This is a genomic window from Chloroflexus sp. (assembly GCF_034431535.1).
In the GTDB taxonomy this organism is placed as follows: Bacteria; Chloroflexota; Chloroflexia; order Chloroflexales; family Chloroflexaceae; genus Chloroflexus.
The window spans coordinates 1-230,686 of sequence record NZ_DAOUDC010000012.1; the positions used below are offsets into that span (position 1 = coordinate 1).

General features: G+C 59.8%; 196 protein-coding genes, 4 tRNA genes, 3 pseudogenes and 1 riboswitch (1 of these 204 cut by a window edge). Of the genes and pseudogenes, 78 read left to right on the plus strand and 125 right to left on the minus strand.

The genetic code is table 11. From position 1 onward, the window contains the following. Window positions 1-3: 3 nt before the first annotated feature. The 4 genes from U9R61_RS02240 to cysS all read left to right on the plus strand — a co-directional run bounded on the left by U9R61_RS02240 (window position 4) and on the right by cysS (window position 2,468). Window positions 4-91, plus strand: a tRNA-Leu gene (locus U9R61_RS02240). Window positions 92-102: 11 nt separating this feature from the next. Then, window positions 103-179, plus strand: a tRNA-Pro gene (locus tag U9R61_RS02245). 494 nt (window positions 180-673) lie between these two features. Continuing rightward, entirely contained in the window at window positions 674-1,117 is a 444-nt protein-coding gene (locus U9R61_RS02250; RefSeq protein WP_322487198.1) for an SH3 domain-containing protein, read from the plus strand. A 148-nt stretch (window positions 1,118-1,265) separates the two neighbouring features. Further along, window positions 1,266-2,468: a cysteine--tRNA ligase gene (gene cysS, locus U9R61_RS02255; protein WP_322487199.1), complete on the plus strand. Its 1,203-nt coding sequence runs from the start codon at window positions 1,266-1,268 to the stop codon at window positions 2,466-2,468. Window positions 2,469-2,904: 436 nt separating this feature from the next. Here the strand turns inward: cysS and ftsZ are convergent, their stop codons facing one another. From ftsZ to mraZ, 17 genes are all read right to left on the minus strand, one after another. Further along, the gene (gene ftsZ / locus U9R61_RS02260; RefSeq protein WP_322487200.1) at window positions 2,905-4,089 is read right to left on the minus strand and encodes a cell division protein FtsZ; all 1,185 of its coding nucleotides are present in this window, start codon (window positions 4,087-4,089) and stop codon (window positions 2,905-2,907) included. Between the two features lie 22 nt (window positions 4,090-4,111). Then, the gene (gene ftsA, locus U9R61_RS02265; protein WP_322487201.1) at window positions 4,112-5,359 is read right to left on the minus strand and encodes a cell division protein FtsA; all 1,248 of its coding nucleotides are present in this window, start codon (window positions 5,357-5,359) and stop codon (window positions 4,112-4,114) included. Window positions 5,360-5,389: 30 nt separating this feature from the next. Next, window positions 5,390-6,202 carry a cell division protein FtsQ/DivIB gene (locus tag U9R61_RS02270; protein WP_322487202.1) on the minus strand — a complete coding sequence of 271 codons (813 nt, stop codon included), beginning with the start codon at window positions 6,200-6,202 and terminating at the stop codon, window positions 5,390-5,392. Window positions 6,203-6,247: 45 nt separating this feature from the next. Next, window positions 6,248-7,324 carry a D-alanine--D-alanine ligase family protein gene (locus U9R61_RS02275; protein ID WP_322487203.1) on the minus strand — a complete coding sequence of 359 codons (1,077 nt, stop codon included), beginning with the start codon at window positions 7,322-7,324 and terminating at the stop codon, window positions 6,248-6,250. A gap of 303 nt (window positions 7,325-7,627) precedes the next feature. Further along, window positions 7,628-8,521 carry a UDP-N-acetylmuramate dehydrogenase gene (murB, locus tag U9R61_RS02280; RefSeq protein WP_322487204.1) on the minus strand — a complete coding sequence of 298 codons (894 nt, stop codon included), beginning with the start codon at window positions 8,519-8,521 and terminating at the stop codon, window positions 7,628-7,630. Next, window positions 8,514-9,947 (minus strand): UDP-N-acetylmuramate--L-alanine ligase, encoded by a 1,434-nt coding sequence (murC, locus tag U9R61_RS02285; protein WP_322487205.1) that lies wholly within the window; start codon window positions 9,945-9,947, stop codon window positions 8,514-8,516. Before murC ends, murB begins: the two co-directional genes overlap by 8 nt. Continuing rightward, window positions 9,944-10,588, minus strand: coding sequence for a hypothetical protein (locus U9R61_RS02290; RefSeq protein WP_322487206.1), 645 nt, complete (start codon window positions 10,586-10,588; stop codon window positions 9,944-9,946). The genes murC and U9R61_RS02290 overlap by 4 nt, the downstream gene beginning before the upstream one ends. Beyond that, window positions 10,585-11,685 (minus strand): UDP-N-acetylglucosamine--N-acetylmuramyl-(pentapeptide) pyrophosphoryl-undecaprenol N-acetylglucosamine transferase, encoded by a 1,101-nt coding sequence (locus U9R61_RS02295; RefSeq protein WP_322487207.1) that lies wholly within the window; start codon window positions 11,683-11,685, stop codon window positions 10,585-10,587. Before U9R61_RS02295 ends, U9R61_RS02290 begins: the two co-directional genes overlap by 4 nt. Further along, the gene (gene ftsW / locus U9R61_RS02300) at window positions 11,648-12,922 is read right to left on the minus strand and encodes a putative lipid II flippase FtsW (RefSeq protein WP_322487208.1); all 1,275 of its coding nucleotides are present in this window, start codon (window positions 12,920-12,922) and stop codon (window positions 11,648-11,650) included. Before ftsW ends, U9R61_RS02295 begins: the two co-directional genes overlap by 38 nt. A 247-nt stretch (window positions 12,923-13,169) precedes the next feature. Continuing rightward, entirely contained in the window at window positions 13,170-13,982 is an 813-nt protein-coding gene (locus U9R61_RS02305; protein ID WP_322487209.1) for a rhomboid family intramembrane serine protease, read from the minus strand. Then, the gene (murD, locus tag U9R61_RS02310) at window positions 13,963-15,381 is read right to left on the minus strand and encodes a UDP-N-acetylmuramoyl-L-alanine--D-glutamate ligase (protein ID WP_322487210.1); all 1,419 of its coding nucleotides are present in this window, start codon (window positions 15,379-15,381) and stop codon (window positions 13,963-13,965) included. Before murD ends, U9R61_RS02305 begins: the two co-directional genes overlap by 20 nt. Further along, a complete protein-coding gene (gene mraY, locus U9R61_RS02315; RefSeq protein ID WP_322487211.1) occupies window positions 15,381-16,484 on the minus strand; it encodes a phospho-N-acetylmuramoyl-pentapeptide-transferase in 1,104 nt (367 codons plus the stop codon). The genes murD and mraY overlap by 1 nt, the downstream gene beginning before the upstream one ends. A 30-nt stretch (window positions 16,485-16,514) precedes the next feature. Beyond that, the gene (locus tag U9R61_RS02320; protein ID WP_322487212.1) at window positions 16,515-17,978 is read right to left on the minus strand and encodes a UDP-N-acetylmuramoyl-tripeptide--D-alanyl-D-alanine ligase; all 1,464 of its coding nucleotides are present in this window, start codon (window positions 17,976-17,978) and stop codon (window positions 16,515-16,517) included. A gap of 135 nt (window positions 17,979-18,113) precedes the next feature. Then, window positions 18,114-19,922 (minus strand): penicillin-binding protein 2, encoded by a 1,809-nt coding sequence (locus tag U9R61_RS02325; protein ID WP_322487213.1) that lies wholly within the window; start codon window positions 19,920-19,922, stop codon window positions 18,114-18,116. 6 nt (window positions 19,923-19,928) lie between these two features. Further along, window positions 19,929-20,297 carry a hypothetical protein gene (locus U9R61_RS02330; protein WP_322487214.1) on the minus strand — a complete coding sequence of 123 codons (369 nt, stop codon included), beginning with the start codon at window positions 20,295-20,297 and terminating at the stop codon, window positions 19,929-19,931. Between the two features lie 26 nt (window positions 20,298-20,323). Next, the gene (gene rsmH, locus U9R61_RS02335) at window positions 20,324-21,229 is read right to left on the minus strand and encodes a 16S rRNA (cytosine(1402)-N(4))-methyltransferase RsmH (protein WP_322487215.1); all 906 of its coding nucleotides are present in this window, start codon (window positions 21,227-21,229) and stop codon (window positions 20,324-20,326) included. Beyond that, window positions 21,229-21,660 (minus strand): division/cell wall cluster transcriptional repressor MraZ, encoded by a 432-nt coding sequence (gene mraZ / locus U9R61_RS02340; protein ID WP_416208814.1) that lies wholly within the window; start codon window positions 21,658-21,660, stop codon window positions 21,229-21,231. Before mraZ ends, rsmH begins: the two co-directional genes overlap by 1 nt. A 217-nt stretch (window positions 21,661-21,877) precedes the next feature. Here mraZ and moaC point away from each other — a divergent pair, with 217 nt between their 5' ends. The 3 genes from moaC (at window position 21,878) to U9R61_RS02355 (ending at window position 23,314) form a co-directional block, all read left to right on the plus strand. Further along, complete coding sequence (gene moaC / locus U9R61_RS02345; protein WP_322487217.1) at window positions 21,878-22,375, plus strand: cyclic pyranopterin monophosphate synthase MoaC; 498 nt, start codon at window positions 21,878-21,880, stop codon at window positions 22,373-22,375. A 61-nt stretch (window positions 22,376-22,436) separates the two neighbouring features. After that, window positions 22,437-22,748 (plus strand): hypothetical protein, encoded by a 312-nt coding sequence (locus tag U9R61_RS02350; protein WP_322487218.1) that lies wholly within the window; start codon window positions 22,437-22,439, stop codon window positions 22,746-22,748. Window positions 22,749-22,993: 245 nt separating this feature from the next. Beyond that, window positions 22,994-23,314, plus strand: a complete 321-nt coding sequence (locus U9R61_RS02355) for a hypothetical protein (RefSeq protein WP_322487219.1) — start codon at window positions 22,994-22,996, stop codon at window positions 23,312-23,314. Between the two features lie 632 nt (window positions 23,315-23,946). Here the strand turns inward: U9R61_RS02355 and U9R61_RS02360 are convergent. The 5 genes from U9R61_RS02360 to U9R61_RS02380 form a co-directional block, all read right to left on the minus strand. After that, entirely contained in the window at window positions 23,947-24,207 is a 261-nt protein-coding gene (locus U9R61_RS02360) for a hypothetical protein (protein WP_322487220.1), read from the minus strand. Window positions 24,208-24,333: 126 nt separating this feature from the next. After that, on the minus strand, window positions 24,334-25,056 hold the full coding sequence (locus tag U9R61_RS02365) for an XdhC/CoxI family protein (protein WP_322487221.1): 723 nt from the start codon (window positions 25,054-25,056) through the stop codon (window positions 24,334-24,336). A 518-nt stretch (window positions 25,057-25,574) separates the two neighbouring features. After that, window positions 25,575-25,886, minus strand: coding sequence for an XdhC family protein (locus U9R61_RS02370; protein ID WP_066782631.1), 312 nt, complete (start codon window positions 25,884-25,886; stop codon window positions 25,575-25,577). A gap of 21 nt (window positions 25,887-25,907) precedes the next feature. After that, window positions 25,908-28,055, minus strand: coding sequence for a TRAP transporter permease (locus tag U9R61_RS02375; protein WP_322487222.1), 2,148 nt, complete (start codon window positions 28,053-28,055; stop codon window positions 25,908-25,910). An 87-nt stretch (window positions 28,056-28,142) separates the two neighbouring features. Beyond that, window positions 28,143-29,108: a TAXI family TRAP transporter solute-binding subunit gene (locus U9R61_RS02380; RefSeq protein ID WP_416208808.1), complete on the minus strand. Its 966-nt coding sequence runs from the start codon at window positions 29,106-29,108 to the stop codon at window positions 28,143-28,145. 179 nt (window positions 29,109-29,287) lie between these two features. On the opposite strand from U9R61_RS02380, the gene U9R61_RS02385 reads away from it, so the two are divergent. Further along, window positions 29,288-30,169, plus strand: a complete 882-nt coding sequence (locus U9R61_RS02385) for an alpha/beta hydrolase (protein ID WP_322487223.1) — start codon at window positions 29,288-29,290, stop codon at window positions 30,167-30,169. Window positions 30,170-30,500: 331 nt separating this feature from the next. Here U9R61_RS02385 and U9R61_RS02390 read toward each other — a convergent pair whose 3' ends face one another. From U9R61_RS02390 to U9R61_RS02405, 4 genes are all read right to left on the minus strand, one after another. Then, window positions 30,501-31,223 (minus strand): tetratricopeptide repeat protein, encoded by a 723-nt coding sequence (locus U9R61_RS02390; RefSeq protein ID WP_322487224.1) that lies wholly within the window; start codon window positions 31,221-31,223, stop codon window positions 30,501-30,503. Further along, window positions 31,220-32,428 carry a VWA domain-containing protein gene (locus U9R61_RS02395; protein ID WP_322487225.1) on the minus strand — a complete coding sequence of 403 codons (1,209 nt, stop codon included), beginning with the start codon at window positions 32,426-32,428 and terminating at the stop codon, window positions 31,220-31,222. Before U9R61_RS02395 ends, U9R61_RS02390 begins: the two co-directional genes overlap by 4 nt. Before the next feature lie 199 nt (window positions 32,429-32,627). Beyond that, window positions 32,628-33,500, minus strand: a complete 873-nt coding sequence (locus tag U9R61_RS02400) for a DMT family transporter (RefSeq protein WP_322487226.1) — start codon at window positions 33,498-33,500, stop codon at window positions 32,628-32,630. Between the two features lie 58 nt (window positions 33,501-33,558). Next, entirely contained in the window at window positions 33,559-33,681 is a 123-nt protein-coding gene (locus U9R61_RS02405; RefSeq protein WP_322487227.1) for a hypothetical protein, read from the minus strand. A 29-nt stretch (window positions 33,682-33,710) separates the two neighbouring features. Between U9R61_RS02405 and U9R61_RS02410 the strand changes: the two genes are divergently transcribed. From U9R61_RS02410 to U9R61_RS02420, 3 genes are all read left to right on the plus strand, one after another. Continuing rightward, window positions 33,711-37,142: a BTAD domain-containing putative transcriptional regulator gene (locus U9R61_RS02410; protein WP_322487228.1), complete on the plus strand. Its 3,432-nt coding sequence runs from the start codon at window positions 33,711-33,713 to the stop codon at window positions 37,140-37,142. A 76-nt stretch (window positions 37,143-37,218) separates the two neighbouring features. Continuing rightward, entirely contained in the window at window positions 37,219-37,644 is a 426-nt protein-coding gene (locus U9R61_RS02415) for a MarR family transcriptional regulator (protein WP_322487229.1), read from the plus strand. 448 nt (window positions 37,645-38,092) lie between these two features. Next, complete coding sequence (locus U9R61_RS02420; protein WP_322487230.1) at window positions 38,093-38,515, plus strand: DUF6069 family protein; 423 nt, start codon at window positions 38,093-38,095, stop codon at window positions 38,513-38,515. Between the two features lie 315 nt (window positions 38,516-38,830). Here U9R61_RS02420 and U9R61_RS02425 read toward each other — a convergent pair whose 3' ends face one another. The 8 genes from U9R61_RS02425 to U9R61_RS02460 form a co-directional block, all read right to left on the minus strand. Further along, a complete protein-coding gene (locus tag U9R61_RS02425; RefSeq protein WP_322487231.1) occupies window positions 38,831-40,360 on the minus strand; it encodes a deoxyribodipyrimidine photo-lyase in 1,530 nt (509 codons plus the stop codon). A gap of 151 nt (window positions 40,361-40,511) precedes the next feature. Further along, the gene (locus tag U9R61_RS02430) at window positions 40,512-41,357 is read right to left on the minus strand and encodes an endonuclease/exonuclease/phosphatase family protein (protein WP_322487232.1); all 846 of its coding nucleotides are present in this window, start codon (window positions 41,355-41,357) and stop codon (window positions 40,512-40,514) included. 122 nt (window positions 41,358-41,479) lie between these two features. Further along, window positions 41,480-43,531 carry a hypothetical protein gene (locus U9R61_RS02435; RefSeq protein WP_322487233.1) on the minus strand — a complete coding sequence of 684 codons (2,052 nt, stop codon included), beginning with the start codon at window positions 43,529-43,531 and terminating at the stop codon, window positions 41,480-41,482. A 136-nt stretch (window positions 43,532-43,667) separates the two neighbouring features. Beyond that, complete coding sequence (locus tag U9R61_RS02440) at window positions 43,668-45,800, minus strand: hypothetical protein (RefSeq protein WP_322487234.1); 2,133 nt, start codon at window positions 45,798-45,800, stop codon at window positions 43,668-43,670. A 239-nt stretch (window positions 45,801-46,039) separates the two neighbouring features. Next, a complete protein-coding gene (locus U9R61_RS02445) occupies window positions 46,040-48,334 on the minus strand; it encodes a glycosyltransferase family 39 protein (protein WP_322487235.1) in 2,295 nt (764 codons plus the stop codon). Window positions 48,335-48,356: 22 nt separating this feature from the next. Further along, window positions 48,357-50,480 carry a glycosyltransferase family 39 protein gene (locus tag U9R61_RS02450; protein WP_322487236.1) on the minus strand — a complete coding sequence of 708 codons (2,124 nt, stop codon included), beginning with the start codon at window positions 50,478-50,480 and terminating at the stop codon, window positions 48,357-48,359. Next, window positions 50,480-51,721, minus strand: a complete 1,242-nt coding sequence (locus tag U9R61_RS02455) for a glycosyltransferase (RefSeq protein WP_322487237.1) — start codon at window positions 51,719-51,721, stop codon at window positions 50,480-50,482. Before U9R61_RS02455 ends, U9R61_RS02450 begins: the two co-directional genes overlap by 1 nt. Before the next feature lie 15 nt (window positions 51,722-51,736). Then, complete coding sequence (locus tag U9R61_RS02460; protein ID WP_322487238.1) at window positions 51,737-54,568, minus strand: glycosyltransferase family 39 protein; 2,832 nt, start codon at window positions 54,566-54,568, stop codon at window positions 51,737-51,739. Between the two features lie 242 nt (window positions 54,569-54,810). Between U9R61_RS02460 and U9R61_RS02465 the strand changes: the two genes are divergently transcribed. The 3 genes from U9R61_RS02465 (at window position 54,811) to U9R61_RS02475 (ending at window position 57,208) form a co-directional block, all read left to right on the plus strand. Then, window positions 54,811-54,993, plus strand: a complete 183-nt coding sequence (locus tag U9R61_RS02465; protein ID WP_322487239.1) for a hypothetical protein — start codon at window positions 54,811-54,813, stop codon at window positions 54,991-54,993. Window positions 54,994-55,727: 734 nt separating this feature from the next. Then, window positions 55,728-55,934 (plus strand): hypothetical protein, encoded by a 207-nt coding sequence (locus U9R61_RS02470; protein WP_322487240.1) that lies wholly within the window; start codon window positions 55,728-55,730, stop codon window positions 55,932-55,934. Between the two features lie 572 nt (window positions 55,935-56,506). Continuing rightward, window positions 56,507-57,208, plus strand: coding sequence for a metallophosphoesterase (locus U9R61_RS02475; RefSeq protein WP_322487241.1), 702 nt, complete (start codon window positions 56,507-56,509; stop codon window positions 57,206-57,208). 50 nt (window positions 57,209-57,258) lie between these two features. Here the strand turns inward: U9R61_RS02475 and U9R61_RS02480 are convergent, their stop codons facing one another. The 3 genes from U9R61_RS02480 to U9R61_RS02490 form a co-directional block, all read right to left on the minus strand. Further along, window positions 57,259-57,549 carry a PspC domain-containing protein gene (locus U9R61_RS02480; protein ID WP_322487242.1) on the minus strand — a complete coding sequence of 97 codons (291 nt, stop codon included), beginning with the start codon at window positions 57,547-57,549 and terminating at the stop codon, window positions 57,259-57,261. 232 nt (window positions 57,550-57,781) lie between these two features. After that, window positions 57,782-58,156, minus strand: coding sequence for a hypothetical protein (locus U9R61_RS02485; RefSeq protein ID WP_322487243.1), 375 nt, complete (start codon window positions 58,154-58,156; stop codon window positions 57,782-57,784). Window positions 58,157-58,430: 274 nt separating this feature from the next. Then, window positions 58,431-58,751, minus strand: a complete 321-nt coding sequence (locus tag U9R61_RS02490) for a Rieske (2Fe-2S) protein (RefSeq protein WP_322487244.1) — start codon at window positions 58,749-58,751, stop codon at window positions 58,431-58,433. Between the two features lie 117 nt (window positions 58,752-58,868). Here U9R61_RS02490 and U9R61_RS02495 point away from each other — a divergent pair, with 117 nt between their 5' ends. Continuing rightward, entirely contained in the window at window positions 58,869-60,506 is a 1,638-nt protein-coding gene (locus tag U9R61_RS02495; RefSeq protein WP_322487245.1) for a GAF domain-containing sensor histidine kinase, read from the plus strand. 85 nt (window positions 60,507-60,591) lie between these two features. On the opposite strand, the gene sucD is transcribed toward U9R61_RS02495, so the two are convergent. Together sucD and deoC are read right to left on the minus strand one after the other, a co-directional pair. Continuing rightward, complete coding sequence (gene sucD / locus U9R61_RS02500; RefSeq protein WP_322487246.1) at window positions 60,592-61,485, minus strand: succinate--CoA ligase subunit alpha; 894 nt, start codon at window positions 61,483-61,485, stop codon at window positions 60,592-60,594. A gap of 76 nt (window positions 61,486-61,561) precedes the next feature. Then, window positions 61,562-62,290, minus strand: a complete 729-nt coding sequence (deoC, locus tag U9R61_RS02505; protein ID WP_416208815.1) for a deoxyribose-phosphate aldolase — start codon at window positions 62,288-62,290, stop codon at window positions 61,562-61,564. 184 nt (window positions 62,291-62,474) lie between these two features. Here deoC and U9R61_RS02510 point away from each other — a divergent pair, with 184 nt between their 5' ends. Beyond that, on the plus strand, window positions 62,475-63,365 hold the full coding sequence (locus U9R61_RS02510) for a sugar kinase (RefSeq protein WP_322487248.1): 891 nt from the start codon (window positions 62,475-62,477) through the stop codon (window positions 63,363-63,365). Here U9R61_RS02510 and U9R61_RS02515 read toward each other — a convergent pair. The 7 genes from U9R61_RS02515 to U9R61_RS02545 form a co-directional block, all read right to left on the minus strand. After that, entirely contained in the window at window positions 63,362-64,486 is a 1,125-nt protein-coding gene (locus U9R61_RS02515) for an FtsW/RodA/SpoVE family cell cycle protein (RefSeq protein ID WP_322487249.1), read from the minus strand. The genes U9R61_RS02510 and U9R61_RS02515 overlap by 4 nt on opposite strands. Before the next feature lie 19 nt (window positions 64,487-64,505). Further along, a complete protein-coding gene (aroF, locus tag U9R61_RS02520) occupies window positions 64,506-65,540 on the minus strand; it encodes a 3-deoxy-7-phosphoheptulonate synthase (RefSeq protein ID WP_416208809.1) in 1,035 nt (344 codons plus the stop codon). 85 nt (window positions 65,541-65,625) lie between these two features. Then, window positions 65,626-66,081, minus strand: coding sequence for a nucleoside-diphosphate kinase (gene ndk, locus U9R61_RS02525; protein ID WP_322487251.1), 456 nt, complete (start codon window positions 66,079-66,081; stop codon window positions 65,626-65,628). A gap of 171 nt (window positions 66,082-66,252) precedes the next feature. Next, on the minus strand, window positions 66,253-66,600 hold the full coding sequence (locus tag U9R61_RS02530) for a roadblock/LC7 domain-containing protein (protein ID WP_066782570.1): 348 nt from the start codon (window positions 66,598-66,600) through the stop codon (window positions 66,253-66,255). Between the two features lie 63 nt (window positions 66,601-66,663). Then, a complete protein-coding gene (locus tag U9R61_RS02535; protein WP_322487252.1) occupies window positions 66,664-70,227 on the minus strand; it encodes a tetratricopeptide repeat protein in 3,564 nt (1,187 codons plus the stop codon). A 263-nt stretch (window positions 70,228-70,490) separates the two neighbouring features. After that, window positions 70,491-70,567, minus strand: a tRNA-Pro gene (locus U9R61_RS02540). Between the two features lie 34 nt (window positions 70,568-70,601). Further along, the gene (locus tag U9R61_RS02545; protein WP_322487253.1) at window positions 70,602-70,853 is read right to left on the minus strand and encodes an ABC transporter ATP-binding protein; all 252 of its coding nucleotides are present in this window, start codon (window positions 70,851-70,853) and stop codon (window positions 70,602-70,604) included. A 190-nt stretch (window positions 70,854-71,043) separates the two neighbouring features. Here U9R61_RS02545 and U9R61_RS19890 point away from each other — a divergent pair. Next, window positions 71,044-72,074, plus strand: a pseudogene (locus U9R61_RS19890) (sulfurtransferase). Window positions 72,075-72,086: 12 nt separating this feature from the next. Beyond that, complete coding sequence (locus U9R61_RS02560) at window positions 72,087-72,347, plus strand: hypothetical protein (protein WP_322487460.1); 261 nt, start codon at window positions 72,087-72,089, stop codon at window positions 72,345-72,347. A gap of 79 nt (window positions 72,348-72,426) precedes the next feature. Here the strand turns inward: U9R61_RS02560 and U9R61_RS02565 are convergent. The 3 genes and pseudogenes from U9R61_RS02565 to trpA form a co-directional block, all read right to left on the minus strand. Beyond that, a pseudogene (locus tag U9R61_RS02565) lies at window positions 72,427-73,074 on the minus strand (acetamidase/formamidase family protein); the annotation flags it as partial. Window positions 73,075-73,101: 27 nt separating this feature from the next. Continuing rightward, the gene (locus U9R61_RS02570) at window positions 73,102-73,335 is read right to left on the minus strand and encodes an Lrp/AsnC family transcriptional regulator (RefSeq protein ID WP_066782560.1); all 234 of its coding nucleotides are present in this window, start codon (window positions 73,333-73,335) and stop codon (window positions 73,102-73,104) included. Window positions 73,336-73,360: 25 nt separating this feature from the next. Further along, on the minus strand, window positions 73,361-74,155 hold the full coding sequence (gene trpA / locus U9R61_RS02575) for a tryptophan synthase subunit alpha (RefSeq protein WP_322487255.1): 795 nt from the start codon (window positions 74,153-74,155) through the stop codon (window positions 73,361-73,363). Window positions 74,156-74,851: 696 nt separating this feature from the next. Here trpA and U9R61_RS02580 point away from each other — a divergent pair. Beyond that, window positions 74,852-76,270: a BCD family MFS transporter gene (locus tag U9R61_RS02580; protein WP_322487256.1), complete on the plus strand. Its 1,419-nt coding sequence runs from the start codon at window positions 74,852-74,854 to the stop codon at window positions 76,268-76,270. 41 nt (window positions 76,271-76,311) lie between these two features. On the opposite strand, the gene U9R61_RS02585 is transcribed toward U9R61_RS02580, so the two are convergent. From U9R61_RS02585 to U9R61_RS02605, 5 genes are all read right to left on the minus strand, one after another. Further along, on the minus strand, window positions 76,312-77,790 hold the full coding sequence (locus tag U9R61_RS02585; RefSeq protein ID WP_322487257.1) for an apolipoprotein N-acyltransferase: 1,479 nt from the start codon (window positions 77,788-77,790) through the stop codon (window positions 76,312-76,314). Window positions 77,791-77,881: 91 nt separating this feature from the next. Continuing rightward, a complete protein-coding gene (locus U9R61_RS02590; RefSeq protein ID WP_322487258.1) occupies window positions 77,882-78,391 on the minus strand; it encodes a hypothetical protein in 510 nt (169 codons plus the stop codon). A 125-nt stretch (window positions 78,392-78,516) separates the two neighbouring features. Next, entirely contained in the window at window positions 78,517-79,167 is a 651-nt protein-coding gene (locus U9R61_RS02595) for a response regulator transcription factor (protein ID WP_322487259.1), read from the minus strand. Then, window positions 79,142-80,410 (minus strand): sensor histidine kinase, encoded by a 1,269-nt coding sequence (locus tag U9R61_RS02600; protein ID WP_322487260.1) that lies wholly within the window; start codon window positions 80,408-80,410, stop codon window positions 79,142-79,144. The genes U9R61_RS02595 and U9R61_RS02600 overlap by 26 nt, the downstream gene beginning before the upstream one ends. Further along, window positions 80,407-81,363: a hypothetical protein gene (locus tag U9R61_RS02605; protein ID WP_322487261.1), complete on the minus strand. Its 957-nt coding sequence runs from the start codon at window positions 81,361-81,363 to the stop codon at window positions 80,407-80,409. Before U9R61_RS02605 ends, U9R61_RS02600 begins: the two co-directional genes overlap by 4 nt. A gap of 285 nt (window positions 81,364-81,648) precedes the next feature. Here U9R61_RS02605 and U9R61_RS02610 point away from each other — a divergent pair, with 285 nt between their 5' ends. After that, a complete protein-coding gene (locus U9R61_RS02610) occupies window positions 81,649-83,145 on the plus strand; it encodes a M1 family metallopeptidase (protein ID WP_322487262.1) in 1,497 nt (498 codons plus the stop codon). Window positions 83,146-83,211: 66 nt separating this feature from the next. Here U9R61_RS02610 and U9R61_RS02615 read toward each other — a convergent pair whose 3' ends face one another. From U9R61_RS02615 to mnmA, 7 genes are all read right to left on the minus strand, one after another. Next, on the minus strand, window positions 83,212-83,490 hold the full coding sequence (locus U9R61_RS02615; protein WP_322487263.1) for an HU family DNA-binding protein: 279 nt from the start codon (window positions 83,488-83,490) through the stop codon (window positions 83,212-83,214). Window positions 83,491-83,749: 259 nt separating this feature from the next. Next, entirely contained in the window at window positions 83,750-84,280 is a 531-nt protein-coding gene (locus U9R61_RS02620; RefSeq protein WP_066782542.1) for a GTP-binding protein, read from the minus strand. A gap of 31 nt (window positions 84,281-84,311) precedes the next feature. Further along, complete coding sequence (locus tag U9R61_RS02625) at window positions 84,312-85,124, minus strand: DUF4388 domain-containing protein (protein WP_322487264.1); 813 nt, start codon at window positions 85,122-85,124, stop codon at window positions 84,312-84,314. A 39-nt stretch (window positions 85,125-85,163) separates the two neighbouring features. Then, window positions 85,164-86,099: a DUF1385 domain-containing protein gene (locus U9R61_RS02630; protein ID WP_322487265.1), complete on the minus strand. Its 936-nt coding sequence runs from the start codon at window positions 86,097-86,099 to the stop codon at window positions 85,164-85,166. A 98-nt stretch (window positions 86,100-86,197) separates the two neighbouring features. Then, window positions 86,198-86,650 carry a hypothetical protein gene (locus tag U9R61_RS02635; protein ID WP_322487266.1) on the minus strand — a complete coding sequence of 151 codons (453 nt, stop codon included), beginning with the start codon at window positions 86,648-86,650 and terminating at the stop codon, window positions 86,198-86,200. A 66-nt stretch (window positions 86,651-86,716) separates the two neighbouring features. Beyond that, the gene (locus U9R61_RS02640) at window positions 86,717-86,974 is read right to left on the minus strand and encodes a hypothetical protein (RefSeq protein WP_322487267.1); all 258 of its coding nucleotides are present in this window, start codon (window positions 86,972-86,974) and stop codon (window positions 86,717-86,719) included. Continuing rightward, a complete protein-coding gene (gene mnmA, locus U9R61_RS02645; protein ID WP_322487268.1) occupies window positions 86,971-88,050 on the minus strand; it encodes a tRNA 2-thiouridine(34) synthase MnmA in 1,080 nt (359 codons plus the stop codon). The genes U9R61_RS02640 and mnmA overlap by 4 nt, the downstream gene beginning before the upstream one ends. Before the next feature lie 83 nt (window positions 88,051-88,133). Here mnmA and U9R61_RS02650 point away from each other — a divergent pair, with 83 nt between their 5' ends. The 3 genes from U9R61_RS02650 (at window position 88,134) to U9R61_RS02660 (ending at window position 91,604) form a co-directional block, all read left to right on the plus strand. Beyond that, window positions 88,134-88,961 (plus strand): alpha/beta hydrolase, encoded by an 828-nt coding sequence (locus U9R61_RS02650; RefSeq protein WP_322487269.1) that lies wholly within the window; start codon window positions 88,134-88,136, stop codon window positions 88,959-88,961. Between the two features lie 62 nt (window positions 88,962-89,023). After that, a complete protein-coding gene (locus U9R61_RS02655) occupies window positions 89,024-89,812 on the plus strand; it encodes an alpha/beta fold hydrolase (protein ID WP_322487270.1) in 789 nt (262 codons plus the stop codon). A gap of 103 nt (window positions 89,813-89,915) precedes the next feature. Beyond that, window positions 89,916-91,604, plus strand: coding sequence for a long-chain fatty acid--CoA ligase (locus U9R61_RS02660; protein ID WP_322487271.1), 1,689 nt, complete (start codon window positions 89,916-89,918; stop codon window positions 91,602-91,604). A gap of 180 nt (window positions 91,605-91,784) precedes the next feature. Here the strand turns inward: U9R61_RS02660 and U9R61_RS02665 are convergent, their stop codons facing one another. From U9R61_RS02665 to U9R61_RS02675, 3 genes are read right to left on the minus strand one after another with little or no spacing between them, the layout of a single operon-like run. Continuing rightward, entirely contained in the window at window positions 91,785-92,462 is a 678-nt protein-coding gene (locus tag U9R61_RS02665; protein WP_322487272.1) for a hypothetical protein, read from the minus strand. A gap of 51 nt (window positions 92,463-92,513) precedes the next feature. After that, window positions 92,514-92,882 (minus strand): hypothetical protein, encoded by a 369-nt coding sequence (locus tag U9R61_RS02670; RefSeq protein ID WP_322487273.1) that lies wholly within the window; start codon window positions 92,880-92,882, stop codon window positions 92,514-92,516. Between the two features lie 28 nt (window positions 92,883-92,910). Further along, the gene (locus U9R61_RS02675; RefSeq protein ID WP_322487274.1) at window positions 92,911-93,126 is read right to left on the minus strand and encodes a hypothetical protein; all 216 of its coding nucleotides are present in this window, start codon (window positions 93,124-93,126) and stop codon (window positions 92,911-92,913) included. 388 nt (window positions 93,127-93,514) lie between these two features. Here U9R61_RS02675 and U9R61_RS02680 point away from each other — a divergent pair. The 5 genes and pseudogenes from U9R61_RS02680 to U9R61_RS02700 form a co-directional block, all read left to right on the plus strand. Next, window positions 93,515-93,736, plus strand: a pseudogene (locus tag U9R61_RS02680) (SPFH domain-containing protein); the annotation flags it as partial. A gap of 129 nt (window positions 93,737-93,865) precedes the next feature. Continuing rightward, entirely contained in the window at window positions 93,866-95,056 is a 1,191-nt protein-coding gene (locus tag U9R61_RS02685; protein WP_322487276.1) for a helix-turn-helix domain-containing protein, read from the plus strand. Next, complete coding sequence (locus U9R61_RS02690) at window positions 95,049-95,396, plus strand: type II toxin-antitoxin system PemK/MazF family toxin (protein WP_322487277.1); 348 nt, start codon at window positions 95,049-95,051, stop codon at window positions 95,394-95,396. Before U9R61_RS02685 ends, U9R61_RS02690 begins: the two co-directional genes overlap by 8 nt. A 56-nt stretch (window positions 95,397-95,452) precedes the next feature. Continuing rightward, window positions 95,453-97,732: an FAD-binding oxidoreductase gene (locus U9R61_RS02695; protein WP_322487278.1), complete on the plus strand. Its 2,280-nt coding sequence runs from the start codon at window positions 95,453-95,455 to the stop codon at window positions 97,730-97,732. Between the two features lie 371 nt (window positions 97,733-98,103). Beyond that, window positions 98,104-98,889, plus strand: a complete 786-nt coding sequence (locus tag U9R61_RS02700; protein WP_322487279.1) for an RNA methyltransferase — start codon at window positions 98,104-98,106, stop codon at window positions 98,887-98,889. Here the strand turns inward: U9R61_RS02700 and U9R61_RS02705 are convergent. After that, window positions 98,886-99,506 (minus strand): LysE family translocator, encoded by a 621-nt coding sequence (locus U9R61_RS02705; protein ID WP_322487280.1) that lies wholly within the window; start codon window positions 99,504-99,506, stop codon window positions 98,886-98,888. The two genes, U9R61_RS02700 and U9R61_RS02705, sit on opposite strands and share 4 nt — an antisense overlap. Window positions 99,507-99,734: 228 nt before the next feature. Between U9R61_RS02705 and U9R61_RS02710 the strand changes: the two genes are divergently transcribed. Continuing rightward, on the plus strand, window positions 99,735-100,430 hold the full coding sequence (locus tag U9R61_RS02710) for an Rcas_1661 family thioredoxin-like (seleno)lipoprotein (protein WP_322487281.1): 696 nt from the start codon (window positions 99,735-99,737) through the stop codon (window positions 100,428-100,430). Between the two features lie 20 nt (window positions 100,431-100,450). Further along, window positions 100,451-101,221, plus strand: a complete 771-nt coding sequence (locus U9R61_RS02715; protein ID WP_322487282.1) for a hypothetical protein — start codon at window positions 100,451-100,453, stop codon at window positions 101,219-101,221. On the opposite strand, the gene U9R61_RS02720 is transcribed toward U9R61_RS02715, so the two are convergent. Then, window positions 101,172-101,495 carry a hypothetical protein gene (locus U9R61_RS02720; RefSeq protein ID WP_322487283.1) on the minus strand — a complete coding sequence of 108 codons (324 nt, stop codon included), beginning with the start codon at window positions 101,493-101,495 and terminating at the stop codon, window positions 101,172-101,174. The two genes, U9R61_RS02715 and U9R61_RS02720, sit on opposite strands and share 50 nt — an antisense overlap. A gap of 148 nt (window positions 101,496-101,643) precedes the next feature. On the opposite strand from U9R61_RS02720, the gene U9R61_RS02725 reads away from it, so the two are divergent. From U9R61_RS02725 to U9R61_RS02740, 4 genes are all read left to right on the plus strand, one after another. Next, window positions 101,644-103,485 (plus strand): ABC1 kinase family protein, encoded by a 1,842-nt coding sequence (locus U9R61_RS02725; RefSeq protein WP_322487284.1) that lies wholly within the window; start codon window positions 101,644-101,646, stop codon window positions 103,483-103,485. A gap of 135 nt (window positions 103,486-103,620) precedes the next feature. After that, entirely contained in the window at window positions 103,621-104,991 is a 1,371-nt protein-coding gene (locus U9R61_RS02730) for a GH1 family beta-glucosidase (protein ID WP_322487285.1), read from the plus strand. Between the two features lie 17 nt (window positions 104,992-105,008). Continuing rightward, complete coding sequence (locus U9R61_RS02735) at window positions 105,009-106,274, plus strand: MFS transporter (protein ID WP_322487286.1); 1,266 nt, start codon at window positions 105,009-105,011, stop codon at window positions 106,272-106,274. Between the two features lie 92 nt (window positions 106,275-106,366). Further along, window positions 106,367-107,431: an NADH:flavin oxidoreductase/NADH oxidase gene (locus U9R61_RS02740; RefSeq protein WP_322487287.1), complete on the plus strand. Its 1,065-nt coding sequence runs from the start codon at window positions 106,367-106,369 to the stop codon at window positions 107,429-107,431. A 10-nt stretch (window positions 107,432-107,441) separates the two neighbouring features. Here U9R61_RS02740 and U9R61_RS02745 read toward each other — a convergent pair whose 3' ends face one another. The 6 genes from U9R61_RS02745 to U9R61_RS02770 all read right to left on the minus strand — a co-directional run bounded on the left by U9R61_RS02745 (window position 107,442) and on the right by U9R61_RS02770 (window position 113,336). Next, window positions 107,442-108,269: a cytochrome c gene (locus tag U9R61_RS02745; protein WP_322487288.1), complete on the minus strand. Its 828-nt coding sequence runs from the start codon at window positions 108,267-108,269 to the stop codon at window positions 107,442-107,444. A gap of 268 nt (window positions 108,270-108,537) precedes the next feature. Then, entirely contained in the window at window positions 108,538-110,463 is a 1,926-nt protein-coding gene (locus tag U9R61_RS02750; protein ID WP_322487289.1) for a PhoX family phosphatase, read from the minus strand. A gap of 201 nt (window positions 110,464-110,664) precedes the next feature. Continuing rightward, window positions 110,665-111,717: a hypothetical protein gene (locus tag U9R61_RS02755; RefSeq protein WP_322487290.1), complete on the minus strand. Its 1,053-nt coding sequence runs from the start codon at window positions 111,715-111,717 to the stop codon at window positions 110,665-110,667. A gap of 6 nt (window positions 111,718-111,723) precedes the next feature. Continuing rightward, window positions 111,724-112,698 carry a sugar phosphate nucleotidyltransferase gene (locus U9R61_RS02760; protein WP_322487291.1) on the minus strand — a complete coding sequence of 325 codons (975 nt, stop codon included), beginning with the start codon at window positions 112,696-112,698 and terminating at the stop codon, window positions 111,724-111,726. Between the two features lie 3 nt (window positions 112,699-112,701). Continuing rightward, on the minus strand, window positions 112,702-112,938 hold the full coding sequence (locus tag U9R61_RS02765) for a zinc ribbon domain-containing protein (RefSeq protein WP_322487292.1): 237 nt from the start codon (window positions 112,936-112,938) through the stop codon (window positions 112,702-112,704). A gap of 185 nt (window positions 112,939-113,123) precedes the next feature. Then, the gene (locus U9R61_RS02770) at window positions 113,124-113,336 is read right to left on the minus strand and encodes a hypothetical protein (RefSeq protein WP_322487293.1); all 213 of its coding nucleotides are present in this window, start codon (window positions 113,334-113,336) and stop codon (window positions 113,124-113,126) included. 154 nt (window positions 113,337-113,490) lie between these two features. On the opposite strand from U9R61_RS02770, the gene U9R61_RS02775 reads away from it, so the two are divergent. Both U9R61_RS02775 and U9R61_RS02780 read left to right on the plus strand, forming a co-directional pair. Then, on the plus strand, window positions 113,491-114,423 hold the full coding sequence (locus U9R61_RS02775) for an AEC family transporter (protein WP_322487294.1): 933 nt from the start codon (window positions 113,491-113,493) through the stop codon (window positions 114,421-114,423). Window positions 114,424-114,531: 108 nt separating this feature from the next. Next, window positions 114,532-116,142 (plus strand): amidohydrolase, encoded by a 1,611-nt coding sequence (locus U9R61_RS02780; protein ID WP_322487295.1) that lies wholly within the window; start codon window positions 114,532-114,534, stop codon window positions 116,140-116,142. A gap of 2 nt (window positions 116,143-116,144) precedes the next feature. Here the strand turns inward: U9R61_RS02780 and U9R61_RS02785 are convergent, their stop codons facing one another. From U9R61_RS02785 to U9R61_RS02795, 3 genes are all read right to left on the minus strand, one after another. Further along, the gene (locus U9R61_RS02785) at window positions 116,145-117,842 is read right to left on the minus strand and encodes an NAD(P)-binding protein (protein ID WP_322487296.1); all 1,698 of its coding nucleotides are present in this window, start codon (window positions 117,840-117,842) and stop codon (window positions 116,145-116,147) included. A gap of 42 nt (window positions 117,843-117,884) precedes the next feature. Continuing rightward, complete coding sequence (trpD, locus tag U9R61_RS02790) at window positions 117,885-118,907, minus strand: anthranilate phosphoribosyltransferase (RefSeq protein WP_322487297.1); 1,023 nt, start codon at window positions 118,905-118,907, stop codon at window positions 117,885-117,887. A 191-nt stretch (window positions 118,908-119,098) separates the two neighbouring features. Further along, complete coding sequence (locus U9R61_RS02795; RefSeq protein ID WP_322487298.1) at window positions 119,099-121,570, minus strand: vitamin B12-dependent ribonucleotide reductase; 2,472 nt, start codon at window positions 121,568-121,570, stop codon at window positions 119,099-119,101. A gap of 333 nt (window positions 121,571-121,903) precedes the next feature. On the opposite strand from U9R61_RS02795, the gene U9R61_RS02800 reads away from it, so the two are divergent. Both U9R61_RS02800 and U9R61_RS02805 read left to right on the plus strand, forming a co-directional pair. After that, window positions 121,904-122,737, plus strand: coding sequence for an alpha/beta hydrolase (locus U9R61_RS02800; RefSeq protein WP_322487299.1), 834 nt, complete (start codon window positions 121,904-121,906; stop codon window positions 122,735-122,737). Next, window positions 122,734-123,876: an aminotransferase class V-fold PLP-dependent enzyme gene (locus U9R61_RS02805; protein ID WP_322487300.1), complete on the plus strand. Its 1,143-nt coding sequence runs from the start codon at window positions 122,734-122,736 to the stop codon at window positions 123,874-123,876. The genes U9R61_RS02800 and U9R61_RS02805 overlap by 4 nt, the downstream gene beginning before the upstream one ends. 164 nt (window positions 123,877-124,040) lie before the next feature. On the opposite strand, the gene U9R61_RS02810 is transcribed toward U9R61_RS02805, so the two are convergent. From U9R61_RS02810 to U9R61_RS02855, 10 genes are all read right to left on the minus strand, one after another. Next, entirely contained in the window at window positions 124,041-125,114 is a 1,074-nt protein-coding gene (locus tag U9R61_RS02810; protein ID WP_322487301.1) for a glycosyltransferase, read from the minus strand. A gap of 58 nt (window positions 125,115-125,172) precedes the next feature. Continuing rightward, entirely contained in the window at window positions 125,173-125,550 is a 378-nt protein-coding gene (locus tag U9R61_RS02815) for a hypothetical protein (protein ID WP_322487302.1), read from the minus strand. A gap of 139 nt (window positions 125,551-125,689) precedes the next feature. Continuing rightward, window positions 125,690-126,709 (minus strand): GDP-mannose 4,6-dehydratase, encoded by a 1,020-nt coding sequence (locus U9R61_RS02820; RefSeq protein ID WP_322487303.1) that lies wholly within the window; start codon window positions 126,707-126,709, stop codon window positions 125,690-125,692. 125 nt (window positions 126,710-126,834) lie between these two features. Further along, entirely contained in the window at window positions 126,835-128,925 is a 2,091-nt protein-coding gene (locus tag U9R61_RS02825; RefSeq protein WP_322487304.1) for a VCBS repeat-containing protein, read from the minus strand. Window positions 128,926-129,117: 192 nt separating this feature from the next. Beyond that, a complete protein-coding gene (locus U9R61_RS02830; protein WP_322487305.1) occupies window positions 129,118-132,189 on the minus strand; it encodes a glycosyltransferase family 4 protein in 3,072 nt (1,023 codons plus the stop codon). A 7-nt stretch (window positions 132,190-132,196) separates the two neighbouring features. Beyond that, window positions 132,197-133,210: a glycosyltransferase family 2 protein gene (locus U9R61_RS02835; RefSeq protein WP_322487306.1), complete on the minus strand. Its 1,014-nt coding sequence runs from the start codon at window positions 133,208-133,210 to the stop codon at window positions 132,197-132,199. A 7-nt stretch (window positions 133,211-133,217) separates the two neighbouring features. Continuing rightward, complete coding sequence (locus U9R61_RS02840) at window positions 133,218-135,080, minus strand: glycosyltransferase (protein WP_322487307.1); 1,863 nt, start codon at window positions 135,078-135,080, stop codon at window positions 133,218-133,220. After that, window positions 135,077-136,309 carry an ABC transporter ATP-binding protein gene (locus U9R61_RS02845; RefSeq protein ID WP_322487308.1) on the minus strand — a complete coding sequence of 411 codons (1,233 nt, stop codon included), beginning with the start codon at window positions 136,307-136,309 and terminating at the stop codon, window positions 135,077-135,079. The genes U9R61_RS02840 and U9R61_RS02845 overlap by 4 nt, the downstream gene beginning before the upstream one ends. Further along, window positions 136,306-138,207, minus strand: a complete 1,902-nt coding sequence (locus U9R61_RS02850) for an ABC transporter permease (protein ID WP_322487309.1) — start codon at window positions 138,205-138,207, stop codon at window positions 136,306-136,308. Before U9R61_RS02850 ends, U9R61_RS02845 begins: the two co-directional genes overlap by 4 nt. After that, window positions 138,180-140,066, minus strand: coding sequence for a polysaccharide deacetylase family protein (locus U9R61_RS02855; protein ID WP_322487310.1), 1,887 nt, complete (start codon window positions 140,064-140,066; stop codon window positions 138,180-138,182). Before U9R61_RS02855 ends, U9R61_RS02850 begins: the two co-directional genes overlap by 28 nt. Window positions 140,067-140,252: 186 nt before the next feature. Between U9R61_RS02855 and U9R61_RS02860 the strand changes: the two genes are divergently transcribed. Further along, window positions 140,253-141,104, plus strand: coding sequence for an alpha/beta hydrolase (locus U9R61_RS02860; RefSeq protein WP_322487311.1), 852 nt, complete (start codon window positions 140,253-140,255; stop codon window positions 141,102-141,104). Between the two features lie 129 nt (window positions 141,105-141,233). Here the strand turns inward: U9R61_RS02860 and U9R61_RS02865 are convergent, their stop codons facing one another. From U9R61_RS02865 to U9R61_RS02875, 3 genes are all read right to left on the minus strand, one after another. Next, window positions 141,234-142,409, minus strand: coding sequence for an MFS transporter (locus U9R61_RS02865; RefSeq protein WP_322487312.1), 1,176 nt, complete (start codon window positions 142,407-142,409; stop codon window positions 141,234-141,236). Between the two features lie 91 nt (window positions 142,410-142,500). Beyond that, window positions 142,501-142,818, minus strand: a complete 318-nt coding sequence (locus U9R61_RS02870) for an MGMT family protein (RefSeq protein WP_322487313.1) — start codon at window positions 142,816-142,818, stop codon at window positions 142,501-142,503. Next, a complete protein-coding gene (locus U9R61_RS02875) occupies window positions 142,818-143,576 on the minus strand; it encodes an SDR family oxidoreductase (protein WP_322487314.1) in 759 nt (252 codons plus the stop codon). Before U9R61_RS02875 ends, U9R61_RS02870 begins: the two co-directional genes overlap by 1 nt. 125 nt (window positions 143,577-143,701) lie before the next feature. On the opposite strand from U9R61_RS02875, the gene U9R61_RS02880 reads away from it, so the two are divergent. Beyond that, window positions 143,702-144,379 (plus strand): DUF6483 family protein, encoded by a 678-nt coding sequence (locus U9R61_RS02880; RefSeq protein WP_322487315.1) that lies wholly within the window; start codon window positions 143,702-143,704, stop codon window positions 144,377-144,379. Window positions 144,380-144,496: 117 nt separating this feature from the next. Here U9R61_RS02880 and U9R61_RS02885 read toward each other — a convergent pair whose 3' ends face one another. The 4 genes from U9R61_RS02885 to U9R61_RS02900 all read right to left on the minus strand — a co-directional run bounded on the left by U9R61_RS02885 (window position 144,497) and on the right by U9R61_RS02900 (window position 150,203). Further along, window positions 144,497-145,090, minus strand: coding sequence for an aminodeoxychorismate/anthranilate synthase component II (locus U9R61_RS02885; protein ID WP_322487316.1), 594 nt, complete (start codon window positions 145,088-145,090; stop codon window positions 144,497-144,499). Beyond that, window positions 145,068-146,795: a GAF domain-containing protein gene (locus tag U9R61_RS02890; protein ID WP_322487317.1), complete on the minus strand. Its 1,728-nt coding sequence runs from the start codon at window positions 146,793-146,795 to the stop codon at window positions 145,068-145,070. Before U9R61_RS02890 ends, U9R61_RS02885 begins: the two co-directional genes overlap by 23 nt. Window positions 146,796-146,806: 11 nt before the next feature. Continuing rightward, entirely contained in the window at window positions 146,807-148,336 is a 1,530-nt protein-coding gene (locus U9R61_RS02895) for a DUF512 domain-containing protein (RefSeq protein WP_322487318.1), read from the minus strand. 79 nt (window positions 148,337-148,415) lie between these two features. After that, window positions 148,416-150,203, minus strand: coding sequence for a histidine kinase N-terminal 7TM domain-containing protein (locus U9R61_RS02900; protein ID WP_322487319.1), 1,788 nt, complete (start codon window positions 150,201-150,203; stop codon window positions 148,416-148,418). A 138-nt stretch (window positions 150,204-150,341) separates the two neighbouring features. Here U9R61_RS02900 and U9R61_RS02905 point away from each other — a divergent pair, with 138 nt between their 5' ends. Both U9R61_RS02905 and hppD read left to right on the plus strand, forming a co-directional pair. Then, a complete protein-coding gene (locus U9R61_RS02905; protein WP_322487320.1) occupies window positions 150,342-151,154 on the plus strand; it encodes a TrmB family transcriptional regulator in 813 nt (270 codons plus the stop codon). A 230-nt stretch (window positions 151,155-151,384) separates the two neighbouring features. Continuing rightward, complete coding sequence (gene hppD, locus U9R61_RS02910; protein WP_322487321.1) at window positions 151,385-152,482, plus strand: 4-hydroxyphenylpyruvate dioxygenase; 1,098 nt, start codon at window positions 151,385-151,387, stop codon at window positions 152,480-152,482. Between the two features lie 49 nt (window positions 152,483-152,531). Here hppD and U9R61_RS02915 read toward each other — a convergent pair whose 3' ends face one another. Next, a complete protein-coding gene (locus U9R61_RS02915) occupies window positions 152,532-152,747 on the minus strand; it encodes a hypothetical protein (protein ID WP_066786397.1) in 216 nt (71 codons plus the stop codon). Between the two features lie 177 nt (window positions 152,748-152,924). Between U9R61_RS02915 and U9R61_RS02920 the strand changes: the two genes are divergently transcribed. Continuing rightward, window positions 152,925-153,263, plus strand: a complete 339-nt coding sequence (locus U9R61_RS02920) for a hypothetical protein (RefSeq protein WP_322487322.1) — start codon at window positions 152,925-152,927, stop codon at window positions 153,261-153,263. Here U9R61_RS02920 and U9R61_RS02925 read toward each other — a convergent pair. The 6 genes from U9R61_RS02925 to U9R61_RS02950 form a co-directional block, all read right to left on the minus strand. Next, window positions 153,250-153,468: a hypothetical protein gene (locus tag U9R61_RS02925; protein WP_322487323.1), complete on the minus strand. Its 219-nt coding sequence runs from the start codon at window positions 153,466-153,468 to the stop codon at window positions 153,250-153,252. The two genes, U9R61_RS02920 and U9R61_RS02925, sit on opposite strands and share 14 nt — an antisense overlap. A gap of 90 nt (window positions 153,469-153,558) precedes the next feature. Then, window positions 153,559-154,290 carry a glycerophosphodiester phosphodiesterase gene (locus U9R61_RS02930; RefSeq protein WP_322487324.1) on the minus strand — a complete coding sequence of 244 codons (732 nt, stop codon included), beginning with the start codon at window positions 154,288-154,290 and terminating at the stop codon, window positions 153,559-153,561. Between the two features lie 104 nt (window positions 154,291-154,394). Next, window positions 154,395-154,673 carry a hypothetical protein gene (locus U9R61_RS02935; RefSeq protein WP_322487325.1) on the minus strand — a complete coding sequence of 93 codons (279 nt, stop codon included), beginning with the start codon at window positions 154,671-154,673 and terminating at the stop codon, window positions 154,395-154,397. A 271-nt stretch (window positions 154,674-154,944) separates the two neighbouring features. Then, window positions 154,945-155,661 (minus strand): hypothetical protein, encoded by a 717-nt coding sequence (locus U9R61_RS02940; protein WP_322487326.1) that lies wholly within the window; start codon window positions 155,659-155,661, stop codon window positions 154,945-154,947. Next, window positions 155,658-156,245: an SCO family protein gene (locus U9R61_RS02945; protein WP_322487327.1), complete on the minus strand. Its 588-nt coding sequence runs from the start codon at window positions 156,243-156,245 to the stop codon at window positions 155,658-155,660. The genes U9R61_RS02940 and U9R61_RS02945 overlap by 4 nt, the downstream gene beginning before the upstream one ends. Before the next feature lie 170 nt (window positions 156,246-156,415). Then, entirely contained in the window at window positions 156,416-158,164 is a 1,749-nt protein-coding gene (locus tag U9R61_RS02950; RefSeq protein ID WP_322487328.1) for a CAP domain-containing protein, read from the minus strand. A gap of 115 nt (window positions 158,165-158,279) precedes the next feature. After that, a riboswitch (FMN riboswitch) is annotated at window positions 158,280-158,404 on the plus strand. Window positions 158,405-158,558: 154 nt separating this feature from the next. Here U9R61_RS02950 and U9R61_RS02955 point away from each other — a divergent pair. Further along, complete coding sequence (locus tag U9R61_RS02955) at window positions 158,559-159,362, plus strand: ABC transporter permease (RefSeq protein WP_322487329.1); 804 nt, start codon at window positions 158,559-158,561, stop codon at window positions 159,360-159,362. A gap of 80 nt (window positions 159,363-159,442) precedes the next feature. Beyond that, window positions 159,443-160,492: an ABC transporter substrate-binding protein gene (locus U9R61_RS02960; RefSeq protein WP_322487330.1), complete on the plus strand. Its 1,050-nt coding sequence runs from the start codon at window positions 159,443-159,445 to the stop codon at window positions 160,490-160,492. A gap of 73 nt (window positions 160,493-160,565) precedes the next feature. Here the strand turns inward: U9R61_RS02960 and U9R61_RS02965 are convergent, their stop codons facing one another. From U9R61_RS02965 to U9R61_RS02985, 5 genes are all read right to left on the minus strand, one after another. Continuing rightward, on the minus strand, window positions 160,566-161,192 hold the full coding sequence (locus tag U9R61_RS02965) for a TetR/AcrR family transcriptional regulator (protein WP_322487331.1): 627 nt from the start codon (window positions 161,190-161,192) through the stop codon (window positions 160,566-160,568). Window positions 161,193-161,242: 50 nt separating this feature from the next. Next, on the minus strand, window positions 161,243-162,736 hold the full coding sequence (locus U9R61_RS02970) for a biotin/lipoyl-binding protein (RefSeq protein WP_322487332.1): 1,494 nt from the start codon (window positions 162,734-162,736) through the stop codon (window positions 161,243-161,245). Between the two features lie 14 nt (window positions 162,737-162,750). Next, window positions 162,751-163,428, minus strand: coding sequence for an ABC transporter ATP-binding protein (locus U9R61_RS02975; protein WP_322487333.1), 678 nt, complete (start codon window positions 163,426-163,428; stop codon window positions 162,751-162,753). A 190-nt stretch (window positions 163,429-163,618) separates the two neighbouring features. Beyond that, window positions 163,619-166,003 (minus strand): FtsX-like permease family protein, encoded by a 2,385-nt coding sequence (locus U9R61_RS02980; RefSeq protein WP_322487334.1) that lies wholly within the window; start codon window positions 166,001-166,003, stop codon window positions 163,619-163,621. 320 nt (window positions 166,004-166,323) lie between these two features. Continuing rightward, complete coding sequence (locus U9R61_RS02985; RefSeq protein WP_322487335.1) at window positions 166,324-166,620, minus strand: hypothetical protein; 297 nt, start codon at window positions 166,618-166,620, stop codon at window positions 166,324-166,326. A gap of 1,288 nt (window positions 166,621-167,908) precedes the next feature. On the opposite strand from U9R61_RS02985, the gene U9R61_RS19895 reads away from it, so the two are divergent. Continuing rightward, window positions 167,909-168,154, plus strand: a complete 246-nt coding sequence (locus U9R61_RS19895; protein WP_416208810.1) for a cation-transporting P-type ATPase — start codon at window positions 167,909-167,911, stop codon at window positions 168,152-168,154. 29 nt (window positions 168,155-168,183) lie between these two features. Here U9R61_RS19895 and U9R61_RS02990 read toward each other — a convergent pair whose 3' ends face one another. The 5 genes from U9R61_RS02990 to U9R61_RS03010 form a co-directional block, all read right to left on the minus strand. After that, window positions 168,184-170,478 (minus strand): hypothetical protein, encoded by a 2,295-nt coding sequence (locus U9R61_RS02990; protein ID WP_322487336.1) that lies wholly within the window; start codon window positions 170,476-170,478, stop codon window positions 168,184-168,186. An 84-nt stretch (window positions 170,479-170,562) separates the two neighbouring features. Beyond that, window positions 170,563-170,727 (minus strand): DUF86 domain-containing protein, encoded by a 165-nt coding sequence (locus tag U9R61_RS02995; RefSeq protein ID WP_322487337.1) that lies wholly within the window; start codon window positions 170,725-170,727, stop codon window positions 170,563-170,565. A gap of 88 nt (window positions 170,728-170,815) precedes the next feature. After that, the gene (locus tag U9R61_RS03000; RefSeq protein WP_416208816.1) at window positions 170,816-171,127 is read right to left on the minus strand and encodes a nucleotidyltransferase family protein; all 312 of its coding nucleotides are present in this window, start codon (window positions 171,125-171,127) and stop codon (window positions 170,816-170,818) included. Between the two features lie 259 nt (window positions 171,128-171,386). After that, the gene (locus U9R61_RS03005) at window positions 171,387-173,561 is read right to left on the minus strand and encodes an ATP-dependent RecD-like DNA helicase (RefSeq protein ID WP_322487339.1); all 2,175 of its coding nucleotides are present in this window, start codon (window positions 173,559-173,561) and stop codon (window positions 171,387-171,389) included. Between the two features lie 107 nt (window positions 173,562-173,668). Beyond that, complete coding sequence (locus tag U9R61_RS03010) at window positions 173,669-174,085, minus strand: hypothetical protein (protein WP_322487340.1); 417 nt, start codon at window positions 174,083-174,085, stop codon at window positions 173,669-173,671. A gap of 282 nt (window positions 174,086-174,367) precedes the next feature. Between U9R61_RS03010 and U9R61_RS03015 the strand changes: the two genes are divergently transcribed. Next, window positions 174,368-174,679, plus strand: a complete 312-nt coding sequence (locus tag U9R61_RS03015; protein WP_322487341.1) for a hypothetical protein — start codon at window positions 174,368-174,370, stop codon at window positions 174,677-174,679. Window positions 174,680-174,691: 12 nt separating this feature from the next. On the opposite strand, the gene U9R61_RS03020 is transcribed toward U9R61_RS03015, so the two are convergent. From U9R61_RS03020 to U9R61_RS03040, 5 genes are all read right to left on the minus strand, one after another. Continuing rightward, window positions 174,692-175,660, minus strand: a complete 969-nt coding sequence (locus tag U9R61_RS03020) for a D-glycerate dehydrogenase (RefSeq protein ID WP_322487342.1) — start codon at window positions 175,658-175,660, stop codon at window positions 174,692-174,694. A 34-nt stretch (window positions 175,661-175,694) separates the two neighbouring features. After that, entirely contained in the window at window positions 175,695-176,390 is a 696-nt protein-coding gene (locus tag U9R61_RS03025) for a lactate utilization protein (protein ID WP_322487343.1), read from the minus strand. A 169-nt stretch (window positions 176,391-176,559) separates the two neighbouring features. After that, window positions 176,560-177,012 (minus strand): GNAT family N-acetyltransferase, encoded by a 453-nt coding sequence (locus U9R61_RS03030; protein WP_322487344.1) that lies wholly within the window; start codon window positions 177,010-177,012, stop codon window positions 176,560-176,562. A gap of 88 nt (window positions 177,013-177,100) precedes the next feature. Then, entirely contained in the window at window positions 177,101-178,504 is a 1,404-nt protein-coding gene (locus U9R61_RS03035; protein WP_322487345.1) for a LutB/LldF family L-lactate oxidation iron-sulfur protein, read from the minus strand. A gap of 166 nt (window positions 178,505-178,670) precedes the next feature. Continuing rightward, entirely contained in the window at window positions 178,671-179,414 is a 744-nt protein-coding gene (locus tag U9R61_RS03040; protein ID WP_322487346.1) for a (Fe-S)-binding protein, read from the minus strand. 168 nt (window positions 179,415-179,582) lie between these two features. Between U9R61_RS03040 and typA the strand changes: the two genes are divergently transcribed. From typA to U9R61_RS03065, 5 genes are all read left to right on the plus strand, one after another. Further along, window positions 179,583-181,424, plus strand: a complete 1,842-nt coding sequence (gene typA / locus U9R61_RS03045) for a translational GTPase TypA (RefSeq protein WP_322487347.1) — start codon at window positions 179,583-179,585, stop codon at window positions 181,422-181,424. Window positions 181,425-182,267: 843 nt separating this feature from the next. After that, window positions 182,268-183,215 (plus strand): sigma-70 family RNA polymerase sigma factor, encoded by a 948-nt coding sequence (locus tag U9R61_RS03050; protein WP_322487348.1) that lies wholly within the window; start codon window positions 182,268-182,270, stop codon window positions 183,213-183,215. Window positions 183,216-183,399: 184 nt separating this feature from the next. After that, on the plus strand, window positions 183,400-184,434 hold the full coding sequence (locus U9R61_RS03055; protein ID WP_322487349.1) for a GNAT family N-acetyltransferase: 1,035 nt from the start codon (window positions 183,400-183,402) through the stop codon (window positions 184,432-184,434). 198 nt (window positions 184,435-184,632) lie between these two features. Beyond that, window positions 184,633-185,232 (plus strand): hypothetical protein, encoded by a 600-nt coding sequence (locus U9R61_RS03060; RefSeq protein WP_322487350.1) that lies wholly within the window; start codon window positions 184,633-184,635, stop codon window positions 185,230-185,232. Between the two features lie 15 nt (window positions 185,233-185,247). Next, complete coding sequence (locus U9R61_RS03065) at window positions 185,248-185,694, plus strand: GNAT family N-acetyltransferase (protein ID WP_322487351.1); 447 nt, start codon at window positions 185,248-185,250, stop codon at window positions 185,692-185,694. Between the two features lie 117 nt (window positions 185,695-185,811). On the opposite strand, the gene U9R61_RS03070 is transcribed toward U9R61_RS03065, so the two are convergent. From U9R61_RS03070 to U9R61_RS03080, 3 genes are all read right to left on the minus strand, one after another. Then, window positions 185,812-185,979, minus strand: coding sequence for a hypothetical protein (locus U9R61_RS03070; protein ID WP_322487352.1), 168 nt, complete (start codon window positions 185,977-185,979; stop codon window positions 185,812-185,814). Between the two features lie 80 nt (window positions 185,980-186,059). Continuing rightward, the gene (locus tag U9R61_RS03075; protein ID WP_322487353.1) at window positions 186,060-186,260 is read right to left on the minus strand and encodes a hypothetical protein; all 201 of its coding nucleotides are present in this window, start codon (window positions 186,258-186,260) and stop codon (window positions 186,060-186,062) included. Window positions 186,261-186,387: 127 nt separating this feature from the next. Further along, the gene (locus U9R61_RS03080) at window positions 186,388-186,837 is read right to left on the minus strand and encodes a PaaI family thioesterase (RefSeq protein WP_322487354.1); all 450 of its coding nucleotides are present in this window, start codon (window positions 186,835-186,837) and stop codon (window positions 186,388-186,390) included. Window positions 186,838-187,285: 448 nt separating this feature from the next. Here U9R61_RS03080 and pulA point away from each other — a divergent pair, with 448 nt between their 5' ends. The 12 genes from pulA to U9R61_RS03140 all read left to right on the plus strand — a co-directional run bounded on the left by pulA (window position 187,286) and on the right by U9R61_RS03140 (window position 204,719). Beyond that, window positions 187,286-193,243 carry a pullulanase-type alpha-1,6-glucosidase gene (pulA, locus tag U9R61_RS03085; protein ID WP_322487355.1) on the plus strand — a complete coding sequence of 1,986 codons (5,958 nt, stop codon included), beginning with the start codon at window positions 187,286-187,288 and terminating at the stop codon, window positions 193,241-193,243. Between the two features lie 189 nt (window positions 193,244-193,432). After that, window positions 193,433-194,512, plus strand: coding sequence for a metal ABC transporter solute-binding protein, Zn/Mn family (locus U9R61_RS03090; protein WP_322487356.1), 1,080 nt, complete (start codon window positions 193,433-193,435; stop codon window positions 194,510-194,512). Between the two features lie 84 nt (window positions 194,513-194,596). Next, window positions 194,597-195,424, plus strand: a complete 828-nt coding sequence (locus U9R61_RS03095; RefSeq protein WP_322487357.1) for a metal ABC transporter ATP-binding protein — start codon at window positions 194,597-194,599, stop codon at window positions 195,422-195,424. Beyond that, window positions 195,421-196,257 carry a metal ABC transporter permease gene (locus U9R61_RS03100; RefSeq protein WP_322487358.1) on the plus strand — a complete coding sequence of 279 codons (837 nt, stop codon included), beginning with the start codon at window positions 195,421-195,423 and terminating at the stop codon, window positions 196,255-196,257. Before U9R61_RS03095 ends, U9R61_RS03100 begins: the two co-directional genes overlap by 4 nt. Before the next feature lie 83 nt (window positions 196,258-196,340). Next, a complete protein-coding gene (locus U9R61_RS03105) occupies window positions 196,341-199,007 on the plus strand; it encodes a CapA family protein (RefSeq protein WP_322487359.1) in 2,667 nt (888 codons plus the stop codon). A gap of 142 nt (window positions 199,008-199,149) precedes the next feature. Next, window positions 199,150-199,725 carry an ANTAR domain-containing response regulator gene (locus U9R61_RS03110; RefSeq protein ID WP_012257866.1) on the plus strand — a complete coding sequence of 192 codons (576 nt, stop codon included), beginning with the start codon at window positions 199,150-199,152 and terminating at the stop codon, window positions 199,723-199,725. Between the two features lie 56 nt (window positions 199,726-199,781). Next, on the plus strand, window positions 199,782-200,366 hold the full coding sequence (locus U9R61_RS03115) for a hypothetical protein (RefSeq protein WP_322487360.1): 585 nt from the start codon (window positions 199,782-199,784) through the stop codon (window positions 200,364-200,366). A 101-nt stretch (window positions 200,367-200,467) separates the two neighbouring features. Then, window positions 200,468-201,415 (plus strand): protein-methionine-sulfoxide reductase catalytic subunit MsrP, encoded by a 948-nt coding sequence (msrP, locus tag U9R61_RS03120; RefSeq protein ID WP_322487361.1) that lies wholly within the window; start codon window positions 200,468-200,470, stop codon window positions 201,413-201,415. 360 nt (window positions 201,416-201,775) lie between these two features. Continuing rightward, the gene (locus U9R61_RS03125; RefSeq protein WP_322487362.1) at window positions 201,776-202,180 is read left to right on the plus strand and encodes a hypothetical protein; all 405 of its coding nucleotides are present in this window, start codon (window positions 201,776-201,778) and stop codon (window positions 202,178-202,180) included. Between the two features lie 63 nt (window positions 202,181-202,243). Further along, window positions 202,244-202,681: a cytochrome c gene (locus tag U9R61_RS03130; protein ID WP_322487363.1), complete on the plus strand. Its 438-nt coding sequence runs from the start codon at window positions 202,244-202,246 to the stop codon at window positions 202,679-202,681. 63 nt (window positions 202,682-202,744) lie between these two features. After that, window positions 202,745-203,185, plus strand: coding sequence for a hypothetical protein (locus tag U9R61_RS03135; protein ID WP_322487364.1), 441 nt, complete (start codon window positions 202,745-202,747; stop codon window positions 203,183-203,185). 109 nt (window positions 203,186-203,294) lie between these two features. Next, on the plus strand, window positions 203,295-204,719 hold the full coding sequence (locus U9R61_RS03140) for a glutamine synthetase family protein (RefSeq protein WP_322487365.1): 1,425 nt from the start codon (window positions 203,295-203,297) through the stop codon (window positions 204,717-204,719). A gap of 36 nt (window positions 204,720-204,755) precedes the next feature. Here U9R61_RS03140 and U9R61_RS03145 read toward each other — a convergent pair whose 3' ends face one another. Next, the gene (locus tag U9R61_RS03145; protein WP_322487366.1) at window positions 204,756-205,130 is read right to left on the minus strand and encodes a Uma2 family endonuclease; all 375 of its coding nucleotides are present in this window, start codon (window positions 205,128-205,130) and stop codon (window positions 204,756-204,758) included. Between the two features lie 336 nt (window positions 205,131-205,466). Then, window positions 205,467-206,372: a UbiA family prenyltransferase gene (locus U9R61_RS03150; protein WP_322487367.1), complete on the minus strand. Its 906-nt coding sequence runs from the start codon at window positions 206,370-206,372 to the stop codon at window positions 205,467-205,469. 364 nt (window positions 206,373-206,736) lie between these two features. Here U9R61_RS03150 and U9R61_RS03155 point away from each other — a divergent pair, with 364 nt between their 5' ends. The 7 genes from U9R61_RS03155 (at window position 206,737) to ftsH (ending at window position 215,148) form a co-directional block, all read left to right on the plus strand. After that, window positions 206,737-207,765 carry an STAS domain-containing protein gene (locus U9R61_RS03155; protein WP_322487368.1) on the plus strand — a complete coding sequence of 343 codons (1,029 nt, stop codon included), beginning with the start codon at window positions 206,737-206,739 and terminating at the stop codon, window positions 207,763-207,765. Window positions 207,766-207,846: 81 nt separating this feature from the next. After that, a complete protein-coding gene (locus tag U9R61_RS03160) occupies window positions 207,847-209,364 on the plus strand; it encodes a hypothetical protein (RefSeq protein WP_322487369.1) in 1,518 nt (505 codons plus the stop codon). Between the two features lie 110 nt (window positions 209,365-209,474). Further along, window positions 209,475-210,572 (plus strand): STAS domain-containing protein, encoded by a 1,098-nt coding sequence (locus U9R61_RS03165; protein ID WP_322487370.1) that lies wholly within the window; start codon window positions 209,475-209,477, stop codon window positions 210,570-210,572. An 85-nt stretch (window positions 210,573-210,657) separates the two neighbouring features. Continuing rightward, a tRNA-Met gene (locus tag U9R61_RS03170) sits at window positions 210,658-210,732 on the plus strand. Window positions 210,733-210,863: 131 nt separating this feature from the next. After that, a complete protein-coding gene (gene tilS / locus U9R61_RS03175) occupies window positions 210,864-212,285 on the plus strand; it encodes a tRNA lysidine(34) synthetase TilS (RefSeq protein ID WP_322487371.1) in 1,422 nt (473 codons plus the stop codon). Window positions 212,286-212,287: 2 nt separating this feature from the next. After that, entirely contained in the window at window positions 212,288-212,830 is a 543-nt protein-coding gene (gene hpt, locus U9R61_RS03180) for a hypoxanthine phosphoribosyltransferase (RefSeq protein ID WP_322487372.1), read from the plus strand. Between the two features lie 347 nt (window positions 212,831-213,177). After that, window positions 213,178-215,148: an ATP-dependent zinc metalloprotease FtsH gene (gene ftsH, locus U9R61_RS03185; RefSeq protein WP_322487373.1), complete on the plus strand. Its 1,971-nt coding sequence runs from the start codon at window positions 213,178-213,180 to the stop codon at window positions 215,146-215,148. A gap of 54 nt (window positions 215,149-215,202) precedes the next feature. Here ftsH and U9R61_RS03190 read toward each other — a convergent pair whose 3' ends face one another. From U9R61_RS03190 to U9R61_RS03200, 3 genes are read right to left on the minus strand one after another with little or no spacing between them, the layout of a single operon-like run. Then, on the minus strand, window positions 215,203-215,778 hold the full coding sequence (locus tag U9R61_RS03190) for a hypothetical protein (RefSeq protein ID WP_322487374.1): 576 nt from the start codon (window positions 215,776-215,778) through the stop codon (window positions 215,203-215,205). Next, window positions 215,778-218,252, minus strand: coding sequence for a hypothetical protein (locus U9R61_RS03195; RefSeq protein WP_322487375.1), 2,475 nt, complete (start codon window positions 218,250-218,252; stop codon window positions 215,778-215,780). Before U9R61_RS03195 ends, U9R61_RS03190 begins: the two co-directional genes overlap by 1 nt. A 38-nt stretch (window positions 218,253-218,290) precedes the next feature. After that, window positions 218,291-220,252, minus strand: coding sequence for a PAS domain S-box protein (locus U9R61_RS03200; RefSeq protein ID WP_322487376.1), 1,962 nt, complete (start codon window positions 220,250-220,252; stop codon window positions 218,291-218,293). A 452-nt stretch (window positions 220,253-220,704) separates the two neighbouring features. Here U9R61_RS03200 and U9R61_RS03205 point away from each other — a divergent pair, with 452 nt between their 5' ends. The 7 genes from U9R61_RS03205 to rimM all read left to right on the plus strand — a co-directional run bounded on the left by U9R61_RS03205 (window position 220,705) and on the right by rimM (window position 226,781). Continuing rightward, window positions 220,705-221,400 (plus strand): Crp/Fnr family transcriptional regulator, encoded by a 696-nt coding sequence (locus U9R61_RS03205; protein WP_322487377.1) that lies wholly within the window; start codon window positions 220,705-220,707, stop codon window positions 221,398-221,400. A 124-nt stretch (window positions 221,401-221,524) separates the two neighbouring features. Then, the gene (locus U9R61_RS03210; RefSeq protein WP_322487378.1) at window positions 221,525-222,937 is read left to right on the plus strand and encodes a cytochrome c; all 1,413 of its coding nucleotides are present in this window, start codon (window positions 221,525-221,527) and stop codon (window positions 222,935-222,937) included. 13 nt (window positions 222,938-222,950) lie between these two features. Next, window positions 222,951-224,150: a hypothetical protein gene (locus U9R61_RS03215; protein ID WP_322487379.1), complete on the plus strand. Its 1,200-nt coding sequence runs from the start codon at window positions 222,951-222,953 to the stop codon at window positions 224,148-224,150. A gap of 77 nt (window positions 224,151-224,227) precedes the next feature. After that, complete coding sequence (ffh, locus tag U9R61_RS03220; protein WP_322487380.1) at window positions 224,228-225,580, plus strand: signal recognition particle protein; 1,353 nt, start codon at window positions 224,228-224,230, stop codon at window positions 225,578-225,580. A gap of 108 nt (window positions 225,581-225,688) precedes the next feature. Further along, window positions 225,689-225,958 carry a 30S ribosomal protein S16 gene (rpsP, locus tag U9R61_RS03225; RefSeq protein WP_322487381.1) on the plus strand — a complete coding sequence of 90 codons (270 nt, stop codon included), beginning with the start codon at window positions 225,689-225,691 and terminating at the stop codon, window positions 225,956-225,958. 23 nt (window positions 225,959-225,981) lie between these two features. Next, a complete protein-coding gene (locus U9R61_RS03230) occupies window positions 225,982-226,209 on the plus strand; it encodes a KH domain-containing protein (RefSeq protein WP_322487382.1) in 228 nt (75 codons plus the stop codon). 62 nt (window positions 226,210-226,271) lie between these two features. Further along, on the plus strand, window positions 226,272-226,781 hold the full coding sequence (rimM, locus tag U9R61_RS03235; RefSeq protein WP_322487383.1) for a ribosome maturation factor RimM: 510 nt from the start codon (window positions 226,272-226,274) through the stop codon (window positions 226,779-226,781). 25 nt (window positions 226,782-226,806) lie between these two features. On the opposite strand, the gene U9R61_RS03240 is transcribed toward rimM, so the two are convergent. The 3 genes from U9R61_RS03240 to purH all read right to left on the minus strand — a co-directional run. Beyond that, entirely contained in the window at window positions 226,807-228,807 is a 2,001-nt protein-coding gene (locus U9R61_RS03240; protein WP_322487384.1) for a response regulator, read from the minus strand. Window positions 228,808-228,832: 25 nt separating this feature from the next. After that, window positions 228,833-229,450: a bifunctional phosphoribosyl-AMP cyclohydrolase/phosphoribosyl-ATP diphosphatase HisIE gene (hisIE, locus tag U9R61_RS03245; RefSeq protein WP_322487385.1), complete on the minus strand. Its 618-nt coding sequence runs from the start codon at window positions 229,448-229,450 to the stop codon at window positions 228,833-228,835. A gap of 95 nt (window positions 229,451-229,545) precedes the next feature. After that, window positions 229,546-230,686 carry the 3' portion of a bifunctional phosphoribosylaminoimidazolecarboxamide formyltransferase/IMP cyclohydrolase gene (gene purH / locus U9R61_RS03250; protein ID WP_322487386.1) on the minus strand. The gene runs 377 nt beyond the window's last position, so the window shows 1,141 of its 1,518 coding nt (coding positions 378-1,518); the start codon falls outside the window, past its right edge; the stop codon is at window positions 229,546-229,548.

The following is a 230,686-nucleotide window of genomic DNA, read 5'->3' on the forward strand; positions in this document are numbered from 1 at the left end:
CGCGCCGAAGTGGCGGAATGGCAGACGCGGCGGTCTCAAAAACCGCTGGGGATCAACCCCCGTGTGGGTTCAAGTCCCACCTTCGGCACCACGAAAAGGCATCGGGGCGTGGCTCAGCCTGGTAGAGCGCCGCGTTCGGGTCGCGGAGGTCGGTGGTTCAAATCCACTCGCCCCGACCAGATAACAGAAGCGTCTGTGCGATGGCACAGACGCTTTTGGCTTAGGTCTAGTCCTCAAGAACCCTCCACCCCAAGCCCTTGCCGCAAAGCGAGCCAAGACACAGTGGATTCAAACCCAAAGGCGCGAAGGGCGCAGAGATTTTTTTGGGGAAGCGTCGCTCCCCGATGGTTATTGCGAGCCGTGCAGTAGGGGCTGAGCGCAGCTCGGCCCTCGCACGGCGAAGCCATCTCCCACGAGACCGGAATGGATACGCTCAGGTATGTGATGCGCTGAAGTGGGAGATGGCTTCGGACGATTCGTGCCCTCGCAATGACATCATGCCTCCTCAGACAGCCATCACCATTGCCACCCGATTGTCGCTATCGCGGGTTGGTCGTAAAGATTCCGGTCGATCTTACACCCTCGCTTTCGATAAATGATTTGGTAGACTGTTAGCAGGGAATATTTGCTATCCTTACTCAGATACGTGATCGTACGTGCAACAGAAACTCCTATGAACCGAAGACTCACTGCTTGGTGGTGGTGCATGTGGTTGAGCGGCGCGTTACTGCTCACCGCCTGCATTGATCTGGCGGCGGCGCTGCCGCCTACTCCCAGCCCCTTCCCCACCTTAGCCCGCTTGCCAACCGTCACACCGGTGACGCCGCAACCAACCCGATCACCGGTAACGATTGTGCTCGTTCCGCCGAGTACGGTCACACCCACTGCTGAACGCTTTGTCGGGCGCGTCAATGTGGAAGCAAATCTGCGCAACGGCCCCGGCACCTCGTCTCGGATTATCACGGTTGTGCCGGCTAACACCGAAGTGCTGCTCGAAAGCCAGCGCGCCAACTGGTACGTTGTACGCCTACCCGATGGCCAGACCGGCTGGATGTCGGCAGCAGTGCTTGAGGTGGCGCCTGACGTCGCAGCACGGGTACCGGTCGCCACGCCGTAGGAATGGCTGATAGGTTGATGATGGAAGAGCCGGCCCGCGGGGCCGGCTCTTGATGAGATCAGAGCAACGCAGCGACACCAATTAGTGCTACCATAGTAGAGAGCAGCACGATCACAATGCCTGATGGCTTCAGCAAAGGACACTCTCCATGCAGATTTTTAATACGTTGTCCCGTATCCGCGAACCATTTACCATCCCCACCGATCGCCCGGTGACGCTCTACGCCTGTGGGGTGACACCGTACGACACAACTCACATGGGACACGCCCGCACCTTCATCGTCTTTGACGTGTTGGTTCGCTATCTGCAATGGCACGGCGCAACGGTGCGCTACTGTCAGAACGTGACCGACGTTGATGATCCGCTCTTCGAGCGTGCCCGCCGCGACGGGGTGGATTGGTACGAGCTAGCCGAACGCCAAATTGCCCAGTTGCGTGCCGACTGCGCCGGTCTCAACATTCTGCCGCCGACCTTCTTCCCGCGGGTGAGCGAAGAAATCGGTGCGATGATCCCGATTATCGAGCGCCTGATCGAACTCGGTCATGCCTACGTCGCCGATGGCAACGTCTATTTCAGCATTCAAACCGACCCCGATTTCGGGCGGATGGCGCGGATGGGTTATGCCGAGTTATTGGCGATTGCCAATCAGCGCGGCAATAATCCCAATGACCCCTGCAAGCGCGATCCGCTCGATTTTGTGCTCTGGCAGCGCGGCAATCCTGATGAACCAAAGTGGGAGAGTCCGTGGGGGATAGGCCGGCCGGGATGGCATATCGAGTGCAGCGCGATGTCGAAACGTTACTTGGGCGATCAGATCGACATTCACGGTGGCGGGGCCGATCTGATCTTCCCGCATCACTCGTGCGAAATCGCGCAGAGCGAAGCAGCCACCGGCAAAAAGCCCTTCGTGCGCTACTGGATGCACGTCGGCTTGGTCTGGCTCGATGGCGAGAAGATGAGTAAGTCGTTGGGAAATTTGGTCTTCGCCCGCGATGCGTTGCGTCTGCACCACCCCGACGCGATCCGCTGGTATTTGCTCAGCGAACACTACCGCGAGGAGTTTGACTACCGGCGCGATGCAGTGGCGCGCTACGAGCAGTACGCTGCTGATCTCCGCCGGGCCGTGACCGTCCACGGCAGCGACCACAGTCCGCTCGATGTAAGCCGTGGTCGCGCCGACGTGATTGCGGCGATGGACGATGATCTGGATACGCCGGCAGCACTGGCGACGCTGCACACGATGGCCGGCACGATCATCGATGCCGCCGCCGAGGGTCGCGATGTAAGCATCGCGCAGGCGATCGTGCGCGATCTCGCAACGATGATCGGTTTTACGCTGCGCGAACTGTAGCAGGGGTGTAGCAGCGCAGTGGGTTTGCGGTTGCATGTAGCTGACACAGCCGCTAGAGTGCAGCAGTGCGACTGCCGCACATATTCGCAACGGAACATCCCCGCCGATCGTGTGTGTAACCGGCCTAGAGTGCGGCAGTGCGACTGCCGCATGTTCGCAACTGCCCTGTGGCGCGTGGGATAATATCGTGTTTTTAGTCTATAGAGTGCGGTAGTTAAACTGCCGCACTCCAAATGCAGATCTCCACCGTATTCAGCAAACGACACCTTAGCGGTATGAGCGCCGCCGGCTCAACAGACGCCTTGACACACCGTCTGGATGATAAGCAAGTTTCGGCTTACACAAACGATAAAGTGCGGCAGTCGCATCGCACTGCCGCACTCCATACATCACTTTAAGCGATAGCCTGCTGGACGCTTTAAAACCGGCCTTCATCTCACCGCTGGCGATTGCGATCACGCCCGCGCAAGAAGGGCGGGATGTCGAGATCGTCGCTAGGCATAGCCGGACGCACCGGTTGCACCGGTGGCTGCACCGGCGCCGGTGTCGTCTGCTTGGGGCGCTGGGCCGGCTGCCCACCGATCTGCCCAGTCGCTTGGCCAGTGCTGGTCGCCGCCGTCGGATACGAACGAGTGCGTTGCACGTTGGAATTGCGGTTCATATCGAAACCGGTCGCGATTAACGTGATCTTGATCTCACCGGGCGGGAAGTTCGGATCGATCACGGCGCCGATAATAATGTTAGCGTCGGGATCAACCTGCTTGGCGACAATATCGGCAGCTTCATACACCTCCATAATGCCGAGATCTTCGCCGCCGGTGATGTTAAAGAGCACCCCCTTCGCCCCGTCGATGCTGACCTCGAGCAAGGGGCTGGCAATCGCCTGATTGACGGCATCAAGTGCGCGAGCGTCGCCCTTGCCGTATCCGACCGCCATCAACGCCGAACCTTGCTGGGCCATGATCGTCTTGACATCGGCGAAATCCACATTAATCAGACCGCGCTGGGTGATCAGGTCAGAAATGCCCTGAATGCCTTGGCGCAGCACATCATCAGCCATCAAAAACGCCTGCTGGAAGGTAGTATTCTTGCTGGCAGTCTGCAACAGGCGGTCATTAGGAATGACGATCAAGGTATCAACCACCGGGCGCAACTGTTCGATCCCAGCCTCAGCCACTTTGCGGCGGTGATTGCCTTCAAAGGTGAAGGGGCGGGTTACGACACCAACCGTCAGTGCGCCAAGGTCATGGGCAATCCCGGCGATGATCGGCGACGCGCCGGTGCCGGTGCCGCCACCCATGCCGGCAGCGACAAAGACCATATCAGCGCCCTTCAACTGCTCGTAGATATCTTCCTGATTCTCCTCCGCCGCCTTCTGCCCGATCACCGGGTTGCCGCCGCTGCCCAGACCGCGGGTGAGCTTATCACCAATGCGAATCCGCACCGGCGCCAGCGAGTGCATCAATGCCTGCACATCGGTATTGACGGTAATAAACTCGACCCCCTGCACGCCAGCGGCAATCATGCGATCCACTGCATTGCTGCCGCCGCCGCCAACGCCAACCACCTTGATCTGGGCGAAGTCTTCCAGAGAGAAGCCATTGCTGCTTCGATCAACCATGTGCGAACCTCCTTGGGTAGTGTTATGGCAATAATTCGCGCAACCAGCGGCGGAAGCGCTCGTATAGCGAACTCGTATCATCAGACGAAGACTGCTCAGGCGGCCGCCCGCCGTACCGCATTCCCCATCGTAAAAGCCCCACAGCCGTTGCATACGCCGGCGAGTCAAGCGCGTCATGTAAACCGCCTAACCCGCTGGGAATGCCGATCCGTACCGGTAACCGCAAATCGTCGCGCAACAAATCGTCGAACCGGCTGAGCTGCGCGCCACCGCCGGTCAAGACGATGCCCGCCGGCAACATGCTCTCGTAACCGCTGCGCCGCGCTTCGTCCACGATCAATTCGATCAATTCTTCGGCGCGCGCCTGCAAGACCTGTTTCAGCAGATAGGCGCTGATCTGCTGCTTTTCCCCTACCGTCAACGTCTCGGCATCGATCAGGTCACTTTCGTCACCCGGCGCCGGCGGATTGCCGGCGATGGCGCTACCGTAGCGCAGTTTGAGATATTCGGCAGTGTTGGGCGGCGTATGCAGCACGTAGACAATATCGTTGGTAAAGTGCTGGCCGCCGACCGGGATCACGCCGGTGTGCCACACCCCGCCTTGGGCAAAGATCGCGAGATCGGTCGTCGCGCCGCCAATATTGATCAGCATCACCCCGCGCTCTTTGTCATCATCGCTGAGCACCGCTTCCGCGGCAGCCAACGGTTGCAAGACCAAATCGTCAATCTGCACCCCAGCCCGCTCAACGCTACGAATCAGATTTTGGATTGCCATTGCTTCGCCGGTGATGATGTGAGTCTCTACTTCCAACCGTAGGCCGCTCATCCCGATCGGATCGCGAATGCCATCGTTGCCGTCGATCACATAGGCACGGGGAATAATGTGAATAATCTCGCGCTGGGTCGGCAATGCCACCGCCTGCGCCGCTTCGATGGCCCGCGTCACATCTTGGCGCGAAATCCCATCGGGATCTTGCACCGCCACCACTCCCCGGCTATTGAGTGAGGAAATATGGCGCCCGGCAATCCCGACAAAGGCATGGTTGATACTCAAACCGCTGGCCCGCTCAGCCTTTTCAATACTGGCTTCAACGGCTGAAGCCGCATCGTCGATATTGACGACCACCCCTTTATCAATCCCACGGCTGGGCACCATTCCCACCCCAAGAATATTCAGCCGCCGACCATCGCCAATTTGGCCGACGATAGTACAGATTTTGCTTGTGCCAACATCTATCCCGACAATGGTGCGTGCCATGGTTCGTGCCATAGTATCCTCGCTGCCTGCCGCAGACGGCGCTCACGGCCTGCCGTCGGTGCGGTTTTGGTAATATGGGTTGATCGGTCGTAAATCGAGATAGGTAAATGGTGTGCCATTGGCAAGCATATACGCCAATATTGTTAGTTTGCGTTCGAGCCGCTCGCTGCGGCCAAACACGATCATTTGATCTTGCGCAGTGCGCACAAAGACGCCTAAACCGAAATCCCAGCCGATCTGGGCCGGTTGCAGTCCCACTTCATTCGGCAACAGCAGAGCCAGTTCGCGCGCTAGGGCTAAAGCATCGGTATCGAGCCGCATATTCGGTTCGACCGGCAAATTAGAAGTATCCACGATGACGAGCGCATCGTCTGGCGCCGGCGCCGGCTCAATCACATAGCCCTGCCGGTCAACCAGATAATCGATCCCGCCGGTGCGCCAATAGACTGCCGGCTGGCGCTCGACAATCACGATCCGCGCCCGATCGGGCAGGATCAGGCTCAGCCGGGCATGCTCGACAAAGGGACTCGCCAGCAACGGCGCGATTGTCTGCTCTTCATCGATCAACCAGATCGGCTGCCCACGCAGCGGGATTGCGTCTACAATCCGCTCAGGGCTGAGAAACTCCACCCCCACCACTTCGACTGTCTGCACGCGAAACTGGCCGCTGAAGAGCGCATACAAGAGGGCCAAACAGCTTACGGCAAAGATCGCGCCGCTGGCAATCCGCCCGCTGTGCCAGCTATCGAGCAAGCGCCGGTGCCAACCCGGCACCGCCGGTTCATCAGTAGGCCGGCGCGCTCGCTGCCGGCGCGCGGCAACTCGTTCGCGTGTGTTCGGCGGATTGTATTCCATAGGTTTGTGCGCCCTTCACCTAACCCCTGATGCCTCGCTCATCGCTTACGACCTATACCCGGCCCGCGCTAACGCCAATGCCACCAGCCGATCGAGCAGCCGCGGATAGGGCAAACCGCTCGCAGCCCACATTTTGGCGTACATACTGATCGGGGTAAAGCCGGGCATTGTATTCACCTCATTGAGCCAGAGCGGGCCCTGCTCACGGTCAAGCAGAAAATCAACCCGCGCCAAGCCCGCGCCATCGATCGCTTGAAAGGCCTGTATCGCCAGAGTCTGCACCTGCGCGATCTGGGCCGGCACGAGCGCCGCCGGTACTATCGTTTGCGAGCCGCCATCGATATACTTAGCGTGGTAGTCGTACCACTCACCAGCAGGAATGATCTCGCCGGGAAGGCTGGCTTCAATCCGATCGTTCCCCAACACCGAAATTTCGATTTCGCGCGCCGGGATGCCTTGCTCGACCACGATCCGGCGATCGTAGCGAGCGGCTTCGTGCAGCGCCGCGATCAATTCCGCCCGATCACGCGCTTTGCTAACGCCAACGCTACTACCGAGATTGGCCGGCTTGACAAAAATCGGGAAGCGCAACGCCGCTTCGATCCGATCGCATACCGCCTCGATAGCCGCCAATTCAGCGCGCCGCACCAGCAACCACGGCAATACCGGCAAGCCGGCGGCGGCAAAGGCCGCTTTCATCAAGCCTTTATCCATGCCGACGGCGCTAGCCGCCACGCCGCAACCGACATACGGCACGCCAGCCAGCTCAAGCAACCCCTGTATGGTGCCGTCTTCACCATACGGGCCGTGCAATACGGGAAAGTAGACATCAGCCGCGGGCAAGGCCCATCCCGGCGCGCCGACTCGACCTAATTCGCGCACCGGGCCGGGAGCAGCCATCGTAGCGCTGGCCGGCAAGCAAGCCGGATCGGCGGTTGCCATCAACGCCGCCAACGCGCCGGGACCGTGCCACCAGCAGCCGTCTTTGCCGATACCGATCGTTTCGATGTGGTATCGATCGGGATCGAGGTTATTGATGACGGCGTGCGCTGAAACCAGCGATACCTCGTGTTCACCGCTCTGCCCGCCGAAGATGACGGCAATCGTGATCGGTGTGCTCATTGGCCGCCTCCCGGAACCGGATCAGCGATCGCTGAACCGATCGTTTTTTGAATAAACGGGATGGTTAGAAAAATTTTGCGCATGATTTCGTTCATGTTGATCTTGTATTTAATTCTAGCTAAGCATTTGAAACGATAGTAGACTCAACACCACATCAAGAGGGTTTTTCAATGCGTAACGTTTTGATCCGTCTGCAGGCCAGCGGCCCGCGCCCCTCTTTCCCATCCCCGGAGCGCGGGCGGCTCGCCTGCACTCTTTCCCACACCGGCGAGCCGGCGGCCCGCACCCCTATCGCCCTACTCCCTAAATCACCCGTACCTCAAGGTGCAACGTGATCCCAAACCGTTCGGCGACAGTAGCACGCGCCAATTCGATCAGCGCCAGAATGTCAGCAGCGCGTGCTTGGCCGCGATTGACGATGTAGTTGGCGTGGATCGGGCTGATCGCAGCGTCGCCGATCTGCACGCCTTTGAGACCAGCAGCTTCGATCAAGCGTCCTGCGCTCTCGCCGGGTGGATTTTTAAACACGCTGCCGCACGAACTGCCTGCCGGCGTTTTGCGTTTCCGTTCGGCGGCGATTGCTGCCATCCGCGCCACCAAGACAGCCGGATCAGCCCGCCGCAGGCGGAAGCGTCCGGCCAACACCAGCGGGGGGATGCCTTCCGCTACCGGATGCTTGAGCGCGCTCTCACGGTACGCATACGCCAACGCACTCACTGACCACTCCACCCGTTCGCACTCGTTGAGCAACAGCTCGGCGGCAATCAGCACGCTCGCGGTATCGCCACCGTAACAACCGGCATTACCGACAATCGCGCCGCCGATGGCGCCGGGCAATCCTTCGGCCCATTCCAAGCCTGCCCACCCCATCGCCGCCAACCGGCGAGCCGTGCCAGCCATCGGCGCACCCGCCTCGACCCACAACTCGGCCTCATCACCCGCCTCGCGCAATGCCCAGCGCTGGCCACGGTATGACGCGATCACACCGGCAAACCCCTCGTCGCGCACCAGCAAATTGGTGCCGCGGCCCACCCAGATCAGCGGCAAGCCTCGAGCAGTCGCCCACGCCGCCAATGCGATCGCCTCATCAGGGGTCGCTGGTTCGGCATAGTAGCGCGCCGTCCCTCCCACTCGCCACGAGGTATGGCGGGCCATCGGCTCATCGGTGCGGAGCGGGATTGGCAGCGTCTCATTCATGGATGGCCTCCGTCTGCGCCGCGCGCAACCGTTCCAACACCAGCGCCGCCACCCGATCGCTATCGCCGGCGCCGAGGGTCAAGACCACATCGCCGGGCCGGGCTACGGTGGCGATCAGCGCCGCCGCTGCATCTGGAGCGCCAGCGTAGTGCGCGTCAATCCCGTGCGCTGCCAGATGCGCCGCTAGCTCAGCCGCCAGCGCCGCCGGATCTCCCTGTTCGCGGGCCGGATAGATATCACCCACCAACACCGCCGCTGCCGCGCGGCAAGCGTCGGGCCACTGTTCCCACAGACTGCGCGTGCGGCTGAAGGTGTGCGGTTGCAGGTAGGCGATCACGCGCTGGCCGGGGTAACGCTGCTGCGCCGCCGCGATCGTGGCCTGTACTTCAGTCGGGTGATGGGCATAATCGTCAATCACCGTCACCCCCGCAGCTTCGCCGCGCCACTCAAACCGCCGGCTACTGCCACGATAGGTTGCCAGCGCCGCTGCTGCCGCGTTCAGATCGGCTCCCCACAACGCCGCCGCCGCCAACGCCGCCGTCGCATTGCGCACGTTGTGCAGGCCGGGCACCGCCAACGTCACCATCGCCGCCAACCGGCGGGCAAACGTCTGCCGGTCGTAATACCAGAGATCGAACTGTTGGCCGGTAGCGGTAGCCTCCACCCGGCTCGCCGTCCAATCGAGCGGGGCCAACCGGCACGAGACCGGATCGCACGCGATCTGTTCGTCGATCCCGTAGAGGCGAGCTTGGCCATCGCTATCCAGCGCCGCCGCCCTGGGATCATCGGCGCAGAACAGCAACCGGCGCGGATCGCGCACCTGCCGGGCAAAGGTTGCAAACGCCGCCGCATACTCCTCGGCAGACGGGTAGATATCGGGATGATCCCACTCGACATTGGTGACAATCGCCAGCGCCGGTGTCAGGGCCAAAAATACCCGATCATACTCATCGGCCTCGATCACCAGCGGCGCTGCCGGATCACCCCACTGCGCGCTCCCGCCGAGATCAGGCGCCTCGGCGCCGATCAAAAAACCGCACTCCACCCCGCCACCCCGCAGAGCGAGCGCCGTCATCGCGCTGGTGGTCGTCTTGCCATGGGTGCCGGCCACTGCGATAACCGGACGCTGGGCCGACCATTCCCGCCAGAGATCGGCCCGGCTCAGGCGGGGAATGCCGAGCGCGGCGGCAGCTTCGAGTTCAGGATGCGGGCCGCGGATGGCGGCAGTAGCCAGCACCACATCGGCCCCACGCACATACGCCGCGTCGTGCCCTTGCCAAATCTGCGCCCCCCGCGCCGCGAGCGCCGCCGTCGCCCGATTCGTAGCCAGATCAGACCCGCTCACCGTATGGCCTTGGTCAAGCAACAGGTGGGCAATGGCGCTCATGCCGGCCCCGGCAATTCCGATGATGTGATAGTGACTCACGGCTTCCAGACCTTTGGAAAGTTGAACAAAATCAGCAAACCCAAAATCATAAAGAAGATCGCAATCAGCGACGGCAACAAGATGCTGACATCGGGCAACACGTTCAAGAAGGTTGCAATCGGCCCTTCAAACGTGCCACCGCCCTCGATAAACTCACGCCAGAACACGACCGCCGCGTTCGACCAGAGGAGGGCAATCAGCGCACCCACAAACAGACCTAGCGGGCGAGCCAGCTTTTCCTTGGGCGGCCCCTTCCAAGCGGCCTTGCTATCAAAAAACATCCCCAGCAAGATCAGCGCAATAAAGGCCATGGTGCGGAAGAAGAGCGGCACCTGAAATCCCGGCGTGATCAACGGGTCGAGCGGCGGGGCCAATGTTGGGTCATTCCCGATCAGAAACGCTACAAATCGCGGCGCATTGACCCACAACCGGTTGATCACCTCAACCACAAACGTACCGCCGCGCACGCACAATACATAAGCGATAATCGTCCAAATTGTGACCGTCAACAGGTTACGCAAGCCCTGCTGATACCCAGCATACCCACCCAACGCCATCAGAATGAGCAAAATCGCCACGCCATTGAGATTAACAGTAATAGCTGTCTGCCCAAGGGGGAGTACCATCCACTGCTCAATCATGCCGAACTCCTCTGCGCGAGGCCAATCAGCGCCGTAGCCAAAGCGCGGGCCGCATCAGGGCGGGCCAGCGCGCGGCTACGAGCTGCCATCTGCTTCCGCATCCCCCCATCCGTTAGTAATTGCCGCACCGCCTGCGCGAGCGGCCCTTCGGCTGGATCACCATCGCCTAACATCGCTTGATCGGCGACCTTCAGCGCCGCGCCGCGTTGCACCAGATAATCAGCATTTTCATCTTGATGCACATACGGGTAGGGCACCAACACTGCCGGCAACCCCACTGCCGGCAATTCAGCCAACGTCGAAGCGCCACTGCGGCAGACGGTCACATCTGCCGCGGCCAGCGCCGCTGCCATACTCTGTACGCTACCGCTTTCGAGATAGGGGAAGAGCAGGTAGCGCGCGCGCAAAACCGGATCAAGGCGCGCTGCTGCTTCTTCCAACCACACCTGATCGCCTTCGCGCCCACAGACGTGAATAATGGTACAGAGCGGCAGTAATGTTGGCAAGAGCGTCGCAATCGCTCGATTCACGCTCCGCGCCCCCCGGCTGCCGCCATAGACGAGCAAGACCGTCTGGTCAGGCGCAATCCCAAACGCGGCCCGCGCTGCCGCCCGATCGATCGTAAACAGTTCGGGCCGCACCGGATAACCGGTGACAATTGCCCGGCGATGGCCTTCGTGCAACCCCAGCCGCGGCAAGGCATCGCTCACATTCACCGCTGTCAGATCGGCGATCCGGCTCAGCAACCGCACCGCCAAACCGGGTACCACGTCGGGTAGATAGATCATTGTGGGAATACGCCGGAGTTTAGCGGCGACGAACAGCGGCACGCAGACATACCCGCCCGTGCCGAGAATGGCATTCGGTCGCTCGCGCGCGAGCAACTGCATTGCCGCCGCCACCCCGCGCAGCAGGATCAGCAGCGACCGCACCATCTGCAACGGCCCGCGCCCGCGGATGGCTGCTGCCGGCAACGCGCGAAACGGCAATGCGCTCTCGCGCGTGACGATCCGCTCTTCCATCCCGCCCACACTGCCGACATACACCACCTGCGCCTGTTCAGCGAGCGCGCTGGCGACGGCTAAGGCCGGATACACGTGACCGCCAGTTCCGCCACCCGACAGGATCAGACGTAGCGGGTTCGGTTTGGTGGTAACGTTTGGCTGTTGTACTAACTGGTTCTGACCGATCGACATGGCGTGAAATGTTCAACAAGATGCCCACTGCCATCAGACAACTGATCAGCGATGAGCTGCCATACGACAGAAACGGCAGCGTCAAACCGGTAAACGGAATGAGCGCGACCGTGACCGCAATGTTAATAAATGCCTGAAACACCAACCACGAGGTAATCCCAACCGCCATCAGTGCGGCGAACGGCGACGGCGCACGCGCCGCAATCCGGTAGCCGCGAGCGGCGATGATGACAAACGCGATCAAGACGCCAATCGTTCCGAGCAAGCCCCACTCTTCGCCGATAATCGCGTAGATGGTATCGGTATGCGGCTGCGGCAACCAGAGATACTTTTGCCGGCTCATCCCCACGCCTTGGCCGAAGATTCCGCCGCTGCCCAGCGCGTACAGTGCATGGATGATCTGATATCCCTCGGCACTCGCCCGCGACCATGGATCGAGAAACGCTTCCCAACGCCCGCTCCGAAAGGTCACAATCAGCGCCCAAAATGCCGTTGCGCCTAATAGGGCCGCGCCGCCGACGTGCAAGAGATTCGCACCCGCCGCAAAGAAGATTGAGCCGCCGATTAAGACCATCACGATGGTGGTGCCTAAATCGGGTTGCAGCATGATCAGACCGCAGATGAACCCTAGCATCACCGCAAACGGCGCTAACCCATACGTTACATTGCCGAGCCGGTGGCTGCGCCGCGAGAGCCAATGGGCAAAGTAGATGATCATCGCCAGTTTGGCAAATTCTGATGGCTGAATGCTGAAAATGCCGAGCCACCCTTCGCCAAAGCGAATCCACGACCGCGCGCCGTTGACCTCGGTCATACTGGCCGGCAAGATCAACACGATTGCCAACAAGAGCAGCGACCCAACCATCAGATGGATCGAATAGCTTTGCCAAATCCGGTGATCGATCCGTTGCATGGCGAACATCAACCCAAAACCAATCAGCGCACCAGTCATCTGCCGCAAGGCATAATAGAACGGGTTGCTTTTGAAAACCGCCGCCTCGACAAAGCTGGCACTATAGACCATCACCAACCCGAACGCGGTTAGACCAATCACGGTCGCCAACAATACCCGATCGGGCGGGTGTGTGACGCGATCGAACAGCGGGATTGCAGCGGGTGATGTGCCAGGGTTGGCCATACCGTCCTCTCTCATCGTGCTCGCAACTGCGGGCTGAATGTGATTCCTCCGTCACCGGCTGCACAGCGCTCGGCGCTGAGCGAGTGTTTATCTGCCGAGAGGGCGGGCCAGCGGCCCGCGCCACTTGCGCCCAACCGGAGCGCGGTTGGTGCGATCGCAACAACTCCTGCGCTAGTGCAAACGATACCTACCTGAGCCATGCGGCTTGGTACGTTACGGTGAGCGGCGACCAGCGGCAAACCTAGCGTTACGCCGGGGTCACCAAACGCACCAGCACCATCATCACCAGTGCAATCGCCATTGCCCACAGCCAACCCTGCGCCGGAAAGCGCCGGATCAGCAACGGCGGAAAGAAACGCAAATCCATCGTCAGCCGCGGTGACAGCGCCATTCCGATCAGCACCCCGCTGACTAACCCGCCCAAATGTCCCCAATTATCAATAACTCCCTGAGCGGCAAACCCGATCAGCAGGTTGATAAAGGCAATCGCTACGATGCCGCGCACCTGATTGCGGCCAAACTCACCCAACGCTTGCCGGTTGAGGTAGTAAAAGATGCCGAGACCGCCGATCAAGCCGAAGATCGCACTGCTCGCGCCAACCGCTGGCGCTGGCGAGAGCGCATACGATGCGATACTGCCGCCTAGCCCGCTGAGCAGATAGAGTGCCAGAAACCGCCCGTGCCCGTAGAAGCGTTCCGCTTCTGGCCCCAACACCGAGAGCGCATACCCGTTGAAGAAGATATGGATCAGGTTGGCATGCAGAAAAACCGCCGTCAGCAACCGCCACACTTCACCGTTGGCGATCCGGTCATTGACCTTCGCCCCTAGCGCCACCAGCACTGGAAACGCCGGTTGAAAGAAGGAGCCGCTGAGAATACTGGTTAACACATACACCATTCCAATCACCCAGAGCAGGCTATACGTCACAACCGGACGCGGCGGCGGCGGTGTAGGGCGCAGCGGCGGCTCTTCGGGCAGATCAGGCCGGCGGCCAAATTCCCGTTCGGCCCGGCGCAAAAACTCTTCGATCTCGTCGGGTTCATTGGGCGGGCGTGCCATGAGCTTGCTCCCCAGCGCGAACGGCGGCCAACTCGCGCACAATTTGGCGAAACGCTTCGCCACGATGAAATTCATTCCGAAACATGCCGAAACTCGCGCATCCGGGTGAGAGCAAGACAGCGCCGCCGAGTTGGGCGAGCAGGCGAGCCTGCACCACAGCGATTCGCAAATCATCGAAGGGGCCAACCACCGGCAACGACGGCGCTCGCGCTTGCACCAACGCCTGCAAGGTGGGCGTGGCGCTGCCGGCCAAGAGCACGACCGCCGCTGCGCCTTGCACAATGGTATCTGCTAATGCCGCCAAATCCAGATTCTTGTCGGCCCCGCCAGCCAGCAGCACGATCGGCCCCGGCACCGTCGCCAACGCCACTGCGGTGGCTACCGGATTCGTCGCAGTGGTGTCATTAATATAGCGCACGCCATCGATCGTCGCCACCAGTTCGAGCCGGTGTGCAACGCCGCTCACGGTGTGCAGCGCCGCCGCAATGGCGGCGGGGTCAATCCCAAACCGGTAGGCCAGCGTCGCCGCCGCCAACGCATTGGCTGCATTGTGCTCTCCCGGCAACCGCAGATCCGACCGGTGAAACAGGATCACATCGCGATAGCGAAAGGCACCATCAGCCGTGACTGTTGCGTCAGCAGCCGGGTCGGTCAGGCTGTAACTGATCACCCCTTGCCTCACGCCGCCCCACTCCCGCGCCTGTTCCGGCGGTAAAACCGCGACGTCGTCTGGCCCTTGATGGGCCATAATCTGCCGTTTGGCGTTAGCATAGGCGGCGAGTGAACCATGCCAGTTGACGTGATCGTTCCCCAGATTGGTGAGGAGCGCGTATGCTGGGCTCAACCGCGCTTCACCTAGCCGTTCGAGCTGAAAGCTGCTCAATTCCAGCACTACCGGCGTCTGCGGCCCGATTTGATCGAGCGCCTCGATCGCCGAGACGCGCAGATTGCCTGCCGCCACCGTATCGGGGTAGCGCTGCCGAATCATCGCCGCCAGCAGCAAGGTGGTGGTCGTTTTGCCTTTGGTGCCGGTCACGCCGAGGATCGGGCCGGGGCAGGCGCGGAAGAAGAGAGTCATCTCGGTTTCGATCGGCACCCCGCACGAGCGAGCCAGCGCCAGCCATGGCGAGTCGGGCCGCACTGCCGGATTAACCACCAACATCTCAGCGGCGCGAATATCTTCGGCGCGATGTTCGCCTAACGTATAACGCACTTGCTTGCCGAGCTCGGCGGCGAAGGAATCAAGGCGGGCAATCGGTTCGGCCAGCGCATCTGCCAGAGCCAGGTCGGTCACTGTCACCTCAGCGCCTTGGCGCAACAGCCAGCGGGCCACGCCTAACCCGCCGCCATGCACGCCCAAGCCCATCACCAATACTCGTTTTCCGGCCACCGCAACCATCACCGGCTCCCATCACGCTCTTGCATAATGACAGGCGTCTGATCCACCTGCGACTCGACCCGTGGCGGCCCAAAGATCAGCGCCAGCGAAATCCCCACCATCGCCGCCACCGTCCCGATCAAGACAAAGCGTTGCGTCACCTGCGGCTGGCTCCAGCCCAGCAATTCAAAATGGTGGTGGAGCGGAGCCATCTTAAACACCCGCCGGCCCTCACCGTAGCGCCACTTTGTCCACTTAAAGTAACCGGTCTGGATCATCGTCGAGAGTGCTTCAACCACAAACACAATCCCGATCACCGGCAAGAGCAGCCATTGCTGCGACTGCAAGGCCACCACCGCGAGGGTTGCCCCCAGCGCCAATGCCCCCAGATCACCCATAAAGACCTGCGCCGGATAGGCGTTGTACCACAGGAAGGCGGCGCACGCGCCGACAACGGTAAAGCAGAACGCCATCAGGTTGGTGAGGCGTGGCTCGGCGAGAAAGGTGATCACGCCATACGCGCCAAAGGCGAGGGTCAAATTCCAGCCGGCCAGACTATCGAGACCATCGGTAATGTTCACCGCGTTCGAGATGAACACGATGATCAGCACCGCAATCGGGATAAACCACAGCCCGATATTGACCTCGCCGACGAAGGGGATCTGCACCAAGCCTTCGTGCTCTAGCCCGTATGGCTGCGGCAAGTAGAGCGCAAGACTAGCGACGAAGGCCACCGCCATCATGATCCAAAACTTAAACCGGGCCGTGAAGCCATGCGCTTTGGAACGCGAGCCGGTCAGCGACAACCAATCGTCGATCCCGCCTAAGACGGCGAAACTCACCATCACACCGAGCGGCAACAGCATTGACCAGCGATCAACCAGATTGAAGAGCGCGGTCAACACAACCACGGTGCTGACGATCATAATCCCACCCATCGTCGGCGTACCCACCTTGACCAGATGGCTCTGCGGGCCATCGGGCCGGATGCGCTTGCCCAGCTTGTGTTTGCGGGCAAACTGCACCCACCATGCGCCAACAATCAGGGTTAGCGCAAACGCAGCAGCGGCGAGCAACAGGGCGCGCGCCATATCTTGAACCAACACTGCACGCAGGACGCTCACGCAACTTCTCCTGTTGTCATGGGATAACGCTCAGGCTCGGAGCGCGGCAACGATCGTTTCCATCTGCACACCGCGCGATCCTTTGATAAGCAGACAATCACCAGAGCGGATCATCTGATTGAGCAGTTCGATCGCCGATTCGTTATCAGGGCAGATTGCCACCCGATCGGGCGGCATACCCGCCGCGAGCGCCGCTTCAGCCATCGTCTGCGCTTGCCGGCCAACCGCCACCAACCAATCAGCGGTCTGGGCAGCGGCAGCACCCACTTGCCGGTGCCCCTCTTCGGTTGCCGCTCCCAATTCGAGCATCTCACCCAACACGGCGATCCGGCGGCCCGGCGTTTCGGCCAACACGTTCAGCGCAGCGATCATTGACAGCGGCGCCGCATTGTAGGTGTCGTCAATAATCGTCACCCCGGTCTGGCTCTGCACCACCCGCAGGCGCAACTGTTCACCGGGATCGCGCAAACCGGCCGCAATCGCTTCCCAATCCAAACCGAGCACCAAACCAACCGCGATTGCCGCCAGCGCCGTATAGGCGTGGTGCTTCCCTATCAAGGGAGTGCGCAAACGATGCTGCGCGCCTTGATAGACAACCGTGAGCTCAATCCCGTATAGGCCATAGCTGATCACACCGGTCACGCGCAGATCGGCGTGCGACGCATAGCCATACGTCAACACCCGCGCCGGCGTGCGCGTCGCCATTGCCACCACCCGCGGATCATCGGCATTGAGGATGCACCAGCCCTCAGCCGGCAACGACTCAGGCAATTCCGCTTTCGCACTGGCAATCGCCTCGATGCTGCCAAGCCGTTCGAGGTGCGACGGGCCGACATTAGTCACAATTCCGATGTGGGGACGAGCGAGCGCCGCCAAGAAGCGGATCTCGCCCGCCGCCCACATCCCCATCTCGAGCACTGCCACTTGATGGTCGGCAGTTAGCCCGAGCAAAGTAGCCGGCAATGTCACATCACTGTTAAAGCTACGTTGGCTTTTTAAGGTTCGCAATCGCTGGCTTACTACAGCCGCGACGACCTCTTTGGTCGAGGTCTTGCCCACGCTGCCGGTGATTCCGATCACCGTCGGCGTGAACATCCGCCGATGGTAGACGGCTGCGCGCTGCAACGCTTGCAGCGGGTCGTCTACAGCGATGAGGAGGCACGCATCAGGCGGAACGTTTGCCAACAACGCGCTTTGGGTTGGCTCGATCAACTGCCATGGCCGGGCTGCCGTCGCCAGATCGGGAGCCAACACCGCGAGCGTCACCGGCGACACCAACGCTGCCGCCGCGCCGCGCGCCACCACATCGGGTAAAAAACGATGCCCATCGGTGCGTTCGCCGGCTAGGGCTACAAAGAGCGATCCCGGCGTCACCTCGCGTGAATCGGTCACCACTGGGCCGATCAGCCGGCCGACCCACGGCGGCGGCACAGCCACCGCCTGCCGCGTCGTGCGCGGTTGCACCCCATACAACAAATTGTCGAGCTTGATCAAATCGCCCTCCCAACGTCACCTTGCGCGCCAAGCGCCTCGCGGAGGCCATTATAGCATCTCCCTTCCGCTCGTTTCGATTGAGCGGCGACGGCGGCAGCTGATACCAAGCTGAGAGAGCGAACGCCATATCCACACCTACGGTTGTCCCGGACTGACGAGCGACCGATCCGGCGGCACATGCGCGTACCGCAACAATTGATCGACCACGTTGTAATAGACCGGAATCGCGGTTAACACACCGAGAGTATCTTTTTTTGGTCGATCGATCTTGACCAACACCACAAAGCGCGGCTCATCAACCGGCGCAATCCCCAGCACCGAACCGATTGTGTAGTTCGGGTCATAGCCGCCGCCGGGCAACGGGATCGATGCGGTACCAGTCTTGGCCCCAACCCGGTAGCCGGGTACAAGCCATTGGTCACGCCAATTACCGGTACGCGGCCCCCAGATGACAGGGGCATAGTGGTTGGCCGCCTCGACCAGCATCTCGCGCACAGCACGGGCCACCTCAGGCTCGATTGGCTGCCCCGCCACCTGCGGCTGCGTCTGCACACACCCATCGTTGCGGCAGATTCGCTGCACGACATAGGGCTGCATCATCACCCCATCGTTGGCAATGGCCGCCGCCGCCTGCACCAATTGCAACGGCGTCACCGAAATCGCTTGGCCGTAGGCGTTGATCAAGAAGGTCAGCGGATTGTAGCCTGCGCCGCCGTAGAAATTGACAATCCCGCTCTCTTCGCCGGCGAGATCAACCCCGGTCGGCTGGCCGAAGCCGAAGCGGGTCAGGGTACGGTAAAACGCTTCCGGGCCGGTCAGCTCGTTAAACTGTAACGCCGCCACGTTGCTCGAATAGTAGAGCATGCCGGCCAGCGTCAGCGACCCGCGCGGCGCGCCGTCAAAATTGCGCAGCGTGCGGCCATAGCGCACCACCCACCCCGGATCATCCACGGTAGTGCTCGTCGTTACCGCACCTGAACTGAGCGCAGCGCTGGCGGTAAACATCTTAAATGTGCTGCCCGGTTCATAGACCATGCCAATCGCCGGATTGCGCCCGTACACCTCCGGCGGGTACTCTTGCCAGCGGTTGGGGTCAAAGAATGGCCAGCTCGCCATAGCGAGGATCGCGCCGGTACGCGGATCGAGCACAATCACCGTCCCGCCATCGGCATTCTGCTCGTCAATCGCCTGCTTCAACTCGCGCTCGGCCACCTGCTGGATGAACGGATCGATCGTCAATTGCAGGTTGGCGCCGTCTTGCGGCGGTAGCGTGCGCGAGAGGCTAGTGGCAATCGGGTTGCGGGCCGGATCGAACTCACCCTCCACCCGGCCTTCCATCCCCCGCAAGAGCTGATCGTAGTACGCTTCAATGCCGCTAATCCCCTCGCCATTCAGATTCAGCGCCCCAACTACCTGCGCCGCCATAATCCCTTGCGGATAGAAGCGCATCGGCTCGTAGACCAGCCGCAGACCGGGCAGCTTGAGTTCGGCCACTTGCGCCGCCACTTCTGGTTCGAGCCAGCGGGCCAAACGCACCCACTGCCGGTCAGAGCGAAGCGCCGACAAGATCGGCTCGGCGGGAGCGCCGGTCAGACCGGCGACCAACAAGGCAATCTCAGCTTTGCGATCAGCCGGCACCTGCGGCGGAATAGCAAAAAGACTTTGCCGCTCGACGTCCATCGCCAGTACGGTGCCGTTCGCATCGGTAATTTGGCCCCGGCGCGGAGCCAGCAGCACCGGCGTTTCAATCTCGAGCCGCGCTTTGCTGGCCAACTCTTGGCTGCGCACTACTTGCAAATCGACCAACCGCACGGTCACGATCAGCGTGATCACCACGCAACCAGTCAACAACGCTTGCAACCGCCAGCGGGCGAGACGCCCGACTGGCGGTGTGACAGCAGTTGTGGAAGCGTTCGAATGTGTGCGGCGAGTGGTGGCAGCCATAGCTCGTTACTCATCTAGATTCGGCAGATTCGGAATCCGCACATAGCGCAACTGATCAGGCGTTGGTTGGCGGAACCCCAATTCGGCGGCCCGTTTGAGGTGCGCCTCGACCGACTGCACCCGCGCCATCTGCTCTTGCAATTGCGAATACTCGCGGGTCAGTTGCACTTGCCGCTGGCGCAGCTCCACCAGCTCGTAGTTCATCCGCGCCACCAATCCGCTCTGCAAGAGGGTTAACACACTCAACAGGCAGCAGATCAGCGCCAGCAACAGCATATAGCGCGCGCCATCAAGCTTGAGATACCGCGAGAGATCGATCCGGCGCAGCCGCACTCGCCCCAACAGAGCTGGAATCTGTTCGCTTCTGACTGCCATCGCGTTTCCTCTTCTAGCCGCCCTCGTTACGCAATCCGAACGGCAACTCGCAATTTAGCGCTCCGCGCTCGCGGATTGGCGGCAACTTCCGCATCGCTGACCACCACCGGCTTCTTGGTGATGATGGCTAAACGCGGCGCTTCACCAGCGGCCTCAGCGCGCAGAAACTGCTTGACGATCCGATCTTCGAGTGAATGAAAGCTGATCACCGCCAGCCGGCCACCGGGCGAGAGCAGCGCGACCGCCTGCGGCAACGCCGCCACCAACCGGTCAAGCTCGTGATTGACCGCGATTCGCAACGCTTGAAACGTGCGGGTTGCCGGATGGATTCGCCCGTGACGGCCACCCACGGCGCGAGCCACCACCGCCGCCAGATCGGCAGTGGCATGAAATGGCTGCGAGCGCCGGCGTTCGACAATTGCGCGCGCAATCCGGCGGGCCGCGTGCTCTTCGCCATACTGAAAGATGATGTCGGCCAGCTCGCGCTCGCTCAAGCGATTCACCAGATCAGCCGCCGTCGGGCCTTGGGTCGGGTCAAGCCGCATATCGAGCGGGCCATCGGCTGCAAACGAAAAACCGCGTTCCGGCGTATCAAGCTGGTACGACGACACCCCTAAATCGAACAGAATGCCATCGACGGCGGTAAAACCGGCCTCAGCGGCCAACGTAGCCAGATCGGCGAACGATCCGTGGCGCAAGACAGCCTGTTGGCCGAGACCGACCTCGGCCAGCCGCCCGGCAGTGGCAGCCAGTGCCGCCGGATCGGCATCGATCCCCAACAACACCCCGCCGGGTTGGGCGGCTTGCAACACCGCCAGCGCGTGACCGCCGCCGCCAACGGTCGCATCGAGATAGCAACCGCCGGGACGCGGGGCCAGCGCCGCGATGACCTCAGCCAGCAACACCGGCGTATGTTGGAACGTCACCACCATCAAATCCCCAACTTGCGCATCTGTTCGTCAAAGCGCGGGCCTTGGCTAGCGAGCCGCTCTTCGACCTCGCGCCAGTGATCAGGCGCCCACACCTCAATAAAGGTATCAAGGCCCACCAACACTGCCTGATCGGCCAAACCGGCGTTTTCCCGCAAGCTCTGGGGCAGCAAAATCCGCCCCTGCCGATCCATTTCTTGCTCGGAAGCGTTGGCAAACAGCAACCGGCGCAACATGCGCGCATCTTCATCGGTCAACGACAGCGCGCTCACCCGGCGGGTCAAATCACTCCAGAACGGCAAGGGGAAAATCAGCAGACAACGGTCAAAACCGCGGGTCACGACCATCCCACCGGCCAGCTCGGCGCGAAAGCGGGCCGGAATTGCCAGCCGGCCCTTCTCGTCGATAGTATGTTCGTGCGTCCCCAGAAACACGCCCGTTACCCCCGCGTAGATGGGAAAGTCGCCCACTTTTCCCCACTTTTCCCCACCTGCCGCCACATTATAGCCGACCTAGCACCCAGTTTCAAGCGGCCAAAGCATCTAAAAACATAACAATTTGGTTGCAATGCGCGCGATAGCAGAGATCGAGTAGAATATCTGAGCGAATGGATGGGTAAAGGTTATCAAATCTATATTCAGAGGGAAACACATGAGCGAATCAGGGAACGAATTGAGCCACCTTGATGCTGCCGGGCATGCGCGGATGGTTGATGTCGGCGAGAAGGCGATCACCGCGCGTGAAGCGATTGCGCGAGGGAGGGTGATCATGCAGCCGGCGACGCTCAGCCTGATTATGAGCGGGGGGATGCCAAAGGGTGACGTACTAGCAGTGGCGCGGGTGGCGGGAATTATGGCGGCCAAACGAACGTCCGAACTGATTCCGCTCTGCCATCTGCTCAACCTCAGCCATGCCGGCGTCACGTTTACCCCTGACCCTGCCGGCAATGCGCTAGAGATTGAAGCGACGGTGCGCTGCACTAGTCAGACCGGGGTCGAAATAGAGGCGCTCACGGCGGTGAGCATTGCAGCGCTGACGATCTATGACATGTGCAAGGCGGTTGACAAGCTGATTCAGATCGATGGGATTCGCCTGATCGCCAAACGAGGCGGGCGCAGCGGCGATTGGGAACGCCCCGATCCGACTTGACATTGAACAAATGTTCTGATATACTTCAGCTCAGTAGCTATGCCAACACCGGGGGGACGCGATGCTGAGCTGGAAAACGTTACAAAAGGCGGCCTATCGACCGGCGTCGCAACGGATGCGTTGCCCGCCACGCAGCGAACCAATCGAACTGCTCGCCTTACGGTTTGGCTTCCTGCCAGCCGCCTTCCGCCACGATGATCGCGTGCATCGGGTCAGCAGCATTGTCTGGATTCGTGATGTGTGCCGTCACGACGGCGATTTGCGCTACTACCGGGTACGTTGCACCGATGGCGGTGAGCAGACATTGATCCACGATCTGGCAACAGGCCGGTGGTATCGGCAACACGAGCGAGGACACTGGTCGCGCTGGTAATCAGGGGCTGGCGCATATCTTCATGCCATTGCCCCCACCTAAGCGCGCCCTTGGGGTGAGGATAACAGCACGTTACGATGCACTTGATCCTCGTCATTGTCATTGCGAGGGCGCAAACGCGGCCATCACTGCTAGGGGCTGAGTAGTAATACCCTGCGCCAACGTGAGCGATGCTGGGAGGAGGATCGGTCTACTGCGCAGTTGCGGATGGTCGTTCCTGTAATTTGAGAGAAAGAGGATCGGTTATGGCTCGTAAATCATCAGCGCCAGCCAGCACACCCCTCACGACGCTGGCACCCGTAGCAGTCGCTCTCGCATCGGGCAGTGACACTCTCAAGCGCCGGCAGCCGCCCTTCTTGATGTGGTACGACGACAACCCGAAAACACCGGTAGCGCAAAAGATCGCTGCGGCGATTGCCGCCTACAAGATGCGCTTCCCCGGCGTCGAACCCACCCTCGTCTTAGTCAATGAAGCAGAAGTCACTCCGGTCGAGGGCATTGCTGTGCGCGGGATGGTGACGGTCAGCCGGCATACGTATTGGGTCGGGCAGGCGATGGCGGGGTGAGCAGGGGCGGCGCATCACCGAATGCAGCCTGATGGCGTGCATGTTGAGCAAGGTAATGCGTGTCGCCGGGGGTGGTAGATAACCACCCTGCACCCGCACCAGAGCAATTCATTGATGGAGTGCGGCAGTCACATTGCCGCACTCCAGAAGTGTCCTATCGCGGTATGCTGGCGATTGATGAGGAATTGCGCTGCATTTGGTTACACAACCACACTCTACCCACGCGAGGGCGGACAAAACGCATGAGCGCAGATACGATTGGTGGCTTTGAGACCCGACCCACTGGCGCGGGAGAGGGGAGCCACGCTAAACGGTGAGGCATCGCACTGCGATCAACGGTTGTACGCAACCACATTGCTGTCCGCCCAAAGACCCGCACCAGAGCAATTCATTCTGGAGTGCGGCAGTCAAACTGCCACACTCCAGAAGTGGCTTATCGCGGTATGTGGGCGATTTTGGATGAGGAACTGCGGCAGGATACCTGCCACGCTCCATAGCTGCGCCGCACCGGATTCCATAACCACAATCCACCCGCACGAGGGCAATTCATAAGGGCATGCGGCAGTGATACTGCCGCATGCCACAGATGGCTTAGTTCGCTGACCCGGTTATCTATGCCTCAAGTTATGCGTTCACCCCTGCGCATCAAGGTACGCCAAGCCTTCTTGGGCATAGAGGTTGTCAGGGTCAAGCACCAGCACATTTTCCAGTGCTACCCGCTGATCGGCGGGATCGTCAACCGCACCGCTCAGCCAAAGCCACGCTTCCGGGATTTGTTCATTTAATTCCACCAGTTCCAGCAGCAACTCGCGCGCGCGTTCCTTATCCCCGCGCACCAGCGCCTGCGCGCCTTCGTAGAGCAATTCGGCTTGACGGCGATCAAGCGGCGGCATGGTTAGGTCTCCTCGCTAGCACCAAGCGCATATTCAACGTAGGCAATGGCAGCTTCTAGCGATAACGACATCAGGCTGCATCCATTGCTCCATCCGAGTATATCCGTGTCCCGTGTGCGTTGCCAATTATGCCGGCCTACCCCGCCGGACAACTTGCACCACCTGCGCCAGAATGCTCAGCGCGATCTCTTCCGGCGTCTTCGCGCCGATCGGCAGCCCAATCGGGCCGTGGATGCGGGCCAATTCCTCGGCGGTAAAGCCTTCGGCGGCCAGCCGCTCAAGGCGGCGGTCATGGGTCTTGGGACTGCCCAGTGCGCCAATGTAGCGCGCCGGTGAACGCAACGCCACCCGCAAGGCCGGGTCGTCGAGCTTGGGATCGTGGGTCAGCACGGCCACACTGCTGCGCGCATCGAGCCGGCCCGCCAGCGCCTCATCGGGCCACGCGACGATGAGTTCATCAACATGCGCAAACCGCTCACCGGTGGCAAACGCCTCACGAGCATCGATCACGACGGTGCGGAAGCCAACGACTTTGGCCAGCGCCGCCAATGCGATGCTGATATGCACCCCGCCGACCATAAAGAGGGTTGGTGGCGGCACAAAACTCTCGATAAAGACGGTTGCGCCAGAGGCCAGCGTGATCGCTTGAGTGTCGCCTTGGGCCAGCAAGGGCAGCGCCGTCTGCACTGCTTGCGCTGTTAGATTGCCATCCCCCAAATCGCCAAAGGTTTGGCCATCGAGTGTCACGGCCAGCTTAGCCCCGACCGGCCCGCCGGCCAGCACCGTTACTGTCGCCAATGGCCGGCCATTGCGCACAGCGTCGCGCACCAGTTCATAGATTACGCTCATACGACATTGCACCCTCGTGCCCTGCCTCTTCTCGCCCGTTATGCAAGCAGGGGAGTTACATCTTTATAGACACCAAGGATTGTCTAGGATCTCTACCGGCTAGCAAGGATGGCCCGCCTTGCGCTGAGACCCCTTCGGGCGAAGACGTGCGATCTCACCTGAAAGGGGTGAGAGATATTGCCGCGTCCCTTGTCCCATTTTAGCAAAGGAGTCTGTTCCCTTCCCCAGAGGTTTTAAGGGTGGATAGAACTTATGAGCGCAGATACGGTTGATAACTTTGCGATGTGCCATTTCGCCCTCACCCCCAGTCCATCTCCCGCTGGCGCGAGAGAGGGAAGCGGAGAAGCAAGCGTTGAGGATCGCACAGCGATCAACGGTTGTGCTCAATAAAACATTCTATCCGCCCTTTAACCCGGAGGGGTAGGGCTGGGGTGGGGCATTACTCCAGCCAACGGCCCGCGCCCCCAACACGCCATTGGAGCGCGGGTGGCTCGCCCGCTGTGCCTCCAGCCCTCCTTTTACCGCAGCGGCTCGACCAGCACATCAATCGTACCGCCGCACGCCAACCCCACTTCCCACGCCGTCTCATCGGCGACGCCAAAATGGAGCAAGCGAGCTTGGCCGGTAGCAATCGCTTCTTGGCACGCTTCAAACACTGCACCCTCGATGCAACCGCCACTGACCGAGCCGATCATCGCACCGCCCGACGACACCGCCATCTTGGCCCCCACCTGCCGCGGCGACGACCCCATTGTGCGCACTACCGTCGCAATCGCCACCTGCTCGCCACGGGCCAACCAGCGGTCGATTGCGTCAAGAATGTCGTGCATTGCCTGCACTCCTCCTACCACCTAATCAGCCATGCTCGACTGCATCTTGGCTTGCCGTTGCCGGCGCACATCGTACCACTGCCACAGCCAGACGCCGCCAACGATCGCCACCCCCAACAGATCGGTGAGCAGACTGGGCCAGAAGCAGAAAAAGGTGCCAATCGCCGCGATAATCCATTCCCACCACGTCGTCTTGCGCACGAGATAGAACATCGATACCGCCGAGAATGCGATCGTGCCAAGCGAGGCCGAGAACCACGACATCGCGACTTTACTCCATTCTACATCGATTAGCGGCTGGCCGCTTGTGCCGATCATCAGGATTTCAGGCGTAAAGGCGAAGAGCAACGGCATCACATAGAGCAGCTTCGCAAACTTGAACGATGTCCAGCCGGTCTTCCACGGGTCAGCGCCGGCAATGGCTGCACCGGCATACGCCGCCACACAGACCGGCGGGGTGATATTGCTGTCTTGGCTAAACCAGTAGACGATCATGTGCGCCGCCAACAACGCCACGCCAAGGCTGGTCAGTGCCGGCACCGCGATCACAGCAGTGATCAAATACGCTGCCGTCACCGGCACACCCATGCCGAGCAGGAGCGAGGCTATTCCAATCAATGTCACTGCCGCCAGAATATCACCGCCGCTCAGGCTCACGATAATGTTGGCGAAGCGTTGGCCGACACCGGTAGCATAGATCGTACCGACGATCATCCCGATCACACCCACCGTCGCGCCAATCACCAAGGTATCGCGCACCCCCTTCTGCAACGCTTCATTGATCGTCTTGAGCACGCGCACGGTGCTGCGAGCAAAGGCGTGCAGCAGCGTTCCGCCTTGCGCCGCCGGACTCTTCAAGTCGGCCACGTTTTCCGGCAGCATATACATCAGTGGAATGCATGAGAGGATCGACCAAAACGCGGCATAGCCGGGTGAGTAGCCACGAGCGAGCATGAAGATGACCACGATCAACGGCAGCGACAAATACCATTCATTGCGAATGATCTGCCACGCCGTATGCTCGGTTTTGATCCCGCTGAGGCCAAACTTCTTGGCCTCAAAATGCACCATCGTCAACACGGATAAAAAGTAGAGAATCGCCGGCACGATTGAAACGGCGACAATCACCGAATACGGCGTATTGGTCAATTCCGACATCAAGAACGCACCGGCCCCCATCACTGGCGGCATAAAGGCACCGCCGATCGAGGCCGACGGCTCGATCGCGCCGGCCACATGCGGACGGAAGCCGGCCCGTTTCATGAGCGGGATGGTAAAGGTACCGGTGCTGACCGTATTGGCGATGGCACTGCCGGAAATCGAGCCAAACAGAGCCGATGACAACACCGCGACTTTGGCCGGCCCACCGGTGCTCCTGCCGGCCAGTGCGAGCGGCAAGTCGATGAAGAAGCGGCTGGCGCCGGCTTTGTTGAGAAATGCGCCAAAGAAGATAAAGAGAATGACGTAACTGACCAACACATTGGCCATCACGCCAAACACACCCTCTTGGTCGAGGAACAGGACGGTTACCACCCGTTGCCACGGCTGGCCGCGATGGGCGAAGGTATCGAGAATCGGTATGTCGTAGAGGACAAATCCAAACCGCAAGTAGAGGGTGAAGAAGAGACCGATTAAGGTCATTGACCAACCCAGCACGCGGCGTGCAATCTCAAGCGAGACGATCAAACCGATTACGCTGACGAGAAAATCGGTCTGATTATAGGCCCCGGCCCGCCGTTGCAGCGAGGGATAGTTAAGGATAAAGTAACCCACTACCACCACCACGACGGCAATCAAGATCAAATCGATGATCGTCGGCCCGCCGTGTGGCATCACGATCGCCCGCACCGGCCCCGGCAACCGATCGGCAAACCGCTCTAACCATGGCTTGGCCGGGCTCTTCTTGCCCACCGCCGGATAGATCAGCAACACCAGAATGTAGGTCAGCATCACATAGATGCCGCGCTGCCACTGTACCGGCGCCGGCAAGGTGCCGGCAGTGTAAATATAAAACCCGGCCATGCCGACTGCGATCAGGGCTACAATTGCCCCCCAAAAGCGACCTAGCGAGCGGGTTGGTTTCTCTTCTTGTTCGAGGTATTGGCGAACCTTTTCCTGATCGATCTCGTCGCTGGTTGGCATCCCGCCAGATGGTTTTAGCTCAGCCATAACGACCCCTTCATGCAGTAGCGCCGGAGGGAGGTATCACTCCCTCCGGTTCCGTTTCAGCGACACCGTTGCCACTTGCCATCACGCTTACTTCAGTTCGTCAGGAATCTGCACACCCTGCTCAGTCCAGAACTTGACCGCACCGGGATGCAATTTGTTCGCGATACCGGTAATGCCCACTTCCAAGCCCATCTCTTTGGCTGATGGATGGGCCTCGCGCAGCCGGTCAAGACCACCCTCAAGGTAAACCGCCTTCAGGACCTGATAGACAATATCAGCCGGCACATCGGCGTTAGCCACCCACAGCGCCGTATCTTGGAAGCTCATCACATCGTTGGGCATACCATCATACGCGCCGCCGGTCAACGCTCGCGGCGAGTAGAAGGGGTACTGCTCGAAGAAGCCGCCCTCGAGACCCGGCGTATAGATATCGATCAGGCGGATCTTGGTCGACGTCGCGGCCTCACGCACCGAGGCGTTGGGGAAGCCGGCCAGCACCCAGAAGCCATCGAGCTGGCCGTCAGCCATGGCTGCCGCTGCTTGTGAATAGCCCAGATATTCGATCTGGATTTTATCAAACAGGTTCAGCGCCTTGAAGTAACGCTCAGCGCTCAGGGCAGCGCCGGAACCGGCGTTCCCCAACGCAATCCGTTTGCCGACCAGATCGCTCACCGAGGTAATCCCACTGCGCTCAGAGACGACCAAGTGCGCAACACCGCCGTACAACGGTGCGACCGGCATCACTTTGTTATAAACCGTCGGATCATCGGGCAATTGGCCCAATGCACCTAACGCCACATCACCAGAATAGACAATGCCAAACTGGCGATCGCCAGATTGCACCGAGCGCAGATTCTCGGCGGAACCGCCGGTACCCTCAGCCGTAATATCAACACCGGGCACCTTCTCTGTAATGATCAGCGAGAGCACATCGGCATACACCTGAAAGACGCCACCTACCGGCCCGCCGCCAAAGGCGTAACGGAGAGTCTGTGCGGGAGCAGGGGCAGGCGCCGCACCACCACTGGCCGGTGCGGCCGTAGGCGCGTTCATAGGCGTTGTCGTACCGCAAGCGCTCACCAACAAAGCCACCAGCAGCAGTCCGATCACACGCATGCGAGAAACCACGTCGTTTCCTCCTTCCCTTGTGGCCAACGGTTATGCTGAACTCGGATAGAATGGATTATACTCGAAATGGGAAATAATTTCACAACTAATCATGAGGTTCGAGCGTGACGATTCTTAACGGATGTACACCGTTTCGGAAACCGATCGGCGGGGTGACGATTGCCGGCGCGATCGGCGGCAGCGGGCCGCCGCTGCTGTTGCTGCACGGCTACCCGCAAACCCATGCAATGTGGCACGCGATTGCGCCAGCGTTAGCGGCGTCCTTTACGGTGGTGGCCGCCGACTTGCGTGGCTACGGCGATAGCGACAAGCCGGCTGACGATGCCGAGCACGCGACCTACAGCAAACGGGTAATGGCCGCTGATATGGTGAGGTTAATGGAACTATTGGGCTTTACCCGCTTTGCCGTCGCCGGGCACGATCGCGGGGCGCGGTTGACGCATCGCCTGTGCCTCGACCATCCTGATCGGGTAACACGCGCCGCCGTGCTTGATATTGCGCCGACCCATCACATGTACCTCACCGCTGACCGCGCCTTTGCCACGGCTTACTACCACTGGTTCTTTCTCATCCAACCGGCGCCGTTGCCCGAACGGCTGATCGGCGCTGATCCTGAGTTCTGGGTGCGCAGCAAGCTGGCGCATTGGGGGCGTACACCCACCACGTTCACCGAGCAGGCGATAGCCGAGTATGCGCGCTGTTTTCGCGATCCCACCGCAATTGCCGCCAGTTGCGCCGATTACCGGGCGGCGGCCAGCATCGATCTCGTACACGATGACGAAGATTTCCGCGCCGGGCGTAAGGTGCTGTGCCCGCTGCTGGTGTTGTGGGGCAGCGACGGTTTTGTCGGCAAGCGCTACGATGTGTTGCAGGTTTGGCGCGAGTATGCGGTCAATGTGCAGGGCCATAGCGTCCCCGGCGGCCATTTCTTGCCCGAAGAGGCGCCGGCGGAGACGCTAGCGGCGTTGCAACAGTTTTTTGGCTAACTAAGTCTCGCACCCCAACCCCCGCGTTTCGCTACCGTAAAGGCGCAAAGCGAGCAAAGACGCAGAGGGGTAAAACGCAAAGGTGCAGTAGAGCCAGACGGCTGTCCGGCTTCGCAGAGGGCGCAAAGGGGTTTTGGGGGAAGAGCCATAACGAGACACCAGCGTTTACCATACTTTTTTGAACCTTTTGTGGCTCTTCGTGGCGATTTCCTAACCCCATCCCTAGCCCCTTCCCCGCTGGGGGAAGGGAGTCACACACCGCCCCCCCAGCGTGGGGGCGGGTAGGAGGAGGTCATACCCGATGCCACCTACGCCTTGTTGCGGCGATTCCTCACGCCAGCAGATCAAGGATGCGATTAACGATCGCGGTGTCAACCTCATCGAGACCATAGGTGAGGCGCTGGCGACGGCGCTCGCCTTGCCAGATTTGGCGCACAGCTTTGCGAATGCGCCACCCCTTGCGCTCAAGGTCACCCAACGCGCGCTCGACATCGGCTCGCTCGCTCTCATCACCGCGCGCGACAGCGGCAATCGCCTGCAACAATGGCTCGAACTGCTGCACAGCATGAGAGGCATCTTCTTCGCTCTCAGCAATGCTGATCAGGCCAATCGCGGCCAAGCGGTCGATGACCTGCTGCTGTTCAGTCGGCGGCAAGCCATTGATCGCAAACTGTAACGCCGCGCCATCGCCTTGCTCGATCGCCTGCCGGACTGCCGGCGGCAAGCTGGCGAGAAATTCGGGCGTCAGATCAGCGGCGATGTCTTCGGCAGCGGCGCGATGGCGCTCGGCGAAATCGGCGAGGCCGAGATCAGCGAAGATCTCGGCGGCGCGGGCCAAGTAGGGCCGGGCCAGATCGGGCCGGCCCATACGGCGCAACGCCCAGCCGTAGTTGCCAGTTTGCGCCGCGGCGCTGTAGTAGTCGCCCGCCGCCCAATACAGCTTGACCGCCTGATTGAGCAGATCGGTCGCTTGTGGCAGATCGGCGGCAATCAACGCTTTGCCGCGCACAATCAAGGCATCAGCTTCCGCCTTCAACTGAGCAGGATGTGTCATCGCGTCCCTCGCATCGTCGTCAGACGCTGGCGGCGCGGCGGGCGCTGCGCGCTGAGCGAGGCCAGTTTCGCGCCGAGTTGCTCTAAACTCACGAGATTATGCACCGGTAAAAAGTCATCAACGAACGGCAGCGCTGCTTGCATCCCGACCGTCAGCGGTTCGTAGCCGGGCGTGCCGAGCAGCGGGTTCAACCAGATCAAGCGATGGCATGAGCGTTGCAGCCGATCCATCTCGCGCGATAACAATTCAGGCTCGCCGCGATCCCAGCCATCGCTGATCACCATCACCACCGGGCTGCGCCCAAGCACGCGCCGGCCCCAGCGGAAGTTGAACTCCTTGATCGCTTCGCCGATGCGGGTGCCGCCGCTCCAATCCACCACATGCTTGCTGACCGCATCGATCGCATCGTCAATGTCTTTGTGGCGCAACTGGCGGGTGATGCGAGTCAGGCGCGTGCCGAACACAAAGGTTTCAACATCGCCCAAGCCAGCCGAAATCGCATGGGCAAACTGGAGCAAAATGCGCGAGTAGCGCTCCATACTGCCGGAAATATCGCAAATCAGCACCAGCGGGCGTGGCTCGGTGCGAATATCGCGCCACGCCAGTTCCACCGGCTCGCCACCGAACCGCCAGCTTTGGCGCAGGGTGCGGCGCATATCGAGCAGGCGACCGGCGCGGGCCGCACGGCGGCGGCGGGTGCGGCGCGGCGGGATGCGCCACTCCATGCGCCGGATCAGCTCTTTGCAGGCTTGCACCTCTTCCCACGTACACTGGGCGAAATCTTTGGTGCGCAGCGCTTCATCACGGCTAAAGGTGAGCTGAATATCGATCTCTTCCCGCTCTTGCCCTTCAGTCGGATCGGCATCGTCAGCGACCGGCTGGCGGCGCGGCAAACGCAACTGGCGGCGCGGAATCTTGACCTGTGGCAGCAGCATCTGCATCATCTCGCGTTCGAGATCGACACCCAGCGCCTTCTTCCAAAAGAATTCAAAGGCCATCTCGAATAATGGCAGGTCTTCCCGGCGCAAGACCAGCATACACCGCATTGTTGCCCGCAAATCCTCGCGGCGCAGTAAGCCGACGTGCTCGATGGCTTCGATCAGCTCGACAATCTGGCCGGGACTGACGGCGATACCCATTTCGCGCAGCAGATAGCCGAAACTGACGATATGAGAGAGGATGTTACCGCTGGTGGGAAAGGTCATAACAACACGAATATTCTCGGATGTGACGGATTGGGCGCAGCCCTACCGTCATTGTAGCACAGGGATGGTTGGGTGCAGCAGGTTAGCGTTGGTGAGATGGTCGATTACGGTTAGGCATTGATCACGCTCTCACGGGGGATTGCTTCGGGCGTCCGGCCCCGGCGACGTGGGGCCTGCGCACCCTCGCAATGACAACATATCAGCGCCGCTCGGCGCGCAGATTGACCACAATCCCGGCGAGGATGAGGGCTGAACCAAGCGCCAGCGGCCACGTGACCGTCTCGCCGTAGAAGAGCGCGCCAATCAGCGCAATCAACGGCAGGCGGAGAAAATCGAGCGGCACGACCACAGTGGCATCGGCCAACCGCAACGCGCGCGCCATGCAGTAGTGCGCAGTTAACGCCGAGACACCCACCGCGAGCACCCACGGCCATCGCTCCGGCGAGGGCAGTGTCCAATCCGGCAATGACGGGATGAGGCCGAGCGGAAGTTGGATTAAGGTCATGTAGAACAAGATCGCCAGCGGCGACTCGGTGCTGACTAGCTTTTTGGTCAGAGTATGGGCAGTGGCGTAGCCAAACGCAGCCAGCAGCACAGCCAAGGCAGCCGGATGCACCAACCCCATGCCAGGGCGCAAGAAGACCAGCGTCCCGGCTACACCCAGCGCCACCGCTGCTAACCGGGCGCGAGTTAACCGTTCGCGCAACAGCAACGCCGCGAGCAGCGCCGTCCACAGCGGCACGGTAAACTCAATCGCAAAGACCTCGGCCAGCGGGATGAAAGCCAAGCCGTAGAACCAGCCGTACTGGCCGCCGAAGTGGGCCACATTGCGGGCCAGATGCAACGGCAGGCGGCGCGTGCGCAACTGGGTCTCGCCGCCGTAGCGCAGCGCAACTAGCGCAACGAGCGACAGACCGATCAAGCTACGGAAGAAGAGAATCTGAAACGTGAACAGCTCGGCGGCAAGTTCGCGCCCGCCGACGGCCATGGCGCTGAACGAGAGCAACGCGCCGGCCATCCAGAGTGCAGCGCGCAGGGCAGAGTGGAGGTGTTGGACGGAAATGGCTGTCATGACAAGTATTGTAACAGGTTTCCGAAAATTGTAGAGCCGGATGGATGTCCTTCTCTCATCACGGCGCAAAGGGGTAAAGGCGCGAAGCAGCGCCAGACGGCTGTCCGGCTCCTACCACGGCGGTCCAGCCGTCATACGTGCTGTTGGCAATCACCACCGGCAAGTTGTATAATTCGATCATGTTGCCAACCCATCACCTAACGCATCATCATGACTGAATGGCACATTCAACTCTTAGGCGGTTTTGACGTTCGCCGCGACGGCGTCTCACTAAACAGTGCATTTCAAACCGACAGCGCGCGCTTGCTCTTCGCGTGGCTGTGCCTCAACCAACGGCAAGCCGTGCGGCGCGAGACGCTGGCCAATTTGCTCTGGTCAGATCGACCGCAGAGCGTCGCGCAAAATACACTGCGCGTCACCTTGAGCCGTATCCGGAAAGCGCTCGGCAATGACCACCACGTACTGCGCACCGAACCTGCTACCGTCACCCTCGACCTGCCCAGCTCGTGGCAGGTTGATGCGTTAGATTTCACGCAAGCAGTTGCAGCGGTACGCAACCACTCCCACCGCTCTGCCGCCGGTTGTCCCAGTTGCCAAGCGCATGTGCGAGCGGCCGCTACGCTGTACCGCGGGGCATTTCTGGCCGGTATTAGCCCGGAAAGCGAACTGTTCCTCGAATGGTCAACCCACCAAGGGGAAGCAATGCACCGGGCCGCGATCGAGGTCTTCGGTCATCTCGCCGAGCGGGCGCTGCGCGAAGGCGACTGGCCGGCAGCGCAAAGCTATGCCGGCCAACAGTTGCATCTCGAACTATGGCACGAAGCGGCCCATCGCCAACTGATGCGAGCACTGGCCCAGCAGGGGCAACGCGCGGCGGCGCTAGCGCACTACCAGACCTGTTGCGATATTTTGCAGCGCGAGTTCGGGATCGAGCCGGAAGCCGAGACGCAACATCTGGCATCAACGATTCGCGCCGGCCATCTGACCAACGCAACAAGCCTGCCCTCACAACGCCAAGCTGCTGCGATTGACCAATTGCCGTTGATCGGGCGGGCAAGCGAGGTGGAGACACTGGCCGGCTGGCTCAATCAGCCCGATATGCAACTGATCAGTGTGGTCGGGGCCGGCGGGATTGGCAAAACCCGGCTGGCGATGCGCGCCGCGCACCTGATGCAGTATGCGTTCCGGGATGGGGTGCGGTATATCTTCTTGCACCCTGAAGATGACGCTGCGATAGCCAATAAAGATGCCGCCGAACATGTGGCCCGCGCCATTGCTGCTGCCTGCCACATCGAACTAAACGATCGCCAGCCAGTGCCAGAGCAAGTCATTGCCGCTTTGCAAACACGCGCCTACCTGTTAGTGTTCGATAGTTTCGAGCACGTCGCCGCTGCGAACCTGTTTGTCAACGAACTGCTAGAAGCTGCACCCTATTGCGTCGCCTTGATCACAGCCCGCCAGCCGCTCCATCTGCGCCGCGAGCAGGTGCTCAAGGTCAGACCGCTCTCGACCGCTATCACTGCTGAAGGGCTTAGTCCTAGCGCACAGATGTTTATCGAACTTGCTGAGCGTAGTGGCATTGCGTTCAGCGGCAGGATGGCAATTGATGATATTGAACACATTTGCGCCGATCTTGACGGTTTGCCGCTTGGGATCGAACTGGCCGCAGCCTCGCTGTACAGTATGAGTTTACCGGCTTTACGCCAGACGGTCGAGCAGAGCATCAAAACGTTGCGCAGTCCGCTGGCCGATACACCGGCTCGCCATCGCAGCTTGACTGCCATCTTTGTCTCGACGTGGCAGACGTTGACGGAACGCAGCCGGCAAGCGCTAGCAATGCTGAGCATCGTGCGAGCGCCATGCCTGATCGAGGCGGCGCAGGCCATTACCGGCGATGCGCCAGCGCTGGACGAGCTATTTGATCTGGCGTTAGTCCGCCGGCTTGACGATAGTACCGTGTGGCTCCACGAGCATATCCACCAGCTCGCCAGCGAGAAGCTGGCTGGCGATTTTGGTCATGAGCTAGCTAACGAAGCCGCTCGCCGCCATGCCCACTGGTTTTTGGGCTGGCTGGCCGGCTCGTACCACGCTATGCAAGGAGCGGAGAGCTTTGCCGTCCGCGAGCGATTGATCGCGAGCCTGAACGATATCGAAGCCGCGTGGCGCTGGGCATTGGCGCATAGCGAGTGGGACTTGGCCAGCGCTGCGGCGCCCGCCTACGAAGATCTCTTTTACCTGAGCGGGCGATTAGTCGATGGGCTAGAGCGGATCCAGCAGAGTCTGGCTTACGTGAGCCACCCCAACCAACCGGCCAGCCAACGGCTACGAGTGCATTTGCTGCTTGCTCAAGGGCTGTTACAGCGCTATCGCAGCGGCGGGCCAGCGATTGAGGCAATGCTCCACGAAGCGGTCAGGCTAGCCGAACAGATGGTCGATCCGCTATTGCTTGCCCAAACACTCTTGCGGCTGGGCATCATCGAGAACGCAGGAAGTTACAAAGAAACCGGTCGGGCAACGCTGGATCGGCTGCGCGCGGTGCTTGATCAATCCGTTCCGGCAGACTCGCTCGACGTCCTCGCGATCGAAAGTACTTACTGGCGTCTGCTGAGTTGGTGTGAGCTCCACGCGGGCCACAACGAGCTAGCAAAGGAGTACGCGCAAAAAGCTCTCGATCTCGCCGGCAAAGCCGATCATTACCTGATGTTGGCTCGCTGCAACGAAACGCTCAGCAATGTGGTCAACGCGCAAGGGGATTTCGCCGGCTCAGAATATTATCTGCAACAGGCGCTCGCGATCTACCAGCGCCTCCGCTTGACCTATCACCAAACCAACGTGCTCGACCTGCTGGCGCAAAATGCCGATGCGTGCGGCGATTACGGGCAGGCGCAACGCTACTACTGGCAAGAATTGGCGCTGGCCCGTGAGTGCGGCAACCGGGATGCCGAGTTAGTTGCCCATATTAATCTCGGTATCTCGTACGACCAGATGGGGCACTACGAACGCGCGTTAGCGCACACTCAAATCGCGCTCGCGCTCAGCGACAAAGTGGGCAATCAAAAACATCACACCGTGGTACTGGCCAATTTGAGCCTGCATGCTCACCACAACCAACGCCACGAACTAGCGCTCGACTATGCCCGCACAGCGACCCAACAGGCCGCTCATCTGCTCGATCTCCAAGCCTACGGCTACGACTTCCAAGGCCATGCCTTGCTGGCGCTAGGCCGGATCGATGAAGCCGAGCAAGCATATACTCAAGCGAAAGCGCTTCGCCAACGCCTCAACTACCACACGCTCGTCCTTGAGTCGCAGGCTGGCCTGATCCGTGTTGCGCTAGCGCGCAACGATCTGCCCGAAGCCTTGCGCCGGGCCGCACCAATTGTTGAGCATCTGCTCGCCGGCGGCAACCTCTACGGCACGGAAGAGACGCTGCGGATCTATTGGACGGCCTATCAGGTGTTGGAAGCCAATCGTGACCCGCGGGCGCAGGCTATTCTTGACCTAGGCCGCGCCTTGGTGCAAGAGCGAGCCAGCCGCTTGAGCGATCCAGCCAGCCGCACAATCTATTTGAACGCTGACGTGAACCGACTGATCATGGCGGCTGGTCAGCCAAGTTCGTTACGCCAGCCAACCGCCGCCTAAGAGCATGCGCACCCTTGACAGACAAACAATTCATTGGCACAATATTCTTAGCCAGCTTATTATTTGCCAGCCAATAATGATAAAAGACGATCTGAGCTTCTTGCTCGCCAATCTTTGCAAAGCCTATCGCAACCAGCTCGACATTGCCCTCAGCCAGCACGGGTTGTACGTCGGGCAAGAGATGATCTTGCGCGTGTTGTGGGAAGAGGATGGCCAAAGCCAAGCCCGGCTCGCCGCTCGCCTGCGCATCGAGCCTCCAACGGTCAGCAAGATGGTGCGCCGGCTGGCCCGCATCGGTCTCGTAACCCAACGCACCGCTCCTAGCGATGCCCGCGCCCGCCACGTCTGGCTGACCGAACGCGGGCGCGCGATCAGGCCGGTGGTCGAAGCGGCCTGCCAAGCGGTGGCCCGGCAGGCGTTTGCAGGGTTAACAGCAGCAGAAACCACAACGCTGGTTGCCGCGATGCAACGGGTGTATCGCAATTTGGCCGATCAGGCGTGAAAAGGATGACCGCGGAGGATACGGAGAATCGGCAAACTTTTCCGCCGTCTGTGATTAGAGGGTCTATCCTGCCTCCTAAATCGCTGTCTCACCCACAGAGAGTTGAGGAGCGGATAGAACATGTGGCTGAATACAACTGATCGCTGTGCGATGCCTCAACGCGCGGCGTTTCGCTCCCCTCTCCCGCGCCAGTGGGAGTGGGGATGGGGGTGAGGGCCAGTAGCCCGCGCAGTGGGCTTCGTACCCCCAGCCCGGCCCTTCAGGGCCGGATTCCGGATCAGATGGTCTGCCCGTCCCTGAACCAGTAGGAGCGACGCTGGGGTTGAGGGTGAAACGACACATCGCCACGCCATATCAACCACATCTATGCTCATACGCTCTGTCCGCCCTTGAACCGTGGAGAACAGGGGTCTTAGGTTTTGGGTAGCTATTTCCAACCGAGGATATGATGATAAACTGGCTGAACCAAACTCCCGACTTGCGCCGTCTACCGCTCGCCACGCTCATCGGCGCTCTTACCGGCGTGATTGCAAACCTGATTGTCTATTTCGTCGCGCGCGCCGCTGGGTTTGAGTTTCTTGCCCCGGCGCCACCCACGAACGAACCAATGCCCTTGCCAGCGGTGGCGGTGATTGTTTCAACCGTTATTCCGGCGATCGGCGCAGCCGTTGTCGTAGCGTTGTTCAACCGCTTCTCCGCTCGCCCGCTGCGTGTCTTTCTGATAATCGCAGCCGTGGTGCTAGTCATTTCATTCGCTGGCCCCTTCACCCTGCCGATCAGCTTGATTGAACAGATGATCCTCAACTTGATGCACATCATCGCTGCGGGAGCGATCGTCTGGGCGCTGGTGCGGTTTATGGTAGCGAAGTGAGGTTTTGCCCTTGAGGTGAGGATTTTCAAGGAATACTATCGAACTATGTTATCCCGCGACCAGCGATTATTGACCAAATTAAACGGCTGTTTACGATTCATCCGGTTGTGGCGTTGTTGGGGCCACGGCAATGCGGCAAGACGACAGTGGCCCGTATGCTCAGCACCGCACAGGGAGCAACCTATTTCGACCTTCGAGCATCCGGTCTGAGTGATCGATCTCGGTCGCCAAGCATATCCTCTTGACACTCGGATCACGGTGTTACCGTTGACCAATGTGTCGCAATTAGCCACTACGCTCCGATGATGTGATTCCTCACAAATCCAACCGCAGTTGGCGCGCCGATCCGCGCTCGGTGCGGTGTGGCTGTGGCGGCGGCGCCCGGCGCGAGCCGTGTTTCTGATGCACCGCTGCAACCTCAATCGCCGTTTCGGGACGAGCGCGCACGGCAGCGATGGCGGCCCGCGCCCGTCGGTAGGCGGCGTCGTGATCGACGATCGGCAGCGGGTAGTCGCGCCCGATCCGGCAGCCGGACCGCTCTTGGCCGGCGCAGTCGAGCAGCCACGGGGTATGGATGTAGGCCGTGGGTACGTGGGTGAGTTCCAGCACCCAACGCCGGATGAAGATGCCTTTGGGATCGTGGTCGATCCCTTGCTTGATCGGGTTGTAGATGCGGATGGTGCGATTGCCCGATGTACCGGCTTGCATTTGGAGCTGGCAGTAGTGAATCCCCGGTTCGTAGTCGATCCAGCGCCGGGCCAAGATCAACCCCGGCTCGCGCCAGTGTTGCCAGAGGTCGCAGGCGACAAAGCTGACCAGCATCGCTCGCATGCGAAAATTGAGCCAGCCGGTAGCGATGAGTGCGCGCATACAGGCATCAACGAACGGGTAGCCGGTGCGACCGGCGGCCCACGCCGCAATCAGGTCGGGCCGGTGGTTCTCTTCGCGCATGCCGTCATACGCCCGCACCAGATTGCACACCTCGATCTCTGGCTCGTCCTCTAGCTTCTGAATGAAATGGCAATGCCAGTGCAAGCGTGACTCGAAGGCCGCTAGCACCCGCAGCCAACCCGCTTCAGTTAGATCGGGTTGCTGGCCCAGCTCGGCGATCCGTGCTCGCGTCGCTTGTACCACCGTGCGCAGCGACAACGCGCCCCACGCCAGATAGGCGCTCAAGCGCGAACAGCCTTCCCACGCGGTGAGCGGGATCGAGAGGGCGCGGTGATAGTGGCGGCTGCGCCGGTAAAGAAAATCGGTGAGCGTTGCTAACGCCGCTGTCTCGCCGGGTGGCTGGCGTTCGAGTAAGATGTCGGGCGGTAACTCAAGCTCGGAGACAGATGGGATCGGGCCGGGGTCGATCGGCAGCGGCGGCAACGTGGCGGGTGGTTGGGCTTGCGGCATCGCCATGCGCTCTTCCCAACGCGCCTGCCACTCATCACGCAACGGCAACCGGCGCACGACACCGTTTTGCGGCAATTCATGGAAGGGAATGCCGCGCGCTCGCGCCCACCGCCGCACCGCCCGATCTCGCGCATAACTGAGCAGATTGCCGGTCTCTTCGTGGGCCCAGATCGCCTCGATCGGCCACTCGCTCGCCAACCGGTCGAGCACCTCCACCGCTTCACCCACCCGCACCACCAACGGCTGGCCGAGGCGGTTCAACGCCGCGCGCAGCTCGTGCAAACAGCCGCTGATGAGCGTCCAATGGCGCGGCGCAAAATCCGGGGCATTGATCAGCGATGGCTCGACAATATAGAGCGGCAGCACCGGCCCACGCCGGGCAGCGGCGCTCAGCGGTGCGTGATCGTGCAAGCGAAGATCGCGTTTAAACCAAACGAGCTGCATAACATACCGGGCTGCACCCAATCTCTTATGTATGGTACCACTATATTCACTGCTAGTACCGGTGTGATGGGGAAGCGCGTTGATCGCGTCTTCTGTAAAAAACCCAAATCTACCACAGAGAACGCAGAGGACGCAGGTGGAAGGCGATCTATTATCGCACCTCTCTGCGCCCTCCGCGCCCCCTGCGGTAAAAAATCTCCGCGCCCGCGGCGGTCAAAACCCTCACCGCGCCACTACCGGACGGTGATCCGAAAACCCATCCCACTGGCCAACCGCCGCCTCGGTACACATCAACGCTGGCGAGGTCAAGATGTAGTCGATCCGCACCAACCACGCCGGCAGCGGCACGCCGCGCACCGATTGCCCGGCGCTTGGCCTCATCTTCGCCCAACGGGGCAGCAATCTGCAGCAGTTGCGGCGTCCCCACCCAATGCTCGCCGGGCAAGCTGGTCGCCAGCGGTTGCAACGACCAGCGGCTGAACACCCCCATCCCGGTCACACCGGCGCGCGGATCGAGGAGCTGGAACGGATACTCACCCGCCAGCTCGCGCTGGAGCGCAGCGGCAATCGCCGGGTTGAGCTCTTGCAGCGCCACGACATCAGCCTTGGCCGCGCGAATCGCCGCGATCACCGGTTCGGCTTGGTCATTGCTGCCGTAGAGATTGGAGGTCATCACCGTGATTGCCGGTGTATTGAACTCCAGATCATCGCTGAAGCTCGGCATCCACACATCGAGCAAGATCGGCGCTCCCGGCGCGAGCAAGGCCACACTGAGCGCCACGCTCAGCCAGCACCGCAACGCCAGCGCCATCAGCAGCGCCAGCGGCAACAACAGGTACGGCGTGGCGACGTTGAGCAAAAAGAGCCACCACCAGCGATCGCCGAGCACCGTGCGCGCCGCCAGCCAGCCAGCGAGGAAGAGTAGGGAGAGTGCGAGGGGAACGATCAGGACGAGCGGCCAGCGCAGACGGCGGCGGGGAGGGTGATTGAGCATCATGGTTGTGGTGATGAGTGGTGATTGGGAAGGGCAAACTTTTCCCTCTCTGCTCATTACAGCAAGCGCAGTAAACTAGCTGAGGTATAGGGTATCAGCCGTCTACTGGCGCCCTGCCGTGCGTACTACCGCACCTCCATCGTATCCACCACCAACCCAAGCTCGCGCCCATCCGGCGCCGGCCACGGCGTAACCCGCAACTCGATGTCACGGAGTGGGGAGGTGGTCGTGGCTGGCGGCAGTTGTACAATCAGCCAACGCCATGCCACGCCGAGAGTAAACGAGTGGCACCCGCCTTCGCTACAGATATACCCCATCACCGGCGCGTCGGGCCGCAGCACCGCTAACCGCAACCGCACCACCCGCGCCATAGACGGCACCCGAATCCGCGCCACCGGCCCTGTCCAGCGCGCGCGCGCGCCAGCCAGCTCTTCAGCGGGGTAGAAGCCGCTCAGGTAACCGAAATCAAGCCCATCACCGACTTCAATCACGGTTTGCGCAACCGGTAAGGTGTCGCGCCACGCCAGATCGAGCAGGGTCTGTTCGCTGGCGTATTGCGGACGGTAGACGCGGCGAGCTTCGTCGCGTTCACCGATTTCGCGCAGCAAATCGCCGAGATAGACATACGACGGCGCATAGAGCATGTTGCTGCGGATGGCGGCCCGGTAGGCGGCAATCGCGTCGGCAGCGTCTCCCTGCGCGCGCAAGGTATGGCCCAGCGCCAGATAGCCGTCGGGGGTTGGTTGAGCCGCGAGCGCCCGCTGGTAAAAGGTAGCGGCCTGTGGCAGATTGCCGGCGGCGCGGGCCAGATCGCCGCTTAGCCGCCAGACGCTGCGCGCACCGCCTTGGATAGCGTAATCCCAGTGGTAAGCGAGCAGCGCTGAAAGACCAACTGCACCCGCCGCCACGAGCGCTGTCCCTAACGCCAGCCGGTGGCGCCGGCGCGCCAGTGCCGGCAGCGCCAGCCATGCCCGCGCCGCATACGGGATCAGCGCGCAGAAGATGAAGTGCCGGTAGCGCCCTTCGCCGTGCGTAACCAGCGATACGGCGATGAAATAGGCCAGCCACAATCCCAGCAAGACCGCTGGTACGCGCCCACGCACGGCAGCGTAGACCAAGGCTACCACACCTCCCACGGCGATTACTCCGTAGAACAGATCGTCGAAGATCAGCGCAGCGAGGAAGAGCAATGGCGGCGGATCGGCCCGGTAGTCTTCGAGCAGGAAGCGGTCTTGGATGGCCTTCACCCGCCAGATCGCCATCCAATTCGGCCACAGCTTGCGCAGCATAATCGCCGGGTCTTCGCGTAACCGCTCTAACCCGCGCGCGGTGGCGTAGGCCGCCCGTTCTGATGGGTCGGGGATAGTTTCAAGCACGCGGAAGATGGTCGCCATATCTTCACGCGGCTCGCTGAAAGCCCACAAGTTGTACGAGAGTCCGGTCTCGATCAAAATGCAACTACGGTAACTCACGCAATTGCGGATCGTCCACGGCGCGACGACGGCCAAGGCGGTGATGGCAAAGACCGAACCGATCAGCAGGGTGGCGGGACGGCGCATAAGGTTGCGCCAATGGCCAGCGGCGACGACCGCAATCCAGCCGGCAACCACCAAGGTAAAGTAGAGCGGCATGGATCGGGTGAGGAGGGCAAGGCCCCACAACCCGCCGGCGGCGACGATCCGCCAATCGAGCCAGCGCGCGCCGCGTTGCCGCCACGCCAGCAGCAGCCAGAGCGCGGCGCTACACAGGGTGGTGAAGAGGGTTTCGCTCATGTAGAGCGAGGCGAAGGTGGCATGGGTGAGCAGGATGGCCGCTGCCAGCGCCGCCAACCGGTGAACCAGCGGGTTTGCGTGATCGCCAATCGCCTGCGAGAGGCGGTAGATCAGGTAGACATTCAATACGCTGAGCGCGATATTTGGCAATGCCGCCAGCCATACGTCGCCGCCGGCCAGCCAGAGCGACCCGGCTAGCCAAAGCGGGTAGAGCGGCGCGCGCAGCCAGTGGTAGCGTTCGTAGAAGCTCCACCCCCGTCCTGCCAGCAGATCGCGGGCAACAGTCAGGTACTCGACTTCATCGTTAGCCGGCAAATGAAGTGGTTGCAGCCATAATCCGATCCGGACCAGCGCCGCCAGTGCTAAGATGCCAATTAGCCACCACGTCTCGCGTTTCATCGTCATTCGTCACCATGTTTTCCCGCGGAGGACGCAGGTTGTTTCCCGTGGAGAGCGCAGTGAGCGCAGAGGTTTGGTCAATCCTCCGCGTCCTCGGCGTCGCCTGCGGTAAAATAATTCTTCCGCGTCCTCGGCGGTATCCTCACCGCACCACTATTTGCCGCACTTGCACCCCTAGCCGGCGGCCATCAGGACTAGCCGGATCGTATTGGCGCGGCCAGAAGGTAGGGGAGCGCACAGCCACCACGACTTCGCGCGGCTGCATAACCGGCGACAGTGGCAACGCAATGGTCTGCCAATCGGGGCCAATCATAAACGGCTGCGGTTCGCCGCCGTCTACCGTGACCCAAACCCGCACCGCACTACCGTCGGGCCGCCCGCTACGCAGCTCCAGCGTGAGCGCCTGCGCCCCGGCCAGGGCCGTCACCCGCGCCTGCGCCCAACCAGTCGTCCAGCGCCAACCCGTTTCGCCCGGCAGCGGGAGGTGCATGCCACGGATAAAACCGAGATCAAGTCCATCACCCAACCGCAGCGTCGCCGGCGGCGGCGTGATCGCCCGATCCCACAGCCACGCTGCCAAATCTTCACGGGAAACGGCTTCAAATGCCGCCAGCTCAGCGCGAGCCGCCGCCAGATCGCCTTGCTGCCGCAACAAGTCGCCGCGCAGCAGGTGCGGATAGGGGTGAGCCGACAGCAGCGCAATCGCTTCGTCGAGCCATCCTATCGCGGCAGGCGCGTCGCCGGTCACGAGCGCTGCTCGCGCTAACGCCACCCGTGCCAACACCGAAGCGCGGTCGCGGGCCAGTGCCGGTTGCACCGCCGCAGCGGCTGCCGCCGGATCGCCCGCAGTCAGCGCCCGTTCTGCCTGCACCAAAGCAAGATGTTTGCCGGCTAACTGCCATGCCAGTGCCGGATAGGGTGCATGCCAGAGGGTGATCGCCAGCACCAGCAATGGCAAGAACAGCGCCGCCGGATGCGGGCGCGGCAGGGCATTCCGCAGCGCCGGCAGCCACGCGGCCCCTACCATGCCGCTGTAGGCCAACAGCACCGGGTAGAGCGGCAAGCGGTATCGTAATTCGACGTGAAAGATGAGCGTGGTGAGCACCACATACGCCACCCACGCGCCGAGCAGCCAGCGCGGGTCAGCGAACATGCGCAACAACGCGCGCCAGAAACCCTCTACCCGTGCCGGCGCGGCTTGCCAGCGCCGCGCCAACCCGTAGCTGCCGGCCAGCAGGATGAGCAACCAAACCCCATCCCCCAACCCCAACCGGGCCACGACTTCAGCCGGCGACACCCAAATCGCCCGCCGCTCCCGCATATCGTCGGTGTGTTCAAGAGCGAAGAACAGCCGCAGCTCACGGCTCATCTTGGTGATGAAACGGCCCGGATCAGCGGTGATCACCGCGATCCCGCGTTCGGTGGCGAGCCGCTGCCGCAGCAACCGGTCTTCCCCCAGCGCATAGAGCTGCGCCTTCACCGCTTCGCGCCCGGCAGGATCGTTATCGAGCCATAAGTTCTCGGCCCCGGTGGTATCGATCAGAATCACCCCACCATACATCAGCGTATTCCGCACCGTCCACGGCCCTACCACCAACGCACAACCGAGCAGCACCAGCGCCGCTTGGGTCACGCCGCGCCGCCACTGGCCGGCGGCCAGCGCACTGATCTGCCACCAACCCATAATCAACGGCAGCAGCGGCAACGCCACCGCCCGCACGAGACCCAATGCCCCCAACCCAACCCCTACCATCAACGCCCGCCACCATGGTGGCGACGGCAAGAGCGTCAGCCACAGCACAAGGCTCAAACCGGCCAAAAAGAGCGTCTCGGTCAACAGCTCGGTGGCGTTAGCGGCCAGCGTATAGTTGAGGGCAGTGAGCAGCCCAGCCAGCAACCCGGCCCAACGCGCAAACACCGGCGGCATGTGCGGCGCGCTACGCTGAGCCAATGCCTGCCCCAGCAACGCCATCAGGGGCACCGTCAACGCGCTGATCACCACCTGCACCAGCCGCAAGTTCTGCACCAACGAATCAACCACAAGGATCGCAGCCGCGAGAAAGAGCGGATAAAGCGGCGGGCGCATCAAGCGCAACTCGACGTAGCGCCGCTCTTGCAAGAGGGTGAGCGCCTGCGCCAAATATTCGGCCTCATCGCCTCCCAGCGGATACAACTCGCGCCAGCGCCAGACCAACAGGCGCAACAACAACGCCAGCGCAGTCAGCGCCGCTACCGCAAGCCACCAGCGTCGATTGTGGTGCCGGTCAATAGCCATGCCAGACCTCGGTATAACGCCAAGATGCAATCCTACACTTCCCCTGTGTCATTGCCAGCCGCCGCTCCCCCTTTGTCATTGCGCGGGGGCGCGGTAGGGGCCGAGCGGCGCTCGGCCCTCGTGCGGCGTTTTCCGTCGAAGGGGGAGATTGCTTCGGTCGGGCGGCATCCAACCGCGTTGGCCTCCACTCCCTCGCAATGACAAGGCAGAACCCACCACCCCACCCGCTAGCGCCCTCCTCACCGCACCTCAGCCCAATCGAGCTGGAACGCCAGAATCCGCACCTGCCCGACCTGTGGCCCCTGCCGGCGCACCAGATCGAGCGCATCGGGCACAAAGCCGGGACTGGTCAACGTAATCACATAATCGGCTCCCGCCGGCAAGGCCGGCAACGGCACACAGTACTCGCGCAACGAGCGGTCTGGCGTCAACGTCCCCAGCACCGTCTCGCCCAGCGCCGCTTGCACAGTTGGCGGCGGCAGATCGAGCGGCCAGTTGGCCGCCGCCCGCACGCATAACTGGCGCGGTTGGTCAGTCGCCGCCGCCGGGAAGCGCAAACGGACCGTCTCGCTCGCCCACCGCACCGTCGCACCTAGTACCGGATCAAACTCGCCAAGGTAGAAGCCGTCGATATAGCCGAGATCGTTATCATCGGCCAGATCGATCCGGTCGCCGGGCAAGCGCGGCGGGTGCAGCCAGCGCCACACCCACGCCGTCGGGTTCCAGTCATCAACCAGTGTCAAGCCCAGCCACTGGCGCGCGCCGGCCAGATCACCCATCTGGCGCAACAATTCGCCGCGCACCACCGCCGTTTGCCACGGGTAGAGCGGCTGTCCTTGCGCTAACAATTCCAACCCCTGCGCCGGCTGACCGCGCCGCGCCGCCAACAACGGCTCGGCCACCGCCCGCGTATACGCCGGCAGCGCAGGATCGGCCAGCGCCTGCGCCCACGCCGCCAGATCGTCGCGTTCGACCGCTGCTTCCAAACGCGCCGCCGCCTCATACTGCGGACGGCTCTGCCATGCGATTTGGGCCGCCGCCAGCGCCGACGGATAGGGGCCAAAGTACGATGACCAACGGGAAGGCGCGCCCGGCGCCAGCGGTTCAAGGTAGGCATACGGCGTGGCGGCGACCAACCACAAAACGAGAGCCAACAGCGCGTAAAGCCGCATTTGCCAACTTGCCAGCCATTGCCGCCAGCGCGACAGCGCCGCCAGCGCGAACATGGCCAAGGGGAAGAGGAACGGCAGCAGTGGAGTGCGAAAGCGGTTGATCGCAAACAACAGCGGCGCAGCGGCGATATTGTAGAGCAGCCATAGTCCGATCAAGCCAAGCAAGGCGCCGCTCGCAGGCTGGCGCCGCAGCATAGCCCATCCGAGCACCGCCAGCGGCAACGTGATGATGTAGAGCGTATCATCGAGCAGCAGCATCGCTAGCGTATACCAACGCGGCAACCGCCCCAACGCAAACCCTTCAGCCAGCCGTTCGGCGCCGCTGTAGTTGATTTGAAACAGATCAACCAGTTCAATCAGCGTCTTCTCGACGAACGCCCATGGCTTGACCCAGATCAAGCACCACCCTTCGGCGCTGAGTAAGCGTTGCCGTTCGGCCTGCGTGATCGCTGTCACCGGCTTCGCCAGCGCGGCGCTGAGACGCGGATCACCGGTTTGGGCGAGACACGAACCGGCGGTCAGCGCCGCTCGCGCGCCATCATCGAGGGTGGGATCGAGCAGGGCCAGCGTGAAGTTGCGCGTCGGCGCATCGCTACGCCCGCCGTCGTAGGCGGTGCGCCCGCCGAGCGCCAAATTGTACGCGCCGGTGGTGTCGATCACGATCAAGCCGCCGTAGGTGCGCGAAGCGTAGAGCGCCCACGGCCCGATCAGCGCGCCAGCGGCCAGCAAGGGTAAAAGCGCCGCAACGAACCGTTCGCGCCAGCCGCCGCTCGCCCGCCAGCCGATCCAGAGCGCGGCCAGCGGCAAGAAACCAAGCAGCAAACCACGGGTGAGCGTCGCCAGACCGAGCAATAGCCCGCCGAGCAGCACGTTCCGCCACCGCTGAGGATCGGCTAAGAGCAAGAACGCCGCCAGCAGCAGCGTGATAAACAGCGTTTCGCTGAGCAGAAACTGCGGATACATCGCCAACGGCAACGCCACCGCGCTCAGCAGCGCCGCGCCGCCAGCGACCAGCGGCGAACCTCCCAGCCGCCGGGTCAGGGCATAGACTAACCCTACATTCAGCAGGCTGAGCAACGTCTGGCTGGCGAAGATCACGGCCAAATGCCGCCCGAACAGCACGACATGCACCGCCAGAAACAGCGGATAGAGCGGCGCCCGCGTCCAGAGATAGCCAGTATGCCACGCAAAGCCGCGCCCATGGGCCAGCCAATCGGCGGCAGCCAAATACTCGGCTTCGTCGGAAATCAAACCGAGCCGCGGCAGATTGCCCCACAGCGCCAACCGCAGCGCAGCGCCGATCAAGAGGGCCAGCAGCAGCGGCCAATGTTGGATAGAGCGATTGTTATACAATGAACACACAATTTAATGATCCAAGACGGCTTTACCGTCTCCTGATAAGAATGACGCTTTCCGCTTTTGCGGCTCCTCCCCCGCCCGTACGGGCCCAGCGCTGCTCTGCCCATAGCGCTGCTCTGCCCCAGCCCAGCGCTGCTCTGCCCATAGCGCTGCTCTGCCCCTCCCCAACAACCTCAATCGTCGCCAACCACAACCTTCCAGCGCTCATCGCCCCCTCACCGCGCACCGGCAACCGCCCCTCCGGCGACGGGTCAGATGGCCGGTACCAGCCGATTAGCAGCCGGTACTCCCCCGGCGGCAGGTCGCTCGGCAAAGGTACCGTCCGGTCATCACGGGCCGGCTTGCCCGGCAGCCACGTGCTGGTCGGAAGATAGCCGGCTAACGGTTGGCCGTCATCACCGGCTACCGGCGGTTGGTCACAGTCGCGGCAGAGGTGAATAAAGAGGCTGTAGTCTTCGGGTAATGGCCGGCGCACATCCCAAAACAGGCTGAGCGGGATGTTGCCCCCGGCGCGATACACCCCCGGCCCGGCGGGAGTTGTCGCTTTGAGCGTGTACCCCAGCAACAGTAAATCGTCGCCGAACGTGGCTATCGCTGGCGTCGCCGGCTGCACCAGATCGCCGGTAATGTACGCTTCCGGAGCTTCTTGGCAGAAGAAATGCACCCCTTGGAAGCGCCAAATACCGCACGGCCACGTGCGCTGTTCGCGGCTAAAGGCCCAGAAGTTGCCGACCAAGCCATACTCGTCGCCAGGCAACGGCGGATCAACGGTGCGGGCATGGTCGGGCGCAATCAGCAGCAAGCTGCGCGTATAGCCGGCCAGCGCCACCCGCCGCTCGGCATCCCACTCGCGCTGGCTATAGTTGTTCTCGCCCGTCCAGAAGTTGGCAAAGGTGATTGGTTCCGGCGCTGGATCGGCGCTCAGCTTCGCCATGTAGTAAGCGTAGAGCGGGCGCAAGTAGCCAGGATGGATCACCACCGCATCGTCAGGATGCACCCGCCGGGCTAGTTCGGCGATAGCTTCGCGGTACTGTTCTTTGACCGGATCACCAGAAAAGAGACCGAAGCGCGGTTGGAAGAGCGCCAAACCGCTGGTGATCAGCGCACCGGCGAGCGCAAGAGCGCCCAACCCCCACCAAAACCCAACACCCGGCCCAACCTTGCGCGGCGCTGTCCCTATCGCCAACACCACTACCCACACCGGAAAGATGATCATCAGGTAGCGCGCTTCGTAGAGGAGGGTAAAGAACAATTGCAACCCAAAGAGCGCCAGCGGCACGCTGCCCATGATCCCGATCACTAGCGCCGTCGAGCGCGGCGCGGCGCGCAGGTTGTTCAGTCCTAACCCTACCAGCAACAGCCACGGCCCTAACCACCACCACGGCAGATCGCCCGGCCAACGATCGAGGCTAAACCGGGTAAAGGTCAACCACAGTGCCCGCAGCGGATCCGCCGCAATCGATGCCCCACTAGCGGCGCGGTCGCTGCCGATCCCGGCGGCCATCGCCGCAATCATGCCCACGCCAACCAGCAGCAAGCCAGCCGCGATCGGCCATGCGTAGCGGCGCGGACGGCTAAACAACCATATCAGCGCTGCGCTCAACGCCAGCAACGCTGTCAGCCGGTGGATGAAGAAGGCAACGATCGCCAGCCCGATCAGCCACCCCCAATCTGCCGGTCGATCGCGCTGCGCGGCGCGCAACGCCAGCCAGAGCAGTGCAGCGCTGACGAGCAACACCAGCGCGTAGACCTTGGCTTCTTGCGCATACCAGAGGGCAAACGGTGATAACAAGCCGATCAGCGCCGCCGCTACCGTAACGATCGTTCGTTGCTGTTCAGTGGGTGCGGCTGCCCGTGCCGCCAACGCCAGCACCGGCACACTGAGCGCGCCGGCCAACGCCGAGGGCAACCGCAACGCCCACTCGCTCGCGCCGGCCAGCCCGATCCACTCCTTCAGCAGCAGATGGTAGAGCGGATAGGCTGCATTGGGCAGTGCTAGATCAAGCGCCAACACTGGCCATGGCTGCATCGCCATCGCCCAACTGTTGCCCTCATCGAGCCAAAGACTCTGCGCATCGAGCCGGTAGAGACGCAGGCCCAGCGCGGCGAGACCAATCACCACCCAGAACGCAACCCAACGGCGGTTCATCACCCTCCCTCACCGCGCAGCGCGGCAGCAAAGGCAGCTTCGTAACGCGCCGCAGTCTTCTCCCACGTCAATTCGATGACAATCCGCCGGCGAGCCGCTTCCCCCAACCGCACGGCCAACTCCCGGTCGGCGATCAAGCGGCCAATCGCCGCCGCCAGCGCCCCTGCATCGCGCTCCGGCACGATCAACCCATGGACACCATCGTCGATCACATCCGGCACGCCGGCCACTCGCGCCGCCACAATCGGACGCGCCGCTCCCATCGCTTCCAGCAACACGTTGGGCAGACCATCAACGCCATCGCGCACGATCGGCAACGCAAAGACATCCGCCGCCGCCATCGCCATCGCGGTGCGTTCACGGTCAAGCTGGCCGGTAAACAACACCGCCGGAGCGATGCCTAACCGCGCTGCCTGCGCTTCCAGCGCCGGACGCAGATCGCCGTAGCCGACAATCACCAGCCGCGCGGTGGGATGCATCCGCAACACTGCCGGCCACGCATCAAGCACGACGCTAAACCCTTTTTTGGCTACCAGCCGGCCCAAACCTAACACCAGCGGCGCATCAGCCGGAATGCCCCATTCGGCCCGAAACTGTCGCGCTGCCGCCGGATCAGGCCGGAACTGGGCCGGATTGACCCCGTAGGGAATAACAAAGGTGCGGGCCGGATTGGCGCCCAAGCGCACACCCCGCATACTCAGATCGGCGCTGCACGCCGTCACCACCGCCGCGCGCCGGAAGACAAAGCCGGCTAACGTTCCCATGAATCGCTGCGTCTCGGCCAGATATATATCACTGCCGTGCAAGCTGACCACCAGCGGCAGCCGCGCCGCTAACGCCGCCAACGCCGCCGGTGGGCCATTGGGCAACACCCAGTGCGCTTGCACCAAATCGAACGGGCGTCCAGCGGCGCGCGCTTGTTGCAATTCGCGCTGCAACGCCAGCCACGAGGCTGGCAACGCAAATGGCGCCGCCAGCCATGCCCGCTCGCGCACCTGCGTGTCGCTCTGCAACGACTGCGCATAGCCCCAGATATTCAACGCCGGGTGGGGCGCATAGCGAAAAAAGCGCAGCTCGATCCCGCGTTCACGGGGTTGGCGGCGCAGGTCGGGATGCCACGGCGCGACCAGCGTCACGTGGTGGCCACGCGCAGCGATGCCCGCCGCAATCTCTTCGATGAAAGGTGCGGTCGTCTCGCGAGGATATTTAGGCAATGACGAAGCCAGCATTAAGATGCGCATGGTGAGCTTATTCCATTACGAATCGGGAATGCGATAGATAAAGGCGCGAAAATCCGTCGTCGGGCTAGCATACAGCAACTCAAAGCCGTCAATCACCATGCCGGGTTGGTTAGAGTGATCCATCAGCGGTGTCAACAACCGGCCCACGTCGCCTTTCACTCGCATCTGATTCTCTAACACCAAATATTTCGCTCCGTAATAGCGGGCAATCTCTAGTAATAACGCGCGATCAGCCGTGTTCGGGATCATCACCGCTGGCCGCTCAGTATGCCAATTCACCTGCCACGGTAAGCGGGTCATAATCACCGTGTCCGGCGGCGTGTTGGCCTGTAGCCATTCATAAGCCGCTAAATCCTGCTGCCAGATGCGCGGTTCGTTGCGCACTTTGTCCTCGATGTCGGCTTGCGAGCCGGCAACAATCGTCACGATCGCTGCCACCGCCAACACCAATCCCAATGGCGCCCAGCGCCGGTCGCCGATCGCGGCTAGCTTATCATAACCGGCCCAAATCATCCATGCCGCCAGCAGCGCCAGCCACGGGATGATCATCACCCAATACCGTTCTTCGTTGGTGCGCCAATAGGTAAGCATGAAGATGATATACGGCGTGTAGGCAAACACCATGAGACTCAGCCAGCGCCGCCGGTACGCTGCCACGGCCAAGACACCGGCCAGCGCCAGCCATGCACCCAGCGGGGTGAGAATGTTCTTGCGCGCGTCGTGGCTAAACAGCGCCGCCAGCGGTTCAGGAGCTCCCGCCCATGCCGGCATAAGATAGGCCCGCAACTCACGCACCTGCGTCTCGAATTTGGTCTGGGTCGCGTCAAACCCCCAGCGCATGATCCAACTGCGATCGGGCAAACCCGGCCCGCCCCACTCTGGCGTAAAGACGCGGTAGATTTCCGACCACGCATCGCCGCTGACACCGCGGTAGTCAAGCACCCATGCATCGTAGCTTTCGGTACTGTAGACCGGTTTTCCGAATAGGATCATGTTGCGGGCGAGGTACGGCGAAAGAACAAGCAGCGCTACCGCCGACCAGACCACCACCGGCGCCAACCCTTCGCGCAGCCGCTGCCAGCGTTGCTGCCAGTCAATCGCCGTGCGCAGCTCGTTGGCGATCAGCGACAGTTGCCAGAGACCCATGCCGAGCGCGAACATCGCTCCGCTCGGCTTTTGCAGCATCATCAACCCGGTGCAGACGGCTGAAATCAGCAGCCAGCGCCACCGCCACGCCGGATCGGTCTGGCTGCGCAGCAAGGCCGCGATTACGGCCATACTGAACACCACAAAACCCAGATCGTTGGTGACATAGATCGACAGCCGGAAGAAGAGATAGTTGGTCAACACAAGGATGACCGCCGTCACCCCGACCCGTCGATCCCAGAGCCAGCTCCCAACCGCGTAAATGAGTCCCGCCAAGATAATATCGAAAATAAAATTGGGTATCTTCGCCGCCCACGCCGTCGGGCCGAACAGAGCAAAGAAGGGTGCAATCCAGACCGGCTGCAACAGCGGCCACGTCTCTTGCGGGCGGGTGAGGCTCTCGTAGCGATAGTAAAACTGGCTAATGTAATCAACTACCCAACCCCGCCCGCGCGCGAGATTGCGCGCGACGATCGCATTATCGCTATAATCGGCGTGGCCCACGTAGGGTAACGTCGCGGCGACAACCGCTTCAAAACCTAGCCAGATCAGCGCAAACGTCCCTAACACGATCCACGCGCCGCGCCGCGCCGCAAACCAATCGACGATCGCATCGCTCAGGCGCGGCAACCCGGCCCGGCCATAGTTCAACCCCAACGCCGCCAACGCTGTCCCTAGCAAAGCCAGCAAGAGCGAATCGGGAAAGGTCTGCCAGAACAGCCGCACCCCAGCCGCTGTCGCCCAATTGATGGCGTGCAACAGCACATACCCAAAACAGAGCAACGCTACCGCGACCAAGCCATAACCGAGCGCGCGGCCTTGGTTGTAGCGCCGCACGAGCATCTGGATCAGCGCCAGCAACGGTTGGCGATAGGCGATCACCAGCAACACCAGCAAGCCCGTCATCGCCACACTCAAGATCGCCGCCATCCAAATCCGGGCCACTGCCAAACCAATCGCCGCCACACCGATCCCCACCGCCGTGCCGCCGTACACTAGCGCCGGACTTAGCCGCAACCGCGCCAACAAGATGTAGAGCAGCACCGCATTCCAACCGAGCAAGGCCACTGCCGGCCATGCCGGCGGCAAGAGCGGGGCCGGTTCGCTCGCCGGTTCGATCCGCACCTCGGCCAGCCGCACCCCCTTTTGGCGCGGATCGCGGCTATCGGCCAGCGTCGCCGAGGTTTGCAGCGTGATAGTCAGATCGCCATGCTGGTGGGCAATCCCCGGTACGGCAAAGGAATATTCAGCCCATGCGCTGGTTGGGGTAAACTCGCCGACGACCGAATTGTCAATCGCAACCGTCACCACCGGTTGCGCGCCAGCCTCTGCCGGCCAGCCTTGCGCCACCAACGTCACCTGTAACGGCGAGCCAGCACCAACATTCGGCAGCACCACCACGGCCCGCTCGCGCGTCCACCGCGAGCGCGTCGTCGGCGAATCAGGCGTCAGTTCATCGGCAAACAACTCGCCGCGCTGCACCGGTTCAGCGCCCAACCCCGGACTAACCCCAACAAAGAGCCGGTCCCCGGGCCAGCCGATCGCGACCTGGCCTTGCGGCGGCGCTTGATACGCCATCGCCCCGGCCAGCAAGGCCAGCGCCAAGATCAACAATAACGCGCGCACCGTGGCCCGGACATCCGTCCCACTCGCGGTCACGCGCAAATACTCGGCTCTGGTCGAACGATCGCTAACAGCCATGACACTCCTACCCGTGCAGTCCAATGCCGACGGCCATTATACCGCCAATCGGGCTGAACTAAGGCTTATAGCGGGCTGATAATCGCTTGAGGTGCAACACTACCGCTTTTGGCCTATGGAGTGCGGCAGTTGCACTGCCGCACCTGAACAGGAATATTTTGTTAATGCGTTGATATGGCAATACGACGATAGAAACGCCGGTGCGAGTGCTACAATAAAAACTACTTGCATAGGAGGCGGTTATGAACGACCAAAACACCTCGTCATCCTCCGCCAGTACCATCACGCTAGACGCAACCGAGCGGAAGCATCTGAGCCACATCGCCCATCTTGCCGCCTATCGGGCATTGCAACGTTGCGCTGCTGCCACTGTCCAGCAAATTGACAAGCTCGGTAGTAAAAAACCACCAGATTATTCTGGTTAATCGCTTGGTTGATGAGCGGGAATGAGCTGATTTTATCGTTAAGCCAGACCTTATTAGAAGAATTGCAGGCTCAGTTGACCCCACCAAGCGATGCAGCGCAGGGCACAAAAGATAGCAGAGAACGCAGGGACGAGGCTGCAATGGCCTTGATCTCGCCTGCCGTGAACAACTTAAGTTATTGCTCGATACAATCACTGGCTTAACAAACAGTGTAACCACGCTGATGTCGCTCTTCCGCACCGACTACACGCTCTACTCGATCTCAACCTCGATCGACGCCGATACAGTTCGCGCCGTGTTTGCCCACCATCTGACAACTATTGGCAAGTCTATACCTTCCCGCCAAGCGAATCAGCGACTGCCGAAGCTCCCGGTTCGGTTGCTCAGTTGCTCAAAGAGCTAGCGCCTAAACTATTTACCCTTGTCCAGAAACCGGATCAATTGGCAAAACTTAATACGCGCGGTCTTGAAATTCTTTCCTTCCTCGCTAGCGATCTTCATACCTTCCTGTTTGGAGCGCAACCAATCGCTCCACCTCCACATCCACCTCAACCGCAGTCACAACGTCCGAAGGTTCCAATCAGAGCACCGCGACAACGGTCGTAAAGCGAACCGCAACCTCTGAATCGTTCCTCAGCCGTGCGTTGCTGGCCGACCGATTATTACAGGCCAAATCAGGGACAACATACCGTTTCTACGAACTCGCTGCACGGGTAATGCAAGTTGGCAGCGATATGATTGCCCGCGGAAATCTCTTCTCGGCGGGTCGCTTGATCTTCATTGGCGGTTGCACGCTTGAATATGTACTAGCGATGCCAGATGGCGAGATTGTCGCGGCAAACCTTGTCCAGAGTTCCGAGCAGATCACGCTGAATCTAGGCTTGAATGCCGGTTGGGATGACAGCAAGATCTCGTTCAAGAATCTCTCGGAAGCAAAGTAATACAAGAGGTTGCAAACAGCTTGATGTCAACTCCCTGAGCAACAAGCGCCCGCTCTAGCCTGCACAGCGCACTGTGACAGCATAGCCCGGCCCTTCACGCCGGAGCAGGGATAGTCCCAAAAAGCACCCGCCCCCCCTATTGTCATTGCGCGCCGCCACGGTAGGGGCCGTGCGATGCTCGGTCCGCGCGCAGCGACGCACTCCCCGCGAGCGCGGGAGCAAGCCGCTCAGGGGCCTGTTTCCGCTGAAGCGGGAGATTGCTGCGGTCGTGCGGCATCCAGCTCCGCTGGACGCCGCCACTCCCTCGCAATGACATCGGGCACGCCCCTCGCCCCCCATTGTCATTGCGCGCCGCCGCGGTAGGGGCCGCGCGATGCTCGGCCCATCGCGATGCAAAGTAATCTCCCGTGCGGGCCAACCCACACCGCGGGCTTTGTCACCCTCACCCCACCCTTCACACCGGGGCAGGGATAGCCACAAAAGGCGCAACCATCGTTTTGTGCCTTTTGCGTCTCTTCGTGGCTATTCTTGCCAGTTGCATTGGGCCGCCATGCCTGTTATTATCAGACGCTATGATCTGGACAATTTCTGACCTCCATTTTTCGTTCGCTCGTCCCAAGCCGATGGACATCTTCGGTCCCGGTTGGAAAGATCATCCCGATCGCATTGCCGAGGCATGGCGCGACCGGGTAGCGCCCAACGACTGGGTCTTAATTGCTGGCGATATTTCGTGGGCAATGAAACTGCAAGACGCGCTGATCGATTTGCAATGGATCGATGCCTTGCCCGGCACAAAGGTGCTGATTCGCGGCAATCACGACTATTGGTGCCCGCGCAGCGTCAATTCGATCCGCCGCCACTTGCCGCCGAGCTTGCGCCTGATTGGCGCCGATGCGCTCGACATCGGCGAGGCAGTGGTTTGCGGCACCCGCGGCTGGATTACGCCGGAAACTCCCGGCTTTGCGGAGAAGGATCTGCCGATTTACCAGCGCGAGCTGGGGTTGCTGGATCGAGCGCTGAAAGCGGGTCGCGCCTTAGCAGTCGGCAAACCGTTGATTGTGATGATCCACTTCCCGCCGTTCGTCAATCGCCAGCCGACCGAGTTTGCCCGTATGATTGCCGCCAGCGACGCAACGGCATGCATCTACGGCCATCTCCACCGCCGGTACGACTGGGATAACGCTGTGCAAGGGCAGGTTGATGGGGTGTATTATCAATTGACCGCCTGCGACTATTTGGGGTTTGGGCCGGTGGCCGTGCGGGGATTCATGTAAAGACGGACGGCCATGCGTCTCAGAGACGAACAGCCGTCCGTCTGTCCATGTCACCGGCGGAATATATCCTGAATATCGCCGATGATCCGCTCGACGATGGCCCGCATCTCACCCACCGCCACGTCGAGGTTATTGTCGGTTGGCGCGGCATCCTCGTTCGGCATTAGCAACCACAACACGATATAAAGCACCACGCCGATCCCGTTGAAAAAGCTCACCACCACGAAGCCAAGCCGCACAAAGATCGGATCGATCCCGAAATAGTTGGCTAATCCGCCGGCAACGCCAGCCACCATCCGGCCCATGCGCGCTCGCAACAGACGGTTGGTTTGCGTGTTCATATCTCCTCCTCACACACCGCACGTATCCCTGTGTATCTGACGATAGCCGTCGCGTGCCGGTTGCGTTTTATCAGGCACCATGATGCCGCCGCAAGTGTTCTTTCAGATGCAATATCCCCCTTCTCCCATTTGTGGGAGAAGGGGGAGCAGGGTTGTTACACCTATGCTGACGTGACGATCAATTCCTGCACGGCGTCACGTTGCGCCAGTTGAACACCGTGTCGTTGACGGTCTAAACGCCGCTCGCGCCGTAGGTCAGCGTCAATTGACGGTTAGCCAGCTCTTCGCAAGCCGCCCCTTTCTCAACGGAGTCCCGCGAGCCGAGGGTGTACTTGTACTCAAGCTGCGTGCCGTCGCGCCCAGTGGAGGTGTTCGTCCATTGGATCGGGCTGACCTGCGTCATCACCACCCCACCCGGATTCCACTGCGGCAACCCGCCGTCGAGTCGGTCGAGGAAGCCGGCAATGTAGACGCTGCACCCCACTGCACTGGCGACCGGCGTTGGTACGATGACGTTCATCACCAGTGTGACGGTGCGCAGTTCAGCGGTGACCGTCACCGGCGCGCTGAAGGCCGAGCGGTTGAACAATTCGTCGAGCGCGCGCACGGCGTAGCTGTGGCAGTCTTTGCCCTCATTGTGCCTCTAACACAGCAGCAGTGTCATTGCTGTGACCGCACATGGGTGCAACGGGACTGGGAAAAGCGTAGTTTAGTCTTTGTTTTGCAATGATAAGAGATGGACGCCAAGATCGCCCCTCGCAGAAGCGAGAAGTCAAACGATAACGGTAACATCTTGTTTCACTAAATACTATATTTTGTCGTATTTTACTCAAGATTAAAGATCGATTACAATATTGGTATATCAAAAAGAATGGGATTCGTTACACCTCCGGCCAATCAATGACGACAAAGACCTCGTCGTCGATCACCTCGACCGGATAGGTGGCGATCCGTAAGCCTACCGGCGGCACGATGCTCTTGCCAGTACGCACATCGTAAGTCCAGCCATGCCACGGACAGGTGACTGTGTGTTCGATTAAGATCCCTGCCGAAAGCGGCCCGCCCTCGTGCCGGCAACTATCACTGAAAGCGTAAATCGTGCCGGCAACATTCGCCAGCCCAATCGGCAGACCATCAATCTCGGCGTAGCGCATCCGTCCTGGGGGTAGTTCACTGCGATGACAAATTTTGAACCGTTCCATAACCGTTATTCCATTGACAGCACTATCATCGATCCATTACAGTACAGGCAATATACAATGATAAACGTCCTCACCCTATTGCGTTTAACGCCTGTTGCCACAGATCGAGGTGATCGTATGCCGCCGCTCGCGATTAATCAGCGCCAACTGGAAACGCTTAGCCAATTGCTTATTGCCGGCGGCCACCACGAAGTGGCCGATCTCTTACAGGCGTCGCTTGAGCGTTTGATTGCTTTCTGGCCAGCCCAAGCCGGTGCGCTGCTCTACATCTCTCCCTACGGCGAAACCACCAAAGTCACCCGCGGCCAGCTCGACGCCGAGACGCTCTCGCTGATCGAGCAGGCTCGTGACGGATTCACCCGACGCGATGATAGCGGCGAACCAATTGTCGGTTCATATTCGATCGACGACAGCCGCGATCTAATCGAGTTGCCATTGCAAAGCGGCGGGCAAGGGGTTGGCCTGCTCCATCTGGTCGTGAGCCGCGTCAACCAGCAATCGAGCAACACGCCGCCGCTTGATGAAGAGCTGCTCGTGCTCTTGGTGCGCGCCATTGGCGGTGAAGCCGATAAGCTCGCGATGCTGCGCCGCGCCGAGCGCGATCTGCGCGAACTCCATTTGCTCTACGAAATCGGCCAGTCGCTGGCAGTCAATCTCGATCTCACCAGCCTGCTCAATGATATCAAATTGCGCGCGCCGAAGGTGGTTGGCGCCGAACGCTGTTCGATCTTTATCCTTGACGAAGATACCCACGAGCTGGTGTTAGAAATTCCCGGCGAGCAACGCCAGTACCGGATGCCTGCCGACCGCGGCATTGCTGGCTGGGTTGTTACCCACGGCGTGGGCCAGATCGTCAACGATGTCGAGCACGATCCGCGTTGGTACGATGCGATCAGCCGCGAAGCCGATTTTGTCACCCGTTCGATCGTCTGTGTGCCGATGCGGGTGAAGGATCGGGTCATTGGCGCGATGCAGTTGCTCAATAAGGCCAATGGTCAGCCGTTCACCGAGCAAGATATGCAATTGCTGACAACGCTGGCGGCGCAGGCAGCGATCGCGATCGAGAATGCTCGCCTCTATCAGCGCCTGAAGGAAGAGCGCGACCGGCTATTGCAGAAAGAGGCCGAGGTGCGCTCAGCCATTGCCCGCGATCTGCACGATGGTCCTACCCAAAGCGTTGCCGCCATCGCCATGAATATCGAGTTTATCAAGCGCCTGTTTAAGGCAATGCCTGAACGGGTGCCAGCCGAACTCGATACACTGGCCGAACTCGTGCAAAAGACGACGCATGATATCCGTACCCTGCTCTTCGAGTTGCGCCCGCTTGGCCTTGAGACGCAAGGTTTGCTAGTCACGCTGCAACAATACGTTGATCGCTGGCGCGATCCCTCTGGCAATGACACCAAGCTGCGCCTCGAAGCGCCATCACAAGTGCCGCGGCTCCCGCCTGAAATCGAAGCCGCTGTCTTTATCATCATCCAAGAGGCAGTCAATAATGCCCGCAAGCATGCCCAGAGCGATCTGATTACGATTTACCTCTACGTCGAGGAAGATCACTTTGTTGCAAGTGTGCGCGACCGTGGGCGCGGGTTTAATGTCGCCGCCGTTGAGAGCGGTTATGCCAACCGCGGCAGTCTTGGTTTGCTCAATATGAAAGAACGGGCGCGCCTGATTGGGGCCGATCTGCGCATCCGCAGCGAAATCGGGCAGGGGACAACGGTTGAGCTGCGGATCCCCTTGAATCAATCACGGTAATCGAGAGGGGCGGATTGGAGGCCGCCCCTCTGATACAGTAAGGGCGGGTTTGAAACCCGCCCTTACCAGCCGCCCTTACCGTGCCTCATCCCAACGCCGCGCGAGCGGCCAATGCCTCTTTCACCAATCCGGCAATGTCAGTCGGCATCCGGGCCACCCGTACCCCAACGCTCTCCAGCGCAGCGATCTTCTCTTGCGCAGTGCCTTCGCCGCCACTGATGATTGCGCCGGCGTGACCCATACGCTTGCCAGGAGGCGCCGTCTGGCCAGCAATGAAACCGACGACCGGCTTGGTCACATGCGCTTTGATATACGCTGCCGCCTCTTGCTCGGCAGTCCCGCCGATCTCACCGATCAACACAATCGCTTCCGTCTGCGGATCGGCCTCAAACATCGCCAGCACGTCAATGAAGTTGGTGCCGATTATCGGGTCGCCACCAATGCCGACGATCGTGCTCTGGCCGATGCCAATCCGGGTGAGGGCATCCACCGCTTCGTAGGTCAACGTGCCTGACTTGCTCACAATCCCCACCGGGCCGGGCATCGCGATATTGCCGGGAATGATGCCGACTTTGGCCGCTCCCGGCGTCAGCAGACCGGGACAGTTCGGCCCGATCAGCCGCACGCCGCACTCTTGCACAAAGGCGTAGGTGCTGACCATATCAAGCGCCGGGATGCCTTCGGTAATGCACACGATCAAGGAAATGCCGGCAGCCGCCGACTCACGGATCGCATCAGGTGCAAACGGCGCCGGCACATAAATCACCGCTGTGTTCGCACCCGTCGCCGCCACTGCTTCCGACACCGTATTGAACACCGGCACCCGCCCATCGATCGCTGTCTGGCCGCCACGCCCCGGCACCACGCCAGCCACAACATTCGTGCCATAGTCGAGCATCTGGCGGGTATGAAACTCTCCTTCTTTACCGGTAATGCCTTGCACCAATAATCGGGTATTGGCATCGATCAGGATGCTCACGCGCGCCTCCTTGTGCTTTTGCGTATCTATCGCGATTGACCAGTGATGATCTTGTTCCGTTTCCCTCGCAGCTTGGCTAATACCCATCACTACTTGGCCGCTCCGGCGCAGCGCCTTCCGCTTCTTGCACAATCGTTACCCCCGCCGAGGTGCCAATGCGGGTTGCGCCAGCGGCGATCAGCGCTTGCGCTGCCGCCAACGAGCGCACGCCGCCCGATGCCTTGACCCCGATCGCCGGCCCAACCGCCGCGCGCATCAGGGCAATATCAGCCACAGTCGCCCCACCCGGACCGAAACCGGTGCTAGTCTTGACGAAATCGGCCCCGGCCCGCACTGCCAGCAGACACGCCATCACCTTTTCCACATCGGTGAGCAGACCGGTTTCAAGGATGACTTTCACCAGCACGCCACTGGCATGAGCAGCATCGGTCACGGCCCGAATGTCGTCAGCAACGGCATAGTATTCGCGCCCACGCAGCGCGCCCACCGCTAGCACCATATCGACTTCGCGCGCGCCGTGCCCAATGGCCTGCACCGTCTCAAACACTTTGACCTTCGTGGTTGTTGCGCCGAGGGGAAAGCCAATCACCGTACAAACCCGCACCGGCGACCCGACCAGCGCGTGCGCGCATCGCTCGACGTAGCGTGGATTCACGCAAACGCTAGCGAAGCGATAACGTTCGGCTTCGTTGCACAGTCGATCAATCTGATCAGACGTCGCTTCGGGTTTCAACAGCGTGTGATCAATGTAGCTTGCAATCGGCGTATCTGAAGCAGGCGACGACGGCGGGTTCGGCAGTTGCATCCCGGTCGGCAACCCGACCAACGCTTCCATCTGCGCGCGCACCTGCGCAATCAGGTCTTCCACGACAACGCTCCTCTTGACGGCTGGCGCACTGATCTGGCATCATTCACCTTGCTATTGTAGCACAGGAAAGCAAGTCATTCGCTGAATGGCAATGATAGGCAATACCGCCTTAGGAGTTAACATGCCGCAATTTGATGTGATTGGGGTCGGGATCGCCAGTTGGGATCTGATAGGCGTAGCGGCCACGCCACCGGTTTTGGGCCAGAAACAACCTCTCGCTGGGCGCACCGAGATGGGTGGCGGCCCAGTAGCGACGGCACTGGCTACGCTGGCCCGGCTAGGGGCCAAGGTGGCGCTAGTGAGCGCCGTTGGCAACGATCACTACGGCGACGCGATTCGGGCCGAACTCGCGCATTTCGGCATCAATACCTCGTTCATGGTCACCCGCCCCGGTTCATCACACGTGTCGTTCGTACTGGCCGAGCCGGGCAGCGACCGCCGCACGGTCTGGTGGTACAACGAACTAGCCGGCCTTGCCGACCTTGTCTTCCCCCCAGAACTCGCCTCCCAAACCCGCGCCTTGCTGATTGACAGCCACTTGCCGGCGGCATTATCCGCCGCGCAACAGGTGCGCGCTGCCGGCGGGCGCATTATGATCGACGCCGAACGGGTCAAGCCGGCGGTGATGGAATTGCTGCCGCTCTGCGATGATATCGTCGTGTCGGCCAATTTTGCCCGCGCTGTGACCGGCCTCTCTGATCTGGCCGCTGCGACACAGTCCTTGCACGACCGTTACCGGTGCCTGATTGTCGTCACTGCCGGCGAGGCAGGAAGCTGGGCTTGCGACGGCGGTGACATGATTTACACCCCCGCCTTTCCCACCCAACCGGTCGACACGACCGGCTGCGGCGATGTTTTTCACGGCGCACTGCTCTTCGCCCTTTTGCGCGGCGATCCGCTGCCGGCAGCGTTGCGCTTCGCCAGCGCCGCCGCTGCGCTCAAGACCCGTGGCCTTGGCGGGCGGAACGCCTTGCCAACGTTGGCCGACATCGAGGCGTTATTAGCGTCTTAGAAGGTGATTTGCCGGTGACGCAACTGCACGCTTTGCAGCAACCCGATCCCGGCGAGGGTCATGACCATAAAGCTGCCGCCAGCCGACACAAACGGCAGCGGCAAACCAGTGACCGGCAACAAACTCATGTTCATGCCAAGATTGATCACTGTATGGCTGAAGAGCATGCCAAAAATGCCGAGCGCAATCATCCGGCCAAACTGATCGCGCGCTTTGCTGGCAACTGTTAACGTCTGCCAGAGCAAGATGGCTAAGAAGATGATTAAGACGATCCCGCCGATGAAGCCTAACTCTTCGCCGATCACCGCAAAGATGAAGTCGGTATGCTGCACCGGCACATAATTGCCCTGACTAAACAGGCCGCGGGTCAAACCGGCGCCGGTCAGACCGCCGGAGCTAATCGCATTGAGCGATTGGATCACGTTGTACGCCGCGTTGAAATCAACCACCGCCGGGTTGGTCAACAAGTAATAAAAGGTGCTGAGGCGCACTTGCTGGTAGGTGTCGAGCACATAGTGCCACGCCACCCAGCCGAGCGGCGCCGCCATAATGAATAAGAGCATGAGTTGGCTAGGTCGCATCCCGGCGCCCCACGCCATCACCAACCAGACGCTGGCCATGACCAACGCTGTACCGAGGTCAGGCTGGACAAAGACCAACGCCATCGGCACTGCGGCAATCAACAAGCTGCCCAATTGCGCCAGCCAACTCCCGCCGCGATCGGCGTAGCGTTGCCAATATGCCGCCAGCGCCAATATCAACACCAATTTGCTCAATTCAGAGGGCTGGAAGGTGCGCTCGCCGATCGCAATCCAACTGCGCGCTCCCTCGCTCACCCGGCCAATGACCAACACTGCGGTGAGCAAGAGCACCATACCAACGTACAGAGGGCGCGCCAGACTGGAAAGCAGGCGATAGTCGAATAACATCATCATACCCATCACCACCAGCCCGACAGCGATGTAAACGAGTTGGCGATCAAAGACCGGGCGCAGCGGCAAGCCATTGCCTGCGACCGCATTGAGCGTAGCGCTGTGCAAGGCCATCCCGCCGATAACAAGCAAAACCGCCACACTGCCGACAATAGCCCAATCGAGATCGCGCCAGCGCCGTGTTTCCACCGTTTACCTCCACGCAACGTCAGCGGTACACGCTGCCTGCTAGCGGACGCTCGATCGCCGCGGCAATGCGCGCCAATTGGCGCATCATGTCGGCAAAACTGTCCGGCACCAATGATTGCGTGCCGTCGCACACCGCATAGGCCGGATTGTCATGCACTTCAACGATCAAGCCGTCGGCACCAGCGGCCAACGCGGCCCGTGCCATTGGAATGACTAAGTCGGCCCGGCCACTGGCATGCGACGGATCGACAATCACCGGCAAGTGCGAGAGCTGTTTGATCAGCGGCACTGCACCCAAATCAAGCGTGAAGCGCAGACTATCATCAAACGTGCGAATCCCACGTTCGCACAGCACAACATTGGGGTTGCCTTCGGCCAAAATATATTCTGCCGCCAGCAGCAGATCTTTCACCGTAGCGGCAAAACCGCGCTTGAGCAGCACCGGTCGTTGCGTGCGCCCCACGGCCCGCAACAGCGAGTAGTTCTGCATATTGCGCGCGCCGATCTGTAACATATCGGCGTATTCAAGCACGAGCGGCAACGTCTCGGTGTCCATGACTTCGGTCACTACCGGCAGACCGGTCAAGGCGCGCGCCTCAGCCAATATCTGCAAACCGGCTTCACCCAAGCCGTGAAACGAATACGGCGATGTACGCGGCTTGTACGCGCCGCCGCGCAAGATCACCGCTCCGGCGGCCCGAACGGCCTGTGCCACGTTGAAGGTCTGTTCACGGCTCTCGACCGTGCACGGGCCGGCGATAATGGTGATCCCTTTCCCGCCAATCGGGACGCCGCCAACCTCAACGATTGTATCCAGCTCTTTGAATTCGCGGCTCACCCGCTTGTACGGCGCAGTAACCCGGATCAACTGGCTCACACCGGGGAGACGCTGCAACCGGCCTGCTTGTTCAATTGGCCCTTGATTGCCGGTAATTCCAATCGCGGTGCGGGTCGGGCCGGGCATCGGATGAGGCGTGAATCCCATCGCCCGGATCTCGGTGCAGACTGCTTCGATCTGTTCCGCCGTAGCATGCGCTTCCATCACGACTAGCATAGACAAGGTGGCGGCTGACGGCGATCATCCGACCGCGCCAACCGCATTGACGGGAGCTAAGCACCCGTGAGCTGCACGACCATCGTTACTCGTAGATCCATCCGTCAAGCGAGCGATTCCACTCGCCGATGAGTTCATGAGGCTGAAAGAAGATCGCCGTTTCGCGCTCACCGCTCTCCGGCGAGTCAGAGGCATGGATCAAGTTGCGGCCGATATCGACGCCGAAATCGCCGCGAATCGTGCCGGGAGCCGCTTTGGCCGGGTTCGTTGCGCCAACCATCGCCCGCACCAGTTCCACCGTGCCCGGCTTGCCGGCCACAACAGCTACCACAACCGGCGCTGACGTGATGTAGCTAACGAGCCCATTGAAGAAGCTCTTGCCTTCGTGTTCAGCGTAATGACGACGCGCTAACGCCTCATCAACCTGCATCAGCTTGAGACCCTGAAACTTGAGGCCACGTTGCTCAAACCGGCTGATAATCGCCCCAATCAAACCTCGTTGCACCGAATCGGGCTTTAAAATCAGAAGTGCGCGTTCCATGCATACCTCATTACGTCAAGAAATAGGTTGGTTGCCCGCGGTCAGTATACCATATACTGGTCAACAACCACGCAATCATAAGGGCGACGCGCGCTGCGTCGCCCCTGTATCGCTGCACGCTCTGATTGTGCGAGTGATGCCCTATGTCACCCCTCATCGCCCGCCGTGCCATCAGATCGGCACCGCTTCGCTGATCCGCTTAGCAGCACGGCGCATCTCCATCTTCACCAACCCTAGATTCACCGTACGCTGGGTGATGACGACGAGGATCAGTTCTTTTGCTTCCAACAGCAAGATCGAACCATCTTTGGCATCGATAATCGAGTCTACGAGATTACCCACGCCGAGCCGCCGGGTCGCTTTGTCGATCTCACCAAAGACTGCCGCCGACATTGCGCCCAATACTTCAGCGTCTTCTTCATCGAGTAAGGTGCTGGCGACAACTAGACCATCCTTGCCGACGAGCAAGCTGCCGATGACGCCATCGACCCGAATAAGATCCTCTACAATGCGGCGCATGCTAAACCTTTCTTGTGGTGCCATCTTTGCGACTGCTTTCGTCTAAAGTAAGACGGATACTGCTTACTCAGCAAATGTGACGCTGTAGGCGGCAATGGCTTCATCCAGCCGGTCCTGCCGCGAATAGACATCACCCAATAACCGGTGCAACTGCCGCAGCACCGTAATATCATCGACGGTATTAATCAGATCTTCTAGCTCCTCAGCGATCCGGGCAAGCAATGCGCTTTGCTTGAGCAAACGGCGATAGACTACCGCCATCAATTCCGCCTGACCTATCTGTGCGCAGAGGCGGGCAATTGTGAAGACCAGCGTGTGATTGGCTGGATTGGCGCTCAACTGGCGCAGATAGTCATCAAGCTTAGCATTGCCGGTAGGGATAAAATCTTCTGGCGCGCGTGGCCGCAATGGCGCACGGGCCGATCGACCTCGTCCGGCAGTTGCTGCCTCGCGGCGCGCAAAGCGCAGCTCGTCACGTGTTGGCGCTACACTCCGCCGTTCTTCCGCCATTGCAGCACGGGATGCCGGTTGCGGCTTGGCCCGTTCCGAGAGCGGCGGCAACACGACCCGGGCCGGCTCGGGCGCGACTGACTCTGGAGGGGCTTGCCAAATATCATCCAGCGCATCGAGCGGCTCAGGCTTAAAGCTCGCATCTTCTGGTTTGGGGGATGGCGGTGGCTCTTCTACGCGCGGGGTGGTGCGCACCGCCTTTGCCACCGGAACCGCTTCGGCAACGCTGAAATCAAACAGGTCTTCTTCTGCTGCCTGCGCCGCCGGCTGTTCACCCTGCTGCATCGCCTCTAACTGCGCAATCTCCTCTGCCGTCAGCCCTAACTCTTCTAGCGAGAATGGCGCTAGCTCTGGCTCCTCCGCTATCGCCGCCGGCTGCTCACCCTGCTGCATCACCTCTAACTGCGCAATTTCCTCCGCCGAAAGGCCCATCTCTTCCAGCGAGAATGGGGTCAGTTCCGGCTCTGCCGCCTGCACCGCCGGCACCTCCTCGGCAAACGGAGTGAGATCCGCTTCAGCTACCAGCGCTGCCGGCCCGGCCTCTTCCTCACCGATTTCGGCCTCCAGATCAATAATTTCGTCACCGTCGCGAAGCTGGATCCCGGCTTGGTGCAGCGACCAGCCAAGCTGCTCGATCCGATCTGCCTCGCGTTCGGGATCTTTCACTAACGCGATGATATCAGTGAGGTCAACATAGCCTTGCCGGTGCCCCAACTGGATCAGACGATTAAGCACGGGATCACCGGTATCGATCATTGGCTCTTCATCTTCTGAGAAGACGACCGTCTCAAAATTACCTAGATTTAAGTTGTCAATCTCTTCCGGCGGGATGGCCAACTCACCACCGGCATTGGCCGCGCCGCCTTCCAGATCTTCAAATGAGAACGGTTCGAGATCGCCAAACTCATCGAGCGAGAAGGGTTCGACACCGGGCAACGCAAACGACGATTCCGCTTCAGCGGGAGATATGCCTAGATCGGCCAAGACGTTGCTATCAACCGATCCGGTTGGTGCGAACAGGCTTTCCAGCGACTCATCAACAACCTTGGTAGCTTTGCTCTCCGCCGCCGGCTGCTCCGGCTGTTGCATCGCCTCAAGCTGCGCAATCTCCTCTGCCGACAACCCCAATTCTTCCAGCGAGAACGGCGTCAATTCCGGCTCTGCCGCCGCCGGCTGCTCCGGCTGTTGCATCGCCTCAAGCTGCGCAATTTCTTCCGGAGAGAGGCTCAACTCCTCAAGCGAGAACGGCGTTAACTCCAGCTCTTCTACTGGTTCTTCACCCTTGCCGCTCAATGCGCCTACTGCGCCAGAAGGAGCAAGACTCTCATCAAGGCTCAACTTAGGCAAACGGAAGGTTCCGGTCAAGCGCTCAGGCGAACCGTCATCTTCGCGCAACGACACATCATCATTCGAGAAATATGCCGCTACATCAGCATCAGTAAGCTCAACCGACGACAGCGGCGGCTCTTCGATCGGCGGCAACGAAGCAGCACGTTCAATCAACTTGCTAAAGATCGACGGCCCGCTCGGCTCGGCCTCTTGGGGAAGCTGAATACCGCCACTCCGCATTGACGGTTCTTGCCAGCTATAGATTCCCGGTTCAACCGGTTCAGCTTGGGGCGCAGGATGCGCCTCATCAAGCGCCAGATCGTCAAGTGAGAAAGGTTGCAACGAGGGCGGCAATTCACCGGCAGGAGCACTTGCCCCGAAATCAAGATCATCGAGCGAGAACGGTTGCAGGCCGCTCAATTCATCAGCAAATGCATCACTACCCGCAGTACCCTGCTCTTGAGATCGCGCGGCCTCATCAACCGGCAAGCCTAACTCTTCGAGCGAGAACGGCGTCAATCCCTGCGCCGGCGAACCGCCCTCCAATTGGGCAATCTCGTCCGGCGACAGCCCTAGCTCCTCCAGCGAGAACGGCGTCAGTGCCGGCTCTGCCGCCTGCACCGCCGGCGAACCGCCCTCCAATTGGGCAATCTCGTCCGGCGACAGCCCCAGCTCCTCCAGCGAGAACGGGGCCAATTCTGGTTCGGCGGGGGCAGTTGCTGCTACATTGACCCCAATCTCATCAAGCGTCAAACCGGTCGGGGTCGCAGCCGGCCCCGGCAGATCGAGATCGAAATCGAACGCATCGCCACCCAATGTCGCCGGCTGAGGCGAGGAGGCAACACTCGTCGCCGGCGGCGAGAAGAGCAACATCGCCAGCAGATCATCATCTGACATCGCCGAAGCCACGGCTGCGGGTTGGGCCGCCGGCGCCAACCAACTGGCTTCGGCAAAAAAATCATCATCGGCAGCGACCGCCGCCGGCGCTGCGGCTGCCGCGCGCTGCGCCCGCCACTCAGCCTCATCCCACGCTGGCAACAAGACATCAGGCGTTGGCGCGCCCACCGGCAGCGGATCAAACAGCATGCGCGCGACGGTCTGATACGGATCGAGGCGTTGCGCGATGCGCCAGTGATCAAAGCCACGCTGGTCGCCATCTTCAAGCAATAGCGCACCGAGGATCAGGTGCGCTTTCAGGAGCTGCGGTTGCGCCTGCAACGCCTGCTGGCATGCCTCAACGGCTTCGTCAAGCCGGCCATCACGCCAAAGGGCTTCGATCAAACCAACCCACGCATCGAGCCGCTCAGGATGTTCGGCGATCACATTGCGGAACTCATGAATTGCCTGCGGCAACATGTGGCCACGAGCATACAGGCGGGCTAACCCAGAGCGGCTGAGGCGGAGAGCGGCATGCTCGCTCCCCCACGCTTCGGTGTAGAGCCGCACCAACTGGGCGCGGAGTTCGGGCATATCCGGACGGATTTCCAGCGCCTGTTCAAACTCGGCAATCGCCTTATCGAGCCGGCCTTGCCACTCGTAGGCCATGCCAAGACCAACGTGGGCCGGAATATTTTCGGGATCAGCCTGCAACACCTGCTCGAAGGTCGCCACGGCGGCGGGCAAATCGCGCTGAGCGAGATACGCCTCGCCAAGCAACCGTTGGGCTTCCAGATTATCAGAGTGGTGCGCGAGGATGTGCTGGGTCAGGCCAATTGCCTGCTCAATCTGGTTCGCCTCGAGGAATGTTCTGGCTTGTGTGTAGGCGTCTTGCAGGCTGATAGTCGCCATCCCGGATCCTCCCACGTGATATGTGCTGGCGCCGCTCGAAAAAGAGAAGTTATGCGTTGAGGAAACGCAATAGCAGCGCGAATGGTGTTCGCCACATGCTTGCAGTATAGCGCCGAATCATGGAAGGTGTCAAGATGTACTGAGTAATTATTGGCATTTTACTAGTATCGCCGGGCAAAAAATCGTTTACTGCACTGGTTATCCAGAGAAAAAAGCGCAAAAATACGAACGCTGGCGAGCAAATGCTCACCAGCGTTGCCGGATGGTCGGGGCGACTGGATTTGAACCAGCGACCTCCTGAACCCCATTCAGGTGCGCTACCGGTCTGCGCTACGCCCCGAACGCCCTGATTATAGCGCGGCTACGGCGAAGAGTCAAACTTCGCGCCAGATCAACGACGCAAAAAACCCTAACGCCGCGCCGAACGGCAGCGCGCCTAGTCCCCACGCCAGTATTGCCGGCCATAGCACGCGCACCCAATCCAGCCAACCGGAATCAGGCGCGAGTTGGCCGGTGAAGAGACTGATCACGACGGTAAACACCCCGCCCAGCACGATTGCTAATAACGCCAGTATTAATGCGCCGCCCACAGCCCAGCGCATCCGGCGAGCAGGTGATGGATCCATAGGCAATGCATCAAGATATAAACTAACTCACTGGTATGGTACTCGCAAGACCGGCTCGCGTCAACTGTTTATCCAAGATATTCTTAAATTCTTGATCAAGTATATCAACAAACTCGACAATCTCAGCTATACTCCGGCTTGCACCGGTGCAACCCCCAAACCGCTTGACCAGAGAAAGTGAGGGAGGATCGTGAATAACCCGACGTTGCGCCTTGCCGGCGCTGCCCTTGGCGGCGCGCTGGCAACGCTCGCCATTGTGGCGGTGATCGCCTTTGTTCGTTCGCAAGCGAGCGTCACCCAATCAGCGGCTCAGCCGGCAACAACGAACAACGCTCCGGTTTCAACCACAAATGCACCCCGCGAGCCGCGCCCGTTCGATCAGGTTGTGGTGAGCACTGACTGGCTCGCCGCGAATCTCAACAACCCGCAGATGCGCGTGATCGAGATCAGTGTCGTGCCCGGTCTGTACGAGCGCGGCTATATCCCCGGCGCGATCAATTTTGTCTGGACGACCGATTTTGTCGATACGGTCGCGCGCAATATCATTGCCCCCGAACGATTTCAGGAACTAGCCCGCGCGGCGGTGATCAATAATGACACGACGATCGTGCTCTATGGCGATAACTACAACTGGTTTGCCGCATAGGCGCGTGGGTATTCCGCCAGTACGGCGTAACAGATGTGCGGCTGCTTGACGGCGGGCGCAGCAAGTGGGAAGCCGAGAGTCGTGAACTCTCCACCCGCGCCCCGTCGTACCCCACCGGCGCGTTCACCGTCCAGCAAGATAGCTCGTTGCGCGCCTTCCTGCCCGATGTGCTGAAGGTGGTGTACGGCGAAGCGGATAAGGCATTGGTCGATATTCGCTCGCCTGACGAGTTTAGCGGCAAGATCTTCGCACCAGAGGGCTTCCAAGAATTGGCGGTGCGGGCCGGCCATATCCCCGGCGCGATTAACGTCCCCTAGAAGAAGGCGCTCAACGATGACGGCACCTTTAAGAGTGTCGAGGAGTTGCGCAAGTTGTACGCTGATGCCGGCATCGATGGCAGCAAGCCGATCATTACCTACTGCCGCATCGGCGAGCGAGCCAGCCATACGTGGTTCGTGTTGAGCGAAATCCTCGGCTATCAAGTTGCCCTGTACGATGGTTCGTGGACGGAATACGGCAATAGCGTCGGAGTACCGATTGCCAATCCAGCCGGCACGGTCTGGGGTGTGAAATAGACGATGGCTCAGATGCTACCGCAGAGCAGCTCGCTTGAGCGGGCTGCTTCACCAACAACCAATCGGCTTCAGGCCAGCCTTGGCGTAGTGAGCTTGATTGCGCTCGTGGCCGGAGCGTATGCGATGCACGCCACTCCCGGCGCTGGCGCGCCGGCGTCGCTCTCGCTGCTGCTCGGCGGAGCGTTGGGCATCGCCTTTGAGTGTGGCCGGTTTTGCTTCTTCTGCATCTTTCGCAATTTGATCGAGCGCCGGCCGATGGCGGTGGTGACGTAGTAGCCGCGCGCGTCGTAGGCGGGTTGGATCGGGCCGGGTGGCGTGTAGAAGTGGTAGTGCCACAGCTTGAGCGATCGCCTTTGATCACGTTCAACCGCAACGAAAACTGCATTGGGCATTCGATGCCGGTCACGAACACTTCGCCGTCACCTTGCACGACATGGCAATCACCCGCCGAGAAGAGTGCGCCGGGCACGAACACCGGCAGATAGAGCTTGGCCCCGACATTCAGGTGGCGAGTGTCGATATTGCCGCCGCCTTTGCCGGTCGGCAACACATCAAACGCCCCCGGCTCATCGAGCGCCATCCCCATGGTGCCGCAACCCGGTTGCAACGGGATGTGAATATCATCGCGCAATGGCGCGGTCTGGCCGTTGCTGAGATCGAAATGGCGGATGTAGGGCGCGGTGAAATCTTGCGCCAACAAACCCAGACCGGGGATGATTCCCGTCCACCTCCAATCAAGCGGCTGCAAGCGCAGAATCTCGACTTCGAGGATGTCGCCGGGCATCGCAACTTTGATGGAGATCGGGCCGGCCAGCGGGTAGAGCTGGCTAAAATCGAGATTCATCAACACGCTGGCATCACAACCGGGAGTCACCTGATCATTGGTCACTTCCGCCGTCTCGCAATGCACCACATCACCGGAAGCGATTTCGATCGCCGGCGGTAGGCCATTGTCCCACTTGTGATGCACCTTGCCCTTTTTCAACACGTATTCGGCCACACGATGCGCCTTTCCAGTCAACGCACCTCACCCAATCACCATGCAGGTAATCGTGCGCTTAATACCGCTAATCGCGTGGATCTCGCTCATCACCAGCCGGCCAATCTGGCGCGGATCAGGCGTCTGCACGGTTGCTACGATATCGTAGGGACCGGTGACGGCATCAACCGCAATCAGGCCATCGATCGCGCGCAGCGCAGCCAGCACCTCGCCGATCTTGCCCGACTCGGCCTCGATCAACACATACGCTCGCGCCTCCATCGCTCTGCTCCTCTCTAGCCTAGGCTCATTCCACCGCGCTTAACAATTCGCGAACATAAGCGGCAGCGCCGGTCACCCGCTCAGCCGGCGACAGCCGTTCGAGGCGGTCGATCAAGGCGCTGCCGACGATAGCGCCATCGGCAATCCGCGCCACATCGGCCACGTGCGCCGGCTGGCTAATCCCAAACCCGACCACTAACGGCAGATCGGTCTGTTGGCGCACCGTGGCGATGAGTTCAGCCAGATTGCCGGCCAGCGCCTGCCGCGCGCCGGTCACGCCGGTCAACGAGACGATGTAGATAAAGCCGCTGGCGTGGGTGACAATCTGCGCGATCCGCGCCGGCGGGGTGGTGGGAGCAATGAACATGATCAGATCAAGCTGGTGCGCCGCGGCGATCTGGCGCAAATCAGCCGCCTCTTCGAGCGGCAGGTCGGGAATGATCCAGCCATCGCCGCCAGCGGCGGCCAAATCGGTGCAGGCCTGTTCGAGGCCGTAGCGTAACAACGGGTTGTAGTAACCCATTAAGAGCAGTGGCGCCGCTACCTTGCGCGCGCGCAGCTCGGCGACAGTGGCCAGACAATCGGCCATCGTCACGCCATGCTCGAGGGCGCGCTGGGTGGCGCGCTGGATCGTTGTGCCATCAGCCAGCGGATCGGAAAAGGGCACCCCTAACTCAAACAAACTGGCGCCTGCCGCTTCCAGCGCCGGCACTAGCTCTAACGTGCTCTCGCGTTCGGGGAACCCGATCGTCAAGTATGGCATTAAGGCAATGCGTCCCTCAGAACGGAGGCGGGCAAAGGTTTCGGCAATTCGGCTCATAGTAGGCAATCTCGGTAGAGTACTTCGCTGTGATTACCATCATACCACAGGGAAGACGGGGTGGGGCCGCCTCATGCGTACCACCGAGGGCGCAGAGGGGGCAATGATCGTTGCCTCCTTTGCGGAGCCGGACAGCCGTCCGGCTCTACTGCGTCTTGGCGTTCAAACCTCTGCGCCGTTGCCCCTTTGCGGAGCCGGGCAGCCGGCTCTACTGCGTCTTGGCATTAGCCCTCACCCCCCGGCCCCCGCTCCCACCTGACGACGGGAGCGGGGGAGCCGCTGGATAGCGGTCAAGACATTGCGGGAGCAGAACGCAGGAGCGCTCTGCTCCCGGCCTGTCATTGCGAGGGCGCTGCGCGCCCGAAGCAATCCCCTGCTCCAGCGCAAACGAACGCTGAGGGAACATCGTCCGCCCTCGGAGGAGATTGCTTCGCCGCGCGGGGAATGCATTGCCCCGACGCGGCTCGCAATGACAACCGGAGAGCGAGGCAGGGGTGAGGGTGAATTGGTTCGGTTCACCCTTGAACTCACAGAACTCCCACCATCAGGTGAGAGCAGGGGTAAGAGACGAAAGCCATCCCAACACAGATGGAAAGGAGCTTGCACCCACACTCGAGACCAGCTTCGTTTATATCGCATGTCACCACGTGCTATAATACGTCACAACAACGACGCTCTAGCGCAAGGAGCCGGAAGATGGCAATGGCAGACACGTTGCTGCGGCCGTTTCGTCAGGTACAACACTGGCTGGAAGCCCGTCCGCGCCTACGTATGTGGCTGCGCGTTTTTCGTCTCAGTCTGTTTCAGTTCGGAATGGGTCTCTCGCTCGCGCCGCTCACCGGTACGCTCAACCGGGTGTTGATCAACGAGCTCGGGATCACCGCGTTTTTGGTTGGTTCCTTGCTGGCGCTGCACTACTTTATTTCGCCAGCCCGTGCCATTTTCGGCTACCAGTCGGACGTCAATCGCGCCGCTGGCCGCTGGCGCACCCCCTATCTCGTGTTAGGGGCAATGCTGACCTACGGTGGATTGGCCACTGCACCCTTCTCACTCATTCTGCTCAGCGGCGAGGGTTATTTGCCGTTCCCGTTGGCAGTGATCGTCTGTTTTGCGATCTTTTTCGCCTATGGACTCGGAGTCAACATCGCCGAGACGATCTATCTCGCGATTGTGAGCGATGTGACTCCGCAAGAAGAGCGCGGGCGGGTGTTGAGTCTGTTGTGGGTGGCGCTGGTGTTGGGCACGATCGTTGGCTCGTTGCTGATCGGCGAGCTGCTGATCGATTATAGCCATACCCGCCTGATACAGGTGATGCAAGGTTCGGCGCTGGCTTTCGTCTTCTTGACGTTTATGTCAATGCTCGACCAAGAGCGGCTGAAGCCAAACGGCCAGTTGGCCGACGTGACGCCGGTGCGGGTGCGCGAAACGCTGGGTGATTCGTTGCGGATGCTGGCGGCGCAGCGCCCCTTGCGCAACCTGTTTATCGTGCTGGCGCTGGCCACCACTGGCTTTGCCGTCCATGACGTGTTGCTTGAGCCGTACGGCGGGCAGGTGTTGGGGATGACGGTCGCCGAAACGACCCGCTTGACCGCCGTGTGGGGCGGCGGCATGCTCACCGCGATTGTATTGACCGGCTGGCTGCTCTGGCGGGGCCAACCGGCGTTGCGCATGATCGGCGGCGCGTCGCTGCTCGGCATTGTTGGCTTCGCCACCATTAGCATGTCCACCTCGCCCGATCATGTCGGGCAGTTTCTCGGTGGCGTGGCGCTGATCGGTATGGGCCGCGGTATGCTGATCGTCGGCGGCCTCTCGCTGGTGATGGGCCTTTGCGACCGCGCCCACGCCGGTCTGTTCCTTGCCCTGTGGGGCATTACGCAGGCGTTGGCCCAAGGCGTGGGCACTATCGCCGCAGGTCTCGCCCGCGACATCATTGGGCGGATGAGCGGCGTGGTAGCGAGTGGTTACATCGCCGTCTACCTGAGCGCACTCACCTTGATCGCGATCGCCGGCGTGATTCTGCTAGTGCTCTACCGGCGCGGCCAACTGCGCGCCGAGCAGGTGCGCTCGCCGTGGAGCAGCCTCGAGCAGGTGAATGCCGATCAGATTATTTTCTAGTTGGGCTGGCTGCCGGTGATCCTGATAGCAGCACATCAGGATCACTGGCCTCTACCGTTATGATGCCCTGGCCGCCGTGCCAGCATCAGTATGCTGGCCACACCTACGATCAACCACCCAAACCAATCACCGGCACGTGTATACAATGTTCGCTCGTGGCTGACAACCGTCTCGCCGATCAGGGCTGTTATCTGATTGACCCCACTCTCGGCAGTGATACGGCCATAGGGATCAACAACGATGGCGATCCCGCTGGTATTACTAACCGCAAAAGCGACTCGGTTCTCAACCGCCCGCACGACGGTATCGGCAGCATGCGTGCGCGGGAACCACGGATTGGCGGCGAAATCATCATCGGCAGGCATAGCGACAATGCGAGCGCCGGCACGGGCCAATTGGCGCGTGATATCCGGTGTGTGCCGATCGTAGCAAACGCCAAGGCCGATGCTTCCCAATGGGGTTGGGTAGACCGGAAAGCGCCGCTGACCGTCAATAAAGCCTTGCGCACGCTCCTCGCCGGTCACATTGATCTTGGCTTGACGCCCAGCCTCAGCTCCATCTGGCCCAAACAAAACCGCCGTATCGTGAAGGCCAGCGGGTGTGGGCCAGACCATATCGGCAACAATAAATGCGTTCAGCGCTTGGGTCAGTTGCCCAATCGCCAAACGCAGCGCCGGTTCGTCAACCGTAGCCAACTCATTTTCCGGCCATACCACCAGTTGCGGTTGCTGCGCTGCCAGCATCCGCGTGAGCGCAACATCACGCTCAAGCACAGCGGGTTGCGCCGGCTCACGCTGGTTGGCGAGATCGACGATGACCCCGATCCGTACTGTCTCTGCAGGTGATGGCCTGATCACCCACCATCCCGATGCCAGTACCAATACCACACTCCCCAAACCAAGCACTGCTGACCAAGCAACACGCTTCCGCCAAGCGACGACGAGCATGGCCGCAAGCGCCGCATTGACCAAGACGATCACGAAACTCAATCCGGGCAAGCCCGTCAGGGTGACGATTTGCAACGCCGGGGGAAAACGCCATTGCGTTTTCGCCAATACCTCGAACCACCAATCGCCGGCCACCGGCATCACTGTGCGCACAAACTCCAACGCCGTCCACGCGAGCGGCGGACCAACAATGTGGAACGAGGGCGGCAAGCGAACGGCCAGCACCATACCGGCTTGCAACAGCGCCGCGTAAAAGAAACCGACCATTATTATCAGCAGCATGCCGCTGGCCCAACCAAACATCGTTGGGTACCACACATGCGCGCCGAGCGACCAGAGGATGCCGCAAGGCAGCGCAATCCAGAGATGGCGACGCACCGGCTGGCCGGCAAGAGCGACCAATACTGGAACGAGGCCGATCCACGCTAGCCATCCCATATCAACCAGTGCCGGTTGGGCGAGAGCCATCAAGATGCCTGAGCACAGCGAAAGGAAAATGGATTGGCGCCACGATCTGAGCTGGAGCGAAACGGCGGTGCGTACCGGTGTTGTGGGTAACGTAGCGTCAGTCATTGTCAAGCACCTTCCCACGCTGCAAAGCAGGGGGCTGTGACCAGACTCCACAGCCCCATCCTTCCCATACCTACTGGAATGCGCTCTATCGTTACTCAGCTTCCCGCCGGAGCAGCAAGACCACGCCAATTGCAATCAGCACCAGCGGCCAAACCCAGCCAGCCCGGTTGAAGATCAGATCAAGCAAGGTCATACCACCCTCACCGATCAGGATGAGTGAGCCGATCACGGCCATCACGCCGCCGGGGATGAACGGCCACCATACTTTCTCGTTCGCGAAGAGCGCGCTGAGCAGCGGGATGGACGCCCAACCAGCCGCAAACGAGAGCAGAAAAACGCCGCCAGCAACAGGATCGGCCAGCGGCAACGTTTCGATCAACGCCGCCCCCAACCCGATACCGCCAATGATGCCCGCTGGAACAAACCAACCCGCCTCGCGCTTGCGAATGCCGGCAATGGCGAAGATGATCGCCATCATCGGCAGCACCAGCAGACCAGTGTCGAACACATAGCCCAACAGCAACATGATGCCAATCGTAATCAATACCATCCCCACCACCGACCGGTTGCGCGTTTCGGTCATTGTCGTTTCGGTTGCCATCGCTTGCCTCGCTTTCACCTCGCTCGATTGCCTGTCTGAAGCATAGCCCTTGACGCGAGGGGCCGCCAGTGGCGCAGGATAGATTGCGGTCATAGGCGGGGGATGACGTTTGGCATAGGAAGGAATTACTCGATCAAGCCCAACTCGCGAGCGCGGATGATGGCCTGCGTGCGATCGCGCACCGCCAGCTTGGCGAGCAGGTTCGAGACGTGATTCTTGACCGTGCCCTCGCTAATGCAAAGCTGATCGGCGATCTCGCGGTTCGACCGCCCGGCGGCAATCCCGCGCAGCACGTCCATCTCGCGTTCGGTGAGCGGTTCGGCCAACGGCGGCGTTGTCGGCGCCTTACCACCGGCCAGCCGGGTGAACTCAGCCAGCACTTTGCGGGTGATACTCGGCTGAATCAACGCCTCGCCGCGGGCCACAACTCGCACCGCTTCGACAATCTCGCTGCTATCGGCATCTTTCAGCATATAACCGCGCGCACCGGCCTTTAAGCCCTCGATCACATATTCATCATCATCGAAGGTGGTGAGAATAATGACGCCAATGTGCGGCCACCGCTTGGTGATCTCACGGGTCGCCGCCACACCATCCATCACCGGCATGCGCACATCCATCAACACCACATCCGGCTGCAATTGCTCAATCATGGCCAGCGCCTGTTGACCGTTTGCTGCCGCCCCTACCACGGTCAAATCCTCTTCCAGATCGAGCAGGGTCTGAATTCCCTGCCGCACCAAGGTCTGGTCATCGACCAACAGAATGTGGATCATACGGCCCTCCCTCCGCTCCCGCACGGGGCACAGCCATCACCAACCGGAAACCACCCGCCGACAGCGGTTCCGCCTGCAAGGTTCCACCCAAGCGCGCCGCCCGTTCCCGCAGACCGGCAAGGCCAAAACCGGTTTCGGCGACCGGTGGCGCCGGTGGGCCGTCATTGATCACTTCCAGCCGTACACTATCAGCAGTGCCGATCAGCCGCACTGTCACCTGCGTGGCCTGCCCGTGCTTTTGGGCATTGGTAAGCCCCTCTTGGGCAGCCCGGTAGAGCGTCATCGCCACCGCCGGCGCCACCTCGCCCACGTCACCTTCAAGCGCAAAGCGGGCCTGCAAGGGCGAAACCCGATCGAAATCGCGCACCATTCCGGCGATCACGTCTGGCAGCGGCTGGCCGGCCAGCGGATTGGCGCGCATCAAGGCCACGCTCTGCCGCACCTCGGTCAGCGCCGCCTGCGCCTCTTCCCGGCAAAGAGCCAGCGCCTGCGCCGCCCGCTCCGGATCGCGGTCGAGCAGGCGGGCAGCGGCTTGTAATTGCACATTCAGCGCCGTGAGATGATGGCCGAGCCCGTCGTGAATCTCGCGCGCCAACTGCACGCGCTCTTCCGCCGCCGCCAAGGCGACTTCGCGTTCGCGCGCCGCCGCCAACGCCACATTGGCCGTGCGCAACTCGGCGGCCAACCGCTCGGCGCGGGCCATCTGATCGGCCAAACGCGCCAGCACAACCGAAAATACCAAGGTGAAGATCAAACCTAACAAAATGGAGGAGATTTGTGCAAGGAGATGTTCGAGCGCGGCGCCGCGCAACCAGAGCACACCGCCCCAGCCAAGGTACAAGAGCAGGCTGATACCGAGACCGCGCCACACCCCTAGCCCGACCACCGCCTGCGAAGCAATGACGAAGAGCAAAAAGGGCAGGAACGTCCAACCGGCATCGAGACCAACATAGTTCACCACTAACAAGAGCGTGCTGCTGGCGGCAAAATAGAAACGGTTCGCCGCCGCTTCACCCCAACGGCGCTGCAAACCCTCCCACGCGGCGTTGAGCGCCAGCAGCACACTCAAGAGCAACACCACCGGGTAAAATCGTTCTGGCGGCAAGTGGCGGTGGAAGAGGATAAACTCAACCAGCGCGAAGCTAATCATAGCATACGCCGCCAGCATCAGCGTGCTCTGGCCGCGGCTGAAATAGCGCATGAGGCGCTGCCAGAGGGGGATGAACGGCCAATGCGCATTCATGGCACAATCCACGGTTGCAAGACGTACCGCCACCAATTGTTGGCGACGCCATCGGTTTCACCGGCGACCCGCGGCAGATGATCGAGCCACCAGAGATGGTGCAGGCGCATATCGCCGCCGCCCCATTCGGCGCAGCGCATCAAGCGGGCCGGCGCACTGAGATCGGGAAATTGGTACCACGCATCGGCCCGCGCCCACACTGGCCGCGGGTTTCCCCAATCGTAGTCGCGCGCACTTGACGGCGCGAAATGGACGTTACCGCACTCGTCGAGCCGGGTGAAGCGTTCCCACAAGTTGCGCTCCGGCGGATGATTGCGGTAGACATGCGCCATGATCGACTCGACGCGATGGCCAAAGTTTTCGAGCATGCAATCGACCCCGCGCTCGACATTGAACCCCATCACAATATAGCGGCGACGCGCATAGGGCAACCGCAGCGGCGGCGCATTGCACCAAAACGCATCCACGCCAACCATCCGGCTCTCGTAGTAACCGGCATACGGAAAGGCAAACAGCCACAGCTCATCCAGCTCGCCGCGCTCAAGCTCGGCAGCCAACCCGATCTGATCGAGCAACCGCTCATAATCGGCTTCATCGGGTTGGTGCGCCGGCATGCGCCGCTCCCACGCCGCCAAATAGGTGGCGCTATCGTAGCGAAAGCCATCAATCTTAACCGGAAAGTCGGTATAATGCCGCCGCATCACAATCCGATAATCGGCGATCCCGCCCGAACAGGCGTGCAGATCGGCAATGTACTGCGTGGCCAAGGTTTTGGCGTCATTCCAGCCCATCACCCGGCTCAACGGCAAGCCGCCGCGTTCGGGGATCGGCGGATCGTGGGTAATCAGCGCCACCTTGAGCGTGATCGGCTCACCGGGCCGGTCGCCGCGCAAGAGAGGCGGACGGTCGCCGGGTTCACCGCGTTTACCCCAGCCGAAGAGACGGTTTAGCATAAGTGTGATCTCCAAATAGCCACGAAAAGACACAAAAACCATAAACGTTTTGGTGTCTCTTGTGTCTTTTTGTGACTATTCCCTAACAACCGCCAAGACGATCCTCCCGCCAAGCAACGCAAAGACTGTTACCAAAGAGACAACCGTTCTCTTCGCTCCCACCCCAAAACACCTTTGCGTCTCCTGCGCCTTTGCGTTGCCCCCTCTGCGTTCTCTGTGGAGCCGAACAGCCGTCCGGCGCTACTGCACCTTTGCCTCATTCACGGCGTATGGTATGATGAACGCATGATACGCCTAATTCTACTCCTCGTCATTGTCTTCACCAACGTTACCCCGCCGTCCGCAATCATGCGCGACGAAGGCGTGGCAACGGTCATCGATCCCTTCATCACCGCGCAAACCGCCGCGATGCGCGCCGGCAGCGTCGCCAGCCTCATCCGCGAGCCGTGGGATCGCTACACCATGCGCGTCCAGCTCGACCCCAGCGGGCCACGGTTGAGCGGTGAAATCACGGTGCAACTCACCAACCGGACAGAGGTTGATTTCGATTCCATTTGGTTTCATCTCTACCCCAACCACCCCGACTTTGGCGGACGGCTCGATGTCACCTCGGCCCTGATCGACGGCATTCCGACACCATCACGCACCTTGCACGGCGACACCCTAATCGGGCTGATCCCGCCGCAAGCCATTGCCCCCAGCGAGCGGGCCACCGTCACGATGACCTTCACCGCACGCGGGCCGCGCAACGCCAGCCAGCGCATCTTTGGTGCCTACAATCTGGAAGCGGGTGTCTGGTCGATTGCCTCATTTTATCCCATGTTGGCCCGCTACATTCCGGGGATCGGCTGGGATACACGGCCAATCGTGTCAAGAGGCGACTTTACTGTCAGCGCAATTGCGCTGTACGATGTCACCATAGAAGCGCCGGCGGACTGGCAACTCGTCACGAGCGGTAGCCGCCTCACTTATCAAACGACTGACAATGGCGGGCAGATAAGCCGTTTCGTCAGCGGGCCGCAACGCGAATTCTACCTTGCCGCGCTCCAAGGGCTAGTGGCAGCCAGCGCCGACGTAGACGGCACCCGCGTGATTAGCTACATCCAGCCGGATGATCCTGCCGCCGCTGAGCGCAGTCTCGCCATTGCCACCACGGCCCTGCGCGTCTTCAACCAACGCTTCGGCGCTTACCCCTACACCGAGCTAGAGGTGATTCAAGCGGCCTTGACCCAATTTTACGGTATGGAATATCCGGGAGTCGTGTTAATCGAGCAGAGCCTCTACCGGCGTGATAACCGGCTGCTCGAGACGACCATTGCCCACGAGATCAGCCATCAGTGGTGGTACGGGGTAGTCGGCAATGACGCGCAGGGGGAAGCGTGGCTTGACGAAGGGCTAGCGAGTTACAGCCAAATCCTCTATTACGAGATGATTGGCGTACCAGAGCAAGCCAACGCTGAACTCGACGCTTTCCGCGCCGTGTACCGCCGGTTGCGTGAACGGGGTGGCGATGCGCCGTTGGCCACGCCGCCATCAGGGTTAAACGATGGCCGTTACGTGCCGGTTGTTTACGCCAAAGGCGCGCTCTTCTTCCACGCGCTGCGCCAGCGCATCGGCGAAGAGGCATTCAATACCTTCTTACAAGGGTATGTTGCCGCGGCGAGTTACCGCGAAATTGCCGGCCCTGACCTGTTACGCGCCGCCGAACAGGCATGCGCATGCGAATTGGATGATATGTTTGCGGATTGGGTGATGACAGCGCACGAGGTGACAATACCGTAGGGACGGCGCATGCGCCGTCCCTAAACGATGCATACGTTCCTCTGAAAGGCAACGCACGCGTTTCGTTTACTCACCCTTCACGGCCTCTTTGAGCGTGCTGCTCGCGCTAAAACCGGGGGTCTTGGTAGCAGGGATATGGATCTTCTCGCGGGTCTGCGGATTGACACCCTCGCGCGCCTGCCGCGACCGCACCTCAAACGTACCAAAACCGGTCAGCGTCACCTTCTCGCCCCGAGCCAACGCCTCAGTGATCACATCGAGCGCAGCATCGATAATCTGCTTCGTCTCCTTCTGCGAAGCTTTGGCGCGCTCGGCCACCGCCTTAATAAAATCCGTCTTCTGCATCAGTGCAGTCCTCCTCTATGCACTCAAGCGTTAATCGCTCTTCAGAAAGCAGTATACCGCATCTGTCAAGATCTGTATCTCTTGCTGATGCGGTAAACGGCTTATTACGCTTTCCAATATAATTTTATGGCTTTGCAATGCGAAAAATCAATTTAACCGCATTACAAAGCCATGCCAAAGGCGCTCACATCACCATCCCAACACAACAGGGGCAACGGCTCGGTTGCCCCTTCCCACCATCCCCATCAAGCGGGTAAATCTAATCCTCGCTGCGTTCTTGAATCACATACAGCAACTCAAGCAACACATTCTTCACGCTTTCGCGATCGGTCGCCGTGCAAGGCAACACCTTAATATGCGGCGGTTGGCGCAAGGCCAAGCGCAATTCATCAGGCGACCATGCATTAGGGCGATCCTGCTTATTGGCCGCAATCACGTATGGCGTATCGCGGTACGAGACAAAGAAATCGATGATCCGGTTCGTCTCGCGGAACGTTTCCGGGCGAGTGCTATCGACAAGGATAACCAAACCGAGCATCCCCTCGGCAAGGATCTCCCACATAAAGTCGAAGCGTTTTTGTCCCGGCGTCCCAAAGAGATGGAGCACGAGATCATCAGAGATCGCGATGCGCCCGAAATCCATCGCGACAGTCGTTTCCTTCTTGATCAGCCGAGTATCGTCGGTCGCCCGGCGTTCCGTCGAGACGACCTCAATCTCCGAGATCGTCCTGATAAACTCAGTTTTGCCGGCGTTGACGGCGCCGCTGATCACCATCTTTACCGTCTGCACACAGCCCTCCGCTCCGATGCTCCGGCCCCAGCTACATGCTGCGGATCCGATTGATGATCCGGTTGACGAGGCTCTTCTTCAAACGCGGCTGTTCAACCGGCGGCATTCCGGCGGCCAGCACGCGCTGCCGTTTCACCAATTCCAGCATACCGGCGGTCAAGAAGCCATAGACCGCACGGCACACATCAAAATCGCTCAACCCAGTCTTCTGGGCAACCTCGGCCAGCGTATCGCGGCCATTGATACGAGCAAACACCTTCCACTCATCAGGTGAAAGGCGCATCCCCTTCAGTTTTTCCCCCGGCGGGGCCAAGAAGCGCGGCACGAGATCGGTTGAGGGGATGCGGTCGCGAATCCTCTCCCATTCATCGATCCGGCGCACCCCTTCCATAATCAGGTGATCGATTGAGATCGGCGTCAGCGCCAAGGGTGCATCAGGCGCCGGACGCTGGTTATGCTCGAAGACAAAATCCCCTTCCGGCCACGCAAACAACCCATACACCGATTGCTCGGTATGGCCCATCAGCGCGCTCTGCAACCGCTCAGGGCTCGCCATGCCGGCATCAATCACGACCTGGCTCAACGTTACCCCATTGCCACGAGCCGCCAATGCGCGGCAGGCTTGCGCCAACTGATCGGCGTTCAGCACGCCGAGCCGCACCAATAACTCCGGCTTCTCGTCTTCGGGGCGGCGCGCTGCAAGCAGCAGCTTGCCTTTCTCAAAGTAGAGCCGCGCCGTCTGATCATGATAGGTCAAATGCAGGGCGCCCGTTTTATACCCGCGATCAACGAGCGAGAGAAAATCTGACAAACTAAAATCGCGGATGTTCCCCACCAGCGCCATACGTTCCTCCGCTATCGCGGGTATTGTGTGACGATTACGTCACATGGTCGGTTGTGTATCGGCCAAACCGGGCGCCACGCCGGTAGCCGGCGCCGGTTGGGCTGCGTCACGTTGATCGGCGGCCACGACCGGCTCGAAGGCAGCGATCGCGGTAGCAATCATATCATCATCCGGCTCGCGGGTGGTCAGGTATTGCGCCGCTAACGTCGGGGCCAGCAACCAGCGCACCCACGGCAGATGGTAATAGTTCGCGGCGAGTTGTTGGGCCTCAAAAGCGACTGCCGCGACTAATGGAATGAGCACGATCCGGGCAATGATCCGCTGCCAGACCGGCAGACCGGCGACCGAGAGAAAAATCAGAAAGCCAATCAACGCCACCGCTAGCAGGAAGCTGGTCCCGCAGCGCGGGTGAATACGGCTACACTGCCGCACCGATTCCACCGTCAGCGGCAGGCCCGCCTCGTATGCATTGATCACCTTGTGCTCAGCGCCGTGATAGCCAAACACCCGGCCAATATCAGGAATACGGCCAATCGCGGCAATGTAGGCCACTACTAATGCCAGATTGATCAACGCCTCGATGATTTCGCGCACGAGCACCGGCGCGCCAAGTTGACCGATGACGTTAGCCGCTAACGATGGCAACACCACAAAGATGCCAATCGCGATTACCAGCGTAACCACAAAGATCAAGGTCTGGACAACCGGGTGCAGATTCTCATCGTCATCGGCGGCAACCACCGAGGCCGAGAAATCGAGCGCCTTGCGTCCTATCGTAAAGGCTTCGGCTAGCGCGGCGAACCCACGCAGCAGCGGCCAGCGTTGCCACTGCGCACTGCGAGCCGGGATCGGCAGGTCGAGCCGGGCAAAGCTACCGTCAGGGCGGCGCACAACGACAGTCGCTTGCCGGCGACCGCGCATCATCACCCCTTCGAGCACTGCTTGCCCACCATACTTAAACTGATTGGTACTCATGCCAATTCCGACTCTCACCAGCTCACCGGTCAAACCAAACTGCTACTATCCTCTATCTTACCATGCCAACAGGCACGGTAACGTATCGAACATAGGGGTTATGAGGCCGGTTCGTCAGGTTTTCCGCGCCGGGCTAAGGTTGTGGCCGCCGCCCGCACGCCGCTCACCAAACTTGAGACGCGGATAATCGGCGAAACCACTCGTTCAGCCACGTAGGTCGTCGCCGTGGTCGCCGTCTGTGCCGATTCGCGCACATTATTAGCGATAGCGCGGGTCGTATCGAGCGTCTCATTCGCCTTCGCCAGCGCCTCATCGAGTTTAGGCAGCACATTGTTGCGCGCCAGCCGGTTGATCTGCTCAACCGCGTAGAGGATCGCGAGTAGTATCGCAACCGACAATACCGCACCGATCAGTTGCAACGCGGCCAAGATCACGATAAACACATCACGCCACGCGGCGCGGAAACCTTCACCGAGGAAGATCGCCGCGATGATGAACCCGAACAGAACTGCGGTCAATAGGCCAATGCCGATGCCAATCCAGCGTAACACAGGGCCACCTCCGTACCGGGCCGCAGAACACGCGGCTGCGAGGGCGCTCTAATGCGCCAAATTATATCATAGCCGCAAGCGTGAAACAACTATCAGCAAGATCCACGCTAACAGCGAGGCTTCGAGCATTGGGACGCCTGCCGGTGCGGGCAGATTTAGCGGAAAGCGCCAGCCGATCAAGGTGGCGATCAGGCAGCCGGCGGCTGCCGTCACCCAAAAAATCGGGATTTGCCGCCACGAGCGGCCTAGCAAGAAGTGGGCCAGAGCCGCATGGGTCGTGGTCAACAAGAGCAACAGCAAAGCAGCCGGCGAGAGCGCGCTCATCGCACCTCCGGACGAGCGATCCATCCCCCGCCGAGCACGCGCTGGCCATCGTAAAAGACAGCCGCTTGGCCGGGGCTAACAGCGCGCTGTGGCCGTTCCAACTCCACCAGCCAGCGTCCATCGGGTTGGGCTGACACACGGGCCGGCAGCGGTTCGGCGTGGGCGCGCACTTGCACCATACACGTCAACGGCTCAGCCGGCGGCTGATCATCAACCCAACGCACGTCGGTGACGGTAAACCGCTCGCGGTTGAGCGCTGACGCCGGGCCGACGATCAGCGCATTACGGGCCGGATCGATTGCAATCACATAGCGCGGTTCACCGCCTCCCAACCCCAAACCGCGGCGCTGGCCGACGGTATAGAGCGGCAATCCCTGATGCCGGCCAATCTCGCGCCCTTCCAGATCGACAATCGGGCCGGGGGTGAGGCTCTCCGGCACTTCGACCCGCAACAAATTGCGGTAGTCGCCATCAGGCACAAAGCAGATGTCTTGGCTCTCTTCCCGATCAGCGCTCGGCAAGCCGCGCGCTGCCGCCATCGCGCGCACTTCGCGCTTGGTATACTCGCCAATGGGGAAGAGCAGCCGGGCCAGATCGGCTTGGCCGAGCATGTGCAGCATATACGACTGATCTTTGTCATAGTCTACGGCCCGCCAGAGCTGGTAGCGGCCATCAGCGCCACGCACAATCCGGGCGTAATGGCCGGTCGCCACCGCGTCAAACCCCAAGGCCCGCGCCCGATCGAGCAGAGCGCGAAACTTGATCATGCGATTGCACTCGACGCATGGGTTGGGGGTGAGACCATGCGTGTACGCTCGAATGAAGTAGTCGATCACATGGCGGCGAAACTCGCGCTGGTAATTAAAGACATAGAACGGGATGCCGAGCAAGGCGCAGACTCGCCGCGCGCTAGCCGCCGCTTCGGCAGCGCAGCAGAGACTCTCGCGCAACCCGTGGTCGTCGTCATCCCACAGATGCATGGTCACGCCGGTCACGTGATGGCTGGCTTCAAGTAAGAGCGCAGCAGCCAGCGAGCTATCGACGCCGCCGCTCATTGCAACCAGAACGTTTGCCATATTTGGTATTATACTCGGTATGACCGTTTCCAATAACAGCAAGGTACCATGAGAGCGCCAACGTGACGAATCCTATCACTACTATGACGTCTCCTGTCACCATCGAACGCCGCTACCACGACCGTCTTGGCCTGAGCTATTTGACTGCCGGCGCCAGCGGGCCGGTGATCGTCTTTCTGCACGGCTGGGGCGCATTTAAAGAACTCTGGTGGAGCACCCTGCGCGATCTTGGCCGTGACTACCGTTGTTTTGCCATCGATATGCCCGGCCACGGCGAGAGCCAGATCGGGCGGGCCGACCGGATCGAAGCCATTGCCGAGCTGGTGGCCGAGTTTTGCCGTGATCTCGACCTGACCACGATCACGCTCGTTGGTCATTCGATGGGGGGAAGCGTGGCGGTGGAGTTGACCCTGCGCCACCCTGAACTGGTGCAACGGCTGGCCCTGATCGATGCCGCGGTTGACGCCTACCGCATGCCGGCCTACACCCGCACCTATCTGCTCCCCAACGCCGGCTGGGCCGCCTTCCGTCTGTCTCAAGCCGTCGGGCGCGCTTTTCGCCCGCTGGGCCAGCGCGTTCCGCACGAGCATGGCGGCGGCTGGATTCGCCCATGGCTGCGGCGAGCATCGTACCTCGCCACCTTCAACCCAGAAGGATTGTACCGCATTTTGCGCTCGCTCTTTGCGACCCGCGCCGATGACCGGCTGCAACAGATTCGAGTACCGGTACTGGTGATGACCGGCCAGTTTGATAGCCTTGCCCCGCCGGCCCATGCCCGCCGGCTGGCCGACGTTATTCCCGGCGCGCAGTACGTGATGATCCCGGCTAGCTTGCACAACCCCATGGACGAACGCCCGCGCGCGTTTACCCGCGCATTGCGGCAATTTCTTGCCAACGCAAAGGTGCAGTAGCGCCGCAACAGCACAGAGATGGTGAAGCGCGTTTCACGTCACGCTGCTCCAGAAAGAGGGTTATGAACCTCGAACCGTACCGCAAAGAGATCCAGCTTGCCGGCACCTCACCAGTGCGCCTGAGCGTGGTCGATGTCGGGCCGCTTGAAAGCGAGCGGCAAGGCACGATCGTCTGCATTCACGGCTGCGCCGGCAACCTCGAACAGTGGACGCCGCAGATAGCCCATCTGGCAGGGCGCTACCGAGTGATCGCGCCCGACCTGCGCGGCCATGGACGCTCCGAGGTGGTCAATTCGGCCTATTCGCTGGAGGAGTTTCTCTGGGATTTGACCCAGTTGCTTACCCGCTTGAATGTCGAAGAGCCGTTCATTTTGATGGCGCATTCGTTCGGCGGCCCGATTGCGATTACCTTTGCCGCCAGCCAGCCCCAGCGCGTCAGCCGTTTGATCTTGATCGCGACCGGCCCCGAAATGCACCTCAACCCGCTTCACGAACGGATCGTCAAGCTGCCGATCTCGCTGGCGATGCTCGAACGGTTGCGCCCGATCGTGATGCCTAAAACCTACGCGCCGGTTAGGGTGATCCAAAAGGTGTTGGCTGGCACCCTCTTTCGGTGGGATGGGCGGGCCGTGTTGCCGCAGGTGCAGACGCCGACCCTGATCATTGCCGGCCAGTGGGATTTCATCGCGCCAGTGGCCCAAGCCCGCGAGAGCCAGCAACTCATGCCCAACGCCCGGCTCGAAATTGTCCGCTATACCCGCCATCTCCCCCACCTTGAGCGACCTGATGCGGTGAACCGCCTGATCGACCGTTTTCTAGAAGGGCCGCGGGTCTGGCGCGAGCAAAGATAATCATCACTATGGAGTGCGGCAGTTTGACTGCCGCACTCCATACCTGAGCAAGTTTTTGCTACAATCGTAAGTGTAATCACCCGCTCACCAAAGGAACGCCTGCATGAGCGCCGATCTCTTCGCCACCCGCCCGTGGCTGCGCCACTATGATCCGGGAGTGCCGCCCACCCTCGCCATCACGCCGCAGTCGCTGCCCGAACTGTTGCGCCGCGCCGCCGATCGGTTCGCCGAGACGACTGCGATCGCGTTTTATGGCCGCACCATCAGCTATGCCCGTCTGTGGGAAGAGGCCAACCGCTTTGCCCGCGGCTTGCTGGCGATCGGGTTCCAACCCGGCGAGCGAGCAGTGATCTTGCTGCCCAACATCCCGCAAGTGGTGATCGCTTACTACGGTGTGTTGCTCGCCAGCGGGATCGTGGTGCTAGCCAACCCGATCTTCAACGCCGAAGGCTTTGCCCACGAAGTACGCGACTCGGAAGCGACGACCGTCATCGCGCTGAGTATGTTTTACCGGCTAGTCGAGCAGGTGCGAGCTGAGCTGCCCTTCCCCCGCCTGATCTACACCAACTTGAAAGAGTACCTGCCTTCCAGCCAGCGCATCCTCTTCACCCTGCTGCGCCAAGAGCGCGAAGGCCACCGCGTGCCCGCTGAGCAAGCCGCCCAAGCCCACTGGTTTCAGCACGTCTTGGCGGCTGGCACGGACAATGATCTGCCCACGTTGCGCACCGATGACCCGGCGGTCATCCTTTATACCAGCGGCACCACTGGCGCCGCCAAAGGCGTCTTGCACCGCCACGCCAGTCTTTACGCCAACACCTGCCAAACGCGGGCATGGTACGCCGATGCTGACGAAGGCAACGAACGGGTGCTCTGCGCGATCCCCTTCTCGCACGCCTACGGTATGACCGCCTGTATGAATGTCGGCATCGCGCTGGGTGCAACCCTGATCTTGCTGCCAACCTTCGAAACGCACAATGTCTTGCATACCATCCGGCGCGAACGGCCCACCTTCTTCCCCGGCGTACCGCCAATGTACGCGGCGTTGAACGAGGTGCGCGATGTGCGCAAATATGGCCTCTCGTCGCTGAAGAGCTGTCTGAGCGGCGCGGCCCCGCTGCCGATCGAGGTGCAAGAGGGGTTCGAGCGCATTACCCGCAGCCGCTTGGTCGAGGGATATGGACTGAGCGAAGCCGGGCCGGTGACACACGCCAACCCGTTACGCGGCGCGCGGCGAGCCGGCACGATCGGTCTGCCGCTACCCAACACCGAAGCGCGGATCGTTGATCTGCAGAGCGGGGCCGATCTGCCGCCGGGAGCGATCGGCGAGCTGTTGGTGCGCGGCCCGCAACTGATGGCCGGCTATTGGCGCAACCCGCAGGCGACAGCCGAAACCATCACCGCCGATGGCTGGCTGCGCACCGGCGATGTGGCTCGCATGCTACCCGACGGCTATTTTCAGATTATCGAGCGTAAGAAAGAGATGATTATCGCCGGCGACTACAATATCTACCCGCGTGATCTCGAAGAGGCGCTTTACGAACATCCAACGGTAATCGACGCAGCAGTAGTCGGCGTGCCGCTCCCCGATGGCCGCACCGAAATCCGCGCCTTCGTCGTCACCCGGCCCGGCGAGCGAGTCAGCGAGGCTGAGGTATTTGCCTTCCTGCGCGAACGGCTCAATCTGCCGGTAATGCCAGAGAAAATCGAATTCCGCGAGACGCTGCCGCGCAGTTTCATCGGCAAACTGCTGCGCTGGCGGCTGGTCGAAGAGTTGTTGCAGCGGGAGCGGTAAGGTTGGTAGCGGGCAGTAGCTCTTCCACCAGTAGATTGAATAGAGTTATGGAGTGCGGCAGTTTCACTGCCGCACTCCCTGCAAGCATTGCGCTCTGTCAGCGTCAGCAGGCCTGAAAGTAGCCTTCTCCCCTCACCTCGTCATTAACGGCACGAATAGCCGGTTGATTGCGACCGGACGCTACGCTGCTGCGAAGGTGTTGCCGTCGGTGGTGATTGGCCCAGTTGCGCCACTCGCTGCATCGAGCCACCAGATGTCGGTGCGGCCATCAAACCGTTCGAGTGTGTAGACAAGGTAAACGCCGTCGGGTGACCAGCTCAGGTGGCTGATGGTGCGGCCGTGATCGGCAAACAGCAGCATGCGCGGGTTGGCTAGATTTTGCCGGTCGTACAGCACAATCGCAAAGGTGCGGTCGCTGCTATCCGCTGATGGGCTGGTGGTCACGCGCACCACCGCAACACGCCGGCCATCGGAATGCCACGCCAGTTCACGGTCGGCATTGGATGTGGTCAGGCGCGTCTCGCGCGGCGGCTGCACGCTGGTGTCGATCTCCCAAATTCCATCGGCCCGGTTGCTCCGCCCTGACGACAAATCGAAACTGTCAAGCGGCGAAAGGAGCAACACATCAGCTCGGCCGCCTTGGTCTAGCCGGCCATCGCAGAAGACGCCGAAACCGGCTTGAGCCAGTGCCACGCGATTGTTATCGGCCATCCATTGCCCATGCGAAACGCGCACAATCAGCGAGGGTACCTCTGGCGGCCCGCTGGGTGGCCGCACAAACAGGCAGCGTGATCCTTTTTGGCTCTGCGTCTGATAGTTCTGGCGCGCGCCGCTGCCATCAGCATTCAGCACCGTCACCGCCGGGCGCTGAGGTTGTTCTGCGGATCGGGATCGGGGGGTTGGCCATGGCTACGTATTGTTATCGACCACTGCGATGCGCTGGCCATTCGGCGACCACGCCGGGTTGCGCACATCATTGAGTAACCCACGGTAGAGAAGCTGGAGATTCCGGCCATCAGTATCCATGCGGTAGAGCCAGCGATTCGATCCTTCGACCCGCACCACTGCCAACGGACGGCTGCTATCGCCGCGCAACCGCGGCGGCAACGGCGCGGCGGCAGTGCGCTCATCGGCGGCAACCACGCGCACATTGTCAATCAAGAGCACGGCATCCGGCCCCACGCCGGTGCGCTCTTGGATCACAATCGAGAAGCGGAGCGATTGGCCGCGCACCTGCGCCAACCGGTCGTCTTGCAGCACCACCCGGTAAACTGCCACCCCGGCGATTGGTCGGTCGCGAAGGTTCCTAAACGCACACCGCTAGTTGCACATTGCCACATCCCTCCCAACCAGCGCCTTGCTGCTCGAAATCACTGTTCTGGATTAGGTTTGGCGCATTAGCCGGCTCAGCCGGTTGGGCAGCGGCGACAACAACCCCGCCGAGCAACCAACCAGCGCAGACCAGCATCAGTGCAGACCGCAGCATACGCGGCGAACGCTTCGCCCGCATCTGTCGAGACACCCAGTGACACCTCCCGAACGTTGTGACGCCAGCGCAGCACGCGACGTAAACGAGCGCCACGCCGGACGCCTGCCTTCTATCTATCCGTGCCAACGGAAACAAGGTCTCGGCAAGACGAAGCAAGTTATTGAGACATGATCCCTATAATTTTATAGTACAAGAAAAGAAAGGAGGAACTATGACAACATTGTTGATCACCCGCTAAACCTTTTGTCAGCGGAATCTGTCCCACCGCAGAAGGAAAGAAGTTCCTGTCGCGATTGCAGGATAGGCGTCATTGACCGTGTGGCGGCGAATTGTTACACTGAAGCTATGCAACGATACCGGTGGAGGGCAACTGATAACGATTGAAGAACAGATCTACCGCTATGCGCAGCAACTCCCCCCGGAACTGCGCGGGTTGGAATACCTCGGCCAAGCCTACCAAGACAACCGCGCCGTCTTACAATACGAACTGGCCCGCCGCCGCTTGCAAGTGGCCGAAACGCTGATGAAACACGCACCGCGCCCGATCGTGGTGCAAAGCGACGGCGGCGATGCCTCGGCGCTGACCACCCTGATCACGGCGCAATTGTTACCGAAATTGGCCAACGCCGCCGACGGTATGTAGAGCCGCACGGCCTGCGGCTCCGTAAGTCACGATATCGATACATGCATGGAGAGCCGCACGGCTGTGCGGCTCCGTAAACGGTTGACAACCCACCATCCATCACCGATAATTTCAACCAACAGGAGGTGCATGGCCATGATCCACCAGCGGTTGCGCCAATTGCGGCTGGCGCGCGGCATGACTCTCGACGATCTGGCGGAAGCAACTGGCCGGATCGTCACCCGCCAAGCCATTTCCAAATACGAACACGGGCAAGCGCAGCCGTCGCCGGCAGTGTTGCAACGGTTGGCGCAGGCGCTCGGTGTGCGTCCCTCTGAGTTGCTCGATAGCCGCGACGTACAGATCGAACTCATCGCCTACCGCAAGCGTGCCTCGCTAAGCAAACGGCAACAAGATCAGATGGCAGCCTTGGCCCACGAGGCGCTACGCGATCGCTTGTACCTGCAAGAGCTGATCGGCGAGCCGGTCCGCCTCGATGTGCCGCTGTTCGAGTACGCCATTGCCAGCCTCGATGACGCCGAACAGGCCGCTACCGATCTCCGCGCCCGCTGGGAGCTAGGCAGCGCGCCGATCGCCGATCTCACCGATACGCTAGAAGATCACGGCCTGCACGTCATCGCCCTCGCTGCATTCGATGGGTTTGATGGCGTCGCTGCCATCGCCCGCGCTGAAGACGGCGTACCTCTTGCGGCGGCGGTGGTCGGGCGGCGTAGCGCCGACGGTGCGCGCTGGCGCATGAATCTAGCTCACGAGCTGGCCCATCTGGTGTTGCAGCCCCCAGCCGAGCTTAACGAAGAACCGGCTGCATTCCGTTTTGCGGCGGCCTTGCTGGCTCCAGCGAACGATCTGCGCCACCATATCGGCGAACATCGCAACTCCCTCCACCTCGACGAGTTGCTGTTGCTCAAGCGCCATTTCGGCATGAGCATCCAAGCTTTGCTTTACCGCATGCAGACGCTGGGGATCATCAACCAACGTCTTTATCGTTCCTTGATAATCGAACTGAGCGAACGCGGGTGGCGCACCGCCGAACCAGAACCATTGCCGTTGGAAGAGCCGCTGTGGTTGCGGCGAGCCACGCTGCGCGCACTGGCCGAAGAGTTGATCGATCCCGCTGAGGCGCGCCGCTTGCTTGGCGAAGCAGCGCCGGCGCCGGAACCGGTGGAGCGTGCTGTAACAGCAAAGCGTTGCCAGCATTTGCTCCAGCAACCGCTCGAGGCGCGCCACGCAGTACTGGCTGAACAAGCCGCTGCCGCCGCCGATCTCTACCCCGTTCCCGCCACGATAGCCAGTGAGGTCATCACGAGTGAGCATGCCTAATGTCCCCCGGCGCGGCGAGATCTGGCAGGCCGATTTGGGCGATGGCAGCTTGACGCCAGTGGTTGTCATCAGCACCAATGCGCTCGATCGCCTGCCGCTACGCCTTGTCGTGCCCTTGCGCCCATGGGAAGATCGATTCGAGAACCTGATTTGGATTCAACGGATTGATGGGCAATGGCCCACCAAGTTGGGCAAGCCGCACGCTGCCGACTTGCTGCAACTGCGCAGTATTGAGGTCAGCCGGCTGCGGAAACAGATTGGGCGAGTGCCAGCGCTGAGGATGGATGAACTAGCGGCGGCGCTAGCGCTGGTGGTAGATTATAATCCGGCGCTGACGTAAGTTGAGGATGTCAAATTCACCCCGGATTACCCCAAATACAACACACGCATACCATCATGACCACCACAGCAGAACCCTTTACCATCAACCCCGGCGCGCTGCTAGCGAGCGCGCCGGCAACAGCCACCGCCGCTGCCCTCAACGACGCGCTGGCACCATACCGCCTCTGCTTGCCGATCGTGTCGTTGCGCGCCGGGGTGACGTTGGCTGAGTTGGCGGCTTGCAACAGCGGCGGACGCTACCGGCTGCACAGCGGCCCGATCGGGCGCTACGTGCGAGCGGCAATTGTCGAGAGCGATGGCGCTGTGCTCACGATTGGCGGGCCAACCCTCAAGCGCGCCACTGGCTACAACCTCAACCGGGCGCTGGCCGGGCAAGGAGTACCGCTAGGTACAGTGCGCGAATTAACCTTCAATCTGCGCCCGCTGCCGGCAGTGACGTCGCTCCAGTTACTGCACGGGCCAGCAGAGCAGTTGCTGGCGCTGGCCGCCGAGCTAGTTGCCGCCGGGTTGGCCCTGCGCGCTTTGGCCTTCGATGGCGACGGGATGCTGTTGGTGGAACTGGCCGGGTTGCCGGATGTGCTCGACCGGCAAGCACAAGCGGTAGCAACCGCAGCAGCGCGTTATCATCTCTCGCTCACGGCCAACCCGCTCACCGCATGGCAGCACTGGGAGGCGCTGGCCCACCAGCACGCCGCCCTTCCCCCCAACCAACGGCTCGATCTGACCCTGCCCCGCCGGGCATTGCCGGCGTTTGTCGCCGCCTGTCGCGCCGCCACCACTGCCCCCATCTGGGGTGATGCTGGCGTGGGCAGCCTGCACGTCGGGCCGCTGCCCGATCAGACACTAGTCGCATCGCTGAAGGCGCAGGCCGCCGCATTGGGTGGGCAGCCTTGTTGCGAGTTCGGCCCGCCGCCAACCCCGGCCTTCCCTGCTCTTGCCCAAAGCGGTCGTGTGACGGCAGGCGACGCTATTGCCGAACTGCAAGCGGTGGTCGGGAGCCGCTACCTCATCCACCACCCCGACCAACTGGCCGTTTATGGCCAAGACGCTTCGATCGCGCAACCCGATGGCTTGCCGCTGGCGGTGGCATTGCCAGCGACGACGGCCGAAGTCGCGGCGCTGATGAAAATCGCCGCTACCCGCGGGCTGCCGGTGGTGACACGTGGCGCCGGCAGCGGCCTAGCCGGCGGGGCGGTGCCCACTGCCGGCAGTCTGGTGATCGGTCTCAACCGGATGGAGCAGATCACGATTGATCGCGACCAGCACATCGCCCACGTTGGCGCCGGCGTCGTCACTGCCGAACTGCAACGCGCCGCCGAACGGCTCGGTCTCTTCTACCCGCCCGATCCCAGCAGCCAAACCGCTTCGACCATCGGCGGCAACATTGCCTGCAACGCCGGCGGGCCACGCTGCCTCAAGTACGGCGTCACCGCCGATTATGTGCTGGGGCTGACCACTGTACTGGCCGATGGCAGCATCGTGCGCTTTGGCGACGGCTTGGCCGGGCAAGGTGAGAGCGACGGGTTAGCCCAATTGCTGGTCGGTTCCGAGGGCACGCTGGCCGTGATCACCGAAGCGACCTTGCGCCTGATCCCCTTGCCACGGGCCCGCCGCACCACTATGGCCCTCTTTGCCGATCTGCACGCCGCCTGCGCCACCGTCGAACAGATTATGGCATCGGGGATCATCCCGGCCAGCCTCGAACTGATGGACGACACCACCATCGCAGCGGTCAAAGCGTATCTGCGGATCGGACTGCCGCGCGACGCTGGGGCGATGCTGCTGATGCTGGCCGACGGCGAACCGGAAGCGGTGGAACGCGAAGCGACAGCGTTGGCCGAACTCACGCGGGCCGGCGGCGCACAACGAGTTGCAGTCGCCCGCACCACCAACGATGAAGCCAACCTCTGGCAAGCGCGGCGGGTGATCGCCCCAGCGCTGGCCCGCATCCGGCCCAACCGGCTCGGAGAAGACATCAGCGTGCCGGTCCCGCGCATCGCCGAATGCGTCAACCGGATCAAACAAGTCAGTGCGGCCTACGAACTGCCCATCGTCGTCTTCGGCCACGCTGGCGACGGCAACCTGCACCCGAACATCCTGTTCGACGCTCGCAACCCCACCGACATGGCCCGGCTCTGGCCGTGCGCCGAAGCCATCTTCGCCATCGCGCTCGAAATGGGAGGCACATTATCGGGCGAACACGGCATCGGCACGCTCAAACGACCGTTTATGCGGCAAGCGTTGGGTGACGCACAGATCGCCATCCAACGCGCCATCAAAGCACGCTTTGATCCGGAAGGGCGGCTCAATCCGGGCAAAGTCTTGCCGTTGTGATCGCAGCGTCTCCCGCTGTGGCAGAGTGAGTGCGTACAGACAGCGCTCCCGCCCCCGGTTGTCATTGCGAGGGCGCGCAGCCCCCGAAGCAATCTCCCGCTTGAGCGGAATGAGTGCCTGCACGGGTGGCTCCCGTGCTCGTGGGGGGGTTGCTTCGCCGCGTAGGGTCAGATCGGTGCTCTTGACCCTACGCGGCTCGCAATGACCATGGGGCGCGGAGACGTGGCCCCCAACCCATCCCTCCCCCGCTGGGGGAGGGGGGCGTACTGGGAGGAGAAGCAGCCTCATAACAACCTCTTCGGCGAAAACCCGTAAAATATGGTACGAACTACCAACAACTGTCACGATAGCACCGAGAGAACATACATCGCATGCTTATCACTAGTCTCGCCAACCCAACCATCAAAGCGCTGCGCGCGCTGCGCCAACGCAAAGCCCGCGACGAACAGGGCCGCTACCTGATCGAAGGCATCCGGCTGGTGGCCGAAGCCATCCAATGCCAAGCACCCCTAGAGATGCTGATCGTCGCTCCAGACCTGCTCACCAGCGCCTTTGCCCGCGAAATCGCGGCAGCCTACGCTGCCAACGGCGGAAAGGTACTTAACGTCAGCGCCGACGTCTTTGCCAGTCTCGCCGGCAAAGAACACCCGCAGGGCCTCGCCGCGGTCGGGCGCATCCAATACACCCCGCTGGCCGAACTACCAGCAGCCGCAACCGGCTGGGTCGCGCTAGTCGAAGTCGCCGATCCCGGCAACCTCGGCACGGTCTTGCGCACCACCGACGGGGCCGGCTTCAGCGGCGTGATCTTAGTGGGAGCAACCACTGATCCCTTCGATCCGGAGGCAGTGCGCGCCAGTATGGGCGCGCTCTTTAGCCAACCGATTGCACGCACGAGCTGGGCCGAGCTGGTGGAGTGGAGCCGCACACGCCAGATGGCACTAGTTGGCAGTTCTGACCGCGGCGCGCACGACTACCGCACCGCACCGTACCCCCAACCACTCGTGCTAGCACTCGGCAGCGAACGGCAGGGTCTCAGCGCAGACCAACTCGCTGCGTGCGATCTGGCAGTGCGCATCCCGATGCGGGGACGCAGCGACTCGCTCAATCTCGCGGTCGCAGCGGGAGTCCTGATGTACGAAATCGCCCGCCACCACTAACTCTCAACCGCCATCCGCATCCCCAAGGCCGCCAACACCGCGCCGGTGGCATAATTCAGCCGCCGGCGCACTGCCGCTTGGCGCAGCCACCTACTCACCCCTGCCACCACAAACGTGAGGGTGGAAAACCAGATCACACTGAGGACAAAATGGATCGTCGTCAGCGCCAGCGCGGTCGGCAGCACCGGATCGTGAGGATCGATAAACTGGGGCAAAAACGCCAGATAAAACACCGCCACCTTTGGGTTCAGCACATTGCTTAACACCCCCTCAACGAAAGCGTGGCGTTCTTGGCCGGAAGACAGGTGGAATTCAGGAACAGTGCGTTGCCGCCACGTGGTGATCATCGTCCACACCCCCAACCCAACCAAATAGAGCGCACCGGCCAACTTAATGGCGTGGTACAACTCGGCAGACTTTACCACAATCGCGGCCAACCCCAGCCCAGACAATGTTGCCTGCACAAATAGACCGCTCCCGATCCCAAACGCGGTAGCCACGCCGGCAAGGCGACCGCGGGCCAGCGCATTGCGCAGCACCAGCATCGTATCAGCACCGGGGATGAGGGTGAGAATAGCGACGGCAACCGTGTAGGCGAGCAAGCGATCGGTAAGCATGGTGGCGGCTCCGGCTAGCAGCTTAGCAGAGTGGAGTAATGATACTCGATCTATTGTCTTTTGTACTCAAGACCAGACTGCACCCTTGCCGCGCCATAACAACCTATGGTAGAGTGACAGCGGGAATAGGCAAACTGTTCCTACACCAACTTCCTGTAGCTTATCGTATCTCGCATGGCGATCCTGCGGTACGGGCATTGCACTGCATGCCCCAATCTCATCAAACCTATGCATCGCTTCTTTCTCCTCTCAATCTTGATACTCGCCGCCTGTACAGCGCCGGTTGCGCCCGAACCTACGGCGACGGCAACACCATTCCCTACGCGGGAGCCAACTTCAACCCCGACAACAGCGCACAGTGAGCCAACCACGACCGGCTACTTCCCTGAGTTGCCGCGTGGCCGCACCGCCGAAGGGTACCAATATCTCGGCAAGCCCGATGCGCCGGTAACGATCATGGTCTATTCCGACTTTCTCTGCACCTCGTGCGCCATTCACACCCTTGATGTCGAACCGCGCCTGATCGAGGAGTTTGTCGTTCCCGGCCAAGCAAAACTCGTCTACCGCCACTTGTTGCAGTTAGGTGAACGTTCGGAGTTATTGGCCGAAGCCAGCGAATGCGCCGCCGATCACGGCAAATTTTGGGAGTTGCGCCGCGAGCTGTATGCGCGGTACAATCAACTGTACTTCAACACTCACGAGACAGTGATCGATCTTGCTGCTAGTCTAGGCATACCAAAGGATGCTATTACCGCGTGCCTCGATGCGCATACCTACCGGGCGCAAGTGCAAGCTGATTATGCAGCGGCAATGGCAGAAGGGGTGTATGCCCGGCCAGTGTTTCGGATCGGTAACGAAACATTGGTAGGATCACAACGGTTTGAGGCATTTGCGCAGGTGATCGAGCGCGCGGCGCAGCGGTAAAGCGCTGGTTGAGGAAGGAAATGATGGTTCGTTTTCGCCTCATCTTGCCCTTAAGCGTGATTCTTGTAGGCTTGACCTTTTTCTTTTGGGTGTCGTTATCAACCTCACCAAGTGCGTCGTTGGCTCAACCAAGTTGCGATGAACGACCGGCGTATCCGGGGTGCGTTGAAATACCGATCAACTGTGACTCGTATCCAGCGAATGTCTGCGATATAACGAAGACAGCCGTCATTGCTACCCGCACTGCCGCCGCAGGGCCGGTACTGACCCAAACAGCGCTAACGAGCGGTCAGCAATCACAACCAGCGACGCCAACACCTACTCCTACGATACCGGTCACAAATACGCCAACGCAAACGGTCTCACCTGCCGCCACAGTCACACCAACGCTGAACAGAACGGTGGCTACGCTACCGCCAACCATCACGCCAGTACCAACAAATACGTTGATTCCAAAGCCATCACCGACCATATCATTGGCGCCAACACCAACAACACAGTCCGCACTCCGTTGCGCTCCCGGTGACGTGCTCGAATTGACTGGCGAAACCCGCCCGCAAACGGCGCTGCTGGTCACGTTCGACGACCGTCCAGTTGGCGGCGGTGCGAGCGATCGCGCCGGCGCGTTCCGCATCGTGCTCCGGATCGGCGACGAACGTCCCGGCGTCCACGACATTGTGGTGCGCGAGCGTGAACGGGCAACGGTGGTGGCCGAATATACCTGCGCGACCCCTCCCCCGCCTACCCCAACCCCGACCTTTGGCCCGATTCGGGTGACGGTGACGCCATAGGAGCGCCGTCTTGGCGAATTGTCTCCATAATCAATGCCAGCGCCCGTTCGCGAGAACGGGTCAACATTTCGAGTTCGGTGAGGAGGAGGTTGAGCCGGCGATAATCACGCCGGATGGCCTGTTCGTCGGCTGAGGAGAGGCTAGAGCGAGCGGCGGCAAGCCACTCTTCAAAGGGGGCGCGCCGGCCAAGCAGGTCAGGCGCACCCAATTGACTGAGCCGCTGCCAGAGATTTGCGGCGCTGTCGGCCAGCAAACGCATACTGTCGATGGTCATAATGCCGGTGGTACCATAACTAGCGAGCTCGTTTCCACGTGCGCAATGCACCCTTCGTATGGTAGTTGGTGATCAATTCAATGCGGATCGGTCGCGAGATTGAGTTTCGCCTCTGGTATAATCGAAATAGCAATACTGGTAGGAAGCTATGCGTGAACCAATCTCTATCCAAGCAACCGAAACCGCCAACACCGGCACTGTCCCTCGCCCAACCGAGCCGCCCCGTTTTCGCCCGCGCGAGCGTTTTCTGCGGGTGTCGTCGTTCTTTCTCGGCGTTGTTATCCATATTTATATCTGGGATATCTTTCTCGCCCGCTTTGCCATTTTTCGCTGGTATGTCCAGCGCACGATGCTGCGGCGCTGGGTGAATATTGCCCGCCGCTTCCGCATGATGGCGGTTGAACTGGGCGGGATGCAGATTAAGCTTGGCCAGTTCCTGTCGTCGCGCGCTGATATTATTCCCGATGTGGTGCGACGCGAGTTGACCGGCTTGCAAGATGAGGTGCCTCCGGCCCCCGCTGGCCACGTGCTCGAAGTGATTTTGGAAGAGTTAGGCGCACCGCCAAGCGAGATCTTTCGTAGCTTCGAGACAGAATGCGTCGCGGCGGCTTCGTTGGGGCAAGTGCATTACGCAGTACTCCACGATGGGCGCGAGGTGGCGGTGAAGGTGCAACGGCCATGGATCGATAAGATTATTGAAGTCGATCTCAGTGCCGTGACATGGGTGGTGCGCCTGATCAAGAACTATCCGCCGATCCGCCGGCGGGCCGATCTTGAGGCGTTGTTGGCCGAGTTCGCCCGCGTGTTGGTGCAAGAATTGGATTATGTCCAAGAGGCGCGCTCGGCGGCGATCTTCCGCCAGAACTTCGCCAACCATCCCGGCATCTATATCCCTGAACCGATCTTCGAGCTGACCACGCGCCGCGTGTTAGTGATGGAGCGGATCAGCGGGATTAAGATCACCGATTTGCATACGCTCGATCAACTGGGGGTCAGCCGGCTCGAACTAGCTGCCCGGCTCAATAACTGCTACCTGAAACAGTTCTTTATTGACGGCTTCTTCCACGCCGATCCCCACCCCGGCAATCTGTTTGTCCGGGTCGAGACCGGCCTTGCCGCCACCAGACCGGCCCCGCCGCCAATGCCAACCAGCACAAATGGTCACGTGACCATCGATACGCTCGAATCCCAGTTGCCAATCGATTATGCGCCTGATGAAACGCCAACCGGCACCCCCTTCACGCTCATTTTCGTTGATTTTGGTATGGTGGGCCGGTTGCCGCCAGAGACGATGGAGATAATGCGGCAAGGGGTGCTTGGGTTAGCAACCAATGACGCCGACCGCATTCTCAATTGTCTCGAACAACTGAATATGATTTTACCCGGCGCCGACCGTCGTCAGATTAAGGCGGCTATCGAGACGATGTTGCGCTACTCGTTTAACCGCACGGTGCGCGAGTTGACCAATCTCGATGTCGAGGCGATTATGGCCGAGACGAAGGATCTGATTTACGATCTGCCGTTCCAGATCCCGCAAGATTTGCTCTATCTAGGGCGGGCGCTGAGTATGGTGGCGGGGTTGGCGACCGAAATCTACCCTGACATCAACCTCTTCCAAGAATTACGCCCGTTTGCGCGAGCGATGCTGGCCCAAGAACAGCGCAATGGCAATTGGTTCGAGAAGTTCCAACAAGAGTTCGCCGAAATCGGCCAGATTTTGATCGGTCTGCCTCGCCAAATGGATGCGTACTACCGGGCTGCTAATCGCGGCGAGTTACAAACCCGCTCGGATCTGAGCCGGCTCGAACGCAGTATGAAACGGGTGGAGCGGGCCACCGACCGGTTGATGGGTGGGATGCTGGCGACTGGTCTGTTCCTCGGCGGAGTGCAATTACGTACCCGCGGCCTCGAACGTGAAGCGAGCCGGGCATGGTGGGCGGCGGCAGCGGCGATTCTGTGGGCGCTGTGGCCGCGCAATGAGCGATGGTAATGCATCGGCTATCCTATGGCGTAATGGGACATAGATAAACACGGATTGAGACGGATGTTCACGGATGCAGCCAACCGTGCCAATCCGTTTTTACCCGTGTGTGTTCGTGTCCTATTACATAAAGATACATTCCACATGAACAACGACATCCGCTTTCCAGCCAATTTCTTATGGGGCGCAACAACCGCTGCGTATCAGATTGAAGGGGCGTGGAACGAAGACGGTAAGGGCGAGAGTATCTGGGATCGCTTCGTGCGGCGGCCCGGCGTCATTATTGATGGCAGCACTGGTGATGTCGCCTGCGATCACTATCACCGCTACGTAGAGGATCTCGACCACATGGCGGCGTTGGGACTGAAGGCGTACCGCTTCAGCATCGCATGGCCGCGCATCTTTCCCACTGGCTCCGGCCAACCCAATCAGCGCGGGCTTGATTTTTACCGGCGCTTGATCGACGGCCTACACCAGCGCAATATCGCACCGGTTGCTACCCTCTACCATTGGGATTTACCGCAGGCGCTAGAGGATCGCGGCGGCTGGACGAATCGCGACACGGCGTTGCGTTTCGCCGAATACGCCGATTATCTCTTTCGCCGGATCGGGGGCGAGGTCGCGCTGTGGGCCACCCACAACGAACCGTTTATTCAGGCGTTCTACGGTTACGGCAACGGTGAAAACGCGCCGGGCAAGCGCTCGCCATGGCAGGTGCTCAAGGTCGTGCATCACCTCTTGCTCTCGCATGGGTTAGCGGTAAGCGCCTTCCGTGCCACCAAACCGCAACCGGCCCGCACCGATCTGCCGCCGTCTCAGATCGGTATCGTCATGATGATTTGGCCTCATTACCCGGCCAGCGATCACCCTGCCGACCGCAAAGCTGCCCAACGGATCGACGGGGTGATGAACCGGCTCTTCCTCGAACCACTATTCCGCCGGCGCTACCCCGCCGATCTGGTAGCACACTTTGCTCGCCGGCTCATCTTCGCGCCGGTCAAGCCCGGTGATATGGAGATTATCGGCCAGCCAATCGATTTTCTCGGCATTAACACCTATACCCGCCTGTTTCACGCCTTTAACTGGCGTGAACCGTTTTTGCTGACCAAGCAGGTACCAGGGCCGTTGCCCAAGACGGCGATGGGGTGGGAGATCTATCCCGACTGTATTATCGAGGCCTTGCAAAAGGCGCGTGAGTATACCTCCATCCCGCTCTACATCACCGAGAACGGGGCGGCGTTCGATGATCCGCCACCCGACCCGGCTGATCAGGTGGTTGAAGACCCTGATCGCGTCGCTTACCTTCGTTCCCACATTGAGGCATGCCGGCGCGCGCTCGCTGCCGGCTGCGATCTGCGCGGCTATTTTGTCTGGACACTGATGGACAATTTCGAGTGGGCGAAAGGGCTGAGCAAGCGGTTTGGGATTATTTATACCGACTATGCCACTCAACGCCGGGTGTGGAAGCGCAGCGCGCACGTGTACCGCGACATTATCGCGCGCAATGGGTTGTGAAGCGTCGGTGCGCCATCATGCGCAATGATCAGCGGTATTTATTGGCCATTGGCCTGTTGACCACCGGCCTGACAGTGGGTTGGTTGTTTGCCACCATCGCTTATGCGGAACTCGGGTACGGCAGCTACCGGCTCGGGGTACCGTTGTTCGGCGATCTCACGCTGATCGGGTTGCTCAATAGTATGCCGGTGCTGGCCGGCGGAATCAGCGGGCCATTGGCGTGGCAAGCGGTGCGGCAGTGGGGCTCGCGTCCGGCGTTGCTGCTCGGTGGTTGGCTGCATAGCGCGGCATTGTTTGCGTTAGCACTGGCCCCGCTCAGCAGCGCCATCACCCCGGTAACAGCATGGATGTTGTTACTCGGTGTATCGCTGAGCGGGCCGGCCAGCGTGCTCTTTAATCTAGCCGGGCCGCCGCTGATGATGCAACTGAGCGGCGCCGATGGTCCTGACCGGCTCTTTGCCCGCAGCGCAGCTCTGAGCTTGATCATCGGCGGCATCGCTAATCTGCTCGCCGGCAGTTTGGCGACGGCGTGGCGGGTGGCGCTGGTCGAGAGCGATGCCATCGCGCCGTACCGGTTCAATGCCGCGCTCAGCGCAGCGATCGCCGCTCTCGCTGGGTTGCCGTTGGTGGGATTACGTCTCACGGCACAGCCATCACCAACGCCGGTGACGACGATTCGCCGCGAGATCAGTGACCTTTGGCGCACGCTCATCAAAGCGATCATCTTCGCGCCGGGGCCGCTGCTCATCTCACTCGGCGCGGCGCTGTTCATCCCCTACCTCGGACTCTTCTTTCACCAACGCTTCACCGCCACCGACGCCGCTATCGGGCTGTTGTTCGCGCTCATCAGCCTCGCCACTGGTCTGGCGACGCTCGCCGGGCCACGAATCGCAGCGCGGATTGGCCGCATGCAAGGCGTGGTACTAACGCAGGCGCTCGCTATTCCCTGCCTGATTGCGCTAGCCTTTGCGCCTACATTACCGGTAGCGACTTTGATCGCGATGCTGCGCGGCGCGCTGATGAATATGGCTACACCGCTGTTTGAAGCGCACGCGCTGGCACAGACCCCGCCTGAACACCACCCTACCGTGATCGGCCTCATCCGGGCCGCCGCGTCGGTGGGGTACATTGCCGGCCCCACCATCAGCGCCGAGCTCCAAAGCATTGCCGGCTTTACCCCGATCCTGCTTATCGCAGCACTATGCTACACGGTGGCCGTGATAGTCAATGCAACGCTCTTCATCTGGCACGCACCGTCTCCTCAGCACAATCCCACACCTTAGCCGAGCTGTACCAGGCTGCTCATTTGCCCGTATACACCAAGTAAAGGTATACTGGCAACAGAGTGTAGTCATTCAACGACTGAGAGAGTGCCATGCAACCACATGTATTTACACCACTGACCATCGGCAGCGTCACCCTACGCAACCGGATCGGTATGTCGCCGATGTGCCAATACAGCGCCATTGATGGCTTCCCAACCGATTGGCATCTGATGCATCTAGGAGCACGGGCAGCCGGCGGGGTCGGACTCATTATTCTCGAAGCCACAGCCGTTTCGCCCGAGGGACGGATTTCTCCGTTCGATTTGGGTATCTGGAGCGATGAACACATCGCTGCCCTCTCCCGCATAGTTAAGCTGATCGAGAGTCTCGGTGCGGTGGCCGGCATTCAATTAGCGCACGCCGGACGGAAAGCAAGTGTGAATCGCCCATGGGAAGGCGGCAAACCGATTGCGCCGGCAAACGGCGGCTGGCCGGTAGTCGGCCCGACGGCTGAACCGTTCGCGCCCGGCTACCCCACCCCGATCCCGCTCGATGCAGCCGGTATTGCCAAGGTCGTGGCCGATTTTGCCACCGCCACTAAACGCGCACGAGCCGCCGGTTTCCGCTGGATCGAGATCCACGCTGCCCATGGCTACCTCCTCCACAATTTCCTCTCGCCGCTTGGCAATGACCGCAACGACGAGTACGGCGGTGATCTCCGTGGGCGAGCACGTCTGCTCTGTGAAGTAACCGCCGCAGTGCGCGCAGAATGGCCGTCTGATCTCCCGCTTGCTGTTCGCCTCTCATGTAGTGACTGGACACCGGAAGGTTTAACCATCGCCGATACGGTAGAGGTAGCGCGTATGCTACGCGAACAGGGAGTTGATCTGATCGATTGCAGCTCCGGTGGGATTGCCCCCGGCATTCCTATCCCGGTCAGAGAGGGGTATCAAGTACCATTTGCAGCGCAGATCCGTCGCGAGGCCAACATCGCCACCGCTGCGGTCGGTCTGATCACCCGCGCCGAGCATGCCGACGCGATTATTCGCAATGGCGACGCCGATCTGGTACTGCTGGGTCGTGAACTGCTCCGCGACCCGCACTGGCCGTTGCGCGCGGCGCGGGCGCTCGGTCACGACCTCGCGCCGCCGCCGCAGTATTTGCGGGCGTGGTGAGGCAGCAGTTCTACGATGTGTGGCACGCATTACACGGTAAATCCGGCACCGGCTCGTGGCGGTTGTCGATCTGATGCATACTGTGGCAAGTCGGGCAGCCAACCCGGCTTGGTGAACCGCGGTGGCAATCGTTGCAGGTCGGGTTGAGCGGGTGTGGCATCTGTACCTGTTGCGGATGCAGGTTGTGGCAATTGACGCAACCGAGGTATTGTTCCAACCCGGCTTCGCTTGCCACCGGCGGCACCGACGTCGGTTCTGGTACGGTCGTCGGAGTGGGCGGCGACGTAGGGGTTGGCGCTGGCAGCGGGGTATCGGTGGGCAGCGCTAGTGGCGTTGCCGTCGGTGGCACACTGGTCGGAGTGCTCGTGAACGTCGGCGCCGGTGCGACGGTCGCCGAAGCCGTGGCCGTCACCCGCGGGGAAGGCGTGGCCGTGGCGCTGGGCAATGGCGACACAGTGGATGTTGCTGCTGTCGTGGGCGAGAGCGTTGGCGTTGCGGTTGCCGTGGGGAACAAAGTAGGCGACGCGGTTGGCGTGGCAGTGGGCGATAGGGTAACAGCGCCACCGGCGACTGCTACCGCTTGTTGTTGCAACAGAAAATCAACCAGCGCCGCAATCTGATCGTCCGGCAATAGATTGCCGTAATCGTCGCCAACCACCGCACGCACGATTCCCCCTTGATGGCCGGGTACGATAAACTCGTCATGCGCGCGGATCGACCGTTCGAGGTATTCCCGCGCACTCACACCGGGCATGCGTTCGCCGGCCCGCCGGCCCACCCCGGCCAAATTCGGTCCTATTCCCTCCCTCTCGCTCGCATCGAGGCTATGGCAGGTCATGCACGGTACGTCGCCAGCCAACGGTGCAAGTCCAAAGATATAAGATCGGCACCGCTAGCCTGTAATACCGGCGTCGGTGATGGTGAGATCGGTCGCTGCGACGTACAACCGGCCATCACACCGATAAGCATGCCGCCGGCCAGCAACGGTGTTATCCACGCCGGTACTTGAACCATGGTGGGCCCCCGTATACCGCCAATTGGGTCTTAGCACAATACCGTGCGGTGGCAACACTATCACCGCACGGCATTGCGATGCAATGCCCCTCCTACGTCCCGATCACACCGCTATCGAAGCGCTGCACCGTGATCACGCTGGGCCGCGGCAAGCCTTGCCGGTCGGGCCACGTGCTGCTTGGATTCTCGAAGGTACTGCCCTCACCAGGATGTTGAATAGCAAGGAAGAGCGTGCGGTTGTCGGGGGTAAACTCAGGCCCACACACTTCGCTCCCGGCCACCGACGAGAAAAACTGTTGCAAGTTACCACGCTGCGAACCGCTCACCGGCACAGCGAACAGACCATCGTTGAATTTGATTGCGCGCGGCGCGCCGTCGGTGGCAATCCATAGGTTGCCCTGACTGTCGAAGGCCACATTGTCGGGAGCGCCAATCGGCGAGACCTTGCTCTTGTCGAAGCCGGCGAAATAGGTGTCAGGCTGCGAGGGTAGCCCTGCCAAAATGAAAATCTCCCACCGAAACGTGGTTGCGGCATGATCGTCATTACGCTCAGTTAGCTCGATGATGTGGCCCCACGCATTGTTGGGACGCGGGTTAGCTGCATCGGTGCCGGGTTGCCCACTCGCGCCGCGGCGGGTGTTGTTGGTTAGCGCGATGTACACCTTCTTGTTGACCGGGTTGATCTCCACGTCCTCCGGGCGATCCATCTTGGTCGCACCCACGAGATCGGCGGCCAAGCGGGTGTTGATCAACACATCACCTTGCGAGCGGAAGCCATTTTCCGGTGTAAGTGGGCCTTGGCCGTACACCAGTGGTAACCACTCACCGGTCCCATCAGGATTAAACTTTGCCACGTACAAGACGCCATCATCGAGCAAATTCATATTTGCTTCGCGATTGCGTGGGTTGAATTTACCGTTGGTAACAAACTTGTAGACATACTCAAACTGTGCATCATCACCCTGATATCCAACCACCCGACCATCGCGCGCAACCACAAAGGTAGCTCCTTCATGGCGGAAGCGTCCCAGCGCTGTGCGCTTCACCACCGGTCGCAATGGATCATACGGATCGATTTCCACGCACCAGCCGAAACGGAAACCCTCATTCGGCTCTTTTGAAATATCAAATCGGCTGTGGAAGCGTTCCCACTTGCGCTCCGATTCAGCCGTCGGCATACCATAGCGGCGATGCACCGCATAGCGCGGGTCGTTGCGGTCAAGGCCATTGAGATTGGCGAAATACTGGTGGAAGTTCTCTTCACCGCTCACCACCGTACCCCACGGGGTCTTGCCGCCGGCACAGTTGTTAAGCGTGCCAAGAATCGCATCGGCACCGGGATCGGCGCTAGTCCGCATCCACGGATGATCGGCGGCAGGGCCACTCAGACGGGTCGCGCTAAAGCCGGTTACCCGTCGGTTGTAGCGGGAATTCCGTACATAGCTCCACGTCCCATCAGGTGCCCGCACCACCTCAACTACCGACATCCCATGGGCTGCAATCCCAACATCGACCTGATTACGAGTCGGGTTCTCAAAATCGTACTTCGGGAACATCAACTCTTCGTTGGTGTACTCGTGATTAACCACGAGCAGACCACGGTTCGAGTTGTTGGAGCCGTAGGGCAATGGCAAGAAACCAATAAAGTCGCAGTTATAGCCAAACTGCTTCACCTGCGCTTCCGGCGTCTGCAACCAGACATCGAAATCGGGTGCATCGGCACTCAACGGCTCGCCCCAGCGAATGAGGGTGCGCGCATAATATCCTTCCGGTACAACTACGTCATCAAAGTTCGGGTCGGTAGGCTTCACCGCTTTGAACTTCAAGCCAGGATTCGCAGCCAACGCCTCCTCGACAGCCGATAGACTCGAACCGATCAAGACGAGCGAACCACCGATTGCCAACGTCTTGAGCATACCACGGCGCGAAATCCGCAGTGCCAACACCTCTTCCAGCGTCTGACCAATCCCAGCCTGCGAGCGGACAATCCATTTGTCTTTTTCGTCACGACCACCCATAGCGCCTCCTTAGATTAACACGTATGCAAACCGGGCAACATTGCGATGGGCATTGTTCCGGGCAGTCGTGATTATATGGATCGTCCATTAAATGAAGGTAATGGATCGTTGAAATGAAGATTAATCCAGGGTGATCATTGCATCACAACAACGCTCCCGGTATACCGGGAGCGTCAGCAACAGAAGCAAGACACAAACACTTTAACAACCAACGACCCGTGCCAACTCTGGCCTAAGCGCTGCATTTGCCGGATCAAGCTGAGCCATCACTCGTTGCACCATCCGTATATCGTAGGCCACCTGAAGATTACGCACCGAGTCGGGCATGAACAGACCATTGCCGTAACGATCAAAGCTATTAGCCAAGAACAGCCACATATCACTATCGAGCGTGGTATCAGGCGAAAGCCCATACCAACGCAGAAAACCGGCAATATGCGATGATGGACTCAGGTGCGGTAGCTGTGTACCACCGAAGATCATGCGGAGTCGGTCGCGGGCCACAACGACATCACGAACGGCATCGCGGATCATTGCCCGCTGCAAACCAACCGGCGGCGGCGGCAATTGGGGCGGCTGCCACCGGTAAGCGGTGACATTAACCTGATGGGCATGGGCCAATAGTTGCGCATCGCGCACCGACAACTGGTTCGGTTGGTGAAACGTGGCAACGAACAACACATTCGGCAGCGCGACTACCGGCCTAGCATCAACCGGCAACAGGTGCAGCCGTTCGTGCAAGTAGTGGAACAACTCATCGGGCGCTAAACCATCAAACAAGACGACGTAGAGCTTGCCGGCGCCTTGCGGCGCTTGCGCTTCGCTCAGCACCTCACTCAACTGGCTATCGCCGAAGCGGGTATGGAGATCACGGTAATAGTCACGCTGGCCGCTCTGCGCCGTCCACTGAGCTGAACCAATGCGGACAAACTGGCCGGGAGCATCGCCAACCAGTGCCGCGACCAAATGTTGCACCAATGCCGCCTTACCGGCCCCAGCCCTCCCGTTCAGCACCACGCACGGATAGGTCTTGAGCGACACATACATGGCAGTCAACAAGCGTGCTTCGGTCGGATCAGCCGCACCTTGCAACCGCCGGATCGTCTCTTGCTCCGCGCTCAGCGCCGGATCCTGCAATCTCACACTGGTCAGTGCTGGCGTCTGCCCGCTCGCGGGCAAGGCCAACTCCCAGCGGCCCCCTTTGGCCTCGCCGCGAGCGCCATTGCTTGCGGCATGGAAGTTGTAAGCAATCATAGTGGTTCACCCGAAACGAATATCCGACATATCGCCGACATTCAACTCTTGGCTGACACCGCTCACATGGGCTCGATCACCGATTAAGCTGCGGGTAATAATGACCGATTGGATCTGCGCACCGGCATTGATAATCGAGTCGCGCACAATCGCCTGCCGCACCACTGCGCCGTCGGCGATCGAGACATACGGCCCCACGACTGCCTCTTCGATCACTGCCGTCGGCGCAATATTAACCGGCGGAATGATCACTGCATTGGGGTACTCAGCGGCGCGATTATGGCCATGTTCGAGCAGATAACGATTGGTATCGAGCAGCGACTCAATCGTGCCGCAATCTCGCCAGACCCGCACCGTTTCGGCGCGCAGCTCTTCGCCGCGGTTGATCATCACTTGCAGCGCATCGGCCAAATAGAATTCCCCCTTGGTCTGGATATTGTTCTCCATGATGTAGTCGATCGCCGACATCAACCGGCTGGCTTCAGGCACATAATAGAACCCGGCCACGGCCAGATTGGAAATCGGCTCGCTCGGCTTCTCGACCAGCCGCACGATCCGACCTTTTTCGACGACCACCACGCCAAACCGGCGCGGATCATCGACCTCTTTGCAGTAAATGATGCCGTAGTCAGGATGCTCGTTGAGCCGTTCAATATCAAACTCAAGCAAGCCATCGCCAAACACGATCAAGAGCGGGCCGGTCAATTCACGGGCCAACGCGATCGCATCAGCTTGCCCACGCATCACCTTTTGCTCAAGAAAGCGCATCGGGTACGAATAATTGGCCCGCATAAACTCTTCGATCTGGTTGCCGAGATAGCCGACCACACAGATCAGCTCTTCAATCTGTAGGGGGGCCAAATAGTCAATAATATGCGCCAACACCGTCTTGCCAGCAACGCTGACCAGTGGCTTGGGGCGAACAAAGGTATGCGGACGCAAGCGTGTGCCTAAACCGGCGGTTAAGATCATGACGCGCATACCTTAGCTCCTTGAGCCACAGCCGCAGCTACTGCAACTGCATCCACCGCCGCTCGTCGTCGCAGCCGCCGCTGGCGCCGAAGCTTCGCCGCGGCTATGCGCGGCAAAGAGCGACAACCGGCGCTGAACATGCGTGCTCTGGCAAAAAGGACAGACAACAGACTGATCGGTAGCATGCATAGGCATTAGCCGCTCGAACTGACGCGCACAGTCCAAACAGCTATACTCGTACATCGGCATACGCTCACCTCGTAAACATCAGGGGAAAAGTAGGGGCGGACGCGGCCCAGCCGCATTATACCATGGCGTTTTGCCCGCTAGGATAACGGTTTACTTATCTTCACGATAACGTTACGCAAAGATTGAGTCACCTTCAGGCCGCGGCGGTGAACAACCACTCGCTTGCCCAGATGGTACGCCGGCTATCACCGCAATTCGGGCAATTCGATCGGGTCTTCACGTGGTTCACACACACCGCAAAACAAGGCGCGGGCCGTCACAATCGCTTTGTAACCGCCTTTGCGGTCAGCGTAGAGCGCCACGATATGCGGCATCTCTTGGGCATGATCGCGACAGACCGCGCGCCCGCAAAAGATGCATGTACCGTGAGCAGGCCGGTTGCAGTGCCAACAGTTCATGGTAATACTCCCTTGGCAAATGATGTGTTTTGCAACATTATCGCATAATTCGGTGCGAAAATGCTGGTAGATGATCTAACGTGACTGCCTAACGCGATCACAAGCAACCTGTGCTATGATAGTTGACTTGTAAAGTATTGGCACCGAGGTTGTGATGATTGCGGTTCTGATTGAAGTGCTCTTGCCAATTGCGGTGGTGGCGGCGGCGGGGTTTGCGTTACGCCGGGCTTTGCCGCTTGATCTCGTGACGCTCAACCGGCTGATGATTTACGGCCTAAGCCCGGCGCTGATTTTTGTCGCGTTGGTGCGGGCCGACTTAAGCGGACCAGACGCAGGGCGCATGCTCTTTTTCTCGGTAGGAGTGCTGGCACTGATGGCGCTGACGGTCTGGCTGTGCGCGTTGGCGTTGCGGCTGCGCGGCAAAGAGGTGACGGCGCTGTTGCTGACCAGTATGTTTATGAATTCGGGCAATTACGGCTTGCCGGCGTCGCGGTTTGCCTTTGGCGAGGCTGGCTTTACGTTAGGGGTGTTTTACTTTATCATGCAGTCCATCATGGCGCAGACGCTAGGGGTTGGGGTAGCGGCTGCCGGCGCGGCTGGCGGCGGTAAACAGGCATGGCGGCAGGTGTTCGACCGTCTCACTCATATGCCGCAGATTTACGCCGTAGCCGGCGCATTGGCGTTGCGTGGGATCGGGTTTCATCCGGCTGAAGCTACTGGCATTGCGCGCAGCGTATTTGAGGGGGTGGCGCTGCTCAGCGAGGCGGCGCTGCCGGTGATGCTGCTCATCCTCGGCGTGCAATTGGGGGCCGGCGCGCCGATTGTGCAACCGGCAATGGTCTCGTTTGCCACTGCAATCCGGCTGATTGTGTCACCGATCCTTGCTTTTGGCCTCGCCCGTTTGCTCGGTATGGACGGCATCGCGTTAGGGGTGGGGGTGATGATGGCCGGGATGCCGACTGCGGTGAATACGACCATTTTGGCGATTGAGTTTGATACGCGCCCGCAGTTGGTGGTGAGCACGGTGGTGGTGTCGTCGTTTGCGAGTTTGGTGACGTTGAGTGTGTTGTTGAGTTTGGTGCGGTAATAGCCGGGGCACGGCCCCCTGCGGGGCAGAGCGCGGCTCTGCCCGTACCGGTGATTGATGAGGAGAGCGGGAGGGGCGCAGCGCGCTGCGCCCGTACTGCTTAATCGTATGCCGCCAATCAATGTGCTGCTGCGAAATGTTAGCTTGGCCGGGCAAATCGGGCGGTATGCGATCGCCATCAGCGGCAAGCGCATCGTTTGGGTTGGCCCCGACCGCGATGCGTCGTCGTGGCAATCGACGGCGACGCGGATGATCGATGGCGGCGGGATGCTGGCCCTGCCCGGCTTGACCGACTGCCACTTCCATTTGCACAATGGCGCGCGCGCGTTGGGGGTGCTGCGGCTCGAAGATGCCCAGAGCATCGTCGATCTGCAAGCCCGGCTGGCAGTTTACGCCGCCACCAACCCGCATCTGCCGTGGCTGATCGGGCGCGGCTGGCGCTACCGGCTGTTTGCCAACGGCCTAACACCTGACCGGCGCTTGCTTGACGCGGTTGTGCCTGACCGGCCAGTCTTGCTGACTGCGTTCGATGGGCATACGGCATGGGCCAATACCGCTGCTTTGCAGATCGCGGGTATTTTAAACGGCGCTGAAACGGGTAATCCGTTGAGCACTGTGGTTCTGGGTGCAGATGGGTTGGCTAGCGGCGAGTTGCGTGAAGCGCCGGCGATGGATCTGGTGCGGCGTTGCATCCCGCCGCCAACCGAAGCCGAGCTGCGTGACTTGCTGCGTCGCGCGCTGCGCGAGCTGGCAGCGCTGGGGTTGACCAGCATCCACAACATGGACGGTGATGAAGCGCAGCGCACCCGCTACCGTGCATTGGCGGATACGGGCGAGTTAACCTTGCGCATCCGCTTGCCCCTCTCGGTGGCACCGGGGACTGATCCGGCCCAGATCACGGCATGGGCCGCCGATGCCCACCGCCATCCGCATCCCTTCGTGCAGACCGATGCGGTTAAACTGTTCGTTGATGGCGTAGTCGAAGCGAAGACGGCGTTGATGTTGGCACCCTACGCCGATGGCAGCGGTGAGTGTGGCACAGCAAATTACGATCCGGTTGAGTTTGTCGATCTGATCACCCACGCCGACGCTGCCGGTCTGCAAGTCTGCGTGCATGCAATTGGCGATGGCGGCGTGCGCCAAACGCTCAACGCCTTTGCCGCGGCACAACAGGCCAATGGCCGGCGTGATGCCCGCCACCGAGTCGAACACGTCGAGATCGTCGATCCGGCTGACTTGCCGCGTTTTGCGGCGTTGGGAGTGATCGCCTCGGTGCAACCCGTGCATGTCGATTTCGGGATGGATCAACAGAACCCGTGGTGGCGGCTGGTGGGGCCACAACGCCACCGCTACGGCTTCCCGTGGCGCGATTTATTACAGGCCGGCGCACCGATAGCACTCGGCAGCGATTGGCCGGTGGCCGATCCCAATCCGTTGCGCGGGATGCAAGTGGCCTGCACGCGGGGCAAGCTCGATCTTAGCCCGCTGGAAAGCGATTTTCCCGATCAGCGGCTGACACTTGCCGAAGCATTGGCCGGCTATACCACTTGGGCCGCCTACACCGGCTTCCGCGAGCGCGAATTGGGCCGGCTAGAGGCTGGTTATCTGGCTGACCTGATCGTGCTCGACCGTGACATCACCACCCGCCCGCCTGAACAGATCGCAGCGGCGCGAGTGATGGCGACAATGGTGGGAGGGCAGCTGGTGTTTGAGAGGTAATCCTACATCAAATACGTTAACACCTCTACCTCATCGCCGCTCTCAATTACCAGATTATCAGGCGGCAACCACTGAAACTCACCGCCGCGACGCAGACTCAATGGTAACTGGCCACCAACGCGCAGTTCGGCGACGGTCTTGCCGGCGCGCCGGTCGGTAATGATCTGACGGCGCACTACCAGCAATTGATCGCCGATATCAAAGGCCGCTTCGACATCAGGCAATAGGGCTGCCGCTACTAGACTCGGCGCGGCCAGCGCCGAAGTGCTAAAGGCGGTGCGAATCCCGAACAGATCGGCCAACCGGTCGGCCAGTACATCGCTAAAGACGCGCAGCACCAGATGCACATCGGGGTACATGCTGCGCACAGACAGCCCGATCTGCAAATTGAGCAGGTCGTCGCTGTAGAGAGCAGCGAGCGACATTGCCTGCTCGATGCCAGCTTCCCGCAACAGCTCTGGATCACGGGCATCGCCGCGCAACACGCGCACCCCTTGTGCAGTTAAGGCTTCGACATAGCGTTGCGGCGTTTCAACGTTGCAGATAACCGTGAGCGGCGGGCGCGGTTCGCGTCGGTTGAGCAAGCGCACCACCTGCGTGCCTACCTTGCCTAAACCGCAGACAATCAGGCCGCCACTTCGTTTCACAAGCCGCGGGCGATTGGCCCATTGCGCCGATTCCAGCGCGGGCAGCGGGCCAACCAGCGCGATCTCTTCGCTGGGCAAGATGGGTAAATGGGCATTGGGACCAGGCAAACGGCGCACGCCGAACCGGGATTCCAGATCGGCCACCGGCCCAATCAGCGGACTGTCATTGCTGACAGTGAGATAGGCCACCCCCAGCAAACCGGCGGGCAGATCGAGCACGTAGCGCACATTCGAGCTGAGCAAAGCCGCGGCGAAGGTTGGCGCGGCGAGGGCCGCCGGGCTAAAGGCCGAATTACGGCCAAAGGTACGCTCAATGCGCGCATCGAGGGCGCGGCTAAAGATGCGCTGCACCGTTGGCAATTCGGGCCGGATGCGGCGCGCGGCCAGCGCAATCTCCAAATTCTTCAGATCATCATCAATGGTAGCGATCAACCCCTGCGCCCGCTTGAGGCCGGCCCGCGCCAGCACCGCCGGATCACGGGCATCACCACGCACCACCGGCACCCCTAAACCGGTCAGCGTCGGGGTAAACTCGCAGTTCGGATCGAGCTCGATTGCCACTACCTCACGCCGGCAATCGAGCAATTGCAGCACGGCCCGGTAGCCAACTCTACCCAAACCACACACGATCATGTGACCGCGATAGGTAGCCGCCAGCGACTCTTGCCAACGATCAGGCCTCGCCCGTTTGTCAACCAGCAGCCGGCCCACATCAATGGCGCTTTGCAGCAAAAAGAAGAGACCGAGCAACGGGGTGAGAAAGAAGAGCGCCCGCCCGAACGGTTCATTGGGTAGATCGAGATCGGTTTGGAAAATGAGCAGCTTCAGCGTCTCAAACAGGGCAAAGGCGGCATCGGTTTCGTAGTCGAGACGCTCTGGCAAATAAAACCAACGCAAGTAGAGGGTGCAACTTGCTAACACCAACAACAGCGCGGTGATGGGGAACCATGCCTCCCGCACGATGCGCAGGTCGTCAATGATGTTGGCAAGCATCAGCCGCCAGAGCGCAAACCGACGCCGGCGCAGGCGGGTGAGGCGGATGTCTTGGGCCATAGGAACGGTGGTCTCTGATCAAACACGAAGGAGCAACGACAGTCACGTCTCACCGCGGCTCACGGCAATCATGCGATTGAGCCGTTCGAGCGCCCGCCCACTATCGATGCTGGCACGCGCCATCTTGACGCCGGTGGCCAAATCGGGCGCAAGGTCGCCGGCCACCAATGCTGCCGCAGCATTGAACAACACCACATCACGGCGCGGCCCCTGCTCTTCACCGCTGAGGATGGCGCGTACAATCGCCACGTTGTAAGCGACATCGCCGCCGCGTAACGCCTCGCGCGGCGCGCGCACCAAACCGACATCTTCCGGCGCAACCATCATTTGGCGCGGCGTATGCCCGGCCCTTACCTCGAAGATCAGGTTGGGGCCGGAAAGCGTCAATTCATCAACCCCGCCGTCGCCATGCACGACCAGCGCGTGGACGGTGTCGAGCCGGCTGAGAGCGTTAGCCAGCTTTTCGGCCAGCACCGCGCTCGCCACCCCCAACACTTGATAGCGGGCGCGGGCCGGGTTGGTCAACGGGCCAAGAATGTTGAACACGGTACGAATGCCGATCTCACGCCGCACCGGCCCGGCAAAGCGCATCGCCGGATGGAACTTGGGTGCGAACATAAAGCCAATGCCGGCATCGCGCAAGCAGCGCGACACCCCTTCGGCGTCCAGCTCGATCTGCACCCCCAGCCCTTCCAGCACATCGGCGCTACCGCACACGCTCGACATCGCCCGATTGCCATGCTTGGCTACCGTCAAGCCAGCGCCGGCAGCGACAAATGCGGCGGTGGTACTAATGTTAAACGTATGCGCACCATCGCCACCGGTACCGCAGGTGTCGATCACCGGCCCGTCAAAATAGACGTGCGTCGCCTTCTCGCGCATCACTGCTGCCATGCCGGCAATTTCGGCATCGGTCTCGCCCTTGATATGCAACGCGGTGAGGAACGCGCCGATCTGGGCCGGCGTCGCCGTCCCGCTCATAATCTCTTCCATCACGCTGGCCGCTTCGGCTTGGGTCAGATCGCGCCGCGCAACCACCGCGGCAATCGCCTCGCGAATGTTCATTGCATCCTCCTCAGAGATGCAGGAGACTCACCGCCATGCACCGTACCGCGACGCACTGCTTGCGCCTGTACTTGGGCGACGCACTGCCGTGCGTCTGTACTTATTGCGGTTGTATTGTAACGAGGCAGCGCGTTACGGTCAATGGCAAAGGGCCGCACGAGTGTGCGGCCCTGCCGAGGCTTATCCGCTCATTAGCATTCGCTATAGCCGCACGAATGGCACTTGCGGCAACCCTCTTCGTTCAGCAGCGTCACATTTTGGCATTCGGGACAGATTTCGCCTGACTCGATCGCGCCGTGACCCGGCTCAACGTGCAGATGCGTGACCGGCGCCGGCTTGGGCGCAGGCGGCTCGGCAGCACCGTTGCCGTATTCGCTGGCGAAGGCATACTCGCCGTTGTAATAGCCGTTGCCATTGCCATGCCCATGACCGTTCCCGTTGCCCTTCACGTAGTGATCGAGCAGCACCTTGCCGATTGCATCGGGCACCGAGCGCACCCGATCCGGGCCAAAGCCCGCCGAACGCGAACCGCCGATCCCGCGCAGTTGCTCGGCGATCAGCTTGACCGGCACGCCACAACGCAGCGCCAGCGAGATCAGCCGCCCGATCGCCTCGGTGAAAGCGGTGACATCACTACCGGCCCGGCCAATGATGGCAAAGACCTCGAACGGCTTGCCCTCCAGCTCGGTGACGAACAGGCGCAGCTTGCCGAGCGGCGTCACCACCGGGAAGGAGTGGCTGGGCAGGCCCTCGGCCGGCACCGGGCGCGGAGTGAGTTCCACCGGCGCTGCGGCGGCTGTCGGCTGCTCAGCCGGCTTGCTCTCGCTCTTGCCGGTCGAGCCGGTTGACAAAACCTGATTCGCCCGCGAGCCGTCGCGGTAGACTGTAATCCCCTTGCAGCCAAGGCGGAAGGCCAGCTCGTACGCTTCGCGCACCTGATCGGGCGTCGCTTCGTGGGGGAAGTTGATAGTCTTGGATAGGGCGCTATCGGTATGCTCCTGAAACGCTGCTTGCATGCGCACGTGCCATTCGGGCGCGATGTCGTGGGCCGTCACCCACACCCGTTGCACCTCGGCAGGCACTTCGGGGTGGTGGATGTGACCAGTATCGGCGATCCGCTCCATCAACTCGACACTGTACCAACCCTCACGCTTGGCTTGGACCACAAAGTCTTGGTTAATGTCAAGCATGCGGGTATCGGCTTGATAGCGCCAGAAGGCGATGGCAAACAGCGGCTCGATGCCTGACGAGCAGCCGGCAATGATGCTAATCGTACCAGTGGGAGCGACAGTAGTCACGTTGCAATTGCGCAAGAGGCGCTGGGGGCGGACACGCGAGCCATCGGGCCGGCGGGCGCAGGTTGCATCCGGTCCCCAGATGCTATACTCCCACTCGGGGAAGGGACCGCGATCGCGGGCCAACTGCTCGGACGCGACTTTGCTCTCTTCGTCGATAAAGCGCATCACCTGGCGCGCCAGCTCGATTGCCTCATGCGAATTGTAGGGGATACCTAACCGCACCAGCATATCGGCCCAACCCATCACTCCCAACCCGATCCGGCGGATGCGCTGGCTCAGTTGAGTAATCTGCTCAAGCGGGTAATGGTTAGCGTCGATCACATTGTCGAGGAAGCGGGTGCTCTCATGCACCACCTCGCACAGGTGCTCCCAATCGATCCGCTTGTCGGGGGTCACAAACTTGCCCAAATTGATCGAACCGAGGTTGCAGACATCGTAGGCCAGCAACGGTTGCTCGCCGCACGGATTGGTCGCTTCATACTCGCCGAGATGGGGCACCGGATTATACTCGTTGGCGCGGTCGATGAAGAACAGGCCGGGTTCGCCGGTGGCGTGGGCACACTGCACAATCAGGTCAAAGACCATGCGGGCACGGAGCCGCATCGGCTGGCCGGGTTGCACCAGCACTTCACCGGTTAGCGGATGCTTCAGCCCTTCGCGGGCAGCGATATGCACTTGGCCAGTGCGCGGATTGATCAGATCATACTCCTCGTCGCGATCGACCGCGCGCATAAAGGCATCGGTAATCGCCACCGAGATATTGAAATTGGTGATCTTGGTGGTATCAAGCTTGCAGGTAATAAACTCGAGAATATCGGGGTGATCGCAGCGCAAAATACCCATATTCGCACCGCGGCGGGTGCCACCCTGCTTAATCGCCTCGGTCGAATGGTTATAGACATCCATAAAGCTGACTGGGCCGCTAGCCACCCCCATCGTGCTACGCACCACATCGTTGCGCGGGCGGAGGCGCGAGAAGCTAAAGCCGGTACCGCCGCCGCTCTGATGGATCAGGGCCTGATGTTTAAGCGTCTCGTAAATGCTGTTGAGGTTATCTTCAATCGGCAACACAAAACAGGCGCTCAGTTGGCCAAGCGGGCGACCGGCGTTCATCAGAGTCGGGCTATTCGGCTCAAAATACCCCTGCGTCATGAGGTGGTAAAATCGCTCGGCCCGCTCTTCGACCTGTTCGGGCGAAGCGCCATAGCGAGCATCGACGGCGGCGATCGTCTCGGCCACCCGCCAAAACATCGTCTCTGGCGTCTCGATCACATCGCCGTGCTCGTTTTTGAGCAGGTAGCGCTTCTTCAACACCGTGCGGGCGATATCGGTCAAATCGGCAGGGGCAAGCTCTCGTTTCATCATTGCTAGAATGCTCCTCTGTTGGACAAACCGTCGGCACGCGGAGAAACCGGGATAGCACACCCAAAAGTGTAAATAATTATTTTCACTTTCATCACGACGCGGAAAACCTGCACTAGAGGCAGATACTACATCTAGTGTGTACGATGAGTGGTAGGGTGCATATCTTGGTGTTCTCGCACGCGCCGATAGTGTAGCACAGCGCTTGGGATTGTGTCAAGCGGGGAAATGGTTACAAAACCATTTACAAGTTAACAATAATACAGCAACGCTTTGTCCGCGTGCCAGCAAATCTGGTATCATATCGGCAAGATCTCCGTGCGAAGGGACATGCCTATGGCGACACTTGCTGCATCGAATGCTGAAACCGCGGTGGCCGGACTGCGCACCAGTTTTCGCCGCGCTGGTCAAGGCACGCCGTTGCTATTACTGCACGGTTGGGGTGGTTCATCACGGCTGTGGCACTACACCCTACGCGATCTGGCCGATCGCTACACCCTGATCGCGCCCGATCTCCCCGGTTTCGGCTCGTCGCCGCCGTTGACCGGCAGGCTTTCGCTTGAGCGACTGGCCGATTGGGTGATCGCGTTTGCCGACTCGCTAGGGATCGAGCGGTTTGCAATCAACGGCCACTCGCTCTGCGCGGCGGTCGCCGTGCATGTGGCCGCCCGTTACCCTGACCGGGTGACGCACCTCGTCCTGACCAGCTTCAGTACCTTCCGCGACGAACGCGAACGGCGGGTGGTGGCTTCGATTCACCACCTGATGGCGCTGTGGCTAGCGCTGCGCCGCCCATGGATGCTCGACGTACAGCCGATTATGCGGCTGGTCGGCAATCGCTTCTTCTACCGGCTCCCCGCCGATCATGGCATCTTGCGCGAGACGTTTGCCGATTTTCTCGCTATGGAGCAACGCACGGCACTCGAAACGGCGCGCGGCGCCGGCAGCCCGACGATCAGCGGCGCGATGGCCGCCGTGCGCGCACCGAGCTTGATAATCGCCTGCCGCCACGACCAGATTATGCCGCCGCCGGGAGCACCGGTGGCCGCCTCACGCATTCCGCGCTGCCGGCTGGTCTGGATCGAGCAGTGCGGCCACCTCCCCATGCTCGAACGCCCACAGGAGTATCACGCTATTCTAACCGAGTTTCTTGAGGAATCACCCGCATGACGACCGATGTTGCCGCTTATCGCGCCGAGTTTCCGATCACCGAACGCTACGCCTTCCTCAGCCACGCCGCTGTCTCGCCGCTGAGCCGGCGGGTACAGGCTGCCGTGCAAGCCTACCTCGACCACGCCGCCCGCGAGCCGTTTCTGGCCGTCTTTCCGCAGGTGATGGCCCAGTTTGCCGATCTCAAGCAGCGGCTGGCCCGTCTGATCAACGCTACCTCGCCGGATGAGATTGTGCTTATGCCGAACACTGCTGCCGGTATTAATACTGCGGCAGTTAGTTTGCCATTACGCCCCGGTGACAATGTGCTGGTACTCGATGGTGATTATCCGGCCAACGTCTATCCGTGGCAGCAGTTGGCATATCGCGGCGTACTGACCAAAGTCGTGCCGCAACACAATGGTGGGCTTGATCTTGAATTACTCATGCGCCGGATCGATCACCGTACCCGCGTGATCGCCCTCAGTACGGCGATGTTTGCCACCGGCTTTCGCAATGATCTGGCCGCGGTGGGCCAGATTTGCCGCGAACGCGGGATCTATTTCGTGGTGGATGCGATCCAGACCCTCGGCGCATTTCCGGTTGATGTGCAGGCATGGCACGTCGATATGTTAGCCTGCGGTTCGCAGAAGTGGTTGCTGTCAACGCCGGGCAGTGGGTTTCTTTACGTGCGACGCGAGTTGATCCGCGATCTTGTGCCGGGAGCTTACGTTGGCGCGGCCAGTAGTGTGAGCGGGCAGAATTATCTCGACTACAATCTGACCCTGCCCGAAACCGCCGAGCGGTTTACGCTTGGTACGCCGAATGTGGCCAATAATCTCGCGCTGTTGGCGGCAGTAACGATGCTGCAAGAGGTGGGGATCGAGCGGATTGAGCGCCAGATTAACACGCTGGTAGCGGCGCTGATCGACGATCTGCGCGAGCGTGGCTACCGACTGGCCGCCGATACCGCCCCCGAACACCGTAGCGGGATTGTGGTGGCGCTGGTCGAGAATCCTAACGCCGTCTCCCACCGGCTCAACGAGGCGGGGATTGTGGTGACGCCGCGCGGCGCTGGCGTGCGCATTGCGCCCCACTTCTACAATACCCTCGACGAAGTGCTGCGGGTGGGAGATGCGCTCGACGCCGCTACCAAGTGACAGGCGTAAAGGGGCAAAGACGCAGCGGGTATAACGCAAAGACGCAAAAGACGCTAAGATGTTGTTGTGATAGCCGCTAGCCCGCTTTTGCCATTTTCCAAAAAACCTTAGCGTCCTTTGCGTTCTTCGCACCTGTGCGTTTATCGTCCCTTGCACCTTTTCTTCTATCCGATGGCGTGCAACCGGTCGAGGATGGTCTGTGCGCTCCGCTGCCACGGCCACTCACGAGCCCGGATAGCGGCTTGCGCACCGAGCGCGCGGGCCTCGTCGCGCTGGCGATGCACCCGCCGCAACAACTCCACCAGCGCATCAACGTCTGGCTCGGCCCACTGCGCACCAGCGTAAGGAATGCTAGCGGCGCCGGTCGGCGTCAAGCTGCGGATCGGCAACGGATAGCCGCACGTCTCGTCAAGAAACGCGGTCGGGCCACTCCACGCGGTGGCAATCACCGGTACCCCGCACGCCATCGCCTCAAGCACCGGCATACCCCATCCCTCGCCGCGGCTAGGCAAGACCAAACAATCGGCGCTGCGGTACAGTTCGGCCATACGCACCGGGCTAAAAGTCTGGTTGTAGAGCACTGCCACCGGCGGGGCCTGATCGCCGAGCGCTGCCGCCAGCTCGCGCAGCGGGTTGCCGGGGGCGCGATAGTCGATCTTCAACACCAACACTACCGGATCGTGCGGTTGAAATGCGGCCCGGTAGGCCGCCACCAGCACATCCCAGCCCTTGCGTTTACTCCACTCGAAAACCGAGAGAAAGACGGTGCGATCGGCCAGATCGCGGCGCGCCGGGCCGGGAGCAAAAACCGTCAGATCCACTCCGAGCGGTACGACATAAACCGGCTTTACCACACCGCTAGCCATAAACACCTCCCGCCCCCACGCGGTTGGTGTCCAGACCTCATCCATGAAGTTAGCCTGTTCAACCCAAGAGGCGGGCAGGCGGTCAGTTTCGAGCATCGTAAAACCGATCCGATACGCACCGCTATTCTTGCAAAACAGGTCGCCACGGCCATACACCACCTGCGGCACGTCGAGCCGGATGGGCAACTGTTGCAGCGAGCGGATATGCGGCGGGATGACGCCGTATATATGCTCGACGACATCGACATCGAACAAGTAGAGCGGGCGCACCGGTAAACCGGCATCGGTCAGCGCAGCCACAATCGCTTGTGACGAGCTGCTATAGCCGGTCGGCGAAGCGAAGGTTGAATGCCAAACAAGGTGCGGATGCATAAGATAAAGATGGCAAGGGACATAGCGCCGCTATGCCCATACAGCATGCGAGCGCAGGTTATTCTTCCAGCGCGGCCAAGCGTTCGGCCAGCGCCTGCCGGGCCGCCCGTTCAGTGTCGAGATGAGCAATCAAGCTTTCGACAATACGAGTCAGCGTGGCGAGCGTTTCATAAATCCGGGCTAACTCTGGCCCTGCCAGCCCCCACGCCAACCGGCGGTGCAAGCGAACCGGCGGTGAATCGGCCAGCGGCGTCATTGCCCATAGCGCACGCAAGGCATTCACTTGCTCGGCCAGATACGCATCGCGGGCCAGCAACTCGCTCAGAACAGCCAATTGGCTATGGTCAACCACCGGGTTGCTCAACCCACGCGCAACCGCCGCCGCAAGCGGCTCGTCGTCGCGTGGATTGACGATGATCGGGCTATGAGAAGTCATTGTAGGATACTCCTATGAACGTGCGGTAGTGTACAACCGCACGCCATCCCTACGGGATCAGGCGCTACGCCAAACGGTAAGCATACGGCTGTTAGACTACCGCACTCCATACCTGTGGGATAAGGCACTACGCCAAGCATTAGCGGAACAAATGCAGGTTATCGCGGATCCAGCCCACCATGCGCTCAATGCCCTCGTCGACCGAAACACGCGGTTCCCAGCCCAATTCCTGCTTGGCCAGCGCAATATCACTGATATAGACCGGTTGATCACCGGGTCGCCAATCGCCGTAATGCACCTCAATCACGCGCCCAACCAACCGGCTCAGGAGCGGGCCAAATTCAGCCCAAATCGACAAGGCATTCTGTGGCCCACCACCAATATTGTAAATCCGCCCACTCACGCGATCGATCCGGTCAAGAGCCGCCATATACGCTGCGATCAGATCATCAACGTAGAGCATATCGCGTACCTGCTTACCATCACCGTAGATCGTAATCGGGCGATGAAGCAAGGCGGCAATCGCGAAGTGCGCTGCCCATCCCTGATCTTCTACACCAAACTGACGCGGGCCATAGATACACGACTGGCGAAAGACGACCGTCCTGAGACCATAAATCCGGGCATAATCACGCACATACTGGTCGGCGGCGCCTTTGCTACAGCCATACGGCGAATGAAAATCGAGCAACTGATGCTCAGGTACGCCGTTTGGCAGATCACGATAGCGATACCGCGTTTCCTCTTCCACCACTTCAACTGTCTCCATACCACCGTAGACCTTATTGGTAGAAGAGAAGAAGACAATCGGCGGTTCAGGTGCAAGGCGAGCCGCTTCGAGAATATTCAGCGTACCGAGCGCATTAATCTCGAAATCGCTGCGCGGATCTTTCACCGAAGTGGTGACAGCGACTTGACCGGCAAGATGGTACACCACCTGATGGCCGGGAATAACTGCCTGCATCGCAGCGGCGTCACGAATATCGGCCTGCACAAAACGCAGCCGGCCGCCATACCGCTCTTGCAGCCATGCCAGATTGAGCGGAGTGCGCGGACGGCTCAGGTTATCAACAATTGTCACAGTTTCGCCTTGGCGCAGCAAGTAATCGGCCAGATTACAACCGATAAACCCGGCGCCGCCGGTGATAAGATGGGTCATGGATCCTCTACCTCTTGCATCAATCAAAAGCTCTTCCGGCCAATTATAGCATAGTGAACAACACGGCAAACGCCGGCGGCCCTGAATCGGCGCACCGGCGTTCGCTTGACGACAGGAGCACGCAACTAACGGGCAATGTACGAGATCAGTGTACGATACACCGCCGTAACTTTTCGTACCGTAACGTTCATTGTGACTGCCGGCAAACTAGGCGCACTGACAGTCAACGTAACAGGGTAAACACCGTTCGCAACGTTGGCCGCATTCACCGTAATCACGACCCGGCTTGGCGTGGTGCCGCTCACCGTTGGGCTGCTTAGCGTGGCCGAGATAATATTCTGGCTATCGCCGCTTTCGCTCAAACTAAGATTGAGCGACGAACCATCGCGCGAGCTCAACGTGATTTCATAGGTCTCCGGCATCGAACCATCGGTAAGCACAAACAGCTCAGTTATTGCCGCCTGTAAACCGGGAACGTTGAGGACACCAGCATTCGTAGCCGACTGGCGGAATTGTGGCCACGATGCACTATAAGACGGAGTCGTCTGGTAGCCGGGTGGCGGAGTTTGGGCCGGAAAGACTGTAGCAAGATTCGTCCACGCATAGAGATGGGCCGTAACCGGCGGCGCCGCGCTAGGGCCATTGACAAATTGATGACCGCCGCCGATCACGACATCCAGCACCCCATCATCATTGATATCACCAACCGCCGGTGTCGATTTTACGGTATACCATGCATAGAGCGATGGCTGAGAGCCACAGGCTGGAGAGAGATAACAAGTCATCTGCTGGCCGTCGTAACCGCGTAAGATGACCACACTCCAGAAATTCGCCGTCAACACATCAACAATCCCATCACCATTGATATCAGCGATCACTGGTGACTGCAAATTGCCGCCGCTCGGATCGTTGAAGCGCACATTCGGATCAGTACTCCAATTGGCGCTGTACGGAATCGTGCGCCATTTCGGCGTGGAGTTGTCAGGATCCCATGCGATGGTCTCGCTATGAGGAATGCCATTATCGCCTGCCCACCCCACATTCACGACGATCTCCAGCTTCCCATCACCATCAATATCACCGAGCGCTGGCGATGACTCGACGCATTCGGGAGCATTGAGCGTTTGTAACACTGCGCCATCGCTCAAGCGAAAGATTTTAACCCAACGCCCCTGCTTCGTGACCGGAGTGTTTATATTGCTAACCGGCAACCAACAACTCGAACCGATCACCAATTCGCTGCCGGGATTGCTGGCTAACACATCCCCAATTGCCGGCGACGAATAGAGCGCCTGATCGACGTAGGTGCGCCATATAAAACCGGTTTGGAATTCGATCCGTTTGGGGGTGCGCGGGGCAGTGTCAAAGGCGTGCAGAAAACCACCGTCTTGGGTCGGCGGTACCAAGACAGGATTAGCGGTAATATCGGTCGCTGCCAACAGCTCAAGCTCAGGATCGTTGTCAATATTGTAGAAAATCGGCGTTGACCAGATGGTATCAGCAGCATGGTAATACCAGCGTACCGTATAGGTGGTGCTGGTAACGGCACTGAGCAGGTAGAGGTTGCGATCAAAGCCGCCAAAGGCTATCTCCAGCTTGCCATCGCCATCGGTATCGGCTAATGCAATTGAAGCGGCTACACCATACATATCTTCGGCTGGATATCCCTGCTGCTGTTGCCATTGGCGGAGACTAAACCGCCAAGCAATAGTACCGGTCTGCCCATTAATTGCTACAATACCACCATCACAGTCCGATGGCAAAATCGTTCCATAGCCAACGACAATATACGGTACTCCATCACCAAGCAATGTGCCAACAACCGGACTACTGTTCCCAACATAATCATCGTTTGCGGGTGAGCAGGATGCTGGTAGCAACTGTATTGGCGGCCAGAGCTGCGCTCCATTATACCGACGAGCGTGCAAGAAACCATCTCCCGTCACTACGGCTACTTCTTTGTGATTGGCTGTATTCCCGTCAATCTCAGCAATCACCGGTGAACTACGAATAATCGGTGCATTACCGAGATTGATCCCATGGCGGGCGATGGTATCCACACCGGTGCCATACGAGATCGGATGAGTCCAACCTGGCAGCGGTGGTGGTTGATCGGCGTAGCCGGCTTGTGCAGTTGGAGATGGGATCACGGTGGCAAGTATCAACAGCGTCCCTATCATCAGGATGGACAGGGTAGTAGAAGTAGAGCGCTGCATAGAACAACTCCCCGCTGTAACGATACATTCACTGCCACCAGCATAGCAAATGTATCGAACAACCACATAACCAGACAAGGGTGCTAGGAGCGACTCAATCCCTCCCGCTAGAATAATCAACGCCGTTGCCGGTGCAATTAGTGCAACCAGCGACGGCTCGTTTATCACACATGCAATGGGAACAAGACCCATTTACGATGCATTCTGTTTCTTAATGGCCATTTGATCACGCAACAGGGCCAATTCGCGCTCAAGCCGGCGCTGCTCGTGGCGAGTATAGGCGAGCAGATCGAGTAATTCAGCGACGAGTTGCATCACCGCGTGCTGCTCGTACTGATGGCCGTTAACCGGCGGTAGCGCTGCAGAAGGATGCGGCTGATGACGCAACCGATCCACCCATCGGCGGGCACGGGCCATAACTGGCGCCGGTTCGTGTTCGTTGGCTAACCCACCATAACTATTCGCCAGTGCAGCCAACCGGCCCTGCACCTGCTCGAACAGTTGCCAACCAGTGCTCTGATGGCAGAGATGCTGGATCAACCCGATGAGATGCGCTTCAAAGCGCGCAGAGGTAAAATCGAGTGCACGCCGAATACCACGCTGGGCCAACTCGCTTATGAGTAGTCTCGGCTGTAAGAAGGAAGCGAGTGCTGCAATCATTTTATCAACGAGCGTATTCCAGCCAAAATGAGCTTGCACATACGTGCGGCCCCGTTCTCCAAGCACCGCGCCACGTTGAGGATCAGCGAGTAGATCATCGAGAGCAGCACTAAAACTAGCCACGCTATCACAACTATAACCGCCGCCACTTCGTTGAACATGCTCGCGAGTTACGGCGCAGTCAGCATGCACGATAACCGGACGACCTTGCTGCCATGATTCCATCATCACGAGCGAGAAACTCTCGTTGCGCGACAGCTGGCAGAGGGCAAGGGCCGCTGCATACGCATCAGCCAGTTCTTGTCGATCGACCACCATGCCTATATGCACAATATCTGACCGAGCAGGTATTGGTATCTCACCTTTTCCTGCTAGCACCAACTTCAAATCGCTTTCAGGATGAGTAGTCTTGTAGGTTATAAACCACTCGATAAGCAATGGCACATTCTTGGCTTCTTCTAGGCGCCCGCTGTAAAGCAAGAACGGCGACCGCACACCGGTACGTTCTCGAAAACGCACTGGATCCCCTCGTAATGGCTGATCAGGGAAGCCATACCCTAACACTGTTGAAAAGGGATTAGCCAAACTTAGCTTCTCGCGCGCCAATCGTTCTTCAGCAGGCGTATTGAAGAAAATCCCGCGCGCCTCTTCCAGCATCTCGCGGAACATAGCAAATTTTGCCGCAGGCTCATCGTGTAGACATGGGATATGAAAAGCGCGATCGCCGGCCTGTTTCGCGGCGTAATACGTAGTACCAAACAGATACGGGGTGAAGATAAAGGCGGCATACTCGTCGCGGTGACGGGCAATATACTCCTCGAGCGCCCGGCTCCGCAGGTTATGCTGCATAAACCGCTCTTCATCACGGCGGGTGATCTCCTCACCCCGCGCAGCTTTCATCTGCACCTCATGAAAGCCGCTCGGATCAATCGGATCAGCCGCAAATCGACGGACAGTGACGCCATTGATAGCTTCTACTTCCGGTAAAGGAGCAGTGCGCCAACCGACCAAATCAATTGCATTCGTGGTGAGCACCTCGACCACAAACCCGCGAGCTACCAATTGCTCGGCCCACGACTGTGCGCCGCGCTCGGCGCCGCCTAACACATCACGCCCATACCGTGGCGTCACGAAGGCTATCGGACAGTTGCGCAGGAGGTGTTGGGCTTGGGCGCTATCGAGTGGATCAGGCGACGGCTCTTCATCCGCAGCGAGCACACGCAGCACCTGCCGCGCCAACTCCTCGTGATCATCCGGGGTAAAGAGGAGGCCGGCATCACCGACGGTGCTAGGCAATGCCGTAGCCGCCGCCGCCACCACCGGTTTGCCTAGCGCCATCGCCTCAATGACTGGCATACAAAAGCCTTCATGGATGCTCGCTATCACAAAGACATCGCACAACTGGTAGAAGGCGCCGATCTGATCACGATTTTGAGCGCCGGTAAAGATCACGGCATCGGCCACCCCTAACTCTTCCGCGCGCGCCTTTGTTTCCGCGACATACTCCGCGTAAGCGTGACCGGTTTCACCCACTAGCAACAATACCGTGTTAGGGTACTGCGCGCGGATCAATGGCAGCGCTTCCACAAGGATATTAATTCGCTTATTGCGCGCCATACGACCCACATACAACAACACCCGTTTCCCGGCCAAACCGTATTGCTGTTGCAACTGGGGATCGGGTGGCCCAGCATACGCTGCATCACGAGTGACCGGATACGGTAAGACACTAGTACGGCTTGGCGCGATCAGACCGGTCGCCACCAGCTCATCGACCATGTATTGGCTGTGAGCCACAGCATAATCGGCGAACTGAACGAGATGCATATTAGCTAAACCACGCGCTACATCTTCGTACCCCGGCTGCCCAACCCCCCAAATCTGCGGCGGGGTGACACCGTGATAATCAAACAGCACTGGCGCCGGTGCAATCCGGATCAGTTCGACAAGATCGTAATAGGTCGAATAGTTTACAATAATAGCAGCCGAGCGACAAAAATGCTCAGCGAATGGCCGACTATGGTCAGTAGGATTGATAATCTCATCAGGCCGCACAACCACCATAAACCGGCGCAACGCACGTGGTAATCGTTCATCAACAAAGCTCGTCAATAACAACGGCTGAAACCCAGCTTCCGCCAATGCCTGCACCTGCGCCGCTACATGGGTTCCTACCGCATCATTTGCTAAACAATTGCCGTTGATAATGGTAATCCGTGGATTGCGCGGCGGCCCAACCGTAATTGGTGAACAAAATGGTGCAACGCCTCTCTCGTGAAACCAAGCGATCATGTGTTCAACCAGCTCTATAGTGAACACATACTCACCCGCCACGACTGGCGCTGTCACTCGCAACTCGATAGTGATAGTATCACCGGACGGTACCGGTCGTGGTAGTGATTGCCACGGCAACTCTTGCACAACGATCCCATCAAGGGTTTTCCAACGCACGACCAGCATGACCGGATAGCCAGTCGCCAACCATGGAGTCAGGCCGGTATTGCGCAACTGCAACGCGATCAAAAGCGGTTCATTTTCGACCAGCCGTGCTGGCAATGGATCGACTAAGGTGTATTCAACCCCGTAGAGTGCTTGTGATTTCATAAGATGTCTATGAATGGTTAAACATCCAATCAGCACGCCGGTGCGCGTTCTGCCAAAACGCACGGGCTTGCGCCCGCTGCAGGCATCGCATGAACTCAATCAACTGAGCTTCATCCGCTGGTTGAAAGGTAGGATCAAGCTGCCGTCGCGCCGCCAAGATCTCACGTAGATGCAATAATGTCTCTGCATAGGCCCACCGTAACGCGCGCCCCTCTACTGGCCACAACGCGTGGCGCTCAGCATGGGCGCACTCGGCGGGAAAGAACGACTCAAAGAGATCAGACAGGGTATAATGCTTCAGGACAAAGCGTAAGCGACCGCGATTATAGTAGCTGCTACGTTGCAACTCATCACGCAGTGACAGCGATTCATGATGCACAAGAGTCGCTGCCGGGTTGTAGACGATTTTCCAGCCAGCCCACCGTAACCGAGCACAGAGATCAATATCCTCAAAGTACGCCGGTACGAAGCCTTCATCGAACGTTTGCACCGCATCAAGCACTTTGGAGCGCAGCGCAATCGCAGCTCCTGTTACAAATTCACATTCTTGCAATTGATCGTACTGACCGGTATCTGGTTCATGCCAGCCAATGTGCTGAACCACGGCCCGCGGCCATTCCAGCCTCACGCCAGCATGTTGGATCGTTCCATCAGGATAGCGAATTTTGGCGCCAACTGCCGCCACTTGTTCGTCGGCAGCCAACGGCGCAACCAACTGCTCGATACAAGTAGGATCAAGCACGGTATCCTGATTGAGCAAAATGACAGCATCAGGCGGCGACGACTCAGCGAGCACGGTGCGGATCCCGATATTCATCCCGCCCGCAAAACCGAGATTACGTTCATTGCGAATGAGCCGCACATCGGGATAGCGCTGAGTAATTTGGGCTATCGTATCATCTCGTGAGGCGTTGTCAACAACGACAATCTCTACCGGCATTGATTGCTGATGTAACGACTCAAGGCAAGCTAAGGTAGCTGCTGCTGCATTCCAACTCAAAACAATGGCAACAACTCTCATATCATTGCTATTCTTGCTGAGGCGGCAGCGTTGGAACACCACCGAGATGGGCCAACACTTGAGCAGTGGTCTCTTCCAAACCGGCTAGTTGGTCGGCAAAATCACGGATCTGTTGACCAATTTGATGAATTTCAGCCACTTGACGATGGTTATGATCTTGCATCCCATCTTCGAGATTTGCCACCCGTAGTCTTAGTTCCTGCACAAGCTCTTCAAACGTCTGCGCCCGTTGTTCGAGCGTCTGCGCCCGTTGTTCGAGCGTCTGCACCCGTTGTTCAAGCGTCTGCACCCGTTGTTCGAGCGTCTGCACCCGTTGTTCCAACCGCGCCGAGACATCAAAGAGCAATCTAGTCGTGTGATCAATTTGTTCGGCCAGCGCGTAGGTTGATCGCAACACTGCAGCATTGTAATCGCGTTGGAGCTTCATGAACAGCACCCAGATCTTTTGTTGCAACCAACGCCACGACAAGCCACCTGAAGCCGGTTGTTCCATTTTCCAGATCTGTTCTTGCGCTCTGATAGCATCATTACGCACTTTGTGCAGTATTGCAGCCGTCTGGTCAATGTCAGGTGTAACCATAGATATTGTTTCCTCCTGAGATGGTAAATCCGCATCCACCAACACTATTTCATGGTCTCTCTGCGATTGCGCTGCTTTCGGAGAAACTGGAAGCGGTACAGTAAGCATGCGGATCAATGGTTGTATCACGTGTGACCAACGCAATTGTTGACCCAGCTTAGCTGCATTCAGACTCTGCACGGCTTGGCGTTGCGGATCTGCCAACAAACGGAGCAGAGCGGCAGCCACTGCATCGACATCGCCAATTGGCACTGCTTCCCCGACGTCATAGGAGACAATGAGATCAGCCGCTGCATCCCCAGCACTCAGCACCGTTGGTTTGCCCACCCATAAATGATCGAGCACTCGTGAACGCACCGCCGCATAGCACGTTTCGAGATGCTCGCGGTGCAATGATACCATAACTGTCGCTTCGAGCAGAAAATCCGCCCGTCGCTCATACGGTATCCATTCTTCGTAAAAATGCACGCCTTGGCCGAGCAAGCCTAGTTCAGCAGCCAACTGGCGCGTCTGTTTCGGGGTGATCATCTCGTGTACCAGGCCGGGATGCCGTCCGGCGAGAAAAACCAAGCGGGCGTTCGGTACGTGAGCCAAGATGTGCGGCATCGCCCTAATCGCCGTTTGTGGATCCATCCAATCCCAAAGGCCGCCGCTCCACAGGATAATCTCATGCTCAGCACTTAAATCATCAAGCACACCGCGTAAAGCCGGCTGGCCGCTGGCTTGCGGCGGCACATCGCTCACCCCGAATGGCACTACATCAATCAGCTTGCGCAACAGGGGATCAGCATCAATCAGCGACGGGGTGATCCGGCCCTCGACCAAGAGACCGCCGATATACAGATCGCGCTGGCGTTCGGTCGCGCAGAGAAAGTGGTCTCCCCGCCGCAGCAAATCACTCAAGAGGGTTGCGTCACGTTTAGCGATTTGCTCACGCTCAACCAATGGTTGCTGGCGAAAGAGTTCGAGATTCTCAAATGCAACCGGATCGTACAGATCAACGATCAAGCGGCCGCGATACGTCAAGATTTCAGGATGGGCAGCAGCGACAAAGCCATTCGCCAGCACCACGGTAGCGGTGGCTAGATAAGGCTCAAGGGTCGCTGCATCACCCCAAACATACTGGCCACATATCACCCCCGACGGCGGGGTTAGATCTATTGGACGCGGCGCAATCAACGTCACCGGCGCGATACTTGCCACAACGCGGGCCAATTCCCACATCCGAATGCCCGGCCCGGCCATCCGCTGACCAATAACATCGTGGCTAATGATGAGCAACGAGTTCATCCACGCCAGCTCCAGCATCCTTCAATAAAGAACATACCATAGCGTTGGCTCACGCCGTCGCTATGCACCACGAGCGGATACATTCGGTCATGCACATCAAATTCGTGGAGCTGGGTGTGGTCAGTCGCTGAAGCGCTCACGAGATAACGCCCGCCAAGGAAGGGCAGATGCGGAATGTGATAGTCAATCATACCGGGACCTTCGATGACCGGAATATGGTATTTATCAAAACCGGTATTCGGCCCGATCAGCCATGGCCCGCTCTCGTGATTAATACCTACCCCAAACACCGGCCGTTCGATCCGTTCGTGCGCCATGTAATGAATCCGGATGGTCAGCGGTTCGTGGGTGCGGAAGGTTACTCGTTCGTTCCCATCCTGATCGAGCAATTGCACTCGCACAATCTCGACCTCGCGCGTACCGCGACGCATCCGCTCGCGCCATTCTTGATCGAGCTCCTTCTCCTTGGATCGCTGCTCAAATTCAGTACGTTCGCGTTCATTCACATCGGCCAAATACGCATCAACCACCTTAACCGCACTGCCATAGGCCTTCATCTCGCCATGATCGAGCCAGACGGCGACATCGCAGAGCGAGCGTACCACATCGAGGGCATGCGATACGAAGACAATCGTCTTGCCGTCGCGGCGAAAACCATAAATGCGATCGATGCACTTGCGCTGAAACGCCTCGTCACCAACTGCCAACACCTCATCAGTAATCAGAATATCCGGCTCCACTGCCGTCGCCACAGCAAAGGCCAGCCGGGTGTACATACCCGACGAATAGTGTTTGACTTCAGTATCAAGAAATTGGCCAATCTCAGAAAACTCAATGATTTCGGGCATTTTTCGCAGCATCTCTTTACGGCTGAAACCCATCAACGAGCCGTAGAGGAAGACATTTTCCCGCCCGGTGAGTTCGGGGTGAAAGCCGCTGCCCAATTCGAGCAGAGCAGCAATCCGGCCACGGGTCGCCACCCGCCCGCTTGTTGGTTCGAGCACGCGCGTCATCAGTTTGAGGATAGTACTCTTGCCAGCGCCATTGTGCCCGACCAAACCAATACTCTGCCCTTTTTCAACCGCAAAGCTGACATCGCGCACCGCCCAGAACGCCTCAGCCGGCGGCAAGCCACGGATGAGACCCATAAACCGCTCTTGGATGGTCGAAGCATTCTGGCGGCGCACGAACTGCCGCGACACCTTATCAAACTCAATGACTACGCTCATAGCTCTTCACCAAAATGGCGGCTAGTGCGCTGGAAGACCCAATACCCGATGGCCAACACCACCAGCGCGGTGACACCCACCCGCAGCATTGCGCTCAGCGACGGCACGCCGGGAGTCGGGATCAAGCCAACCGGCACGACATTCCCATAAATGATGTCGCGGTAAAACTCGATGATCGAGGCTAAAGGATTGAGCCAGCGAATGACTCGGGCCGCAATCCCTTCGCTAATCGTGCTCAATGGATAGATAACTGGGGTGAGGAAGAACCAAATATTGATCACAATTCCGATCAGATGCACGACATCGCGAAAGAAGACCGCACCAGCGCCGAGCAGCAGCGCCAACCCAGCCAGAAAAACCGTCTGCAAGGCCATAATGACCGGTAAGTAAATGATGGTCCAGCTTAGGTTGAGCCGGCCAAGGGTTGTCATTTGCACAATGATGATCACCAGCAACATCATTGGCAAGGAAAGAATGAAATTCAAGAGACTCGATCCAACGGCGACTAGCGGCAATACTTCCCGCGGGAAGTAGACCTTCTTGACCAGCGCGGCGTTGTCGATAATGCTGCGGGTGCCATTGAGCACTGCTTCAGCGGTGTAGTTCCACGGCAACAGGCCGATGATCACAAACACCGGAAACATCGCAATGCCGTTGGGCAGCAGAAAGCTAAAGACGACCACGTAGACCAGCATCATGCCCAGCGGCGCAATCTGCGTCCAGAGGTAGCCAAGCGTGCTGCCTTTGTAGCGCGCGCGCAAATCGCGCAGCACCAGATTGCGGATCAACTCGCGATACTGCCACAGCTCTTGCAGTTTCGGCAACACACCAGCACTGCGATCGAGCGCAATACCGCCAAAACCCAGTGCGGCGCCGACGAGGGCAGCCAGCGCGATCAACGGCAGCTCGTAGCGCGGTTCGGGAGCAGCGGGCAACGCCGCCGGCATCCGGTACGCTGCGCTAACCTGATCGGCATTGAAGCGCGCACCGGCTTCGCGGATCATATAGTTGATCGCGGCGTCAATTGCGCGCAGTTGGGCAATCGCTCGATCGCGCGCCGCCAATTCCGCCGCCGCGGCTGGATTGGCAGCGGCGCAACTCCGCAAGGTTGCTTCGCGAGTAGCTGTCTCGATGATACCGGCACTGGCGCACAGCGCATCAAGCGTCGCGTTGCGGGTATTGATGGCAAACCGCCACAGATCGTAGCGCGACTCCAGCGCGCGAGCCACATCGCTCAACTCTTCCCCAGACAGATCGGCCAGCGTGCGCGGCGTGCTAAACGGCTCGATCGGGCGCGAGAGCGGCAGCGCATCAAGCCGCAGAATATCGCGCAATAGCCACGCAAAGCGATCGTCTAGCGCGGGAGTTTGGCCGTTCAGCGCCTGCCCAAGCTGCCAGCCCAACATATTGCGCAAGATTTCACGCCCGCCGGCAGCCCGAATCTGGCGCACCAGCTCGGCAGCGCCGGCATCGGCCAACACCTTGGCTTCTACCGCATTGCCGGCAATCCCACGCACTACCACCACACCCGGTTCGGGCAACAGATACTCAACCCGAAAATCGGGCAAGCCAAACCGTACATCAGCCCGCGCCAATGCACCGAGGCGCAACGCTTCGGTCGCATCGGCAATCGCGATGTCCATACCGGTCAGATTAGGCGCCACCGGTTGGTAGATCGGCCCATAGCGCGCCGTATCGAACCGAACCTCAGCATTGGCAAAGTAGATGATAGGACGGGTCAAGATCGGGGGCAAAGCGACGCTCAATGCCCCAACAACGCAGATGATCAGCCACAGCCATTGGTACAATGGCAACGCACCGCGCCGCGCCATCAGCGCCGCCCCGATCGCGCGCCAACCTGTCGCCTGATTTAGCGGCTGCTTGATCGTGTTGGCCACAACGTCACCTCTACAGTTTGGCCAGCGGCAAGATCGAGCCTGAGCCTGTTGCCAGCTTGCCATTGTTCACGCGGCACAATGTCATTGTTAACCGCGACATCAGCCGTACTCGCCGGCAGATCGATCATCAAACCAATCAGCGGGTAGGGCGATGAATTATGCAGGCGATACCGCTGCGCCGCGCTGCCACTCCCGCGCTCAGGCGTCTCTACTGGCTGGGTTATCATAGTTATGTCAAGTGACTTGAGTGCAATCTGCCAACCGGCAATCTCACTCAACGGCGCAACCCAAATATCGCCGCGCCTGACGGTGTAGGATACCACATCTTCCCAAACTGCTTGTTGCGCAGTACTCGTTACCTCTTCGGTATGGGCCCAGATGTCGATCATCCCGCCTACGGCGACAGCCCGCTCGATCTGCGTAATCGCCAACTCAGCCCGCGCTGGGGTCAGATAGAAGTCAGGGCAGGCGATGATCCGGCCTTCCCGTCCGGGCAGCCAACGGCACTGCGGATCGCGGATCAGGCCGCGTTCGTCGGTTGGGAAGAGATTGTAGGGGCCGTAATCGCTCAGGCGCGTCACCGAGCGGATGCCGGCTTGTTCGATCACATCCCAATTGGCGTCGCTCATGCCGGCGCTACTGCTCCACGGGAAGGCGAGTGAGCGAGCATTGCCGACGCTGCGCTCGGCAGCGACCGCGTTCCAAGTTTCCAAATCAGCCCGCCACGTCGCCAAATCGGCATAGCCGCCGTAGAGATGGCTAAAGGTGTGGCTCTGAATCTCATGGCCGGCAGCCAGCAACGGCTCGATCTGGTCGCCAAAGTACCACACCGGATCGGTAGCCACCGTCCCATACGGATCATCACTAAACCACGGGCGATTCACCCAGCGATCGCTCCGCCACCCATTGGCTGCCGAGGCCCACGCAAACACCGGATCACCCATAAACCGGCGCCGCTCACGGTTGCCCATGAGAAAGTTGTAACCGGTTGCGTAGTAGGTCGCGCGCACATTGTAGCGTTCAAAGATAGCCATACTCGTTTCCACGCCGGTGCGCATACGCATCCCGCGCAGAAGCGGGTCTTCATCGGCGCGCGGGTCATCAACCGAGCGTGAATGCACCAACCCGCCCATCGCCGTTTCCCAGTCGAAGGTAAACGCCACCGCTGCCCGATAGACTTCCGGCCACGGCTCAATCACGAACGGTAATGATGGCTCAAGGGCTTGGGCTGCCGGCAAGAGATGGCCGCCGCGTTGCAGGCGCGGCATGTCGAGGTAAATGCGATCATCAGACGACGGCTCGATCCGTACTCGCAAGACGCGAGCCGTAGCCGGAGCGCGGGCATACCCGCCAATGACCGACCACCCTGCCGGCGGTCGTTCCGGCGTCCATAATGCGACCGGCTGCCACAGCGTCGCCATGCGTTCGCGCACGTCGCCACGCGCATCGTACCACTCAAAGACAAGCCGGACGCGCGTGGGAGAGCGCAACAGCGAGTCGGTCAGCGCGGCAACGGTAAAACAATAGGTCATGTTGGGTTGCACCCCAACTGGCGGCGTTTGAGCATAGTTGGCAATCCCGATCAGTTGCAGACCGCGTCCATCGCCATCGAGATCAAATCCTTGACCATCGATCGCCGGGCCACGCAATTCGACGCCGCCGGCGCCGCGGCTCCAGCCGTCAGGCAGACCGCTCACCTCGCCAATCAGGGCAAAATTGGCATTCGGCAAGAGATTGGGATCGACAAAGGGAGGCGCAGCGCAGCGATCAAGCCGCTGACTGATAAAGAAGAAGATTCCGGCAGCGCCAACGATCAACGAGATGAGAATGGCGCCCAACGCGAACTGGCGTGAGATCATCGATACTATGGCAGCAACACATTACGTCTAGCGCGGCCCGATGCCACGGCTGCATTGTACCATAGATACCCTTAACCGTTCGTTGCCGGGTTGTAGCCTGACACACTGCGGCATCTCTGCTACAGTGACAGAGAATATGGAGCGCTACGTCACATGTGAGCCACATAGCATAAGGAGTGTTATCGTATGCAAGCAACGTCCGTGGCTACGATCAGCGAACGACAGATCACCGTTGATGACTTTCGCCTGCGCGTCTTGTCCGCTGGACAAGGGCCGGCAGTACTCTTGTTGCACGGCTTTGTCGTCAGCGCCGACGACTGGATCCCAACCATTCAGACGCTCGCCGCAGCCGGTTATCACGCCATCGCACCTGACGCGCTCGGTTTTGGCGCATCAGATAAACCGGGCGGCTCAGTCTATACCTTGCGTCGCTATGCCGATCTGAATGCCGGGGTATTAACGGCATTCGGCGTAGAACGAGCGGCAGTGGTGGGGCACTCGATGGGTGGCAAGCATGCGCTAGCGACAACCATCCTCCATCCACAGCGGGTCGAACGGCTCGTCATTGCCGATAGTGAAGGCTTTATGCAATTGCCGCTCTTTATGCGCAAAGGTGGATCGCTGCCCTTCCTTGGCGAGGCGATTACCGCCCTTTCCTCGTTCCCCTTCGTCGTCAAGATGCAGTTGCGCGCTGCGTTTGCTAATCCCGATCGCTACATTACGCCTGAATTGGTGGCACGTGGCCAAAAGACGCTGAGCGACCCTGCTATCCGGCGCACGATGGTCTCGCTGAGCCGGTTTTATGACGCCAACGATCTGCGCGGCAGCGAGTTATGGCCGCGCCTTGCCGAGATTACCCAGCCAACCTTGATCATCTGGGGTAAAGAAGATCACCTCTTCCCGGTGAGTTGCGCGTATGAGGCTCAACGCGTTCTGCCCCGCGCCCGGCTTGAGATCATCCCCAACTGCGGTCACTTCCCGATGATCGAAGCGGCTGACCGCTTTCACCAACTGGTGCTGGATTTTTTGCAAGAGTGATGACACATCGCCATAGCAGACGGCTGACTAGCGGGCAAGCCGCCCGCCCGCCGTACCCGATACCACGGGGCGCGGGCGGCTGGCCCGCCGCTCCCCATCCGCAGGCAAACCGCCCGCGCTCCGTCAGATTCATCGGGTGGTTGCTTTGCCCAACTGAATAGTGGCCGCCAACGCTAGCGCCAACGCGCTCAGACAGATCGCCACCACCCCCGGCCAGCCTGCTGCCTGCCAGCCAAGGCCGGGGATCACGCCGCCCAACGTGCCGCCAATATAGTACGCCACGAGATAGAGCGCACTAGCTGCGCCTTTAGCCTGCTGCGCCAACTGGTTCACCAGCGCCGGAGCAATGCCTTGGGCAATAAACATCCCGCTGCACAGCGTCCACAAGCCGAGCGCAATCAGCAGCAGATTGGGGATGAGCGTCAGACCGATCCCGGCCATCGCAATCAACAACCCGACCATTATCAACCGGGGACGGGGATAGCGGGCCGAGAGCGCCCCGGCCCACGGCGAGACAATCACGCCGGCCAGATAGCTCACGTAGGCAAGCGCGATAATTGCTGGCGGCAAGCCAAACGGCGGCGCGCTGAGGTAGTAGGGCAAGTAGGTGAAGATGCCGAGAAAACCGAAAAAGAGCGCACCGCCGATCACGTAGGCGGCGCGCAGATGACGGTCGGCCACATGGGCGAACATCGCTTGATAGGCTTGCCGCCAGCCGCCACTCGTTACGACCGCCCGATCACGCGGCAGCATCACGAGCAAGCCAAAGCCGCTCACCAGCGTCAACCCGGCAAACACCACAAAGCTGGCCCGCCAACCAAATCCATCGCTAATCAAGCCTCCCACCACCCGCCCGCTTAACCCACCGGCGACATTGGCCGCGATCCAGCCGCCAACGGCCCGACCCAAATCAGTCGCCGGCAGCCGGTCGCCGAGGTAGGCCACCGCCACCGCAGTGAGGCCGGGAATGCACAACCCTTGCAGCGCCCGACCCGCCAACAGCAACTCGAACGATGGCGCGAGCGCGCAAAGCAGAGTCGGCAGGGCGAGGAATAACGCGCTGCCCACCATCACCGGCCAGCGTCCCCACCGATCGCTGAGCGGACCAACCGCCAATGAACCCAACGCAATCATCAACACCACTACCGACACGCTGAGACCGGCGGTGGCCGGCGCAATCCCGTATTCCACCGACAACTGGGGCAAGATCGGTTGGGTCAAATACATATCGGAAAAAACCACCACCCCGGCGGTATAGAGGGGGATGAGCCAGAAGCGCTGGTCTGAAGCGGAAGCGACCGTCATAGCGTTGAGCAAAATTCGTCATTGGAGAAGGCGCGGATGAGACAGCTCCCCTCCGCGCCCTCGGCGTCGCTGCGGTAATACCCTTTACCCCTCACTCACCATCATCACCGTCCCACAGAAAGCGCGCGAGGTCGATCCGATACTCGTCGCTGACCGCCACCCCCTCTGCTTGCAAGCGGGCACGTTGCTCATCGGCGGCGTAGACATTGCTGATGCGACCGGCCCGGTTGATCACCCGCCACCATGGCACCGCGCTGTGCGGCAAGAGCATATGCAGGGCATAACCAACCATGCGCGCATGGCCGGGTAGACCAGCCAGCGCGGCCACCCGGCCATACGTACACACTCGTCCCGGCGGGATACGGCTTACCACTGCATAGATAGCAGCGTAGGGCGAATCAGCGTCCATCACGCCAACCGGCCACCATCGACGGCTAAGGTTGCGCCGGTCACAAACGAGGCCTTATCCGAGCAGAGCCAAATCACGGCATTGGCCACCTCTTCCGGCGAGCCAAGCCGGCCAATTGGTTCGCCTTCAGCGAATTGGGCTAGCAGTTGCGGATCGCCTTGGGTGAAACGATCGATCATCGCGGTGTGGATTGTGCCGGGGCAAATCGCGTTGACCCGAATCCCGCTGCGGGCATACTCCAGCGCCACCGCTTTGGTCACGCCAACGATGCCGTGCTTGCTGGCAACATACGCCGACACGCCCCGCGACCCCGACAAACCGGCCACCGACGAGGTGTTGACAATCGCGCCGCCACCCTGCCGCAGCATCTGCCGGATCTCGTACTTCAGACACAGCCAAATGCCCTTCAGGTTAATGTCGATCACCCGATCCCATACCTCTTCGGGATAATCGAGCAGCATGGCCTGCACGCCTTCGATACCGGCATTGTTATGCGCGAAATCGATCCGGCCAAACATATCGACCGCCTTGGCGATCAACTGCTCGACCTCGCTATGCTGCGACACGTCGCAGCGCACGAAGATCGCATCGGTATTTTGCGCGCGGCACAGCGCGACCGTCTCCTCGCCGCCTTCCACATTGACATCGGCAACAACAACCTTTGCGCCTTCGCGGGCGAACGCCAACGCCGAAGCACGCCCAATCCCGGCTGCCGCGCCGGTCACCAGCGCGACCTTCCCGATGAACGGTGGCTCCATTGATGTCCTCCTCTAGCCAGTCTCTGCATAGGGTATCATACCATAAGCGCACGCGGGAGGCGGATGGCGCAGTAGCACACGCTGCCGATTTGACAGCCGGCCCGTATATCGGGTACGGTATACCTATGTACCGCGACGATTACATCTTGCGCATGATCGCCCAATTCGGCGCGATCATCCGCCACATTCTCGGCCTCTACCGCGACGGCAAATCGCCGCTAGCGCGGATCGCCATTGACAACGCTTACCGCGACCGGCTCGGCGTCGGCAGCGATCAGGTAGCGGCGCTGAGCGACCGGCAACTCTTGGCGCTGTTGCGATTTCACAGTCAGAGTGACGATTGGTGGAGCGAAGGGGCGTATCTGGCCGCCTTGCTCACCGCTGAAGCGCGCCTGCTCAGCGATGATGGGGAGGAAGACGCCGCCGCCACGCGCGCCTTGCTGGCGTTGCAAGTGGTAATTGAATGCGCGCTGGTCGCGCCGGAGCCATTGCCGGAATACGCTCCAACTTATACCGACCTATTGGGATTGCTGCGCGATTACGTCGTGCCCGCTCCCACGCTGGCCGCACTCCTCACTTTGTGCGAGCGGCAAGGTGATCTCGCGCGCAGCGAAGACCTTGTGCATGAATTGTTGGCGCGTGAGCCGCTGCACTGGCTGGCAACGGCACGAGCATTCTATCAACGGCTGCTGGCCCGCAGCGATGCCGAGCTCACCGCCGCTGGCCTATCGCGGGCCGAGGCATTGGCCGGGTACGCCGAGCTTGATCGCATTGCGCCGCCGGCCCACCCGCCGATGGCGTAACCTGCCAAAAAGGATTAGGACACGGATAAGCACGAGTTTGACAGATGACCACGGAACGCGAAAACCGTATGAATCCGCCATATCCGTGTGAATCCGTGTCTGAATACTCCCTGTTCACTACTCCCCACTCCCTGCACTCACCGGCACACCGGCCAAGAAATTGGCCAACATCTGCTTACCGCCCTCGGTCATAATCGACTCAGGGTGAAACTGCACGCCCTCCACCGGCTGCGAGCGATGGCGCAGGCCCATAATCAGGCCATCTTCCGTCCACGCCGTCACTTCCAGCTCGTCCGGCAGATCCTCGCGGCGGACGATCAGCGAGTGGTAGCGGGTGGCGAGGAAGGGAGACGGCAAGCCGGCAAACACACCTTGACCATTATGATAGATCGGTGAGAGCTTGCCGTGCATCACCAGCGGCGCGCGCACTACCGCCCCGCCATACGCCGCACCGATCGCTTGATGGCCGAGACATACCCCCAAAATCGGGATCTGGCTGTCCAGCTCGCGGATCACATCGACGCTGATCCCGGCCTCAGCCGGCGTGCAAGGGCCGGGACTGATCACGATCCGGTCGGGATGGCGCGCCGCCACTTCAGCCACCGTGATCTGGTCGTTGCGCACCACCTCGACCTCAGCGCCCAACTCGCACAGATACTGGTACAAATTGTAGGTAAACGAGTCGTAATTATCGATCAACAGTACGCGCATGGTCTTGCTCCATCACCGGCGGCGCTGCCGCCTGCTCTCGCTCATCTTGGGTCAGGATTTTCCCCTTTGCTCGCGCTCGAATCAACGCCTCAACACATTCCGGATCAAACTCGGTGCCGGCGCCACGGCGCAACAGCGCAAACACCTGATCAATCGGCATGGGTGGCCGGTACGGACGATGGCTGGTCAGAGCATCGAACACATCGGACACCGCGACAATCCGGCCAAACAGCGAGATCGACTCGCCACTGATGCCAAGCGGATACCCGCGCCCATCAAGCCGTTCATGATGCTGGGCCAGCGCCGTCCAGGCATGGCGCAGCAGTTCGAGTTCGAGCAGGCCATTATCGCGCAGAAACTCCATACCGTAGGTCGGATGCCGGCGCATCTCGGCAAACTCTTCCTCTTCGAGCCGGCCCGGTTTCTTGAGGATCTGGTCAGGCACCCGAATCTTGCCGACATCGTGCAGCTTGCTCGCCACCCGCAATTGATAAATCTGATCGCGCGGCAAGCCCAATTCTTGGGCAATCGCCACCGAAAAATCACTCACTCGCTGGCTATGGCCGCGGGTGTAGGGATCTTTCAAGTCGATCGCGCCGGTGATGGCATCAATAATCCGGGTAAACAGACTATCGGTCTCGCGGTAGAGGTCGGCCAACCGGATCACGGTTGCCGCCTGCGAAGCCAGCATCTGGAACAGCGCCACATCATCGGATGAGAAGGGCCGGCTATTGCGCGGATTAAGCGCCTGCGCGCCGCCGATAATCATCCCCTCAACTTCGCCGCGCTCGCCACCCAGCACGATCCGCGGCGAGCGCAGCGGCACGCACAAGATCGCGCGGGTCTGAAAGCCGCTGCGCTGATCGAGGCCTTGATAAAAGCGCCGGTCTTGATGAACATCATTGACCACCACCGTCTCACCGGTTTCGATGACGTGGCCGATAATACCCTGCCCGCGCGGCACGCGCAATGCCTCCACCCGTTCGCTGTGTTCACCGCCAGCAATGTGCAAGACGAGATCGTTGTGCTCGTGATCGATCAACCAGATCGACGCTGCCTCAACCTCAAGCAGATCGCATGCGTAGTTCATAATCCGGCGCAACAGCTCATCGCGTTCGAGAGTGGCGGTTAATTGCGAAACAATCTCGACCAACGCCTGTTGCCGGCGTTCGCGTTGCTGCGCCTCAGCCAACAATCGCGCCTTCTCGACTTCAGTCACCAACCGCGAAGTCAGCAACTCGATCAGGGCCAGTTCGTCCTGCTCATCCACCGCCTCGAGCGGCAAATTGAAGACTTGCACCACCCCAACCGGCTCGCCGCGCAGCATCAGCGGGACGCAGAACATGGTGCGCAGGTGCAACGAGCCCATCTCGCCCAACGAGCGATTCCAGCGCGGATCATTGGCTACGTCATGGACAAAGAATGGCTGGTGCTGCTGCAAGGCATAGCCGGCAAGCCCAGTGTTGGCCGGAAACCGGTGACCGATCAACGCCTCACTAGCGGGACTGCCTTTCACCACTTTAAAGATCAGCTCGTTGGTAGCGGCATCATACAGGTAGAGCGTACCGGCTTCGGCCTCGGTGATCTCGATAATCAAATCAAGCAACCGGCCGAGTAGATTATCGAGCTGGGTACTATCGGCAATCTGATTGGCGCGTTGGATCACCTCAAGGTAACGCTGCAAGCGCGATTCTTGACCAGCCATTGCGCCCTCCACTACTCATGCTGGGCTAATGCCCTCACATAGCGCACCAGTTCGTCAGCTTCACCGGCCAATGCCACCGGCATCGCGGCTTCAGCACTGATTCGACCCGGTGTGTAATCATCGATCGTGCGTTCACCGGTATAGTCGAACATCACCCGTGGCAATAACGCCCGCTCGCACCCGGAAGCGCGCAACGCCGGGATCACGTCTTGCGCCGTGAGCAAGCCGCTGACCGTCACCGTCTCACCAAAGAACTGATTGATCACCGGCACCACCTGCACCGACAGGTTTTCAACCCGATTCAGGCGTACCGCGACCTGTTCCATCATCGGCGCCACCAGCGTCCCGCAGACGAGGGCCAGCGTAGTAGGACGGGCAATCCGCGCCGGCAAGCGGCGGCGCGCGCGCGCCCAATTGTCGAGAAAATCGCGTACCATACCGACGCCGTTGCTGTACTGCGGCATATCGTCGTAAGTCTCGGCAGGGGGAACAGGCCGGCCAGCGAGCAGATAAAACTCGTCGGAAGCGTAGACCAGATGGAGGCCAAACTGCTCGTAGCAGCGCGCGCGGTACGGTTCGATCAGATCGAGCACCGCCGCTGCTTCAGGCACGGTATAGCATCGCAACGGCACATCGGTCACGGCGCCGAGGCGCGAACAGAAACCCAGCTCAGGATCGTGCAGCGGCTGGCTGCCGTTGCGCAGCGGGATCGACGCTGAAGGGTCTTCCCACAACGGTTGCCGTTCCCAATTGGTATCGATCCACTCTGGCGTTTCATGCACCTGTATTGCGGCCCGGATCGTTTTAGGAGCTTTGCCTTCAAAGCGAAACTTGGTCAGACCAACCGGCACCACCGCGATTGACTCAACCGTTGGGTGCAGCGCGATCAAATCTTCGATCGTCTGGCGCAAGACCTCGCCATCGTTCACCTGCGGGCAAGCGACAATCTGGGTATGGACGCGAATACCCGCCCGGCCCAGCCGCTTAATCTGCTCGCGCACATCGGGAACATCGCGTTTGCCGAGCATAATCGCTCGCCAGAAGGGATCGGTGGCATGCACGCTCATGTGCAACGGCGAGAGGCGCTGGCGCTCGATCCGTTCCCAATCGGCTTCAGTCAGATTGGTAAAGGTAACGAAATTGGCATAGAGAAACGACAGCCGGTAATCGTCATCTTTCAGGTAGAGGGTCTTGCGAAAACCCTTCGGCATCTGGGTGAGGAAACAGAACGGGCATTTATTATTGCAGGTGCGCAGCCGGTCGAAGAGCGGCTCGGTAAATTCGATCCCCAGATCATCATCGGGGTCTTTGTCGAGCGTGATTTCGCGCTCACTGCCATCGGCGGCGCGCACCAGCAGCGTGACACGCGCTTCGACAATCGCAAACCGGTAATCGATCACATCGCGCAGCCGCTGGTCATCGATAGCCACCAGTGTATCGCCGGGACGCAGACCGATCTGCGCGGCCAAACTCTCTGCTGCAACACTAGCGATGACGCCACCTTCGCCGGTAATGCGCCTGACATCAGGCTGATATTCCACAGTGACTCCTGACCGGATGAAGCAAGAAACGCTTGATCGAGCGTGTATATTTACGATAATTTATTGTACCACAATGCTGTTAAAGCCATGAAGGTTCAGGTTCGGGGGGTGATTGCAACGGCAGCAACACGCTAAAGGTCGAACCGCGTTGCGGTTCGCTTGTCACAAGAATTTCGCCCCCCATCGCTTGGCATAACCGCTGGCTAATCGCCAGCCCCAATCCAGCGCCGCCATAGCGCCGGGTCGTGCCGTTATCAACCTGCATAAACGGCTCAAATAAGCGTGCCAATTGATCGGCGGGAATGCCGATGCCGGTATCGTGAATATCGATCTGAAGTACATCTGGCGCGCGCCGGTAACAATGCACCGTCACCTGCCCATGCTCGGTAAACTTGCAGGCATTGCCGATCAGATTGATCAATATCTGGCGTACCCGAACCGGATCAGCCATCATCGGAGGTACATCCGGCTCGCATGTCACCGTTAAGGCGTTCTGATTTTTGCGCGCCAAGCCTTGCATCGTCTGTGCCACCTCATTGAGCACTGCCGCGATCGTGATCGCTTCGGGATGGATCTGGATCGCATGCGATTCAAGGCGAGCCAATTCCAACACATCGTTAATCAAGGCCAACAGATGGCGCCCGGCCACAATGACCCGATCAAGGTCGGCTGCCAGATCGTGCTGGTCACGCTTGCGCAAATCTTCGCGGACAAACTCGCTATAGCCCAAGATAGCCGTCAGCGGCGTGCGCAATTCATGGCTCATGGTGGCGAGAAAGGTGCTCTTGGCCTGATTAGCGGCCTCGGCAGCCTCTTTGGCTTCCTGCAACGCCAGCGCCGCCTGTTTCAAGAGCGTGATGTCGCGGAGTACAACGATCCGTCCGCTCGGCAAACCGCGGCGATCACGCAATGTCGTGCAGCGCATATCATAGGTCAGATCACCATCAGGCTGGGGTTGGACAACTTCAAACTGGCCTTGGAAGCGCTCGCGCACCTGTTCAGCCAACCACGGCGGCGCCACCTCCGCCAGCGAGCGGCCGATAGCAGGCGACGGTGCGGCCAGCAACGCCTGCCCCGCCGGATTCAGATCGATCACTCGATCCTGCATATCCACTACGATGATCGCATCGGGCATCTGGTCAACGATCGTCTCGCGCGCTGCCGGCACCATATCAAGGGCGCGGAAACGTTGCATCGCTACGCTAAATGCAATGCCACTCAGAGCGAAGGCCACCGGCGTGGTATCGATGTAAGGAATTGGACTACGTCCAGTCACAAAGAGGATGCTTGCCGCCCACGGCAACACTGCGCCGATCAGCAAGCTCAGCGCCTGCGCTCGATAGAGTGCGCGGCTGCGGCGGGCTTGATCGATCATCACGATCGTGCCAATGAGCACCATACTGTAAGAACTCGCGACGCCAATGTACCACAACGGCCCATTGGGGCCAGTTAGCACCCACAAGTCATTCGCGGTGTACATCAACTCGACGGAGGGCCACATCAACCGGTGCCAGTGATTTGTCCAAGCCCCCAGCAGAATCACACCCTGCCAGCCAGCCAAGCCAAGCACTAACTGCCGGCTGACCCAATGGTCGCGATTGGTGTAGAACAGCGCAAACAACAACCACAAGACCGGCACGCCCGCCACACTCGCATATTGAATGCTGATCAGAAATGTTTTGCCATCAACAGTAGCGTTGGTCAATTCGAGCGCATTGCACAACGACCACCAGATCGTGGCGAACATCATGCCAAGAAAGGCTTTGGTCACCGGCAACCGCCGGTACAGCCACGCCTGTAAGATGGCCACTATCGCCAGCACTGCCGCGGCTAGCGGTAATAGGATGTAGGGCGTGAAATACCACATAGCCGGTATCATTGCAACATCATTCGCTCAATAAGAACGCTGCCGCGCACGCTCTTAGCATAGCACAGCTTGCAGACCACACCGCAACCGGGTATAATGATTACCACTAATAAGTGGTGACAATGAAACATAGATCATATGGTTGATCGTACGCCAGAACAACTGATGGCGCTCGGGCTCAACCGCTACGAAGCCACCACCTACCTTGCCCTGCTCGAACATCGCGGCTTCACCCCGGCCCAAGCGGCGGTGCGCGCCGGCGTACCACGCCAGCGCATCTACGACATCTTGGCCTCGCTCTGCGCCCGCGGCTTGGCGATCGAGCGCCACAGCGACGGCCAACGCCGCTACTTCGCGGTTGATCCGGCGGTGGCGCTGCCGGCATTAATGGACGCGCGCCGACGCCAATTCGAAGACGAACAGGCTGCGCTCGCCGCGGGTATGCAGAGCTTGCTGGCCACTCTCATCCCCATCTTTGCCGCCGGCCATGACCAGATCGACCCGCTCGATTATGTCGATGTCTTGCTTGACCGGCGGCTGGTGGTCGAGCGCGCTTTGGCGCTTGCCGGCAGCGCCGAGCGCGAAATCTGCGTGTGCTTCAAGTTGCCATTGCTTGGCGATCAAGCAGCCAATTTCGCCGAGGTAGCCAAACCGCTTCAGCGCAATGTGCGTTATCGCGCGATCTATGAACGTTCGGCGCTGGCCGATACTGAACTATACGGATGGGTGCAACAATTCGTGATGTGGGGCCAACAAGCGCGGGTGGTCGAGAACTTGCCGCTCAAAGTCAACCTCTACGACCGTCGGGTGGCTTTACTATCACTGCAAGACCCCATTACCGGCGTATTGAGCTTCACGGCCTTATGCGTGACCCATCCCAACTTTGGCGCGTTTTTGCAAGGGGCGTTCGAGAAGCTATGGGACGATGCCGAACCGCTCACGCTCAACTAACGGTATTGCGCCACATCAGTGCGCTGGCAAGAGGGCGAAATCTCTTGCAGCAACCCCGTTCCGCTGTCATTGCGAGGGGGGCGCAGCTTTCGCAGCAATCCCCCGCGAGTGCGAGAGCGAGACCGGAAAGGGATCGAAACAGTACACAAGATGCGAGAGATAGTGTAGGGCGCTACGTTGGCGCGGCGTTGCGCCAACAATAAGGAAACACCAACCACAGGAGGTACGAGATGCGCTCCGCCGATCCACTCGATCTGCTCGGAATTGATTACGTCGAGTTTTATGTCAGCAATGCCCGGCAAGCCGCTCACTTTTACCGCACCACGCTTGGCTTGCGCCCGATTGCGTATGCCGGTCTTGAGACAGGGGTGCGCGATCGAGCCAGTTACGTGCTCGCACGGCGCAACGTGCGTTTTGTGCTAACGGCGCCGCTCATCCCCGACCACCCGATTGCCCGCCACATTGCCCATCACGGCGACGGAGTGAAAGACATCGCGCTGCGGGTACGCGATGCCGCCACCGCCTACGAAACCGCGATCGCCCGTGGCGGTATTCCGGTGCAATCACCCACCGAATGCGTTGACGAACATGGCCGGGTGGTGAAAGCGACGATTGCCACCTATGGCGATACCGTGCATTCCTTCATTGAGCGGGAAGAGTACCGTGGCGTCTTTATGCCCGGCTTCCAGCCGATCATGGAACACATCCCCGTTCCGGAAACCGGCATTGCCGCGATTGACCACATTGTCGGCAACGTTGAGCTGGGTGCGATGAACCGGTGGGTCAAGTATTACCGCGACGTGCTCGGCTTCAATCAATTGGTGCATTTCGATGATCACGACATTAGCACCGAGTACAGCGCCTTGATGTCGAAGGTGATGCAGAACGGCACCGGACGGATCAAGTTTCCGATCAACGAGCCAGCGGAGGGCCGGCGCAAGAGCCAGATCGAGGAGTTTCTGGAGTATTACGGCGGCCCCGGCGTGCAGCATATCGCACTCGCCACCGGCGACATCTGCGCCACGGTTGACGCCCTGCGCGCCGCCGGCATTCCGTTCATTCACGTGCCGGATGCCTACTACGATGACCTAGAGCAGCGGGTGGGCACGATCGACGAGAGCCGGCAGGAATTGCAAGCGCGCGGGATTCTGGTCGATCGGGACGAAGAGGGGTATCTGCTGCAAATCTTCAGCCAGCCGTTGCAAGACCGGCCAACCCTCTTTATCGAGATCATCCAGCGCAAGGGGAGCCGTGGGTTCGGCAAGGGCAATTTCAAGGCCTTGTTCGAGGCGATCGAACGCGAACAAGCCAAGCGAGGAAATTTGTAGGGGCATAGCGACGCTATGTCTTGGACATAGCATCGCTATGTCCCTACGATTACGGACGGTTGATGCGGGTGCCGCGCGGCACGTTCACGATCACCGCCTCGTCTTCCTCACCGTGTTCGGGATGGGCCGGCTCGGCGGCATGGCCATGATGATGGTCATCGCCAGCCGGCTTGAACTCACCCAACAAACTAGCCCGCCGGATGCGCCGTTCGTACTCGCGTTCGATCGCGGCAACGAACCGTTGCCACCACGACTGTTCGCTCATCGCTCTTCGCCTCCGCAGAAGGTGGATTTTTCCTCTATCTTAGATGACAGTATATCAGCAAAGATTCAGAAAGCTGTCAACATCGTATGATACGCTTTTGTATGCATGCTCTAGTACAATAATAGTAACGACTTCTGGTATAGAGGCAATTCATCGAACGTTTCGTCAGGAGACCGAATGCACGCAATTATCCGTTTTCTCCGCCTCAATCCTGCCGTTCGCCGGGTGCTTGGCTTCCTCTTCCTCGCCCTCGGCTTGATCGGTTCGCTCTTTCCGATTATCCCCGGCTGGCCCGGCTATCTGCTGGCCATTATTCTGCTGGGCCGGCGCGACCGGCTGCTGCGCCGGTTGCACCTAATCGCTCGCTTTGTCTTGCGCTGGCTGCGCAAAGCGCCGGTGCCGCATGTGCGCGGGGTGGGGCAATGGCTTTCCAGCCAATACGTCGAGCTGCGCCGGGCAGTGGTGCCGCGCCTGATCGCGTTTGAACGCCATCTTGACGGGCCTAATCCCCTTTGAGGCACTTCCCCAACGCCCAGCCAAATATCAACCCGCCAATCACCAGCAGGCCAGCAGTCACCCCCATCCCAATTAGCAGATGCGGCCAGCCGAATGGGCCGCCACCGATCAGCCATGCTAGCAGCGCCGGCACACTGATCAGCGCCACCAGCACTGCCAGCAATGGGATCACTCCCCGCGCCACCAGCCAGATCCGCCGTTTCACGGTCTCATCCTTTGTGATCGCACCAAAACGCACCTGCAACGAGGGGTGGATAGAGGATTGGCGCGTATGGTCACCATCACCATCTTCGGCTTAGCGTTGCGGCAAAACTCCTGCCAGCGCGGCTCGCGCCGCCGCCGGGGTATTGGTAATCAAGCCGCTGGCCCCTAACCCAGCCAACGCGTGCAGCCGATCCGGATCATCCACCGTCCAGACATTGACTTGATACCCGGCCCGGCGCACCTTAGGCAGCACCCAATCGAGACCGGGCAAACCGTGGTAAGGATGCCACGCGGCAGCCCCGATCCGGCGCAGGGCGCCAAACGGCCAAAACTCGCGCAGGCGCACATCGGGCCGGCAGGTGCGAATCCCCATCAGATAGCCGCGGGCAATCGCGGGATCGACCGCGCGCAATTCGCGCAGGGCCTGCGAAAAAAATGACGAAACGATCACCTGATCAACCATACCAAATTCACGAAGCAACTGGACGCAACGCGTCGCCATACCGGGCTTTTTCAATTCGAGGTTGAGCGGCATACCGGCGCTCCGCGCCCAATCGAGCGTCTCGGCCAGCGTCGGCACCCGCTCGCCACGAATATCGAGCTGGCGAAATTCGGCCAGCGTGAGACGCGCTACCGGATCGGCGCGACCATTCCAACGCAAAGTGTCATCGTCGTGAAAGACCACAATCTCACCATCAACAGTTAGTTGCAGATCGAGTTCGATCATGTCAGCCCGTTGATGACGCGCCAACTCAAAAGCTGCGAGCGTATTTTCAGGTGCATCGGCCGATGCACCACGATGAGCAATGATCAGTGGTGCCATGTCTCCTCGCCATAAAACACTGATAGCGGAACGCCGTTCGTCCCGCTATCAGTATCGCCGCGCCGTGCGCTGGCGTCAATGTCAAGGTGACATGCGCGCTGCCGTCAGGAGATCAGATCAGGCTGGGGAACAGCCAGATCGGCATGCCGCGCCTCTTCGGTCAGCATCGGATGCAGAATGCGCTGCATCGCCATCACGTGGGCACAGGTGCCCCACCTGTGGAAGAACGAGCAATTGCAGGCCCATTGGCCATTGTGCAGCGAAATCTCGTGATCACTGTTGCCGCCATGGAAAGTTGCTCGCAGATCACTGAATTTAATGCGCTCCGGTTCGGCGGCATAGCGCCGGGCTTTCTCGATTTTGCCGATCATGTCCGAGTGCATAGGGAGACCTCCTTCGTCTCTGCCCGGAAAACATCAAGGGCGGCTACAGGTATCGGCCTGTACCGCCCTATCCACACCTCAACCACGTTGCGACACATGTTTTCATTGCCGGGCCTCCTTAACGGGAGTTGCACCGCTCTTAACACAGTCTTATTATACGGCCCGCCATCATCTCCCGTCAAGCATGAAATTCGCAATCTATCTACCCGGTTATACGCATCCTGATGCGATATAATGGCCTTCTACGGTGATCGATAATTGTTAGCATTCGCTAACCGGCATTGCGCATACGCTGAGCGAGGTCGAGAATACGTTGGCCATACTCTGTCCCCGGATAAGCCCACCGTCCATTGAGATCAATAATGGTCACGGCCACACCACGCAGCGAGGAAGGCAATGGCCGGCGCATCAGGGCATAGTCGATTAACTGCTGTTGGTAGGGCGTGCCGGCGCCGGCTAGCAAAGCATAGGCCAACAACCGGCCAAGGTGAGCCGGGATCGCCTCATCTACCCACGCAGCAAAGCTGAGGCCGGCCCGCCACACTTGGTTAGCTTCATCCCATGCCCAGTCGGGGCCGGGCGGTTGGTCGGGCGTACCGGGCCGGGTCTCGCCGGTGACGCCGATCCCAGCGGGATTGCGGCGCGGACGCTGGCACCACCACGACGTCAGGTGGCCGGTCTCGTGGGCGCACTGAGCAATAGCAAGGAACCAATCAAGTTCGGCGGCGGCGCCGATCTCGGCGTAGCCATTGACGATCACACCGACATCGTAGGGGGTATAAGCGGTGCTGCGCGGCGCCAGCCACGCAATCGCCGCTTCGGCAGTGCCGGTCGGCGGGCCAAGCAGCGTGCCCGGCAACGGTGAACGAGTGATGAAAGGGAGGTAGATGGTAGTTTCAGCCGGCTCTTGGGCGTGGATCACGCTGCTACTACTCAGCACGGCTAAACCCAAAGCGAGCAATGATCGACGAGAGAGGCGCGTGTTCATGGCTGTTCGCTCAAAAGGGCGCGGATGTCGTTGACATACACGCTCGCTGCGGTTCCATATTGATAAACGAACCGCAACCGGCCATTTTGATCGATCAGATAGCTCGCGGTGCTATGCTCGACGCCATCGCTGCTGTGATGTTGATGACCGCCGCCGTGGCGGTAGGTCAAGCCGTATTCCTTGCTGATCCGGCGCAGGGTGGCGTCGTTGCCTTGCAAGCCAATAAAGCCGGGGCCGAAACCGCGCAGGTAGGCGGCCAGCACGTCGGGCGTGTCGTGGGCCGGATCGACGCTGATCAAGACAACATGCACCCGTTCGCCATCAGAGCCAAGCGATTCACGGGCGCGGCGGAACTCGGCCAGCGTGATCGGGCAGTAATCAGGGCAGCGGGTGTAGCCAAAATAGAGCAGTACCGGCTGGCCGTGCAGATCACTCAGGCGCAGCTCGCCGCCAGTGCTGGCCGGCAAACTGAAATCGCTCAGCACCGTAGGCGGATCGATTTTGGTTGGAGTTGTCGTTGATGATGGGCTGGTACTAGCACAAGCACCTAGCAGCACGAGCAGAAGCAGAATGAGACGGTACATGGCTTTGTCTAACCTTCTAGTCGGCCGGGCGCGGCCCGCCGTGCCCCTACCACAACGAACCGCAGTTCGGCCGGGCGCGGCTCGCCGTACCACAACGGGCGGAAACAGTAACCTTGTCCTGTTCCACCCTTCGCGTCTTTGCGTTAACTGTCTGTGAGAGCAGAGACCTGCTACCGCAGGACCAACGGCGTATACGTGACAAACAAGCGATCAACGACATGCAGTCGTACCGGAATAGTCAAGCGCAGCTCACTATTCGGGGCAGCAAAGGTGATCGCACCTTCATACACGCCACCGGTCAGAGTCGCATGATTGATACTCAGTTTCATTATACCGTCTTCAACACTGCCGCTCAACCATGGTGCTGTCTCGACCACTTGCCAATCAAAGCGCACACACGGCGAGCGTACTATCACCGGTGTGGGCGGTACAGCAGCAAACTGAGCCAATACCACCGCAGTTGCCGGCTGTACCGGTATGTTCATCACTTCCCGAAATGGCGTAAAGGTAGTTCCATCAGTATAACGTACCCACACGCCCTGTCCGCGATAGTTACCACCGGGAACCGCCAACGTTACCGGATTGACAATCGGCTGTGGTGCGGTAAAGATGGTAACGGCATCAATAAAGACATCGGTAGAGCCACTACGCCAAAACTGAAAGATCAAGAAAGGCTCATTGCCGTGATAGGTAAACGGGAGTGCAAACTCCTGATATTGGTTTGCGGCGGCAAAATCAACCCCACGTAGCTGCAAGGGACCATACGCCATACCACCGCCGTTAATGCTGAAGCGGGCTACTTCATTCGGTGAGCTATTACTAGCAACTTTCAGACGCACATACGCGACGAGTGGAATATCTTTAAACACGACCGGATCATAATCGTATACCCAAGCCGAAGATTCCGAACTTGCCGACGGCAAACGAAACGCACTGCCACCCCAAGCTGCGGGATCGGTGACTCGTTCCCCTGCACCCCATAACAACCGAAACGTCGAATAGTTCTCGTCTACCAACCAACCGAAGCTAAACTGCATTTGCGGTAACGTAGGATGGTAGAACCCGGTCAGAGTGATCGTCTCTTGGCGATCACTCATTGTCGCTGCAAGTTCATTCACCGGCACATTCGCACCAAGATAGATCGTATCGCTTACAACAGCAGTTGCACCGTAGGCATCACGAGTTTTTACGTAGACGGTACGCCAGCCCTCGCCATCGGCCAAGTGGAAGCGAGTTTCGTTGGTGAACGGTTGCCAGTTGGCGTTCGTAAAACAAGGATTATCGGCAATCATCATCGCAGTTGAGGGACGACGACCGGCAAAACCACCAGTTTCAGCCACTTGGTATATGTAAAGCGACACATCAGGGTTGAGAGTTGCGACTGCTTCGTACTCGACGATCACCGGTGCATACGCAGCATCGTTGCCAAACATCTGGGCAATGTAGCCGCGCCCATCACTGGCGCGGCGGTAATAGCCCAAACCAATCTCGCGATGGCCGGGACTGAGCAGGTTGGTGCGATGGCCGGGGCTATTGAGCCAACCATTGATCGCAGCTTGCGGCTGCATATAGCCACAATACGCATTTTCGGCTCCACTTGAGCCACGATATCCAAAATGCAATGCTCGTGCATTAGGCCACTCACCATTGGTATCTTGATGACCACAGTAGGGTGTTGGCCGGTTCTCAACCGAATCCCACGCAAACCAACGAGCAGCATGGGTCAATTGACGATTCCAACGCAACGGTGGCTGACCGGCCTGTCTGAGTCGGGCTACGTTCCCATAATAGACGGTAAGCGCTTCATCGAGGAGGAGGCTTGAGGTTTGGGTTGTAGGGTCGAACGCCCACACTGGGACAATAGCACTTGTCCAGAGTACGAACAAACTAAGCCAGATTCTTAAAAATCGCTTGTGCATGATTCTCTAGCAAAGGTTAGCCTGGAACTGTAAGTATTTTATCATGAAAATTTCAACAGTGAATAGTCCAAAACTTGACACTGACCCGCAATTGATGGTATGATTGCGATCAACAAACGATCTTCGGGGCAGGGTGAAATTCCCGATCGGTGGTATAGCCCACGAGCGTGTTGAGAGGCACGCAGGATCCGGTGCAACTCCGGGGCCGACGGTTACAGTCCGGATATAAAGAAGATCCAGATATGGGCAATGGTAGGCGACGCGCGAAGTGCGCGCCTTCGCTTCGTTGCCGTTACAGGCGGTCTCATCACCCGCGCTGTTCCCGTATCTGTCCCCCGAAGAGCGTTCGCTCGGCGGGGGTTTTTGATTCCCCGCCAGAAAGGAGATGGTGACGATGCAGCAAACTTTACCAATGCCCACTCCCGCGCCGCGAGCCAAACCGTGGCAGCGCTTTGAATGGCCGGCGCTCGGCTTGCCGGTAACGTTGCTGGCGTTGCTGGCGCTCTGGCAGACGGTGGTGAACGTCAGCGGCTATCCGGCTTTCATTCTGCCCTCGCCGGCGCTGGTTGCCAGCCGGTTTGGGCAGGCGTTGAGCAGCGGGTTGCTCTGGCAACATACGGCGGCGACGCTCAGCGCCGCGTTAGGCGGTTTTGCGCTGGCGCTCGTCGTTGCGCTCATCCTTGGCTACATCCTCGCCCATATCCGCTGGCTCGAACAGGCGCTGGCGCCGGTGTTGGCGGCAAGCCAAGCGATCCCGGTTGTAGCCGTCGCGCCGCTGATCATTCTCTGGTTTGGTGCTGGCCTGACCTCGAAAATATTGGTCGCTGCTCTCATTACGTTCTTACCGATCTTGATCAACACCATCGTCGCTATTCGCAGTATTCCGCGTGAGCTGATCGAGATGGCGTACATCAGTGGAGCAAACCGCTGGCAACTGCTGCGCTACGTCGAAGCGCCGCTGGCGCTGCCAGTGCTGTTTGGCGGCGTGCGCACCGGCTTAGCGCTGGCTACGACCGGCGCAGTGGTGGGCGAATTTGTCGCCGGGCGCACCGGGTTAGGGGCGTTGATTAATATTGCTCGCGGCTTGTTTGACACCCCGTTGATCTTTGTCGCATTGGCGACGCTGGCTCTGATTACGCTCGCCCTTTACGTGCTGGCCGGCCTGCTCGAGCGGCTGCTGGTGCGGTGGGAAGCGTAAACCCAGTTTTTGTACGGTTGAAGCACTCTTGCATATTGGGCGTACAGGCAGATGACGACTATCCTAACGAGGAAACGAATATGAAGCTGCGTTTCATGCTATTCCTTACCCTAATCACCTTCATCATCACGGCGTGCAGCGCACCGGCTCCGACGCCGACGGCAGCTCCCACGAGCGCGCCGGCGGCCAATCCACAGCCAGAGTTGCGCAAAGTAACGCTGGCGATGTCGTACATTCCGAACATTCAGTTTGCGCCTTACTATATTGCGGCGGCGAAGGGCTACTATGCCGCTGAAGGAATTGAGGTCAATTTCGACTACAACTTCGAGAATGACGTGCTCCAACGAGCAGCGACGTGGCCAGCCAGTGGTGTAGCTTTTGCTACTACCAGCGGTACTTCGGTATTGCTCGCTCGCCAGCAGGGGTTGCCGGTCAAGACGGTGATGACGCTGTACCAGCGCTTTCCGGTAGCATTCTTTGCCAAGGCTAATGTACCATTGGAGAGTGTGAATGATCTACGTGGACAGACTATCGGCATCCCCGGACGCTTCGGTGAGAGTTTTTACGCATTGCTGGCTGCACTCTACGCGGGTGGAATGAGTGAAGCCGATGTGACAGTACAAGAGATCGGGTTTACGCAGGCGGCAGCGGTGATGGAAGATAAGGTACCGGTAGCGATTGGCTACGCGATGAACGAGCCGGTGCAATTGCGCGAGCAAGGGGTGGAGGTGAATGTGTTGCTGGCCGCCGACGTCTTTAATCTAGCTGCGAACGGCATCGCCGTCAGCGAGGCGCTGATTGCGCAAGAGCCGGAACTGGTGCGGAAGTTTGTGCGGGCCAGCTTGCGCGGGTTGGCCGATACGCTGGCCAATCCGGCTGAGGCGTTCGATCTGAGCCTGCAATTCATCCCCGAAGCGCAGCTCGGTAATCTCGACTTGCAGCGGAAAGTGTTGGAAGAGAGCTTGCCCTTCTGGCAGAACGAACTGACGGCGCAGTACGGCTTAGGATACACCGACGGGCAACTTTGGCAACGGACCGAGCAATTTATGCGTGAGGCCGGGTTGTTGGCCGGACCGGTTGAGGTACAGCAGGCCTATACCAATGAGTTTGTGCCGGGCGGTTCGTATTAAGCGGCGATCTGCGTCCTCCGCCCCTTCCCTCGCACAGAGAGAGGGGCGGGGATGGAACACTTCTCTGTCACGCTTATGCGCCTGTACGTGATTCTTCCACCATCATACTGCGCAAGAAATGCGCTATCGACTCTGCCATCATTGCACGCGCAGCAATAGCGTGCGCTTCTGGTTGATTGAGCACCTCACGCGAGAAGAAATAGGTCAGTATCGGACCAATCAGCAGGCGAGCAGCAATCTGCGGATCGGTACGGCGCAACCGTCCTAATTCCATCTGACGTGCAAGATAGGCAGCCAACGCATTCATTGCCCGCCCTGGTCCAATCTCATTGATAACCCGTGCTAATTGCGGGTGGCGTAACACCTCACCGATCACAATCTTGCCGATAGCTACTGTTAGCGGCTGATCAATCGCCTGCGCCAACCGTTCCCCCAGTCGCGGTAGCACTACATCGGGCGGTTCATCACCCAACTGCTCAACCGCATCAACAATCGGGACCAGCGGCATCCGCTCTCGGATCACCTGATAGAGTAGGTCGGTCTTATCTTTGAAGTAGTGATAGATCAGGCCGGGAGAAGCGATACCGGCGGCATGGGCAATATCGCGGTTGGTGGCGCGATCGAAGCCAAGGCGGGCAAAGGTATCGAGGGCGCCGTCGATGATTTGTTGGCGACGTTGTTCGGTTTCATCACGTGGCATATTGATTCCCCCTGTCGCCCCGCACTGCCGTGCGGCTGTACTGGTGGATGTTATTTTTCATGCGCCGTCACCACTGCGGTCATGTTCCAATGCAGGCGTGGATCGGTTTGTGTCAATTCTATTGTCGCTGTATATACCACCTCACCCAAGCGGTCGGCGCCGTATGGTTCGATGGCAAGCACACGGCCTGGCAATGTGACGCCGGGCAAAGCATCGAATGTCACCGTTACCATTGTGCCCGGTGCTATGCGCATCGCATCGATTTCGTTGAGATCGATGGTTTCGATGCGCCATGCACTGAGATCGCCGAGCAGCAGCGCCGGGGCGGTGGGGGCGGCGAGTTCGCCGAGGCGCAGTTCGATCCGGGCCACGGTAGCGGCAAATGGTGCGCGTAGGGTCAGTTTGTCGAGTTCGAGGCGAGCTTGGGCGAGTGCCGCTTCAGCAGCGTCCACTTCGGCTTGGGCTAAAGATACCTCTTCTTCCCGTGGAGCAGCATTGACCTGCGCCGCTTGGGTTTGCGCCAAAGCAAGTTGTGCAGCGGTGACGGCCAGTTGTGCTTGGCGCGGATCACCGCGCAAACGGGCGAGCGTCGCTTCGGCGGCGGCAATGCGGGCATCGATTGCGGCCAGTTTATCGGCGGCCGGTGGCGCCAGTAGCGCAGCCAACCGCGCTTCGGCTTCACGTAAGCGCGCTTCGGCAGCAGCTATACCCTCGATCTCGGCCTGTGCAGCCTGCTCGGCATTGATCCGAGCTTGCGCCAACGCGACCTCAGCGTTCTGCACTGCGCGCAGCGCAGCAGCTTCAGCGTCAAGGCGTGCCTGTGGTAGCTCATCGTCACCCAAACGTTGCTTCAGCTCTTCGTTTTCCCAATGGATGCGGCTGTAATCGGCTTGACGATCGCGCAATACATTGGCCGCCTGTTCCAGCGCCAACTGGGTATTGACCTTCGCCGCCGCCAGCGAGCTGCGTTGGGCGGCAAGGTTGGCCGCCGCTTGGTCGCGAGCCGCCTGCGCCTGCGCAACCACTTCCGGATCGGCACCGGCCAGCAGCTCGGCGCGAGCGGCCTTGGCTTCGGCCAATTGGGCTAACGCGGCCTTCTCGTCGGGGGCAGCCACCGCCAGCGCCACTTGGGTCGCTTGGGCAGCGGCGACTTGAACGGCGGCTTCGGCAGCGGCCCGCGCTTCCGGCGCCGCTCCGGCCAGCAGTTGGGCATAGCGGGCCTGCGCGCGGGCGAGATTGGCTTCGGCCTGCTGCACCGCCAAGCGTTGCGCCCGATCATCGAGCTGTGCTAAGGCTTGCCCGGCGGCCACCTGATCACCTTCCGCGACCAAGACCGCGCTGACGATCCCGCTGCGCTCGAAGCGCAACCATGCCGCTTGCAGCGGTACGACCCGCCCTTCGACGCTGACCAGCGGCACGGTTGCTTCACCGGTTGGGATCGGTGGCGGGGCCGATTGCGCCCCCGGCCCGTTAGGGCCAAAAATGGCATATGCGCCGCCGGCAATCAAGATGACGGCAATCAGAGGAATAAGCAGCCTGCGCATAACCGTCTCGCCTTTCAGCCAACAATGTGACCATCAGCCACCAGCACCATCCGTCCGGCCCGCCGGGCCAACTCACTATCGTGCGTCACCATCACGATTGTCGTACCGAGACCGGCCAGTTCGACAAACAGTTCAAAGACCGCTTCGGCGGTCTGCGAATCGAGATTGCCGGTCGGCTCGTCGGCCACCAGCAGCGGCGGGTTATTAGCTAACGCGCGCGCAATCGCCACCCGCTGCTGCTGGCCGCCCGACAAGGCCAGCGGCAACTTCTCGGCTTGATCGGCCAACCCCACCCGCTCGAGCAAGGCCAACGCCCGCGCGCGCCGTTCGCGCAGCGAGCCGAGATTGGCAAAATCCATCGGCAACATCACGTTTTCCAACGCGGTGAGGGTCGGCAAGAGCTGAAAAAACTGGAAGACGATTCCGACCGTGCGCCCGCGCCACGCGGCCATCTGCGCGGCGGGCATGCGCATCAGATCGGCCCCGGCCACCAACACCTCGCCGCTGCTGGCCCGGTCAATCCCGGTGATAACGTTGAGCAAGGTTGATTTGCCGCTGCCCGATTTGCCCACAATCGCGACAAACTCACCCGGCTCGATGCGCAGATCGATCCCGCGCAGGGCCAGATAGTCACCAGCAGCGGTGGTATAGGCTTTGGTGACGGATGAGAGCAAGATCAGTGGTTGGTTCATAGGTTTTGTGGGTTTATATCGTTGATGTTGGTTAGGGCCGATGGCACAGGGGATTTCCAATATTCTCTGCGACCCTTCGCGTCTTTGCGTGTACCATCTTTGCGTCTTTGCCCTTTCTGCGTCACGGGAGACGGACAGCCGTCCGTCGCTACTGCGTCTTTGCCCCCTCTGCGTCTTTGCGTTGACCGGCTCACTCATACGCCAGCGCCTCGCGCACCGCGATGCGAGTCGCGGCGCGCGCCGGCAACACGCTCGATGCCAATGCAAACAACATCACCACCCCCAACCACATCCAAATCGCCGAAAACGAGTACATCCAAATCAATGGAATATTGAGCAACGCCATACCAAAGTTGTAGGCCAGCGCATAGCTCATCGGGATCGAGAGGATCACTCCACCCACCCATGCCAACAGTGCAATCGTCAGTCCTTCCGTGACAACCAATTCGCGGATGGCATCGTCGCTGGCGCCGATGGCGCGCAGAATGCCAATCTCGCGGGTGCGTTCGAGCACGTTGATGCTGAGGGTGCCGGTGAGGCCGAGCGCGCCCACGACCCCGATAATCAATGCCATGATCGAGATCGCGCCGGTCGCCAGATTAAACCGCTCTTCGAGAATTCGTCGCTCTTCGCTCATGGTGCGGATGAGGCGCAGATCGATGCCATAAGCAGCGAGTTGCTGTTCAATGGCTGCGGCTGCGGCGGCATGACTGACCGGATCATGGCCGATGGTCGACACCCGCACCGTATCGGTGCGACCCACACCACCCTGCTCGGCGGTGAAGGCAGCGAGATCAACATATGCCTGCGCCGGCATGGTCGGCGGGGTAAAGACCTCGATCAACCCGACCAGCCGCCACTGCGATTCGCGGCCTTGGATCGAAAGCGTTACCCAATCGCCGACGCGCAGATAGGGCTCTTTACTGCGGATATTGGTCGAAAAGACGACCTCGTGCGCGCCGGGGCCGGTCAGCCAACGCCCTTCGGCGAGGCGCGGATGGAAGAAATCGGTATCGGCAGGCAATGCGCGCAACGCCAATTCTTCGCCATCGGTGCCATCGGGCCGCACCGGAAAGACCGGCGCGCGCAGCGTGCTCTCAAGGCGGGTCACCGCCGGCAACGACTCAATCAGCGGCGCAATCCGCTCGATCCGGTAGGAATGGGCCAACTGCACTTCGAGATCGTAGTTCAACCCAGCCAGACTCGCCTCCAGCGTGGCAAACAGCGAGGTGCGCTGGGTCATGACGGTAATCAAGACGCTACCGCCCAACGCCAAAGCCACCAGCGTGCGCGCTAAGCGGGCGCGCTGACGAAAGGCATTGCGCAGCGCCAAGAGGGTGGGTCGGCGCAGCAACCGGCCCAGCATGCGGGTGAGCAGAGTCACGGCAAGCGGCGGCGGCGCTGTCTCGCCGCTGAGCAACTCGCGCACGGGCCGGCGCAAAGCGCTGCGAATCGGCCACAACGCGGTCAACACCGGCACCGTGATCCCGGCCACGATCTGCAACAGCAAAATCTCACCACTCCAAACCGGCCATGGCAGATCGACATTCAACTGTCCGGCCAAAAAACCGGCAAGGCCCTGCGTCGCCAGCAAACCTGCCGGCACCGCCAGCATTAGCGCCAACACCCCAAACAACGCCGCCGTTGCCATATACATCGCCGACAGCGCCCGCGGCCCGGCGCCGATAGCCGCCATCACACCGAGCTGGCGGGTCTGTTGGTTGAGGATGGCGCTGATCGTATTGATACTGAGGAAACTACTGGCGACCAGCGCCAACATCCCGACGATCAGCATCAACACGGTAATCACCGGCAAGAGAGCTTCAGCCGGATGTTGCAACGGCGGCGGCACGTAGGTCTGGATCACCGGATGACCGCTCCGCTTCAGCAACTGCTCAACCGTCTGCGCCATCGCCCGAATCTGGGTTACATCGCGCCGGTCGCCGTTGACAATCAGGTGCAACTGGTTATAACCGGCAGGGCCGCCCAACCAGCGCAACGTGTCTTCAGTCATATAGATGAAGGTCTGCGCAGTGAGCACAGCCAGCGGCGTACTCAGATCGTGGATCGTGCCGGCCACCGGCATCGCGCGCTCGCCGATCCCCGGCAACTCAACCACGACCGTCTCGCCAATCGCCAAGCCAGCACGCGCCAGCGACACCCGCTCCACCAATATTGCCCGTTCGCGTGGCGGCCATGCCCCCGCTTGGGGGCGGACAATCCCGATCCGGCGGATGCCATCGTCGGGCAGCACGGTAATCAGCGCATCTTCCCACCGATCGGGGCCGATGCGAATGCGGGCCGGCACAACGCGACGGCCTTCGGCGACGGCTACTTCCGGCAACCGTTCGACCGCCTCGGCGAGGTCATCGGTAAAGGCAGCGGTGGTGATCGTCGCGCTGGCCGGCTCGATAGCGAGAAAGCTGCGCTGCAATTCGCGCCCAATCACGGCTCGCGCGGTGAGGATGACGCCGAAGGCGAAGACGCCAACCGCAATCGAGAGCGTCACCAGCGCGGTGCGGGTGGGGAAGGCGCGCAAGTCGCGGATAACTTTTCGCCAACGCGGAGTAAGCATTGTGAAACCGCCGAGTGAGCAAAGGCGCTGTAGAGCCGGACGGCTGTCCGGATCCGCAAAGGACGCTAAGGTTGTAACGCAAAGGCGCAGAGGACGCGAAGGGCGCTAAGGTTGTAACCGAATCGTAGTGGCTGGATAGGCTCTATCTTTGCGCGCTCCACGCTACCTGTCTTTTACCTGCCCAAGCGGCGCTTAGCTGCACCAATCTGCTAGGAGTATAGCACATGTTGATTGATTGGTCAATCAACAAAAGAAACAAAAACAGAGCGACGATCCGATAGACCGTCGCTGCTAGGCTGGTGCGAACGTTGCGCAGAGTCCTAACCAGCCACCACCCCCAACATATTGAGGAAGATGCGCGTTTCGCGAGCAATGGCCGGCCATGCCTGCGGATCAGCCGCCTTCGCCGGCAATTCCACCGTGGCGAACTGGTGCATGGTGCGCGGCAAGGCTTGGCCGCGGGTCTGGGTAGCGACCTCGCCGCGCAGGTACGCCTGCCACGCAGACTCGACCGCTTGGGCAAACTGCTTTGCCGACGCTTGAATCGCGTTTGTATCTCTAGTCTCTAACGCGGCGAGCAAGGCCCGGCCCGCCTCGTTCATGTGTTGCACATACATCAACCAACGCTCCTCTATCTCATCACGCGGCGCATGGTTTGGTCGCCGCCAGCTCACGAGCAGGCAAGAGCGGCGGGTGGATCCGCCGCTCCTCTTTAGATTATAGCGAGAACTGTGGGTGATGGCAAGTCTGGGGAGAGGGGTGGGGTGTTGATGATAGCGCCAGATGTGCATATCAGCGGGCATGGATTTCTGCTCGGCTCAATGGGCGAACGTTAGGGATGCGCACCGGTTGGGCCAGCAATTGATCGATCACATTCCCGCTCGTTTGCAGGGTTAGGTTCTCCTAAGACTATCGCACCTGCCCGGTAAGCTGAGCATATTGCGGAGGAAGCTCAATCAGACCATTCTTAACTGTAGCTTGGAATTCGATCGCTTGCATCATCTGGTTTTCTCATCAGTCTATATCATATCTGATGTTGCTGTCGCAGCCGGAGACTGGAAACAGCGCGGTTCGACGCACTGAACGCCTCGTAGGTTTCGGGTGAGAACAGGGTCAGGTAGATGCCATAGCGCTGGTTTCCTTTATTGAACCGGTCTGTTTGGCGGCATCATGCGCGGCTAAACACAGTGTGTCACTACTGTATGCAGCGGGGGAGAGAAAGGCAAGGTGTTGAGATTGGCTTATGAAGCTCTCCTCCCAACCCCCCGCAAGACTCCCCTCCCCCAGCGGAATTGAGAGGCGGACAGGATCCATGAGCGCAGATATGGTTGATAGCTTTGTGATGCGCCATTTCGCTCTCACCCCCAACCCCGCTCCCACTGGCGCGGGAGAGGGGAGCTGCTCCGTTCCGCTTCAAGCAATGTCTTTGCCGCCAATCCGGCGGCTCCCCCTCAGGGGTCGGGGGGTGATATGGAGCATTTGCTGGGTTTGCCCATCTGTTCGGCTCCCCCTCAGGGGGCCGGGGGAGGGTGAGGGCCAGCAGCCAGCGCAGCGGGCTTTGTACCCCTAGCCCGGCTCTTCAGGGCCGGGTTCCGGATCAGATGGTCTGCCCGCTCTTGAAGACGTAGAGGGAAGGGGGATGATTGCCGCCTCCTCAGTGGCCGCTACGCCCTCTGCAACCTCAACCTGCTGCAACCAGCGGGGGCGAGACCCGCTCGAACTGTGGTGCTACGCTCTCACAGACCTCCCTACCCTTGCCAATCGGAACGCAGCGACCTTAGCCAGCACGATCGGTTAGTAATCTTGACAACTCTGCACGTGGCGGATCTTGCACCTCATCGAGACGTACACCGGCGTACAATAGCCAAAAGCAACGCCCCAACCTCACCGCGACCAACCCATCTTATGAACAGCATCCATACATTAACCGCTTCTGCAGCGTTAGCTGCCCTCGATACCGGACCGCAGGGGCGTTCACAAGCCGAAGCTGAGAGGCGCTTGGCCCAATATGGCCGGAATGTGATCGCTACGCAGCAGGGAGGCGCTGATGAGGCGCCTCCCTTCCCTCCAGGTCTACCGTTCGATGATAAAATCCTCGCGCCACCAATGATTCGCGAATGCCGTAGAATACCGAGCATGCTGACTAGGTGACTTCAATGCAGTTGAAATCTTGCGCTAGCCTAACGTTCTGCAGCACAATTGCTCGCTGTTGTGATAGAACAGGCATCCCAATCATGCCGCTTGCTGATCTGCTCAGACCAATCACAAACGAAGATCGTTCGCCATGTAGCGATAGGGATGGGATATGGCAGGCAATGCTGCTGAAACATCCGGTTGAAATATAATTGACCGGTGAAGGCCCAATCGCCGGTGGCTAATTGCCGCAACATCGCTTCGTCTACCGGCAGGGCAAAGTTAGCTACCACGAAATCAGGTTTCAGAACGCCTAACGAGTAGTCAAAATCAAATTTATTGTGGCCGGGCATCGTGCTGCCAGAAGCAGCCGGCAGACGAGCAATGTGACGATCTGACTTCCCGAGCAAATCAATCGCGTAGCGCTCAGAAAAGTAAAACACCGACCCAGCCCAGAAATCAGCAACCTTGCTTGTTGGCGGGGTATTGCGCTTCAGCAGCAACCCGATCGTCACGTTGCCAACATCAGCCACATTGGGCAGCAGAAACCAACTGTACCCCGGCACAAGCAACGGCGTTCCTATCAGACAGAGCAACCCAAACCAGAGTCTGAATGCGACAGCCGGTTGTAAAAGCACGCGTTGCAGCGCATTCCACCCAAAGAAAGCTGCTACGCTGCTAGCGAGCGCGCTCACGCCGATGATGAAGGCAAACCACTGATTGATGGCGGACCCTGATTGCGCCCCAGCAACGAGCAAATCAATCATTGGCGCGAGGGCCGCCATCGTGACGCCGCTTAGCACAACGCTCAACCCAACGGCAAGCAGGATGGTACGCGGTGCAGATAGTTGCTCTCCCTGCACAGGCGTTGTCCAACCAGTGCGAATGAGCGATTGCACCCCAAGGAAGGCCAGCGTGAGTATGAGAGGAAGGATCGGTATAAAAAACCGAAAGTTGGGGAAGGCATCTCCGCCAACATAGATCACATACGCCATATATGCCAAAACCACCGCCAGCAACGCGCGACGCACTTTATCTTTTGTCAATAATGAACCGATCAGGGCAAAGCCGAGCGCAAAAGGGTAATGCATGGCAAAGGCGACGAAGTATCGGAAACCCGCTAGCAATGTTCCCTCCCACCCAAAGACCTTCAGGTAAGCGGTGTTGGGCAGCACATCGCCGTAATACAACGCTCTAAATAGGGCATGGGCTATCGGCAAGGCCAACGACAATGCAGCATACCCGATGATCAGCATTCGGTTGCTGTTTAACCACACCGCAAGCACATACAGCAACACTGACAAGATCACCGCGTCTGATCGAACCAGTGACAGGAGCGCGATGATTACAAACGTGAACAGACGCGGCGTTCGCTGCTGCGCCTCTGTGACAATTCGATAGGCGGCCAGCAGAAACAACAACGTCAACAAGATAGTTTCAAAGCCGGCGGTTGTCCACGCCATCACATTTTTATTGAGCACGAAGCCGAGCACGGTGGCGGCAACCACCAACGGGCCACCGCCCAGCGCGCGCACGAAGCGGATGATGATAGGAACGGTCGCGACGACAAGCGTGATGTTGGTCAACAGGATGATCAACGAGGTTTGGGCAACCGGGATCGGCAACAGATGCACCAACGCCATATAGAGTGTCCACAACAGATTGGTATACCCCTCAATGCGCTCACCGTCTAAATTCCAGACCAAACCCGCACCCTGAGCAAGGTGTCGGGCATAGCGCATTGAAATCATGGCATCATCATCAAGCCACCAATACCGTTCGCCGCCAATGACGGCGCTATGACCAATGAGCGCAACCGGCAGCCACAATCCCCCAATCGTAAGCAGAGCTACGGTTAATACGCTGCTATCCTGTTGCGCGAGAGCCGCCAGCCAATTCCAGCGCGGCAGAGCGACCCAGCCCAGCGCAACCAGTGCTATCCCGCTGACCAATGCCTCTATGCCGATGGCATGAATTTTCGCCAGCCAATGCGGCGCTGGCGGCTCTCCTTGCCAAACAGCCACGAGCGACAGCACCCACTCGGTCAACCCACTATTCATTCCTACAATGAATAGCCCGATCACGACTAAGCCGCCCCCGGCAGCGATAATCGCATGGCGAATAGTTTTACAGTTTGTCAGGCAAGCTGTCGACAACATTGAAGGAGCGTGATTGGAGTTCTCTCTAACTAGCAGAACGATGCCCAGTCTACGGATGTATCGTGGTGATGCTGCGAGGTATGTTTGGCATGGATGACAGCACCAGTGCGGATGTAGACGATACCTCGGCAAGAAAACTTCTTTATGTACATGAACATGGTTGGCATCCTCAGGAACGTACATACCCTCTCTCGTCTAAGGATATTCTTGCGCAATAATCTGCTTGATCGCCGTATCAAGCGCTGGAATTTTATTTACAACCACATTCTATACGATATCATAATCGACGCCAAAATAGCCATGAATAAGTCGATCACGCATTCCGGCAATCATGCGCCACTCAATGATTGGATATTTCTGCCGGATCGACTCAGGCATATATTTTACTGCCTCGCCAATAATCTCAACACTCCGCACATACGCACGCTTCAAGGTCTCATCTTATAGAAAGGTTGTGTGATCGAGACTTTGGGAACTTCGTAAAAGATAACTTGTCGCATCGAGGATATGCTGAAGATACTCACGCACCGATCGAGACATATTCAACCTCACGGAGAATGTGCGGGCCAATATATGGGCTTAATGCTTCAACCGTAATCAAATCGACCTTACGGTCAAATAGATCTTCAAGGAACAATGCAAGCTGCATGAAATGATCAAACGTTTTCTGATCTGGCTCGAATTCGACCCCAATATCGACATCACTCCCTGTCTGCGCCTCATTCCGCACGAAGGAGCCAAACAGTCCGCAACGCCGCACACCCAAACGCTGCAACTCGCGCTGGTGTCTCCGTAAGAGATCGAGGATTTGCTCTTTCGTCTGAACCGACATAACCTGTTTTGCGTACCAAATATCAGGTTGGGTGACTCGCATTCTAGCATGTTCGATTGGCGTAATGACCAAGCGTTGGAAAAAGACGCCAAGCCCGCAAAGTTCGCCAAGATTCAAACGCCAAGTGCGCAAAGCACGCCAAAGTTTTTGAAGGTTTGGCACGAGCACGCTCAGTCCTCTTCCCAAAAAAATCCTTTGCGCACCTCTGCGGAGCCGGACAGCCGTCCGGCTCTCCCGCGTCTTTGCCATCTTTGCGCCACTACTCGCGTAGCCGCACGCTGAGGCCGGTGTAGCGCCGTTCGATCTCGGCGGCGGCAACGGCGGCAGCGACGGCGCGCCGGTCGCCAACGATGACCACAAGCTGGCGGGCGCGGGTGACGGCGGTGTAGAGCAGGTTGCGTTGCAGCAGCGGTTGGTGTTGGAGCAAGAGCGGCAGCACCACTACCGGGTATTCGCTACCTTGGCTTTTATGCACGCTGAGTGCGTAAGCGAGGGTGAGATCGTCAAGGTCGAGGCCGCTGTACCGGATAGCGCGCCCATCTTCAAACCGCACTACCACGGTCAGCGCTGCGGCGTCGATGGCGATGATCTCGCCGGTGTCGCCGTTGTAGACATCGCGGTCGTAGTCGTTGCGCTGCTGGATGACCCGATCACCAACCCGGAAGACGGTCGCGCCGCTGCGGTATTCGGCCACACCGGGACGGGGCGGGTTGAGAGCGGCTTGCAAGGCGGTGTTGAGGGCGGCCACGCCGGCGTTGCCTTTGTGGGTTGGGCTGAGCACTTGGATGTCGCGGCGCGGGTCGTACCCGAACCGGCGCGGGATGCGTTCGACCACCAGTTCGACAACGAGTTCAGCGCAGCGTTCGGGTGTCTCGGCGGCAAAGAAGTAGAAGTCGTCGTGCCCTCCCCAGTCTGGCAGCAGGCCGTCGTTGATGCGGCGCGCGTTGGCAGCGATGCCGCTGCCGGCGGCTTGGCGAAAGATGGCGTCGAGATGGATGCGCGGCACGATCCCGCTGTCGATCAGATCGCCGAGCACACGGCCCGGCCCAACGCTCGGCAGTTGGTCGGCGTCGCCGACGATGACCACATGCGCGTTGAGAGGCGTCGCCTTGAGCAGTTGGTTTGCCAGCACCACGTCGAGCATACTGGCTTCGTCGATCACCAACAGATCGCAGGCGAGCGGATTATCGGCGTTGCGGCGGAACGCGCCGTCAGGACTGTATTCAAGCAGGCGGTGGATAGTGCGGGCCTCGATCCCGGTGGCTTCGCTCAACCGGCGGGCGGCGCGTCCGGTTGGCGCGGCGAGCAAGGGATAGTAGCCGCGGGCGCGCAGCAAGAGCACCAGCGCGCGCAGACTAGTGGTTTTGCCGGTACCCGGCCCGCCGGTGAGCAGCATCACCGGACTGGTCAAGGCGGTGCGCACTGCTGCGCGCTGCTGCGGGCTCAGATCGATGCCGCGCCGTTCGGCCAGATGGGCAAAGACCAGTTCCCAGCGGCTAGGGGCATAGTGGGCAGCCAGCGCCGAACGCTGCGTGAGCCAGCGCCAGATCGCATTGGCGACACCGATTTCAGCGAACGCCAGCGGCGGCAAGTAGATCGGCTGCTCGGCGGGTGTTGCGGCGGTAACGACCGGATCGCGCCAGAGCTGGCCGACGGCAAGCATCTGATCGACTGCCGCTTGCACCTTCGTTGCCGCCACAGTGAGCAGGCTAGCAGCATGCTCGATCAGCTCGCGCCACGGCAGATAGCAGTGACCGTCATCCGACGCTTGACCGAGCGCAAACCGCACCCCGGCGGCGATCCGGCGCGGGTCGTCGCGAGCAATGCCGAGACCGGCGGCAATCGCGTCAGCGGTGCGAAACCCCACCCCATCCACCTCATCGGCGAGCCGGTACGGTTCATGCTGCACCACTCCCAGCGCGTCGTCGCCGTAGTGCTTGTAGATGCGCACCGCGACGCCGGTTGGCAGGCCAAGGTCTTGCAGCAACAGCATCAGGTCTTTGATCCGCTGCTGCTCCCGCCACGCCGCGGCGATCAGCTCAGCCTTCTTGCGCCCTAACCCCGTCACCTCGCGCAACCGCTCCGGCTCGCGATCGAGCACATCGAGCGTATATTTGCCAAAGGTCTCGGTGATCCGTTTGGCGGTGGCCGGGCCAACCCCTTTGATCAGACCACTGCCGAGATAGCGGCGAATGCCGTCGATGGTGGCGGGCAGGCAAGTGTGGTAGCGTTGCACGCTGAATTGGCGGCCATGGGTCGGATGGTCGCGCCACTCACCTTCGAGGATGAGCTGTTCGCCGGGTTGCACGCCGAGCAGTTGGCCGACAATCGTGACGGTATCGCGTTTGCCAGCGGGACGCAATTGCGCAACCGTATAGCCGGTACTCTCGCTCTGATAGGTAATCCGCTCAAGAATGCCGTCGAGTTGGGGCATAGGGTTCGATCTGCATAGGCAACAGGTATGCTCTTTCTATCTATCTTACCGGAAATGGTACGTTGGGCGAAGTGTTGCACCGCAGAGAACGCAGAAGAGCATGATCATCACATCGTGTACCACTCACCGGTGACGAGGATGGTATCGACATCGATCGGCTCGATCCGTAGGCGCAGATGCTCACCCGGACGAATCGGCTGCGCGTCAGTGTATTGCACATCTACTAAAGCCGGATCGAACAGCTCAACCAGTTCGTTCTGCCCCGCGCGGAACCGGCAGGTGAGTTGATCATCAAGAAAGCCGTCGCGGTACGCATAATACTCAAACGTCACCGGCGCGGCGGGCCGCAGACCGAGCGCGTAGCGGCACTGCGCCGATTGTTCCGGCGAGAGTTGGGTGGTCTCGGTCAGCCGATCCGGGCTAAAGAAGGGATTGGCTAACAGCACGGCAAGACTGCCGATGCCGCAGATCAGAACGAACACCGCGAGAACAACCGCCAGCCATACCGCAGAACGGCGCTTCATCATCCCATCGTCACCCAATGACAATCGCGAGGGAAAGGTAACATTCCGCCAAATCCGCCAGAAAGCAACGAATCCCGCAAGGTATCCATGACTGTAAAGATTATACGTCACGCTAAACGTTTTCGCATCATCTCAACGATTGACAAGAGGAAATGGATTGGATATTTTTAAGGTTCAAAGAGGTATGTTTTTTATTTGAATTTAAACACTCTATTATTCCTCGCAACTCATTAAGCATCCGCCCTCGTCGCAGCCATATCTACCACTGAGAGGAGATGCGAGATGTATGATCCCAACTCCCCCTACCGTCCTCCCCAACCGCCGCCGGTCTACATTATCAAAGAAGAGAGTTTTACCTTGAAGGCCATCTTAACGCTCGTTCTCTACTTTGTGCTGTATATTCCCGGTCTGATTGCGAATATCGTCTTCTGGAACGAAGCGCGCAACGTTCAGGCGCGAACCGGACGAGCCCTGGAAGGGAAGGGATGGCTGACGGCCATGTTAATCATGCAGTTAGTAGGTCTTATCTTATCCGGGTTCTTCTTTTGCTTGTTGGTGCTTGCAATCATCACAACCGAACCAGTGCCGTTCTAGGATAGAAAGAGGCTACCTCACCACATTCGGCGTCGGTTTGCCACTCAACACCGCCACCAGATTCTCGGCGGCGAGGATGGCCATACGCACGCGAGTCGCGACGCTGGCGCTGCCAATGTGCGGGGTGAGCACCACGTTCGGCAAGGCGAGCAGCGGGTGATCCGGCCCGATCGGCTCACGCTCGAAGACATCGAGACCCGCGGCCCACGGACGACCGGCGCGCAGCGCCGCGACCAGTTCTGCTTCGCGCACCAGCGGCCCGCGAGCGACGTTGACGAAGATGCTGGTGGGTTTCATCAAGGCAAACTGGGCCGCGCCAAACATGCCGCGGGTCTCGGCGGTGAGCGGTGCGGTCACTACCACCGCATCACTTTCGGCAAGCAGATCGTTGAGTGAACGATATGCGGCCCCCAGCTCGGCTTCAAGTTCGGGATTGGGCCGGCGGTTGTGGTAGAGCAGCCGCATGCCAAAGCCACGTCCCCGACGCAAGACCGCTTGCCCGATCCGGCCCGCGCCAACCACCCCCAGCACCCGGCCATAGATGTCTTGCCCCACCATCTGCAACGGGTGCCACGGCCCCCAGCCGTCGCGTTCGATCAGTTTGTGGCCCTCCACCACCCGGCGGGCAGCGGCCAAGAGCAAGGCCCACGCCAGATCGGCGGTGGTCTCGGTCAGCACGTCGGGCGTATTGGTGAGCGTAATCCCGCGCACCGCCAGCGCCTCGCGGTCAATATTATCATAGCCGACCGCCATAATCGACACGGCACGCAACCGCGGTACCGCAGCGATCACCTCGGCGTCGATGCGGTCGGTGATCAGGCAGAGCAAACCTTCCGCCTCCGCGACGCCGCGCAACAGCTCATCGCGCGGGATAGGGGTCTCGGCGTTATCCCACAGTGCAACCGTGCAATGCTCGGCGAGGATCGCCATCGCCGGATCGGGCAGACGGCGGGTGACAAAAATGGGTGGTTTGCTGTTCATCTGCGTCCTCAGCATCGTTGCCTATACAGCAGCACTACCCCTCGACCACAATCACGTGAATCTGCGGCGGGCCGTGAATGCCGAGCGAGAGGGTCATCTCGATGTCGGCAGTGCGTGACGGGCCGGTGATGAAGGTGAGGTTGCTGGTTGGGCCGAAGATCTCATTGCCATAGCGTTGGGTCAGCAGCGCCAGCGCCTCGCCGAGGCCACGCACTAGTTGGTGCCGGAAGATCACGGCGATGTGGCACGGCGCCAGCAGCGAAGCAAGACGTGGCTTGCCGGGGCCATGGCGCAAGATCAGCGTACCGCTCTCGGCAATCGCCAGCTCAGCGCCTGACAAACAGATCGGGATCGGTTCCAATTCTTGCAGCCGCGCCTTGCGCCCTTCCCCGCGTACATCAGCTTTCGCTGGCGTAATCCCGCGCGCCACTAGCAATTCCGACAGACCGGGCAAGCCAATTTGGGCGAGATCCCACCCGATCACGCTGGTGGCGTGCGTCTCTTCGATCAGACGGTCAATAATCGCCAGCGCCTCATCGGCATTTGCCACCCGGTAGGCTTCGCCCTCCAGCTTCGCCAGCTCAGCGACAAATTGGCCAACCACATCATCTTGGGCCGGCAACACAAACGGCGGCGCTTCGTGCGGCATCCGCTCGGCCTCGGCCTGCAACCATGGCCGGTTGGCGTTGAGGCTGGTACGGAGATTGGCGAGAATCTGTTCACGGCTCATAACATCTCCTAATCAAAACACAAGCTTCGCAGAGCGATAAAGGTATGGCAAAAGCCTCCTACTGAGAATAACAAAAAACCTCTGCGTGCTCTGCGCCCTCTGCATCTTTGCGTTTATCGTCCTCTGCGTCTTTACACCCTCTGCGCCTTTACCCCCTTTGCGCCTCTCCTTACAGTCGCCGTTCGTAGAATAACGACAACGGATCATTGGGATACTCGCCGAACGGGCCGATCTGGTAAAAACCGGCTTTTTCATAGCAGCGGATAGCCGCATGCTGCAACGTACCGGTTTCGAGCCGAAGCAACCGGTATTCGCGCGCCAGCGCATACGCGGCGAGGTGATCGATCAGCCGTTGGGCCAGCCCCATCCCGCGAAACGCTGGCCGCACATACATCCGCTTCAGTTCGCCATAGTCAGGGTACAGTTGGATACCACCGCAACCGGCGGCCTCGCCGTTCAGCCGCACGACGAAAAAGGCGACTCCTTGCGCAATAAGCTTCTCGACACTATAGCCGTGCTGGCTTTCCGGCGGGTAGAGCGGGGCCAGTTCGGCTTCCAGTTCTTCGATCAACGCCAGCGCATCGGCAGTGTCTGGTCGTTCGACATGGATGGTGATACGCATATCCGATAGGAGGGGCAGGGTTCAAACTGACCCTTACGGTTTGGGGGCAGGTGTGAAACCTGCCCCTATACTACGATGATGATTGGCGTTATTTCTTCCGTTCGGCCCACAATTCACGGAACGATTTAGGCGGCAAGGCCGGAAAATCGCGCTGTTTCGTCCACAAGTGCAGTGGCGGCGGCAAGCGGCGGAAGCGACCTTTGCGGGCGAGAATACGGCTGAAGAACCGGCCGGCTTTACCGCCGACATTGTAGATCGCCGGGTGGGTCATCGTCAGCGTATAACTGGCAATCGCCGCTTTTTCAACCGGATGGAACTTGCCGGCCTTCACCGCATCAGCCCGGTGGCGCAGCAGCATGTCAGGAATGGCGATCCGCACCGGGCAGACCTCTTGGCAGGCGCCGCAGAGCGAGCTTGCTTGCGGCAACAGGTAGGCATCGGGTAGATCGGGTTGCAGCAACGGGGTGAGCACAGCGCCAATCGGGCCGGAATAGACGCCGCCGTAGGCGTGGCCGCCAATCGCCTGATAGACCGGGCAGGCGTTGAGGCAGGCGCCACAGCGAATACAAAGCAGCGATTCGGCATAGTGGCCGCCTAAAATCCGTGATCGGCCATTGTCAAGTAAGATCAGGTGAAACTCTTCGGGGCCGTCTTCTTCGCCGGGCCGGGCCGGGCCGCTGATCAGGCTGGTGTAGACACTCAGTTTTTGGCCGGTGGCCGAACGGGCCAGCACTTGCAGCATCACACCCAGATCGGCGAGGCGGGCCACAATCCGCTCGATCCCCATAATCGCCACGTGGATGCGCGGCACCGTGGTCGAGAGGCGCGCATTGCCCTCATTCTCGACAATCACGATTGCACCGCTGTCAGCCACGCCAAAATTGACCCCGCTAATGCCCATATCAGCCTGCAAGAAGCGTTGGCGCAGCGCCTGCCGGGCAGTGCGGATCATCGGCGGCACTTCAGTGGTCGGCGGCATGCCGAGGTGCTGTTGGAACAGCTCGCTCACCTGCTCGCGGGTCTTGTGGATAGCGGGAGCAATGATATGCGACGGCGTTTCACCGGCAAGCTGGATAATATACTCGCCGAGATCGGTCTCGACCACCTCGAAGCCGGATTCTTCGAGCGCCTCGTTGAGATGGATCTCTTCCGAGGCCATCGACTTCGATTTAACAATGCTGCGCACCCCGCGCGCGCGGGCCAGTTCAATAATATAACGGCTGGCCTCTTCGCCATCGCTGGCCCAGCACACATGGCCGCCGCGCGCTTCGACATTGGCGGCCAACTGCGGCAAGAGCTCATCGAGATGGGCCAGCGCATGGGCGCGAATGGCACGGGCTTGATCGCGCAACCGATCAGCATCACTCAGCGCGCCGATCGCGCCGGCCCGGTTGCCAATAAAGCGCGTCGTCGCCCGGTGCAGCGCCGTCTGCAACGACGAATCGTGCAGGGCGTGGTCAACGCGGTCGAAAAAGGCGATGGTTTGCGGCATAGCGGTGATTTCTAGGTGATAGAACAATCCAGATTGTGATTGGTATTAGGCGATAGACCGATTTGGGACGGCACCGCCGTGCGGCTGGACACCCATAGCGTTCACCCGATTGGCCGGAACCGCACCGCCGTGCGGCTCTACGGGTGCGTTCCCTCAGAAACCGGATTTACCGTGCGTCCACCATATTCGCTAACACCTCGGCCAAATGGCGGGCGCGGGTTGGCAGGTTACGGCGCGACAAACCGCCAGCGATTTGGGTCATACACGACACATCACCGGTCACGACCAGATCGGCGTTGGTTGAGGCGATCGCCTCGATCTTGCGGTCAAGCATCGCGGTCGAGATGGTATGCTGCTTGACCGCAAACAGGCCACCGAACCCGCAACACTGATCGCACCCCGGCAACGGTGCCACCTCCGCCCCTTGCACGCGGCCTAGCAGCGCGCGCGCTTGCGCGCCGAGGCCAAGAAACCGCAGGCCGTGACAGGAGTCGTGATAGGTGATGCGACTATTGAACCGCGCGCCAACCTCGGTCACACCTAACACATCGACCAGATACTCGCTGAGTTCGTAGGTGCGATGGGCTAAGTCGGCGGCCATGCCGGCAAAGGGCGTGTGCGCAAACAACTCATGGTAGAGATGGCGGATCATCGCCGCACACGATCCCGACGGCATCACCACATCGCCTTTGCCTCGCAATACTTCCAGCGTGCGCCCGGCCACCGCGTACGCGTCATCGCGAAAGCCGGCGTTGAACGCCATCTGGCCGCAACATAACAGATCAGGCGGAACCTCGACGGTCACGCCTTGTTGTTCCAACAGCTCGGCCGTAGCTAAACCGACGGTCGGGTAGAGCTGATCAACAATGCAAGTCGCGAATAACACAGCGCGACGGCGGCCGGTAGTCACGATCTCGTCTCCTTTAAGGCTGAAAGAGCGTTGATAATGGTATTATACCAAGTATTTGCTGAGCCATTCCAACCCTGCAACCATGCTATAATAGGATGAGTATCGTTGCGCTCAGGTTCGGCCTGAGCGTTTTTCACGCCGCCCAGCGGCCCACGTTACGGAAAAGGTATGATCCAGCGCACCGACCTGCGGAACATCGCGATTATCGCTCACGTTGACCACGGCAAAACAACGCTCGTTGATGCAATGCTCAAGCAGAGCCGCATCTTCCGCCAAAACCAGCACGTGGAAGAGCGCGTGCTCGATAGCAACGCCCTCGAACGCGAGCGAGGCATTACCATTCTCGCCAAGAATACCGCCGTCACCTACCGCGGCGTCAAGATTAATATCGTCGATACCCCCGGCCACGCCGATTTCGGCGGCGAAGTTGAGCGGGTGATGAACATGGTTGATGGCGTGTTGCTGCTGGTTGACGCCGTTGATGGCCCGATGCCGCAAACCAAGTTCGTGTTGCGCAAAGCGTTGCAGGCCGGCCATCAAGCAATCGTGGTCGTCAACAAGATCGACCGTCCGCAAGCCCGCCCCAACCACGTCGTCAACGCGACCTTTGACCTGTTTGTTGATCTCGGCGCAAGCGACGAGCAGGCCGAGTTCGCCACCATCTTCACCAATGCCCTGCTCGGCCACGCCGGGCGCTCGCCGCTCAAGCTGCACGACTCGCTCGAACCGCTCTTCGAGTGCATTCTCGACCGCATTCCGCCCCCCACGGTTGATGTCGAGGGGCCGGTGCAGTTCCTTGTCACCACCAGCACCTACGACGAGTACAAAGGCAAGATTCTCACTGGGCGGCTGGTGCGCGGCACGATCCGCAAAGGGCAGCCGTTGGTGCGGATCGCGCGCGACGGCGCGATCACGCCGGCTAAAGTCAGCCAGATTTTTGTGTACAACGGGCTAGAGCGGCAAGAGGTCGAGCAGGCGCAGGCCGGCGATATTATCGCGATTGCCGGCATCCCCGACGCTGCCATCGGCGACACCATCGCCGACGCGCTGGCCCCCGAAGCGTTGCCGCCGATTAAGGTCGAAGAACCAACCGTCCGCATGACCTTTGGCGTCAACACCAGCCCCTTCGCCGGGCGCGAGGGTACCTACGTCACTTCGCGCAAACTGCGCGAGCGCCTGTTCCAAGAGATGGAGCGCGACGTGGCGTTGCGGGTGGAAGAGACCGATAGCCCCGATGTGTTTATCGTCGCCGGGCGCGGCGAGTTGCATCTCGGCATTCTGATCGAGACTATGCGCCGCGAGGGCTATGAGTTTCAGGTCTCGAAGCCGGAAGTGATCTTCCGCGAAGCCCCCGATGGCACCCGCCTCGAACCAACGGAGCTGGTCGAGATCGAGGTGGCAAGCGAGTATCAGGGGGTGGTGGTCGAGCTGCTTGGCAAGCGGCAGGGCCAGATGCGCGATATGCGCATCAGCGAAGACGGCTCGGTTCATTATGTCTATCTCGTGCCGACGCGCGGCCTGCTTGGCTTCCGCCAGCTCTTCCTCACCGCCACCCGCGGCACCGGGATCATGAACAGCATCTTCTTCGGCTACGAGCCATACGCGGGCGAGATCGAGGTGCGGGCTAACGGCAGCCTGATCGCTGCCGAAGGCGGCGTCGCCACCACCTATGCCATTCACGCCTTGCAAGACCGCGGCGTCTTCTTTATCACTCCCGGCCAAGAGGTCTACGAAGGTATGGTGGTCGGCCAGCATATTCGCGACAACGACCTTGAGGTGAACGTCTGCAAAGAGAAGCACCTCACCAATATGCGCAACAACCGCGGCGCCGAGACGGTTCGGCTCGATGCGCCGCGTCAGCTCTCGCTTGACGACGCGATCGAGTATATCGGCGACGACGAGCTGGTCGAGGTGACACCCAAGGGTTGGCGCATCCGCAAGAAGCTGCTCAGCGCCGACGATCGCCGCCGCGAGAAGAAGCGGCGCGAACTGGCGATGAGCGAGCGGTAAGCGAGGCTAACCGCAGAGGGCGCGAGGTACGCAGAGTTGAGGGGCAGACAGGACGTTTGATCGAGCGCAACTGTTGATCGCTGGGCGATGCTGCAACGCTTGGTTCTGCGCTCCCCTCTCCCGCATCAGTGGGAGAGAGGCTGGGGGTGAGGGTACACCGGCGCATCTCAAAGCTATCAACCATATCTGCGCTCATTGCTGTCCGCCCTTCAACTATACATTGGCTTCGGAAACAATGACAGCCGAACCCGCCACCGCGCCCGCGCAATGACATCAGCACACGCTGAGGGGCGCTGGGTTTCTCCCTCCCCCAGGGGGTTGAGGGGCGGACAGAACATGTGGTCGGTCACACCCGTTGATCGCTGTACGATGCCGCAACGTGCGGCGATACGCTCCCCTCTCCCGCGCCAGTTAGAGAGGTGCTGGGGGTGAGGGCGAAACGACTCATCGCCAAGCCTTCAACCACATTTACGCTCATATATTCTGGTCAACCTTGAAGGGCGCAGAGGGAACGTTATTGGCACCCCACCTCTGCGCCAGCAACTACTACGAGTACGAGCAGCGGCAGAAATTCTCATCCGCCTCTCATTTTTCTTTAACCTTCTCTTTAAGCTGCCCGCCGATACTAGGAACCGGCGGGCAGTTTAGCATCTTCACCCTTATCCATCACACTCCCTGCCTGCCCCACGAGAGCGCGGCGCCACCCACCCGCCGCACCCTCCGCGGCCCACGCTTGCGTGACCGCGGGGAACCGCAGAGGCTACCACCTGCGTCTACATCTATGAACCTCAGCGGTTCGCATCGCACGCGCCGGACAGTCTCACCGGCGCATAAGGAGGCGCAATGAGCAACCCAACCACGATTGGTCGCAGCGCATCGGATACGATTGTGCTGTATCTGAACGAGATCGGCGCCGAGCCGCTGCTGACGTTTGAGCAGGAACAGCAACTGGCCAACGCAATTGCGCAGGGCCGGCGCGCCGCCGAGCGGCTGGCTAATGAGCCATTGCTCCCGATCACCGAAAAGCATCGGCTAGCGGCGCAAGTCGCTGCTGGCGAGCAAGCTCGCGCCCAACTCATTAACTCTAACCTGCGACTAGTAGTGAGCATTGCCCGCCGCTATCAAGGCCACGGTCTGGCCTTGCTCGATCTGATCCAAGAAGGCAGCGTCGGCCTCATGCGCGCGGTCGATAAATTTGACGCCAGCCGCGGTCTGAAGTTCTCGACCTATGCTACCTACTGGATCCGGCAGAGCATCGGGCGCGCGATTGCCGACCACAGCCGCACTGTGCGCTTGCCGGTGCATTTAGGTGAACGGTTGAGCCGGCTGTCGCGGCTGCGGCAAGAACTGGCCCAACAGCTCGACCGCGAACCGACGCTGGAAGAGCTGGCCAATGCCGCCAGCCTGACCATCGAACAGGTCGAGCGGGCCGAGCAAGCCGGGATGGCGCCGGCGTCGCTTGATGAAGCGCATACGGAAGACGGCGGCGGCGCGCTCGCCGAAATCTTGACCGATCCGCTCCAACCCACCCCCTTTGATGAGGTGAGCGAGAGCATGCTGCAGGCCGATGTGCAAGCTGCGCTGAGCCAGCTCTCGCCGCGCGAGCGCAACATCTTGCGCCTGCGCTACGGCCTCGACGGCGAGCCGATGCACACCCTCGAACAGATCGGCCAGCGCCTGCGCCTCACCCGCGAACGGGTGCGCCAGTTAGAGCACGAGGCGCTGCGCAAGCTGCGCGATCCGTCCTTGCATCCGCAGTTGCAAGGATATGTCAACGAGACTCTGCCGTAAATCTAGCCCTTGATAATCAAACGGTTCTCCCCTTGGGGGAGAACCGTTTTCGTTTACACGGGTAAAGTCTCAATAACAACACTGTCATCATAACAAGGGAATATTTCCCTGCTCACGACTGAGCATCGTGTGTTACAAACAACACGACAGCAGCGAACGCACGCCTACAGAGAAGGAACGTAAGGTGCAAATCATCCAACCGGTCGATCAACAACTCTGGTGGGAGGTTGCCCACGCTTGCCCGTATGCCACCTTCTTCCACACCCCGCGCTGGACGGAGCTAGCCTGCCGTGTGAATAGCACCGTCCGCGATCGCTCCATTGCGGCGATTTTGCCCAACGGCGTGCGCGCCGTGCTGCTGTTGCTCGAAATCCGGCGTTACGGCCCTTTTGCGGCCTTGATGTCAACCTTTGAAGGCTGTTACGGCGGCATCATTGCCGATGGGCCGCTTAGCAGCCGTGACGTCGCTCGCATCTATCGGCAAGCTTACCGCTGGAATATCAGCAACTTCTACTACCTTGCCAACCCGCTCGCCCCGCCGGAAACGATCGACACGACGTATCGTTTTAGTGATGAAATTGCCCACATCCTCCATCTAGACAGCGATTTTGAGACGATCTTCAACCGCTTCGACAAGAGCACCCGCACCAATTATCGGCGCGGTCTACGTGAAGGAGTGCGCATCCGGCGGGCAGCATTACCCGATGACTACGCTGCCTATTACCGCACCTACCGCGATGCGGTGCGGCGGTGGGGTGAAGATGACAACTATGGCTATTCGTGGGAATTTTTCACCCACGTCTTCGCCTTCGAGCAGCGCTACCCGGAAGAGATGGCGCTTTGGGTCGTAGAACTCGATGGCGCCGTGGTCGGAGGAACTTTAGCCTTCTACTGGAACCAGCACGTCACTGCGTGGCACGGCACCGTAACGCGCGAGGCACTCAAACGGCGGGCAATGGTCGTGCTCGATGTCGAGATTGCGCGTGATGCCGCAGCGCGCGGGTTCCGCTATTACGACCTCAATACCAGCGCCGGTATCACTGGAGTGATGCAGTACAAGCGCAATTTTGCCACTACCGATCACGTGATCGCCCGTTGCCGCTATCGCAGTCCTTTGCTCAAACCGGTGATTGCCTTGGTCAACCAGCTCCGCCGCCGTTCACCCCATACCGAGAGTGAACAAGTACCCTCCAGCTCGATGCTCGTTGCCGATTCGTAAGCGTGCCGTTGCGCACCCCTCACGATGGCGCTTTCACCTCTTCCTCCCGCTATCCTTATCCCGCCATTGCGGCTGACAAAGCTGTTAAGTTTAGAGCGCTGGTTGTCACCTAACTTTTCATCTTCTGGTTTTATAACCAAGACAGCATCGTGTTGCATATACCACACATATGGTTATTACCAAGCAAGGGACATCCTTATGCGCACCATTACTGCCGTCAGCCGCCAGCTCTGGTGGGAAGTTGCCCGTGCTTGCCCATATGCCACCTTCTTCCACACCCCGTGCTGGACTGAGATTGCCTGCGCAGCTATTCCCGCTGTGCGTGATCGCACCATTGCCGTATTCTTGCCAAGCGGTGTCCGTGCCATATTGCCACTGCTGGAAGTGCGTCACAATGGCCCGTGTATAGCATTGCTCTCGACCTTTGAAGGCTGTTATGGCGGTATTATCGCCGACGGCCCGCTCACTGCCGTCGAAGCAGCTCACATCTACCGGCTGGTTTATCGCTGGAATGTGACCAGTTTCGCCTATTTGACCAACCCGCTAGCGCCGCCGGAAACAATCGACCGCACCTATCGCATTGGCGATGAGATTGCGCATATTATTCGGCTCGACAGCGATTTTGAGACGTTATTTGATCGTTTTTCACGCAACGCGCGCGGCAATTACCGGCGTGGTCTGCGCGAAGGCGCACGCATGCGCCGCGCCCACACTATTGCCGATTGGCAAGCTTATTACGCTGCCTACCGCGACGCCGTTCATCGCTGGGGGAAAGATGAGACCTACGGCTATCCATAGTCATTTTTCGCACAGATGTTTACCTTCGCGCAGGCATACCCGCACGAGATAACGTTGTGGGTGGTCGAACTCGACAGTCAGGTTGTGGGAGGACGACTCGCCTTTTATTGGAACCAGCACGTGACCCTTTGGAATGGTACGGCGACCCGCGACGCGCTGGCGCGACGCGCGTTGTTTGTGCTCGATGTTGAGATTATTCGCGATGCGATTGCACGAGGTTTAAGCTTCTTTGATTTCAACACGAGTGCCGGTATTGAAGGGGTGATGCAATACAAACGTCATTTCGCCACAACAGATTACATCATTGCCCGTTGTGAGTATCGTAGTCCAATGTTACAACCATTGGTGCAACTCGCGCACCGGCTGCAACGCCAAGCAGTTACGCTGCAGCGGGTGCCGGCGTTGACGCCGGATTCAGCGTGCAGCCATCCTCTATCGTCTAACCCCACCCAATGCACATAAAGAAAGGCGAGAAACCTGATAGCGCCACAGGTTTCTCGCCACTTGGCGTCTGCTCTGCGCAGCGCAGAACGCGAATGCTCGTTGGCTTGCCTCCATGCACCAACTCAGCGACTTGTATCACGCTTGCAGCGGCGTTTTTTCGCCCAAAACCAGACTCTGCTTGAACGTCACCACCACGATCGCCAGTGAAGAAAGAACGAGAACCGCCAGCCAGACCACCCCGCCGAGCGGGCCGAACAGCATGTTCATCACATCACCCAACGTGAAGAACAGATTATCCGCCATGGGGAACAGGATGGCATACTAGAACCCGAGCCGGATCCGAACATAACCGTAGATGAAGCCGCCGATGAGTTGCAGCAAGACTAGCAGCGGCGCATACCACCAAGCCCCACTGCGGTGTAGTTGGTCAGATGCAGCAGGCCAAACACAATCACCGAAATGTAATAGTACACTGCGACGTAGCGGTGCAAGAAATTGGCGTACCGCTGCCCGCGCCGGTCGCGCCACCAGAACCAGAGCACGATTGCATCACCAAGCGCGAGATAGAAGGCGATTTTCACCATCCAACAGAACCCCCTCGCTCGTACCGGTGTGAGCAGGACTAGGGGTAAGGATGAACCAAAGCATCGCAAAGCCTTCAACCACATCTGCGCCATACTCTGTCCGCCCCTAAACGCGATGGAGAAGGGCTTATAACACTGGCGTTGCCGGCACGGCAAATATCGTCGCCTGCATAAGCGCGATGGTCGAACGCCGGTCGCCATCAATCGCCATCGCCTCGCCACGACACACCGTCACCGTGCGTCCCGTCCGCACCACCCGACCAATGGCCACAAAACGGTTGCCGCGGGCCGGACTCAGAAAGTTGATCTTGAATTCGACCGTCAACACTTCGCGATCGGCGGGCATGAGCGACAGTGCCGCATAACCGCAGGCACTGTCGAGAATGCTGGCAATCACCCCGCCATGGATGTAGCCGTGCTGCTGGCTGTAGGACGGATCGGCGGGCATTGTAATCGCTAACTCTCCCGGACACACGTGCTCAATCACAGCATGGAGCGCGATCATCAGGCCTTGGCGGGCAAAGCTCGCACGCACGCGCGGTTCCCAGTCAGGGGTTTGCGGGTGAAAGGTGTGCATAGGTGTGGTCGTTAATAAATGGCAGATTAATGCGATCATTGTAACAGATCACGAGGTGGGTAGAGCCGAACCGTCGCCCCGACCGGGGTACCGGGCGATCACCAAACCACTGGGCGCCGCACCGCATCACCGGGCGATCATCGCATCATTAGGAGCCGCACGGCCGTGCGGCTCTACAGTGGTGGATGGGCGATCACCGCATCGCCGGGCAACACACTGCACCATCGGACGATCACCGCATCACCGGGCAACGCACCGCACCATCGGGCGTTCACCGCATCACCGGAAGCCGCACCGCGGTGCGGCTCTACGGAGGAATTTGTTCGTTGTCAACAATACTATTGCGTAAAAAACCAATCTGTGTTATAATCCGTGTTATCCCAGTTATTAGTTATAATGCCAGAGATGTAACTCCCCACTTCATTACGCTAGACAACGAGGTTGTGCCGTGCATCATCGTAGCCTGCGCCTGCTGCTTGCCCTCACGATCGTCTCCGGCCTGATTGCCCTCATGTTGCCCCTGCCTGTTGCCGCCGCTGGCGAAGAGGTGCGCGGCAGCCTCAACGATTGGGGTAATACGCCATGGACGATGTCGGCCAGTCTGGGTGGGACGTTTATCTACACCAGCGGCCAAGTCAACGAACCAAGCAATCCCAACAGCGAATTCAAGTTCTTTAAGCAAACCAGTCAATGGTTCGGCAAAGATGCGCCAAACAACGTGACGTTTGGCCAGATTTTTACCGGCCTCAGCACTGGCGGCGGCGGCGAGCGCAATCTGCGCTTCAACCACGTCACCGGCAGCTATTATGTCTTTAAGTGGGATGGCGGTGGGCGCGGGGTGGTGTTCCAACTGAGCGCATCACCGGCCACGATCACCGGTGTGAACCGCAGTCCGGCTGCGCCGTCCGCCGGGCAAGCGGTGACGGTTACTGCTACCACGAACGTTACCCCACCAGCAGCGCAGGCACTCTGGCTACGTTATGCCGTCAACGGGAATTGGGCAGCCTCCACGGTGGTGAAAATGACCGGCAGCGGCACGTCATTTAGTGCAACCATTCCGGCCCAAACCGCCGGCACGACCGTCAGTTATTACGTCTTTAGTTCAGGAAATGTGGGTTCGATTGACGGGAACGATGCCGATCTAATGACGATCAACGCCGATACGAATGGTGGCAGTAACTATAGCTATACCGTCAGCAGCGGCACGAGTGCCATCACACCCGCCCAAGCCCGCGCGCTGTGGCTTGATCTGAGCACCATCGCATGGAATGGCGGCCCGGCGGCGAGCTTCCGCTTACTCTACGATCCCGACGGCGGTATGACCACCGCAGCCGAAACGACGGTTTGTAGCTTCCCCAGTCCAGCAGCGCCGTGTTATGTACCGTTGACCATCAGCGGTACGGTAAGCGGCTTTGTTAAGAATCCGAACGCGACCGGCCTCACCCGACTGCTCACCGGCTTGAGTGCAGCTAACGCCGGTCACCTACTACGCGGCCAAGTGGTCGTTGCGGCGTATGATGGTAGCGGTAACCGCATCGATGCTACTCGTGTCCAGATTCAGGGAGTGCTCGATGATCTGTACGCAGCCAATGCCGCTGCGCAAACCCTCGGCGTCAGCTACAGTGGTGGCGCGCCGACGGTGCGGTTGTGGGCGCCGACGGCGAAAACGGTGACCCTCCGCCGCTTCGCCACCTCTACCGCTACTTCCTACACCGACCACCCGATGACGCTCGACCCGGCAAGCGGTGTATGGAGCGTCACCGGTGATGCATCGTGGGATCGCCAATTTTATCTGTTTGCGGTTGAGGTGTATGTACCATCCCTCGACACGGTCGTTACCAACCTCGTGACTGACCCCTACTCGATCAGTTTGTCGTCAGACGGCGCTACCACCGATGATGTACGCAGTCAATTTGTTAACCTCAACGATGCCGATCTGAAGCCGACAGGGTGGGATACGCTGAGCAAGCCGGCGCTGACGAACCCCGAAGACATTGTGATCTCCGAGGTGCATATCCGCGACTTCAGCGCCAACGATAGCACGGTTGCAGCAGCGGATCGCGGCACCTACCGCGCCTTTACCTACGATGGAACCGGCCCGCATCCGAACTCTACCCTCTCGGATGGAATGAACCATCTGCTGCAACTGCGGCAGGCCGGGTTGACGCATATCCACCTCTTGCCGGCGTTTGACATAGCTTCCGTGATCGAAAAGCCGACCGACCGCACTGAACCGACCATCTCGTTCAACCCCGCCACCGACCGTGCCGCCACTGGCCCGCAAGCGGCAGTCGGCGCGGCCCGCCAGACCGACAGCTTCAACTGGGGGTATGATCCCTACCACTACGGCGTGCCGGAAGGCTCGTACAGCACCAACCCCGATGGCGTCGCGCGCATCCTTGAGTTCCGCGAGATGGTGCAGGCACTCAACCAGAATGGGTTGCGCGTGGTGATGGATGTGGTCTACAACCACACCGCAGCCAGCGGGCAAGATGACAAATCGGTGCTGGATCGGATTGTGCCCGGCTACTACTACCGCTACGACGCCGCCGGCAATCTCTACCAATCCTCGTGCTGCGCCGACACCGCCACCGAGTACGCGATGATGGAGAAGCTCATGATCGATACGGTCGTGCGCTTCGCTACCGCGTATAAGATCGATGGCTTCCGCTTTGACTTGATGAACCTACACACTCGCCAGAACATGCTCAACGTCCAAGCAGCGTTACAGGCGCTTACCCCAGCAACTCATGGCGTCGATGGCAGCAAGATTTATCTGTACGGTGAAGGTTGGGATTTCGGATCGGCCAAAGATAAAGGACTCACCGTCTGTCCGCACTGCTATGCGCACAAATACAACATGACCGGCAGCGGGATTGGCGTCTTCAACGATATTATCCGTGACGCGGCCCACGGCGGCTACAGCACCGACACGGTTGGCATTCGCCGGCAAGGGTTCATCAATGGCCTCAGCTACGACTGGAACGGCTACAACTATTCCAACCGCTTCCAGAGCGATTTGCACGTAGTAATGGACACGCTGCGCTCGGCGTTGCGCGGCAGCGGCACCGACTGGAACGGGCAAGGCAATCCGTTTACCGACGATCCACAAGAGACGATCAACTACGTCGAAAAGCACGACAACGAAACGCTCTTCGACCAGAACATCTTCAAACTCCCCAACGGCGACGGCAGTGGTAACCCGGGCTGGATCGGCAGTAGCAGTATCTCCACCACAACCATGGCTGACCGGGTACGCAGCCAAAATATGGGAGTGAGTTTGATCGGGTTGGCGCAAGGTATTCCCTTCTTCCATATGGGCCAAGATATCTTGCGCTCGAAATCGCTCGACCGCAACAGCTACGACTCGGGCGACTGGTTCAACCGGGTGTATTGGGATCGCAGTTCCAACAACTTTGGCCGCGGCCTGCCGCCAGCCTGGGATAACAGCTCACGTTGGGGAATTATGACGCCGTTGCTGAACAACACCGCGCTTGACCCCGCCCCTGCCGACATGAACTTCGCCGCCGCTCACATGCGCGAGACGTTGCGCCTCCGCATGAGTTCACCACTCTTCCGGCTCACCACCGAAGCGGCGATCAATGCCCGCGTCAGCCACTACAACACCGATAATAGCCGCGACGGCTTGCTGGTGATGCGGTTGTCAGACGAAATCGATCCCGATCTCGACCCGAATTGGGAGAATATTCTTATCTTCTTCAACGCCAACACGATCACCCAGACAATCACTATCCCCAACGCCAACGGCTTCACCCTGCACCCATTGCACACTAACGGCGTGGATGACGATCCGGTGATCGCGACGGCCAGCTTTAACGACACCACCGACACCTTCACCATCCCGCCGCGCACCACGGTGGTCTTCGTCTCGACCCAAGCCCTCGAACCGCCAAGCACGATTGACTGGGTTGGGCTAATGTTCCCGCGCGGCGGAGTGGCCCACGCCATCAACGAAGGCAGCTTTGCACCCACCGGCTTCGATGTCTTCGTGCAAGTCTACGAAGCGGGAGTGACGCCGGGGGCCGGCCAAGGCGCTGGAATCGAATGTTTCTTGCATTGGGGTCGTTACGGGCAGCCGTGGACCGACCTTCCGATGACTTACAATACTGACATCGGTAATAATGATGAGTATAGGGCGACGATTTCGAAAACGGTGATCGAGGGTCTCGCCCCCGGCACGTATGGCTTTACCGCATATTGTAAGAAGACGGCCGAAACCGGACGTAAATGGAAAGCCGATAGCTACGACATTAACGGTAACCCCGCCGATGACGATCAAGGCGACGGCCTGCTTACGATCATCCCAACTACCGATCCGGCTTCCGAACCAACCGGTGGCGTCTTCGTTCACCTGTTTGAGTGGCGTTGGGCCGATGTTGCGAAAGAATGCACTTTCCTCGGTCAGAAGGGTTACACCGGTGTACAGGTTTCACCACCAAACGAGCATATTGTGCCCACCGCCGATCTCGGCGGCAACCCGGCCAACGATTTCCCGTGGTGGGCGCGCTACCAACCGGTGACGCACGACACCAGCCGATTCACCAGCCGCAGCGGCACGTGGGCCGAGTTCCAACAGATGGTGAACGCCTGTAACAGCGCCGGCGTCGCCGTGATCGTGGACGCGGTGATCAATCACATGGCCGACATCGAAGTGGGCAGCCCACCAACTGGCACGTCAGGCACGCAATACAAATCACAACCGGCAGCCAACCGATTCTACGGCACCCAATACACACCTGACGACTTCCATCCTGATTGTCTGATTACCAACTATCAAGACCGCTATCAGGTACAACGCTGCCAACTGGCCGGGCTGCCCGACCTCGACACCGGCAAAGCGGCAGTTCAGACCAAGCTGCGCAACTACCTGCAAGCCTTGCTCAACGCCGGCGTGCGCGGTTTCCGCATCGACGCTGCCAAGCACATGGCCGCCCACGAGATCGGTGCCATCCTTGACGGCCTCACCCTACCTGGCGGCGGGCAACCCTACATCTTCAGCGAAGTGATCGACATGGATCCCGCCGAACGCATCCGCGACTGGGAATACACCCCTTACGGCGACGTGACCGAGTTTGCCTACAGTGTCAGTGTGATGGGCAACGCCTTCACCTGCGGCGGTTCGCTCAGCGACCTGCAAAACTTCACCGGCGGCTTGTTGCCGTCACGGTTCGCCCAGATCTTCGTTGACAACCACGACAACCAACGCGGCCACGGCCCCGGCGGCGCGTGCGTCGTCGATCACCGTGATGGCCGCACTCACCTGTTGGCCAACATCTTCACCTTGGCCCAACCCTACGGCCACCCATCGGTGATGTCGAGCTACTACTGGACAACCAACCCCAGTAGCAATGCTAGCGACAGCCTTGGTCCACCGAGCAGCAACGACGGCGGCATCACGTGGGGGCCGGGATTGGGGGCCGATACCCGCCCGGTCTACGGACCGGGACAGGTAGCAGGTGAATATCCCGCCAACTGTTCGGGTAACTATCCCAACTCAGTCACGAGCGCCGACCTCGGCACGTGGGTATGCGAGCATCGACATCTGGGCATTGCCAACATGGTGCAATTCCGCCAGACCACCCACGGCCAACCGATCACCAACTGGCAAAACATTGGTGGCGCACCGAGTAACCATATCGCGTTCGGACGCGGCAACCGCGGTTTTGTCGCCATTAACAACACGACGGCGACAGCAACCACGACCTACCAGACCAGCCTGCCAGCCGGGTTCTACTGCGACATCACCAAATATGACTTCGTGGGAGGGATCTGCGTGCTGCCGGGAACGACTACGCCGGCCCCGGCCAGCGCCCTGATTGAAGTGAACGGGAGCGGGCAGATCGTCAACTACACACTGGCTGCGCGCGATGCGTTCGCCATCCATGTAGATGCCCGCCCCACCTACCAAATCACGGTCAGTGCTGATCCAGCGGTTGGCGGCACAGCCAGCGGCGGCGGCGCCTACCCGCACGGCGCAGTGGTGACGGTCAATGCGACGCCGGCCAGTGGCTACACCTTCGTTAACTGGACGGAAGGCGCGAGCGTGGTGGCGACCACGGCCAGCTACAGCTTTGTGGCGACCGGCAACCGCACGCTCACGGCAAACTTTGCACCGATTGTACCCACCGCCACGCCGACCAACACGCCGACCAACACGCCGACCAACACACCGACCAACACACCGACCAACACGCCGACCGCGACGGCCACGCCGACGAGCACGCCCACCAACACGCCGACCGCGACGACCACGCCCACCAACACGCCCACCGCGACCAACACGCCGACCGCGACGGCCACGCCCACCAACACGCCCACCCCTACACCAACGTCGGTGATTACCGGACCGTCGTATCGGATTTATATCCCGATGATCATGCGGTAATCGCTGGTGGTTTGATCGATATGTTACCCCCGTAGCGACGCACAGCCGTGCGTCGCTACGACGCATTGAAAACGCCATCCCGTGGGGACGAACAGCCGTGCGTCGCTACGGGATGCCCTCCATTTGACAATTCCCCATGCATGCGCCATAATCTATTGAAACAATGTTTCATTAATGGAGGCAGATACCATGAAACGGATACAGTACATCACCGTTATCGCCATCGTGACGCTGCTGATCGCAGCGTGCGGCCAGACCCCGGCGAGCCAACCTACTACCGACCCTGCTGGTACGACGGCGAGCCAACCTACTACCGACCCTGCTGGTACGACGGCGAACCAACCTACTACCGCCCCTGCTGGTACGACGGCGAACCAACCCACCGCTGCGCCAGAAGCGATTGCGGTGATGGCCAGCACCAGTATCGTGGCCGATGTCGTGCGCCAAGTTGGTGGCGAGCGGGTGCAAGTTGATACCATCGTGCCGACTGGCGCTGACGGGCACAGTTACGAACCAAGCCCGCAGGATCTAGCGCGGGTAAATACGGCCAAGGCCATCTTTATCGTTGGCGCGGGCTATGAAGAATTTATCGAGCGCCTGATAGCCAGTTCGGGCACGCAGGCCCCAGTGGCATCGTTGTCGGAAAATCTCGCTTTACGCACCATGAGCGAGGAAGAGGCGGCGGGGCATGCCCACGATGAACATGGCGACGAGCATGAGCATAGCCATGAGGCAGATAAGGTTGACGGCCATACGTGGACTGATCCTGCCAACGTCAAAGCATGGGTTGACGTGATTGCGTCAACCCTGAGCCAACTTGATCCAGCCGGAGCAAACACCTACACCACACGCGCCGCCGAGTATCAGCGCCAGCTCGACGAGCTTGATCGCTGGATCACCGAGCAGTTCGCTGTTATTCCCGCCGAACGCCGGCTGATCGTGTCGGATCACATGATCTTTGGCTACATGGCTGACCGGTACGGGTTGCGACAAGTCGGCGCAATCATTCCCGGCGTCAGCACCAGCACCGCGCCTTCGGCCCAAGAGTTGGCAGCACTGCAAGACCTGATTACCGATAATGGCGTCACCGCAATTTTTGTCGGCGACATTGCCAACCAGCAACTGGCCGAACAGATTGCCCGCGATACGGGCGCGAAGATTGTGCGCGTGCTGACTGAGTCACTGACTGACGCGAACGGGCCGGGAGCGACGTATATCGACTATATGCGCTACAATGTCACGCAGATGGTTGACGCGCTGCGCGGGTGATGCGATTTCTCGGCTACAATGGTAGCAATGCGCGGGTGGCGCATACGTCGCATCACCCGCGCAATGATACGGCGGAGACTGATTATGGCTGTCTCTTCACTGACTGAACCGGCAGCGGTGGCAACCGCTGTTCCGGCACTCGCTATCCGCCATCTGACAGTACGCTACCGCCAAACCGAGGCGCTGAGCGACGTTTCGGTCGATATTCAGGCCGGTGAACAGATTGCAATCGTCGGCCCCAACGGCGCCGGCAAGAGCACTCTGCTGAAAGCGATTGCCGGCCTGCAACCGATAACTGCCGGCGAGATTCGCTTCTTTGGCACCGAGCGGGCCGAACCGAATACGATCGCGTATGTGCCGCAGCGGTTGCAAGTCGATTGGCGCTTTCCGGTTTCGGTCAGTGATGTGGTCTTGATGGGGCGGGTAGGGCGGATCGGTCTCTTGCGCCGGCCATCGCGCCATGACCGATTATTGGCGCAGCGGGCACTTGAACGAGTGGGTCTCGCCGCTTTCGCCGATCGCCAAATTGGGCAATTATCGGGCGGCCAGCAGCAACGGGTCTTTTTGGCGCGGGCGCTGGCTCAAGAAGCGCGCCTGTTGTTAATGGATGAGCCGCTGGTGGGGCTGGATATTCCTTCCCAAGATGAAATCTTTCGCGCGCTGGCAGCGTTGCGCGCCGAAGGGGTTACGATTTTGACCGCGTTGCACGATTTGCAGCAAGCGGCCCGCTACTTTGACCGGGTGATGCTGCTGAACCGGCGACTGATTGCGTATGCGCCGGCCCGCGAAGCCTTTACCGCCGCCAATCTGGTCGCCACATACGGCGGCCATCTCCATCTGCTTAGCAGCGGCGATGGTCTGTTGACTGTCGCTGACACCTGCTGCAATCCAACCCCGGATGGCGCCCTATGATCGATCCACTTACCGCTCCGCTGGCCTACCCCTTTATGCAACGCGGCTTGATCGCCGCACTGCTGATCGGCCTCATCTGCGCCGTGGTCGGGGTGTATGTGGTTTTGCGCGGTATGGCCTTTTTAGGCGACGCCCTAGCCCACACTATCTTGCCCGGCATTGCGGTGGGGTACCTGATCAACGGTACTGATCGCGGCGCACTCTTTTGGTGGGCATTGGGAGCGGCGCTGGTCAGCTCGTTTTCGATTGGCGCGGTGAGCCGGGCAACCCGCATGCGCGAAGACACCGCGATCGGGATCGTCTTTGCGGCAATGTTTGCGCTCGGCGTGGCCCTGATTTCGACCGTGCGCAATTCGGCGGTTGATCTGTCGCATTTTCTGTTCGGGAATATTTTGGGTGTGAGCGAGAGCGATTTATGGCGGATCGCCGCGTTTGGCGCAGTGGTGTTGGCCGCGATTGCGCTCTTCTACAAAGAGCTGATGGTCATTACGTTCGATCCGGTGCTGGCCGCAACGTTACGCTTGCCGGTGCGCTTCTTCGATTTCTTAATCTTGACGATGCTGGCGGTCGCGATTGTGGTTGCAATTCAGACTGTCGGCGTCGCGTTGACCTTGGCCATCCTCATTACGCCGCCGGCTACCGCCGCCTTTTTCACCCATCGCATGCACACGATGATGATCGCAGCGGCACTTTTGGCGATGCTGGCCGGCGTCGTTGGCCTCTACGCCTCGTATTATCTGAGTATTGCGTCAGGCGCAGCGATTGTGCTCACCAGCACCCTGATCTTCGCGTTGGTGTGGGCCAGTTCGCATCTCCGTCGCCGCAACGGCTAATCATGTAGTACAATTGTTGCAATCCGGCCAACCGCAGGCCGGTGCAAGCCTCTGAACCAACAATTGGCAGAGGTGAGACAACGATGATTAGCCGGTTGTTACTCATTTTCACCATCTTGGTGGTGTTCATCGCTACACCAACTGCGCAGGCCCAGCCGCCAGCCGGGCCGCGTTGGGCGCTTAACCGGTGTGGCGCTGGTGATACGGTGCAATATACATTGGCGATTGCCGGCGCGATCACTCCTGATGCGCTCATTCCCGGCGGGATCGAGACCCCTAGCTATGCCGAGTCGTTTGCGCCGTTGCGCCCTTTTCTGGCTGCCGCTGATCTCGGCTTGGCGACGCTGGCCGGGCCATTGGCCGGCGGCCCGGCGCCGGCGCTAGCCGCCGCGCTGGCCGAAAGCAATCTGCTCTTGCTGGGAGCCGCCCATCCCCGTCTACTTGACCGCGGGCCTGCCGGAGTTGACGCTACCCTGCAAACCTTAGCCCGCTACGGCATCTACCAGCACGGCGCTGCCCCCGGCGGCGAGGCAGCGCCGCCGTTTTTGAAGGTCACAGTGCCGCATCCGGCATCGCCGTTAACGCTCGGCTTCCTCAGCGCGACGTGGGGTCTCGGCGGCAATGCCGATCCGCGCGGCCAGATCAACCTCTTGGCCGACGCTGCCGGGGTGTTACCGGCTATCAGTTCTACCATCGAGCAAGCCCGCCGCCAGACCGAGCTGGTCGTGGTGATGGCGGCATGGGGCCAACCGAACGATCCTGATCCGGTACAGGCCCGGATCAACGCTGCGCGTAACCTGATTGCCGCCGGCGCAGATGTGGTCATCGGCAGTATACCGGGAGTGACAGCGACTGTTGACTGGGTGCGCGCCGGGGATCGCGAAGGTCTGGTCATCTTTTCCACCGGTGACCTGATTGGCGCTGCGGAAACACCGGCAGCATTGATGTATGTAGGGGTCACACGCGACGCCGATGGTGCGGCCCGTGTAACCGGCATCCGCTATTTGCCGATCACCCCCGGCAACGGCAATCGCGGCCCGGCACCCTTGCCAGTCGCACCTCGTGACCTCTCAGCCTTGGTGGGTGATCCCGGCCAGTTGCAGGTGATTGCGCCCCTTCCCCCCGCCAGCAAGATCGAGGTCTGCCCGCCGCTGCTCTTGCCCGAAGCACCCGAAACGCCGATTACCGGCGATTTTGCCCGCTTTTACCAAACCTTCGGCAGCGATCAACGGCGCGACCTGCTCGAGGCGATTGCCCTGCTTGGCCTGCCGCTCGGCCCAGTGCGCCGCGAATTGGCTGGCGATTGCCGGCAAGAAGTAGCTGTGCTCTATACCGAACGCCAGCGGCTCGAATTACATCCAGCCAACGATTGGCCCAACCGGGTGCTCGGTTCACATCTCGGGACGGTAGCCTTCCGGCTGGCATATCCCGATCAAGCAGTGACGCCTCGCACCGATCTGAACGATCCCGCCGCGTTCGCTCATCCACGGTTTCGCGCGTTCTACGAGCGGTATGGCGGCCTCAGTGTGTTTGGCTACCCCATCAGCGGCGCGCTGACCGAGCGCGATCCGCTGTCGGGACGCGATCTGGTGGTACAGTACTTTGAACGAGCCCGGTTTGAACTGGATCCGGTTGCACCGTTGCCCGAACAACCAATCTGGCAAGTGCGGTTGGGGTTGCTGGGGCGTGAAGTGGGGGCGCAAGCGGCGAGTGTGCTCTGTCCAGCTACCGTCGCGCCGAACATAACGGCGCCATCTGCAATGGCAACCCCAACAGCTCCGGCAACGAGCAGGAACGTGGCGCAGAGCAGTAGCGGTGGAGCGGAATGGATGATGCCTGTCATTATCGTGTTGGGTTTAGCGGCAGTTGGGTTACTGTTCTATATGATGTATGACTTTTATCGCTACATCGAGCAACATCCTGTAGCGAGCTCGCGCAACAGCCGCAGCGGCTACCGCTCGGCCAACACCACGCTGCCAGCGCCAGCCGCCGACGGCACACCAGCGGCAGCGGCTGAACCATGGCAAAACTGGCTGCGCAATTTTGCGCGCCGCAACAAACCAACCGCTACTACTCCCACTGAAGCGATCGATGGCGAACAACCAACCACCTCCAGCGGACGCTCACTATTGCGCTTGGGGGACAAACGGGGTAATCGAGAACGTTCAACCCGCAGCGGGCCGGCATGGCGACAACCAACCCGGCCGGCAAGCCGCCAAACCCAACCATCAAGCGCAGTGACAGCGCAGCCAACGACCAGTTCGACCGTTCGCCAAACCGATCAATGGCCGGCAACCGATGATCGTCCGGCCAACCGGAGCCACACCGCGCCGATCCAGCTGCCCAACCAACCTGATCCACTGGTCAATAACGAGCTTGATGCTTGGTTTGACACGCCGGCAAGCGTGTTGCGCAACGACTATGAGCCAGCGCGTCTAGAACCCACGATCGATCAACCGGTAGACTGGAACGATCTGCCGCCTACCGAGCGTGAACGCTGGCAAATGGAGCTAGGGCCGCTGGACGATGATACGGCAGCCGACTTGCCGCCCGCCGAGCGTGAACGCTGGCAAGCGGAATTGGCTGCGCCAGAGCCGGAATTCGACCCCGACTGGCATCGCGCCGAACCGCCAGATCAGCCCCGCGCCACCCGCCGGCTCGACGAGACCGAATTGCCTGCGGATCCCACCTTAGACCAGCGCGCCGGTAATGATGATGATGATTTGTTACGGAAACTGCTTGGGTTATAATACGGTATAGTGTCAAGGGGGCACAAAATCGTTCGCCAGACGGTTGATCGGTGAACGATTGAATGCTATACTGCCTGCACAAATCGATCTGCCACCGATGCAGCCTGCCTCAGGTTGCCAATCACGATAGAGGAGAGAGCGTATGCCCCAGACGCGACTGGTGATCGCCGACGATGAATCGATCATCCGCATGAATCTGAAAGAGACGCTCGTCAGTCTCGGCTATCTGGTGGTAGGCGAAGCCGGCGACGGCGTGAGCGTGATCAACCTCGCCCGCGAGCTGCGCCCCGATCTGGTCTTGATGGATATCAAGATGCCGAAACTCGACGGTATTCAGGCAGCGCGGATTCTGACCGAAGAGAAGATTGCGCCGGTGCTGTTGCTCACCGCCTATTCCGACCGCGATCTGGTCGAGCGGGCCAAAGAGGCTGGCGTCGTGAACTATATCGTCAAGCCGTTCCGCGAAGCCGAGCTGTTGCCCGCGATCGAGATTGCGATTGCCCGCTATCAAGAATTCCTTGAGATGGATCGGCAGGTAGCTGATCTGAAAGAGACGCTCGAAACGCGCAAGCTGGTCGAGCGGGCCAAGGGCATCTTGATGGATACCCAAGGCCTGAAAGAGGCGGAAGCATTCCGCAAGATCCAGCAATTGTCGATGAATACGCGCAAGTCGATGAAAGAGATTGCACAGGCCATCTTGCTGGCGCATGAGATTTAGGCCGGTCAGGGTGAAAGCTACCGTCATCGCGCGGGGAAAGACCGCGCGCTCCTGCGATGACAGCAACCGATGACACGCCACCACCCTCATCGCCGCTGCCGGGACGCTGGCAGCGGTATGTGCGTTTGGTTGCGCCGCACGTCCTCACCATCGCCGCTAGCGTAGCGCTCTTCCTTATGATGTACTACTGGGTGCTGCCGGCCCCCGCACCGGCAGCGCCGCAGATCGCCACGGTTACGCCCGCTCCAACCACGCCGCCCACTCTTCTCCCCTCACCGCAACCGACACTGCCGCCGGCGCAGCTTGACGATGGCCTGCTCCGGCTGACGATTCTCGATCTGCAAGCGGAAAACGCACAATTACGCGCCGCCACCCACTTGTTGCGCGCCGCAATCACGCTCGATGAGGCGGTGCAGGCGCTGCAACGCAACGACTTCGCCGAAGCTGATCGGGCCTTGATGAGCGCCCGCCGCGCCCTCGACCGCGCGTACCAGCTCAGTGTTGAACCACAAAAAGGCCCGATCGATTCCATCAGATTGCAAATCAGCCAAATCCGTGATGACCTCGGCATCCGCCCTGAAGGTGTCGACCGCCGGTTGTGGCAGGTGCGCCGGTTGATTTTGGCGTTGGTCGATGAATAACGGCGGCGGGCATCCGATTGCCGGGTGGCGACGTATAATACCTGTAGCGACGCACGGCTGTGCGTCGCCAATCAGACGCACGACCCTAGAAAGACCCCGTCATGTACCGCGATCCTACAATTCGCTCATCGGATATTACCCCTGAATCGGTCTATTTCAACCGGCGCGCTTTCTTGCGCGGGTTAGGGGTGCTGGGTGTTGGAACAGTGCTCAGCGCCTGCGGCGTGAGAACCAATCCGGCGCAGAGTGATCAGCCCTCACCCGCTGCCAATGCCGGCCTGCGCGACGAGTTGGGTGATCCGGCCAACACCTTTGAACAGATCACCAACTACAACAACTTCTACGAATTCACCACTGACAAAGAAGCGGTTGCTCGCCGCACCGCCAATTTTGTCACCCAACCGTGGACGGTCGAGGTGACGGGGATGGTGCGCAATCCGCGCGTCTTCGCGATCGAAGACCTCTTGCAGATGTTCGATCAAGAAGAGCGGATTTACCGGCTGCGCTGCGTGGAAGGCTGGTCGATGGTCATCCCGTGGCAGGGGTTCCCGCTGCACAAGCTGCTGGCGTTGGTCGAGCCAACCGCCCAAGCGCAATACGTGCGTTTCGAGACGCTCTACGATCCTGACCAGATGCCGGGCCAGCGCGATCGCTACTTTCCGTGGCCGTATGTCGAGGGGTTACGGATTGATGAGGCGATGCATGATTTGACCATCCTCAGCACCGGTCTGTATGGACGAACGCTCTTGCCGCAGAATGGCGCACCGTTGCGGTTGGTAGTGCCGTGGAAGTATGGCTTCAAGAGCATTAAGTCGATCGTCAAGATTGAGCTAACCGATACGATGCCGGTTTCGCTCTGGATGGCGGTTGCGCCGCACGAGTATGGCTTCTATGCCAATGTCAACCCCGACGTGCCGCACCCGCGCTGGTCACAGGCCACCGAGCGGCGGATCGGCGAGATGGGCCGGCGCAAGACGCTGCCGTTTAACGGCTATGCCGAGCAGGTGGCGGCGCTGTATGCGGGGATGGATTTGCGGAAGCATTATTAGGGGTAATGACTGCCCCCTCCCATTCTCCCCTTTTGGGGCAGGTATTTCATAGGACTCACCTTAAATACCTACCCCAAAAGGGCCATGGGGCGAGGGCGCACTCCCAAGGCGCAAAGCGCGCAACGGTACAGAGGGGGAAAACGCAAAGGCGCCAAGGAGGCGGAGGACGCACAGGGTTGACCTGAATCTCACCCTCTGTTTCCTCGGTGCCCTCTGCGGTAAACAATTCCCCCCTTCGTTGCTCAATCGCAACCCAGTTGCTGAAGTTCAACGCACAAACTACGACATAGCCTTAGTTTCCCCCTTGACAACTTTCCTGCCTGACGTTACGATCAATCCGTGAAAAACGGCACAAATTTCATGCCAAACCAGTTGCACCGGCAACTGCATATCCTGAAGCATTGGGGTAGGCGCGTCGTAGCCCTTATCGTGGTGCTGGAATTAGGCGTGCTTAGTCCGCTTGGTTGCGTACTGCACTGCCTGATCCAGCAATGGATGGACGAGCGCGCCACACCCAATTTCTTCTTTTGTGATCTGCATCTTGATGGGACGATCACGGAAGATGCCTCGCATCTTGCCCAGGTGCATCCGCGCGCCATGTACGAGGCCCTGCCGCCGTTGGTCGTTGCCGCCGTGCCGGTTGTGCCGCTGATCCTGCTCTTGGCGTTGCTTTGTCCCGCCTTCCTCCGCGTTTGCCCTCTCCCGCCGCCAACTCCGCCGCCACGCGCTTTCTCCTTTGGCCAGTCGTTCGAACCATGCCAGTGAGAATCGTGAACGCTGCGTCACCGATGCAGCGGTAGTGGGTCTACCTTGCTCAAGGAGGAAGTTATGAATCGCACTATTGCGTGGATGTTCACGCTCCTGTTGATCGCGCTTTTGACGGCCTGCGGCGGCAGTAATCAGAATACGTCCAACCGGCCTGCTACCGAACAATTGCCGGCGGCGCTGGCCGATACCTCGCTCTCATCGCAGGGTGATCCCAAGCGCGGCAAAGATCTGTTTGGGCCGTGTGCCGCTTGCCACACGACTTCCAAAGAGATATTGGTTGGCCCCGGTTTAGCCGGTCTGTTTAGCGTTAAAGGGCCGGTGCTGCCGAATGGGGTTGATTACAAAGGCATGTTGCCAAACGGCAAAGAGCGCAGCGAGGCGAATGTTGCCGAATGGATTCGCACCGGCGGCACTGGCCGTATCGGCTATATGCCAACCCATAACCTGACCGATCAAGAGATGGCTGATCTGTTGGCGTACCTGCGCACGTTGAAGTAATCAAGCTCGTGCCGGCAGCGGTAATTGTTCCGCTGCCGGCGCCGTACAGTATTAGGATACGCTATGCGCATTGTTTGCTTTAGTTGGGTTTGCTGTTTGCTCAGTATGCTCAGCAGCATTGCCATCTTTCCGATCGCCCGCGCCATCCCCGATCATCGCGCTCGTCACGGGCCGGTATTGACCCAACCATTCCGCTTGCCAACCGAAATCATCCGTGACGTGATCGCTGTGGTTGATCATAACGATCCGCTCGAGTTAGCCGCTTTCGCCAACCGGATGCAGAAGCCGGGATCGCTCCATCTGCTGATTGCAGCATGGCATCACGCTCATCAACCGGCGAACTTTGCCTTAGGGCCGTACCGGATGCCTGACTGGCTCGTTCCCGGCACCCAACTCGCTATTCCGCTTCGTTTTGCCTGCCCCCATCGCGAGCATCGGCTAGAGGTGATCGTGACCTTCACCATAAGGGGATGGCAGGTTAGTGAAATCCGTCGTTTGATCTAACTCGCCGATAGATCTCATGCTGGGGCAGCCGCCGGTAGCGGCGGCTGTTGCTCTTCGGAGTATAATACGCGCTAACAACCATGACGTTGTCTAGTGAAAAGGAACTTCCATGACCGAGTTGCGCGACTTCCTCGAAATCCCCTATGAGCAATTGGAAGAGTTGAACCTGAGCGTGAAGCGCCAGCGTTTGGCGCGCGTCTCGCCGGATGTGATGCGCGAAGAGCGGATGCGCTACCTCACCGACGAGCACCGGATCAAGGCAGTGACGGTCTGCTTTACCGACCTTGAAGGCCGCCTGCACATGCTCGATTACGACAAAAAGTTTCTCCTTACTTCCGCCGATAATCTGACCTTCGACGGCTCGTCGGTGCGCGGCTTCTCAGTGCAAGCCGAGTCGGATCTGCGCCTTGCCATTGACTGGTCGGCCTTTTATTGGCTGCCGGCCGATGTCTTTGGCCCCGGCAAGGTGCTGGTCTTCGGCTATGTACTGAACCAAGACGGCTCGCCTTACGAGGCCGATATGCGTGGCCGGCTGTACCGCTATGTGAACGAACTCTACCAGCGCGACGGCATTACCTGCAATGTTGCCACCGAGATCGAAGGGTTCCTCTTCAAAGGGCGCAATGCCGAGCAGCGCTTCCGCGAGACCGGCGAGTTTACCATGGTCAGCACCGGCGGTTACTATCACTCGCTGCCGGGTGATCCGCTCCGCCAGTTTATCGATATGGCGGCGGAAGCGCAACGGGCTATGGGGTTTGAGAACGAGAAGGATCACCCCGAAGTCGCACCCTCGCAGTTCGAGATGAACTATAGCTACACCGAGGCGACTATTGCCGCTGACCAGATTTTGCTCTACAAGCTGATCTGCCGCCAGATTGCCAGCAAGCTCGATATGACCGCCAGTTTCTTGCCTAAGCCGGTCACCGGCGTGAATGGCAATGGCATGCATACCAACATCTCGCTGGCGCGGCAAGGGGTGAATCTCTTCTACGACGCCAACGGCCCCGAACGGTTGTCTGAGCTGGCGTGGAGCTTTATCGACCGCATTCTCAACAGCGGGCAAGATCTCTGCCTGATTTTGAATTCGAGCGTGAATGCGTACCGCCGGCTTGACCCGCACTTCGAGGCGCCTAATCAGATCAAGGCGTCGCCGACCGACCGCGGTTCGATGATTCGCATTCCGATTGGCAATGCCCGTTCGGCCCGCATCGAGGTGCGCTCGATCGCGCCTGATGCTAACCCCTATCTGGCTATCTACGCCTTGCTGCGCACTGGCCTCGAAGGGCCGCTGCCCACCACTGATGTGCGCAGTGGTACTGCGACTCTGCCCGATAACATCTACGACGCGATTGCCAACTTCCGCCAGAGCGCTTTCATGGCCCAGATTTTGGGTGAAGATGTCCATGCTCGCTTCGCCGATCTCAAGGCGACGGTGGCCGATCGTTGCCCACGCAAACTCGGTACCCTCATCAAGCGGGCCGAGGTGCAGTTCCACCACGAGGTAACCAACCAGTACTTGTGGAGCCGGTTCTAATGTTGGGCAGCGTAGGGGCCCAGCGACGCTGGGCCCCTACGCCACTGTGTCGCCGAACAATAACTCGGTCGGCGTTTGCCACTCAGGCAGCACGATGCTAGGAATGATGGCCTTGCCGCGGTAGACATGCTCAGCGCGGTAGTCGCTGCCTTCCAGCGAGAGTAATTCCACCACCCGATGGCCGGGGTCGGCGATCCAATCCTCGCGCACCCCGGCAGCCGCGTAGTGATCGCGCTTCTCGCGCTGGTCGTAACTGGCCGTGCCCGGCGATACCACCTCCACAATCAGATCGGGCAGGCCAATGATCCGTTGGCCCGTAATCTGGGCCTTGCCACCATGCAACATCACCACTACATCTGGTTGTATCACCGTTGTCGCATCGAGTTCGACATCGATCGGCGCCGTGAACACCCTCCCGCGTCCGGCAACCTCTACCGCTAAGAATTAGGTAAGAGGCAAACCGTAATGAAGCAGCTTGCTGTTGCGGGCTTGGCGCCAGCGCCATCCGTAGTACTCCATTGATTGGCTCAAAACGGCCTGCTTCGGGTGGGCTCGTAATCGGTCACCGTCCACTGCCCGCTGGGTGGGGCCGGCACATGGGGCGCCCGAGCGGCCACCGGCAAGATATCCGATGTCATTGCGCCTCCGTGATGGCTTGGAAACCATGATGTATCAGCAGTATAGCACGCGAACGCCGGAGGTCATGGTCTCTGCACCCTCACCTCCGGCGTTCGCTCTGGCGGCCCCTTACAGCGCCACGATCGCTGCTGCCAGCACGAAACAATACCAGTAGGTATAGAGCATATACGAGACGTGATCGGCGGCGGTTGTGCGCAACAACAGCACCCGTCCGGCGATCACGAGACAAAGTCCGGCCAAAAAGAGATCGAGCAAGAGAACGCCAGCGTTCAAGCCGGCGGGCAGAAACAGCGCAAAATGGGAAAGAAGGGCTAGCAGCACAAAGGCAACCGCCACAAACCACCGCGTAAAATTCACGCCGAAGACAATGGGCAGCGTGCGGCGTTGATTGAGCCGGTCTCCTTCAATGTCGCGCAGATCTTGCAGCGATGCGTTCGACAACAGCGTTATCGCCGGAACCAGTATCCACAGCCACGCTGCTGGCGTCAATGGCCGCACCATCTGCCATGCTGCCGCTAACTGCGCGATCGCTCCAAAGGTCATCGACAGGTTTTTCAGCCAGTAGTGGCGCGCAAATCCACCTAGATTGTGCAAGGTGAGCGTCACCTGCCACAGCAACGTCCATTCCAAGACACCCAACTGCCAACCCACCAGTGTGAAGAGTGCCATCGACACGATCCAACGCAGCCATGCGCCGCGCCGCGTCACGAAACCGCTGAGGAGGGGACGATCCGGCTTGTTGTGCCGATCTTCCACTTCACCGGCTAGCTGGTTTGAAATACAAAACGTGATGCAATAAAGCCCGAAGTAGATCGTTCCCCATCCGAGCAGGCCCGGCAGCGCGTCCCAATCAGGTTGAACGTTATGCCATGCCGCTAGCGCAAATAGCAGACCGGGAATCACTGTGGCCGAAATATCGTAACGGGTAAAGCGCCAGTAGAGGTAGGCTTCCGATAGGATGGTGCTGAGCCAGCGGGGGGAGCGAACGGCAGAGAAGCTTGTCGGGATATGCATTGGGTGCTCCTGCTAGAACGCAATGCTGATCAACGATGGCGCACGGTCGTATTGTAGCAAGTTATTAACAAATTTTCAACTTCTTGCGATCTGAGAACCGTATAATGAGGTCTACGATCTTTTTTTCAGGGCATCATTATCTAGTGAGGTTCCTTGCTGGGTAGCGAGACGCTTAGCCGGTGTTGCGAGCGCTTGTTAGCGCTAGGTTGGCGTACCGTGGCGTGACACGAAGATGTTCAAACACTGCTGACGCAATCTACTGCTCATATGATATTATTAAACAATTGTAAGAAGCTGTTGACAATTTTGCCATCAAACCAGCGGGCGCTATTTATCATAAGCTCACCTCGATCGGAGTACCACCATGAGTTCTTCGCGCACCCTCCTCGATCTCTTGTACCGCCAGATTGTACGGGCCATCGCTTTGGGTACGCTCGTTATCGCTCTGATCTCCTTTGGGTTGACGTCAGTAGTTTTTTTGGTAACGGCTAACCTCTTTACCGGCGTAACCATGGCGATCGCCTTTGCCACCAGTCTTGGTTGTGGCTTGACGTTGGTGCTCCTAGCAGACAAGCGTCCGTTTTGGCAGGCAATCTTGCCGTTTGGCATAGCCATCATCATTGGCGAAATCGCTGTCGCCGTCTGGCTTCCTGAATTGCGTCTGGCGACTACGCCATTCCTCGCGGTGGTGATCTTGCTGGCCGGTTTGAATGGCCAACGTTCGTTTACCATTGGCGCGATGGTGGCCTGTATCGTGGTAGTCATCGCGATTGTTGCGCTAGGGCCAGAATCTGAGACCTCTGTGATCCCTATCCACCTTCTGCGTTTCTTGCAAGCCAGTAGTCTGGCTGCTCTGCTCATTGCGGTATGGGCGTTTCTTGATCAAGTTATGTCTGCCCAGATGCGCGCGTTGCAGCTCGCCGATCAGCGCACCCAAGAGGCCGAAAGCGCCCGCCAGACTGCCGAAACGGCCCGGGTTGAGGTCGAGCGACGCGCCGCCGAGCAGCAACGGCTGCTTGATCTCGTCACCGAGCTGGAATTGCCGATCTTGCCGATTGATGATCATGTCTTGTTGGCCCCGCTCGTAGGCAATCTCGACAGCCGACGCGCCGAGCAATTGCGGAGCCGGATTCTGGGAACGGTCGCTGCCAAACACGCCCATACCGTGATTATTGACATCACTGGCATTACGCTGATCGATACCGCAGTGGCGAAAGCCTTGATCGACACCGCCGCCGCTATCCGCTTACTTGGCGCGCGCACGATAATCAGCGGCATTCGCCCCGCAGTTGCCCAAACGCTGGTGCATCTCAACACCGATTTAGGTGAGATTGCCACCGCGCCGAATCCCGAAGCGGCCCTTTCCTTAGCTCGCCGTCCGGTTGCGGCTTGATGCATGGAACATTACAGCGCTTGCAACCGCACACTCTTTGCTATAATCTGATCATCGCTTGATAGCAAGGAGATGCTCTCAATGGACGAGGAAGGGTTGCAGTTCGTCCCCGCGTCTGATGGAAGACGGAGTTCAACACATGCCAATCTCGCCATTTGCAGTGCTGCGCTGACCGGCATCGATCCCGCTGCCGTGACGGCGCTACACCAAGAAACCAACTGGCGCCGCCAGTATCCGCGCTATATACGCGCGCTGACGGAAGCTGCCGCGGCCGATCCGGCGCAGGCGCTTACGATGGCTACTGCCGGATTAACCGCTGCTTGGCAACAGGTTGAATGGCTGCGCAATGGCACGGCTGCCCCCCTTGCCGAAGCAATGCGCTGGTCACAGCTCGATACGATGTACACTGCGGCGTTGCACGGTCGTGGCGCTCACCTGATCGAACCCTTCTCAATCCCGTATCGCGGCCAGCGTCTCTCCGGTGCGGCACTGCATGCCCAGATTGCCCATTGGGAAGCGTCCGGGATTATCGAACCCGGTTGCGCTCGTGCCTTGCTGCGAGTGCTGGATCATCCCGAATGGCTCGACCTTTCCGATCGCACCCTCGTGCTGTTAGGCGCGGGTTCGGAAGCCGGGCCGTTGGCGACCCTTGCTCGCTGGCGCGCAAACATTGTTGCTGTCGATGTACCCGATCCGGCCCGCTGGCAGCGAATCGCCGCAGTGGTGCGCGCCGGCAATGCTCGCTTGTTCGCGCCATCGTTGCAGCCAGTTGCGCCTGAAGCCGATCCCGATGAGTGGTTGCCGGTCGCCGGGGTTGATTTGCTCAGACACGCGCCCGAAATCGTGACGTGGCTGCTCTCCTTCGAGCGTCCGCTTGATATCGCGACGCTCGCCTATCTCGACGGTGAACGTCACCTGCGCGTCGCTTTGGCGATGGATGCGATCGTGGCGACCGTCAGCGCCGCCCGCCCCGATACGACCCTGATGACGATGGCGACCCCCACTGATATGTTCACCGTGAATGAAGAGACGGCGCTAGCGGCGATGCGCAATGCGGCCAAAGCCTCCCCGCTGGGTGAGAGAACGGCGGCGATTGTACGTACTCTCAGCGGCGGGAGGTTGCTGCAACCGCATGTGCGCGAGTTGATCGCCAGCACCAACGGCAAACGCTACGGGATCGTCGATTGCCTGTTCCTTGAGCAGGGGCCGAACTATACCCTCGCCAAACGCTTGCAACAGTGGCGCGCCATTATTGCTCGCGCTGGCGGCCAGCGCGTCTCGATTAATGTGGCTCCGGCGACGATGACCCAGTCGGTGATCAAGAATCCAGCCCTCCGGGCTGGCTACAACGGGGCCAGTTTGTTCGGGGTCGAGATCTTTGCCCCTGAAACGACCGGCGCGCTGATGGCTGCGCTCTGGGTGCATGACCTGCGTTGCCGTGATTGCGCCGCCAATCCTGACGTTCCCCTCGATCATCCGCTCGAACTACTGACCGCCAACGCTAACCACGGCGGTCTCTGGCGCAATGGCTTTCTGCCCCGCACGGCGCTGCCGCTGGCGGCGGTAATCGGGTTCCTGCGACCACTGCCACGTGCGTAAAGGTGTCGTGAGGTTTGTCGCTTTGGCAGGATAGTTACTGCAAATCATTGACTTTTAGGTGAACTCATAGAACACTGGTAGAGTTTCGATCTCGCTCAATGGAAAACGATATGTGGAAGCTCATCGCTCGCTTTGCCAATGTTAAAGCCTCCAATCCCGACCAGCAGCGCCGGGGCCAGCTTTTGGTGACATTATCGGTTGGGATAATTGTGATTCTGCTCACAGTCGGTTTGTTGTTGACGATGATTCAACCAACCATTGGGCGCTTCATCAATCTTGGCCTTGCCACGATAGTCTTCGCCATGGCTGCTTTCCTCGGTCGCCAAGGCTTTGTGAGCGCCGGTTCATACATTCTGATCATTGTCGCTGGTATGGGATCACTAAGCGGGATGTTTTTCAATCCCAACTCTCCGTTTAATATTATTTACCTGCTTATTTGCGTATTGTTATCAAGCATCTTACTCAAACCAAATCAGATTTGGATCGTGTTAGCCGGTTGTCTCGCTGCGCTCGCCGGGGTTGTTGTAACCGTGCCTGCATCTACGCGGGCAGCTATTTTGCTCGAATATGCGGCTGCGCATGTCTCCGTTTTACTCGCGGTGACTGCGCTGATCACGTTTATTGGTGCGCGCAGTTTAGCCGCCGCGCTCGCCGAGGCCCGTGAGCTGCGCCGGCAAGCCGAGGAAGCGAATCAGCGCTTGGTTCAGGTGAATACGAGTCTGGAAGCGCGGATTGCTGAGCGAACTGAAGCGTTGCAGCGTCTCGCTGATGAGCAACGCGCTACCATGGCCCGGTTGGCAGAGACACTCAACGCTCAGCAAGAGTTGAACCGGCTGATTCTTGAACTTGATGTGCCGATTATTCCGGTGCGTGATGACACGCTGATCGTGCCGTTAGTCGGCGGGCTTGATAGCAATCGGGTACAACGATTGCTCGAGACTGTCTTGCAAGCGATCGAGCGGGCCGGCGCCCGCATGTTGGTGATCGATGTGACGGGGGTGGCGGTCATCGATACGTATGCGGCGGCGGCCTTGCTGCGAGTTGCCCAAGCCGCTCGCTTGATGGGGGTAACGACGACGCTCGCTGGGCTTCGCCCCGAAGTTGCCCAAACGCTGGTGAGCTTAGGAGTCGACCTGTCTTCTATTCAAACGACGTCAACCTTGCAAGCGGCGCTCGCGTTGCAGCCACGGATGCGTTCTTCTGCGTAATGTCATGTTATGTGTTTGAGCCGATGCAAGGGCATTGTAGCGATTCTTGACGAATCTCCGGTTCAGTGGTACACTTGATAGCCGTGCCGGGGTAGCTCAGTGGTAGAGCAAACGGCTCATAATCGTTAGGTCGCGGGTTCGAATCCCGCCTCCGGCACCACTCGCCGGTGAGCAATGCTCACCGGCGTTTCCATTCATATCGCGCTATTGTTGCGCTCGCGAAACTGCGTTCGGTACAAATCGTGTTCGTTGTATCCCTAGTCCCAATGCGTTACTCCCTGCCAACGCTCTATGCTTAACCATCTGCGCCAGTTTCTGCTTGCCGAAGGGTTGGGGCAACCAACTGCCCGTCTGCTGGTCGCTGTTTCCGGCGGCGGTGATTCGCTGGCGCTGTTGCACCTGCTCGCTACCCTCCACACGACTGGCGGGCCGTTGCCCATCGTCGCTCATCTCGATCACGGGTTGCGCGGGGCCGAATCGGCGGCTGAGGCGGCGTTTGTGGCTGAAACGGCCGCGGCAAGGGGTTTGCGCGTCATTGTAGAGACAGCGAATCTACCGTCGGGTACAACTCCGGCGGCGGCCCGCGCCGCTCGCTATGCCTTCCTTGCCCGCACTGCCATCGCCGAGCAGGTCGATGCGGTGCTGGTTGCCCATCAGGCCGACGATCAGGCCGAAACGGTGTTGATGCACCTTCTGCGCGGGGCCGGGCCGGCCGGCTTGCGCGGCATGCGCCCGCGGGTTGAGTGGCCGGAATGGGCTGCGCCGGCTATCGCTGCGGGCCAAGCGCCGCCCCACGGCCCGCCGTTGCTTCGCCCCCTGCTTGCAATCAGCCGGGCCGCGCTCGCAGCCTATTGCGCTGAACACGGCCTTGACCCGCGCCACGATCCGACCAACGATGACCTCAGGTACATCCGCTCCCGGATTCGCCACCAGATCTTGCCGCAACTGGCCGCCGAAAACCCGCACATTACCGCTGCGCTTGGCCGCACCGCCCGCATCTGCGCCGAAGACTACGAGTTTATCCAGCAGGCGCTGGCGGCGCAGTGGCCGCTGCTCATCGCCGAACAGCGGCGCGATCTCATCGTATTCGACCGCGCTGCCCTGCGCACGTTGCATCCCTCATTGCGCCGCTATGCCTTGCGCCGTGCGGTCGCCGCGCTCGGCGACGAAGAGCCGAGCCTTGCCCAAGTTGATGCGGCCCTGTATCTGGTGGCTGGGCAGGCTGGCAGCCAGATGCGGCTTACTCCGCAAGTGACGCTCGTGTGTGATCAGCAGACGGTAACGCTGCGCTTGCCTACCGCCGAACCGTTTTCTGTGCCGCAGATCGCCGAACCTGTGTCGCTGCCAGAACGTGGCAGCGTGCCGTTGGCCAACGGCTGGCAGTGTATCGTGCAGGATCATCCCCCCGCTCACCCCGATCGCTGGTGGCTAGGGTTGGCCCGCCCTCCGGCTGGTCCGCTCGCGCTGCGCCCACGCCGTGCTGGCGACCGCATGCGCCCCGCTGGCGCGCCTGGCAGCCGGCGCCTGCAAGATATCTTTGTCGATCTTCACGTGCCGCGCGCACTGCGTGATGGTTGGCCGTTGCTGGTCGCCGCCGACGGCCAGATCCTCTGGCTGGCCGGGTTGCGCGTCGCCGCTGGGATTGCCGCAGGTGAACCGAATCAGGCTACAATGTGGATCGGAATGGTTGCCCCCGCCACTCAACAGGAGTAAGTATGCGCCAAGACATTGACTACGTATTGATTACCGAGGAACAGATTAAGCAACGCGTCGCCGAGCTTGCCGCCGAAATCACCGCCGCTTATCGCCCGCTCCACGACCTGCTCTTGGTTGGCGTGTTGAAGGGGTGTGCGATGTTTATGGTTGATCTCGCTCGCGCGATCGATCTGCCCTTAGCTATTGACTTTATCGCTGTGGCCAGCTATGGCGCCAGCACCGAATCCTCTGGCGTCGTGCGCCTGATCAAAGACCTTGACACCGATATTACCAATCGCCATGTGCTGATTGTCGAAGATATTATCGATAGCGGTCTGACTCTCGCCTACCTGCGCGGCCAATTGTTGCGCCGGAACCCGGCTAGTCTGCGCATCTGCACCTTGCTCAATAAACCCGAACGCCGCACCGCCGATGTGCCGGTTGATTACGTCGGTTTCAATATTCCCAATGCCTTTGTAGTCGGCTACGGCCTTGATCATGCCGAACGGTATCGCAATTTGCCGTTCATCGGCGTTCTGCGCCCCGAAGTCTACCTCTCGTAAACGGCCGCAAACGGTAGCGCCGCACGGCTGCGGCTCCTGTCGTAAAGCGCCAGAATAGCTAAACTGTAGCGCCGCACAGCCGCGGCTCCTGACAACGGAACACGTTTGTTCACCAACCGGACTGCGCATCCATAGGCATGTGATCCAGATCACATTTTGACTGTGATCTGTTCCCTTGCCTCTGCCGATCGGCTGATGCTATAATTCCAATACTGATGGCATGCGTAACGCCATGTTGTCATGTGCAACTTAAACTTCCTCGTAGTCGGGGCATGCCCCTCTGCAGCGGCTGATCCAGCATTGCATCAGGATCGGGTACTGAGGCAACCCCTCTAGAAAGATGACGTATGGGAGATAATCGTTGGTTGAAGAATAGCTTTGTCTACCTCATCATTCTGGTCGCTGCGCTGGCGCTCTTCTTCCAGTATTTAGGGCCGGGTGCGAGCCAGACTGAAGAAAAAGGCATTGCTGATGTGATCGCCGATGCTCAGGCCGGTCTGGTGCGTGAAATTCAAGCCCAAGCCGGCGATGAGCAGATTTTGGTGACGTATAACGATGGCAAGAAGTACCGCTCGCGCCTTGAGTCGGCAGACAGCGTGATGCGGTTGCTGGCCGATTATGGCGTGCCGTTGCGCAACGAACAAGGGCAGCGCACAATTAACGTTATTGTGCAGCCGGCGCCGGCGTGGGGCGGTTTGCTGAGTATCTTTACGATCCTCTTGCCAACCCTGTTGCTGATCGGCTTTTTTGTCTTCTTTATGCGCCAAGCGCAGGGCAGCAACAATCAGGCGATGTCGTTCGGCAAGAGCCGGGCGCGGATGTTCGCTGGCGATAAGCCGACGATTACCTTCGCCGATGTTGCCGGCCAAGAAGAGGCGAAGCAAGATTTGGCCGAGGTGGTCGAGTTTCTCAAGTTCCCGGATAAGTTCGCTGCTCTCGGTGCGCGCATTCCGCGCGGCGTGCTGATGGTCGGCCCGCCCGGCACTGGTAAGACGTTGCTCTCGCGCGCAGTGGCCGGAGAAGCGGGAGTGCCCTTCTTTAGCATCTCTGGCTCGGAGTTTGTCGAGATGTTCGTCGGCGTTGGCGCTTCTCGCGTCCGCGATCTGTTCGATCAGGCCAAGCGCAACGCTCCCTGCATCGTCTTCATTGACGAAATTGACGCCGTGGGCCGCCAGCGCGGCGCTGGCTTGGGCGGTTCGCACGATGAGCGTGAGCAGACGCTCAACCAAATTCTGGTTGAGATGGACGGTTTCGATACCAATACCAACGTGATCGTGATTGCTGCCACCAACCGGCCCGACGTGCTCGACCCAGCGTTGGTGCGCCCCGGCCGCTTCGACCGGCAGGTTGTGCTCGATGCGCCCGATGTGCGCGGACGGATCGAGATCCTGAAAGTTCACGTCAAGGGCAAACCGCTGGCCGAGGATGTCAACCTCGAAGTGATCGCTCGCCAGACCCCCGGCTTCTCGGGCGCTGATCTGATGAACGTGGTGAATGAGGCGGCGATTCTGGCTGCGCGTCGCTCGAAGCGCAAGATTAGCATGGCCGAATTCCAAGACGCGGTTGAGCGGGTTGCGATCGGTGGCCCTGAGCGCCGCTCGCGGGTGATGACCGACCGCCAGAAGCTGGTGGTGGCTTATCACGAGGCCGGGCATGCGATTGTCGGCGCGGCGATGCCGAAGGCCGATAAGGTGCAGAAGGTGACGATCATCCCGCGTGGGCAGGCCGGTGGTTATACCCTCTTCCTGCCCGATGAAGATAGCCTCAGCTTGCGCACCGTCTCGCAATTCAAGGCGCGGCTGGCCGTCTCGTTGGGTGGCCGGGTCGCCGAGGAGATCGTCTTCGGGAATGAAGAGGTGACGACCGGCGCTTCCGGCGATCTGGTGCAGGTGACCCGCATCGCCCGCGCGATGGTGACGCGCTACGGTATGAGCCAGCGCCTTGGCCCAATTGTCTTCGGCGAGAAGGAAGAGTTGATCTTCCTTGGCCGCGAGATCAGCGAGCAGCGCAATTACGGCGATGAAGTGGCCCGCCAGATCGACGAAGAGGTGCATACAATCGTCAGCGAAGCCTACGAGACGGCGCAGCAGATCCTGCTCCAGAACCGGGCCGTGCTCGACGATATGGCCAATGCCCTGATCGAGTACGAGACGCTCGATGGCGAACAGCTCGAAGAGCTGATCCGGCGGGTGAAGCCACTGGCGCTCGATCTGAGCAAGACCGGCGGCGCCACGCCGAACGGTCGCAGCGACGAGCGATCGGCCCAGCCCGATGCGCCGCAGATGGGCTTGGGCGGCCCCAATCCGCTGCCGGCGTGATGGGCCTCTTGTAAGGGCGGGTTTGAAACCCGCCCTTACCAAGTATCTACCGCCTCACCCCGCCTCGGTCAGATACCAGCGACCATCCACCCTGATGACCGGCAAGCCGCTTTCTTCCCGCCCGATCAGCCGTAATAAGGCACCGTTGCGCTCAAGCAGCAGGTTCCCCTCGTTATCACGCCAACGCACTATCATGACGGCATTCACGATCTCTACCAGTGCAGTTCGGTCATCGGCACGCAGTACCCGGGTGCGATCATAACTGATCGTTACCTCAGCCCGGCTGCCACGTGCCGGACGGGTGTTCGCACTGGCAAACCCATCAAGCATCTCACGCATCACTTGCCGTTGATCGGCGCGCTCACCGGGGGCAAAATAGCTGGCGAGCCGGTTGGCCCACATCTGTCGCGTCGCTGCCTCGTTGAGCAAGGGGTCAGCCAGCGCAGCATTGATGTCTTCGAGAAAACTTTCAACCACCGCTTCGGGAGTCACGCCGCCCAGTCCAACATTCTCCTCAAGCGCCGCCGCGCCGCAACCACCGAGAAAGAGCCCAAGCGCCAGCCAGAGCACCGTTGCTATGCTGGCTGTCTTGCGCCAAAGGTCGCTATGTATCATCCGATTGAACCCCATCACCTCTGCGCGCCGGTGCGTTCAACTGATGGCTGCGCTTCGTCACGAAAACTTCGCGGTGGCGGCGGCAATTCCGCCCGCACAATCACATTACCGCTAGCAAAGTAGATCACTGGCCGCGCGCCGCTGGTATCCACACTCAACACGGTGAGTTGGCTCAAGTTGATTTCACCCTCAGACCGCACGCGGAGTTGTTGAATCAGCGCACCAGTGCGCTTGTCAAGCTGTAAGATGCGCTGATTGGCCGGTTCGAGCATAAAGATAAAGCCGGCATCGGGTGCGCCAGTGATCACAAAGCGCGTCACTTCCGCGATGGGCGGTGAGACGTTGGCTGGCACAATCTGGCCAACTAGTTGCCCGAAACTAAAGACGAGTACTGTTCCATTAGTTTGCAACAGATAAATGCTGCCATCCACGGCCATATCAACGGCTGACAAAACGGCAGCATCGCGGGTGACGCCGGGATTGAGCCAGAATTCCGGGGTGTCGCCGTAACGGCCAGAAGCAAACTTCAACACCTCACCAGCTTGCGCTCCCCACACATAGAGGTTGCCGGCATACTCCTCCACATCCAGCCGCTCTGGGGTCGGCCAGATTTCCGAACTCCCCAACTTCGAGTAGTTCCACGTGTCATTCTGGCGGAAATAATAGCCGAACCCATTTGACGCTTGATCGATCGCCACAACTTGATCGATCCGCCAGAGCGCCGCGCGAAGCGACCCGACAATTGCGGCGCCGACTGGTTGGCCGGGTTCGAGATACGGTTCTGGTGTGCCGCCATCGCGGGGGATCCGGTACAAGCGCGCCGCATCGCGATCGCTATCGAGCGCGTAGAGGTAGCGCACGATTTCGAGCCGGTTCGGATCAGCCACGCCACTCAGGGCTGGAGGCACAACTACCGTGGTAAACACACCATTCGGTAACGGGTGGCGCGCGAGCACAACGGGTTCAAGGAACGACACCCGATCCACGGCGGCCAGCAATCGTTCATACTCGCGTTCGAGTTCGCCAAAGCGCAGCCATAACCCCGGATTAGTGACCGTTATCTCAGCGCTCGCGCGGGCCGCTTCGATCGCCTGTTGGGCTATTTGCAATGCCTCACGCGCTGCAGCTTCGTCGGGTGCGGTGCGCACCGCCGCCACTCGTTCTTCAGCGGCTACCAGATATTCGGTGGCTAATTGCAGGTTATTGCGCTGCGACAGATTCATTCCATAGAGCACGGCACCAGCCACCACTAACACCGTAATCAGCAACAATTGCCACGGGAAGGGTGGCGCTGTGCGCCGGTAGGTGAGACCGCGTCCACGGGGAACGTAACTGCTGACCGTGAGCGATTTCCGGCGCAGTTGGCGTTCGCGCCGCCATTCGCGCACGATGTCGCTAAGCGCAAACCATGGCCATGCTAGCCGCTCGCCCCATGTCATGGCAGATGGCGGGCGCAAGGGATGGCGTAAGCCATACGGTCGGGCATCAGTGAATGTATCGCCAAGATCAATCGGTGGCGGCGGCGGGTCTTCACCGAGCATGCTTGAGGGCGGCAAGGGCGCTGCCCGTTGGGCAATCCGTTCAGCGAGCGGCTCGCCGAGATCAATTGGAGCCGGGCGTGGCAATGGGTTGGGTGAGAAGGCGGGTTGTGGTGGTGGCACTGCCAGCGGATCAGACACCGGTTCTGGTTGGCGGGCCGGCAGATCGGGAGCGCGCCGGAACCAGCGCGTTAACCGGCGTGCGGGTGCTGGTGGTAGGGGGGCAACCGGTTGCGGCTGTGGCACTTGGACGGTTAACGCGAGGAGTTCGATCGCCGTCAGTTCGCTTGCCCGCTCATAAGCAGCGTCTAGCATCGCTGCTGGGTCGCCGCTGGCTAATAAGGCCGTCATCGTTGGCGGGTCAAACCGGGTGATCAACGCGCTGCTGCTCAATAACAGCGCGTCTCCCGGTTGTACCACGGCACGAAAGAACTCCGGTTCGACAAACAAGCTGGCGCCTAGCGCGCCGGTCAGCGCTACGTGCGCTACATTCACTTGCGCAGGATCCCAGCTTGGATGAGTTGGGATAGCGCGTAATTTGTTGCCGGTGCGCAAGAAGAGCTGCGCCGGCTGCACTTGGGCAATAAGGAGATCGTTGCCTAACAACGCTGCCGCTGTCACACCTACAGTGATCCGGCGGTCTGGCGCAGCGCGCATATTGTCTTGATACAACGCCTTGTTGGCGGCGACAATCGCTAGTCGCAGCGCCGATGCGGCGCTGGTGGCGTCGCTTTCGTAGAAGGTCTGGCGGATGGCCTTGGTGACAATCCGGCAAGCATGTTCAGCGCGCTCGGCTGGCCCCACCGGTTCGCACAACACCAACAATTGCCCGCGGGTGATTGCCACGGGCTGGTGCGGCGGGGGAGTAACTACCAGTGTCCGCGCGCTGTTATGGAGGATGGTACCGGCCACCGCGACGCGCTGGCCCGTTTGTAACTCAAGCGGTTGCATACCATAGGGATTATACCAGAAGCGAGATGGATGCTTGTTTAGCGCCGAACTGCCATCTGTCGCTTCAAAGCGTAATCAATCCCCTCTTGCAACGTTGCTTTTGTAACCAGATCACGCAGTTCAGCCCCAATATGGACCAAGGTTTGTGCTATTTCAGGACTAATACCGGTCAAAAGCACCTGTGCTCCCAACATTCGCGCAGCTTGAGCGGCGCGCATTAATGCCCCGGCGACTTGCGTATCAACTACCTTCACCCCGGTGATGTCAATGATTGCTACCTGTGCCCGATGTTCGGCAACCCCGTACAGCAGCGTCTCCATAATCTGCTGCGCCCGTGTTGTGTCAATCGCACCGATCAATGGCATCACCACCACGCCGTTAGCAATCGGCATCAACGGCGTACTCAATTCGCGCAGTGTCGCCTGTTGGGCGGCGATGATCTGCTCTTGCATCGCAGTACGTTCACGTTCGGCCCGGCGCTGCTCGGTCACGTTGCGGGAAAGGATCATAATATCATCGTTGCTTAGCACCAGGCGCGCTTCATACTCTTCAACCTGATCGCCAAAATCGAGCCGGTACTCATACTGCTGCATCTCACCGGTCAGACGCAACTGTTCTATGTGGTACCGCACTTGTTCGGCTAGGTGGGGGGGCATCACCTCGGTTACCGGCCGACCCAGAAAGGCTTCCGGTGGGAGCAGTAGCCGCCCACTACGGTCGGCTTTGTAATCGAGGAACACACCGTCGGTGCTGAGTAAAAACATCAGATCGGGTATTGCTTCGAGGAGAGCGCGGTTCCGGCGCTCACTACGGCGCAACTCCTCTTCGGCTTGCAGTTGTTCAGTAATATCGCGGTTGATTGAGGCATAGCCGGTCAAATTTCCATGGCGATCACGGAGGGCTAATGCCGAAGCTTGCACCGTAATCAAACTGCCGTCACGATGGACATAACGCACTATCTCGCGCGGCGTCTGCCCCTGCATCACCTGTTCAGCGATCCGCTCGAGTAGCAGGAGATCGGGTGGATGAAAGATTTCGTGTACGGTCATGCCAACCAACGTCTCGTATCCTAGCATTGCCGCCAGCGCCGGGTTGGTATACTGCAACTTCAATTGAGGGTCGGCAATCGCAATCCCATCAGGTGCATTTTCAACCAGCAATTTAAAGGTACGCAGCTCTTCTTCTTGCTGTTTGAGCGCAGTTACATCTTCATAGATACCCAATACCCCGATCACGTCGCCGTTGCGACGCAGCGGTATCTTACTGATCCGGAGCCAGATCAGCGTTCCGTCGTGCCGAGTGAGCGGTTCCTCAAGATAGTATTTCGGCCCGCTCTGCATGACCGCCAGATCGTCGGTACGGTAAGCCGCTGCCTGTTCGTGCCAAGGCATATCAAAATCAGTACGACCAACAACCTCTGCTATCGATGACAAGCCGGCATCGACGAGAAATCGGTGATTACAGCCAAGAAAACGACCGTCTTGATCCTTCCAAAAGATAGCTTGCGGCAAGTTGTCGATCACCAATTGCAACATTGTGCGACTTTCGGTCAGCTCAGAGCGTAAACGCTGGATACTCGTAATATCTGAGGCAATCGAGGTGGCACTGACAAACTGGCCCTGCTCATCGTAGTGAATAGTGATTGTCCAGAGCATCGGAATAACCTGCCCCGACTGATGCACGATCCGATTCTCAATCGTCAGCATGCGTTCATGACGCTGCACATACTCGATGAGCGCTTGTCGTGCTGACGCTTGATCCTCGGGATGCAGAAATTCAAGTGATAATCGGCCTAAACAAGCTTCCGGTGGCACACCAAAATAGTGTTCGGCTGCCGCGTTCACGTAGGTAAAGCGACCAGCAGCATCGACTTCGGTCATCAGTTGATCGGTATCCTCCACCATACGCCGAAAACGCTGCAATTGGGTTTGCAGATCGGCTACTTGAGCACGCAATTGTTCACACTCAGCTTGTAGAATCGCCAGATCGGGTGTAGTCATACTATCGGCTCCTATGATAGGGTGAGGATACGATTGGTTTGTTGACGAGGATGATGGTACTATGGAAATGCGACGGGGGAAACTGCGTAGGCGGGGCAGTACTTGGGCAAGTATAGCATAGATAACACCACAATTCAAGGAAAAAGATCGTTACAAACGTAAAAATATCTGATCACGTTCAGATCGATAGTGCACAGGTTGGGGATGGCTGCCCAAGGTGCGGCGGATGACACAGCCCGCCGGCCCCTCCTGTCATTGCGAGCGCAGCGAGCAATCTGACAAGTCGGCGTGTCCGTTTGCTATGACAAGTATAGAAGGTGTGGCAAACCAAAGGGATCGGTTAGGAGGCTTCTCATTGTTAACTTGGGTGTCCTACTTCATGTCCAAATCTCAGATGTTCGACTTGACAGACAAATGAAACCTCATATCATTTGGAGTGATGGCATCATCCGATGAATATCGTACCTACAATGATGCAACCATTCCTATCAGCGCCGTTGTTTGCAGGTTTAGATGTATCGACTATTGCCACCATTCTTGCCGCCGGCCACCCGCTACGGGTCCAGCGCGGCACGATCCTATTTACCGAACAAACACCGGCAACGTGGATTTATTTGGTGAAAGACGGCTGGTTTCGACTGTATAAATTGGCTGCAAACGGACGACAAAGTGTGGTTAGATTAGCAATTCCACCTGAGATTCTCGGTATTAGTGCATTATTTCCCAATGCGATCTATACTTTGTCGGCACAGGCCATCACTTCTAGCCTTGTGTTGCGCTGGAGTGCAACAGTGATGCAAACATTCGCACAGACTTATCCGCAGTTGCGGCAAAATAGTTTGCAGATCTTAGCCAAATTACGTGAAGATCTACAACAACAAGTACTCGAACTGACTACCGAATCGGTGGAGCAGCGATTGGCCCACGCGCTGCGTAGATTAGCAGATCAGTACCATCGTGTACCACAAGCGGATGGGTGGATCACCATTCCGATTATGCAACGTGATCTGGCCGACCTGATCGGAGTCAGTCACTATACGATCAGTCGCTTGCTCCATCAATGGCAACAACAGGGTCTTGTTGTCTTCCCATCGGCCCACCTACTCATGGTTGATTTGGCGGCGATCACCGCTCGGTTCGATGCATAACGTTCCTCACCACGCATTGCTACCGTTTCTAAGAGAAATGTTGCGCTAGCGCAACGTATGTATCACCCTCCTGGATGTATACTCGATCTAGGTTATTCGTGATGTTTGTCACGAAGGAGGGTGTATGTATCCGATTTGGGAAGGTCTCTTCATCCACTCGGCGATGTACGTGGCGATTGTTTCAGCCTTCCACGTACTAGCTTCCCACCTGACGGTCGCAGCGGCATGGTTTAATCTCTACCTTGAACGACGGGCGGTATACGAACAGCGACCAGAATTGTACGTGTACCTGAAGCGCAGTGCGCTTGGCTTGCTCGTGTTTGCCTACGTGTTTGGCGCGATGGCCGGGGTGGGTATTTGGCAAACCACGACGGCGGCTAACCCACGAGGTATCTCAACCTTGATCCACAATTTTGTCTTCTACTGGGGTGCAGAATGGTACATGTTCCTGATCGATGTTGTGGGAATTATCGCCTACTACTATTCGTTTGATCGGGTTAGTCCACGTACCCATTTACGGCTGGCGTGGATCTTAGCACTTGGCGGAACCGGTACCCTCACGATTATCGTTGGTATCCTCTCATTTAAATTAACACCGGGTCTATGGCTGGAAACCGGTAACAGCCTCAACGGTTTTTTCAATCCTACATTCTGGCCTCAGATTTTACTCCGCTTCTCATTGATGTTTACCATCACTGCTGCCTGGGCATTACTCATTTCGACCGGCTTGCCGAAAGGATACTTTGCCCGTGAATACATTATCCGCCGGGCAGCAGCAATGGGTTTAGGCGGTTTGGGTGTCGCGTTAGGCATCTGGTTCTTCTGGTTTGAGCCGGTCTTGCCAGAACATGCGAAGATCATCCTGCGTTCACCGGCGATTCCCGCGATTACCTACACGGTAATTGGCGGTGGATTGATGGCTACGTTTGCCGGACTCCTCTTTGCATTGTGGTTGCCACGCCGTCAACATCAATTGATCGCCCTTGGTGCGATGCTGGTACTCTTTGGTGCTATTTTCGGTGCCGAACGTACCCGGGAAGTGATGCGTAAACCCGATATTATCGCCGGTTATATGTCGTCAAACCAACTGGTCTTCGCCGATCTCCCGGCCCGTGGCATTCAACGCGAAGAACAAGGGCTGAACGAACGCGGTATGCTGGGTTCATTACCGTTTTTGCCGAAACCCGACGCGGTTGCGGTGCTACCGATCGCAGCCGGTTTACCTTCACGTGAAGTTGCCATCGGGCGAACATTGGTTATTCAACAGTGTGCCTCGTGCCACAACGTGAGCAATCAAACGGCGATCACCGTCTTTAATCAGCGGCTAGCGTTGCGTTCCTTGGTTAATTTGCTTGAGCGGCGTAACCTAACGACGGCTGACAAGATCGAGAACTACCTGAAAGCAATTGGTGGCTTCCCGTATATGCATCCGGTCGTTGGTACCGATGAGGAACGTGCCTTTATGGCACTCTATCTCGAGTATTTTTATCAGCAACAGCAACGTAATCCACAAACTGCCGCTCATAGTGTCAAATAATGAGGAGGTCGATATGAACGTCGGTGACATGCTGCGGATGATGCGTGATCCGTTAGGGGCACCATTCTTTCCACCGGTGTTGCAGGTATTGCTAGTCGTGACGTGGGTGTTGCACATCTTTTTCGTCACGTTGGCTCTCGGTTCGAGTAGCTTGTCGATCTGGGGCTTCCTCTTTCCGACTCCGAACCGGCTCCGGCTGGCCCGGGTCGCGGCTCGTCTGACACCTAATGCAGTTGGTCTGGGGATCGTGACCGGGATTGCACCGTTACTCTTTGTCCAGACCATTTACGATCCGATCTGGTACGCTGCCAATACCCTCACCGGTTTCTGGTCGGTGCTCTTTATCTTTGTCGTGATGGGTGGCTATAGCCTTGCGTATTTGTTTTATCTTAAAGGCAGCCCTGACGGGAAGCTTCTTTGGTCGGCAATTGGGTCGTTCATCCTGCTCTTTTTTGCCGGTTGGGTGATGCACGTGCTGGCTGCCGTTTCGATCCGTCCGGAGCGTTGGATGGAATGGTATGCTCCGAACGGGATTGTCGACACGCGCGGGATAGTGTTTCACGCTTACAACTTGCCCCGGCTATTCTTCTTACTGCCGTTGCAAGCCGGACTCAGTTTGGCCGTGGTGCTGATGCTTTTTGGCTGGTACTTCCGCCGCTATGAAGCCGATGCCGATTTTATGCAGTGGGTCGCCGAACTTGGCCGGCGACTCGGGCTGGCGATCAGCCCGCTCTATGCAATAACCGGGCTGCTCTGGGCTGCGACCGAAGGCAGAGCGTTTGGCATCGGTCTCCCGCTAGGTATTGTATTGCCGGCCCTTGGCGCAGGCCTAACCGCCTACTTCTTCACGCTCAAACAGCCGTTGCGGTACGCGCCTCGCTCACTCTTGGTGTGGATTGGAACCCTCTTGAGTGTCGGTGTGATTCGCGAAGTAATCCGAACCGTTTCCTTGGCACGGTTTGGCTATTCGGTAGCCGAGTATCCCTACCGCATCGATTGGGGTTCGGTCGTGATTTTTAGCGTTACCACGGTGGTAGGTGTGATGGTGATAAGCTACCTTGCCCTCGTCCTTTACCGGTCGGGTGGTGGCAACGGCGATACCCAACCGTCGCCGCGGGTAGAGCGGTTTGGTTCAATCGCAACCGGTATGCTAGGTGCGTGGTTTGGTTTCTTCTTACTGGTTGGCCTCTACGCAACCTTCTTTTTGAAATAGTCACAATTGACGTTCTCGTTCTTCGCCCGTACAATGCAAATAGCATTGTACGGGTAAAGAACGAAACGAGTACGGCTATGTTTGAAAGTCTTTCCGATCGGCTACAGGCGGTCTTCCAGAAACTCGGTAGCAAAGGAGTTCTCACCGAAGATGACGTGCGCGAAGCGATGAAGCAGGTGCGCTTGGCTCTGCTTGAAGCCGACGTCAACTTCCGTGTGGTCAAAGATTTTGTCGCCAAAGTGACTGAGCAGGCGATTGGCGAAGAAGTAACAAAGAGCCTTACCCCGCACCAGCAGGTGATCAAGATTGTCCATCAAGAGCTGATCAACCTGTTGGGTACCGAAAGCGTCCCCCTGCAAGAAGCACGACCCGGCCCAACGGTGATCATGCTGGTCGGTCTGCAAGGTACCGGTAAGACGACGTTGGCGGCCAAGCTGGCGCTGCATCTGCGCAAGAAGGGCAAGCGCGTGTTGCTGGTCGCCGCCGACGTGTATCGCCCGGCGGCAATTACCCAGTTGCAGGCTTTGGGCCGCCAGCTCAACATCCCGGTCTATAGTGAGGGGACGCAGGCCAGCCCGCCTGATATTGCGGAACATGCGCTTGAACATGCCCGCAAAGAGCTGTTTAATGTGGTGATTATCGACACCGCCGGCCGGTTGCAGATCGACGAACCGCTCATGCAAGAGTTGGAGCAAATCGAGAATCGCGTCCATCCAATCGAGCGGTTGCTGGTGGTCGATGCAATGACCGGCCAAGAGGCGGTGCGTGTCGCCGAGGCGTTTAATCAGCGTGTCAAGCTGACCGGTGTAGTGATGACCAAGATGGACGGCGATGCCCGCGGCGGTGCGGCCTTGTCGGTGCGCGCCGTGACGGGGGTGCCGATCAAGTTTCTTTCCACCGGCGAGAAGGTTGACGGCAATACGCTGGAAGTTTTTCACCCCGACCGGTTGGCATCGCGCATCCTTGGGATGGGTGATGTCCTCTCGCTGATCGAGCGAGCCGAGCAGCTCTACGACGCCGAGCAGGCGAAGAAGATGCAAAAGCGTCTGAGCAAAGGCGAGTTCGATTTTGAAGATTTCTTGAATTCGCTGCATCAGATGCGGAAGTTGGGGCCGCTCCAGCAGATTATTGCCATGATCCCCGGTCTGAACCAGTTGGCCCGCAACGAAGAGTTGCTCGATGAGCGGCACGTCAAGCGGGTCGAGGCGATTATCTACTCGATGACGCCGGAAGAACGGCGCCGTCCGGAAATTATCAAGGGCAGCCGGCGCAAGCGGATTGCGCGCGGCAGCGGCACTTCCGAAGAAGAAGTGAGCCAGTTGGTTAAGCAGTTCCAACAGACGCAGCGGATGATGAAGAAACTTGCCGGTAAAGCCGGAAAGGGTCGTGGTGGCATCGATCCCAACGAGCTGCTGCGCCGGTTGCGCTAAGGGCAACCGGGTTCGCCTGCGTGCCTGTTTGCAACGCTCGCGCCAATTTATGCTATACTATGCGGCTAGTGTGTGATATTGGTCTACGAATGAGGAACGATACGATCTATGGTTAAAATTCGTCTGCGCCGCACTGGTAAAACCAAGCAACCCAGCTATCGCATTGTCGTCGCCGATTCGCGTTCGCCGCGCAATGGGAAGTTTATTGAGACCATTGGCTATTACCTACCGACTCGCCAGCCCAAGGTGCTGGAGGTGAATACCGACCGCGCTCGCTACTGGCTCGGTGTTGGCGCACAGCCGACCGAGGTGGTGGTCAAGCTATTCCAACGGCGCAACATTCTCGACGAGCAGGGCAAAGTGATCACGGAAGCCTAATCGTCAATGATGGAGAGAGCTCGATGAAGGCGCTCCTCGAATATATTGCCCGTAATCTGGTTGACACCCCAGAAGCCGTGCGCGTCAAAGAGCGTACCGGTCGCTTTACGGTGACCTACCAATTGACCGTCGCTCCCTCGGAAACCGGTAAGGTGATCGGGCGCAACGGGCGGGTAGCCAAGGCGATCCGCGATTTGATGGGTGTGGCGGCGGCTCGCCAGAAGAAGCGGGTTCACGTTGATATTGAATAACGGTTCTTAGCAGGCAGCCGGCCGGCGCAAGCGACCGGCCGGCTGTTTTGGTATGTCGAAATATGGATGATCTTCTCTACATTGGTGCGCTCGGCGCCCCGTTTGGCGTTCGCGGCCAGATTAAACTCCATTCGATTTCGAGCCATCCCGAATACCTGATCCGCCATCTGCGCACCGTCTTTATCGGCCCCAAGCGCATCCCGCATCAGGTGACGCGCCTCTTTTTACACAAACCGGGGTTGCTGATCATCCAATTGCAGAGCGTTACCGATCGCGACGCGGCTGCCGATCTGCGCGGCGCCGAAGTCTACATCGCTGCTGCCGATGCCGCGCCGCTGGCGGCGGATGAGTTCTTCTATCACGATCTGATTGGGCTGCAAGCAGTGACTGATACCGGCGATGCGATCGGTGAGGTGCGCGAGATTCTTGAAACCGGCGCGGGCGAGATTGCTGTGATTGCGCGCGACGGTCGCTCTGATGCTCTCGTGCCCATGGTGCGCGATTTTATCGTCGCTATCGATCTGGTCGAGCGTCGGTTGGTGATTCGGCCAATTGATGGTCTGCTTGACTAACGCTCGCGAATGCACCGATACGGTATTACTGAGCAGCGGGCAAGATGACTCGGAATGTCGTTCCCTGATCGGGTTGGGAACGGACCCACAATTCCCCACCGTGAAAGTCAACAATACTGTAGCACAATGGTAGCCCTAGACCCAAGCCGTTGAAACGGGTGGAGTAAAAGGGTTCAAAGATTTTGGGAACATCCTCTTGGGCAATGCCAATCCCGGTATCGCTTATCTCCAACCCCACTGCCGGATCGGGGAGAGGTTGGCGTGATCCACCACCGGCTCGCCAAAAGAGCGCTCGATCCGGCTCCCCATCGGGTGGTCGCAGATAGGTGCGGATGCGCAGCGTGCCACCGTCGGGCATTGCCTCAATCGCATTCTGCACCAGCGTTTGGCAGACCTGCTTGAGATGCCCAATCACGGCTGTCACCCACGGCAGCGCTGAAGTTAATTCACCGATATACTTGATGCCGCGGGCCGTCATAGTGGCGCGATAGGTGGCAATCACATCATTCACCACCTGATTGAGATCCACCGGTCGCCGTCCTTCGAGATTGGGGCGCGAAAGGTCGAGAATGCGCTGTACGCGGTGGATCAGGCCATCGAGTTCGGCAGCTGCTTTGGTCAGATAGAGATCACGGCGATCGGGGGGCAGATCGTGATTGCGCAACAACCGCACCGCATTCGAGAGGGCTTGGAGCGGGTTGTTGATCTCATGCGCCATTGAGGCCGACAAACGCCCGATGGCGGCCAATTTTTCGGCTTGGGCCAGCTCGCGCACCATGCGTTGGCGTTCGCTAATATCACGTGCAATCACCAAAAACAGCCGTTGATCGCCATCGGGGACGACGCTCACGCTCACGGCTACCGCTGTCTCGTGGCCAGTCGCAGTACAGAGCATCGTCTCAATCTCGCGCTGCTCGCTCCGGCCATTGACGGCGGTAGCCAGCAATTGGGGCAAGGTCGGCAAGAAACGGCCCGGATCAAGCGCCAACAACTCGTCGCTGCTATACCCTGACAGACGAGCCAGCGCCAGATTAGCGTCGAGCACCGCCGTGCCGGTAGCATCGAGCAAGAGCACCGCATCGTTGGCATGGCGCAAGAGCGCGCGGTAGCGCGCCTCTGAACGCGATACTTTGCTATAGAGGCGCACATTTTCCAGTGCGACCGCTGCTTGGCCGGCCAAAAGTTGCAACAGTTCTTGATCGGCGATGGTAAAGGCGGCGTGCGGTGTCGCTTTGGCGGCATTCAGCACCCCAAGCGCCCGCTCGCCGGCCATAATCGGCACTGATAGCGCCGTGGTCAATTCCGGCGCAAGCAAGTGTTGGCGGAGATCGACAAACCACGGTGATACCGCTACTTGCGAATCGATCAGCAACGGCTGGCGATGCTGGATCACCCATCCTGATAGGCTTTGCGCAACTGGCACCAACGTGCCGATCCCCACTGTTTCTGGCAAGCCGGTGCAAGCGACGATCCGCAACGCCTGTTCATCAGGCTCCAGCAACATCAATGAGGCGCGCTCGGCGTTGATCTCTACCCGCACGGTTTCGATGATCAAAGCATAGAGCCGGGCCAGATCCAATTCGGCCAAGAGGTGCTGGCTGATCTGCAAGACAGGGCGCAGTGCGGCGACGCGATCGCTCACCCGCACTGCTTGCCGTTTCGCGACCAGCTCGCGAGCAATCTCGGCTAACTCATGCGGGCGGAAGGGCTTGATGAGCAGGCCGCGCGCGCCAAGCCGCATCGCGTAGGCAACCTGTTCAACCGAGGCTACCCCGCTGGCGATCAGAATCGGCACGCTAATGTCACGCAACCGGATCTGCTCGAGGAGTTGCAGCCCATTCATCTCTGGCATGGCGAGATCCACCACGACGAGATCGAAGCTCGACAGGTCGAGCGCTTCGAGCGACATTGGCGCATTAGCCGCCGTTGTAACGACAAACCCGGCCCGCGCCAGCGTCTGCCGGCACAGATCGCGCAACTGTGGATCATCGTCTATGACTAATACTCGCCCTGCCCAACTATTCATAGCGTTAGCCCGCAATCTCCGTTGATTACGAGGAAGCGTAGCGACGGGCCAGTTCGGCCCACACCGCCTCAGCGGTCATGCCTTGATTCTCAAGCAAGACCAGACTGTGATAAATCAGATCGGCCAGCTCATACGCGACTTCTGCCGGATTGCCGTTCTTGGCGGCAATAATCACCTCCGCCGCTTCTTCACCAATCTTTTTGCCGATCCGGTCAACGCCGCCGTGCAATAGCTTAGCCGTATACGACTCGGTCGGGGCCGCGTCACGGCGGTGGTGGATACGGTCGGCCAGCCGGGCCACGATGGCAACCGGTGGTACCGGGCCGGCGACTTCGGTTTCGTCGAGATCGCGGAAGAAACAACTTGGCCGGCCCGTATGGCATGTGGGGCCGGCCGGCTCTGCCAACACTAATAGTGCGTCACCGTCACAGTCTTGCCGCATTTCGACGACGCGGAGGGTATTGCCGCTGGTTTCACCTTTGCGCCACAGGCGCTGGCGCGACCGGCTGTAGAAGGTGACGAAGCCGCTTTCGCGTGTTGCGACCAGCGCTTCCGCATTCATATAACCGAGCATCAATACTTCGCCGCTGCGGGCATGTTGGACGATGACCGGTAAGAGTTCGTTGTCGCGCATCTGTACCATGATAGAGTCGCAATCCTCCATATTGGGGCGGATGAACCGCTTGTGTGAGCGAGTCGCACCGCCGTGCTGGCGGGCCGCACGGCGGTGCGACCCTACTAGTGACGGAAATGGCGGCGGCCAGTGAAGACCATGGCTGCGCCAGCGGCATCGGCGGCGGCAATAACCTCTTCGTCGCGCACGGAACCACCGGGCTGGATAATGGCGGTTGCGCCAGCGGCAATCGCTGCTTCGACCCCATCGGCAAAGGGGAAGAGGGCATCGCTTGCCACCACGCTGCCGCGTAAATCGAGCCCAGCCTGTTGCGCCTTCCACACCGCCAAGCGTGAGCTATCGACCCGGCTCATCTGGCCTGCGCCGATGCCTAAGGTGCGATCGGCGGCGGCATAGACGATCGCGTTCGATTTCACGTGCTTCACCACCCGCCAGCCGAAGCGCAACGCCGCCGCTTCAGCATCGGTCGGCGCGCGCTTGGTCACAACTCGCCACTCTTCCTGAGCGCGCGGCGCGTGATCCGGTTCTTGCACCAGCACTCCACCGGGCACACTGCGGATCTGCCAGTTCCCGGCGCTGGTGACAGGGCGCAGGCTGCGCAACAGGCGCCGGTTCTTCTTGCGCTGCAACAGTTCGAGCGCATCAGGCATAAAATCCGGCGCGATAATAATTTCCGAGAAGATCTCATTCACCGCTTCAGCGAAAGCGAGGTCAACCGGGCGGTTCACCGCGATAATCCCGCCAAACGGTGCTTCGCGGTCGGTAGCAAACGCCGCCTCCCACGCGCTGCGCAGATCGTGGCTCACGGCCACGCCGCACGGGTTAGTATGCTTAATAATCGCCACGGCTGCCCCTTCAACAGCGGGGAACTCTTCAATCAACTCTTGAGCTGCGGTGGTGTCGAGAATATTGTTGTAGCTCAGCTCTTTGCCGTGCAACTGGTGGAAGAAGGCGCCGAAATCGCCGTAGAGCGCGGCTGCCTGATGCGGGTTCTCTCCGTAGCGGAGCGGTTGGTATTTGCGCCACGCCAGCGGCAGCACATCGGGCAACGATTCGGTGCGGAGATACCCGGCAATGGTGGCATCGTACTCGGCGGTATGGGCAAACGCTTTGGCCGCTAGCCGTTGCCGTTCAGCCAACGGCACCTCGCCGGCGCGTAATCCGGCCAAGACTGCGTCATAATCAGCCGGATCGACCAGCACTAGCACTGCGGGGAAATTCTTGGCGGCTGCCCGCAACAACGCG

Coding starts and splice junctions, on each gene's coding strand:
- U9R61_RS02250 (WP_322487198.1), top strand. CDS start 674: ATGAACCGAAGACTCACTGCTTGGTGGTGGTGCATGTGGTTGAGCGGC.
- cysS (WP_322487199.1), top strand. CDS start 1,266: ATGCAGATTTTTAATACGTTGTCCCGTATCCGCGAACCATTTACCATC.
- ftsZ (WP_322487200.1), bottom strand. CDS start 4,089: ATGGTTGATCGAAGCAGCAATGGCTTCTCTCTGGAAGACTTCGCCCAG.
- ftsA (WP_322487201.1), bottom strand. CDS start 5,359: ATGGCACGAACCATGGCACGCACCATTGTCGGGATAGATGTTGGCACA.
- U9R61_RS02270 (WP_322487202.1), bottom strand. CDS start 6,202: ATGGAATACAATCCGCCGAACACACGCGAACGAGTTGCCGCGCGCCGG.
- U9R61_RS02275 (WP_322487203.1), bottom strand. CDS start 7,324: ATGAGCACACCGATCACGATTGCCGTCATCTTCGGCGGGCAGAGCGGT.
- murB (WP_322487204.1), bottom strand. CDS start 8,521: ATGAATGAGACGCTGCCAATCCCGCTCCGCACCGATGAGCCGATGGCC.
- U9R61_RS02290 (WP_322487206.1), bottom strand. CDS start 10,588: ATGATTGAGCAGTGGATGGTACTCCCCCTTGGGCAGACAGCTATTACT.
- ftsW (WP_322487208.1), bottom strand. CDS start 12,922: ATGGCCAACCCTGGCACATCACCCGCTGCAATCCCGCTGTTCGATCGC.
- U9R61_RS02305 (WP_322487209.1), bottom strand. CDS start 13,982: ATGGCACGCCCGCCCAATGAACCCGACGAGATCGAAGAGTTTTTGCGC.
- murD (WP_322487210.1), bottom strand. CDS start 15,381: ATGGTTGCGGTGGCCGGAAAACGAGTATTGGTGATGGGCTTGGGCGTG.
- U9R61_RS02325 (WP_322487213.1), bottom strand. CDS start 19,922: ATGGCTGCCACCACTCGCCGCACACATTCGAACGCTTCCACAACTGCT.
- U9R61_RS02330 (WP_322487214.1), bottom strand. CDS start 20,297: ATGGCAGTCAGAAGCGAACAGATTCCAGCTCTGTTGGGGCGAGTGCGG.
- rsmH (WP_322487215.1), bottom strand. CDS start 21,229: ATGGTGGTGACGTTCCAACATACGCCGGTGTTGCTGGCTGAGGTCATC.
- moaC (WP_322487217.1), top strand. CDS start 21,878: ATGAGCGAATCAGGGAACGAATTGAGCCACCTTGATGCTGCCGGGCAT.
- U9R61_RS02350 (WP_322487218.1), top strand. CDS start 22,437: ATGCTGAGCTGGAAAACGTTACAAAAGGCGGCCTATCGACCGGCGTCG.
- U9R61_RS02355 (WP_322487219.1), top strand. CDS start 22,994: ATGGCTCGTAAATCATCAGCGCCAGCCAGCACACCCCTCACGACGCTG.
- U9R61_RS02360 (WP_322487220.1), bottom strand. CDS start 24,207: ATGCCGCCGCTTGATCGCCGTCAAGCCGAATTGCTCTACGAAGGCGCG.
- U9R61_RS02365 (WP_322487221.1), bottom strand. CDS start 25,056: ATGAGCGTAATCTATGAACTGGTGCGCGACGCTGTGCGCAATGGCCGG.
- U9R61_RS02370 (WP_066782631.1), bottom strand. CDS start 25,886: ATGCACGACATTCTTGACGCAATCGACCGCTGGTTGGCCCGTGGCGAG.
- U9R61_RS02375 (WP_322487222.1), bottom strand. CDS start 28,055: ATGGCTGAGCTAAAACCATCTGGCGGGATGCCAACCAGCGACGAGATC.
- U9R61_RS02380 (WP_416208808.1), bottom strand. CDS start 29,108: ATGAACGCGCCTACGGCCGCACCGGCCAGTGGTGGTGCGGCGCCTGCC.
- U9R61_RS02390 (WP_322487224.1), bottom strand. CDS start 31,223: ATGACACATCCTGCTCAGTTGAAGGCGGAAGCTGATGCCTTGATTGTG.
- U9R61_RS02395 (WP_322487225.1), bottom strand. CDS start 32,428: ATGACCTTTCCCACCAGCGGTAACATCCTCTCTCATATCGTCAGTTTC.
- U9R61_RS02400 (WP_322487226.1), bottom strand. CDS start 33,500: ATGACAGCCATTTCCGTCCAACACCTCCACTCTGCCCTGCGCGCTGCA.
- U9R61_RS02405 (WP_322487227.1), bottom strand. CDS start 33,681: ATGATCGAATTATACAACTTGCCGGTGGTGATTGCCAACAGCACGTAT.
- U9R61_RS02410 (WP_322487228.1), top strand. CDS start 33,711: ATGACTGAATGGCACATTCAACTCTTAGGCGGTTTTGACGTTCGCCGC.
- U9R61_RS02415 (WP_322487229.1), top strand. CDS start 37,219: ATGATAAAAGACGATCTGAGCTTCTTGCTCGCCAATCTTTGCAAAGCC.
- U9R61_RS02420 (WP_322487230.1), top strand. CDS start 38,093: ATGATAAACTGGCTGAACCAAACTCCCGACTTGCGCCGTCTACCGCTC.
- U9R61_RS02425 (WP_322487231.1), bottom strand. CDS start 40,360: ATGCAGCTCGTTTGGTTTAAACGCGATCTTCGCTTGCACGATCACGCA.
- U9R61_RS02430 (WP_322487232.1), bottom strand. CDS start 41,357: ATGATGCTCAATCACCCTCCCCGCCGCCGTCTGCGCTGGCCGCTCGTC.
- U9R61_RS02435 (WP_322487233.1), bottom strand. CDS start 43,531: ATGACGATGAAACGCGAGACGTGGTGGCTAATTGGCATCTTAGCACTG.
- U9R61_RS02440 (WP_322487234.1), bottom strand. CDS start 45,800: ATGGCTATTGACCGGCACCACAATCGACGCTGGTGGCTTGCGGTAGCG.
- U9R61_RS02450 (WP_322487236.1), bottom strand. CDS start 50,480: ATGAACCGCCGTTGGGTTGCGTTCTGGGTGGTGATTGGTCTCGCCGCG.
- U9R61_RS02455 (WP_322487237.1), bottom strand. CDS start 51,721: ATGCGCATCTTAATGCTGGCTTCGTCATTGCCTAAATATCCTCGCGAG.
- U9R61_RS02460 (WP_322487238.1), bottom strand. CDS start 54,568: ATGGCTGTTAGCGATCGTTCGACCAGAGCCGAGTATTTGCGCGTGACC.
- U9R61_RS02465 (WP_322487239.1), top strand. CDS start 54,811: ATGAACGACCAAAACACCTCGTCATCCTCCGCCAGTACCATCACGCTA.
- U9R61_RS02470 (WP_322487240.1), top strand. CDS start 55,728: ATGATTGCCCGCGGAAATCTCTTCTCGGCGGGTCGCTTGATCTTCATT.
- U9R61_RS02475 (WP_322487241.1), top strand. CDS start 56,507: ATGATCTGGACAATTTCTGACCTCCATTTTTCGTTCGCTCGTCCCAAG.
- U9R61_RS02480 (WP_322487242.1), bottom strand. CDS start 57,549: ATGAACACGCAAACCAACCGTCTGTTGCGAGCGCGCATGGGCCGGATG.
- U9R61_RS02490 (WP_322487244.1), bottom strand. CDS start 58,751: ATGGAACGGTTCAAAATTTGTCATCGCAGTGAACTACCCCCAGGACGG.
- U9R61_RS02495 (WP_322487245.1), top strand. CDS start 58,869: ATGCCGCCGCTCGCGATTAATCAGCGCCAACTGGAAACGCTTAGCCAA.
- deoC (WP_416208815.1), bottom strand. CDS start 62,290: ATGCAACTGCCGAACCCGCCGTCGTCGCCTGCTTCAGATACGCCGATT.
- U9R61_RS02510 (WP_322487248.1), top strand. CDS start 62,475: ATGCCGCAATTTGATGTGATTGGGGTCGGGATCGCCAGTTGGGATCTG.
- aroF (WP_416208809.1), bottom strand. CDS start 65,540: ATGCTAGTCGTGATGGAAGCGCATGCTACGGCGGAACAGATCGAAGCA.
- ndk (WP_322487251.1), bottom strand. CDS start 66,081: ATGGAACGCGCACTTCTGATTTTAAAGCCCGATTCGGTGCAACGAGGT.
- U9R61_RS02530 (WP_066782570.1), bottom strand. CDS start 66,600: ATGCGCCGCATTGTAGAGGATCTTATTCGGGTCGATGGCGTCATCGGC.
- U9R61_RS02535 (WP_322487252.1), bottom strand. CDS start 70,227: ATGGCGACTATCAGCCTGCAAGACGCCTACACACAAGCCAGAACATTC.
- U9R61_RS02545 (WP_322487253.1), bottom strand. CDS start 70,853: ATGGATCCATCACCTGCTCGCCGGATGCGCTGGGCTGTGGGCGGCGCA.
- U9R61_RS02560 (WP_322487460.1), top strand. CDS start 72,087: ATGCTACCGCAGAGCAGCTCGCTTGAGCGGGCTGCTTCACCAACAACC.
- U9R61_RS02570 (WP_066782560.1), bottom strand. CDS start 73,335: ATGGAGGCGCGAGCGTATGTGTTGATCGAGGCCGAGTCGGGCAAGATC.
- trpA (WP_322487255.1), bottom strand. CDS start 74,155: ATGAGCCGAATTGCCGAAACCTTTGCCCGCCTCCGTTCTGAGGGACGC.
- U9R61_RS02580 (WP_322487256.1), top strand. CDS start 74,852: ATGGCAATGGCAGACACGTTGCTGCGGCCGTTTCGTCAGGTACAACAC.
- U9R61_RS02585 (WP_322487257.1), bottom strand. CDS start 77,790: ATGACTGACGCTACGTTACCCACAACACCGGTACGCACCGCCGTTTCG.
- U9R61_RS02590 (WP_322487258.1), bottom strand. CDS start 78,391: ATGGCAACCGAAACGACAATGACCGAAACGCGCAACCGGTCGGTGGTG.
- U9R61_RS02595 (WP_322487259.1), bottom strand. CDS start 79,167: ATGATCCACATTCTGTTGGTCGATGACCAGACCTTGGTGCGGCAGGGA.
- U9R61_RS02600 (WP_322487260.1), bottom strand. CDS start 80,410: ATGAATGCGCATTGGCCGTTCATCCCCCTCTGGCAGCGCCTCATGCGC.
- U9R61_RS02605 (WP_322487261.1), bottom strand. CDS start 81,363: ATGCTAAACCGTCTCTTCGGCTGGGGTAAACGCGGTGAACCCGGCGAC.
- U9R61_RS02610 (WP_322487262.1), top strand. CDS start 81,649: ATGATACGCCTAATTCTACTCCTCGTCATTGTCTTCACCAACGTTACC.
- U9R61_RS02615 (WP_322487263.1), bottom strand. CDS start 83,490: ATGCAGAAGACGGATTTTATTAAGGCGGTGGCCGAGCGCGCCAAAGCT.
- U9R61_RS02625 (WP_322487264.1), bottom strand. CDS start 85,124: ATGGCGCTGGTGGGGAACATCCGCGATTTTAGTTTGTCAGATTTTCTC.
- U9R61_RS02630 (WP_322487265.1), bottom strand. CDS start 86,099: ATGAGTACCAATCAGTTTAAGTATGGTGGGCAAGCAGTGCTCGAAGGG.
- U9R61_RS02640 (WP_322487267.1), bottom strand. CDS start 86,974: ATGAGCGCGCTCTCGCCGGCTGCTTTGCTGTTGCTCTTGTTGACCACG.
- mnmA (WP_322487268.1), bottom strand. CDS start 88,050: ATGGCAAACGTTCTGGTTGCAATGAGCGGCGGCGTCGATAGCTCGCTG.
- U9R61_RS02650 (WP_322487269.1), top strand. CDS start 88,134: ATGACGTCTCCTGTCACCATCGAACGCCGCTACCACGACCGTCTTGGC.
- U9R61_RS02655 (WP_322487270.1), top strand. CDS start 89,024: ATGAACCTCGAACCGTACCGCAAAGAGATCCAGCTTGCCGGCACCTCA.
- U9R61_RS02660 (WP_322487271.1), top strand. CDS start 89,916: ATGAGCGCCGATCTCTTCGCCACCCGCCCGTGGCTGCGCCACTATGAT.
- U9R61_RS02685 (WP_322487276.1), top strand. CDS start 93,866: ATGGCCATGATCCACCAGCGGTTGCGCCAATTGCGGCTGGCGCGCGGC.
- U9R61_RS02690 (WP_322487277.1), top strand. CDS start 95,049: ATGCCTAATGTCCCCCGGCGCGGCGAGATCTGGCAGGCCGATTTGGGC.
- U9R61_RS02695 (WP_322487278.1), top strand. CDS start 95,453: ATGACCACCACAGCAGAACCCTTTACCATCAACCCCGGCGCGCTGCTA.
- U9R61_RS02700 (WP_322487279.1), top strand. CDS start 98,104: ATGCTTATCACTAGTCTCGCCAACCCAACCATCAAAGCGCTGCGCGCG.
- U9R61_RS02705 (WP_322487280.1), bottom strand. CDS start 99,506: ATGCTTACCGATCGCTTGCTCGCCTACACGGTTGCCGTCGCTATTCTC.
- U9R61_RS02710 (WP_322487281.1), top strand. CDS start 99,735: ATGCATCGCTTCTTTCTCCTCTCAATCTTGATACTCGCCGCCTGTACA.
- U9R61_RS02715 (WP_322487282.1), top strand. CDS start 100,451: ATGATGGTTCGTTTTCGCCTCATCTTGCCCTTAAGCGTGATTCTTGTA.
- U9R61_RS02720 (WP_322487283.1), bottom strand. CDS start 101,495: ATGACCATCGACAGTATGCGTTTGCTGGCCGACAGCGCCGCAAATCTC.
- U9R61_RS02725 (WP_322487284.1), top strand. CDS start 101,644: ATGCGTGAACCAATCTCTATCCAAGCAACCGAAACCGCCAACACCGGC.
- U9R61_RS02730 (WP_322487285.1), top strand. CDS start 103,621: ATGAACAACGACATCCGCTTTCCAGCCAATTTCTTATGGGGCGCAACA.
- U9R61_RS02735 (WP_322487286.1), top strand. CDS start 105,009: ATGCGCAATGATCAGCGGTATTTATTGGCCATTGGCCTGTTGACCACC.
- U9R61_RS02740 (WP_322487287.1), top strand. CDS start 106,367: ATGCAACCACATGTATTTACACCACTGACCATCGGCAGCGTCACCCTA.
- U9R61_RS02745 (WP_322487288.1), bottom strand. CDS start 108,269: ATGACCTGCCATAGCCTCGATGCGAGCGAGAGGGAGGGAATAGGACCG.
- U9R61_RS02750 (WP_322487289.1), bottom strand. CDS start 110,463: ATGGGTGGTCGTGACGAAAAAGACAAATGGATTGTCCGCTCGCAGGCT.
- U9R61_RS02755 (WP_322487290.1), bottom strand. CDS start 111,717: ATGATTGCTTACAACTTCCATGCCGCAAGCAATGGCGCTCGCGGCGAG.
- U9R61_RS02760 (WP_322487291.1), bottom strand. CDS start 112,698: ATGCGCGTCATGATCTTAACCGCCGGTTTAGGCACACGCTTGCGTCCG.
- U9R61_RS02765 (WP_322487292.1), bottom strand. CDS start 112,938: ATGCCGATGTACGAGTATAGCTGTTTGGACTGTGCGCGTCAGTTCGAG.
- U9R61_RS02770 (WP_322487293.1), bottom strand. CDS start 113,336: ATGAACTGTTGGCACTGCAACCGGCCTGCTCACGGTACATGCATCTTT.
- U9R61_RS02775 (WP_322487294.1), top strand. CDS start 113,491: ATGATTGCGGTTCTGATTGAAGTGCTCTTGCCAATTGCGGTGGTGGCG.
- U9R61_RS02780 (WP_322487295.1), top strand. CDS start 114,532: ATGCCGCCAATCAATGTGCTGCTGCGAAATGTTAGCTTGGCCGGGCAA.
- U9R61_RS02785 (WP_322487296.1), bottom strand. CDS start 117,842: ATGGCCCAAGACATCCGCCTCACCCGCCTGCGCCGGCGTCGGTTTGCG.
- trpD (WP_322487297.1), bottom strand. CDS start 118,907: ATGAACATTCGCGAGGCGATTGCCGCGGTGGTTGCGCGGCGCGATCTG.
- U9R61_RS02795 (WP_322487298.1), bottom strand. CDS start 121,570: ATGATGAAACGAGAGCTTGCCCCTGCCGATTTGACCGATATCGCCCGC.
- U9R61_RS02800 (WP_322487299.1), top strand. CDS start 121,904: ATGGCGACACTTGCTGCATCGAATGCTGAAACCGCGGTGGCCGGACTG.
- U9R61_RS02805 (WP_322487300.1), top strand. CDS start 122,734: ATGACGACCGATGTTGCCGCTTATCGCGCCGAGTTTCCGATCACCGAA.
- U9R61_RS02810 (WP_322487301.1), bottom strand. CDS start 125,114: ATGCATCCGCACCTTGTTTGGCATTCAACCTTCGCTTCGCCGACCGGC.
- U9R61_RS02815 (WP_322487302.1), bottom strand. CDS start 125,550: ATGACTTCTCATAGCCCGATCATCGTCAATCCACGCGACGACGAGCCG.
- U9R61_RS02820 (WP_322487303.1), bottom strand. CDS start 126,709: ATGACCCATCTTATCACCGGCGGCGCCGGGTTTATCGGTTGTAATCTG.
- U9R61_RS02825 (WP_322487304.1), bottom strand. CDS start 128,925: ATGCAGCGCTCTACTTCTACTACCCTGTCCATCCTGATGATAGGGACG.
- U9R61_RS02830 (WP_322487305.1), bottom strand. CDS start 132,189: ATGAAATCACAAGCACTCTACGGGGTTGAATACACCTTAGTCGATCCA.
- U9R61_RS02835 (WP_322487306.1), bottom strand. CDS start 133,210: ATGAGAGTTGTTGCCATTGTTTTGAGTTGGAATGCAGCAGCAGCTACC.
- U9R61_RS02840 (WP_322487307.1), bottom strand. CDS start 135,080: ATGAACTCGTTGCTCATCATTAGCCACGATGTTATTGGTCAGCGGATG.
- U9R61_RS02845 (WP_322487308.1), bottom strand. CDS start 136,309: ATGAGCGTAGTCATTGAGTTTGATAAGGTGTCGCGGCAGTTCGTGCGC.
- U9R61_RS02855 (WP_322487310.1), bottom strand. CDS start 140,066: ATGATCTCACGCCAGTTCGCGTTGGGCGCCATTCTCATCTCGTTGATC.
- U9R61_RS02860 (WP_322487311.1), top strand. CDS start 140,253: ATGCAAGCAACGTCCGTGGCTACGATCAGCGAACGACAGATCACCGTT.
- U9R61_RS02865 (WP_322487312.1), bottom strand. CDS start 142,409: ATGACGGTCGCTTCCGCTTCAGACCAGCGCTTCTGGCTCATCCCCCTC.
- U9R61_RS02870 (WP_322487313.1), bottom strand. CDS start 142,818: ATGGACGCTGATTCGCCCTACGCTGCTATCTATGCAGTGGTAAGCCGT.
- U9R61_RS02875 (WP_322487314.1), bottom strand. CDS start 143,576: ATGGAGCCACCGTTCATCGGGAAGGTCGCGCTGGTGACCGGCGCGGCA.
- U9R61_RS02880 (WP_322487315.1), top strand. CDS start 143,702: ATGTACCGCGACGATTACATCTTGCGCATGATCGCCCAATTCGGCGCG.
- U9R61_RS02885 (WP_322487316.1), bottom strand. CDS start 145,090: ATGCGCGTACTGTTGATCGATAATTACGACTCGTTTACCTACAATTTG.
- U9R61_RS02890 (WP_322487317.1), bottom strand. CDS start 146,795: ATGGCTGGTCAAGAATCGCGCTTGCAGCGTTACCTTGAGGTGATCCAA.
- U9R61_RS02900 (WP_322487319.1), bottom strand. CDS start 150,203: ATGTGGTATTTCACGCCCTACATCCTATTACCGCTAGCCGCGGCAGTG.
- U9R61_RS02905 (WP_322487320.1), top strand. CDS start 150,342: ATGGTTGATCGTACGCCAGAACAACTGATGGCGCTCGGGCTCAACCGC.
- hppD (WP_322487321.1), top strand. CDS start 151,385: ATGCGCTCCGCCGATCCACTCGATCTGCTCGGAATTGATTACGTCGAG.
- U9R61_RS02915 (WP_066786397.1), bottom strand. CDS start 152,747: ATGAGCGAACAGTCGTGGTGGCAACGGTTCGTTGCCGCGATCGAACGC.
- U9R61_RS02920 (WP_322487322.1), top strand. CDS start 152,925: ATGCACGCAATTATCCGTTTTCTCCGCCTCAATCCTGCCGTTCGCCGG.
- U9R61_RS02930 (WP_322487324.1), bottom strand. CDS start 154,290: ATGGCACCACTGATCATTGCTCATCGTGGTGCATCGGCCGATGCACCT.
- U9R61_RS02935 (WP_322487325.1), bottom strand. CDS start 154,673: ATGCACTCGGACATGATCGGCAAAATCGAGAAAGCCCGGCGCTATGCC.
- U9R61_RS02940 (WP_322487326.1), bottom strand. CDS start 155,661: ATGAACACGCGCCTCTCTCGTCGATCATTGCTCGCTTTGGGTTTAGCC.
- U9R61_RS02945 (WP_322487327.1), bottom strand. CDS start 156,245: ATGTACCGTCTCATTCTGCTTCTGCTCGTGCTGCTAGGTGCTTGTGCT.
- U9R61_RS02950 (WP_322487328.1), bottom strand. CDS start 158,164: ATGCACAAGCGATTTTTAAGAATCTGGCTTAGTTTGTTCGTACTCTGG.
- U9R61_RS02955 (WP_322487329.1), top strand. CDS start 158,559: ATGCAGCAAACTTTACCAATGCCCACTCCCGCGCCGCGAGCCAAACCG.
- U9R61_RS02960 (WP_322487330.1), top strand. CDS start 159,443: ATGAAGCTGCGTTTCATGCTATTCCTTACCCTAATCACCTTCATCATC.
- U9R61_RS02965 (WP_322487331.1), bottom strand. CDS start 161,192: ATGCCACGTGATGAAACCGAACAACGTCGCCAACAAATCATCGACGGC.
- U9R61_RS02970 (WP_322487332.1), bottom strand. CDS start 162,736: ATGCGCAGGCTGCTTATTCCTCTGATTGCCGTCATCTTGATTGCCGGC.
- U9R61_RS02975 (WP_322487333.1), bottom strand. CDS start 163,428: ATGAACCAACCACTGATCTTGCTCTCATCCGTCACCAAAGCCTATACC.
- U9R61_RS02980 (WP_322487334.1), bottom strand. CDS start 166,003: ATGCTTACTCCGCGTTGGCGAAAAGTTATCCGCGACTTGCGCGCCTTC.
- U9R61_RS02985 (WP_322487335.1), bottom strand. CDS start 166,620: ATGTATGTGCAACACATGAACGAGGCGGGCCGGGCCTTGCTCGCCGCG.
- U9R61_RS19895 (WP_416208810.1), top strand. CDS start 167,909: ATGAACAGCATCCATACATTAACCGCTTCTGCAGCGTTAGCTGCCCTC.
- U9R61_RS02990 (WP_322487336.1), bottom strand. CDS start 170,478: ATGTACGTTCCTGAGGATGCCAACCATGTTCATGTACATAAAGAAGTT.
- U9R61_RS03000 (WP_416208816.1), bottom strand. CDS start 171,127: ATGTCGGTTCAGACGAAAGAGCAAATCCTCGATCTCTTACGGAGACAC.
- U9R61_RS03005 (WP_322487339.1), bottom strand. CDS start 173,561: ATGCCCCAACTCGACGGCATTCTTGAGCGGATTACCTATCAGAGCGAG.
- U9R61_RS03010 (WP_322487340.1), bottom strand. CDS start 174,085: ATGAAGCGCCGTTCTGCGGTATGGCTGGCGGTTGTTCTCGCGGTGTTC.
- U9R61_RS03015 (WP_322487341.1), top strand. CDS start 174,368: ATGTATGATCCCAACTCCCCCTACCGTCCTCCCCAACCGCCGCCGGTC.
- U9R61_RS03020 (WP_322487342.1), bottom strand. CDS start 175,660: ATGAACAGCAAACCACCCATTTTTGTCACCCGCCGTCTGCCCGATCCG.
- U9R61_RS03025 (WP_322487343.1), bottom strand. CDS start 176,390: ATGAGCCGTGAACAGATTCTCGCCAATCTCCGTACCAGCCTCAACGCC.
- U9R61_RS03030 (WP_322487344.1), bottom strand. CDS start 177,012: ATGCGTATCACCATCCATGTCGAACGACCAGACACTGCCGATGCGCTG.
- U9R61_RS03035 (WP_322487345.1), bottom strand. CDS start 178,504: ATGCCGCAAACCATCGCCTTTTTCGACCGCGTTGACCACGCCCTGCAC.
- typA (WP_322487347.1), top strand. CDS start 179,583: ATGATCCAGCGCACCGACCTGCGGAACATCGCGATTATCGCTCACGTT.
- U9R61_RS03050 (WP_322487348.1), top strand. CDS start 182,268: ATGAGCAACCCAACCACGATTGGTCGCAGCGCATCGGATACGATTGTG.
- U9R61_RS03060 (WP_322487350.1), top strand. CDS start 184,633: ATGCGCACCATTACTGCCGTCAGCCGCCAGCTCTGGTGGGAAGTTGCC.
- U9R61_RS03065 (WP_322487351.1), top strand. CDS start 185,248: ATGTTTACCTTCGCGCAGGCATACCCGCACGAGATAACGTTGTGGGTG.
- U9R61_RS03070 (WP_322487352.1), bottom strand. CDS start 185,979: ATGGCGGATAATCTGTTCTTCACGTTGGGTGATGTGATGAACATGCTG.
- U9R61_RS03075 (WP_322487353.1), bottom strand. CDS start 186,260: ATGGTGAAAATCGCCTTCTATCTCGCGCTTGGTGATGCAATCGTGCTC.
- U9R61_RS03080 (WP_322487354.1), bottom strand. CDS start 186,837: ATGCACACCTTTCACCCGCAAACCCCTGACTGGGAACCGCGCGTGCGT.
- U9R61_RS03090 (WP_322487356.1), top strand. CDS start 193,433: ATGAAACGGATACAGTACATCACCGTTATCGCCATCGTGACGCTGCTG.
- U9R61_RS03095 (WP_322487357.1), top strand. CDS start 194,597: ATGGCTGTCTCTTCACTGACTGAACCGGCAGCGGTGGCAACCGCTGTT.
- U9R61_RS03100 (WP_322487358.1), top strand. CDS start 195,421: ATGATCGATCCACTTACCGCTCCGCTGGCCTACCCCTTTATGCAACGC.
- U9R61_RS03105 (WP_322487359.1), top strand. CDS start 196,341: ATGATTAGCCGGTTGTTACTCATTTTCACCATCTTGGTGGTGTTCATC.
- U9R61_RS03110 (WP_012257866.1), top strand. CDS start 199,150: ATGCCCCAGACGCGACTGGTGATCGCCGACGATGAATCGATCATCCGC.
- U9R61_RS03115 (WP_322487360.1), top strand. CDS start 199,782: ATGACAGCAACCGATGACACGCCACCACCCTCATCGCCGCTGCCGGGA.
- msrP (WP_322487361.1), top strand. CDS start 200,468: ATGTACCGCGATCCTACAATTCGCTCATCGGATATTACCCCTGAATCG.
- U9R61_RS03125 (WP_322487362.1), top strand. CDS start 201,776: ATGCCAAACCAGTTGCACCGGCAACTGCATATCCTGAAGCATTGGGGT.
- U9R61_RS03130 (WP_322487363.1), top strand. CDS start 202,244: ATGAATCGCACTATTGCGTGGATGTTCACGCTCCTGTTGATCGCGCTT.
- U9R61_RS03135 (WP_322487364.1), top strand. CDS start 202,745: ATGCGCATTGTTTGCTTTAGTTGGGTTTGCTGTTTGCTCAGTATGCTC.
- U9R61_RS03140 (WP_322487365.1), top strand. CDS start 203,295: ATGACCGAGTTGCGCGACTTCCTCGAAATCCCCTATGAGCAATTGGAA.
- U9R61_RS03150 (WP_322487367.1), bottom strand. CDS start 206,372: ATGCATATCCCGACAAGCTTCTCTGCCGTTCGCTCCCCCCGCTGGCTC.
- U9R61_RS03155 (WP_322487368.1), top strand. CDS start 206,737: ATGAGTTCTTCGCGCACCCTCCTCGATCTCTTGTACCGCCAGATTGTA.
- U9R61_RS03160 (WP_322487369.1), top strand. CDS start 207,847: ATGGACGAGGAAGGGTTGCAGTTCGTCCCCGCGTCTGATGGAAGACGG.
- U9R61_RS03165 (WP_322487370.1), top strand. CDS start 209,475: ATGTGGAAGCTCATCGCTCGCTTTGCCAATGTTAAAGCCTCCAATCCC.
- tilS (WP_322487371.1), top strand. CDS start 210,864: ATGCTTAACCATCTGCGCCAGTTTCTGCTTGCCGAAGGGTTGGGGCAA.
- hpt (WP_322487372.1), top strand. CDS start 212,288: ATGCGCCAAGACATTGACTACGTATTGATTACCGAGGAACAGATTAAG.
- ftsH (WP_322487373.1), top strand. CDS start 213,178: ATGGGAGATAATCGTTGGTTGAAGAATAGCTTTGTCTACCTCATCATT.
- U9R61_RS03190 (WP_322487374.1), bottom strand. CDS start 215,778: ATGGGGTTCAATCGGATGATACATAGCGACCTTTGGCGCAAGACAGCC.
- U9R61_RS03195 (WP_322487375.1), bottom strand. CDS start 218,252: ATGCAACCGCTTGAGTTACAAACGGGCCAGCGCGTCGCGGTGGCCGGT.
- U9R61_RS03200 (WP_322487376.1), bottom strand. CDS start 220,252: ATGACTACACCCGATCTGGCGATTCTACAAGCTGAGTGTGAACAATTG.
- U9R61_RS03205 (WP_322487377.1), top strand. CDS start 220,705: ATGAATATCGTACCTACAATGATGCAACCATTCCTATCAGCGCCGTTG.
- U9R61_RS03210 (WP_322487378.1), top strand. CDS start 221,525: ATGTATCCGATTTGGGAAGGTCTCTTCATCCACTCGGCGATGTACGTG.
- U9R61_RS03215 (WP_322487379.1), top strand. CDS start 222,951: ATGAACGTCGGTGACATGCTGCGGATGATGCGTGATCCGTTAGGGGCA.
- ffh (WP_322487380.1), top strand. CDS start 224,228: ATGTTTGAAAGTCTTTCCGATCGGCTACAGGCGGTCTTCCAGAAACTC.
- rpsP (WP_322487381.1), top strand. CDS start 225,689: ATGGTTAAAATTCGTCTGCGCCGCACTGGTAAAACCAAGCAACCCAGC.
- U9R61_RS03230 (WP_322487382.1), top strand. CDS start 225,982: ATGAAGGCGCTCCTCGAATATATTGCCCGTAATCTGGTTGACACCCCA.
- rimM (WP_322487383.1), top strand. CDS start 226,272: ATGGATGATCTTCTCTACATTGGTGCGCTCGGCGCCCCGTTTGGCGTT.
- U9R61_RS03240 (WP_322487384.1), bottom strand. CDS start 228,807: ATGAATAGTTGGGCAGGGCGAGTATTAGTCATAGACGATGATCCACAG.
- hisIE (WP_322487385.1), bottom strand. CDS start 229,450: ATGGTACAGATGCGCGACAACGAACTCTTACCGGTCATCGTCCAACAT.